The sequence below is a fragment of the Bacillus sp. AL-1R genome (assembly GCF_052180195.1).
In the GTDB taxonomy this organism is placed as follows: domain Bacteria; phylum Bacillota; class Bacilli; order Bacillales; family Bacillaceae_G; genus Gottfriedia.
In genome coordinates, this window is the sequence record NZ_CP197469.1 from 1 (window position 1) to 230,686 (window position 230,686).

A 230,686-nucleotide genomic window follows, 5' to 3' on the forward strand; every position below is an offset into this window, starting at 1 on the left:
CCACAAGTTATTAACATCTGTGGACAAATAAAAATAAAGAACAACTTATCCAAAGTGGAAAACAAATTAATAATATCAAAAATCTTTAGCTATTTCAATGAGTAGTTAATGTTATCCACATGCTAATCCACTTGTTTAAAAAAATTGTCCACAGAAAAAGAACTTGTGCAAAAAATGTCAATAACTGTTGTGGGTAAAAAATGTGTAGGAAAATATTATCCACAGAGCATTTAACAATATCAAAAAAAGGGGAAGTAGTGTTTTCTGCATGATTTTTTTATTCACTTAAAAGCCCAGTTAAAAAAATCTTTCGACACCATATTTTTACTCGAAATACTCGTTTGAAAATTTATTGGAAGGAAATGATAAAAGTAAGTTTCATTTCTTATATTAAATAAATGTGACTTAATTTTTTTTATACAAAAACTCACTGGATCAACCATTCTTCATAAATTGGAAATAATTATTCAACGTGATTTGATATCTTACATTGACATTAATAGTAGTTATTCTTTATAATTTATAGGACTGTCTATAACAGTAATTCCTCAGGGAGGTGTCATATAATGAAAAGAACATTTCAACCAAACAAACGTAAACGCAGCAAAGTACATGGTTTCCGTAGCCGTATGAGCACTGCAAATGGACGTAAAGTTCTAGCTGCTCGTCGTCGTAAAGGAAGAAAAGTATTATCTGCGTAGGCCACTGTCAACAGTGGTCTTTTTCACTAATAAGAAGGCCTTTTTTTGCTTTTATGTCACAATTTGTAAGTAAAAAAGGCCTCATTTTTTATAAAAAAATTGTTATGATTATTGAAGGAATCATTTGAGGTGTCAGTGGAACATGAACAAGAAAAACAGAATAAAAAAGAATGCAGATTTTAGTCGCGTTTTTCAAGAGGGATCGTCAACTGCAAATCGACAATTTGTAATCTACACATTAAAAAAAGAAGATCAAAAACAATTTCGTATAGGATTATCAGTTAGTAAAAAATTAGGTAATGCTGTAGAGAGAAATCATATTAAGCGGTATATAAGACAAGCTCTTACTGAATTAAGTGATGATCTTCGTGTGAATATGGATTATGTTGTAATCGCGAGAAAGCCCTGTACTGATCTACCTTTTAATGAATTTAAAAAAAGTTTAATTCATGTGTTGAAAAGGGCAGAAGCGCTTAAAATACGTGATTCAAAACATAAAATAAGATAAAAATCAAATTAAGTAATTACATATTTAAATGTAACTTCTTAAAGGAGGAACTAGTTTGAAGACTAAGAAGTACCAATTGCTTGTTACAGTTCTTTTGTTAGTAGTCGTGTTAGCTGGATGTTCGCAAACAAACCAACCGATTACATCTGAAAGTACAGGGATTTGGAATGAGTATTTCGTTTATCCACTATCATGGTTAATCACAGCTGTATCTAAAATTTTTGGTGGAAGCTATGGTATGTCGATTATCGTCGTAACACTTTTAATTCGTTTAGCATTACTACCATTAATGATCAAACAAATTAAAAGCACAAAAGCGATGCAATCAATCCAGCCTGAAATGGCCAAGCTTAAAGAAAAATATTCTTCTAAGGATCAAAAAACTGTCCAAAAATTAAATGAAGAAACAATGAAGTTGTACCAACAACATGGAGTAAATCCTTTATCTGGTTGTTTACCAATTTTTATTCAAATGCCAATCTTAATTGCGTTCTATCATGCAATTATGAGAACAATGGAAATTAAGGCACATGACTTTTTATGGTTCCAATTAGGACACCCAGATCCAATTTATGCTTTACCAATCATCGCAGGTATTACAACTTTCATTCAACAAAAAGTATCAATGAGTACTGGTACAATGACAGGACCTGCTGCTCAACAAATGAAAATCATGCTTTATGTTATGCCAATCATGATTTTAATATTTGCTGTTAGACTTCCATCTGCTTTAGCTTTATATTGGGTAGTTGGTAATACATTCATGATTATGCAAACATTATTTGTTAATAGAGGTAATACTACCGAAAAAAATAACAGTGTAGGAGGGGCTAGTAAGTGAGAGAAGTAACTGCTACTGGTCAAACAATCGAACAAGCAGTTCAAATAGCACTTCAGCAACTTAGTTCAACAGAAGAAGAAGTAGAAATTACAGTAATCGAAGACGGTAAAAAAGGATTTTTAGGATTTGGTGCTAAACCTGCTAAAGTATTAGTTGTTAAAAAGAAGACTTTAATCGAGAAAGCATATGACTACCTTTTTAATATTGTGAAGAGTCTTGACGAAACTGCAGTTGTAAATTTTGAGTTGCAAGGTAATAAGGAACAAACCTTCTTATTTACTGTAAAGGGTGATAAGGTTGCCCTTATTATTGGAAAAAGAGGTAATACTTTAAATGCTCTACAATTCTTAGTTCAAACATTTGTAAATCGTCATTCAAAACAATTGGTTCATGTTGTCGTTGACGCAGAGAACTATCGATTAAAACGTAAGGAATCACTAGAGATTCTAGCAAAAAAGACTGCTCAAACAGTTTTAAAAACAAGAAAAGCTATTTCTTTAGAGCCAATGCCTTCTTTCGAAAGAAAAATTATACATCATATACTGACAGATATGCCAAATATCTCTACGAAGTCTGTAGGCCAAGATCCGCATCGTCAATTAGTTATAGATTTAAAGAAACCAATTAAGGGTTAATCCTTAATTGGTTTTTTAATGTTCTTCTTCAAGTCATATAAGTTTACTTGTACTTTCGTACGGTTATAATATAAAAACATTCAATTATAAATTTCTTTATGCTATGCTATAGATTTAGAAGTAACATGTTAACTTTAGTTTAACATGCTCCGAGGTGATTTTTTGATGGAATTCGATACAATTACAGCCATATCGACACCAAAAGGCGAAGGTGCAATTGCCATTGTTCGTTTAAGCGGCGATGAAGCTGTTCTAATAGCGAATAAATTATTTAAAGAAAAAGATTTAAATATAGTAGATTCACACACAATTCATTACGGACATTTAGTTGATCCAATTTCCGGGAATACTGTTGAGGAAGTGATGGTCTCGGTCTTGAGAGCACCAAAAACGTTCACTCGTGAAGATGTTGTCGAAATAAATTGTCATGGTGGAATTTTTTCTGTTAATAAAGTACTTGAATTGGTATTATCACAAGGGGCTAGATTAGCAGAGCCTGGTGAATTTACAAAAAGAGCATTCCTTAATGGACGAATCGACCTATCTCAGGCCGAAGCAGTTATGGATTTAATTCGTTCTAAGACTGACAGAGCAATGGCTATAGCTATGAATCAAGTTGAAGGTCGTTTGTCGAAACTAGTTAACGGCTTAAGACAGACATTACTTGAAATATTGGCTCATATAGAAGTAAATATTGATTACCCTGAATATGATGATGTTGAAGAAATGACCAATACTGTTTTAATAGAAAAAGCAAAAACAGTTCGAGTTGAAATACAAAAACTGCTAGAAACATCAAAACAAGGTAAGATTTTACGCGAAGGATTAGCTACTGTCATTATTGGTAGACCAAATGTTGGGAAGTCTTCTCTGTTAAATACACTTGTCCAGGAAAGTAAAGCAATCGTTACTGATATTCCAGGTACTACTCGTGATGTTATTGAAGAATACGTAAATGTAAGAGGTGTACCATTACGACTTGTCGATACAGCAGGTATTCGTGAAACGAAGGATGTTGTAGAAGCGATTGGTGTTGAAAGATCTAAAAAAGTATTGAACTTAGCTGACTTAGTTTTATTTGTTTTAAATAATAATGAGCAACTTAGTGAAGAAGACCGTAAATTATTTGGCGAAATGAGCGGCAAAGATGTAATTGTGATCATTAACAAAACAGATTTGTCACAAAAGCTTGATATGGATGAAGTAAAAGCGTTAGTCGGTAATGCTACAATTGTTACGACTTCTTTAAAAGAAGAAAGAGGAATTGATGATCTAGAAAAAGCAATTGCCAATTTATATTTTGAAGGGCAAATTGAGGCACAAGACTTAACTTATTTATCTAATGCTCGACATATTGCGCTATTAAAACAATCAGAACAGACAATTAATGACGCGATTGAGGCAATGAAAAATGGTATGCCGATTGATTTAGTACAAATTGACTTAACAAGAGCATGGGAACTGTTAGGTGAAATCGTTGGAGATACAGTTCAGGAAAGTTTAATCAACCAGCTATTTTCTCAATTCTGTTTAGGAAAATAAAATGGTTAGGAGGAGAAAAAATGAGTTTTGAAGCAGGCAATTATGATGTAATCGTCATTGGAGCTGGTCATGCTGGATGCGAAGCCGGTTTGTCATCTGCTCGAATGGGTGCAAAAACATTAATGCTGACAATTAATCTCGATATGGTAGCATTTATGCCTTGTAATCCATCAGTAGGTGGTCCTGCCAAGGGGATTGTTGTACGTGAAATCGATGCACTTGGCGGTGAAATGGGCAGAAATATTGATAAAACACATATTCAAATGAGAATGTTAAACACGGGTAAAGGTCCTGCAGTACGTGCATTGCGTGCTCAAGCGGATAAATTCGCGTACCAACACGAATTAAAGAAAACCATTGAAAATACGGAAAATCTAACACTAAAGCAAGGTTTAGTAGAGAGATTAATTGTAGAAGATGGACAATGCACGGGTGTAATTACACAAACAGGTGCAATTTATCGTTCAAAGACAGTTGTCATTACAACTGGTACTTTCTTACGTGGAGAAATTATTGTAGGAGAATTAAAATACTCAAGTGGTCCTAATAACCAACAACCGGCAATAAAGCTTTCTGAGCACTTAGAGGAATTAGGAATAGAACTTGTTCGATTTAAAACAGGTACGCCTCCTCGTGTAAATAGTCATAGTATTGATTATTCAAAAACAGAAATTCAACCTGGTGATGATGTACCTCGTGCATTTTCTTTTGAAACGGAACCAGTTGAAACAGAACAAATACCTTGTTGGTTAACTTATACAAGTGAAACTACACATCAAATCATCGACGATAACTTACATCGTTCGCCGATGTACTCTGGTATGATTAAGGGAACTGGGCCACGCTATTGTCCTTCTATTGAGGATAAAGTTGTCCGATTTAATGATAAACCGAGACATCAAATTTTCTTAGAGCCTGAAGGAAGAAATACTCAAGAAGTTTATGTACAAGGGTTATCAACTAGTTTACCTGAAGATGTACAAGAAAAAATGCTTCGTTCGATTGCAGGCCTTGAAAATGTTCAAATGATGAGAACTGGATATGCAATTGAATATGACGCGATTGTCCCTACACAATTATGGCCAACATTGGAACTTAAGCAAATTAAGAACCTGTATACTGCTGGTCAAATTAATGGAACTTCGGGTTATGAAGAAGCGGCTGGTCAAGGTTTAATCGCAGGAATTAACGCTGCGTGTCGTTCTCTAGGTAAAGAAGAGTTAATTTTAGATCGCTCTGAAGCTTATATTGGTGTTTTAATCGATGATCTTGTAACGAAAGGGACAAATGAACCATACCGTCTTCTTACTTCTAGAGCAGAATATCGATTATTATTGCGTCACGATAATGCCGATTTACGATTAACAAAAATTGGTCAGAGACTTGGTTTAATAAGTGATGAAAGATACGCAGAGTTTGAACAAAAGAAAATGTTAATTGAAGAAGAAATAGAGCGTTTAAAAGCAACGCAATTAAGACCGACAAAAGAAGTACAAGAATTAATTGCACAAAATGGTGGTAGTGAGCTAAAAGATGGTATTCGTGCAGCAGATCTTTTACGACGTCCTGAAATGCTTTATGAACATATACACCTTCTTGCTCCATCTGAAAAAGATCTACATCCAGATGTTAAAGAGCAAGTTGAAATACAAATTAAGTATGAAGGTTATATTGAAAAATCATTAAATCAAGTAGAACGCATGAAAAAAATGGATTTAAAGAAAATCCCTGAAAATATCGATTATCAAGCTATTCACGGCCTTGCTACTGAGGCAAGACAAAAGCTTGAGCAAGTGCGCCCTCTATCAGTAGGTCAAGCTTCTCGTATATCTGGTGTTAATCCAGCAGATATTTCAATTCTACTTGTTTATTTAGAACAAGGAAAAATTGCAAGAATATCGAACTAATAATAGATAGGGGTATTACTAGTGAATAAAGAACAATTTATCGCTGCTCTTAAAGATAAAGGAATCGATTTGTCAGATTTTCAATTAAAACAATTTGATATATATTTCCACACACTAGTTGAGTGGAACAATAAAATGAACTTAACTGCTATTACAGAAGAAAACGAAGTATATTTAAAACATTTTTATGATTCCATTAGCGCCGCTTTTTATTTCGACTTCGCTGATGAAATCACTTTATGTGATATTGGTGCAGGAGCGGGCTTCCCTTCTATTCCAATTAAAATATGTTTCCCATCTATAAAATTAACGATCGTAGACTCCCTTCAAAAAAGGATTACATTTCTAAACCATTTAGCGAAGGAATTACAATTAGAGAATGTATCATTTATTCATGATCGTGCAGAAACTTTTGCTAAAAGAACTGGTATGAGAGAATCTTTCGATGTTGTAACTGCTAGAGCAGTTGCTAGAATGTCCGTGTTAACTGAATTATGCTTACCACTTGTTAAACAAAACGGTCACTTTGTTGCACTTAAAGGTGCTGCTGGTCAAGAAGAGTTGGATAAAGCGAATTATGCTATAAAAACACTTGGTGGAGAAGTTAAATCAATTAATCATTTTACTCTCCCAGGTGAGGACAGTGATCGAAATATTGTTATAGTAGAAAAGAAACGTAAAACACCAACTAAGTACCCTCGTAAACCGGGTACTCCTGGTAAAGAACCATTAGAGAATTAATATGATAAACTAACAAATGTTTCACGTGAAACATTTGTTATGTTTATTCTATTGTGAACGAAATTCTAAAAGGGTGGGAATCACATTGAAAAGCACATTATCTAGGTTATTTGGCTTATCAGAAAAAGAAAATAGTGATGACGTTCAAGATTCGGTTTCGAGTAATGAAGTTATTCGCCAGATTCCGGTATCGGACATTGTACCGAATCAGTATCAGCCTAGAACATTCTTTGATGATGAAAAAATTAAAGAACTAGCGCTAACCATTCGAACTCATGGTATTATTCAACCGATTGTTGTTAGGGAAATTAGACCAAACTTTTATGAAATAATTGCCGGGGAAAGAAGATTCAGAGCTGTTTCATCTTTAGGTTGGGATACAATTCCTGCAATTGTGAAAACGTTTAACGATACAGAAACTGCCTCAGTTGCTTTGATTGAAAATTTACAACGTGAAGAACTATCTCCATTTGAAGAAGCTGTAGCTTACCAAAAACTAATTGATTTACATAACTTAACTCAAGAAGCTCTTGCACAGCGACTAGGTAAAGGTCAATCGACTGTTGCAAATAAATTGAGATTGTTGAAACTTCCTGGGGAAATACAACAAGCATTATTGGATAAGTCGATTACGGAACGTCATGCACGCGCACTTATTCCATTAAAGTTACCTCAACTCCAAATTACTCTTCTTCATGAAATAATTGAAAAGCAATTGAATGTTAAACAAACGGAAGAACGAGTAGTTACATTACTTACTGAGAAAAAACCAAAGGCTAAACGTAAATTTAAAGCGATTAGCAAAGATATAAGAATTGCGATGAATACGATCCGTGAATCTTTACAAATGGTTACTAAAACAGGCATGAACATTGATAGTCAAGAAGAAGAACATGATGACTATTATCAAATAACAATTAAAATTCCGAAGAAATAATCCTAAAATTCACCTCTTTTAAGTGGTGAATTTTTTTATTGATTTATAAATCTAAACACAACGATGAATCTATTCATGGTAAAATAGAAAATAAGAATTGTTTGTTGTGGAAGGAGTAGATTACATAGTGGTTAAAGTAATCTCTATAGCTAATCAAAAAGGTGGTGTTGGTAAGACTACAACATCGGTAAATTTAAGTGCTTGTTTAGCTCACTTAGGAAAAAAAGTATTACTAGTCGATATAGATCCTCAAGGTAATGCAACTAGTGGTATTGGAATTGAAAAGGCTGACGTAAATCAGTGCGTTTACAATGTATTAGTTGATGATGTTGAGGCGAAAAATGTCATTTTAAACACTGCTATTCCAAATTTTGATATTATTCCGGCAACAATTCAACTTGCTGGAGCGGAAATTGAATTAGTTCCTACCATTTCTAGAGAAGTACGATTAAAACGCGCTTTAGATACAGTAAAAGGTAACTATGATTATATTTTAATAGATTGTCCTCCATCACTAGGTTTATTAACTTTAAACTCATTAACTGCATCCGATTCAATTATTATTCCAGTTCAGTGTGAGTACTACGCACTTGAAGGTTTAAGTCAGCTATTAAGTACTGTACGTTTAGTACAAAAACATTTAAATAAAAGTTTAGCAATTGAAGGCGTACTGTTAACAATGCTAGATGCTCGTACAAATTTAGGACTCCAAGTTATAGAAGAAGTAAAAAAATATTTTCAAGATAGAGTCTATAAATCAATTATTCCAAGAAATGTACGCTTAAGCGAAGCACCAAGTCATGGTAAACCGATCATTACATATGATCCAAAGTCAAGAGGTGCAGAAGTATATCTTGATCTGGCAAAGGAAGTGATTGATAATGGCTAAAGGTTTGGGTAAGGGTATTGGAGCATTTTTTCAAGATATTAATCAACAAGAAGAGTTAGTCCAGGAAATCGATCTAAAAGAACTTAGACCTAATCCATACCAACCTCGTAAAGTATTTGATGAGACTGCAATGTTAGAATTAACTCAGTCAGTAAATGAACACGGGATTCTTCAACCGATCATTGCAAGAAAAAGTATAAAAGGTTTCCAAATCGTAGCTGGTGAAAGAAGATATCGTGCTGCAAAAAATGCAGGTTTAAATACGGTTCCAGTTATTGTAAGAGACCTGACTGAAGATCAAATGATGGAGTTAGCTGTTTTAGAAAATTTACAGCGAGATGATTTAAATCCTCTTGAAGAAGCAGAAGCATATCAAACTTTAATTGAACAATTACACTTAACCCAAGAACAACTGGCGAAGAAACTTGGGAAAAGTCGTCCACATATAGCTAACTATTTAAGAATTTTAACTTTACCAAACTCTGTTCAAAAAATGGTCGAAGAAGGTACTCTTTCAATGGGACACGGAAGAGCACTTTTAGGACTAAAACGAAAAGGGTTAATTGAAAGTACAGCATTAAAAGTAATTGAAAAAAACCTGAGTGTTCGAGAAGTTGAGACGTTAGTTAATGAACTCAATGAAAATGTTTCACGTGAAACACCAAAGAAAAGTCCAACTAAAAACATATTTTTTAGCGAGTATGAGGAGCTTTTACAAGAAAAATTTGGAACGTCGGTTAAAATTAAATCGGCTAAAGATAAAGGGAAAATAGAAATCCAATTCTTTAACAAAGAGGATTTGGAAAGAATTCTTTCAATTATAAAATGAGTTATTCATTAGGGAATATTAAATGTGTTGTCTTTCAATGCAGTTAATACTCCCTTTTTGTTTTGATTTGCCTTTTTATAATTGAAAGTTAAGAAACTATTATGCTAATAATCTAATTGACGGGTAAATTTTCTTTCGGTTTCTTTAATTGAAGTCGCAATAAACTTAGCCATTTTCATTACTAGGCTTAGTCTAGTATTTTGTAAAACATAAAATTCCATAAATCCACTAACATTTACTACGCCGGTTAAGTTAATTTCGCCTACTAAAGGTAACTCCTTTTTCATTGCAGCTCCAGGTTTTAAAGGACCATTGGATAAGCGCACGCTACCGATGCTTTTTACTCTGCCTAAACATGCATCTACAGCAATGATAAAAGGGTTGTTATACTTGCCTTTAATTATTTCAAGTTGTTCTGAAAGATTTAACGCATGAATTGGTTCATCAAGAGTACCATAATAGTGAAACTTACTTAAGTTTAATTCTCCTAACATGGTTCCCACTAAAGGACCTAAAGAGTCTCCTGTAGAACGGTCAGTTCCAATACATACAAAAACAATTTCTTTAGTGTGTAAACTTGGAAGCGACTTACATAAACGATCTGCAAATCTGTTAATAGCGTTTTCGTCATCTAGAAATACAGAATAATCATCCTTGAATAGGTTACGCAAAGGATTTGCTGAAAATTGCATAATATCGCCTACTTTTCATTTAAGAGAGTAGTATTAGTTTATGCAAAATTTAAACAATTTATACTTTCGTCAAGCGACCTTCGTCATTAAAATTAAACTATTATTACATTTGTTCATATTTGTAGTTTTAAAGTGATAATTCGTTTAGTATTACGTTTGAAGTCATTTGAAAATAGTTAGGGGGAAAAAAGACAGTATGAATAATGCAGCAGAAAATATAGAAAGTGCTGAAAAAGTAATAAAGAAAAGCATGCTAACGCCAGAACAATGGGACAATATTTTAAGATCATCAATAAAAATAGTTATAATTATTATTGTTTCAGTATTGGTTGTAAAACTCGGAAGAAAGTTAATCCGTAATCTCTTAAAAGTTAATGCTAGAGGACCGTTACAAGTATCAGAAAGAAGATCAGTGACGCTTATTAAGTTAATGGAAAATGTACTTGCATATGTCATATTCTTTATTGCTACTTTGACGATTCTCCCGATCTTTGGTGTGGAAATAAAAGGACTTTTAGTTGGAGCAGGAATAGGTGGGGTAGCAATTGGTTTTGGTGCACAAAGCCTAGTAAAGGATATCATTTCTGGATTTTTTATTTTGTTTGAGGATCAATTTTCAGTTGGTGACTATATTAGAGTTCAAAATTTTGAAGGAACAGTATTATCAATTGGTTTAAAAACAACAAAAATTAGAAGCGGAACAGGTGAGCTTCATATCATCCAAAATGGAATGATTACCGAAGTAACTAATTTTTCATTACATAATGCTGTGGCAATGGTAGATGTTAGCATTTCTTATGAGGGCGATATTGAACATGCGCAATCTGTAATCGAAGAGCATTTAGAAACGATGCCAGCTAGATATGAAGAAATGGTAAAACCTCCGGAGTATCTAGGAATCCAAAACTTAGGCCCATCAGAAGTAACTTTGCGAATCGCTTCAGAAGTTAAACCAATGACACAATTTAAGATTTCTAGAGCAATTCGAAAAGAAATTAAGGAAGTACTTGAAAGAAATAACATAGAAATTCCGTATCCAAAGATGGTATTATATAAACAATTAGAACCTAAAAATGAAAATGCGAATGTATAGTTTATATGCTACTATTTTAAGGAAGTGAAGTTTTCGAATGGAAGAAAAAGAATTTAACCTAAATGATATAGTAGAGATGAAAAAACCTCATCCTTGTGGAGTGAACAGATGGAAAATTATTCGAATGGGTATGGACATTCGATTAAAATGTGAGGGATGTGAACATAGCGTATTAATACCTCGTAGAGAGTTCACTCGAAAATTAAAAAAGGTTTTAGTTCGCTCTGAAGAGTAGAACGTTTTTTAAAACAATGGGTATCTAGTAGAGCAACTTGAAGGATCGCTCGTATTAGATACCTTTCGTATGTTATGAATTAATGTTTAGATTTTCTTGTTATTTTTTTTTGAAATCAATATAATTGTGAAAGATTAACTAAGTTCGTATAGGAGTGGAAAATATGGCATTAACAGCAGGAATTGTAGGATTACCAAACGTAGGAAAGTCGACATTATTTAATGCAATTACACAAGCGGGTGCTGAATCAGCAAACTATCCGTTTTGTACAATTGATCCAAACGTAGGTGTGGTAGAAGTACCAGATTACCGTTTAGAAAAGTTAACTGAATTAGTACAACCTAAAAAAACTGTTCCAACAACTTTTGAATTTACTGATATCGCTGGGATCGTTAAAGGTGCAAGTAAAGGTGAAGGATTAGGAAATAAGTTTTTATCTCATATTCGTGAAGTGGACGCGATTTGCCAAGTAGTACGATGCTTTGCAGATGATAATATTACTCACGTATCTGGAAAAGTTGATCCGATTGCAGATATTGAAACAATTAACTTAGAACTAATTCTTGCAGACTTAGAATCAGTTGAAAAACGTATTGATCGTGTAGCTAAATTAGCAAAACAAAAAGATAAAGATGCATCTTATGAACATGAAATTTTAGTGAAATTAAGAGAAGCATTTGAAAATGACAAGCCAGCTCGTTCAGTAGAGTTTACGGAAGAGCAAATGAAAGTAGTAAAAGGATTGCATTTGTTAACGACTAAGCCAATGCTTTACATTACTAATGTTGGTGAAGATGACCTTGTAGATGCTTCAGCTAACGAATACGTTGAAAAAGTAAGAGAATTTGCAGCTAAAGAAGGTTCTCAAGTAATTGTAATCAGTGCAAAAATTGAAGAAGAAATCGCTGAGTTAGATGATGAAGAGAAACGTACATTCCTTCAAGAACTTGGAATTGAAGAATCAGGTTTAGATCAATTAATTCGTGCAGCGTATTCTTTATTAGGATTGGCAACTTATTTTACTGCAGGTGTACAAGAAGTAAGAGCTTGGACGTTTAAAAAAGGTATGAAAGCTCCACAATGTGCTGGTGTGATTCATAGTGACTTCGAACGTGGCTTTATCCGTGCAGAAACGGTTTCTTTTGAGGATTTATCGACTTATGGTAATATGACAGCAGCAAAAGAAGCAGGCAAAGTACGTCTTGAAGGGAAAGAGTACATTGTTCAAGATGGAGATGTAATGCATTTCCGATTTAATGTTTAATCGAATAGCAACTAAATTATTGATTTGCTATCTTAAAAAAACTATGCTATAATTTTAACTCGTGAGTGATTAATAAAATTGCTCCTTGCCCTTAATTGGGCCGTTAGACCAAAAGGAGGTGACATTGTGATGAATAAATACGAAATCATGTACATCGTTCGTCCAAACATGGAAGACGAAGCACAAAAAGCATTAGTTGAGCGTTTCAACAGCGTTTTAACAGAACAAGGTGCTGAAATCACAAACGTTAAAGAGTGGGGTAAACGTCGTTTAGCTTATGAAATTAACGATTTCCGTGATGGATACTACATGCTTGTAAACGTTTCTTCTAAACCAGAAGCGGTACAAGAATTCGATCGTTTAGCGAAAATCAGCGAAGATATCATCCGCCACATCGTTATTCGTGAAGAAGAAAAATAATATTTTTTAAATGCTTTAGGGAGGTAGGAATCAGATGATCAATCGTGTTGTACTTGTAGGTCGCTTAACAAAGGATCCGGACTTACGTTATACACCAAGTGGGGTTGCCGTAGCAACATTTACTCTAGCGGTGAATCGTACCTACTCAAATCAGCAAGGTGAAAGAGAAGCAGATTTTATTAACTGCGTAATCTGGAGAAAGCCTGCTGAAAACGTAGCAAACTTCTTGAAAAAAGGAAGCTTAGCTGGCGTTGAAGGACGCATTCAAACTAGAAGTTATGATGGTCAAGATGGTAAGAGAGTATATGTAACTGAAGTTGTAGCTGACTCTGTTCAATTCTTAGAACCAAGAAATGCATCAGGTAACCAAGGTGGTTCATTCGGTATGAACCAACAAAATCAAGGTTTTAACGCTGGAAATCCTTTCGAAGCACCATCTCAAAAGCCTAGCTTTAATGATGATCCATTTGGTGGGACAAGCAAAACGATTGATATTACTGATGACGATCTTCCTTTCTAATAATAAAAACAGTGTAATGCTGATCGGTTGGCATTACTAAGAAACTAATTTTATAGTAGAGGAGGGAAATAACAATGGCAATGGGTGGACGCAAAGGTGGACGTGCTAAACGTCGTAAAGTTTGTTACTTTACTTCAAATGGCATCACTACTATCGACTTCAAAGATACTGAGTTATTAAAACGTTTCGTTTCTGAGCGTGGTAAAATTTTACCTCGTCGTGTAACTGGTACTTCTGCGAAATACCAACGTAAATTAACGATCGCAATCAAACGCGCTCGTCAAATGGCTTTATTACCATACGTAGCTGAATAAGCTGAGTAATAAAAAGTACAGCATTCTCATGCTGTACTTTTTTTGTATTTATGAAAAAATAAGTTTTATGGTAAAATAAGAAATAGTATGCTTATCGTGAAATAAGTAGGGGTAGTTGAAAGGAGCTTTATTTTGAAATCGACTCGATTTATTACCGAGGGGGCAGTACTATTAGCTATTTACTCAGTACTACTGTTAATATTTAGATTTGTACCGTTTCTCTCATTTATTATGGCATTCCTTATGCCGCTGCCGTTTATTATTTTAAGTATTAAATACTCTATTAAGGAATCACTTTTAATTTGCTGTGTGGCGTTGGGATTAACAATTGTGATTACCTCATTTAATTTACTTCCAATTACATTAATGTACTCAACAGTTGGTGTAGCGTTTGGTTATCTATTGAAAAATGAGCGAAGTAAAGGGGAGATTTTACTTACCAGTACTTTTTTATATTTAATACATACAGTACTATCCTACATACTATTCAAAGCTATTTTTCATATTGATTTCGTTAAAGAGAATATAGACATGGCAACTGAGGCTATAGAAAAAAGTAAGGAACTTAGTGCCAGTCTTGGTACAAACACCAATGAAAAGGCATTGGATAGTCTCACAAATGCTATTAAATTAATTCCTACATTAATTCCTTCATTACTGTTAATGGTTAGTTTTATACTTGCTTTTTTAACACAACTAGTGACTTTTCCATTAATAAGGAGATTAGGTTATAAGACACCGAAATTTAAGCCATTTAGAGAGTTTAGACTCCCAGTTGGATTCATGTGGTTCTTTTTAATTGTAATGATTTTTTCATTCTTCAACTTGGAACAAGGTAGCTTCCTCAATACTGCAGTGATTAACTTAACATATGTACTTCAAATTTTGCTGCTCGTTCAGGGTTATGCATCGATTTTTTATTTTAGTTATTTAAAACGATTTTCTAAGGCAGTACCAATTATTATTTTGATAGTAAGTTTTATCATTCAACCATTAATTTATATTGTTTTACTTATTGGAATCGTCTCAATTGGAATATTTAATAGAAGAAAGATTTAAAATTAAAAACATATGTTACTAATTTGTTGTAAAAAAGTGAATAAACTTTAATATGTAAGTTAGATTTTATTTGGCTTAGGGGTTGAACGTATGCAAGATTTTCATAAGAAACAGATGTTTCTTATACCCGTCTATCTTTTAACTGCTCTTTCAGTGTTTCTGATTGGAACCGTGGTCTATATTCAACCTAAAATAGGGATAATTTTTATCGTTATCTTTTTATGCGTTATTTTTCTAGTTGTAAAATTAGAAATTAAGTATCGCTACGTTTTAGATATGTATATAGAATCAGTTATGTCGAGAGTGAAGAATTTAAGTAATGAAGCAATTACAGAAATGCCAATTGGAGTATTACTTTACGATAGAGAGTACCATATTGAATGGGGCAATCAATATATTTTAAATATTTTAGACGATCGTTCATTAATTGGTAAACACATATATGATCTATCTGAAGGATTAATGGCTTTAATTTCGAAAAAAGAGAAAAAAGAAGATGTATTAAATATAAGTAAAAGAACATATCGAGTTGTTATTAAGAGGGAAGAACGATATATTTACTTATTTGATGTGACAGAACAGGCTCAACTAGAGAAGTTATACGAAGATCAAAGAACAGTAATCGGAGTTATTTTACTAGATAATTACGATGAAATGACGCAGGGATTAGATGATCAGGAGCGTTCTAGCGTAAATGGTGCAGTTACAACGATGTTAAATAGTTGGGCTAATAACCATGGTATATTCTTGAAACGTGTTTCATCCGATCGTTATAGTGTAGTTTTAAATGAAGGTATTCTGGCAACATTAGAAAATAATAAATTCACTATATTAGATCAAGTAAGAGAAGAAACTACAAAACGTAATTTGCCTCTTACTTTAAGCGTCGGTGTCGGAGTAGGCAGTTTAAATTTAACTGAGCTTGGACAATTAGCCCAATCAGGTTTAGATTTAGCGCTAGGCCGAGGTGGAGATCAGGTAACTGTTAAAAACATTAACGGTAAAGTAAAGTTTTTCGGTGGAAAGACAAACCCTGTAGAAAAGAGGACGAGGGTTAGAGCAAGAGTGATCTCGCATGCATTAAGAGATTTAATGAAGAGCAGCACCAATGTTATGATAATGGGTCATAAGTTACCTGACATGGATGCTCTTGGTTCAGCAGTTGGTATTTTAAAAATGGTAATGCATAATGAAGTAGATGGTTATGTAGTAATTAATAAAGATGAAGTAGACAAAAGTGTTCATCGGTTGATGAAGGAAATGTCTAAAAATGAACAATTTATGTCTTGTTTTATTTCACCCGAAAAAGCAAAAGAAATTATTTCTGAAGATACATTAATAATTGTAGTAGATACTCATAGACCAACAATGGTTGAAGAAGAATCACTTTTAAATGAGACAGATAAGATTGTTGTTATAGACCATCACCGAAGAGGAGAAGACTTCATTAAGGATGCAATTTTAGTTTATATGGAGCCGTATGCTTCCTCTACTGCAGAATTAGTAACTGAATTATTGGAGTATCAACCTAAGAAGATAAAATTAAGCATGCTTGAAGCAACAGCTTTACTAGCAGGTATTATTGTTGATACAAAGAGTTTTACTTTCCGAACGGGGGCACGAACTTTTGACGCAGCGTCATACTTACGTTCGAATGGCGCGGATACGATCCTCGTCCAAAGTTTATTAAAACAAGATATGAATGAATATATACGTAAAGCAGAATTAATAGAAGAAGCCTATATGTACAAAGAGGGCTTTGCAATTAGCTTTGGAAAAGATAATGTAAACTATGATCAAGTGTTAATCGCAAAAGCTGCCGATACATTATTAACGATGACGGATGTTATTGCATCTTTTATTATTGCGAAAAGGTCTGATAATGTTATTAGCATCAGCAGTCGTTCATTAGGGAATATAAATGTTCAATTAATTATGGAAGAGCTTGGCGGTGGTGGTCACCTAACAAATGCTGCTGCCCAAATTGAATCTTCTTCAATTAGAGAAGTTGAACAACGTTTATTGAGAATAATCGATGAATATATTGAAGGGAGAACAAACAAATGAAAGTAATTTTCTTAAAAGATGTAAAAGGGAAAGGTAAAAAAGGAGAAACTAAAAATATCGCTGATGGCTATGCAAACTTCCTAATCAAAAATGGAGATGCTATTGAAGCTACTGCAGGTAATATGAAAACTCTTGAAGCGAAAAAAAATAAAGAATTAAAAGATGCACAAATCGAATTAGAAAATTGTAAAAAGCTAAAAGAAACAATTGAAACTTTAACGGTAGAATTAAAAGCTAAATCGGGCGAGGGTGGCCGTCTTTTCGGATCAATCACAAGCAAGCAAATTGCTGATGAGCTTAATAAAGTACATGGAATTAAACTAGATAAGCGTAAATTTGAAATGAATGACGCGATTAGAGCACTAGGTGTAACAAATATTAAAGTGAAATTGCATCCTGAAGTAAGTGCAACTTTAAAAGTACACGTTAAAGAACAATAAGAAAAACAAGCATCTGGAGGACAAGAAATGAGTGATTTGCTAAATGATCGTACTCCACCACAGAATATAGAAGCTGAACAGGCTGTATTAGGGGCCATTCTGTTAGACTCAGAGGCGCTAATATCAACATCAGAACGGCTTTTACCAGATGACTTTTATCGAGCAGCCCATCAAAAAATATTTGAAGCGATGCTCAAGATTGCTTCAAGGAATGAGCCTCTTGATGTTATCACACTAACTTCTGAACTAGCTAATCAAGGTGTGTTAGAAGAAGTAGGAGGAGTATCATACTTAAATGATTTGCTGGCTTCTGTACCAACGGCATCTAACGTTGAATACTATGCAAAGAGCGTTGAAGAAAAATCTACTTTAAGAAGATTAATAAGAACCGCTACAAATATTGTAACCGAAAGCTATGCTCCAGATATTCCAGTAGATGTTGTACTAAACGAGGCTGAAAAAAGTATTCTAAAAGTAGCTCAGCGCACAAACGTTTCTGGTTTTCAAAGTATTAAAGATGTAGTATTTACTACATTTAGTAAGATTGAGACACTATTTAATCAACGCGGCGAAATTACAGGCGTACCTACAGGATTTACTGATTTAGATCGTATGACAGCGGGATTTCAGCCGAACGACTTAATCATAGTAGCTGCTCGTCCTTCAGTAGGTAAAACAGCTTTTGCGTTGAATATCGCACAAAACGTAGCGACTAAAACAGATGAAAATGTAGCAATTTTTAGTCTCGAGATGGGAGCAGATCAACTTGTTATGCGTATGCTTTGTGCAGAAGGAAATATTAATGCCCAAGCATTACGTACAGGTAATCTTGAACAAGAAGACTGGAATAAGCTTACGATGGCTGCTAGTAGCCTAGCTGGAACAGGCATATATATAGATGACACACCTGGTATTAGAGTAAATGACATACGAGCTAAGTGTAGAAGACTGAAACAAGAGCATGGCTTAGGGATGATTCTAATTGATTATCTTCAGCTTATACAAGGGAATGGCAAAAGTGGAGAAAATCGTCAACAAGAAGTATCTGAAATTTCACGTTCTCTCAAAGGACTAGCAAGGGAATTAAAAGTACCTCTAATAGCCTTATCTCAGTTATCACGTAGCGTTGAATCAAGACAGGATAAACGTCCAATGATGTCTGATATCCGTGAATCAGGAAGTATTGAGCAAGATGCCGATATTGTCGCGTTCTTATACCGAGATGATTACTATGATAAAGAATCAGAGAATAAAAATATTATTGAAATTATCATTGCTAAACAAAGGAATGGTCCAGTAGGTACTGTTTCGTTAGCATTCGTAAAAGAATATAACAAGTTCGTAAACTTAGAACGAAGGTTTGATGAGCAAGCACCTGGTGCCTAATAATATTTTCAATTAGTATGATTTCGACTATTTTGTTCTCATTTAAAAAATAATCACATAGTGAATCTATGTGATTATTTTTTTTTGTTAGGGTAAACTACTTTTATCAATTTCTTTAGTTTGTATTTACGAACAAATAAAACTTAGAACATATTTGCTAAAAGAGATTTATTGACAAATTCCGTAAGTTTGATATACTAGTTTTGGTTTTAGTTCGGAAATAGCGTATTTTTAATCGGAGGTGCAGTACATTGTCATCAGTAGTAGTAGTTGGTTCTCAATGGGGAGACGAAGGAAAAGGAAAAATTACTGACTTTTTATCACAACAGGCAGAAGTAGTTGCTAGATATCAAGGTGGTAACAATGCAGGTCATACAATCGTATTTAATGGTGAAAAGTACAAACTTCATTTAATTCCATCAGGTATTTTCTTCTCAGAAAAAATTTGTGTTATTGGAAATGGTATGGTTGTAGATCCTAAAGCTTTAGTGAAAGAGCTAGCATACCTACATGATAAAGGTGTTACAACTGACAACTTGCGTATTAGTAACCGTGCTCACGTAATCTTACCTTATCATTTAAAACAAGATGAGTTAGAAGAAGAGCGTAAAGGTGATAATAAGATTGGTACAACTAAAAAAGGTATTGGACCAGCTTATATGGATAAAGCTGCACGTGTGGGAATCCGTATGGCGGACCTTTTAGATAAAGAAGAGTTTTATGTAAAGTTAAAACGTAATCTTGAAGAGAAAAATAACTTATTTGAAAAAATGTATGATTCAAATTCATTAAATATCGATGAGATTTTTGAAGAATATTATGAGTTCGGACAACAAATTAAAAAATATGTGTGTGATACTTCTGTTGTATTAAATGATGCAATTGATGGTGGAAAACGCGTATTATTTGAAGGCGCACAAGGTGTAATGTTAGATATCGACCAAGGTACATACCCATTCGTTACTTCTTCTAACCCAGTTGCGGGTGGAGTAACAATTGGATCTGGTGTTGGTCCAACAAAAATTAACCACGTTGTTGGTGTATGTAAAGCTTACACTACTCGTGTTGGTGAAGGTGCATTCCCAACTGAGCTTTTCGACGAAGTTGGAAATACAATTCGTGAAGTAGGTCGCGAGTACGGTACAACTACTGGAAGACCAAGACGTGTTGGTTGGTTTGATAGTGTAGTAGTTCGTCACGCTCGTCGCGTTAGCGGTATTACTGATTTATCACTTAACTCAATTGACGTATTAACAGGACTAGAGACTGTTAAAATTTGCGTTGCTTATAAATTCCGTGGAGAAACAATTACTGAGTTCCCTGCTAGCTTAAAACAACTTGCAGAATGTGAGCCAGTTTATGAAGAACTTCCAGGTTGGACAGAAGATATTACAGGAGTAAAAAATCTTGATGAATTACCAGTTAATGCAAGACACTATGTAGAACGTGTGTCTCAGTTAGTAGGTATTCCATTATCTGTATTCTCAGTAGGTCCAGACCGTAATCAAACAAATATCGTACGTAACGTTTACGGAGCTTAATATAATAAAAAGCCCTTAAATAAAATTTTAAGGGCTTTTATTATTTTTTTAAAAAAACTATTGCAAATTTATTTGAAAGTATGATAAGATAAATCTTGTCGTCATAACTAATACATTGTTTATGAATTTTTAATTACGAGCCATTAGCTCAGTAGGTAGAGCACGATCGAATAAACTTCGAAGTAATTACTACAGCGTACTTGTCGAGCTGCTACTTGAATTACGACCTGAGACAAGTACGTCATTAGAGACTAAATAAATTTTTTAAACTGTTTAAGTAATATTTTTAATTACGAGCCATTAGCTCAGTAGGTAGAGCATCTGACTTTTAATCAGAGGGTCGAAGGTTCGAATCCTTCATGGCTCATCTTTTCTTTAATTAATGTGGCCCGTTGGTCAAGCGGTTAAGACACCGCCCTTTCACGGCGGTAACACGGGTTCGAGTCCCGTACGGGTCATCCCTTTATTAAACTTATCTTTGGTCCCGTGGTGTAGCGGTTAACATGCCTGCCTGTCACGCAGGAGATCGCCGGTTCGATCCCGGTCGGGACCGCCATATAATGGCTCGGTAGCTCAGTCGGTAGAGCAGAGGACTGAAAATCCTCGTGTCGGCGGTTCGATTCCGTCCCGAGCCATCATAAAAACTACTGTATATACAGTAGTTTTTTATTTTATATAAACCTTATAGAAATTGAATAAAACAGTTCAAAATTACGGCTCTATACTATTTGTTTGGGTTTGTACACAATTTTAGATAAAAAAACACGTAACATCCAATAATTGTTATACTTGAATTGTCGAGAAACAAGTTAAATGAGTGGAGTTACGTGGAAATAAATTCCATAGTGGCAAAAGTAGAGGAACATAGCGGGGAAATTTGCCATTTTGTTGAAATATTTCGTTATCAAAGAGGCTCAATTGAATGGTTTTCAGCTTTATCATTTCAGGCGATTAAAAGCAGATGGTGTAAGAAAACGAGTAAAATCTAGTTGGGATGATTATGACTGAAAGAAATGTAAGAAAATGCGTCATGTTTTCTATAAAAAGGTTGAAAAATTAACCGAAGAGGATAAATGGTAAATAAAACGCTATTTAAGTTTTCAAAAGAATTAAAACCAGCTTACCAGTTACATCACCTAAAACATTTAACATAGAACCGATTTTACAAAAAAACATACTTAATTTAAAATAGAAGTAAGTGGAGTAGACCTCTAGCAACAAGCTAGAGGTTTTTTTCAAAAATCTAGGTGTATGTAAAAAAAACAACACGTAAAATTGTAGTCATATTATATTTAGAGAGATAGTCCACAAAACGAAATTACTATGAAAAGTTTATTTGTTGCCTAATTTAATAATAAATTGCAAAAGATATGTATAGAATTGATGGTAGCAAAAACTGACTAGAAAAGGAGTGCGGGGAATGAATAAAAAAATATTAATAGTTGATGATGAAAAACCAATTGCAGATATATTGAAGTTTAATTTAGAAAAAGAAGGTTTTGAAATTGTTTGTGCGTATGATGGAGAGGAAGCATTACAAAAAGTAGATGAGTTTCTTCCTGATTTAGTTTTATTAGATATTATGCTACCAATTAGAGATGGTTTAGAAGTTTGTAGAGAAATTAGAAAGAACCATGAAATGCCGATCATTATGATTACTGCAAAGGATTCTGAATTAGATAAAGTACTAGGTTTAGAAATGGGAGCAGATGACTACGTAACAAAACCATTTAGTACACGTGAGTTGCTTGCCAGAGTAAAAGCAAACTTACGTAGACATCAAACAGGAACTACATCTGAAAAAGAGGAGTCAGTTGAAGTTATTATTGGCTCGCTTGTTATTAATCCAAACGCTTATATCGTAACTAAACGAGGCGAGAAGATAGAATTAACTCACCGCGAATTTGAATTACTATATTACTTAGCGAAGCATATCGGACAAGTTATGACGAGAGAACATTTACTTCAAACAGTTTGGGGTTATGATTACTTTGGGGATGTACGAACTGTTGACGTAACAATTCGAAGACTTCGTGAAAAGATTGAAGACAACCCAAGTTATCCACTTTTCATTGTAACAAGAAGAGGAGTGGGATATTACCTACGTGATCCGGAGCAAGATTAATGGCAGCTTATAATAAAGTTGGTTTATTTAAATCAATTGTATTTAAATTTGTACTTGTTTATATTTTACTCATCTTAGTAGCTATGCAAATTATTAGCGTTTATTTTTCGAGAGAACTCGAAAAGCAACTCGTAAACAGTTTTACTGTTGCGATAAACGAACGTGCTAAGCTATTGGCTTATAATATAAAAATTGAGTATGAAAAAAAGAAAACTCTGGACGATCCAGAGGTAAAAGCTAATATCCAAAAAATTGTTTCTGACTTTGGGAAAAATATTGGAATATCAGACGTAAGAGTTATTAACCAAAATAGTGAAGTCATTGCTACTTCAGATTCTAGTAATCGGTCTATTGTTGGAAAAAGGACAACTAATATTTTAGTTAAAAGAGCACTTTTAGTAGGTACTAGAACCGAAAAAGTGTTAATCGATCCTAAAAATGGTCATCGAATGAAAACGATTGTCACTCCAGTAATGGAAGGCGACGAAATTGTTTCAGCCATATATACGAGTGCTTCAATGGAAAGTACTTATGAAAGAATGGAGTTAATTAATCGTATTTTTTCAACTGGTACACTAATAGCAGTCGCGATTACCTCTATTTTAGGGATATTATTGGCTAAGGCAATTACGAAGCCAATCTCTGAAATAAGAAGACAGGCACAAGAAATGGCGAAAGGAAATTTCTCTCGGAAATTAAAAGCCTATAGTGAAGATGAAATCGGTGAATTAACATTATCATTTAATAATCTATCACGTAATTTACAACAAGCTAGAGCTTCAACAGATGGAGAAAGAAGAAAGCTTCAATCTGTACTAGAGCATATGTCGGATGGGGTTATTGCAACTGACCGTAGGGGGAAAATTATTCTCTTAAACGACCCGGCAGAAACGATGCTAAATGTTTCACGTGAAACAGTATTAAATAAATCAATCTTAGAGGTATTAGGAATTGAAAAGGTTAATACTTTAGATGATTTATACGATGAGCCAGATTCAATAATGTTAGATTATAGCGATAATAAGATACCAATGATTATACGAGCTAGCTTTTCAACTATACAAAAAGAGTCTGGTAAAGTTAATGGTCTAATCGCTGTACTTTATGATGTCACTGAACAAGAAAAAATAGATCAAGAACGTAGAGATTTTGTTTCCAATGTGTCACATGAATTAAGAACGCCGCTAACAACGATGAGAAGCTATCTAGAAGCATTATCAGATGGGGCTTGGGAAAATAAAGAAATTGCCCCTAAGTTTTTACAAGTAACTCAAGATGAAACTGAACGAATGATTAGGTTAGTAAATGACTTATTACAATTATCTAAGTTAGATAGTACCGAGTATCGTTTAATGAAGGATTGGGTTAACTTTACGGAATTGTTTAATCGTATAATTGATCGACATGAAATGAGTAAGTCTCAAGAAGTATCGTTCAAACGAGAGTTTATAAGCAAGACAAGATTTGTATTTATAGATGAAGATAAAATTACACAAGTGTTAGATAATATTATTTCAAATGCTTTAAAGTATTCACCAGAAGGTGGGACGATAACTTATCGTATTAAAGAGTCTAGAGATCAAATACTAGTTAGTATTACTGACGAAGGTATGGGAATTCCAAAAGAAAATTTATCCAAGATATTTGATCGTTTTTACCGTGTAGATAAAGCTAGATCGAGACAAGTTGGAGGCACTGGACTAGGGCTTGCTTTGGCAAAAGAAATGATTTATGCGCACGATGGTCATATATGGGCTAAAAGTGAAGAAGGAAAGGGTACAACAGTCTATTTCACACTTCCAGTGGCTGATGACCAAGAGGATGAGTGGGAATGAGAAGAGAACATATAAAATCTGTTATATTAACTACGCTTGTTATAGTAAGCTTAGTTCTTTCATATAGCTTATGGTCATATCAACCAACATATGATGTACTTCAAAATCAAGACTATGTCCAAAAAGTTTCGATTGGTGCGAAACGAGACTTTGGGGACATAGTCATTCCGAATTTGTTAGTTGTTCATGAATCAAATAAAAATTATGAAACAACTAAACAAAGTAACATATCACCAATTTATAGGTCATTGCAGAAATCTGAAATCACAAACTTTGAAAACCTGACAAATAAAACAACTGAAGTTGCCTACCAAACAATAACAAAAGGAAAAAATAAAATAGAAATTATCTTTCCAACTGTAGTGCCGGTGGAGACATTAGGTAAAGTACTTAATTTAGATGCAAAACGATTACAAAATGTTTTATTTGATCGAATTATTATCAATTTATCTACTAAACAAGATTCTTCTGCAAAGATCTACTTTTCAAATGAAGCACAAAATATTCTGTATGGAGCATCCTTTGACAACTCTTTAATTATTACTTCCGTTGAAAAGATAAGAGACAATTACGAAAGCTTTACTGAAAGCTTAAGATATGAGTTAGATTCAGGTAAAATAATTTATCTACCTAAAAAACCAATCAAATTAACAACGATGGAGTTTCTTACAACGGATATAGATGTTGATAAATTAAAAGATGCAATATTTAGTGATCCTTCAAATGTCCGAAGAGAAAGTACTGATTCGGGAGATACTTTCACAGATGGTACTAGGTTAATGTCAGTGTCACCATTAAATCGTTCAATTTCATTCGTTAACCCGACAACAGCTGAAAACAACAATAATCAAAGTCCTAATTTATTAGTTCAAAGAAGCGTTGATTTTATTAATGCTCATGGTGGCTGGACTGATGGATATATATTATCTAGTGTTAAACCAGAGAATAATGAAGTTTCATTTAGACTTTTTGTAAATAATTTACCTGTTTATAATAATTCAACAATTACGACGAGTTGGGGAGTAGATGATATAGAAACCTTTAGACGTCCATTGTATAAATTTACTAGAATCCAGGTGGACAAGAAGGAAAGTGAAATGGAGTTAATGGCTGGTTCTCAAATTATGGAGATCATATCGAATAATAAGTCTATTAACAAATCTCTTATTAAAGATATTAGCTTAGGGTACGAGACGATATTTGATGATGATAAATCAAATATCAATCAACCGTACTATAACAGAGCAATCCAGTTAAAACCTGTTTGGATTATAAATTATGATGATTCATATAAGAAGATTGATCAAGATTTGCTAAGTAGAACTGGGGTGAATATTGTTGGATTGGAGTAGAATCAAAACAATATTTATTTTAACTTTCTTAGTATTAGATTTATTTTTAGCGATTCAATATTATCAAAAGCGAAGTTCCGATCAGTTTGATACGATGGCTGAATCGAGTATTGAGGATCAATTAAAGGAAAATGATATCACATATGTGACATTACCTAAAAATTCTTTAAAGGAATCTTATATATCAGGTAATAGTAAGGATTTCTCGAAAAAAACTGTTGCTGATAGAAAAGGACAGAACATAGAAATCTACAAAGATGTATTACAAAGCCAATTAAAAAAACCAGTTCCCATTGCAACTACAAATAAAATACTCTTTTTAGAAAACTTTGTGAAAGAGCATGTTTGGAATGGTGGTAACTATCGTTATTGTCAAATAGACCAAACAACAAAAACGATATACTTCTGTCAAACCTATAAAGATCGCCTAATTTATAATATCGAAAGCTCAGTAGTTGAAATAAAGTATAACGATAAAAATGAGATTTACGGGTATCGCCAAAGATATTTAGAAAACTTAAAAGAAATGATTGATAAAAAGAATGTGCAAGAAGCTTTACCAGCAATTAAAGCCATTGAAAATTTATTTGTGAAAGATGAGTTAAAACCGAGTGATCGTATTACAAAAGTTGATTTTGGCTATTATACAGTAATCCCATTATCAAATGGAGTTAAGTTCATAGCACCAGCATGGCATATTGTTATCAATGAAAAGCAGGATTACTTTGTAAATGCTATTGAGGGGCAAATAATTAAGATAGATAAAGAGCAATGGAGTGAATAGAGATGAGTCTGCATTTTAGTGTACTTGCAAGTGGAAGTACCGGAAATGCGTTATACGTTGGGACGGAGAAAACGAAGCTACTAGTTGATACAGGACTAAGCGGTAAAGCGATGGAGTCTTTATTTAAAGAAATCAACAGGGATATAAAAGAAGTTTCAGGTATTCTAGTCACGCATGAACATAGTGATCATATTAAAGGACTTGGTGTTCTTGCCAGAAGATATCAAATCCCAATTTACGCGAACGAAAAAACATGGAAAGCAATGAACCATTTAATTGGAGAAATTCCAACAGAACAAAAGTTCATTTTCAACATGGAAACGACGATTCAGTTTGGGGATATTGAAGTAGAATCATTTGGTGTATCACATGACGCTGCTGAACCAATGTTTTACGTATTTCATCACAACGACAAAAAATTTGTTACAATTACGGATACAGGCTACGTGAGTGACCGAATGAAGGGAATCATTTCTAACGCAGATATGTACATTTTTGAAAGTAACCATGATGTCGAAATGTTACGCATGGGTAGATATCCATGGAGTATTAAACGTCGTATATTAAGTGACGTTGGTCATGTATCAAATGAGGATGCTGCACTAGCAATGTCAGATGTAATTGGAGATAAAACAAAACGTATTTATCTTGCTCATTTAAGCCAAGATAATAATATGAAAGAGCTTGCCAGAATGTCTGTTACACAAACATTAGAGGGAAAAGGATTTGAAGTTGGGATGCAATTTGAAATTCATGACACGGATCCTCAAAAACCAACAGATATAGTGTATGTATAAAACAAAGCACATACTTAAGGGGAGAGTTTACTTTCTCCTCTTTTTTATGTTAAAAAAAGGAGCTGTGTATAAATGGAAAAAATGATATTAAGCTGTGATGAGCATATCGAATGGGCTCTTGACGATTTTGTGGATAAGTATAGTGAAACACCTTTGTTGAATAAAGTCGAAAAATCGCATAATATATCCACAACCTGTGAATATTGTCAAAATGATGCCATATATATTGTATCGAACATAGATTCCCCCACTAAATGTGGATAGAAATTGTGGGTATGTGGATAACTTTTGTGTATAACTTGTTTGTAAAGTGAGGATACAGTGTGAATATCTCAATTATCAGTGTTGGAAAGTTAAAAGAGAAGTATTTAAAGATGGGGATCGATGAATACATAAAACGATTATCTAGTTATGCAAAAATGGATATAATCGAAGTTGCAGATGAAAAGGCACCAGAGAATTTAAGTGATGCAGACATGCAAATCGTGAAGGAAAAAGAAGGGGAAAGAATTTTAAGTAAAATAGCAGAAGACACATATGTAATTGCATTAGCAATTAAGGGAAAAGAACATACATCTGAATCTCTAGCAAAAAAATTAGATCAACTTGCTACATATGGAAACAGCAAAGTAGCATTTGTAATTGGTGGTTCATTAGGTCTAAGTGATGCTGTGATGAAAAGAGCGGATGATACATTGTCATTTTCAAAAATGACTTTTCCACATCAATTAATGAAATTAGTTTTAGTTGAGCAAATTTACAGGTCATTTAGAATCAATAGGAATGAACCTTATCATAAATAGATTAGGCTCTTTTTTAGAAGAATAGTTAAAACAGATGGTAAAATTAATATCGTACATGGAGCAAATAATACAAGAAGAAATGTTAGTAGTAAACGATAACTTAAATAGAGTAGAGAATGTTTACAGTGTGACGAAAATTCTAGAGTACGGTTCATGGCTTAGTAGCTAGAGTCACCCCTATAAAAGAGTGGGAGATTAAACTATGATTGACATCAGAAAAATTATTCAAGGAAAGAATCTTTCAGAGGTAGAAATCCAAATAGTGCAATATATCATTAATCATATTGATACAGTTTTGCAAATGGGAGTTCGTAAAATTGCGAAGGAAAATTTTACTTCCCCCGCGACAGTGATTCGCCTGTCAAAAAAATTGGGATATGCCGGATTCGTGGATATGTATTATCAACTGTTGCCATTAGTGAAAAAGGTAGAATTAACAACAAGTGGCGTTGTCGGAGATTTCTTAGAGATTAGTGAAAGAGACTTTTTGAACAATAATTCAATAGAGGATATTCAGTCGTTTATACAAAATGTATTAAATCTGCGTCAAAATTATATTTTTATTTATGCTACTGGTTTTTCAGCTATTGCAGCTGAATACTTGTATAAAAAATTATTAGTATTGGGTAAAAAAACAATCTTTGCAAGTGGTAGTGATTCGATTGGCGTTTTTGAAAATAACCTTGAAGATATTGGTGCTTTAGTGGTTATCTCAAAATCGGGCGAAACACAGTTAATCATTGATAAAATACAGGCTGCAAAAGAGCATAACATTTTTACAGTGTCGTTCACAAAAGAAATAGAAAACCGAATTGCAGGACTTTCTGATTTGAATTTTAAAATCATCGATCATAATAAACTTGATGACCGAAACGTTCTGCCAAATAGCTTTTTTCCAAGTTTGATGTTAATGTTTGAATTTATCGTCAAGCAGTATGTAGAGACGATTATTACCAAAAAGGATAGGAATGAATGAAACGTGTTTCAATATGTGAAACACGTTTTTTGTTCCCTTAATTCTATCGACTATAAAAGGGCTTACATTGTATTCTTAACCTATAAACGAAAACGATTACATATATAGGAGGGGTAAGGCAAAATGAAAATGAAAGTCATGGAGGCCATGCAACGATTTTCAAAAGCAATGTTCATTCCAATACTTATTTTACCGATTGAGGGTATTTTAATTGCATTCGGTAATTTATTTACTAATCCAAAGCTAATGGAAGTCTTTCCGTTTTTGGATAATCCGATTACTACCGGTTTTGGGACAATCTTAACTGGATCATTGGTTTCGATTCTTGCTAACTTGGGACTGATATTTTGTGTAGGGATTGCAATTGGGTTAGCTAATAAAGAAAAAGCGATTGCAGGATTTACAGCTTTATTAGGTTATCTAGTATTTGTAAACGCTATGAATAAATTTATGCAACTTAGCGGAATTCTGTTTGAAGGTGAAACGTTGCAAGGATCAGGACAAACTACCGTATTGGGTGTACAAATCCTTGATATGGGTGTGTTCCTTGGACTTATTCTCGGAATTGTAACCGCTATCGTTCACAATAAATTCGTTGATAAAGAATTTAAAGGTGCGTTCCAAATTTACGGAGGATCACGATTTGTATTTATCGTACTTATTCCCGTTGTTGTACTTTTATCTATTGCACTTACTTATATTTGGCCAGTCTTCCAATCTGGAATTAATGGTCTAGGGTCGTTTATCCAACATAGTGGAAGCTTCGGAATATTTTTATATGGAGCATTGGAACGTTTATTAATTCCTACTGGACTACATCACTTAGTCTATACACCATTTTTATATTCATCATTGGGTGGTGTCCAAGAAGTTGGCGGACAAGTATTTGAAGGAGCAAGAAATATTTATTACGCGGAAATTACAAATCCTTCTGTAAAAGAGCTTTCTCCAAGTGTCGTTTGGGATGCTCGTGGTATTTCAAAAATGTTCGGTTTAATTGGTGCATGTTTAGCGATGTACCATACAGCAAAGCTAGAGAACAAAGCAAAGGCAAGAGCGATTTTAATTCCTGCTGCTATTACATCATTTATTGCAGGTGTTACAGAACCTATTGAATTCTCTTTCATGTTCGTGGCGCCATTATTATTTGTCGTACATGCTGTGTTAAGTGGTTTGGCGATGGTGACGTTCCATCTATTTGATGTTCGTGCAATTGGTCCAAACGGTATGATTGACTTCTTATTGTTCAACGTACCACTTGGAGTCGAAAAAACACATTGGCCAATGTATATTTTAATAGGATTAATCTACTTCGGTATTTACTATGTAGTTTTCCGCTTCTTAATTACGAAATTTAACTTCAAAACAATTGGAAGAGAAGATGAAGGTGGAGAAACAAAGTTATATACGAAGCAAGAATATAAAGAAAAGCAAAGCCGAGGAAAAGCCGAAGCTGCCGCGACGCAAGGGGATGACGGAATTGCCCCAGTGATCGTTGGTGCATTAGGCGGAGCGAGCAATATTACTACAATTACCAATTGCTATACAAGACTTCGACTGACACTGGATAATCCAGAAAAGGTTAACGAAGATGTATTAAAGAGAGAAACAGGTGCTAGTGGCGTTATTATTAGCGATAAAAACGTCCAGGTTGTCTACGGCTTACAGGTAAATAACGTTCGTAAAGCAGTTGATAACTATTTGGGATTAAGTAAAAATGAATAAAAATAGAAGCAAACATAGAACAATAGATTAGAAGGGAATGGAGAAGATGAAAAAATTCTCAGTTGTTATTGCAGGCGGAGGAAGTACGTACACACCAGGGATTGTCATGATGTTATTAGATAATCTTGACCGTTTCCCACTTAGAAAACTAAAATTATATGATAATGATGAGCAACGACAAGCGGTATTAGGTGAGGCAATTGAGATTGTGCTAAAAGAAAATGCCCCTGATATTGAATATTGTTTTACAACTGATCCAGAAGAAGCTTTCAGTGATATCGACTTTTGTTTTGCCCATATCCGTGTTGGAAAATATGAAATGCGTGAAATGGATGAAAAAATTCCATTAAAACATAATGTTGTCGGGCAAGAAACGTGCGGACCTGGTGGAATCGCTTATGGAATGAGAAGTATTGGACCTATGATCGAAATGATCGACTTGATGGAACAATATTCTCCGGATGCTTGGATGTTAAACTATTCTAATCCTGCAGCCATTGTAGCTGAAGCTTGCCGTGTCCTTCGTCCGAATTCAAAAGTACTAAATATTTGTGATATGCCTGTAGGTACACTTCGTAGAATGTCACACATCGTTGGTAAGGAACCAGAGGACTTAGAAGTACGCTATTTTGGATTAAATCACTTCGGTTGGTGGACAAGTATAAAAGATAAAGAAGGAAAAGAATATCTACCTCAAATTCGTGATTATGTAGCGGAAAACGGCTATTTAACTCAAAAAGAAGTCGATACTCAGCATACAGACGCTAGCTGGCAGGAAACACATAAAAAAGCTAAAGATCTTTTAGCGATTGATCCAAGATTTCTGCCTAACACTTATTTAAAATATTACTTCTATCCTGATTATGTAGTAAAAACATCTAATCCGGAATACACAAGAGCAAATGAAGTTATAGCTGGAAGAGAGAAGACAGTCTTTTCTATGGCAAGAACGATTATTGAAAATGGAACTTCCAAAGATTGCGAATTTGAAATGGGAGCCCACGCAACTTTTGTTGTCGACCTTGCTCGTGCCATTGCATTTAACACGCACGAAAGAATGCTGTTAATTGTAGAAAACAACGGAACGATTGCTAACTTTGATAATGATGCGATGGTAGAAGTTCCATGTATTGTTGGAACAGATGGACCAGAACCATTAAGCCAAGGAAAGATTCCTGAATTTCAAAGAGCATTAATGTACCAACAAGTAACAGTAGAAAAACTAGTCGTACAAGCTTATATTGAAGGCAGTTACCAAAAACTTTGGCAGGCATTAACGCTATCTAAAACGGTACCAAGTGCAAAAGTAGCCAAAGAAATATTAGATGATTTAATTGAAGCAAATAGAGAGTATTGGCCAGAATTAACATAAATGGCCGTTTATAAGGAAAATAGAAAAGGGGATGTGCTACCAAAATTTTTGGGAGGCACATTCCCTTTTCTATTTATTAGATATTAATTGTGGCACCACTTAGATTCTCCAATCAGATATCAACATGATCAGTCCTCTTTGTATTAAAGCCTTCAGGACGTTAGGATGTTTCTTATTTTTTCGAACCAATTTTTTATATATGAATTCACGAAAAATCTCTCTAGAAAACTGAAATCTTTTTTTATTAATATTAAGAAAATCTTAAGATTTATATGGGGTGGTTTTTTTAATAAGAAAAAACTATAAATAACAAGTCATGCAGAATCAAACAAAGTATACTTATAGTTAGTGAATTGAACGCCAAATTCAATTAAGGAGGATCTACAGATTGAAGGGAAAAGTAAAAAGAATACTTATAACATTATTAGCAAATCCACTTTTCTTAATTGGATACTGGATATTTGGAGTAAAGTTAGCTGCAATTTGCAAGTATGGAAGTATCGATAAAAATCTACCTATGCTATTAATAAGCTTAGCCCTAATAATATCGGTCATTTTATTTACCGCAATAAAAGTTATAAAAGGTAGTGAGCGGAAACAGAACAAACTAACAGATATAAAAGCATGGAAGTGGATTTCTATAATCTTGTTTGTTGCAATAACATTATTTTATGGAGTGAACATATATAAAAGTGCGACAAATTTTGGTGGTAAACTTGCGTGGTATATAGAGTCATTGAAAAACGAAAGATCGATTAAATTTGATCATAATAATATCTATCAATACGGTGTAGAGGGCATTTTTGAAGATATTAATAACAAGCATAAATTACCTAAAAAACTTTATATGGAAAATAATTTTTCCCTGAAATTTAATTCAGATGGAATCATTACATCTTTTGATACATTTGTTTATGGGAAAAATGACGAAGGAAAAGAAGAGAGTTTTCTAATAACTTATGATAAAAATAAGTCAGAAAATATTACTATCTATTTAAACGGGTATGCCGCTCCTACTTATAATGACGACAAACTATTAAAACCTTTAATTGAAACCGTTAATGTGATCCCAATTAAAAAAGCAGTTAGTAAATGGGATGAAAATCAGTATGGATTGCTCTATTACGGCAAAAGAAATTGGGGGTACAATCCAAATGGAATCATTAATATTGATAAGAATGGAAGAGAATATCATCCGGAAACAGCGAGTACAGAAATCATTGGGTATACTGTATCGTTATTTGTTCCTGGAATGGATCAATTCATTACACCTTCTAGATATAACTTAATAGGCGATCCAAATTGGAGCAAACCTTCTTCAAATCAAGTTACTTCAAATGAGAAGAAAAATGAACAAACAAATACAAACGAACAGTTTTTCCAATCTAAAGAAGTCGGTTATAAATTAAACGTTGCTGATAAGGCTTTAGGGAGCACGTTTTATTCATTAAGCAAAACCACTGATGAAGGCAATACATGGACCGTTATAAATAATGACCCATACAGCGGAACTGTTGGAGGCGCAACGGGAATCATCTTTTTTGATGACAAACTCGGATTTTTAGGAGCAGTTAATCCTTCTGGAAATGAAGGATCCTTATACCGCACAGACGATGGGGGTAAAACTTTCAAAAAAGTAAACTATACACCTCACGAAGTAAAATTGCATTCCGGACAGACTATAAAACCATTTGATACGCCAAGTCTACCTTTTAAGGAAGGCGGAGTTTTAAGCATGTTGGTTGGTCAAGGTTCAGACGGGGATTATAACGGTAATAGTAGCGAACTTTATCAATCAAGGGATAATGGGCTAACGTGGAAATTTGTGAAAGAGGTTAAAAAATAGGTACTCATATTCAAACAGATGATTCTATAAGGAATATAAAGAAAGTTCTCTCAAAAAAATGAGGGTTCTTTTTTTATGTTCTTTACTTGAGTATGTAGATTAAAAATAATTAATTTATCATCAAAATATTGAAATTATTAAAATTTTTAGTGTAACAAGTTACAATTCCCCCAAATCCATCTATATAAATTACTCATGTAAAACAATGAGAAAATGAAAATCACCTCAAATTTTAACAAAAAATGACAAGTTTCGTCCCGCATTTTACGCTAGAATTCCCCAATTTACTGTTCTTATAACCCAAATTATAATGAAGAATGGCGACTTAATTGTCGTAAAATTTTTAAAAGTATAAAAATTTTGTTGTTAAAAGGGGGAAATGGCTAGGGGGGAATAGGACTTTTACTCTATATTAAATTAAGAAGGGAAATGAGAAAGGTATGAGCCATCGTAAAATGAAAAAGATGGTCATGTCAACGTTTCTTGCAACTTCCACACTACTAGGATACACAGTTCCGGCGTTTGCCATGACAGGTGGAACATTTGCAAGTAATAGTCAAACTGTTCAGTTAGGCAGTAATAGCAAACTTGACTTGACTCAAGCACAACAATTACAAAATTTATATTTTGAGAAGCTACAATTTGATCCAAAGCTATTAAATTCTTCAGACCAACTAGATTTAATTATTCAATTTAATGTTGATCCAGCTCCAATTCAAATGAAAAATCAACAGAAGAATGCATCTTCTGGAAAACTTTCTGTTAATCAAGAAAACACACCTGCTGTTACGTTAGAAAGTGCTCAAACAGAAGTAAATAAAACACACAGTGACTTTAAGGGCTTTGTTAGTAATGAGTCTAAAAAATTGAAAGCAGCAGGCGAATCTAGCTCTATTAAAATAGGAAGAGAGTATACTCAAGTATTTAACGGTTTAGCTGTCAAAATTCCTAAAAGTTCCCTTAATGATCTGTTAGCATTACCTTACGTAAAGAGTGTCTATCAAAATGTTAAATATGCTCCAATTCCAGCTTCTCAGTCAATCGATGCTCCTGCGAGCGCAACAGGAGACGGAAAGGTTTCAGATCAAAAAACAAATCCTAATTTATTATCAACTATTCGATTAAATCGCTCTAATATACAAGCAACAAGTAGTACTAAAGAGAGCTCTTCTGTATCAGAAAAAACAGTTAATACGCAGTCTGGGACTGTTCCACCTCCAGGTCCAGAAGGTCCACAATCTGGTGAAACAGCAATTCTTGATTGGTTAAAAATACACGATCTACAAAACGAAAACATCACAGGAAAAGGGGTAAAAGTCGGCGTTATTGACACAGGTCTTGACTATAATCACCCAGATCTTGCTGGAGAATACCAAGGCGGTAAGGATTTTGTAGACAATGACAACGACCCAATGGAAACGGTCTATTCTGACTGGTTAGCTGCAAAGAATGCCAATGATTCACTTCCATCTGATCAACAAGATCCAAACTTTCCAACGGATTATCATAATTATATTACTTCTCATGGAACTCACGTAGCTGGAACAATTGCAGGTCAATCAAGAAACAGTTCTCCATATGCACTTAGAGGAGTTGCTCCAGAAGTTCAGTTATATGCTTACCGTGTGTTAGGTCCTCATGGTGGTACAGATGAGGCTGTTATGGCAGGGATTGAACAATCATATAAGGATGGGTGTAAAGTAATTAACTTATCACTTGGTGCGAATTATAATGATTCTTTGTCTTCTAATGCGGTTGCAATTAATAATATTTCAGATCTTGGAGTTACTGCGGTTATTGCTGCTGGTAATTCTGGGCCGGGGGCTGGAACATTGGGGACACCGGGGACTTCAGCAAAGGCGATAACTGTCGGCGCAATTGCTGCACCTACCCAAATTCCAATGTTTGACATTCATTCATATGGAGCATCAGGAGAAGATTCATTTTCGATTACAAATACTCGTTTAATCGGAAAGGATTTCTCAGAATCGAATTCAAAGCTTAGTGGATTGACTCAGTATGATATCGTAGATGCTGGATATGGCACACCTGCTTGGTACGATTCTTTACGTAATAAAAATATTGATGTGAAAGATAAGGTTGTTATTGTTAAGCGTGGTGCCGCTTCTATGGACCAACTAATGATGTACGCGGCTAATGAACATGCTAAAGCGATGATTTTATGGAATCCAACAGACAATCCTGATCTTCTATTTGATGAGCAAGGGTATTATCCATTTTATTTTGGTTCTAAGGGTAGTACGGTTTACACTTTACAAATAGGCAAGAATGATGGAACAAAATTCTATAACGCTTTTAAAGAAGGTTCGATCAAAAAAATATCTGTATCGAACGCTGGAAACTTCACAATGCCAGGTAATTCACTTGCTAGTTTTAGTTCCACTGGTCCTGTTTCAGGTTCATTAGCAATTAAACCTGATGTAGTTGCGCCAGGTGTAGATATTTTCTCAACAGCTCCATATGATATATGGGAACCAGATAACAAAGATTATTCGTATGCTTACCAATCAATGTCTGGTACATCAATGGCTACTCCTCACGTTGCAGGTATGGCAGCATTGATTTTATCAGCGCATCCAAACTATAAGCCTGAAGATGTTAAAGTAGCATTGATGCAAACAGCGGATGCTATCGACTCACAAAAAAGCTTATTCCAGATTGGCTCAGGTAAAGCTGATCCATATCAGGCAGTGCATTCTGATATGCAATTTAAAGTAAAGGACTATATTCAATCGCGGTCATCAACTGATGATTCGTCAAGTTCCAATATCATTACAGTAGCAAATACAACAGGTTCGTTTTCGTTTGGTTATACAGCTCGTTCACTAGACGGTTCTGTTACGAAAACAGGCGACTTGTATATTACTAATAATGGAGATAGTAAAAAGACTTTCGATGCATCAAGTGTATTCTTTAAGGATTCGTTTGTGACAAGCGGACAAGATGGTAAGGAACAAGGCGCTAAAATTAGTATAAGTAATGCAACATCACCTGAGACTGAATTAAAGTCAATTACAGTTCCAGCAGGAGGAACAGTTCAACTAAATGTAAAATTCAATGCCCCTGCTTCAGCAGCAAGTGGGTATTATGAGGCATATATTAACTTTGTTAATACAGCTAATCCTGATGAAACTTACCGTATGCCTCTTGCTATTAACGTTCAAAGTAGAGGACTAGATTTTAGAATTCAAAGAAAAGCCTTTACGCTAAGTGGCGATAAAAACTTTAATCCTAATACATTTGCTGTTACTCCTCAATCTTGGGCAGAGGTTCGAGTGAAAAGTCCATTAGACCCTTCATTCGGCTTTAAACTTTATATTATGGATGTAACTGGCAGTAAATATATAGGATATATTGCTACATTTAATCTTTCTGCTTTTACTCTTGGTAATCTAGTTTATGCACCGCTATTACTTAATGGTAGTTATTATCCTTATAAAGATCCAATTTCCAAGGATGATCCTAATTTATCAGTTAAACTGACACAACAACAATCAACCCAAAAGCAACTTGGAGAAGGTGGCTATACAATACAAGCGCGTGCTTTAGACGCTTCTAGTGGTCAGTTATATGAAAAAAACAGCACAGTTTATGTTGATAACACTCCACCAACAGTACAAATGGATAAAGGTAGTGAACCAGGTATTTATGAAATTGATCCAAATGGTCCTATGACAGATGGAGCGCTAAAATGGTTCTCAGGAAAGGCTTATGATTCAAATGTTGATTATATGAAGAATGTTGGGCATGAAACGAAAGTTCCTGCACCACCTAACTATGATACTGATACAGATGTAAGTCAATCTTTAGGTAGAATTGACGGAATGCTCGGTGATTCAAACTCAGCACCTTACGTCAATTATTTCCTTACTCCTAGTGGTGATGGACAATTTAAATTTGGTATTAGTAAAGAGGACCTCGTGAATACTGATGCTGACCCTCAAAAAGAAAATTACGGGGTACAGTTCAGAATTTATCCTGAAGATTATTCTTTTGCAGGTAATCTTGAAACGCAAGGACAATTTTATTATTTTGTTAAAAAAGGTAATGAGTATGTAGTGAATCGCTTCGCACGATTAGATTCACCTGGTTCTACTACATTAAATGGGGTCGACCCTGACTTCCTTGTTGATAAAACATTAGTCTCAAAAGAAGACAACTTTAAATCAACTTTATCTATTAAATATCCGAAAAATCTTGTTGGAGCGAAATTCTATATTGATAGCCTTTATTTTGCTGAACTTAAGGATATCGATTTTAGTCCAGAATATAAAGCCTTTTTAGCAACAAAGGGTATCACAGCTGATAAGACTTGGATTCATCAAGACACGGATGTAAATGGCGATTTTATATTCAGTTTCAATCTTCCAAAAGATATACAAGCTCAAGGTGTATTAAATACAGCAGACACAATGAGCGAGGGTGTTGCCAAAGAAATGCCTCTTCTTGATATTAAATACAAAGTGACAAATGATGCTGGATTAGATACATTATGGCTTCAAAGTTCAGCGAATATCCCGGAAATCACAACATATGAAGGCGGGAAAAACGGGATGGATCGAGTCCCTACATTCCTTGATAAAAAACTTTATATTAGAGGCTCAGCTTATATTAGTGGCAGTATTAGACCAGAAGGATTTCAAAACTATCCGACCTCTAATGTATTTGGTAGATCAACGCCAATAACAGCTACTGATTCGGGCGTTGAGATTAATTTTGAAGACCCTAATGCAGGTGGTATTACGTCTAAATTACAGGTAGCTGAAGATACTACAGCCGGCGCTACAAGTGCAAATCCAGGGATTGTTCAGAATGGTTTATTCACAACTGACCTTCCTATGCAAGCAGGAAATAAACCATACAACTTTACAATGAAAATGCCAGGTCATTTAACATACTATGGTACATTAGCTGTTAATACTGAAGGACAATATAATTACGCAGCAGGAGGAAATTATTTTGTTCCGAATGCAATCATGCTTGCAGGTGACGTAAATGATGACGATGTAATCGATATGAAAGACATTGAGGCAGAAAGTGCAGCCTACAATAGCTTTGTCGACACACCATCAACTTACACTAGAAATGCTGATTTAAACTTCGACGGTACAATTGATTATACCGACTTTGAATACATCATCAAAAACTTTGGAAAATATAATACGACTGCACCAAATGCTTCAACTTTAGAAGGAAAAATCGTGTTAACTACAAGTAAAACAATAACGATCACTGGGTTAGGCACATTACCAAGCGGTTCAGATCTTGCTGCATTTAATACTGTTGTAAAACCAGTGCCATATATTAAAACAAGTGATAGCAACGCTTTCGTATATTATGGAAAAGTTAATCCGTTTCAATTATTTTCTGTAAGTTATAAAACACCAGACGTTGTATCGGGTGCATCTACAGTTACACAAATTGAGGACACAACATGGAGAGCTGCAGTAGACGGAGCAGGTGGACAAATTCTGATTGATGGAGTCGACCGAAAAGAAGCTACTAACGTATATAATGGCGTTTCAACAAATTCGATTACCGAAAAAGTTGTAAATGGAAAAGGGCAATATGAATTTGATCCATCATTGTTCAAAAAAGCAGGAGTCCACACAATTGTGTTCAAGGCACCAGGCTATATGGATCGCTCTTTAAAATTTAAAATGCAAAATGGTGGAGGAAATAGCTTTTCACTATTGTCACCAAACAACGTTGCAACAGTTGGAAAAGCGTTGACGTTCACTCGATCAGATACGACGGGCTCAACAGCTGCGCACTATCGTGATATTTGGCAATCGAATATTAATTCAATAACAGTAACCGATCCAAGTAATAATGTTGTTAAAAACTTTAAGGGAGATGAATTAGCTGCTCTCTTTAACCAAGTAACACCTGCAAATGCAACAACATTTAACTTTACGATTCCGGCAGGCGTTTTCTCGACGCCATCATTAAATGGAGCAGATTGGAAGATTTCAATCGCAGCGGACAACTATGACACTTATTCATTCTCGCAAAGAATTAATGCGTTCGCGTCTCCAACATTAACGGCTGAACCAAATCGATATTTTAATGATAATAATTCAAACCCAATTTCAATTGGAGTTGGAGCTACAACCGATACACAAGCATGGAGAGATGCAATAACAGCAGTTCAAATAGGTGGCACTACAATTCTAAGAGCAGATTTTACGGCTAATAATATTATAGTCGATGCACCAGGAACGCCTATTAAAATAGATAAATCGTTGATTACAGCACCAGGAAGCATAGCGATAAGCGTCATAGCAACAAATTACCAAACTGCTACGGTTAATCAACCTTTATACAAGCAAGGTATTACCCTAACAGCTCCTACTGGTACAATCTTTGCTGGAAAAGACCTAGTGATGAATTTCAATCCTAGTACTGCTTCATCTGATTGGATTTCGGCAGTGAAGGCTACTGGTAATATTAAATTTGCTGGAAATTCAATCAAAACTAGAGTTGTGATTGATGAAACAGCAGGAACATTAACAATTCCATATGATTTAGTAAGAACAAATGGTGGCTCTGCAGTTACAAGAAGCTTTGTTGTTTCAGCTCCAGGTTATGCTGACGTTAATGTAAATGCAACTGTTACACCACAAACTGCACCTTCAATTGCACTTTCGTCAACTACAGAAACGCCTCAGTTTGGCGATACGATTACTTACTCTATTAACGGGGATGATAATCCTTTATGGAGAAGCTCAATTTTACTTGCACCAACGTCAGATCAAACGATAGATAATGGTGATGTCACTATTCAGTTCACATCTGTTTCATCAGTAAAACCATATGTCACAACATCTGTAAAAAATGGAACAGGTTCAGTAACGATTGATGGAAATGCAACACAATCTAATACTACTGCAGGTAACAAGAACGTTAAGTTCATATCACCTTACTTTACGCCAATCACAATCGCTCAACCATTTGCTCAAAGAACGGCACCAACACCGGACTTGACGCCAAGTGGAATTAATAAACCAGTGATTATTACAGTACCTAATAATACTGAAAATATGAGATGGGCAAATGCAGCTAAGGCAGTTTCTGGTGATATTACAGTAGAGGGAGTATCGGTTAAATCTGACGCGACAATCTCATCAGATAAGAGCAATATCACAATAACACTTCCTGGAACAGCATTTACAACAACAGGAAACAAAGAGATTAAGTTTACGGCATATTGCTACCCGGACACAAAGGTAACTCAAGTAGTTAAGAACAATGCACCAGTGTTTGCATCAAAAATCGCTTATATTCAAGAAGATACGCAAATCACTACTAGCTACAATCAAGATTCAGATTGGCTTGCAGCTAACCCTGTTGTATCACTAAATGGCAAAGTCGTTGATTCTAGCAAGTACACGCTTACAGCTAAAGAACTGACATTTGTTGATCGATCATTATTTAATGACTTAGGTGATTATCACTTTACAATTTCTGCGCCTGGTTATATCGACACGTCATTTACGATTATCATAAGTGATGATTTATCACATTTGATTTCGGCAACAACTGACAGCAACGGTAATATTGATCCCGAAGGCTTTACTTCAGTGAAACATGGATCAAATCAAACGTTCAAAATCACACCGAATACAGGTTTTGAGATTGGAAGCGTTCGTATTGACGGGCAAGAAGTTACTGTAACAAACGGCGAGTACACATTTACAAATGTAACGAAGAATCATTCGATCAATGTAACGTTCAAACAAATCGTTCACATTATCACGGCAACAGCAGGAAGTAACGGTACAATTAGTCCGAGCGGTAGAATTACAGCAAATTACGGAACAAACCAAACGTATACTGTCACTCCTTATGAAGGTTATGAAGTTGCAACGTTTAAAGTAGACGGCGTCGATGCACAATTAACAAACAATACGTACACGTTTACGAATGTAACAAAAGATCATACAATTCATGTAACGTTTAAACAAATCGTACACACAATCACAGCAGCAGCTGGAAGCAATGGAACGATCAGTCCGAGCGGTAAAGTTTCTGTAAACCATGGGAAAGATCAAACGTTTACGGTTACACCGAATAAGGGCTATGAAGTTGCTACATTTACTGTTGATGGCGTGAATGCAAATCTTACAAATAACTCCTATGTATTTACGAATATAACGAAGGACCACACAATTAACGTAACGTTCAAGAAAATCGTATATACAATTGTAGCATCAGCTGAAGGCAATGGAACGATCAGCCCAAGTGGAGTGCTTACATTAGATCAAGGTGTAAATCAAACATTCAAAATTACACCTGCTAAGGGAAGTTATGAGGTTGCAACGTTTAAAGTTGATGGAGTAGATACAAAGTTAAAAAATAATACGTACACGTTTACGAATATAACTAAGAATCATACAATCAGCGTTACGTTTAAACATAAAGGTAACAGTGAAAAGTAATGGATCAACCGTAATTGACAGAGAATGTAAGACGTTCAAAAAGTAAATGTTTATATAAATAGAAAATATATTTTTTCGAACGGGGAATGAAAGGACTCAAATTGAGTTGAACTAGGCTGTCGGGATTTTCTCGACAGTCTCTTTTTTGTGTATAACTTACATAAATTGGAGTAGTTTTAGACTAAATTTTGGTTACATTAAATAATTTTAAAATAATAAGCAAATCTTTCCTTCAGATATTATATATTGTTCACGAGACAAAGTTAAAATAAGCGCTTACTATATAAAGGTAGGGAATATTAAGTACTAATCTACATGAAAACTTATAACCTCCCACTTCTTTATCTGTTTTTACGCCTTAAAAATAGATCTGTCACCCAAACTCCTGTAAAGATAATAAAAATTCTGATTAACCAGTTTCGCCAATCAGTATCTTTAAACCCTGTTAAGCTTACCACAACACGTGATACTAACAGTAATACAAAGACATAAACAAAGTTAAGTAAATTTTTAGAAATCAAGGTATCCCGTCTTTCCTTTATAATCTTTTTTATCAAGGTATTCCGCCATTGTTTTCCCAATATCTAAGGGTTTATTGCAACCTCTACCGCTATACCTACTGATACCGCTAATTTAGGGGCACCCCATGCCTTTATCTAACTATTCTAAGTATACATCTATTATTCTAAAAAAATGTTTCTGTTTTTTGTATAATTTATGAAGAAAGTAAGAGGAGAGGAAATTTAATCCTGCTTGAAGTTTCAAGCACTCTTTGTCCCTTTGAGTTAGTTTCAAAATACGTGTCTAGTTTTGACGAATAGTAACATTCCGTAAAACACTAGCATTTGTCGCATTCGATTTTGCGAATGAGTTTGTTTCGTAAATTCATATTTCCCATCGGAACCATTGCGCTTTTCCCTTGGTATATCGGTATTCTTCGTTTGACATTCATTTATTCGGAGTACTCCGTATTTTTTGTTGAAACCCTCTGCAACCACATTCTATATTTTACGGAACGCTCCAACCAAAGAAGGAGGATAAAAAGAGGCACATAACGTTTAGTTATATCCCTCCCACATATAGAAAAAAATACTATTATATAGTGAAGTGGTGGATCAACAGTAATTGACAGAGAAAGTAAGACGTTCAAAAAGTAAATGTTTATATAAATAGAAAATATATTTTTTCGAACGGGGAATGAAAGGACTCAAATTGATTTGCACTAGGCTGTCGGGACTTTCTCGACAGTCTCTTTTTTGTGTATAACTTACATAAATTGGAGTAGTTTTAGACTAAATTTTGGTTACATTAAATAATTTTAAAATAATAAGCAAATCTTTCCTTCAGATATTATAAATTGTTCACGAGACAAAGTTAAAATAAGCGCTTACTATATAAAGGTAGGGAATATTAAATAATAGTGGGTCAGAATTTGTTTTTCTAAAATAAGGACCTTAATGATAGATTTTTAACTTTTTTACATTGTTTAAATAGTTTATAATTATCAGATAAAGAAAAAAATTTTTTGGACAAATTATAATAGAAATATACTATTAATTGGTTATAATTAAATAGTGATATACTATTATTAAAATGTAGTTTAAATGTGTTATACTATTAATAAGATATAATTGAGACAGAAAAGGTGTGTTCCTAGGTGGTGCCTTGCTTTTTGTGACACCTAAGCAGGAAAACCTACTTTTTTGCAAAAAAAGGGGAAAAGGAAGGTTATTATGAGCAACAGACAAACTAGAACAGACGTTATCTTAATTGGTGCCGGAGTCATGAGCGCGACTTTGGGATCATTACTAAAAGAGTTAGCACCGGAAATGGAAATTAAAGTATTCGAGAAATTAGAAAAGGCAGGAGAAGAAAGCTCTAATGAGTGGAATAATGCAGGTACGGGACATGCTGCGTTATGTGAGCTTAACTATACATCAGAAAAAGCTGATGGATCGATTGATATTAGCAAAGCAATAAAAATTAATGAGCAGTTTCAACTTTCAAGACAATTTTGGTCATATCTTGTAAATAAAAACTTGATTGGGAATCCAGAAGAATTTATCATGCCAATTCCTCATATGAGTTTAGTGCAAGGTAAAGAAAATGTGGAATTTTTGAATAAACGATTTGAAGCGCTTTCCAAAAATCCTCTATTCAAAGGGATGGAATACTCGGAAGATGCTCAAAAGTTGAAGGAATGGATCCCGCTAATCATGGAAGGACGCACATCTAATGAGCCAATAGCGGCAACAAAAATAGATTCAGGAACGGACGTGAACTTTGGCGCTTTAACACGTATGATGTTTGAGCACTTAGAGAGTAATAATGTAGAAATAAATTATAGACATAGTGTTGAGGACATTAAACGCACTAGTGATGGCGGTTGGGAAGTGAAAGTGTATGATATGAGCACTGGTAACATCGATTCCCACTTTGCAAAATTTGTCTTTATCGGTAGTGGAGGAGCTAGTCTGCCATTACTACAGAAAACTGGCATCCCAGAGTCAAAACATATTGGAGGCTTCCCTGTAAGTGGACTATTCTTAGTATGTAACAATCCAGAGGTTGCCAAGCAACACCATGCAAAAGTATACGGAAAAGCTAAAGTTGGTGCACCACCAATGTCTGTTCCGCATCTTGATACAAGATATATCAATAACCAAAAGTCTTTATTATTTGGGCCTTTTGCTGGGTTTTCACCAAAGTTCTTAAAAACAGGTTCAAACATGGATCTGATTAGTTCTGTAAAACCAAATAACGTTATGACTATGTTAGCAGCAGGCGTAAAAGAGATGGCTTTAACTAAATATTTAATCCAACAAGTCTTATTGTCGAATGAAAAACGTATGGAAGAATTACGTGAATTTATTCCAAATGCTAAGAGTGAGGATTGGGATATCGTAGTTGCTGGTCAACGTGTACAAGTTATTAAAGACACTCCAGCAGGGAAAGGGACACTTCAATTCGGTACTGAAGTAGTTAGTGCAGCTGATGGTTCAATAGCGGCATTACTTGGAGCATCTCCAGGTGCTTCGACAGCTGTTCACGTAATGCTTGAAGTATTAGAAAAATGCTTCCCACAACATATGATGGAATGGGCACCAAAAATTAGAGAAATGATTCCTTCATTTGGATTATCTCTACAAGAACATCCAGAACTTTTGGAAGAAATTCAGGCTTCAACTTCAAAAGCGCTTGGATTAAGCGAAAAAGAGCTAGCTTATAGTTAAAGGTAAAGAACCTTCAAACTAAATTGAAGGTTCTTTTTGTTGTCATCAATAGTTGAGAATAGTAACTAAATAAGGGAGATCATGGTGAAATATGTCGATTTAATTTTTTGGAAAATTTAAAAAAAGTATTCATGATTTAAAAAAAGGGTGATATACTACTTACAACTGGTAATGACATCATTACTAAGAAGGTATTATGAAATGAATACAGGGGGTGAACTGACCGTTTAATAACAGAAACAAACACTTTTGTAAGCCTTTTCAATTTAACTGGTAATAACATCATTACAACATGTTTATAAGGCATATTATTCCGATTCATGTCATTTAGAGTAACTACTGGACTAAAGAGCTATTAAACTTTTAAGAGAAAGAAGGGGAATTAGATGAAAAAGTGGCTTGTTTTGCTACTAACCTTGACTTTAGGATTACTAGGATTAGCTGGATGTGGTAGCAATGACACATCGGGGAATGCAAAAGATGGAAAGGTTGAAATTACTTACGGTTTTTGGGATAAGAAGCAAGTTCCCGCGGTTGATGAAATTATAAAGTTATTTAATGAAAAGTACCCTAATATTAAAGTGAAAACTGAGCTTACTCCTTATGCACAATATTTCCAAAAGCTAGAAACAGCTGCTACAGGAGGAGCATTACCAGACGTTTTATGGATGAATGGTCCACATGTAGTCCAATATGCGGAAGGTAAAGTAATTGTCCCACTTAGTGACTTAGCATCAAAGGACAACTATAGTTTAGATAATTATCCGAAGTCATTAGTCGAACTTTATACAGTAGATGGAAAGCTTTATGGTATTCCAAAAGACTTTGATACTACTGGACTTTGGTATAACAAAAAGATTTTTGATGAAGCGAAAATACCTTATCCAGATGATACTTGGGATTGGAATAAGTTAAAAGAGGTAGCTAAGAAGCTTACAAATAAAGATAAGGGAGTTTACGGATTTGCAGCTTTAATGGGTAATCAAGGCGGCTATTATGATTTCATTTGGCAAAATGGTGGACATATTATTTCTGATGATGGTAAATCAGTCGGATTTGATCAACCTGAGGCGATTGAAGCACTTAAATATAATATTAGCTTTATAAAAGAAGGCATGTCTCCAACTCAAGCTCAAATGACGGAAACAGCCCCATCAGAGTTATTCTCTTCTGGAAAAATTGCTATGATGTTTGATGGACCTTGGATGGTTCCAGAATATAAGAAAAATCCAGATTTAAATGTAGCTGTTGTACCAAAAGGAAAACAACGTGCAGTTTCTATTCATGGGTTAGCAAACGTTATTGCGGCAAATACGAAGCATAAAGATGCTGCTTGGAAGTTTGTGCAATTCCTAGGTTCTAAAGAAGCAGCAGAAGTATATGCGAAAACTGGTACTGTGATTCCTGCTTATAATGGTACACAAGATGCTTGGTTAAAATCTGTTCCAAACTTAAATCTTCAAGCGTTTATCGATGGAGTTGATTACTCTGTTCCATTACCTAGTGTGAAAAATACCGGTGAAATCTGGCAGTATGAAACAGATATCCTGAAAAAGGCATGGAGTAATGAAGAAAGTGTTGAAGATGCTGCGAAAGAATTAACGAAAAAGGCAGACGAGGCATTAGCTAAGAACTAAAAAAATGGAGAGAAGAAGTTTTCTAAAGCCTAAAATTACTTCTTCTCTTTATTTCCCTTAAAAGGAGTGAATACAGTGAAAGAAATGCCTTTACAAGTTGAAGTGAAATCAAATAGTAAATTAAAAATACCAAGCCTTTCAAAGACGAAAAAACGATCAGATTATTTTTGGGCGTATTGTATGATTGCACCGACAATGATTGGTTTAACTATTTTCTATTTATGGCCAATCATTCAAACGATTTACTTTAGTTTCACAGAATGGGGAGCATTCGGCCAATATGAGTGGACTGGATTAGACAATTATAAACGAATGCTAGAAGACTCTAACCTATTACAGTCGTTTAAAAACACAGGAATTTATATCGTTTTTACAGTTCCGATTGGTATTTTTTTATCCATTCTTATAGCAGTTCTCTTAAATCAAAAAATTAAAGGCAAGTCTGTTTATCGAACTTTATATTTTTTACCTGTTATTACAATGCCAGCAGCGATCGCTATGGTTTGGAGATGGTTATATAATTCGGATTATGGGCTCCTAAATTATCTTTTATCCACCTTTGGAATAAAAGGTCCACAATGGGTAAGTGATCCAAAAATTGCATTGTATTCAATTATTGTAGTAGCAATTTGGAGTGGACTTGGTTACAACATGGTTATTTTTCTTTCAGGACTACAAGGTATTCCAAAATCATATTACGAAGCAGCGGAAATAGATGGTGCAGGGCCAGTCAAGGTCTTCTTTAAAATAACACTACCGTTACTTTCCCCGGTTATATTCTTCGTAACAATCATGTCCTTTATTGGAGCGTTCCAAGTGTTCGATTTAATTTTTATGATGATTGGGAAAAGCAGTACAGCACTCGAGAATACCCAATCAATTGTGTACTTGTTTTATCAACATGCATTCGTAATAAATGACAAAGGTTATGCGGCTGCAATTGCAGTTTTACTATTAATCATTATTTTAATCATTACAGCGATTCAGATGGTTTTGCAAAAGAAATGGGTTCATTATGATTGAAGGAGGAGTAACCATTGGAGAAAGCAAGACATCATATTACAAGTAAAACAATCTTAATTCATTTAATTCTAATTGTCGGCGCCTTGGCGATGGTCTTCCCTTTTATATGGATGTTATTAACTTCATTAAAAACTTATGCTGAATCGATTCATGTTCCACCTGTTATTGTTCCAAAGCATTTCCAGTGGGTAAATTATAAAGAGGTGTTTGATTTACTACCATTCTTTAAATTTATGTTTAATACGCTAATCATCACTGTCATTCGCACAATTGGTCAATTATTATTATGCTCTTTAGCTGCATATGCTTTTGCCAGAATTGAGTTCCCGGGAAGAAATATTCTTTTTTTAATCGCATTATCGGTTTTAATGGTTCCAGGGCAAGTCTTTTTATTACCACAATATATGATTATAGTGAAATTAGGCTGGTTAAACACTTTACAGGCAGTAATCGTTCCAGGTTTATTTAGCGCATTTGGTACATTCCTTTTAAGACAATTTTTTATGGGGTTACCAAAGGAATTAGAGGAGGCAGCTAGATTAGATGGCTGTAATCATTTCCAAATCTATTGGAAAGTCATGCTTCCTTTAGCAAAGCCAGGTTTAGTTGCATTAGGTATCTTTACGACATTATGGAGTTGGAATGAATTAATGTGGCCAATGATTGTTAATAGCTCACCGGAATCAATGACATTGTCCGTCGGTTTGTCATCATTACAAGGACAATATTTAACCAATTATCCAGTTTTAATGGCAGGATCATTTTTAGCGATATTACCAATGCTTATTTTATTTATGATTTTACAAAAACAATTTATTGAAGGAATTGCAGTTACAGGTGGTAAATAAAAATCTTACAAAGCTTGGAGGAAACTGATTATGAAAGCAGCGTTAATAGGAGCGGGAAGTAGAGGATTTTATGCATATGGATCATATGCATTACAGTATCCACATGAAATTCAATTTATTGCTGTAGCGGAGCCAAATAAAGAAAAAAGAGAAAAATTTGCAAAAGCTCACAACATCCCCGAGGATATGAGATTTGAAGATTGGACTGAGTTATTAGAAAAAGAACAGCTGTGTGAGGCATTATTAATCTGTAGTCCAGACCGTAATCATTATAAACCTGTTATGAAGGCAATTGAAAAAGGATACAGTATTTTATTAGAAAAGCCGATGTCTCCAGAACCAATTGAGACGTTAAAAATAGCTGAAGCAGCAGAAAGACATAATACATTGTTAACGGTATGTCATGTTATGAGATATGCGCCATTTTATCAAGCATTAAAAGAAGTAGTTGATCGAAAGGTAATCGGTGATATCGTATCGATCCAGTGGAATGAGAATGTAGGTTACTTTCACCAAGCTCATAGTTTTGTCCGCGGAAACTGGCGAAACTCATCTGAATCAAGCTCCATGCTTTTACAAAAAAGTTGCCATGATATGGATATGCTTGCGTGGTTAATTGGCACAGAGTGTAAGAGTGTGTCTTCATACGGAAGTTTAACGTACTTTAAAAAGGAAAACGCACCAGAGGGTTCAACAGATCGCTGCTTGGATGGTTGTAAGGTGGAAAAGGAATGCCCTTATTCAGCGGCAAAATGGTATTTACACGACCGCGATGTTTGGCCAGCAAATGTTATTTCAGCAAGTTCAAGTCTTGAAAGTAGACTTAAGGCAATTCAAGAGGGACCATATGGTCGCTGTGTATATCACTGTGATAATGATGTTGTTGATCATCAAGTAGTTAATTTATTATTTGAAAATGACGTAACAGTAGCATTTACTATGACTGCATTTACAAATGAGACATTCCGTAACTTTAAAATTATGGGAACAAAAGGCGAAATAATTGGAAATGATACGAAAAATGAAATTGAAGTTAATTATTTTTCCGGTAAGAAGGAATTAATTAAGCCATCAACTGTAGATGGTGGTCATATGGGAGCCGATACAAGTATTATGGCTGATTTCATTCAACGCGTTACTAAAAAAGACAAAGGCAGCTTAACATCAGCAATTGTATCTGCTAAAAGTCATATGATCGCTTATGCTGCAGAAGAATCAAGAGTTTCAGGAACAATGGTTTCACTAGATGACTATGAGAAAAAATTAAGAATGACAGAAGAGAGAGTTTTGTAGAAAATTCTGTCGCGACATAATGTGGTATCTTTTTCAATATTATGTATAATAGATGTATATTCAACTGGTTATGACAAAGATACCACTAAAGGAGCTAATCATGGTAGAAAAGGATTCCCGACTTCCTCTTTATTATCAATTAATGGACATTTTATTAGAAAAAATCGAATCAGGCGAGCTTGCTGAAAATGATCAGCTACCATCTGAACGAGAATTATGTGACACTTATCAAGTTAGCCGAACAACGGTAAGACAGACGATGCAAGAGCTTGAAAAACAAGGTTATATTTATAAAGTCCACGGCAAGGGGACATATGTTTCCCAAAGAACGTATAACCAAAGTCTCGTAAAATTTTATAGTTTTACAGAAGAAATGAAAAAAGCAGGGAAAATACCAACGACATCGGTCGTTTCTTTTGAAAAAATCAATTGTGACAGTAAAGTAGCAAAGGTCATGGAAATACCGGTAGAAGAAGAGGTATTTAAGATCGTTCGGTTAAGACTTGCAGATCAGGAACCGATGTTATATGAAACCTCCTATGTACCCGTAAAGGATTTTAAAAATCTATCTAGTGAAGAATTGCAACATACACCGATGTATGAAATCTTTAGAACTCAGTATAATGTAAATATTTCTAGCGCCTTAGAAAGCTTTATGGCTGTTAGTGCTAATAAAGTGGAATCAGAAATGCTTAACATTACTGAGGGTGCACCATGTCTTATGCTTAAACGGGTAACTTACGAACAAAGCAAAGTAATTGAGTATACAATTTCGATTGCAAGAGGAGATAAATTTACTTATACAGTAGAGCTGAAATAGGCACTAAAGACTGCTTATCAAACGAATACATGCGGTCAGTCTAAAACCAGCTTTTAAAGTGTTTTCTACGTGCTAAAAATAGATACAGAGGTATCTATTTAACCAAACTGGTAATGATGACATTAACAGTTAAAATAGGAGGAAATAGAATGGAGCTATTAAAATCGAACGAATATGAAAGAATGAACGTTGGCGCGACTCATACAGCAAAAGAAATAGCCCAGCAACCTAGATTGTGGAATGAAACAATGGATATTCTTTTATTTAATAGAGACCGAATTCTTACATTTTTAAAAAGCATTGAAAATAAACATGATCAGTTACGAATTATTTTAACCGGCGCAGGTACATCAGCATTTGTTGGTGACACAGTCCTTCCTTATTTAAAACAAATTGTAAATAACAAAAAAATAGTAGTAGAGAGTATTGCTACAACAAATATTGTGTCCAATCCATATTCTTACTTAAGCAAGAATATTCCTACAATTATGATTTCATTTGCTCGTTCAGGAAATAGTCCAGAGAGTTTATCTGCTATTCATTTAGGAGAACAAGTTATAGATGATTTTTATGGAATCGTTTTTACATGTAACCAAGATGGACTACTGGCCCAAGAGAAGAAAAATGATAAGAATCATTTGGTCATCTATATGCCAAAAGAAGCAAATGATCAAGGTTTTGCAATGACGAGTAGTTTTACGACTATGCTGTTTTCAGCTCTACTGCTTTTCAATATTGAACAGATTCATACATGGGAGAAGAAAGTCGATGAACTAATCCATGCTGGTCATTCAATTATTAGTGGGAGCGAGGAAAGTATAAAACAGCTAGCGAATTCATCTTTTCAAAAAGTTGTATATTTAGGTTCAGGGGTTTTTGAAGGATTGGCAAGGGAAGCATCATTAAAATTATTGGAGTTAACAGGCGGAACAATTCCTTCTACTTTTGATACTTCATTAGGATTTAGACACGGCCCTAAGTCCATTTTAGATAAGAATACCGTTGTATTTGTATTTTTATCTAGTAACCCTTATACGAGACAGTACGACCTGGACATTTTAGAAGAGATTTACAAGGAAACCAATCGAGGGAAAGTAGTAGCAATTTCATCTTTAAAGGATCAAGTGGCAGAAGAGTATAGTGATCTTTTCTATTATGTGGATCTTCCTGGAATTAATGAAGATATTCTTCTAACTTTCCCTTTTATTTTATACGCACAAACTTTTGCTATGTATAAATCTATTAATCTAGGCTTTTCTCCGGATAACCCTTCTCCATTAGGAGTAGTTAACAGAGTTGTTAAAGGAGTTACGATTCACCCTTTTACAAATGAGATAAAGAATGGAGGAGATTTATCTTGATTACATCAAGAAGTACGATTCTTTTAGAAGCACAATCCAAAGGCTACGCAGTTCCGGCTTTTAATATTCATAACTTAGAAACGATGAAAACAGTTTTAGAAACAGCTCAAGAGCTACGTTCACCGGTTTTGATTGCAGCTACACCTAGTACAGTAAGTTATATGGGGGAAGAATTTCTAATTAGTATGATGGAGGCTTCAAAAAAAAGATACGATATTCCAATTTGTTTTCATTTAGATCACCATGAAAAAGTTAATGATATTAAAGCTTTAATTGATAGTGGAATCAACTCAGTTATGATTGATGCCTCCCATCACGAATTTGAAGAAAATATTCGAATCGTTCGTGAAGTAGTCGATTATGCTTCTTCATTTGGAGTTGCTGTTGAGGCGGAGCTCGGCCGTCTCAGTGGGGTAGAGGATGACCTTGAAGTGGATGAAAAGGACCAAATTTATACAAATCCAACTCAAGCTAAAGAGTTTGTTTCAAGAACGGGGATTGATTCGTTAGCCGTTGCCATTGGGACGGCCCATGGTCTATATAAAGGGGAACCTAAATTAGATATTGAAAGATTAAGTGCAATCCAAAAAGAAGTTGATATTCCGCTAGTTCTACATGGGGCTTCAGGCTTACCCGATGAATTAGTACAAAAAACGATAAAAAATGGAATATGTAAAGTAAATATTGCTACTGAATTAAAAATCGCTTTTGCTAAAGGATTGCGCGGTTACTTAAGAGAACACCCAGATGCTAATGATCCTAGATATTATTTTAAAGATGCAGTAAGAGAAATGAAAATAGTCATTGCTGATAAAATTAAAATGTGCGGTAGTATGAATCGGGGTTAGAAAAATGATTGCTACAATTACATTAAACCCAGCTATTGATATTCGGTATAATCTACCCGTCTTTCATTTAGATGGTGTTAACCGTGTTACAACTGTAGATAAAACAGCTGGTGGAAAAGGACTTAACGTATCACGTGTATTATCTCAGTTAGGGGCTAAAGTTACTTGCACCGGTTTTTTAGGCGGTAAAAGTGGCGAATGGATATCCGAGCAACTCCCAAATTACAATTTAATTAATCGTTTTGTAAAAATAGAGGGAGAGACAAGGTTTTGTTTAGCAATTGAATCGAAAGAAGGTCATACAGAAATTCTTGAACAAGGACCAGATATAGTAGAAAATGAAAGAGAAGAATTTTTGAAAACTTTTGATACCATTCTAGAAATGAATAACTATATTGTAGGTTCCGGTAGTTTGCCTTCTGGAATCGATTCTGATTTTTATAGAAATATAATTGAAAAAACGAATCAAAAAGGGAAGTATTTTCTATTAGATTCAAGCGGAGAATCACTAGCCCATGGTATAAAGGGGAAGCCTTTTTTAATTAAGCCGAACAGAGAAGAGTTTTGCAGGTTAATTGGGTTACACCAATTATCAATAGAGGATATGATCAAGTACGCCCGGGATATATGCCAAAAGGGTACCAAATACGTTTTACTTTCATTAGGAAGAGAAGGTGCTCTTTTAATTAGTGAAAATACTACACTGCAGGCAGTTATTCCATCTTTAACAAATGCGCACCAAGTTGGATCAGGAGATAGTATGCTTGCAGGATTTACCTTTGCTCATTCGAAAGGTTTTTCAATAGAAGATACTTTAAAGTGGTCATGTGCCTGTGGGATTTCCAATGCTTCCTCAGAGAGGACTGGGTCAGTTGAATTATCAAAAGTTCAATATTACTTTAATCTCATTAAGGTGAAGGATTTAACAGGGGGAGATCAAGGTGGAAAATATAGTTTGTTTTGATATTGGGGGTACATTTATCAAATTTGGACTAATAAATCGTGATGGGCAATTGGTCTACAAAGATAAGGTGCCAACACCTAAAAATAATATACAAAAACTGCTTCCTGAACTTTTGACTGAGAATATAAAAAAGCTCCAAAATAATTTTTTAATAGCAGGAATCGGTATCTCCTCCTGTGGTCTTGTAAATCAAGAAACAGGTGAAATTTTATTTTCCAACAATATACCCGACTATTCAGGAATGAAGTTAGGCGAAATACTTTTCAATTTATTTAAATTACCGGTTACTGTAGAAAATGATGTAAAAAGTGCTTGCCTCGGTGAAATGTGGAAGGGAGCAATTCAAGGGAAGAAAGATGTAGTTTTTTTAACATTAGGAACAGGAATCGGAAGCACCATAATCATAGATGGGAGGATTGTAAGCGGCTCACGTCATTTAGCTGGAGAACTTGGTCATACCGTTATCATTCATAATGGACGTTCTTGTGGGTGTGGACGGAGAGGGTGCTTTGAAAGATATGCTGCTACCTCTGCCTTAGTAAGTGACTTTATTGATGAAAAGAACAAAAATGGTGAAGTTATAGGGAAAATCGCTGGAGAAGAAATCTTGGCTCTTGTAGAAGAAGGAGATTCAATTGCTTCTGACGTGTATAAAAGATTTATCCATTATATAAGCATTGGTCTATCAAATATAATCCATCTTCTGAACCCGGAGGCAATTATTATCGGGGGAGGAATTGCTGAGCAAGGGGACCGGTTTATACAGGACATCAACTCTGAGATTAAAAAGGAAACCATGCCAATTTATCATCAAGAAACAATCGTATTTCCTTCGATTCTTGGGAACGACGCCGGGTTGTATGGAGCATGTTACTTAACTTTAAAAAAATTAAATTACTTACATGTATAAGTATTAAATTATACAGGCAGCATCCTAATTTGGTGTTGCCTATTGTTCTTTTTGAAAAAGAATTCTTGCGAACAATAGAGGGGGAAGTAGTGTGAAAGCAATTAAGCTAGAAAAAATTTATACACCCGGTAAAGTAGTTGCAAATGGCTATATACTGATTGAGAACGGAAAAATAAGTGAAATAACAACAGACAGACCTAGTTGTGAGATTTTGGATTATGCCAATTTTGTAGCCATTCCAGGCTTGATTGATCTACATATTCATGGGATTGCTGGAAATGACACGATGGATGCTAGTATTCATTCATTACGAGAAATGTCTCTGTCACTTGCACGTCATGGGGTGACGGGATTTTTGCCAACTACACTGACTCATGATTTCGAAAAAATTAAGAAAGCTGTAAAAATCGTAAGTGATTCGATGGGACAAACAGAAGGAGCAGAAATCATTGGATCATATGTAGAAGGTCCGTATATTACAACTGAGCATCGCGGTGCCCATCCAGTCAAGTATATCCGTGAACTTCAAACTGATGAGTTATATGAACTTATAAAAGTTTCAAATAATACGGTTAAAGTAATCACAATAGCTCCAGAAAAAGAGAATGCGGGGGAAGCTATTAAATTGCTAACAGATAAAGGAATTCACGTGTCGATCGGTCATACAAATGCAGACTTTGACACAACGAATAACGCAATTGAACATGGGGCAAGAATATCTGTTCACACTTTTAATGGCATGAGGGGATTTAATCATCGCGATCCTGGCTGTCTCGGTGCAGTTTTAACAAACGATCAATGTTATTGTGAATGTATAGCAGATTTACAGCATGTCCACCCTGGAGCAATTAAACTACTATACAAAGCAAAAGGGATTGAGCATATTCTTTTAATAAGTGATTCAATGGCTGCTGCTGATTTACCAGATGGATTCTATACTCTTGGAACATTAGATGTTAAAGTGGAAAATAAAATCGCTCGAACAATAGAAACTGGCTCGTTAGCAGGAAGCACGACAAATTTAATGGAGTGTTTAAAAAATGTAAATGACATTTTAGAGGTCCCTTTAGAAACTATTTTACCAATGGTCAGTCTTAACCAAGCAAAATTACTTAAAATTGATCATGAAGTTGGAAGTATCGAGTGCGGGAAAAAAGCAAATATCGTCTTAATTGATCGTAAGTTTAATGTTCAAGCTACTTTTGTGAATGGCGAACTTGTATTTTTGAATGAACATAAATAATATTTATGGCGGATTTTAATAAAAAGTAACTATTTGAAGTATGTACAAAAAAATTAATAAATAATAATGATGACCTTACTATAAGTGGTTTAATGATCATTTTTTGGTGGGTCATTTTACTTTTTGAGTTTATGAAACTTAGTCATTAAGATGAAATAATGATGAATTTATATGAGGACTATTGCTTTAAAGATAAAAACGTGGTAGATTAATACAGTATATATAATAGAAATTATGAAGAGGTCATATTTTCCCTATTTTAATTTTACTATACAAATCCTCTAGAGTCAACCCCCATTTTTATCTTTTAAAGGAGTGCATGAAATGAACAACGAACTTCAAAAAGAACAGGTAAGAGTAAATGCTGTGCTTGAATTAATCTCGGACAAAATTAGTAAATTAACAGAAGAAACAGCCCAACGTAAAAACGAAGTAATCAATGTTCGTAAAAACTTTTGGGATGAGGTTAAAGTTAATACAGATAGCTTTGATGACTATTTAGAGACAGTTATTAGTTTGAGACAACAATCTCAACTTTTAGCGATCGGCCAAATTAATCATAAGCAATCTTCCAACCGACTATCAGCACTTCGTCGTATGAAAGAGGTTCCTTATTTCGGTCGCATCAACTTTACAGAAGAAGGATTGTCTGAAACGGAGCGTGTTTATATTGGCGTTTCTACGCTAATGGATGAATCAGGAGAGAATATTTTAGTCTATGATTGGAGGGCCCCGGTTTCGAGTGTTTACTATGATTATCCACCAGGTCCTGCTGAGTATGATACACCGGGTGGAAAAGTAAATGGCGTATTAGATGAAAAGTGGCAATACATTATACGTAACGGTGTAATTGAATCCATGTTCGATACTAGTCTTACAATCGGTGATGAGATTTTGCAACATGTGCTAGGCAAAGGAACGAATAAGCATATGAGAAGCATAGTAGCCAGTATTCAAAAAGAACAAAATCAGATTATACGCTATGACAAAGGCAGATTACTGATTGTTCAAGGGGCGGCTGGTAGTGGAAAGACATCTGCAGCTTTGCAAAGAATTGCCTATTTGCTATATAAATATAGAAATTGGATAAAAGCAGATCAAATTATCTTATTTTCGCCTAACGCAATGTTTAATAACTACGTATCTAGAGTTTTACCTGAACTTGGCGAAGAAAATATGCAACAAGTTACATTTCAAGAATATCTAGTCCATAGGCTAAGTGATGCATTCCAAGTTGAGGATAATTATGAGCAATTAGAGTATGTGCTAACTGCTATGGATGATCCTTCCTATAAGACTAGGACTTCAAGCATTCGATTTAAAGCTTCAACTCATTTCTTTGAAACGATTAAGGCATACAGACAATCGCTTGAATTATCCGGTATGGTCTTTAGAGGATTTAAATTTAGAGGTAAATCAGTCGTTACAGCTAAACAGATATATGAAAGATTTTATAGCATCGACACTTCTTTAAAATTTAACAACCGCTTAGAGAAGTTAACGGAATGGTTAAACAAACAAATCAATGAAATGGAAAAGCTAGAATTGAAAAAAACATGGGTACAGGATGAAATCGAGTTACTCAGCAAAGATGATTATCAAAAAGCATATAAGTATTTACAGAAAAAACGTTCTAAAGAAGATACATTCGATGATTACGAACAAGAAATTAAGGTATTAGGTCGGATGGTCGTGCGTAAAAAACTAAAGCCACTACGTGAGTGGGTTCGAGGATTGCGTTTTATTGACATAAAGGGTATATATAAACAGCTATTTTCCAATCCAACTCAAATTGAACAATGGATTGAAGGGGATACCCCTGAAAATTGGGAAGACATATGTCAGTTAACATTAAATATGTTAGATGAAGGCAAATTGTTTTATGAGGATGCTACACCTTACTTACTTTTAAAAGAATTGATTCAAGGCTTCCAATCAAATGTTACGATTAAATTTGTGCTTGTAGATGAAGCACAAGATTATTCTCCATTCCAATTTGAATTTTTAAAGAGATTATTTCCTTCTGCAAAGATGACTGTTTTAGGAGACTTTAATCAGGCTATTTTTGCGCACGCCAGTGAAATGGGGGATTTTAATGTTCTTCAAGGGTTATATGGACCAGATGAAACAAAAGTGATTAATCTGACACGCAGTTACAGATCAACAAAACCAATTGTTGAGTTCACACGTAGACTCATACCAGGAGGCAATCTAATTACACCTTTTGAACGTGTTGGGGTTAAGCCTGTGTTAACACAAATATCTAGTCGAGAAGATTTGCACAGTCATATTGCATCTAAAATAGAAGATTTAAAGAAAAGTGAATTTAATACAATTGCTGTCATTTGCAAATCTGCTGAGGAAAGTTTAGAGGCATATGAAGCATTAAAAGATGTAGAAGGAATCAAGCATGTGAAGAGAAACTCCGTTGAATATGAACAGGGAGTAGTCGTTATTCCCGCCTATTTGGCAAAAGGGATTGAATTCGATGCAGTGATTATTTATGATGCATCAGCTCGAGTTTATGGAGATGAGCGACTACGAAGACTATTCTATACTGCATGTACACGAGCAATGCATCAGTTACACCTATATAGCTTAGGTGAAGTGACTCCTTTTCTGCATGAAATCGATTCAGAGTTCCTACAACTAAATCAGACGATCGTACATGAATAATCATAGACTTCCCTTCATTTATATGAGGGAAGTTTTTTGCATTGGATATGGAAAGAAATTTTTTTATCTAAAGTTCATACTTAATTCATAATTAGTCGATATATTCATCTTGTAATAAGTCGTAAAGGAGGAAGTAAATTGGAATATTTAAATAAAAAAATAATTACCCCTAATAATGGAGATTTAGCCGTAGAAGCGAGTGGTTTAGTGAAAGTATTTGGTGAAAATCGTGCGGTTGATGGAGTAGATTTAAACGTTCGTGCTGGAAGTATTTACGGTGTACTTGGTCCAAATGGTGCAGGGAAAACAACGACAATTAGAATGCTGGCTACTTTACTAAGACAAGACGCAGGTACTGCACGCATATTCGGACATGATGTTTTAAAAGAGGCTCAAATTGTGCGTCAATTAATTGGCGTTACTGGTCAGTATGCCTCGGTTGATGAGTCACTAAGTGCTACAGAGAATCTGATCATTTTCTCAAGATTACTAGGTTTGGGTAGAGCGGAATCTCGAAAGAAAGCAGCTGATTTATTAGAGGAATTTGGATTAACGGAAGCAGCAAAACGTCCACTAAAAAATTTCTCAGGTGGAATGCGTCGTAGGTTAGATTTGGCTGCAAGTTTAATTGCTCAGCCACCACTTATCTTTTTAGATGAGCCGACAACTGGTTTAGACCCTCGTACGAGAAATCAAATGTGGGATACGATTCGTCGTTTAGTAAAAGAAGGATCAACCGTTCTATTAACAACACAATATCTTCAAGAAGCAGATGAACTAGCTGATCGAATTGCAGTAATAGATCGTGGTCATGTAGTTGCAGAAGGTACTGTTGATGAATTGAAAGCTTCAGTTGGTAGTTCATCGTTACAATTAAAGATTCAAGATATAAAAGATGTTCAAAAGGCCCGTCAGACAGTAGAACATGTACTTAAAGTAAAATCTAATATTACATTAGTAGAAGGAAAGATTACTGCACCAATGACAGATCCTGACCGAGTGACAGACTTACTGGTCGCCTTGCGTGATGAAGGTATTCATCTAGCCGAGATGAGTGTACAAAAGCCGACTCTTGATGAAGTATTCCTTACGATTACTGGTAATAGCGTAGAAAATGATGGATTAATGGAGTCAGATAAAGTAAAAGAATTGGAGGGAGAAAGAGTATGAGCACTTCAATAAAACAAGCTGCTTATCGTGAATTGAAAAATAAAACTAGCTTTAGACAATCAGTAAAAAATTCATTTACGATGGCTTATCGTGGTCTATTAAAAATAAAGCGTACTCCAGAACAATTATTTGATGTTACATTACAACCTATTATTTTTACCCTTATGTTTACTTATATCTTTGGTGGAGCAATCTCCGGAGATGTTAAGAGTTATTTGCCGGTAATCATACCAGGAATATTAGTTCAGACTGTCATTACTACTTCAATTGTTACAGGTGTACAATTGCGTGAGGATATGGATAAAGGTGTATTCGATCGCTTCAAGTCGCTGCCGATCGCTCGAATTGCACCACTCGCCGGTGCTTTATTGGCTGATACGATACGTTATACAATCGCTACAGTTCTTACTTTCTCTATGGGATATATAATGGGATATCGCCCTGAAGGTGGATTGGGCTATGTCGTTTTAGCCGGGCTACTTGTCATTGTCTGTTCATGGGCGATTAGTTGGATTTTTGCCTTTTTTGGAGTAATTGCACGTACAGCATCAAGCGTACAAGGAATTTCTATGCTAGCACTATTTCCATTGACATTCCTTTCTAATGCCTTTGTGCCAGTCGATACAATGCCAAATTGGCTTCAATGGTTTGTAAAAATAAACCCAATTTCACATTTGATCACTGCTGTAAGAAATCTTACGAACACAGGAACTGCAGGTTCAGATCTAATCATTTCGCTTATTGGAGCAGCCGTAATTGTAGCAATTTTTGCACCACTAACTGTAAAAGCTTATATGCGTAGAACATAATAGAAGGTGTTCCATTAGTTTTTTTCTAATGGAGCACCTTTTCCTACATTTTCTACTTGAAAATATTGAATAGCATGTGTAACATTATCAAGGTACAAATAGATAAATAACTCATATAATCATGGGGATATGGCCCATAAGTTTCTACCGGACGACCAATATAATCGACCGACTATGAGTGAAAGCACATCTAGGGTTCCGCATTTACTGTATAAGTTAAATGGCTGGTCCAAGCGATGTGGGCACTACACGTGCTACACCATTAGGGATAAAAACCCAGAAGGACAGGTTTCACTTGAGAGAAACATACTCAAGCGGAACCTGTCCTTTTTTGTTTATAAAGAGTAATAACTGTACAACAAAATATAGATAAATTAAAGCAATGACAAGGGAGAGAATCAGATTGTTAAGTAAACAAAAAGCATTCACATTAGGTTTTCAACACGTCATGGCTATGTATGCCGGTGCAGTTGTTGTACCTCTTATAATAGGTGGCGCGCTTAAACTTACGCCAACTCAGATCGCATATCTAATTGCAGCAGATTTATTTACTTGTGGTATAGCAACAATTCTGCAAAGCATGGGAACTAAATACTTTGGTAGCAGATTACCAGTTGTTTTAGGATGTACCTTTACGGCGGTTGGTCCAATTATTGCAATTGCTTCCACATCAAACTTACCGACAGCTTACGGTGCTATCATTATTTCGGGGATTTTCGTGGTTTTAGCTGCTCCTTTTTATGGCAAGCTTTTAAAATTTTTCCCTACAATTGTAACGGGATCAGTTGTAACGATTATTGGGCTTTCTCTAATTCCAGTGGCTATGAATAATGCAGCGGGTGGACAAGGTAGTCCAGACTTCGGTAAAGTACAAAATTTATTACTAGCACTTCTTACACTTATCGTAATTTTAGTTGTTAATAGATGGGCTAAAGGGTTTTTACGTACAATTTCTGTACTTGTTGGTTTAGTTGTAGGTACAATTGCAGGCTATGCAATGGGTATTGTCCATTTTTCAAGCGTATCAGAAGCATCGTGGTTCAGTATCGCTCAACCATTCTATTTCGGAACACCGAAAATTAGTATTACAGCTATTATCACAATGATTATCGTATGTATTGTTAGTATGGTGGAATCAACTGGAGTTTATTTTGCAGTTGGAAAAGCGACTAATCAAAAGGTTAAACAGGATCAAATCGTTAATGGATTGCGTTCAGAAGGTCTTGCAATTATGCTCGGTGGTATTTTTAATGCATTTCCGTATACAGCTTTTTCCCAAAATGTTGGTTTAATTTCACTTACAAAAGTGAAATCTCGTGAAGTTATTTATGCTGCTGGAGGTATTATGGTTGTTCTTGGCTTATTACCTAAACTAGCGGCTTTAACGACAGTTATTCCGAATGCTGTTCTTGGAGGCGCAATGATTGTTATGTTCGGATCTGTCGCGGCTGCTGGGATCTCAATACTATCAGAAGTCGATTTAGGAAAAGGAGACAACCTATTAATCGCAGCATGCAGTATAGCAGTAGGGTTAGGTTCAGCAACACTTCCACAAATGTTCGACCAACTACCTGACTTTTTAAAAATGTTAATGCAAAATGGAATCGTGACAGGCTCCCTAACTGCGATCATTTTAAATCTATTCTTAACAAAACGAAATGTGTCAGTAGAAGCAAAAGCGCAAGAACAAGTTACGAAAAAAATATCATAAACTACACACTAGAGACCCCTAATAATTGTAGGGGTCTCTAGTGTGTCGACAAAGTACAAAAAATCTGATTTTCAGACTGATTGCAAGCGCTTGTCTTTCGAGGCGCAAAGCCTGGTGAGGAGCGGAGTTACCCTAGACGGTAATGAGCACCGCAGACAGGCGAAGTAACGAAGAAAGCGAGCGTTTGTCAACAGTCTGAAGACCCCTAATAATTGTAGGGGTCTTTTTAATATTTATTACTAATAAACTTTGATTTTAAATAATGAAAAATCATGTACGAACTAACAACTAACCTCGCTGTACTCCCATAAACACTAATAAACTTGCCTTGAATTGCTGAAAACTCGATATTAAATTGCATACGTTTCGAATACCGATCCCAACTTCCAAGCATTATAACAGTCAGGAAACAAATTTGCGGAGAGAACACAGGTTCATCAAATACACCTGTAAACAAAATAATTGATAGGCCGAGCAAAAAACTGTTTAAGTAACATTTCCTACTGCGCTCAAAAAAGAATAAATGAATCCATTTAACAATTTGTACACTAATTAATGTTAAAAAAGCCAATCCACCTAATGTCCCATATTCTACAAACATACCTAGCAGTAAATTATGTGCATGGGTGATGAAATGACCATATTGCATTTCATACTCTTGACCAAATCCAATCGGTGTCACACCAAATAGTGGGTGATTTCTCCATATCAAATATGCGTTTTGCCAAATGTCCAATCTTTTCTGCCCTTCTTGAAAAATAGAATCGGCTCTTGGCATTATATAAAGCAACCATTTCGAAAAGAATAGCCCGATGGTTGTACAAAAAAAGAAAAAGATTCGATTAAATCGGAAGAAAAAAAGTAAATAAATCAGAATCATTGTCGCAAAGCCAGCTCTTGAACCGGTAAGATAAACTCCATAACTAAGTAGTAGTTGGATTGGAAGCTGCCATGCTAAGTTTATATAGTGCTTTCTGTCTAAACTAGAAAGTAAACTAGCAAGAAGAAAAGAGAGAGCGATTAATAAAATAAAAACAGTAAAATTGGGATTGTATGCACAACCAATTAGACGGTTAAAATTTTTAGGTTCTATTTCTCCAAAAAGCACTGTTCCTAATAAATAACCAACTATCTTAGGAAGTGCAAACCATTTAGAAATCCACCCAATTACACAACTATATACGCCCCCAAAGATTATGATCATACGAAATCTCTGAAATAATTGACCTTTCTCAGTTACTAAAACCCTACAATAAATTCCCCAGTAACTAAGAATCGTGATACTGACCAATAAAAATAATCTATTTCTACTTAATAGAGCAGCACCAATAGTAGATAAAAATAAGCATAAGAAAAAGTATGAACTAAACGAATAAATAAAACGTTTTTTAATAAACCATTGAGTAGACAGTGTATGAAGCCCGATGATCAATAGCATTGAAATACCTATTGGAGGTAAGAGAAAGCAAAGAAGTATGCTGATCTCCACTAAAGAGAAATTTTGATAAAACAGTGTAATCTTTTTCATTGTAAACCCCTAGTTAAGTGACAAAATATCCTTAATCATACGGAGGATGTTGTTGTCTTTTCATCTATATAAATGCATTTTATTTTAATGAAGTTGTCATTCGATTAACAAACATATTTTAAATACATAGGTTTAAAATGCCACAATGGTTTATTAATTATGTTTTGAAATTGTAATTTTGAAATTAAACTTTTTTGCTGGATAAATAATAAATTTATGCAACTTTTAATAGAAAAAGTGTTAGTAGGGGTTTTATGAATATGACATTTATTTGAACAAAAATACGAATTAATAATATGAAATTTCTTCCTAATGGATTTTAATGTTGAAATTTTATTTCAAAGATAGTTATAATATACATGAAATTAAATTTAGTTTTAAAAAATTACTTGAGGTGAAGCGAACATGCTTGAGAATTTAACAACCGAGACAAGAAATGAAAAAACAATGAATTTAGATGAGATGTCTATAGAAGAATTTTTAACCGTAATGAACGAAGAGGATGCTAAGGTTGCTGCTGCCGTTCGAAATGAAATTCCTAATATTTCTAAAGCTGTTGAAAAAATTGTAACTGCTTTCAAAAATGGAGGTCGCTTGATTTATATAGGTGCTGGTACAAGTGGCCGTATTGGACTTTTAGATGCAGTGGAATGTCCTCCTACTTTTGGAACAAGCCCAGAAGAGGTAGTGGGGTTAATTGCAGGGGGAGAAAAGGCTTTTATAAAAGCAGTTGAAGGCGCAGAGGATAGCGAAGAACTAGCAGTTGAAGATTTAAAGGAAATTAAGTTAAGTAAAAATGATATTGTAGTTGGAATTGCAGCAAGTGGTCGTACGCCTTATGTTATTGGTGGTTTAAAATACGCCAAAGAAGTTGGTGCTTCAACTGTAGCGGTTAGTTGTAACAAAGGATCAAAGATAGGACAAGAAGCAGAAATAGCAATCGAAGTTGTTAATGGACCTGAAGTATTAACAGGTTCAACTAGATTAAAGGCCGGTACTTCTCAAAAGTTAGTATGTAATATGTTATCTACAGCTTCAATGGTTGGTATAGGTAAAGTATACGGTAACCTAATGGTTGATGTTCAATCAACAAATGAAAAACTAGTTGAGCGTTCAAAGCGTATTGTAATGGAAGCAACTTCTTGTACGTATGAAATTGCAGAAGAGTATTTAACGAAGTCGAATCAAAGTCCAAAAGTAGCAATCGTTATGATTCTTACAGGATTTAGTTATGAGCAAGCAATTGAGCAATTGAAAAAATCAGAAGGATTTGTTCGAAAAGCGATACAAAAATAAATTTTTGGAGGAGAAGAAGATGGATAAATATCAAAGAATAGCTTCTGAAATCGCTGATGCGATCGGTGGTACAGATAATGTAGTTTCATATACGAATTGTATGACAAGACTTCGTGTTAATGTGGCTGATCGTAGTTTAATCAATGAAGATCAAGTTAAAAAAATTAACGGTGTTTTGGGAACTGTTGATGATGAGACATACCAAATTATTTTAGGTCCTGGTACAGTAACTAAAGTTGCAGAGCAATTTGGTCATCTGAAAAACAGCTCATCGGGAAAACAAGGAACTTCATCAGCGGCTTTAAAAGAAAAAGGATCAGATCTTAAAGCTGAGTTAAAAAAGAAAAATAATACACCTTTTAAAAACTTCTTACGAAAAGTCGGTAATATCTTTATTCCATTAATTCCAGCATTCGTAGGTGCAGGTTTAATTGCTGGTATTGCTTCAGTTTTATTAAATAATATTACTGCTGGAAATCTAGAGGTGGCTACTTGGTCACAATATGTAACAGTTTTAAATGTAATTAAAAACGCAATTTTTGCTTATTTAGCAATTTATGTTGGTATTAACGCAGCGAAGGAATTCGGGGCGACACCATCCCTAGGTGGAGTAATTGGTGGGGTAACACTTTTAACAGGTATGCTTCCTGATCAACCAATTAAAAATATCTTTAATGGTGAACCATTGGCTCCAGGACAAGGTGGTATTATTGGTGTACTACTTGCAGTCTATTTATTATCACTTTTAGAAAAACAATTACGTAAAGTGATTCCAGATTCTTTAGATATTATTATTACACCTATGATTGCTTTATTAGTAGTAGGTTTGCTAACAATTTTCTTCATCATGCCATTTGCAGGATTTATTTCTGATAACTTAATTGGCTCAATTAACTGGGTTATTTCAAAAGGCGGTATTTTGGCAGGATTTATATTAGGTATGGGATTCTTACCATTAGTAATGTTAGGTTTACATCAAGTATTAACACCGATTCATATCGAATTAATTAATACAACAGGTGCAACAGATTTGTTACCAATCCTTGCAATGGCAGGTGCAGGACAAGTTGGTGCAGCATTAGCATTATGGTTACGTTGCAAAAAGAATAAATCATTATCAAATATGATTAAAGGTGCTCTTCCAGTAGGTATTTTAGGTATTGGTGAACCATTAATTTATGGTGTTACATTACCTCTTGGTCGTCCATTTATCACTGCTTGTATCGGTGGTGGTATTGGAGGTGCAGTAATAGGAATGCTTGGTCATGTTGGAGCAATTGCAATCGGTCCTTCAGGTCTAGCGTTAGTTCCACTTATTGCGCACGGAATGTGGATTAAATATTTGATCGGATTACTTGCTGGTTACGCTGGTGGTTTCGTTCTAACGTATTTATTCGGTACTCCTAAAGATGCAATGGCTGAACAAGAATAATTAACAAATATAACCCGAATAATTAGACACATCAATGTCTACTATTCGGGTTTTTTCATTTAATAAGTATTAGAATCGATATACTGAACGATTCTTTCACAAATTTCGTGAGTGATTAAGGAATCATCTATTGAAGGATCTGGGGTTTTATTCTGTTTTAAACAGTCGAGAAAGTGGTCAACTATTTGGTAAAATCCGCGTTTATATAAGGTTGGTTCCCAATCACCAAATTTCGTAATATTTATTTCTTTATTATGATAATGGGTTGTTTCGACTAAACTACTTACTACATATTTATTTTGTGGTGTCATATATTCAATAATTTCTTCCGTAACACCATTATTTCTGTTCATTATTCCAATTGCCGTGCAACCTTCTCCTATAAGATGGATGACTAAGTGTTCGAGCATATTATCTTTTTTTAAGAAGTTTACTTTTAAATCAACTACATTAGTGGACATTAAATACCTAAGTGTGTCTACTACATGAATAAAATCCTCTACAACAAATCTTCTAGTATATTCAGGAAAGTTAAATCTATTTTTTTGCATGATTATTAAGTTAGCTTTTCCATGCATAGTCAGCTCTCTTACTCTAGGGATAAATCGTCTATTGAAACCAACCATCGCTATTTTTCCTTGTTTCCTGGCCAGATTTACAATTTGTTCAGTTTCACTAAAGTTCAATGAAATGGGCTTATCGATATAAACGTTTATACCATTTGATAATAACTTTTTAGTTATCAAATAATGAGCTTCCGTAGCTGTACTAACAAATGCTGCATGAATATTCTTTTCTAACAAATCTTCTACTGAATTTACTGTTTCAACGATCCGATATTTGTTTGATAAAAAGCCCAGTTTTTCATTATTTCTTGTACATAGCACTAACTCGATATTTTCTTTTTCAGAAAGAACTGGTAGATATGCCTTTGTAGCTATATCTCCTAGACCGATTATTCCAATTCTCATATGCTAACACCTCACTTGTTATTAATTGAAACATAGAAAAGTGGTAATTGTATGTGATTTTACTAAAAAAATTTTGGATACTCAAACTAAGTATTTTTTAAATTTTCAAAAAACTATTTATTCATTTAAGCTTTTCCATTATAATAAAGTCTAAAGTTAACAATATTGATCATATTTTACTATTCCACACATTTCCTTTCCACACTAAACTTAGCAAATACCTCACTTTGTAATTTACTTTCAGTTAATTTTCAGGAGATCCTATTTAAATCAAATGATTTGTAAGCGTTTTCTGTTCTGGTGGTTATTTTATTAAATTGCCCTGTACTTTTTTGTTAATGACTAACATTTGTATACATACAAGAAAGAGATGTCAGTATTAAAATTTAATATTAATAAGGTACATAAGCGAAAGGGGAAATTTATGAGTACTTCACATTTTGCACATTGGCCAAAAAGGGTTTCTAAATCTTTAACTTTACCTGAGACAACACTTTATGATAATTTAGTCGTTTCAGCAAAAAGATATCCAAATAAAACTGCCATAGAGTATTATGGCGCATCAAAAACGTATAAGCAGCTTCTTGAAGAGGTTGATTATTTAGCAGGATATCTTGAGCATAAGTTAGAAATATCCCCTGGTGAACGTGTAATGCTTTATATGCAAAACTCACCTCAATACGTGATCGCCTTTTATGCAATATTAAGAGTAAGAGGAATTGTAGTACCAATTAACCCGATGAACACCACTAATGAACTTGAATTTTATCTAAATGATTGTAAAATTAAAACCGCAATCATTGGCCAAGAACTAACCTCTCAAATTGAACCTTTACAAGCTACAACTGAATTAGAGAATTTAGTCGTTGCAGTTTACTCTGAATACTTACCAACCATTCCTTTAGTTTCCGATTTAACGGCAGAAATAACTGAGTCAAAGAAAGTTTATCAAAATAAAAATCTATTTTATTGGGAGGATGCTATACAAACACAGCTCACTCCATCACTTTATGAAGGTAATTCAGAAGATGTTGCAGTTCTTCCATATACTTCAGGAACAACAGGTTTACCGAAAGGCTGTATTCATACGCATAAAACGGTACAAGCAAATGTAGTAGGATCTGCTGTTTGGATGAATATTTCTGCAAATGCCGTTAGTTTTTCAACTTTACCTCTATTCCATGTTACAGGAATGGTTCATGGAATGCATACTCCGATTCTCACTGGTTCAAGTATGGTATTGCTAACTAGATGGAATCGAAGCCATGCATGCAAACTGATTAAACACTATCAATGTACTCATTGGGTAAATATAAGTACTATGCTAATCGACTTTTTATCAAATCCAAGTTTAAATACTGACGACATCAAGTCCCTTGTAAATATTGCAGGTGGAGGGGCTCCTCTACCAGAAGCAGTAGGAGAGCAACTTTTCCAATTAACAGGTTTAAAGTTTGTAGAAGGGTATGGATTATCTGAAACAATTGCTCAGACGCATTTTAATCCACCAGATCGACCAAAACTTCAATGTCTTGGAATTCCGTCATTTGACGTAGACGCCAGAATTATCGACCCATTAACAATGAAACAGTTAGGTGTTGGTGAGGTTGGTGAGATTATTGTCAATGGACCACAAGTATTTAAAGGCTACTTTAATCGACCAGAAGAAACGAATGAAGCTTTTATAGAAATAGACGGAAAACTATTTTTCCGTACAGGAGATATTGGTCGGTTTGATGATGAAGGGTACTATTTTATCGTTGACCGTGTTAAAAGGATGATTAACGCGTCAGGCTTTAAAGTATGGCCAACTGAGGTGGAGAACCTATTATATAAACATCCGGCTATTCAACAAGCATGTGTTGTTAGTAAGCCAGATGAAAAAAGGGGAGAAACAGTAAAGGCATATATAATCTTAAATCCAAATTATTTAGGCAAAGTCAGTGAGGATGACATTATCGATTGGTCTAAAGAGCATATGGCTAACTATAAATATCCAAGACATGTCGAGTTTATTGATCGATTACCAACTACTGCAAGCGGGAAAATTTTATGGAGAACTCTTCAGGAGGCAGAATGGAGTAAAGTTGGACAAATTAATAAGTGACAGGGTAGGTGTAAATGAATAGTAAATAAGGAAGTAGAAAAGGGAGCCTCAACATCAAATGTTTAGGTTCCCTTTTTTGTGTTGTTTTCATTTAAACTAACTATTATCTCAAGATTAATTTCACCTATCTGGTAGTTATTACTAGGTAGGTGTTTTTAATATTCAGACTAATGCTAAATATAGTATGATTATTTTAATATAAAGCCCTTACATTATCTTACTACTGAAGAGGTGATTAAAATCCTCAAATTTAGACTACGGATCAGAAAATTAAACACTTTACGAAATCAAATATTGGCAGTTTTCTTGATTGTTATGGTGATTGTTTTATCGATTGTATCCATAATGGTATATAACCAAGTTGGAACTTTAATGAAAGATACAACAGAGAAACAAATCAAACAAACGGCTGTTGAAGCAAACGGAAGAATGGAAACCTTGTATAAGCAAATTGATACTTTGTCAAATCAATTAATGACTAACGAGACAGTTCAGCAAATATTACTTGGATTGAAAAACGGAGAAAGTGTTGATTTTGCGAAAAGACAATCATTAATTAGAGTAATAAATAACTTTTTAGCTTATTCAAATGGAATCTCTTCTTTCGAGTTATATTCTTCGGAAGGTAATCGTATTTTTCCATTCGGTGAAAAAAATTTATCTAGTGTAATCGATGAGAAATGGGTAAAGGAAGCGGAAGCTGAGAAAGGAAGATTAGTGTGGGTAGGAAAAGATCCTAAAAATAGTAACTATTCTTATGCAATAAGAAGGGTAAGCTTAATGGATCGCTGGTTTTCAAATGGAGGCTATTTAGTAGTAAGAATTCTTAATAGTTACTTTCAAGTTGAAGAAAGTAATTTATCTCCTGGGGAGAAGGATTATATGATGCTTCTTGATAGGGATTTAACTCCGATAACGGATAATTATGGCATTGATATTCAAAAATTTTTAGTAGAAGGATACGAATCGATAAAAGTAAATAAAAAGCAATATATGATTGTCACACAAACATCTACAAAAACAGGCTGGACGCTTGTTATTTTAAAACCTACAAGCTTTTTAAATGAGAGAGTAACACCGGTAAGAAAAGTAACTCTTTTATCTGGCGCAATTGGTTTTATCATTTTTGTCGTGTCATCCATTATTCTAGCAACAATGATTACAAGACCGATAAAGAAACTTACAAATACAATGAAGAATGCGAAAATGGACGAATTGAAAATTAACAAGGAAAGCGCAGCTTCATTAGAAATTATTGAATTAAATAGAACGTATAATCAGATGGTAGAAAACACCAATCATTTAATACAGGTCGTTTATGAAAAAGAATTACTTCGTAGTCAAACTGAGTTGAAGGCACTACAAGCCCAAATTGATCCGCATTTCCTATATAATACGCTAAATGCACTTTATTGGTCTTTAGATGATAGAGGTGAGGATGATTTAGCAGAAATAGTGATTGCAATGTCAGGATTATTTCGCTATACAATTGGTAACGCAAACAGTAGTGAATGGGTAACTATACAAGCTGCTCTTGACCAAATTGAACGATATTTACAAATTATGAAAATGAGATTAGGAGAACGGTTGTTATGGGAGATATCTGTTGAGCCTAATCTATTAGCCATTAAAATACCTAAACTGTTAATCCAACCTTTAGTTGAAAACGCTATTATGCATGGTATTGAGAGTAGTCGGGAACAAGGGCTTGTATTAGTCAAGATTGAAAGAATTGAGGACACTTCTAATTTATTAGTAATTGTTCATGACAATGGACCAGGGATTGATCGAGAAGCCCTTGATGCTCTTAATCTAGCAATTAAAAATGATAATATGTCATCCTTTAAAGGGATCGGGATGGCACTTACTAATGTAAATAAAAGAATTAAATTATATTACGAAGGTTATGACTTAAGAGGCCTTCATTTAGAAAGTGAGGTCGGTAAAGGTACAACTGTATTATTCGAAGTTCCAGACAAAGGTGGAGAATAATTTGGATACAAAGACGATTCTAATTGTTGATGATGAACAAGTGACTAGACAAGGATTAAAAAAAACATTAGAGAAATGGTCAAATGGTAAATTTGAAATTCTGAGTGCGGCAAATGGTCAAGAAACATTTGAACAGATGAGCAGAACAAAAATTCATTTATTAGTAACTGATATTTGTATGCCAGAAATGAATGGTTTAGAGCTTTTAAAAACCCTAAAGGACAAAGGTCATAAGTTTGTTTCCATTATTATTTCTGGACACCCTGACTTCGAATATGCCCAGGAGGCTATTCGTCTAGGAGTTGTAAATTATTTATTAAAACCGGTAAGTAAACAAAAATTAATTGAGGCTATTGAGCAAGCGCTTGAAAAGGAAGCGAATAATGAACGGATTGAGTATATGGAAAAAGTGACTGATCAGAAATTATTAAAGCTAGATCAAGTTCATAATCGCTCTAATTCAATTAAGTCAGCTAAAGTATTTATTAATCAGAATATAAGTAATCAAATTTCATTAAAGGATGTTGCAGAAGCGGTACACCTAAATGCGAGTTATTTTAGTGTGTTATTTAAAGAGCAGGTGGGGTTAACGTTTAGTGAGTATTTGACTAGAAAGAGATTACAAATTGCAAAAAATCGGCTACTGACAACTGATTTGCAAATTGAAGAAATTGCACTAGAAGTAGGCTATCAAACAGCTAAATATTTCATTAAGATCTTTAAGGATTACGAGGGTATTACCCCTAGTAAATTTAGAAAAATGTCAGAACTTGATGATGCACTAATCCAAAAATAGTGGAATTTTATCCAATCGTGGTTACCTTACCGCGTTTTTTTTTTAGTGCTAGAATTTACTTGTAACGAAAAATTCAAAAAATGGAGGTTTGACATGTTTAAGAAAGCGTCTTCATTAATGTTAGCATTAGTCCTTATTCTTATGGTTGCTTTAACTGGCTGTGGTAAATCGAATAACGCCTCAACTGAAAGCGGTTCCAAAAAGGTAATTAAGTTTATGCATCTTTGGCCGGCTGGAAGTTCTAAGCAACAAAACTTAATTGTCTCTGACATTATTAAGCAATATGAGGCTGAACATAAGGATGTAAAAATCGAGGTAGAAGTTCTTGAAAATGAGCAATACAAGAATAAGATTAAAGTTCTTTCTTCGTCTAACGAACTTCCTGATGTTGGGTTTACATGGGCAGCAGGATATATGAAACCATTTGTAAAAGGTGGCCTTTTTGCTGATTTAGATGATGTGTTAAATAACGGACTAAAAGATTCATTTGTAAGTGGAACAACAGAAGCATATGCAGTTGATGGTAAAACATATGGATTACCTCTAGAACTAAACATCGCTCCAATTTATTACAATAAAGCAATTTTTGAAAAATATAATCTTCAAGTACCACAAACTTATAGCGAATTCCAAAATGTTGTTAAAACACTTGCTAAAAATGGAGTTGCTCCTATTGCTTTAGGAAATAAAGATCGTTGGACAGGTTCACTTTGGTATATGTATTTAGCAGACAGAATTGGTGGAGCTGATGTATTAAACAAAGCAATTAACCGTACAGGAACATTCGAGGATCCTGCACTTGTAACAGCGGCAACAGAGGTTCAAAACTTAGTGAAAGAAAAAGCATTTAATAAAGGTTTTAATGGATTATCTAATGATGAGGGTAAATCTGAATTCTTAAATGGACATGCAGCTATGTACTTAATGGGAACTTGGGAGCTTCCAAACTTTACGACAAATGAAGAAATTCCTAAAGATTTCCGAGACAATGTAGGTTTCTTTAAATTCCCTACCTATGAAGGCGGAAAAGGAAATATTAATAGCTGGGTTGGTGGACCTGGTGTTGGTTTATTCGTAGCAGAACATTCAAAAGTTAAAGCTGAAGCTAAAGACTTTGTGAAATTTTTTGTAGAGAAGTGGGGAGAGCAATCTGTTGAAAAAGCGGGTGTAATTCCTGCGACAAAGGTTGATACTTCAAAAGTAAATTTACCACCGTTATATATTGACGTGTTAAATGAATTAAATAAAGCTAGCAACCTAACACTATTTGCTGATGTTCAAATGAGTGCTTCTGTAGCGGAGACTCACTTAAACTTAATTCAATCTTTATTTGGAAATGAAGTAAAACCAAAAGATTTTGCAAAACAACATGAAGAAGCTTTAAAAGCAGAAGAAAAATAAATTCTAATGTACAAAAAGAAAAGGGCATATGGCTTCATATTGAATATGCCCTTGATTTTTAAATAGAAAGGAAGGAGTTGAATCAAAATGAATAAAGCTATGTCAAATAAAAAAATAATCGCCTTATATATTACACCAGCTCTTTTTCTAATCCTTGCTTTGATTTACGTTCCAATTGTACAAACTGGATACTTTGGCTTAATGAAATGGAATGGAATTGGGGAAAAGGAATTCATAGGTTTAAAGAATTACTCCCACTTATTACATGATCCTCTATTTTGGAAAAGTGCTTTCCACTCCTTTTTATTAGCGGTATTTTCGGCAGTTAGTTTAATTGGTTACTTGTTCATCTCATTTATACTTGCCGGAAAAATAAAAGGTGCAGACCTTCTTAGAAAGATCTATCTTATTCCAATGCTGCTTGCTTCCGTTGCAATTGCTCAGCTTTGGCTTAAAATCTATCATCCCACTAACGGTATTCTAAATAGCTTACTTGTTTCTCTAGGGGTTAATAATCCACCGGCATGGTTAGCAGATACAAACTTAGCACTATATGCGATTATTATTCCGATTATTTGGCAGTACGCTGGTTTTTATATTCTGATTTACTATGCAGCTCTTAAAAATATTCCAGATTCTCTAATCGAAGCTGCAAGAATTGACGGGGCGACCCCAATTCAAATCGCATTGAAAATAAAATTACCGTTAATTATGAATGTCGTTAAAGTAACGATTGTTCTTGCTGTTGTTGGATCACTTAAATATTTTGATTTAATTTATGTTATGACAGGTGGGGGGCCAAACGGTTCAAGTGAAGTAATGGCATCTTATATGTATCAAAAAGCATTTAAAGGTTTTGACTTTGGATATGCAAGTGCAATTGGATTTTTCTTATTAGTTATTTGTTTAGTCGTTACTTGGATTATTCGTAAGTTTACTGAAGCAAATAACGATATTTACTAAAAGGAAGGGGGATTTAAAGTGGATACGGTAAGAGCTACAGGATCTCAAGCCATTGTAACAGAAAAGAAAACTGACCGTAGCAAAAATAGTATTTTTAGTAAAATTGCTTACGGATTTATGTATCTTTTCCTTACAATCGTAGCGATTTTTCAACTATTTCCGATCGTATGGTTATTCCTTTTTTCATTAAAAAATAACCAAGAAGTGTTTAATATGTCACCTTTTTCTTTACCTGAAAGCCCAAAGTGGGAGAATTATACGAAAGTTTGGACTGAGGGAAATATTAGTCAGTATTTTTTTAATAGTGTAACTTATACAATTGCTGCCGTTATTTTAACAGTTGTATTAGCTAGTATGGTAACCTTTGCAATTACAAGAATGAACTGGAAAGCAAGTAAATGGGTATTAGGGTTATTTATGGTTGGTTTAATGATTCCGGTCCATTCAACGCTGATTCCTTTATTTAATACTTTTACAAAAATAAATTTAATTGATAATCCACTCTCGGTAATCCTTACGTACACAGCTTTTAACTTGCCAATTACGATTATGATTTTAATTGGTTTTTACGAGGCTCTCCCTAGGGAGGTAGAAGAAGCAGCGATTATGGACGGGGCATCAATTAACCATATCTTTTTTAAGATTACTTTACCAATGACATCACCAGTAATTGCTACAGCAGCAATCATAAATATGATTTACAACTGGAATGAGTTTGTTTTCGTGAATACATTTATTAGTTCAGATCAATTTAAAACACTCACAGTTGGTATTCAAAACTTTATTGGACAGTATACGACTGATTGGGGAGCAATTGGGGCTACATTAGTTATTAGTATTCTACCAATCCTAATTGCCTTCTTAATATTAAGTAATCGAATTGTAGAAGGAATTGCTTCTGGATCGGTAAAAGGTTAACGCCATTAGATAATGCTATAGATGAATTCGTAAAGGAGGGTGATTAAATGATACTCGGAAAAACAATGGGAAAATTGTTTACGTTATGTGAGTGGGTTATGAAATTAGCCTATGTCAATCTACTATGGTTCCTCTTTACAATTGCTGGACTGGTCATATTTGGTTTTTTCCCAGCAACAGTGGCCCTTTTTACAATTGTACGTAAATGGATCGTAAAAGAAACAGAACTTCCGATTTGGAGAACATTTCTAACTGTCTTCCTGAATGAATTTAAAAGTTCTAATAAACTTGGCTTGGTATTCATTTGTAGTGGTATCTTCTTAACGTTTGATGTATTTTACATTCGAATGATAGAAGGGATGCTCCAATTTATATTAATCATTCCTTTATTAATCATTGCAGCAGTTTATTTATTGGTTTTCCTATATATTTTCCCACTTTATGTACATTACGAATTTAGTCTTAAAGACTATTTAAAAAACGCATTCTTTTTAAGTGTTTTTCATTTTCACATTACTTTACTAATGCTAGTTAGTCTAATCGCTATATTATTTTTGCTACTATATCAGCCAGGACTAATACCATTCTTTAGTGTCGTATCAATTGCATGGATTTTCATGTTCTGTGGTATGTACAGTTTTAATCGCATAGACGAAAGACAAGGCAAGATTAGTAAAGTCTAAGTGTAGAAAATATGACAGAACGGGGTATCTAGATGAATACTTATGCTGAGGAAATCACTTTTTTAGATGAACCGGCGATAAAAGCAGGTAATAGTGAATTAGAGATTATCATTATTCCTGGATGGGGATCAAACTTGATTTCCATGGTTCATAAAAAATCAAATACTGAGCTTTTAAGAGTCCCAGACTCAACTGAAGAGTATTTGGCTAATCCAGTTCTCTACGGTACACCAATTTTGTTCCCACCAAACCGAATCGATCAAGGTAAGTTTCGATTCGGAGAGAGAACGTATCAATTTGAAATGAATGAAATGGACAAGCAGAATCACATTCATGGTTTTGTTCACAAAAGAAAGTGGACGATTTCCAGTGTAGAAGTTAATAAGCAAACAGTGAAAATTACTACTGAGTTTGATTCAAATAAGCATGAAGATGTTATGGAGCAATTCCCGCATCATTTTGTGATTAGGATGAGCTTTATTCTGAATGATAATTTATTCGCTAAAAGAGCAGAAATAATGAATAAAAGTAATGAAGTCTTACCGTTTGGCTTTGGTTATCATACTAGTTTCTTATTTCCAGAAGAAACTTCAATCTTCAAGCTTCCAGTTGATAAACGCTGGAAACTAAATGAACGATTTTTACCAACGGGAGAATTAGAAGATATTGAGTACAAGTATGAGCTAGGTGAAGGCATGAGTTTGTACGGGTTAGAGTTAGATGATGTTTTTTTAGCTAGTCCTAATAACAGTGGCCTACAGACGGCACAAATAACAAACAAATCAACAGGAATTGAGATTAATTATACAGTTGACCAAAGCTTTAAGCATTGGGTTGTTTATAACAAAGATGGGAGAAGTGGCTTTTTATGCCCAGAGCCCTATACGTGGGTAACTAACGCCCCTAATCTTGGAGTTAATAGAGAATTGACTGGCTTACAAGGTATTGAGCCAGGTGATTTGAAAGTATTGCGCACATGGATTGTCGTTTCACACAAGTCATAACATATAAAATTATTATTTTAGGAGGAATTAAACATGAGTTACTTTACTAATATTAACAAAATCAAATTCGAAGGTCCTAAATCAAAAAATCCATTTTCATTTAAATATTATGATCCACAAAGAATAATTAATGGCCAAAAAATGGAGGATTTACTTCGTTTTTCAGTTGCTTACTGGCATACATTTACTGCAGATGGTTCAGATCCATTTGGAGCAGGTACAATGCAACGTCCTTGGAACCATTTAAAAGGAATGGACCTTGCTAAAGCACGTGTAGAAGCATCATTTGAGTTTTATGAAAAGTTAGATGTTCCTTTCTTCTGTTTCCATGATTCAGATGTTGCACCTGAAGGAAATACATTAGGTGAAACTTATAAAAACTTAGATGTCATTGTAGAGATGATAAAAGAATATATGAAAACAAGTAAAACAAAATTACTTTGGAATACGGCAAATATGTTTACTCATCCTCGCTATGTAAATGGGGCTGCTACTTCAAATAACGCTGACGTATTTGCATATTCAGCTGCAAAAGTGAAAAAAGGATTAGAAATTGCAAAAGAGCTTGGTGCAATTAACTATGTATTCTGGGGTGGACGTGAAGGTTATGACACGCTTTTGAATACAGATATGAAGCTTGAGCAAGACAACCTTGCACGTTTCTTCCATATGGCTGTAGATTATGCAAAAGAAATCGGTTTCGATGGTCAGTTCTTAATTGAACCAAAACCAAAAGAACCAACGAAGCATCAATATGACTTTGATGTGGCAACTGGACTAGCTTTCTTACAAGCTAATGGTTTAGAGAAACATTTTAAATTCAATATTGAAGCGAATCATGCGACACTTGCTGGGCATACATTTGAGCATGAATTACGCGTAGCTCGAATAAACGGAATGCTTGGTTCAGTTGATGCAAACCAAGGTGATAAGTTAATCGGTTGGGATACAGATGAGTTCCCTACAGATCTTTACTCTACTACATTAGCAATGTATGAAATCTTAAAAAATGGTGGCTTAGAAAAAGGCGGCCTGAACTTTGATGCAAAAGTAAGAAGAGGATCATTTGATGTAGAAGATTTATTCCATGCACATATCGCTGGAATGGATAGCTTTGCAATTGGCACGTTAGTAGCTAATAAACTAATTGAGGATAAAGTATTTGAAAGTTTTATTGAAGATCGTTATAGCAGCTTTACTTACGGTATTGGTAAAGAGATCGTAGAAAATAAAGCAAATTTCCATACGCTTGAAGCATATGCGTTAAATCTAAGTGATATCCAAAATAAATCTGGTCGTGAAGAACGTCTTAAATCAGTACTAAACCAATATTTATTAGAAGCGATTTCTGAATTCGCTACAGTTTAAAAACCATTTGACCATGAAATGTGCTGGGAAATTTATAATTTCCAGCACATTTTTCTCATACGATTTGATCAAAAACAATAAAAGGATGATTGTTATGAAATATGTAGTAGGAATTGATTTAGGTACAAGTGCTGTAAAAATTTTATTAGTTAATCAGTCCGGAGAAGTATGCCAAGAAGTATCTCGTACCTATCCATTAATACAGGAGAAATCCGGGTATAGTGAACAAAATCCAGAGGAATGGTTTGAAAAAACAATCGACGGACTCACCGAACTAGTTAGAGACTTTAATGGTCACCCAAATGATATAGAAGGGATTAGTTTTTCTGGTCAAATGCATGGTCTAGTGCTATTGAATAAAGAAAATGAAAGCCTTCGTAATGCAATTTTATGGAATGATACAAGAACGACTGAGCAATGTGAACAGATCAATTCAATAGTAGGTAAAGAATGTTTACTTGAAATAACAAAAAATCCAGCGCTAGAAGGATTTACCTTACCAAAGCTTTTATGGGTAAAGGAATATGAACCAGAAATTTATCAGCAGGCAGCAGTATTTTTACTTCCTAAAGACTATCTTCGTTTTCGTCTGACAGGAGAAATTCATACTGAATACTCAGATGCTGCCGGTACATTACTTTTAAATGTAAAAGAAAAGCAGTGGAGTGAACAACTATGTACTAAATTTGATATTCCTCTGCAACTTTGTCCACCAATCGTCGAGTCTCATCATTGCGTTGGAACAATTACAAAAGAGGTTTCTAATTTGACGGGACTTAGTCGTGAAGTGAAAGTATTTGCAGGGGGAGCTGATAATGCATGTGGCGCAATTGGCTCAGGTATTTTAAAAGAAGGTAATACGCTATGTAGTATTGGTACTTCAGGAGTTGTTCTTTCTTATGAAGAGCACGCTGAACATGACTTCAAAGGTAAAGTTCATTATTTTAACCATGGTAAAGAAGATGCTTTCTATTCAATGGGTGTAACGCTAGCGGCAGGATTTTCATTAAGTTGGTTCAAAGATACTTTTGCTGAGAGTGTAAATTTTAATCAACTTTTAGAGGATGTCGATCGTGTTTCAATTGGATCAAATGGTTTAATGTTTACTCCGTATTTAGTTGGTGAAAGAACGCCTCATGCTGATTCAGTTATAAGAGGATGTTTTATCGGTATGGATGCAGCACATAAGAGAAGTGACTTTGCGAGGGCTGTCATGGAAGGTATTACTTTTTCATTAAACGAGTCAGTTGAGATTTTCCGAAACAATGGTAAAAAGATTGATTCAATTATTTCAATTGGTGGCGGTGCAAAAAATCCTATTTGGCTTCAAATGCAAGCAGATATTTTTAATGCGACAATTATTAAGCTTTCAAGTGAGCAAGGTCCTGGGATGGGTGCAGCGATGCTTGCTGCTTATGGATGTAATTGGTTTGAATCATTAGAAGCTTGTGCAGAAGAGTTCATCAAGCCAGTCACTTCATATAAACCAGTTAGTGAAAATGTTAAGCAATATGAGAAGCTTTATTCAATTTATAAGCAAGTTTATTCTAGCACGAAGGAACTAAATAGAATGTTATCTGAATTTAGAAAGTAGTATAAGACGTTAGATTGCATTAGAGGAGGAGTTTCACTTGAATTATCGAGAACTTGGTAATACAGGTTTAATGATTAGTGAGGTAAGTTTTGGAACTTGGGCAATTGGTGGAGCATGGGGAAAAACAGATGATGCAACAGCTTTAAAATCCTTACAACATGCAATCGATCAAGGTGTAAATTTTTTTGATACTGCAGATGTTTATGGTGATGGTCATAGCGAAGAACTATTAGCTAAAGCCACAAAAGGACTAGAAGATAAAGTTTATATAGGAACAAAATTTTGCCGGAGAGGTGATATCTTTTCATCGGATAATTACTCATATGAAGCGGTTAAGGCTTATTGTGAGGGTAGTCTTAAACGATTAAACCGAGATGTGATTGATTTATATCAAGTACATTGCCCAGCAACTGAAATTTTAAAGGATGGACAAGTATTTGATGTACTTGACCGCTTAAAAAGTGAAGGGAAAATCCGTCATTACGGGGTTAGCGTTGAAACGGTTGAAGAAGGGATGATTTGTTTAGAAAACCCGAATGTGAAAAGCTTACAAGTTATCTTTAATATTTTTAGACAAAAGCCATTAGAAGCATTACTTCCTGAGGCTTATAAACGTGGAGTTGGAGTTCTTGTAAGATTACCACTAGCCAGCGGACTTTTGTCTGGAAAGTATAAGGCTGACCATATTTTTGAAGAAGATGACCACCGAAACTTTAATGAAAATGGAGCGGCCTTTAATATCGGGGAAACATTTGCAGGCTTAGGTTTTAAAAAAGGAGTAGAGTTGGCAAACCGAATTAATTGGATTGCTGAAGGAAGATCATCAATGGCAAGTGCGGCTCTTAGATGGATTTTAGATCATAAGGAAATTACATGTGTAATTCCTGGATTTAGAAATGAAAGCCAAGTGAGTGCCAACTTAGATGCAATGAATATACAATCTTTTTCGAAAGCTGAATTAGATCAATTAGAGCTTTTCTATCAAAAGAATGTTTCTGATTTTATTAAAGGTGCTTATTAAAGAAGTAAAGTATTGAACGATATAAATACATATGGAGGAGTTTAAAATGGCTAAAATTAGTAATCCAATTTTACCGGGATTTAATCCGGATCCAAGTATTTGCCGAGTAGGGGAAGATTATTACATTGCAGTTTCAACCTTCGAATGGTTTCCAGGAGTAGGGATCTATCACTCAAAGGATTTAAAGAATTGGCGCTTAGCATCAAGACCTTTGAATCGTTTAAGTCAATTAAATATGACAGGCAATCCAGATTCGGGCGGAATTTGGGCTCCAGCATTATCTTATCGTGACGGACAGTTTTGGTTAATTTACACGGATGTAAAAGTAGTTGAAGGTCAATGGAAAGATTGTCATAACTATCTTGCAACATGTGAAACGATTGATGGAGAATGGTCAGATCCAATTTATTTAAATAGTACTGGATTTGATCCGTCGCTATTCCACGATGAGGATGGAAAAAAATACTTAGTTAATATGGTTTGGGATCATCGCGTAGGAAATCATCCTTTTTATGGTATTTCATTACAAGAATACAGTGTAGAAGAACAAAAATTGGTGGGTAAAGCAGAGGTTATCTTTAAAGGAACTGATATTAAACTGACGGAAGCACCACATTTATACAAAATAAATGATTACTATTACTTATTAACGGCAGAAGGCGGTACGAAATATGATCACCAAGCTACAATTGCTAGGTCAAAACAGTTAAGAGGTCCATATGAAGTACACCCAGAAAATCCGTTAATTTCGTCATTCCATGCGCCAAGAATTCCCCTTCAAAAAGCAGGACATGCATCAATTGTTCAAACGCATACAGATGAATGGTTCCTAGTGCATTTAACAGGCAGACCATTACCAAGAGAAGGACAACCATTGTTAGATCCAAGAGGCTTCTGTCCATTAGGAAGAGAAACTGCTATTCAAAGGCTTGAGTGGAAAAATGATTGGCCGTATGTTGTAGGCGGGAATAGTCCTTCACTTGAAATAGAAGGACCAAAAATAGATGAAGTAAAATGGGAAATTGATTACCTTGAGAAGGATGACTTTGACTTAGAAATCTTAAACCATCACTTTCAAAACTTGAGAATTCCATTAGGAGAGAAGATCGTTTCACTAAAAGACAATCCAGGGCATCTACGTCTTTACGGAAGAGAATCCCTAACATCTAAGTTTACTCAGTCATTTATAGCAAGACGCTGGCAACATTTTAACTTTACTGCAGAAACAAAAGTAGCATTTAATCCAAATACATTCCATCAATCAGCTGGTTTAGTAAACTATTACAACACTCAAAACTGGACTTCATGTCAAGTTACATGGAATGAAGCAAAGGGCAGAATTCTTGAAATAGTAACATGTGATAATTTTAAGTTCGATCAACCTCTTCTAGGCAACGAAATTACCGTTCCGGAACATGTTGAATATGTGTATCTTCGTGTAGACGTGAAAACGAATGTTTATGAGTACTCTTACTCATTTGATGGAGAAGAATGGACAGTAATCCCTGTAACACTTTATTCATATAAACTGTCTGATGATTATATTCAAGGCGGTGGATTCTTCACAGGTGCATTCGTTGGGATGCAATGTCAGGATACGACTGGTCAGGGGCTCCATGCGGATTTTGATTATTTTATATACAAATACTAAAAAAGTTCAACCTTAATAAAAAAACTATGCAGCTTTAAGAAGATGATCTCTGTATTGAACAGGATCATCTTTTTTAAGTTGAAAATGTTTGTTCTTTTAAAAGCCCCCTTAGTTAACAAGTATACAGTCCATCTGTAGGGGATCATCATACGTTTGAAGTCCCTAGAAATTATAAGCTAATCATTCAAAACGTAGAGGACTGAATGGACCAAACTGTAAAACCTCTGAATAATACAAAATGCACCCCCTAATATTAGTATTGACTAACATTTGAGGTGCACTAGTAATTATTTTAGTATAGTTGAACAACACAATACATAGGTTCAACAAAATTAGATTTTAGTAACCATGGTTTACTTTGCGCTTGAAAAGTTTTTCTCGAGACCCCCATTAAGAGCTCATGATTAAATGACTTATCTTTTTTATTTATTAGTTTACACCTACAGAAGTATATGCATCCATGACTGCTTGTGTTTCTGCTGAAGGAGCACCGTTTTTATCTGGATATAAGTCACGTGCAGCTTGGATTGCAGCTTCTCGCATCTCTTTAAATCCAGAAGATTGAGTTAGATAGAGAGTAAGTGCACGGTAATAGATTTTTTCTGCTTTTTTATTTCCAATTCCTTTAATTGTAATACCATTATTCGTTCCACCTTGAGTTAATAAATAAGCAGCTTTGTTATTGATTCCACTGTTAATGTGTACGCCACCATTATCTTCAGTACCTAAGTAACGATCTTGGTATGTATCAGGATAGTGACCTGATGGCATTAAACTTTGAGCCTTACCTGCAGGGTTACTCATTGAACGAAGTCCTCCGTCCCCATTGATGTAAGGAGTAAAGATTTCTTCTCCAAGTTCCCACTCAGTTACTCCAGTAGTGTAAATTTGAGCGAAATTACCTAAAATATCTGCTAGAGATTCATTCAGAGCTCCAGATTCATTTTTATAAATTAGATCAGCAGAATTTGTAATCACACCATGCGTCATTTCATGGCCCGCAACATCTAAACCACCAGCTAAAGAGCTATATTTAACTCCGTCGCCATCTCCGTATACCATTTGTTTTCCATTCCAGCCGGCATTATTCCATTTAACTCCAACGTGAACAGTGTTAATTAGTGTCATACCTTTATTATCTAAACTATTACGTTTATGAATATATTGATAGTATTGGTTGACTTTATCCGAGTTGTATTGAGCTGAAATGGCTGCAGGATCAGTAAAGAAATTACTTGAGCTAGTGGTTGTAATATCATAACCACTAAAACCAAAAGCAGAAACAATTTGAAAGGCTGTTTCATTAGCACGATTTGCAGTAAAAGTAGAAATAGGAACAGTATTAGTTCCGTAAACTGATGCACCGTATAAATAACTAGTTCCAGTTGAAAGATCCTTTCCGACAGGGAAAGTTTGCATCTTGCCGTGAAGGTCTAATCCTCTTCCAGTTACTGTTGAAAGTGTTGTTGGGTCAATTGCAGTATCTAATGCGTCATAGCTATCAATCACTTCTCCGCTATTTGCATCTACAAAGTAGTGGAAGAAACCTGGAGCTGGTGCTGAAGTTGACGCTTTAACTAAATAAGTTAAATAATATTTTCCGTTAAAAGGATAGATTGTTAGTTGAGAATCAATTTGATCATAACGTTCAACTGTTCCAATTTTTGATTCAACTTTATCTTTTGCAATCTCAACAGCATCTTGCTCTGAAAGTGTTGCTTCAGTCGGTATTAATGAACGCGATAGATCTTGTGTTACCTTCCCGATAGATGAATAAACATTATTATTTTCATCTAGTGCAACAGTTTGCCCTGATCCATAAATTGGTATTCCTTTATACTGCTCAACTGTGCGTACATGATAAGTACCAGTTAAAGAATCCGTTTCTTCGCTCATAATTTTAAATTGTTCACCAATATTGACTAGTCTTGTTCTTTGATTTTCTACTTTTGAATGTAGAAACGCTTTGATAATCTCGTCCTTATTTACCACATCTGAAACGGTTGCAGCACTTGCTTTTCCAGATCCAAATGTTGTAGCTGGAATTAAGCCACCCATTGCAACGGATAAAGATAATACTGCTGGTATAACGGTTTTACTTCTAGTTCTTTTCGAATTTCTCTTTTTCACTGTTTACACCCCTAAATTTGAATTTTGGAACAATTACAATTATTGAAAAAAAACCCAACTAAATCAATGGATTTTCGATTATTTAATCTTGAGAGATATATGAGTAGATACATAGATTTTTCATACAAATAATTCAAAATTCGACAAAATTCTACCATGATTTTAATAGAAAATATCTCGGTAACAATTTTCAGCAAATTCTGTATAATAAAAATCAATTGAGTTTGATTACATCACAAGAGGGGGGAACACATGAGGAATTCAATTCATAAAATGATCATTTTGCCTTGCTTATGCAGTATTTCATTTTACGTTGGGGTGAAAATCGTTGGAGAAACAGAAGCTTCCTTTTCTACTAAAGAAACGTTAAGTCCAGTGGAAGTATCAACAGCATTTGTATTTCCATCAACAATTAAACAGCTAGTGAACGAATCAAAAGAAATTGCTAAGACTATAAACAAAGAATATGAATCTATTGATCCTCCATCTACAGATGATTCTCTCCAAGAACTGAAGGTGAGTGAAGAGAAGATCAAAGAAACTGATCAAAAAGTTCGTCTTCAATACAAAGCTTTAGAAAGTAATGTAGAAGAACTTTCACGATTCAATAGTCAAATACAAAATCAAAAAAATGCAGACCCTAAGGCATTCGATTATGTAAGCGAGGGATACCATGATGTACTGTACATTTCAAAAAATGTTCAATCCACTGTTGACTTTGACTATATAGAAGAAGTTCATTCACTAATCTCATTTCAAATAAAACAACTAGAAAGTGAAACAAATAATGTACAGGAGTTAAATGGAGAACAAAAATAATTTTATGTAGGTGAAGAAGTTGAAGAAACTATTAACTATATTAGGTAATTTCATCAAAGTAATGTTTGGAGGACTAGTCTGTATTTTAGCATTTGTTGTTATTTCTTCAAGATTATCCGGGCATGAACCTTCGATGCTTGGTTACCAAGTGAAATCAGTATTATCTGGCTCAATGGAACCGACTTTTCAAACAGGATCGATTATCTCAATAAAATTACATACAAATCAAACTAACTACCAAAGAAATGATGTTATCACCTTTCGGGTTAAAGAAAAGTTAATAACTCATAGAATCATAGAAAAAAAAAATAAGAACGGCGTCATCACATATAAAACAAAAGGTGATAACAATAATAGCCCAGATTTATGGACAGTCACAAAGCAAGACATAGTAGGGAAATATACTGGTTTTACGATTCCTTATTTAGGTTACGCGTTAAACTATGCGAATTCAAAAATTGGATCATCGCTTTTATTAATTATACCAGGCATCTTACTTATTATTTCTGCTATCTATTCAATTGGAAGTGCAAAAAAAGAGCTAGAGCAAACAGCAAAAGCCTGATTAAGTTGATTAGATCTCATATGTATCACCTATAGAATACATAAGAGTTTAATATATTATACCTAAGGGGGAAATAAAATGAGTTTTACGAAGAAAGTAAGTCAAGGAGTTATGAGTGCTGCATTAGGATTATCTTTAATTGGAGGAGGAACATTTGCATATTTTAGTGACACAGTTGAGACACATAATACTTTTGCTGCAGGAACATTAGACTTAGGATTAAATCCTAAAGCTGTTGTAAATATTAGCAACATCAAACCTGGAGATGAAATTTACCGTGAATTTACATTGGAAAACAATGGCTCATTAAATATCAGTAAAGTATTATTAGACACAAAATATAATGTGAAAGATGCTAATTCAAATAATAACGGTGATGATTTAGCTAAACATATTAAAGTAACAATTATGTATAACACTAGTAGTGCAACAAATCCAATTGTTGAAACAACACTATATGACTTACAAAATCAACAACCAGATATCACTCAAATTGATACTTTAAATGGTCCTATCCCAGATGGCATTTTAGCAGGCAATAAGGAAAAAATCTTCGTATTATTCGAGTTTGTAGATAATGGACAAGACCAAAACCATTTCCAAGGAGACAAGCTACAAGTAAACTGGACATTTAATGCACAGCAAGAAGCTGGGACATATCATGATGATACAGATGAAAACAGTAACTAACTATAAGCTCATAGAAGAAGAGGTTTCATTCTGATTTTAAGATAAATAGTAATCCGATCCTCCATTAATAAATATATCCAAAACATCTCAAACAGATTGCTTTATAAAGAGCGTCATGTTGGAGGTGTTTTATTTTATAATGATTAGATAATCAAATACTTTAATGTGGTTCCTAAAACATTTTTCCATATACTAGCAATTAGATTTGAAGAATTGTCAACTCTTTGCAAGTGATGATATATTAAGATAAAGTTAATTATATTAAAAATTTAATTAATTAGGTTGAGTTTGAAGGAGTAGAGTATATTGTCAGTTGGGCAAATCATCAGATTTTATCGGCAAAAAATGGGGTTAACACAGGAAGAATTAGGGAGGGGCATTTGCACACTTTCCTATATTAGTAAAATTGAGTTAGAGCAAACAGCTTATTCCCACGATATTATTAAGGTTATTTCAGACCGGTTGAAGATTGATATAGAAAAAGAAGTTGCTCTTCTTTATGATATGGAAAATCAACTTAATCGTTGGCATAAGTTCATCATTATGCAAAAGATGGATTTTGTAGAGGCGATGTATAAAGAATTTGAAAGAATTCCATTTCTAAACTCTACTGAGTACGCAGCTTACTATACCTTGTTAAAGGCCAGATATTATATCTTAAAAAAAGATTATGTTAAGACATACTCTATTTTACAAAGTGTAAAAAAGATCTATCAAAATCTTCCCCCTTTCGAAAAGAATCTCTACTTGCATGTGTGGGGAATCTATTACATTGAAACAGATGAAATATCATTAGAAAAAGATACACGACAGGCGATCAATATCCTAAAAGAAATTGATATAGATAAATATAGAAATGATGAATACTACTACCACATAGCGAGAGCTAATTACTTAATTCAAAACAAAACAATGGCATATGCACAAGCTGAAAAAGCTCTGCGTCACTTTAAAGATACGAAAAACTTTAAAATGGCTTTAGAGACTGAAGCTTTTATGCTTGCACAAATTCACAATGATAAAAATACAGACATTAAACAAATAGAGGAAAGCTATTATAATTTAATTCAGGAATGTGATTTATTGAATGCAGTTGAAATTAAGTCAATACTATTAAGTAATTTATCTTTCATTTACTGGGGAAGAAAGGATTACTTAAAATCACAAAGATTATGTATAGAAGCACTTAATCTGGTTGAAAAACCTTCAGCCCCATATCTCAAAACTCTACGTAATTATTTGATTCTTTGCCAAGACGGTAAATTAATCAAAAAAACAGAAGCGTTAAGATTGGCACATAAAGGTAAAACAATCGCAAAAAATATGAACAATATGTTATATCAAATTTTATTTAAAATAATTATTTTTCGTATAGAGTATAAAAAAAAGCAATACTACGAGTATATAGAGGAAAAAGCGCTTCCGTATTTCCAGTCAGCAAACCACTTATCTTTGTTAAAAAAATATGCTATGGAATTATACGAATACTATCTTGAAACAGAGCAATACGAAAATGCCGCTAAAATTTCGTATATTTTAGTAGCAGTATAAAGTTAACATTAGCAATAATCATGGAATAGATCTATTTCTATAAAAATATATGTAAAAGACTAAACCTATGTTTCCAAGTAATATACTTGCTAACAATGGTTTAGTCTTTTTTGTGTCCACTTTCTATTGGTATATCTTGATGGTATGTCTTAAAATTTGTAGATTTTTTAAGTTTGGGAATGCTCTATTTTAATTCTCCGCTAACTTTTTCTTAAAGTTAGTACTAGTAGTTTTTTCTTTTACGACAGGTTCCTCTGCAGCTGTTACACGTTTGATAAAGAAAGCAAGTACTAGCGCAACTGCGGCAACGAAAACCGTCACATAAAATGAGAAATTAATTCCTTCTAACATTGCTTTCATTGTGATCTCTTGTTTAATTTGAGCAAGCATCTCAGGTGTAGGTTTACTAGTCACATGTTTCATCGCTTCGGCAGCAAGTTCTTTAGCTTTTGATTCTGTACGATTCGACATCACTGTTACGAGTAAAGCAGTACCAATCGCACCAGATACTTGCTGTAAAGTATTATTCATCGCAGTACCATGTGGATAGAATCGTTTTGGTAATTGATTTAAACCATTTGTTGATACTGGCATCATGACCATCGACATACCGAACATACGTAATGAGTATAAAATAATAATATGTGTATAAGTTGTATCCATTGTTAATTTACTTAATAAATAAGTAGTAACCGTCATAATCGCTAATCCTGTTACTGCAAGTATTCTTCCGCCAATCTTATCAAATAACTTACCCGTAATTGGCGACATAATTGCCATTAATAAAGCACCTGGTAATAGCATTAACCCTGCATCAAATGGTTTGATGCCGCGAAGTGTTTGAGTGTAAATCGGTAAAAGCATCATTGCTGAGAACATAGCCATTGTGACAACAATTGAGATCGCTGATGATAAAGCAAACATAGGGTAGCGATAAATTCTAAAGTTTAACATTGGCGTATCAAGTTTTAATTGACGTACAATAAAGGCGACTAATGAAATAACCCCTGCAATTATTGTAACGAAAACTTCTGGACTATCCCATCCTTTCGTTCCTGCAGTACTAAAACCGTACAATAATCCACCAAAACCAATACTTGATAAAAGAACAGAGAAAAGGTCGATTGTACTGTTTGATTTCTCTTTTTTATCTTTCAGTAAGAAAAAGCCAATAATTAAAATCGTCAGTGCAATTGGAGAAACAACATGGAACAGCATTCTCCAGTCATAATGTTCGATAATCCAACCTGATAAAGTTGGTCCGATTGCTGGTGCACCCATCATTACTAACCCAAAGAAGCCCATTGCAGTTCCTCGTTTTTCAACAGGGAAGCTAGTTAGCATAACATTCATTAATAATGGCATTAAAATAGCCGAACCGGAAGCTTGAATCATGCGGCCCGCTAATAATAAAGAAAATACATGTGCAAATCCTGCAGTTAAAGTACCAATATTAAATAAAAGTAGTGCAGTTAAAAATAAATGTCTAACAGAAAATTTTTGGATTAAAAAAGCAGTAGTCGGAATTAATATTCCATTTACTAGCATATATCCAGTAGAAAGCCATTGAACAGTCGAAGGCTCTACGTCTAAATCCTTCATAATGGAAGGTAAAGCAATATTAAGTAAAGTATTGTTTAAGAAAGCAATAAAAGCTCCAACCATTAAGATTGTAATAATTCCGTATGGTGGATTAATCGATTTATTCATGGACTGATCCATGATTTCCCCTCCTCTTTGTACATCTAGTTCAATTTTTTGAACTATGTTTCCATCATCTATATAAGATAATATGATATACCATTCATTCATTAGATGCAATTATAATAACCATTAGAAATCTTTAATAAACTAAGAAGATATTTACTAGTTAAAAATGCTAAAATAATGTACTATGTTTTTTAAGCAGTCATTAACTAGAACCAAGGTGATTATATGAATGATCGTAAACAGCATGTTGTAAAAATAGCTCATGAATTGTTTATTGAAAAAGGATTTCAAGCAACATCTATTCAAGACATATTAGACTATAGCGGTATTTCGAAAGGTACATTTTATAACTATTTTTCGTCAAAAAGTGATTTAGTAGTCGCACTATTTAATATGATTTATAAAAAGCTTGAACATGAAAGAAATGAGTTGTTGATCGGACAGAGCCCTTCAAATATTGAAATTTTCATTAAGCAAATAACTTTATTAATGGAGGCAAATAGAGATAATAAATTGATTTCTCTATTTGAAGAAGTAATTTATATAAATGACTTAGATATTAAACAGTTCATAAGAGAAGGTAATTTTAAGACATTAAATTGGGTATATACACGTTTAATAGACATCTTTGGTAGTGAGAAGAAAGACTTTTTATTAGATAGTGCCATTATGTTTTTAGGAATTATACACCATAATGTGAGGTACTATGACCTCGCAAAAGATATGAATATTAGTATGGATCAAGTTGTTCGATTTAGTGTAAAACGTTTGATTAAGATTGTTGAGGATGTTGAGGAATCTGGTGAACAATTATTCAATTTACAATTATTAGATAGATGGTTACCAGTAAGAAAGACCGAAGAAAATTTTCAACAAAAGCTATGTAGTGTTATTTGTACAATAAAAAAATCAGTTATAAATAGTAAAGAACAACAAAAGTACAATGAGCTACTAGATTTTATACAAAACGAATTGTTGCAGTCAAAAACGCCGCGAAAATTTTTAATTGAAAGTGCATTAGCATCCTTGAACGACGGGAAAGCGTTACTTGGAGAAAAAGGAATAAAAAGGCTGAATGAGTTGATCGACGTTAATTTTATTCAACATGTAAAATAACTCAATGAATATAAAAGAAGACCATTCTGTAGCTTTAATGCTTAGGATGGTTTTCTTTTGTTTTAAAAAATGATTAGGTCAAATGTTCCGAAGCTAAAGTTGTTTTTTCCCTTTGATTTCTTCAATTCGATAAGTTCAATACAACTTTCGTCTACTTTTATGAAAAAAAACTAGATTAGAATCAGTATAAATGTCGTTATTATACTTTTTTTACCACTAATTGACAAAAAATTCTGAATTGGTGATATACTTTCTTTTATAAATGAAAAAGGAGGATCTTGGTTGTGAAATCTTTAAAATCAATAGTAGTTTGGGGATTAATTTCAATACTTGGAGCTTTCTGTTTTTCTGTATTAGCTTTAAAAAGAGGGGAAACAATCAATGCAATTTGGCTCCTCACAGCTGCAGTTTGTACATATGCAGTAGCTTATCGTTTTTATAGTAAGTTTATTGCAGAAAAAGTATTTAAACTTGATGAAGATCGTAAAACACCTGCGGAAATTAATAATGATGGTAAAGACTTTGTACCAACGAATAAGTGGGTATTATTTGGTCATCATTTTGCAGCGATTGCAGGGGCTGGACCTCTAGTTGGACCAATTTTAGCTGCGCAAATGGGTTATTTGCCCGGAACAATTTGGATTATTGTAGGGGTTGTATTTGCTGGAGCAGTACAGGATTTTGTCATATTAGCTGCTTCGACACGTAGAAATGGTAAATCGCTTGGAGAAATGATTAAAGAAGAGATTGGTCCTATAACTGGGGTCATTGCTTTAATTGGTATTTTAGGAATTATGGTTATTTTATTAGCTGTTTTAGCGTTAGTTGTAGTTAAAGCGCTTGCAGGAAGTCCGTGGGGAATGTTTACGATTGCAGCAACTATTCCAATCGCGATTTTCATGGGTATTTATATGCGATACATACGTCCAGGCCGAGTAGGAGAAGGGTCTTTTATTGGCGTGATTTTATTACTAATTTCATTATTTGCAGGTCAATTTGTGGCAGAAAATCCAACATTAGCGGCAATGTTTACGTTTAAGGGAGAAACAATTGCTCTTATGTTAATTGGTTATGGATTTATAGCATCAGTACTTCCAGTTTGGTTACTATTAGCTCCACGTGATTATTTAAGCACATTTTTGAAGGTTGGTACGATTTTAGCTTTAGCAATCGGCATTATTATCGTAGCACCTGACTTACAAATGCCGGCCGTTACAAAATTTATTGACGGAACAGGACCAGTTTTCGCCGGAAATCTATTTCCATTTTTATTTATAACAATTGCTTGTGGATCTGTTTCTGGATTCCATGCATTAGTTTCTTCAGGAACAACTCCTAAAATGATTGAGCGTGAAACGCATGCACGAGCTATTGGTTACGGTGCTATGTTAACGGAGTCTTTTGTAGCTGTAATGGCTATGATTGCGGCTTGTTTATTAACTCCAGGTGCATATTTTGCTATTAATAGCCCACCTGCTGTAATTGGAACTGACGTGAATCAAGTGGCTCAAGTTGTTTCAAGCTGGGGCTTTACTATTGCTCCAAATGATTTAACTACGCTAGCGAAAGATGTAGGGGAACAAACAATTCTTTCTCGAACTGGTGGAGCACCGACCTTAGCAATCGGCATGGCGGCACTCTTTTCAAAAGTAATCGGTGGTAAGGCATTAATGGCTTTTTGGTATCATTTTGCTATTTTATTTGAGGCATTATTTATATTAACAACAATTGATGCTGGAACCAGGATCGGACGTTATATGACGCAAGATATTTTAGGAAATGTGTATAAGCCACTTGGAAAGACTGATTCACTTCCTGCAAATTTAATTGCGACAGCCATTTGCGTTTTCGGCTGGGGGTATTTCCTTTATCAAGGAGTTATTGATCCACTTGGTGGCATTAATACTTTATGGCCATTATTCGGTATCGCAAACCAAATGCTTGCAGCGATTGCATTATTGTTGGGCACAACGATCCTACTGAAAATGGGGAAAAAGGTATATGCTTGGATTACATTAGTGCCAACAATATGGATCTTAATCATCACAATGACAGCCGGTTGGCAAAAACTATTTCATCCAGCACCAAAAATAGGGTTCTTAGCGCATGCTAAAATTTTTAAAGATGTAGATGCTGGGACGATCCTTGCTCCGGCAACTAGTAAAGCACAAATGAACCAGATTATTCTAAATGACTATATTGATGCAACGATTTGTGGTTTGTTTATGATCATCGTACTTTTAGTTCTAATTGCTTCGGTTCGAAATTGGATAAATATATTATCTAATAAACCAATAAAATTACATGAAACTCCATACATTAAACGGGAAGAAAGTGAACCGAAAAATTATGCATTATAAGATGGAGGAGTTTAAAAAATATTATAAGCAGTTTATTAGTTTATTAGTAGGTGTACCAAGCTATGAGAAATATGTAGAACATATGAAAGCACACCATCCAAATCAACCAATTCAATCTAGAAAAGAGTTCTTTATCGAAGCGCAAGAGTCACGTTATAATTCTAAAGGTGGTAAAGTTACTCGTTGTTGCTAAAAAAGTATAATAAAACAGGCTACACTTCTAAATAATTTAATACATGAAGAAAATCCACAAGAATATCTTGTGGATTTTTGACTTTTATTTTTTATTCCTGCGATATAAATCCATTGTTTTATAACCAGCACCTAAGGCCATTTTCATTTCTTCACGCCTTTTTGTTTTCGTTGCTTCTTGCTTAGCGCTATATATATAACGAGCCCAGTCTTTACGATACCCAGGAGTTAGAGAATTATAGATCTTAAGTATATTAGGAGAATCTTCTAAATCTTTTTCAACGTTTGGAATCATATCGATATAGTCATCGACACATTGACTTGGTTTCGATGAGTTGTCAGCTTTTGTTTTCGTCGTATCTTTTAATCCAACAACCGTAAAGACATCATCAAGTCCAACCATTCGAGCAAATTTAATTGAACTTGAACCAATATAGCCGCTCTCATCAGCACCTAATCCTTCGAATAAATCGTCACGATGAATATAAGTCGGGTAGACTTTGTTTCCTTTTTTAGGATAGGCAATAAAAATATAACCATTTTTATCTAAATAATGATTCTGGATAATTTTTGGGACTAGTTCTTTTAGTGAGTCCATATCAAGTACAAAAGCAAATATGAGATCGTAAGGATGGTTTTGTAGATCCGTATCAAAATGTGGTAAATCTGCAAAATAATTTGCATCACTCGGTTGATTTAAAATGGTAGCTTTTTTATACTTTTTTAAATTTAGTTTTTCAACAATGGTTTTCGTCATCCCGATCCTCCTATAAAGTAGTATGTATAAAGATTTTATAAATCAAAATAAGTAAAAAAATAATAGAAGCTCAAGGTTCCAGCTTCTATTATTTAATAGGAAGTAGTATTAGTCTAAAGAGCTTCTTTAATTACTTTTTTATAATAAAGAACGGATAAAAGACCAAATACAGAGTATAAAATAGCATATAAAACCATCACGATTATCATTGGTGTCCAAACTTCAGTACCGAATAAGAACCATCCAGATTGGACAGCAAAATAGCTATGGATCAGTCCGATTACTAAAGGGATACCGAAATTAAATAGTTGTTTAGAGCGTATTCCTCTTAATAAGTCTCTACGAGAGAAACCTAGTTTACGTAAAATTGTATAATTCGGTTTCTCGTCAACACTTTCATCCATTTGTTTAAAGTATAAAATACATCCTGATGTCATTAAGAACGTTAGTCCTAAAAATCCGACGATGAACATAATAAGACCCATATTTGCTTTCTGGGTTTTAATGATTTCAATTCTAGAATCATTAGGATAATTCTTATCTAATTGATGATTCATAAAAATATCATTTGCTTTTTCGATTAGTTTTTCATCACTTATATTAATGCCATTATAGATAGTAGAATCTTTTTGAATTGATGGATCAAGATTCTGTTTTAACGTTTTATACACTTGATTGTCTACTATGACAGTAGGAAATCCACCATTTGTGAAGTAGGAAGGTATAATCTTTTCACGTTTTAATCCTAAATAGTTTAAATTAAACTTTTCCTTATTGCTAATTAATTCAACTTGCCCTGATTCCTTTATCGTCATAAACTTTTGTAGCATATCATCGTATCCAGTAAATAACGCTTCATTAGAATGGAGGTTTACTTTAATTGACTTTTCACTTACGACGGCAAGTGGAAACTTTTCTGTATCCTTCATCATACCGTCTAACCCTTTTTCTAGTATATTCTTTATATTTGCATTAACTTGAATAACCTCAGTATGTTCTTCTGTATATTTAATACCATTTTTATTTAGCGCAGATGTGAAAGTTTGTAAATCCTTCTTATTATTTAAGAAAAAATCAGCAGGGACATGGCTCTCAGCTGTCTTTTCAGCAGAATAATAAGAAATATAGCTTAAAGATAATAAACCAATTGCTAGTGCCGATACAGTTGTAATAATGGTTAGTAACAAAGCATTAGACTTCATTCTAAACATAATTGAAGATAAAGAGAGAACATCATTAATATTTAAATAGCCCTTTTTCTTTTTTCGAACGATATTTAAAATAAAGCGAACAGAGCTTTTATATACTAAATAAGTCCCAATGATGACAGACGCTAAAATATAGATCATTACTGCAAATAGTTCAGTCGTAGTTGTAAAATCACCATCAAATAGTTTTGATGATAAATAGTAACCTGAAATAATTAGTAAGATACCTAAAATTCCAATAGCTATTTCAAAAATAGACATTTTTTTAAGCTTACCTTCAGTCGATGAGACTACTCGGAATAAAGATAAAATAGTTTGTCTTTTTATAAAGACATAATTCATTAACATAATGAAAGCATAAATGACAACAAATACAATTAATGTCTGTACTAAAGCTTCTGAAGAAAAATGTAAAGTAGCGATCGCTTTAACGCCTACGATTTTATATAAAATCATAATGATTAGCCTTGAAATCGAAAAACCTACTAAGATCCCAAGAGCCAGTGAACTAAAATAGAGAATACAATTTTCAACTGTTAAAATACCAAAAATCCTGTTTTTAGTCATACCGATTAATTGAAACAAACCAATTTCTTTACTTCTTCTTTTTATGAAAATCATATTTGCATATAAAAGGAAAATCGAAACGATTGCAACAAGTAAAATCGACGCCGAGCGAATTGCTGCTGCTCCTTTGATCGAACCCTTTGTCGCTTCCATTGATGGGTCATATTGTAAGGTAACAAATGAGAAGTATAAAGCAGCACTAAACACTAAAGCAAAAACATATAAATAATAGTTTTTTATATTCTTTTTTAAATTTCGGAATATCAAATGATTAATGCTCATTGTGAACACCACCTAAAACACCTTGAGTTTTCATGATATCTTTAAAGAAATTCTGTCTCGTATCATCACCTTTGTGTAGTTGCGAATAGATTTGTCCATCTTTAATAAAGACTACGCGGTTGCAAAAGCTTGCTGCTACTGGATCATGTGTAACCATTACAATTGTCGCGTTTCTTTTCTCATTTAGTTCACTTAGTTTATTTAATAAATCTGAAGCGGATTTTGAATCTAATGCACCTGTAGGTTCATCAGCGAAAATAATACTCGGTTCATGAATAAATGCTCTAGCGGCTGATGTACGCTGTTTTTGACCCCCAGAGATTTCGTTAGGGTACTTATCTTTTAATTCATAAATACCAAGCTCTCTAGCAATTACTTCAAACTTTTGATTGGCTTCACTTGATGAAGTTTTTGTTATTGATAAAGGTAAAAGTATATTTTCTTTTACTGTTAATGTGTCGAGTAAGTTGTATTCCTGGAAAATAAAACCTAAATAGTTTTTACGAAATTCTGCTAATTGTTTTTCTCTCATGTCCGTTATATCTTTACCTTCAATTGCAATCGTTCCACTGTTGATCTTATCAATTGAGGAAAGAACGTTTAGTAAAGTTGTTTTACCAGATCCAGATGGACCCATGATACTAACAAATTCACCTTTTTCGATGTTTAAATTAATGCCACTTAACACTTCTTGTTTATTAAATTTATTTCCGTAACTTTTATGAATTTTATTTGCTTCTAAAATATTCAATTCATTCACTCCTTTATTTTCATTCGATAAAATTAGTATAAATGGTTACTAAGACCGTTTCCTTTGATTAACCGAACAATAAACAAAAGCATGTGACAATTTTGTCACATGCCTGTTATTTTTACAAATTCATTTCGATTAGGGAAGATTAGTGTGAAAATCGAACCCTTTTCTAATTCTGACTTTACTTGGACAGTAATATGTAGGGACTGGGCAGCTTTTTTTGCTAAATATAATCCCATCCCTGTAGAAGCGTTGTCTTGATGTTGGATTGTAGAAGTAAATCCTTTTTCGAAAATTCGCGGTAAATCTTTTGAGTGAATACCACGACCAAAGTCCTGAATTTCAAGAATCACTTGTTCATTTTTTTGCTTACTTATAATCCGAATGTCAGAGGATGTACTATATTTCACCGCATTTGTTAATAGCTGTCGTATTATATATGATAACCATTTAGCATCACTGAATACTTCTAGCTCCTCTAACTCAATATCAAATCCAATACCTTTATGAATACACCATGATTGCAAAGTTTTTATCTCTGGATAAATGACATCTTCAAGTTGAATTTTTTCGATATAAAGATCATTTTCAATAAATGGAATCCTTTTTTGGTGAAGCTGTTGATCTAGTAATAGGTGGATACGTAACCATTCATAAGTTAAATTTGATTTCAACTTTTCATCCTTCATCCGATCAATCATTAAATGCATTGCTGTTAAAGGCGTTTTTACTTCATGGATCCATGATAGGAGCTCATCTTTTTCTTGCTCTAAATAAGTTTGATTTTGAATAGCTATTTTTTTAAATAAGATTGTTTGGTTCGTTAAACTGTTTTCTACAATTTCTTCAAATGGACTATTTGAATCTTCAATACCAGTCAAATCAAGGTTATCTTCACGTTCGATGAGACTTTTATAAAATTTTATTTCTTTAGGATATCGAACGACTAAAAAAATAAAAAACAATAATAGTGATAGAAAGACAATGTAAAGTAATGATTTTATTGGAATTGACGAATCAATAAAAGAAACAAATACAATGAGTACTTGCGTTAATAGAAAAAAAAGTATCCAACTAAATCGCTCAATTAAAAATGTTCTAAACATTAGATCGCCTCTTCTAAAGCAATATATCCTTGACCAACCTTTGTTTCAATAAATTGCCCTAAACCTATTTCATCTAATCTTTTACGTAATCGATTTACGTTTACAGTCAAAGTATTATCACTAATAAATCGCTTATCATCCCAAAGGGCATTTATTAATTCCTCACGACTTACAATTTTATTTTTTTGTTCAATTAGCAGTTTTAAAATATAAATCTCATTTTTTGTAAGTTCAATTGCACCATTTTCATTCGATACCGTATTTTTTTCATAGTCCACGGTTGCACCACACCAAGTTTTAAGAGCAATTTTTTCAGTATTGTAATTATAAACGCGTCTAAGAGTAGCTTGGATTTTTGCAATTAGTACATCAAAATGGAATGGTTTTTGTATAAAATCATCTGCTCCAAGCTGCATTGACATGACCATATCTGAAGGGTGATCTCTTGAAGATAAAAAGATAATTGGTACGTTTGAATGGGAACGGATCATACGGCACCAGTGAAAACCATCGTATTTTGGTAGTTGTATATCAATGATAACTAAATCTGGTTTGATCTCTGTAAACTCTTGAATTACCTTACTAAAGTCATTTATGCCATATACCTCATAGGACCATCCTGATAAACGGTCTTTAATCTCAGTGAATAGGGAAGAATCATCTTCAATGAGTAATAGTTTAAACAAAGAATTCACCACACTTTTTTATTTACTTTCCATTAATTGTAAAATAAAACGACAATGAATGCTATTAACTATAGAATTTAATGAAATTAAGAAGAAATAGAATCATAATTAACTCGAGTAGGATGAAAGTAGTGAAATAATAAGTTCTTACGAAGCTGATACTCCTAAGAATGGAGTATCAGCTCTTCATATACACAGACAATAGACATATTTTCAAGGACTCTAATTCGAAGATTGTCATATTAAATCATATTTTACACAGGAATACCATACTATTAGACTAAAAATCCCCATCCATCGACAAATCAAATCAAGATCATTTAAAATCCTGTATTGTTAATAATTCTGAATACTCATAATATTAGGTTGTTGAGTGCTCAATCTATTATTTTTTCTAAAAATCCATATGATCGTAAGTTTAGTATTTCTTCAAATACTAGTAATTTGTTATGAAAAAGTTCTAATTTCAATCTGAATTAAAATTTTAGGAGGACAACAAATGAGGTTACAGAGCCTTAATCGGGTTTTTACATTAACGATCATTTTTACATTATTTATCTCTTTATTTAGTAATTTGACCTTTGCAGCATCGAAAACAGAAATAAAGGTCCCTAAGAGTAAAAAAATTGTAAAAATGCTTCCTAGTGAGTCTACGGTATCTTTTGCACTTTCAGAAGTCAGCCATAAATTATCAATTGTAGCAGTATACGAAGATGGCACTAAAAAGGATGTCTCAAAAGAAGGACAATGGACTTCTGCCAATAAAAAGATTGTAACAGTAAAAAATGGGACACTAAAGGCTATTTCTACGGGATCTACACAAGTTCAATTTAAGCTTGGAGCAGCAGTATCAAAAGTTGATGTTTCGATTACTATAAAGAAAGACAAGCCTAAAACTCAAAAAAAACCGAAAATAGTCACTTTAATGCTATCAGCTTATCGAACAACTTTTATTAAACAAGGAGAAAAGAAATCAATTCAATTGAAAGCACTTTATAGTGACGGTTCTGTAAAAGACGTAACTAGTTCTGCTACTTGGAAATCGAGCGATACTTCAATTGTAAAAGTCTCAAAAGGAGAAATAAAAGGTATTACAGCAGGTGATACTTTTTTAAAGGTTAAATATTCAACATTTCCTGAGATTAACTTTTTTGTTTCAGTTAAAGAGGTTTATGTAGAAACAACAGGACTTGAACTTTCAGTAGGGCAGTTAAGACTAGAGGCAACTGACAAGCCTGTCCAAGTTGAAGCTCAAACTAGAACATCTTTAGGTGTAGTGAAAGATGTGAAAACACTTGGTAAATGGGAAGCAACAAATACTAATGTTGCAACCGTAAATAGTAGTGGTTTGATCACTCCGGTTGGGGTAGGAGAAGCATATATTTATTTTAAGTATGATAAATTTGTAGATGCTGTACGGGTTAAGGTCGTTAAACCGAAAAAACTTGTAACGGATACACCTAATATTGAAATTTTACCAAATGCTTCATTCGAGGCAACCTTAAATGAAGTATTTAATGACGGTACGTCTGTAGATGTCAGAGATAAAGCAGCTTGGACGAGTGATAATCCTAGCATTGCCACAGTAACAAACAATGGTTTAATCATTGGAGGTAAGACAGGTAAAACAAAAATTAGAGCTTCCTACCGCTCTAATCTACATCCTCCAATTGAAATAAATGTCAACATCACAAATAAGCTTTCTGCACCTAAACCAATTGGCTTAACGGCTACACCTTCCAACTTCTACTTAAAAGCTGGAGAGGAAAAGAAAATATCAATTAAAGCCATATATAGTGATGGAATGGTAAAGGATGTAACAAATTCCGTTGAGCTAATTAGTAGCGATCCTAGAGTAGCGTCAGGTAGTTTAGATAAGGTGACGGGCCACAATAAAGGTACAGCTATATTAACTGCTATTTTTGAGAGGCAAACTGTCGATATTCCAGTAATAGTTAAGCAATACAATGCTACTCCATTGCCTGAAAAAATTACCGTTACACCTAATGTGACGAATATGATTGTAAACGAGCAAAAGCAGTTAAACGTGAAAGCATACTATTCGGATGGATCTGAACTGGATGTAACTTCTTTATCACTTTACAATTCTTCTAACCCAAATGTCGTTTCGATCGATAAAGATGGATTGATTACAGCTCATGGTAAAGGTACAGCAAATGTAAGCGTATATAGTATGGACTACACAAAACGATTTGAAATTGTTGTATCAGATAAAAAGATAGTTAGTCGAATAATTGATTTAGAACCAAGTGAAACAGACATTAAATTTAAAATAACTGAACGAACGCACCCGTTTTCTGTAAAAGCAAAATATCAAGATGGTTCAAATGCGGACGTTACATCTCTTGGAAGATGTACAACACTAAATCCAGATATTGTTACAGTAGAAAATGGTGTACTGACTGCGGTCTCACCTGGTACTACACAAGTTCTAATCAACAACGGTACAATTACAGAAATACTTGATGTCACAATTTTACCTGAAAGTCCACAACAAGAAAAACAAGAAACGGATTTAAAAATTGAATCATTACTAGTTAATACCTTCGATGTTGTCGTTCAAAGAGGTAAACTTTATCCTTTTAAAATTTCAGGGCAATATAATGATGGCGTTCAGAGAAATCTTACACAGTTGGTAAAATGGAAAGTAAAGAATCCATCAATTGCTAGTATTTCAGAAGGAAAGATTATTGGTAAAAAGAATGGAAAAACTACTATTATAGGTAAAATAGACGGATACCAATTTGAAATTCCTGTTAATGTAATTGAAACACTTGGACCCGTTAACTTATTTTCACTTACTTTAAGTCAGGGGTATCTGCTAATGCAACCAGGAGATCAGCCAGTAGATATCATTCCATTCGCAGAGTATACAAACAGTGAAGTTGTAGAAGTCGATCGAGAGGGAAAATGGGAGTCTACAGATGAGAGTGTTGCTAAGGTTGATCAAAACGGGGTTATCACGCCAGTAGGCACGGGTGAAGCCCATGTCTTCTTCCGCTATCATAATGGCTTTAATGATGCAGTTTGGGTGAGAGTAATGAAGCCTAAGGAATTAGTGTCAAATGTCGGTGATGATAAAGTAGTTTTAGAACCAAAAGAAATGACGAATATAAGCATTGATGCAGTATATGGTAATGGTCGGTGGGACAGATTTGAAGTAACAGATAATGTAGAATGGAGTGTTGCAGATGAAACAGTTGCAACCATTTCTGATACCGGACGGATTACTGCCCAGTCCGTTGGAAAAACGACAATTACCGCATCCTATTTAGGAGTGACGAAAGAGCTAAATATTGAAGTTGTTGCTAAACATGCCACTCATGTAGTAGGAATATTCGCTACACCAGACAATGTTGTTAAATCAGTAGGTTCAAAAATGAAATTAAAAATTAATGCATTATTTAGTGATGGTACTGTAAAGGATATTACAACTGAAGTGTTTTGGAGAATGTCAAACTCTGATGTCGCTTATGTTACGAAAGATCATTATGTATTTGCAGCCTCTGAAGGAGCAGCAGTTGTAAGAGCGGAGTATGCAGGATTTAGTTATATTATCCCAATTGTGGTAATAAAATAATAAAATTTAGTTCCCCCCTTAATTAAGTTTAATAAAAAAAAGCTCATTTCTAAGTTATGGGAAATGAGCTTTTTTATTCAAGTTAAAATACATAGCGATTAATCCGATTATCGATTATCAATCTTCTCAGGATATAAATCATGGTTCATCATACGATGTTCAGCCATTTTTTCGTATTTTGTACCTGGGCGACCATAGTTGCAATATGGGTCAATTGAAATTCCACCACGTGGAGTGAATTTTCCCCAAACTTCAATATAACGAGGATCCATTAATTTAATTAGATCATCCATAATGATATTCATGCAATCTTCATGGAAATCACCATGATTACGGAAGCTAAAGAAGTATAGTTTTAATGATTTACTTTCAACCATTTTCTTCTCAGGAATATAGCTTATATAAATTGTCGCAAAATCAGGTTGACCAGTTTTTGGACAAAGTGAAGTAAATTCAGGGAAATTAAATTTTACGAAATAATCACGATCTGGGTGAGTATTATCAAATGTTTCTAATATTCCTGGATCGTACTCAAATAAATATTTAGTGTTGTTACTGCCAAGTAATGATACATCTTCTAGTGAACCTTTTGATCTTCCTACCATTCTGGTTAAACTCCTCTCTTATTTCCCCAAACAAATGCATGTAATTGAGGTAAAACTTTTACATTTTTAAAGACGTTTGATTTCATTGCTTCATCTATAAGCCATTCGTAACGATTTAACATGTATTGTAATAAAGTGCCATCATCCGCATTTAGCCAACTATTTCCGACTTGTAAAAAGAACGGAACATGTGGGAATTTTTGATGAACAGATTCTGCATAAGCTAAATCTTTTCCATCAAAAATAACAACTTTTAAGCAAAACTTTGGGTGGTTTTCTAAACTTTGAATAATGCTTCCTAGCATTTCAAAATCAGTATTCATGCCACTGCTAGGCGGTTTAGGCGATAAAGTAACTTCATCTATAGAAGGTAACCAAGACTGCCACTTACTACCTTGAGTTTCAAGAGCCAAAGTCATATTCTTTCCTTTTAAAAACTCAACAACAGGGCCTAAAGATGGAAGTAAGGCAGGGTTTCCACCAGAAATCGTAATATGAGAGAAAGTATCGCCACCTAAACTGACTAAATTCTCCCAAACTTCTTCTGCGGTCATCCATTTAATATTCTCTTTTTCACTACCATCCCAGGTGAATGAAGAATCGCACCAACTACATGAGTAATCACAGCCAGCTGTACGAATAAACATCGTTTTTTGACCGATTGCCATACCTTCACCTTGTACAGTAGGTCCGAATATTTCAAGTACAGGAATTTTATTCATTGATCATCCACTCCCTACGAGCTTCTGCATAGCTTGTAGGCGTTTCAAATAAACGAACAAACTCAACTCGAATATCTTGTACAGGATTTGTTTCATCTTTAAGCGCATTTTCCATTTGCTCAAAAATCCAAACAACCATGTTCTCCGCTGTTGTATTCATCGGAGGTAGCATCTCATTTAAATAACGGTGATCTAAATAGATTTCGATTTTTTCTTTCCAGATCTGCTTAATATCTCCAAAGTCTATTACTAAGCCGATCTCATCAACAAAGCCACTGATTCCAAAAATAACTTTATATGTGTGGCCGTGTAAATTCTTACATTTACCTTCATAGCAGTGTAAGTGATGTGCAGCATCAAACGTAAATTCTTTATTAACAAGAACTCGTTTATGGTGATATTTTAAGTCTTCTTTTTTTATATGCTCATCGATCTTATGAAGTCTTTCTACAATGCGAAAATCAAACATGCTTTGGGGCTCCCTTCGATTGTAGGTAACGATCTAAACCAGCCTGACGAAGCTCACATGCCGGACATTCTCCACAACCATCTGAAATGATGCCGTTATAGCAAGTTAATGTTTTATTTTTAACGTATTCAAATGCACCCAATTCATCAGCTAATTTCCATGTGTCAGCTTTATCAATCCACATAAGTGGAGTATGAATAACAAATGGATAATCCATTGATAGATTAAGAGTTACATTTAATGATTTAACAAAGATATCTCGGCAGTCAGGATATCCGCTAAAGTCAGTCTCACAAACACCAGTAATAATGTGCTTTGCTCCTTTTTGTTTAGCAAGTACTGCTGCAAAAGATAGGAATAATAAGTTACGTCCATCGACGAATGTAGAAGGAAGTTCGCCTTCTTCGTGAGTTATATCAATATCTGATCTTGTTAAAGCATTTGGTGCAAGCTGATTTAACAAGGACATATCAAGGATATGGTGAGGAATATTTAATTCCTTACAAATATCTGCAGCTACATCCAATTCAAGTTTATGGCGCTGATTGTAATTAAATGTAACAGCTTCAACCTCACCAAATTGTTGCATAGCCCAGAATAAACAAGTAGTACTGTCTTGGCCACCGCTAAATACAACGATTGCTTTTTCATTTTTCATATTTCTTCTCTCCTTTACATGATTAAAAAGAAGAGGGCATCCCGAATAACAAAAATAAAAACAATACGACAAATATTGTTTTTCGCCTTATTTTTTTGTAGAGGGGAGTTTGCGACCTCTACCATAAGTAATATAACTTATGGATTTTTTTATTTAATTCTTTATCTATTAAATTGTACTAAAGGAGTACAATCATAATTCCCATTATAATCGTTTCATGTTAAAAGAACAAAAACTTTTGTAAGAAAGTAAAAAATTACATAAATAGAATGGGGGTTAAATTTTAGCTTTATTTCGATAACGGGAAAAAGGAAATAGAAATGTTTTGAAGAGATTGGTTGGCCAATAAAGGGCACTTTGATATCAAGGAGATTGAATAGAGTAAGTATTGTTTCATTAAAGGAGATATGGGGAAACGTATAAGGCTCTAGTTTTTGGTTGTTATTTTAGAGACTTAATCTGCGCAGTAACGACAAAATCTGCGAATTCGAAATTGGATTTCTCCGTATTCAATTACATAGGGTAAATATTATTCTATTACTTGAAGTTAATAGAAAGAATATAACCGAGTGCTGGGTAAATTTATGGCTGATCTGGTGTAGGGGACATAAAAAGGGAATTTGTAACCAAGGGATGTATTGAGAGAGGGACAAGTGGTAATCATGTGATCACGCAATTATTATTGGACTTTTATATATATGAACTTTGTTATATTCACATCAGTTGCATAGAGAAATTTGCCTATATATTTCGCTAGTAAGTTTCAATAATCGATAGAAAAAAATAGTAAGGCCCCATTTTAATGACGAATTATGACAGAAATTTATTTAATTTTAATCCTTTACCGAGAAGGTTTTATTTAAAATTAACAACAAAATAGAGCTAGGATTACCAAATAAAATTCAGGATTTAAAAATTACTTCTTTCTAAATAATTAAGTTTTAGTCATAAAAAATAAGTAATCCACATGTGGACAATTTTAATGAAAGGACTTATCCACATACTGACAGGTAGAAACCATCTGCCTGGTTATTTATTTTTGGGGATAAACTGTTCTAAATGAGTTGTACACATGTTTGCACACAAGAATACATTTTGTAAACAATTGTACACGATAAAGTATACATGTACACAAAAACGTAAACTTTTATTTGTAGATAGGAAATAGTTGTTCTGAAAATAATTTTAGAATGAAAAAGTCAATGTATACACTTTTGTATACAAGTACACGTTTTTGTAAACATTTGTATACACTTTTGTACACATGTATACGTTATTGTATACGAGTTTATGTGTTTACAATATTGTATACAAGATGACATTTCAGTTACATTTTAATAATAGTTCAGTGGTGGACATTGACCAGATGGCTAAAGTTAGATAATCTAATATCAGAATTATCTATAAATATGTAAACCTATTAACGAAAGGGATGATTTAGGTGGTAAATGCTCGTATAGCTGCTATTGATGTAGGAAACGATTCACTCAAAGGAATTTTTGGGAAGATGGAATCTGAAATTAATATTCCTAATATTATTGCAAGGGATACAGAAGATCGTCCAATCATTGGGATAGAAGAATTAGACAACCAAGATCCAGTTGATGGAATACATATTCGCGTTCACTCTCCTACATTAAAAGAGAATAATACTGTTTATCGTGTAGGGAATTTGGCAACAAAAAGTGGTAATGCAACCGAATTAGATCCTGGGAGTAATAAGTCTGAAGAGGATCAAACACTTATTATGTTATTTGCAGCTTTAGCGTTAGATGCTGCTAGAGAAGAGAATAAACAAATTGTAAAAAACTCTAATAATGTAATTGAGGCAACATATGTATTGGGAACGGGTCTTCCGCTTAGAGAAGTAAAGGAAGGAAAGGACGTAGGTTATCGTTCACGATTACTTGGCTCAGTTCACCAAGTAGAGTTTTTAGTAACACCAAGACATCAAGGTTTAAAAGTTAATATTAAGTTTGAAGATGTTAAAGTTTATCCTGAAGGATTTGCAGCTTTTATTAACTTAGTTATGGACAATCATTTAAACATAATTAATAAAGACCTTATAGATAAAAAAATCCTTATTCAAGACATCGGAGGGTTATCAACTGATATTGCGGTCATTAGGAATCGAAAGGTAGATGACGATAAAGCTCAAGGTTTTAATCTTGGTGTGGCAGAATCCCTTGAAGCTATTCGTGAAGAGATTCGTTCAAGACATGGAGTTGAACTTGATAGCCGAAGAGATGTTGTAGAGATCATTACGAAGAAAAATGATCGAAATCATATAATGGTTAAAGGTAGTCGGACAAGCGTTCATGATATTGTAGACCGTATTCTGTTAGAACTAGCAAAAAAACAATATCGCCATTTGAGAAATATTTGGCAGAAGAACTCTCAAACTGAAATATGCTATTTCATTGGTGGAGGGTCGTTGATCTTAAAAGAATATCTTAAAACACTTAATAATAACCTAGATGGTTATAATATCGATTTCTTTGAGGACGAGAAGGAAAGTATCTGGATGATGGCGAATGCTTATTATAAGCTAATCGCTGATTTTGAATTAAAAAGAGCTAGAGAAGTTAGAAGAGAAGCACAACATACTGGAAAAGAAGAACAAAAAATGTCTAAAGCAAAATAAGGTGATTCCATGAAGGAAAAAGAATTGACGAGGGGACAACCTATTACATTTCGTATCCCTTCTGATACGCCTGATCAGATTATTAAACATTTGCAGCAGCTTAAACAAAGCGAAAGGCGAAACTTTTCAAGTAAGATTGCTGAGTACGTAATAAGCGGAGTGAATGACTCATTATCAAAGCAAAGGCAAACAATAACGATTCCACTTCCGAAAAGCCTAGATAAAGCTCAAAGAGATTGGTTAAAACATGAACATTCTGAGGCATTATTAGGTAGTATTGTGTATCAATTATTATCCAACCCGATTCGAACTGCTTCTCTTATTACATCGCTAAATAGTAATAGTTTAGCAATTGAAGAGGCGTTATATCTTCAAGAAGAAATGAATGAATTAGAGCCAGAATTGGAACCTGTTCAATCAAAACGTTCAAGCGAACCGAATTTAGATAAGACCGGAAGAAAGTCCGATCTTGATGATGATGATTTAGATAACTTTAATTGGGATGCTGCAAGCAAAAGCGAAATCTCTGCAGCTAAAGAAGAAATTGAAGAGGAAGATATGGATAGTCTACTCGGAGATTTTCTCGCACAAATGAATAAGTAAAAAGTAAAAATGGGACCGAATACTAAATACATCGGTCCCATTTTTCTAGTTATTGGATATCATTCTGAGAGATTTGTGATAGTGCTTCGCCAGCACTTTCATCTGACTGCTCTTGTACTGCTAAGTCACCGAGTGAAAGGATACCAACAAGGTTACCATTTTCTATGACTGGTAATCTTCTGATTTGATGTTGTGCCATTAAATGTGATGCCTCTTGAGACTTGCGTTACAATCAATCGTCACAATATTATTAGACATTACTTGGGAAGCATTCGCGTTTCCACCTTGATTAATACCACGTAAAGCTAAATCTTGGTCTGTGATCATACAAACTACTTGTCCACATTGTTTCCAGTCTAAGATTGGAATACCTATTTAATTATTCGAAGTATTAGTAGATTTATGTTATATAATGTATCTTTTATGAGTTTTATTGAAAAAAATATTTTTATGCTGATTGAAGTGACTTCCTATTAAGAAATTCAGGTAAAACGATACCGATTAAAATTAAAATGATACCAAAATATTGTAGAACACCAACCGTTTCCTTCAATACGATTGCTGACATGAATGTAGCTGTCGGTAACTCTGCTGCACCTAAAATAGAAGCAAGACCAGAACCCGTTAAAGGAACGCCTTTTGAAAACATTAATGTAGAGAAAAATGGACCTAGAAAGCCTAAGATTAACCCGTACTTTAATGAAAGCTCTACAAATAAGTGCCAATTTGTGAAAAATGTAGGTGGTAGGAAGATCGCACAAATGATGAAACCACCTGTTATCATTAAGGCGGTTTTTGTGATAGGATTAGCTTTTAAGGCGATTCTACCGCTTAGTAAGATAAAAATACTATACGAAACCGCGGATAACGCCCCAAATAATACCCCAAACCAATTCAGTGAACCAATTCCATCGGTTAAAACATTTGTCGCAAAGATTGTACCGATTACAAGAGGAATCAGTGAGAACAATTTACTTTTTTCAGGAAGTTCTCGATTGACTATTGATTCTAATAAAACGCCAATCCAAGTGAACTGGAATAACAGTACGATTGCTAATGAGGCTGTAATGTATTGCAAAGCCAAATAATAAAACATCCCTGTTAAGCCAGTCGTAGACCCAAATACAACAAGCAATAAACCTTCTCTCTTTGTAGGCTTTGAATATTGTTGATTATTTGATTTAGCAGATCTACTTTTATTTAAAAGTACGATGGACCATAACAATAGAGCCCCTACAAACATTTGAATTCCGACTACATCATTTACAATAAAACCATCACCATAAGCCAATTTTACAAAAGTAGACAAAACGCCATAACAAACAGAACCAATAATAATAAATAGTATACCTTTCAAATTTACACCCCGTTTTCATAAAAAAAGTAAAGAGGAAAAACCTCTTTACTTTTATCTAATTTCTGCCTAGTTGAGCAGATATTTCTCCGGTAATACTGTCTTGAGAACTACTCAAACGCTTTTTTGTATTGTCTAGCTCCAGGCGTTAGCCCCTCGAGGTCATAAGCCGAAGCTTAATAAAGGTAAAAACCATCCTTTATCGTTCTTTGTCTTATGCTTGTCGGGGCTGTTCAAACGCCTTCCGCATTTCGAATTACATTTCTTCTAAAATGCCCTTAACTAAGTTAACAAATTTCGTTCTAACCATGCTTGCTACTTCAATTACTTCTTCGTGGTTTAATGGTTGGTCTAAGATGCCACAAGCCATGTTAGTTAGGCAAGAGATACCTAATACTTTCATATTTCCGTGAACAGCCACGATTGCTTCAGGAACCGTTGACATTCCTACAGAATCAGCACCAAGGGTACGAATCATGCGAATTTCAGCAGGTGTTTCGTATGAAGGGCCACTCCACCAAGCGTATACACCTTGTTGTAATTTAAGATCTTGTTTCGCAGCAACATCTAATGCAAGGCTACGTAACTCTTTGTTATATACTTCAGAAACATCTGGGAAGCGTGTTCCTAGTTCTGGGTTATTTGGTCCAATTAAAGGATTTGTTCCTACTAAATTGATATGGTCAGTAATTAACATTAAATCGCCTGGTTTAAAGTTCGTGTTAACAGCACCACAAGCGTTTGTTACGATTAACTTTTCTACTCCAAGTGCTTTCATTACACGCACAGGGAATGTTACTTCATCTAAAGTAAAGCCTTCATAATAATGGAAACGGCCTTTCATTGCTACCACCGCTTGACCTTTTAACTCACCAATTACTAATTCATTTGCATGTCCAACTGCTTCAGACTTTGCAAAGTGAGGAATTTCACTGTAAGGAATTACAACAGAGTTTTCGATTTCATCTGCAAGAGTACCTAGGCCAGAACCCAATATTAATCCAACAGTAGGACGGTAGCTTGTTTTACTTAGTATAAAATCTCTTGTTTCTAAAATATGTTCAGTTTTATGCATTTATTTAACCTCCAAAAATGAGCGATAGGGTTTGTTTAAGAATTCTAATAAATAATCATGCTTTTAACATAAGTCTAATGGATAATTCCTAACTTGTAAACAGACTAAAAACCATTTTGGTAAAAAGTTAACTTCTTTTTACCAAAACCGCTGTAAATATAGTGTATAAATAGCTATACTTAATTCATAAAATATAAAAAGTTAAGTGAAAGTAAAATAAGATTAGAGTGTTGGAGGAGTCAATGATCAGGCAATTTATAGGTTATCAGTCGCCCAAAATAAAAAGTTTAAAGCATTTATATAGTCTAATACGAAAATTAGGGCCAACTAAAGTTAGTACATTAACAGAGACGACAGGGTATAAGCATACTACTTGTGTTCGGTTATTAGATGAACTAGTACAGGAAGGACTTATATACGACACTGGTTTAGGGGTTTCTAGCGGCGGAAGGAGACCAGCCTTGTATGTGATTAACCAAACTGCGTTCTACTTAATCGGTGTCGAAATCACGAATTTATATACAACAGTACTACTGCTTGACCTAAATCTATCTATTATCGATTCTAAAAAGTTGAAAATGAGCAATGTGAGTACTGGGGAATATACTTTAGATTTTGTAACCAAAAGCGTAAGAGAATTATTAGATCAAAATAGTATTAATAGAGAACGATTATTAGGTATTGGAATTGGGGTGTTGGATCCAATCGATCAAGAAAAGGGTGTAATGATTAAATCAGGATCATCTTTAGAAGATGGATGGGACGATCTAAATATTGTTAGGCACCTAGAAGAAGCTAATCAATGCCCAGTATTACTTAATAACGGTACAAATTTAGCCGCCCTAGCGGAGTACAGGCTAAATTTCAGTAAAGAGAACAAAAATATAGTTTTTGTTTCTAGTGATATGGGAATACGATGTGGAATTATTCAACAAGGTAAATTAATAAATAATAAGAACGAAATGGACGATGCTTTTGGCCATATAATCGTTGATATTCATGGAAAACTTTGTTCATGTGGTTCATATGGTTGTCTACAAGCGTACAGTAGTTTACCTGCAATTCGAACAGAGGTGATCAAACGTGTTAAGCGCGGTGAAATGACTTCTTTGAAGGATGAATTAAACGATATCGAAAATATTAGCTATCATAGAATTCTTGATGCCTTAGAAAAAGAAGACGCACTTTGTTTAGAAGTCATAAAAGAGGCTGCTAATTACTTTGGTATTGGACTGACTAATCTTATTTATATTGTTCGACCTGATATTGTAATTTGTGGTGGTACTTTAGTTCCAAAGCCATTATTTTTTGATGTAGCATGCGAAACAGCACAAGCAAGATTAAGGAAATATCCATACAGTCCTGTTCAAATCATTAAATCATCAACAGCGTATAATATCGTTGCACAAGGAGCGGGCTGTATCGTATTTGATCACTTTACAGAGGAATCTATGTAATAAAAACGAAAAACCGTTAATGCTCTACCTGGAAACAGATAGAGGTTAACGGTTTTTTATTCTATTAAAATACGGATTCATGAAGATCACTAAATAAAGTATAGTCTGCTAGTACTTGGTAATCGTAATTTACAATTAGAAGTTGAGTGTAAGCATTAATGTCATGACGCCTTATTTAAAATTAAAGCGATTTCCATGGAAATGAATAAGGAGTGAGAACGTTTACAAAAAACGCTTGCAATCCTGTACGTACAAGAATATACTAATCTTGTACGTACAGGATAAATAAAAATGATTAAATAAATTATAGATTGCTCGAGGAGGGGATAACATGAGCCGATTTAGTGATGAAGCAAAACAATTACTTCAATCCATTGGTGGTAAAGAAAACATCGCTACAGTAACTCATTGTGCAACACGAATGCGTTTTGTTCTGAAAGATGTAAAAAAAGCTGATGAAAAAATGATTCGAGAAATTAAAATCGTTAAAGGTACTTTTACGCAAGCTGGGCAATTTCAAGTCATTATCGGTAATGAAGTATCTATTTTTTATAATGAATTTGTAAAGTTAGCTGGGGTAGAGGAAACTTCCAAAGAAGAAGCTAAAATAGCAGCAAGGCAAAATATGACATGGATTCAAAGATTACTTGCTCACTTAGCGGAAATCTTTTCACCATTAATTCCTGCCATTATTGTAGGGGGGTTGATCTTAGGATTCCGTAACATTATAGGAGATATTAAACTACTAGATCATGGTACAAAAACGCTTGTCGAAACCTCTCAATTTTGGGCAGGTACACATTCTTTTTTATGGCTGATCGGTGAAGCCATCTTTCATTTCTTGCCAGTCGGTATTACATGGTCAATTACAAAGAAAATGGGTACGACTCAAATTCTAGGGATTGTTTTAGGTATCACACTTGTTTCACCACAACTACTTAATGCATATGCAGTAGCAAGTGGGACTGTACCTCCAGTTTGGGACTTTGGTTTTGCTAAAATTAATATGATTGGTTATCAAGCGCAAGTTATTCCAGCTATATTAGCCGGTTTCACTTTATCAATTTTAGAGATAAATATTCGAAAAATCGTACCAAGTGCAATTTCAATGATTGTTGTCCCGTTCTTTGCATTAGTACCAACAGTTTTAATTGCACATGTAGTATTAGGCCCGATCGGTTGGAAAATCGGTTCAGTTATTTCACATTTAGTTTATTCAGGATTAACATCTTCATTTGGATGGCTATTTGCCTTAGTTTTTGGATTCTTTTATGCACCACTAGTTATAACTGGATTGCATCATATGACTAATGCAATTGATCTGCAACTAATGAGTCAGCTAAACGGAACGAATCTGTGGCCGATGATCGCTTTATCAAATATCGCTCAAGGCTCAGCTGTTTTAGCAATCATTTATCTAAATAGAAAGAATGAGGAAGAAAAACAAGTATCAATACCTGCTGCTATCTCATGTTTCTTAGGGGTAACAGAGCCGGCGATGTTTGGTATTAATTTAAAGTATGCTTATCCATTTGTAGCTGCAATGATTGGATCTGGTATAGCGGCTATTGTATCAGTTGGTACAGGTGTAATGGCGAATTCAATAGGTGTTGGAGGTCTTCCAGCCATTTTATCTATTCAACCTAAACATATTGGAATGTTTTCAATCGCTATGCTAGTTGCAGTCGTTGTCCCATTCATTTTAACGATTATCTTTAACAAGAAAAAATTACTAGTGAAAAACTCATAATTATTTAAGGGGAAGGAAAGCTATTTTCCTTCCTTTCGAATTTATTTATAAATCAAGGAGATTATCAACATGAAGGATTTTAAGAACAGTGTCATATACCAAATTTACCCTAAGTCTTTTTATGATTCGAATGGAGATGGTTTTGGAGACTTAAGAGGAGTTACAAAAAAGCTTGATTATTTAAAAGAATTAGGTGTTGACTACATTTGGCTTACTCCATTTTATGTATCTCCTCAAAATGATAATGGTTATGATGTAGCAGATTATCGAAATATTGACCCAGCATACGGAACAATGGAAGATTTTGATGAATTGATCAAAACTGCGAAACGTTATGATATAGAAATAATGCTAGATATGGTATTTAATCATACTTCATCAGAACATGAGTGGTTTAAGAAGGCTCTTAATGGAGATGAAAAATATAAAAACTACTATATTTTTAGGGAAGAAAAAAACGGCAAAGAACCAACGAATTGGATCTCCAAATTCGGTGGTTCAACTTGGGAAAAAGTTGAGAATTCAAATGAATATTATCTACATTTATTCGATAAAACCCAACCAGATTTAAACTGGGAAAATAGTGAGGTACAAAACGAAATATTCGATATCGTTAACTTTTGGATTGATAAAGGAGTAAAAGGGTTTCGCTTAGATGTAATTAATCTGATTTCAAAGCCAGAAGTTATGGTTGATGATGAAACGGGTGACGGCAGAAGATTCTATACAGACGGACCTCGAATTCATGAGTTTTTAAAGAAGCTAAATGATGAGACGTTTGGTAAGAGGGAAGAAATCATTACTGTTGGTGAAATGTCTTCAACTTCAATTGACCATTGTATTCGATACTCAAATCCGACTGAGAATGAGTTATCGATGGTTTTTAGCTTCCACCATTTAAAAATTGACTATAAAGATGGGCAAAAATGGTCATTAATGGATTTTGATTTTATCTCACTTAAGACAATTCTAGATCAGTGGCAAAAAGGTATGCAATCGGGAAATGGATGGAACGCCTTATTTTGGTGTAATCATGACCAACCGCGTATTGTTTCACGAATTGGAAACGATCAAAAATTTCATAAAGAATCAGCGAAAATGCTTGCTACTTCAATGCATTTATTAAGGGGAACTCCATATATTTACCAAGGAGAAGAAATAGGTATGCCTAATCCTAAATTTGATGCAATTGAAGATTATCGAGATGTAGAAAGCTTAAATTATTATAAAATATTAAAAGATAACGGGGTTCCAGAAAGTGAAATATTAGCCATTTTAAAGAGTAAATCAAGGGATAATGCTCGTACTCCTATGCAATGGAATGATTCAATACATGCAGGCTTCACTACTGGGACACCTTGGATTTCAACAGGAAAAGATTACGAACAAATAAATGTCGAAAAGTCTCTAGCTGATGAAGATTCGGTGTTTCATCATTATAAAAAACTAATTAATTTAAGAAAAGAATTCGAGATTATTTCGTCAGGTACGTATCATTCTTTATTACTAAATCATGAACAAATCTTTGCATACACTCGTAAACTGGGGAATCAAATGTTGTTAGTTATTAATAACTTTTATGGCAAGGATACTATTTTTAAACTACCAGAAGATCTTGCTATTGGGGATTATAACAAGCAGATACTCATTTCAAATTATACTGATTCTAGTCAGGATTTAACCGAATTCACGTTGCGTCCTTATGAGTCTATTTGTTACCTTCTTGAGAAAAATGTGAGAATATAATAAAATTTTTCTAGGTGATGAAAATGAACGCAAAGTATATTTCAATCTATCATAAGTTAATTGAACAGATTGAAAAAGGTGCTTTTTCTGTTGGTAGTAAAATACCTTCTGAGAAAACATTAATGGAGCAATTCGATGTCTCTAGAGATACAATTAGAAAATCATTACAAATGCTTGAGCAAAACGGTTATATAAATAAAGTCAAAGGTAAAGGTTCGTTTATTTTAGATACTGCAAAGTTAAATTTCCCAGTAACAGGTTTAATTAGCTTTAAAGAATTATCAAATCAAATCGGTAGAGAAGCAGAAACGATTGTAGAAATTCTTGAAAAGAAATGGCCAAGTAAATTTATAAGAGAGCAACTAGAAATAGATGACCAAATAGCGGTTTGGAAAGTAGTAAGAGCTAGGAAAATCGACGGGAAAAAAATAATTTTAGATAAAGAGTACTACAATAGTGTATTTGTCGAAAAACTTTCTAAGTCAATCTGCGAAGGATCAATTTTTGATTATATAGAAAATACGCTGCATTTAAATATTGGCTTTGCAAAAAAAGAAATTGTAGTACAAGCTTGTACAGAAGATGACCAAAAATATTTGGATTTAGATGGCTATGATATGGTAGTAGTTGTCAATACGTTCGTCTATTTAGACGATGGTTCTCTATTACAATACGGTCAATCTAGGCACCGTCCTGACAAGTTCAAATTTGTTGATTTTGCTAGAAGAATCCAACAGGTTAATGAATGATATAAAAACTCTAATTAGTTTGATTGCGCCCCTTAAAGTAAACGTTAAAAAGCCCTAGTCGGATAACATTGAAATTAAGGGGTGTTTTTATGATCAAAATAATGTTGTAAAAAGAAGTTATTTCCAAAGAAATTAATTCTTTTACATTTCTAATTTTGGAGATAAAGCAATATTAAATTACTTCTTTAACATTAAATATTATATAAATTTTCTTTTAATTCTATCTATAAAACTCTGCTTAACAATAGGATTTCCAATGAAAAATCGGTTTTTGTTTCGGTTCATTTGCAAATTTTCTTTAATAAAATAAAGTTTTTCTGAAACCAACTTTAATTCAGTTAATGATTTTTCAATTGAAGAAAATGGGAGCATCTCGGTCTGATTGTATGAATAAATATAGTTTTCACTCTCAAAAAGATCATGACTTTGAGTTTCTAATTCTGTATAGGCATGTACACTGTCATTAGTAAAAAAAATCGATTCACCAATTTTTCTTGCTGGATTGCCCGCATATGAAGAATTAGATTCAATTTTTTTCCCACTAACTAACGACATACCTCCGATAATACTACCTGATCCGATTTGTGTTCCTTTTAAAATAAAAGCATGTTGACCAATCCAAACATGATCGCCAATATAAATGCTTTTGCTTGGATTAACTCTTTTTTTCGTATAAGAATCGTAAATTAGATGAGGGTCCGCAGTTCTAAACCAACAGTCGAATGAAAATAAACAACCTTCCCCCACAATGATATTTTTTTGCTCTGAAATAATGATATTTAGTTTGCTGTTAAAATAATTATCACGTCCAAAAAATAACACAGAATTATTGTAAACAGTTGCATTGAGTAAATAATCAAAACTACTTTTACAAAGAAAAATAATCGAATCATATCCATTAAACTGAATAGCGCTATTTACTAAATGAACATCGTCATGATCACAATAAAGAACATTTCCTGTTCCCTTAAATACTATTTTTGAATTTGTTAGTTTAGGGTTGCCTATTATGTAATTCTCTTTTAAATCCTCTATTTGTTTTGTTTCATTTATGACTTCCATATTTTTTCCTTTCACTTAGATCATGAATGTGTTCTGACTTAATATTTTGGCTTTTACTTTAGTATTGCCACTTTTGCAATTACATTAAAGTTATTTTGAAGATTATGTGAATTGTATAGCATGTTATAATGAAAGACTTAACAGCTCGTTAAGCGTTAAAAGGCTTTTAGCGGTTATTAGTAAGAAATATTTTAAATTAAAAAATTTACACTTTTGTCTAGAAATATGGAAATAATGAGTAAAAAGTGAATGAATGGATGGGCTTATGAAAGAAATGAATCTAAAGATTAAACAAAAATTTGTACGAGATTATAAAAATGGGTATCCACTAATTTCAAAAGAATCGATCTTGAATAGTAAAGATTTAATTAGTGAAGGTACGAAACTGAATTTAGTTGATGAGCGTAATGGCTTTATTGGAAAGGGCTATTATGGAAAGCAAAATAAGGGTTTAGGTTGGATTCTTAGCTTGAAGGAGAATGAAGAGATTAGTCCTAAGTTCTTTGAAGACAAAATTAAACAAGCAATCGAAGACCGCCAACAGTTTTATAATAGCTCTGATACGACAGCATTTAGAGTCTTTAATGGGGAAGGCGATGGAATTGGTGGATTAACGATTGATTTTTTTGACGGATTTTATTTAATTAGTTGGTATAGCGAAGGAATCTATCAATTCAAAGATTGGGTTATTCAAGCGATAAAGAATATTGTCGAATTCAAAGGGATTTATCAGAAAAAGCGTTTCGATACAAAGGGTCAATATATTGAAGAAGATGATTTTGTGATGGGGGAAAGGGGTCAATTTCCTATTATCGTAAAGGAAAATGGAGTTAATTTTGCTATTTATTTAAATGATGGCGCAATGGTAGGCGTATTTTTGGATCAACGTGAAGTTAGAAAATTAATACGAGATAAATATGCTTACGGGAAAACAGTCTTAAATACTTTCTCATATACAGGTGCATTCTCTGTCTTTGCAGCAATTGGAGGGGCAAGTAGGACTACTAGCGTTGACTTAGCTAATCGGAGCTTAGATAAAACAAAAGAACAATTTAAAATTAATGGAATCGATCCTGCTTCTCAGAGCATAGTCGTAGAGGATGTATTTCATTACTTTAAATATGCAGTTAAAAAGAACCTTTCTTTCGATATGGTTATTTTGGATCCACCAAGCTTTGCAAGATCAAAGAAACATACCTTTCGTGCTGAAAAGGACTATAAGAATCTGTTGAAAGAAGCGATTACGATTACAGAAAAAGATGGCGTAATTGTTGCTTCAACAAATTGTAGTACTTTTGGAATGAATAAATTTAAAGGGTTTATTGACACAGCGTTTAAAGAATTAGGAGGACAATATAAATTAATGGAAGAATTCAGTCTACCTAATGATTTTAAAACAACTAAACAGTTTAAAGAAGGTAACTATTTAAAGGTCGTATTTATTCGTAAAATTAAGTAAAAAAATAGGACTGACATTACTGTCAGTCCTATTTTTTACTTAGAAGTTGCCTTTTGTTCATATAATTTGATCACTTCAATCATAACATTTGTTGCTTTAATCATATTGTCGATAGAAATGTATTCAAATTTACCATGGTAGTTTTCTCCACCTGTAAAAATATTTGGAGTAGGCAGTCCCATATATGAAAGCTGTGAACCATCTGTACCACCACGAATTGGTTCTACAATTGGTGTGATTTCTAGGTTTGTCATTGCCTCGTGAGCAATGTCAACAACCTCTTTAACAGGTAAGATTTTCTCACCCATATTATAATACTGATCTTTTAACTCTAACGTTATACTGTTTTCACCATGTGTTTCTTTTAATTGATTTACAATATTCGACAAGGTCTCTTTTCGATTTGCAAATTTAGTTTTATCATGATCTCTTATAATGTAGTGCATTTTTGTTAGCTCTACATCACCTTCAATTGATACTAAATGATAAAAGCCTTCGTAGCCTTCAGTTGATTCTGGAGCCTCTTCAACAGGTAATAAATTATTTATTTCCATGGCAATTTTCATAGAATTTATCATTTTACCTTTAGCTGTACCAGGGTGCACATTTTTACCTTTTACTGTAATCATTGCACCTGCAGCATTAAAGCTCTCGTATTGAAGCTCTCCTAGTGGACCACCGTCCATTGTGTAAGCATATTTAGCATCAAAGGCTTTTACATCAAATTTATGTGGGCCTCTACCAATCTCTTCATCTGGTGTGAATGCGATTCTTATTTTACCGTGTTTGATTTCTGGATGTTGAACTAAATACTCCATGGCAGTCATAATTTCAGCGATTCCAGCCTTATTATCTGCACCAAGTAATGTTGTCCCATCAGTAGTCATTAATGTGTGACCAATATATTTACTTAACTCTGGTGAATGACTTGGAGATAATACAACATTTAAACGCTCATTTAACACGATGTCACCTCCATCATAGTTTTCAACCAGTTGAGGGTTAACATTTTTTCCTGTAAAGTCTGTCGCCGTGTCTAAATGTGCTAAAAATCCAATTGTCGGAATTTCTTTGTCGGAATTTGCCGGAAGTGTAGCCATTACATAACCATTGTCATCCATTGTTACGTCAACTAATCCGATTTTGTTTAGTTCCTCCACTAACATGCGACCTAAAGTTAATTGGCCAGGTGTAGAAGGGCATGTTGCACTACTTGCGTTTGATTGTGTATCAACTTTTGCATAACTAATTAAACGATTAATTAACTCATTTTTCATATGAAAATCTCCTTTTTTTACATTTCATAATTTTTATGTAATGCGCTTTCATTCTTTGTTATAAGTGAAAAGAGGCTACATATATATTGTAGTTCTTTCTTTATTTGAAAGTAAAATATTACGCAACTCTCTTTCTATTTAAAATGCTTTTTGCGATGAAAAACTGAGCAGAGTAGTAAGTGATCATGATCAATTCATGACTATGTTTAACAGTTTCTACAAATAGATCCCATGATAAGATAGAATCTGAAATAATAAATAATAAGCTTCCTAAAATAGCCCATTTGTTTCCAGTCATTATGGCTGTAAATACCATCAAAGAAATGGCTACTGAATAGGCGATTACCGGTATAACTAGATTTTCCTGTCCACTTTCGTTTAAAGATTTTACTAAATTAGAGCATAGAAAAATCGCATAAACTGCAATTGGAATGATCGCTAGTAGGCGATAAATTGAAAAGTTCCATCTTGATATAAAACCGGCAGCATAAAACAAATGACCAATTAGAAAAGCACTTAAACCGACTACAAACCATATCAATGTTCCGTCACCAACCATACAAAACATAAGACCAAAAAGGATAAGAACACGATATTTAGTTGACTGATAAGGTGTTTGTAAAAAGGCATAACTGATCAACAACACCATTGGAATAATCTTAAATAGTATTTTTATGCTTACAGGCTCTGAGGGAATAAAAAAGATATAGAGAATACCAAAAAACAAAATAAGGATAGGTAAATATCTCTTCAAAATAAAATTACCCCTTTCTAACGATTTCCTTTTTACTAAATATTATCAGTGAAATATGAAAAGAATGCTATTACAAATAAAGATAGTAGTCTATTAAACTAAAAAAAAGCAAACCATAAAAGGTTTGCTATTGGGCGATGGACATACCATATGAGTGGGCAATTTGCCCATTTGAATTAGAAGACTTTGCAATAATAACTGTCGCTCCAACATTTATTTGATCGAATAACCATTGGATTTCACTGTTATGCATTCGGATACAACCTGAACTAACCGATTTTCCGATTGAGCTTTCGTTCGCATTTCCGTGTATTCCATATGAGCTTCCAGGCGAGCTACCGGCACTTAAACCCATCCATCTTTTACCGAGTGGATTATTTGGAGCACCACCAGGAATATTTCCTTTATACCAAGGTCTATTTTTAATCTTATTTAAGACTTTATACTTACCAGTAGGTGTAGGAGTAGAAGCTTTTCCTGTTGCTACATTAAATGTTTTTACTAGTTTTCCTTTATTGTAATAAGAAAGTTTATTTGTTTTTGTATTAACAATAATTAATTGCCCATTTGAAAGGGGCTTGGAGCTCTTTGCCTCGGTAAATGAAAACTTACTTTGATTTCCGGCGGCGTCAATTGATTGTACTTTTATAGGCGTAAATGCTTTTAACTTTGTAACCTTAAAAGAATAGCTACCATTCTTTAATGCAGACGTTTTAGCAGTATATTTCCCGTTTAGATACAGTTTGACGGAAGCGTTTGGTTCTGTTTTTCCACTAATAATCGTAGCATTTTCTTTAACTGTTTGGATTGTAGGAGCAGAAGGTGCAGTACGATCTAATACACGAATGGAAACAGGTTTACTTTGATTCTTACTTTTATCAACTGCAACAACTTGAAGAACTGTGTTTGCCTTTTGCTTCGCCATTTTAATCGTAAACTTTCCTGCCGTGTTAACTTTCCCTTTTGCTAATACTTTCTTGTTTAAGTAAATAAGAACATCAGCGTTTGGCTCTGATTTACCTGATATACTTTGAGATTGATCTGAAATTGAAGGTATTGAAGTGATAGTAGGTGCGATTACATCTGAAACATATGATGTAGCGATTTTACTTTTTAATCCAATTGAAACACCAACTGCATTTATTTTAGTAAATTCTTTTAGAGGTTTAGTATTGAATTGAAAATTTCCTTTTGTATCCGTTTGTACAGTACTTACCAGCTTATTGTTGATAAGAATTTGGACACTGCTTTTTTCCAAAAATGATCCTGTCACGGAAGTCGATTTATTCGTAATTTGATTGATTTTCGGAGTAGGTAAATCTTTTATTATAAAATTAATATTTTGGTCTGAAACAGCTATCGTTTGATCATCCAGTGAAATTGAACTTAATTGATAAGTACCTTTTGTAAAAGAAGCTGCAACCCCAATTTTTCCAGAATAGTAAAGTTCTGATGACGAAGAATTTTTCAGTAAAACTTCCGTCAAATTAGTCCCGTTTTTAAATGTGAGAGTTACATTGTTGAAATGTTCTTTAGTCGTTAATCCAACTTCAATCGATTGTCCAAAAGTGGCTTCAGTAGTGTTTAAATTTAGATTATCTATATAGTTCGATAACTCTCCATCACTAAAACCTTGAGAAAAAGAAGTTGCGTTAGCAGTGGGTAAAAGGAACAAAAATACCCCCAAAAGCACAGATACAATCTTATTTATCATTGTCTCTCTCCTTATATATGGAATTAATTACTAAATTTGCCATATAGAGAGTAAATCCCTTTGTTTTCTTAGTAAAATAAAACGTCAATTTTCAGCAAAAAAAGAAAAAATAGAGAGAAAAATGTTATCCCAGGTACTTTTTAGTTAATGCTCTTTTCTAAGAGAAACGATCGAAACTACTATTATTGCAATTATTGAGGATAAAAATAGAGAAAAGCCAATTGTACTTAATCCAAGCCCATGCCATCTTCCTACGACTACCCCAAAAATTATTACAGCAATACCTAATATGGAAATAACTAGTGGAAAAACATACTATAATGGTGACTTTTTTCTATTCAAAAATAAAGAAATAGAAATTAGAACACTAGTTGAAAGGATTGTAACTAACAATAGAGGATTCATCTATTTACTCCCTTCAATATGTATATAAAAAAAATTATATTACAAAGAGAAAAGCCATTTATTGAGCGTCTTTCATTTCCTCTAACTTTAGTATATAGAATAATGATTACAGCGGAAGCGTTAAAAATGAACAATTTTAGTGAAAATGAACTTAAATATTGTCTTGATTTAAGAAGAAAGTTATTTGAAGTTAGTAAATCACTGGTAAACTGCGATTTAGAGGAAAGAAAGTTATATGAGAAACTTTATATTTTACTAAATTGAAAGCACTAGTGTGTTACCATACCTGGATAAAAGTAATACAATTAGATTTTGAATTTAGATTAGTAGAAGTGTTAAAGTTAGTTAATAAGAATATTGAATTTAAACTAAGGAGTAGTCTATGAGTAAAACAGTAGTATTAGCAGAAAAGCCTTCTGTTGCTAGAGATATAGCTAAAGTGCTAGGGTGCAGTCAAAAAGGTAACGGATTTTTAGAAGGTAAAAAGTATATTGTGACCTGGGCATTAGGGCATCTTGTGACTTTAGCTGATCCAGAGGGATATGATCATAAATATAAGTCATGGAATTTAGAAGATTTACCAATGATTCCAGATAAATTAAAGCTTGTTGTTATTAAAAAGACAGGCAAGCAGTTTCAAGCCGTGAAATCTCAATTATTAAGAAAAGATGTTTCCGATATTGTTATTGCAACGGATGCAGGGCGTGAAGGTGAGCTTGTTGCAAGATGGATTCTTCAAATGGCAAAGGTTAATAAACCGATTAAAAGGCTATGGATTTCTTCTGCAACAGATCAGGCAGTAAAAAAAGGCTTTGAAAATTTACGTAGTGGTAAGGAATATGAAAATTTATATCTTTCTGCTGTAGCAAGAGCTGAAGCAGATTGGATCGTAGGGATTAATGCAACAAGAGCACTTACTTGTAAGCATAATGCTCAACTATCTTGTGGTAGGGTTCAAACTCCGACACTTTCGATGATTTTAGAGCGTGAAAAAGAAATAAAAGAATTTAAGCAACAAACTTATTACGGGTTACAAGTATTAGCAAATAATGTAATCTTTACGTGGCAAAATCGTAAGTCAAATGACCAGAAAATTAAAACATCCGATGAATTACAAAAGATTATTGGAGCGATAAAGGGAAAACAGCTAAAGATAAAGGAAGTATCAACTGCTGAAAAAAAATCCTTTGCTCCGCAGCTTTATGATTTAACTGAGCTTCAAAGAGAGGCGAATAAAAGATTTAACTTTTCACCTAAAGAAACCTTATCGATTATGCAAAAGCTATATGAGCATCATAAAGTCGTTACGTATCCACGAACTGATTCTAGATACCTATCATCGGACTTAGTAGATACATTAAAAGAACGATTATCAGCATGTAACATAAAACCGTATGGAAAAATCATTATGAAGTTAACGAATCAACCGATTAAAGTAAATAAGTCATTCGTTGATGACAAAAAGGTTTCTGATCATCATGCGATTATACCGACAGAGCAGGCACCTATCATCAGTGAGCTTTCTTCAAAAGAATTTAAAATATATGATTTAATCGTAAGAAGATTTTTAGCAGTCTTACTACCTCCTTACGTATATGAACAAGAAAAAGTTATCGCAGAAATTGAGAATGAGTTATTTGTTGCGAAAGGTAAAAGGGTTATATCATTGGGGTGGAAAGAAGTCTTTAAAGATGAAGATGATCTTGAGAGTACAGAAGATCAACGTTTACCAATGATTAAAGAGAATGAGCGTATTGAAGTAGTTAAAGTTATTGAAACTAAAGGGTATACGAAACCACCAGCGTACTTTAATGAAGCCACACTTTTAAGTGCAATGGAAAACCCAGTTCATTTTATGTCTGGTAATAGTAATGATCTAAAGAAGACGATAGGCGAAACAGGTGGATTGGGAACAGTTGCAACAAGAGCGGATATTATTGAAAAACTTTTTAGTAGCTTTTTAATTGAAAAAAAGGGAAAAGATATTTTCATCACAAATAAAGGAAAGCAATTGTTAAATCTTGTTCCAGAAGCTTTGAAGTCGCCAGCCCTAACGGCCGAGTGGGAGCAGAAGCTTCAGGCAATCTCCAAAGGTAAATTAGCTAAATCTAAATTTATGAGTGAAATGATTAAATTTTCTTCAGATGCTGTGAAAGAAATAAAACAAACTGAGCAAAAATTTAAGCACGATAATATGACTAGCACTAAATGTCCCGACTGCGGAAAGCTTATGTTAGAAGTGAACGGTAAACGCGGAAAAATGTTAGTTTGCCAGGATAGGGAATGTGGTCATCGTAAAACAATTTCACAGTCTACGAACGCGAGATGCCCTAATTGTTTCAAACGTTTAGAGCTAAGAGGTGAAGGGGAAGGTCAAATTTTTGTATGTGCATGTGGACATAGAGAAAAACTTTCTACTTTTAAAGATCGACGTTCAAAAGAAAAAAATAGTAAAGTTTCAAAACGAGATGTTCAAAAATATTTAAAGCAACAGAACAAACAAGATGATGAACCATTTAATAATCCATTTGCAGAAGCTTTAGCAAAGCTGAAAAAACAATAATGTAAAGGTCCCTGCAATTAGAACCAGTCATATGAAATTACTCTATGACTGGTTTTTTTCGTTCAACAGCATATTCATCCACGACTTCACTATAATGATCGTCAAAATAATTATCTAGTTCCTTTTTTATTTTTTTTGATAAGACTGGACTTTTACCTGAAGTTGAGACTGATACAATCAGATCTCCTCTACGAACCACAGCAGGTGTATGGAAATCACTATTATTTTGATCACTTACATCATTAAACCATTGGAAGTCTGATGTACTGTCTTTAACGAATTTATTTATATTTTTATCGTCAGTAGCTGCTATCACAATATGAGCTCCAGTTAGATCAGTTTTTTCAAAATACTTATTAATCCATTTGATTGTAGGAAACTGTTTGAATTCATCACAAAGTTGAGGGCTAATAATTGTAATTGTAGCACCACTTTTTATAAATGCTTTTGCTTTTCGAAAAGCGATTTTTCCTCCACCGACGATTGTGATCTTTTTGTTTTGAAGTGAGAAAACTAATGGAACCATTTCAGTCAACTTAAATCGCTCCTATCTTTTAATGATGAACATCTTGTTATACATCATTATTTTAACATATGTATTTCCAACTTTTAGAACTACTACTAAATGATTCATGAGCGGTTTTTATGTCTTTTATTGTAAAAATAAGACAGTTTGGTTAATAATTCAATAAAAGTTCAACTTTTCTTTAGCATAAAAGTGATTTTTCTGTTAGGATAATTAGTATTATTTTTTCTGAAAAGATAATGATAAGACTGGAATCTAAATTAAAGAAAAGGTGAGTATTATGTTTAACAAATTAAAAAAAATGTTCGGTTTAGAGGAAGAACAACAACAAGGTTCTGCAGCTGTAACTAAAGCAGCAAAGAATGTTGTTATTAAAGCGCCATTAACTGGAGAAATACATCCACTATCTGAAGTACCAGATCCTGTATTTGCAGAAAAAATGATGGGTGATGGATTTGCAATTACACCATCAGAAGGTGTTGTTGTATCTCCTTTTGATGGAGAAATCGTACAAGTTTTCCATACAAAACACGCTATTGGAATTCGTTCAAATGAGGGTGTTGAAATCTTAATTCACGTTGGACTAGAAACAGTTAAACTAAATGGTGAAGGTTTCGATGCTCATATAACAGAAGGACAAAAAGTTAATGCAGGAGATCATTTATTAACATTCAATATCGACTATATTAAAGAAAATGCAAAAAGCACAATTACTCCAGTTATTTTTACAAATGGAGATGCGCTTGAAAATATTAAAGTTACAGCAACTGGCTCAATTCAAAAAGGTTCAGATGCAGCTGTTGCTACATTAAAATAAAAAAAATAGCCCTTGGGCTATTTTTTTTATGCAGTTCTTGCGTTTAAATGTTGTTTTCGTTTTACATTTAAACCAATGAACAATGGTTTTATAGTAGGTTGTGTTTCAATAATAAATTTCTTCGCAATCATAGGCACAGCTAAACCAATCATTGTGTACAATAACGGCCCATAATCGAAAAACTGTGAAAAGACAGCATTTGCAAAAATATGAATATACATTATTGTTAATGATTCTTTCCCAAATATAGTGTAAGGCTGGATAAATTGTAATCTTGCTAGCTTTTGACATAAATAAAGCACGGCAATCGTCATCGTTATTGGAATTAAAGCATCCAAAAATAAATGGTTATATCTTAAATATTTAAGACTTAAATGGTAGTCTAATTTATTCAATTCATATAAGGTCATATAAACAATACTAAGCGTAATACATGATATTCCAAGGAAATTATGAATTGACGCGATCAATTTTTTCGTAAAGAATCCTAACCCTAAAAAGAAAATTGCTAGTAAAGCAACATCCACATTCCAAGGAATGGAAATTTGATTAAAGGTATTTTTACCGATTTGTGGAATTAATTTAATTGTTTCAAAATGTGCACCTAAATAGCAAGTAATGACGATTAATAAGCGGGTACTAGTCTTTTTAAAGTATAAACAGATTAACGCAAATAATATTTGTGTAATAAATAAACATGTCACATACCAAAATACACCATGGACCCCTGTAATAAACCTTCCACCAATTAACAATGAGAGGACTTCTTTTGATAAATTTGACTGGTTAATCGTTCCGTCTATTACCTCAATTGTTATGTTATATAAACTAAATAAAATCAGATACGTACAGTAGGGTACAAGCAATCTATATGTTAGTTTTTTTATATAAAATTTGAGTTCATTAATTGAATTCACGGGTTTAAATAAATAGCCACTAATAATAAAAAATAGAGGCATGTGAAACCAGTAAATAAATGTAATAGAATTCGGACCTTCTGTAGAATGACCATAAACAACCAAAAAGATGCCGATCATTTTGGCAACATCCAACCATTTTTCACGTTCTATTTTCATTTTATCACCTTGTTTTTATGGCTCAATTAAAGTAAACAACTTCAAATCAGAGCCAATTTTTTTAAATAATGTCCAACATATTGTAACTTATGAGTATTACAAAGTGACAACATGGGCGTTACAATCAAGTTATAAAATGTGAATGATTATTTCATAAAAAATGCAAATAGTTTTGGCTATTTTGCATATCATGGGATGACACAAATTGGTAAAAAATGTAAATTTAATTAAAGATTATTAATAATCAGCCTTTTCGACAAATATATTGTGTTTTGCATTATATACTTAGCAGGCTGAATTATAAAAGATGTACGCTTTTTAACTAATCATTCAAGTAGTCGAGGTGAAGGAAAAACAATGAGTTCAATTATTAATGTTGAAAATCTTAAAAAGAGATATGGAGATTTTTACGCTGTAAATGGCATTAGTTTTGAAGTTGAAAAAGGTGAAGTATTTGGATTACTCGGTCCAAATGGAGCTGGTAAATCAACGACGATGGAAATGCTTGTAGGATTAAGAAAACCAGATGAAGGTACTGCTACTATTGCAGGGCATGTAATTGGTAAAGACTCAAATAAAATCAAACAAGAAATCGGCATCCAACTCCAATCAACATCATTATTTGAGCTGTTAAAAGTAAAGGAAATCATTGAGATGTATGCAAGCTTCTATCCAAGTCATATCCCAATACAACCATTAATCGATGAAATGCTTTTATCGGAAAAACAAAATAGTCTAGTAAAAAGTTTATCAGGAGGACAAAAGCAGCGATTAGCGATTGCATTGGCACTAATTCATGATCCTCAAATCATATTTTTAGATGAGCCAACTACAGGACTTGATCCACAAGCTCGTAGAACGTTGTGGGATATCATTTTAAAGCTAAAAGAACGAGGTAAAACAGTCGTATTATCCACTCACTACATGGATGAAGCTCATGTACTTGCTGATCGGATTGGTATTATGGATAAAGGTAAGTTAATTGCACTAGATACACCGAACAATTTAGTGAGTTCAATTTCTGCAGAGAGTGCGATTGAATTTAAAACAAAACTACCCGAGCAAGAAGAAAAGTTCGCACAATTAGACAGTGTAATGAATGTCGTGATTAATCATGATTTCGTAACATTGTATACTCATAACTTACAAGCTTCATTAATAGCCCTACTTGAGTATACAAAAGAACAGAATATGGAAATTTCAGATTTATCGACACGAACCGCGACTCTAGAGGACGTATTTTTACATATGACTGGAAGGGGGTTACGTGAGGAATGAAGGCTTATTATCAATTAACTTTAGCGCAACTCCGAATTTATGTACGTAATCGCCAGGCTTTAATTTGGACATTATTATTTCCATTTTTCTTTATGATTATTTTTGGATTAATGTTCAACGATGGGAATACAACTAGTTACTCAGTAAACCTAATTGATTATGATAACACTCAAGTAAGTAAACAAATTACAACTGTTTTAGAAAAACAAAAGTCACTTAAAATACATAAAAAGACAAATGAATTAAAGTCTAGGAAATTATTGTCTGATGGCAAAACAGATTTTGTAATCATCATAAAAAAAGGGTTTCAAAATCAAGTGACATCTAAACAACAATCAGCTCCAGCGCAAATAAAGGTACTATATAATGAAAGTAATACGGGCCAGCTTCAAGGTGGAATAGCAACGATTACAGCATATGTTGATGCCGCTAGTAAACAAATGGCAGGGTATACACCTAAAGTCGTCACTGACTTTAAAGGAGTAGCTGGTATTACTCTTTCATATTTAGATTTTTTGGTACCTGGGATTATTGCAATGCAAATCATGAGTAATAATATGAATGGTGTTGCTGGCCAAATTGCGTCTTGGAGGGAACGAGGAGTTTTAAGACGAATGCAAGGCACCACATTAAAAGCTTCGACATTTATTGCCGCGCAAATTACAGCAAGGCTTATATTGAATAGCTTACAAGCAATCTTAACAATTCTAATTGGTTATTTTGGATTCGACGTAAGTATTCGAGGATCATTCCTATTAGTGGTGTTGTTTGTAGTATTAGGTACATTAACATTTATGAGCATTGGATTTATTATAGCAAGTTTAGCAAAAAGTCCAGAAAGTGCTGGACCAATTGCAGGCTTTATTTCGTTCCCACTTATGTTTTTAGGTGGAGTATTTTTCCCTGTAAATAATATGCCTGACTATTTACAACCGATTATAAAGACTATCCCAATTACACACTTATCAACTGCAATGCGTGACATCATGAATGTCGGAGCATCATTTGGGGATTTGCTTCCAGATTTCGGTTGGTTATGTGTCTGGATGGTCGTAAGCTTCTTAATCGCTGCACGTACTTTTAGATGGGAATAAGGGCATAAACTAGATTATGTAAGTAGATAAAACATAAAGTATTTAGTCAGAAAAGACTTTCGCTAATTTTGGCGGGAGTCTTTTTTCATTTTACTTTTTCTTTACCTCAAATCATCTACTCTTGCCGTTAAGAATAGTTATGCATTATTTATTGCATACTATTTAAAAATTAAGATTAGGTGAGTTATAGGTGAGTTCAATAATTGAAATCTATTTTCGTGATATAAAGCGCGTTGTAACAAATTGGGCTGCATTGATGATTATCGTTGGTTTAATTATTATGCCCTCAATGTATGCATGGTTTAATATAAAATCTTCTTGGGATCCGTACGGTAATACAAAGGGTTTAAAGATTGCAATAGTAAACGAGGATCGCGGTGCCACTGTCTTAAGCAATAAAATTAATATCGGAAACGAAGTCATCAATTCTTTAAAAGAAAATCCTTCATTAGGCTGGAGATTTACAAGTAAAAAAGTCGCATATGAAGGGGTTAAACAAGGAAAATATTACGCTAGTATATTAATTCCGAATGATTTTTCAAATAAAATTAGCACAGTATTAACAGATCATCCTCAAAAACCCGAACTAGTTTATCAAGTTAATGAAAAGTTAAATATTGTTGCACCAAAATATACTGAAAAAGGTGCCACCGGTATTGCCAGTGAGATTACAAAGAAATTTGAAAAGACCGTTAGTAAGGAATTATTGCAGGAGTTTAATAAAATAGGAATTGATTTACAAGCAAATTTACCTGAAATAAAAAAATTTGAGCAAATGGTTTTTAAGCTTGAAAAAGATTTACCGGAAATAAAGACAACTGTGAATACAGCCTTAAATGATTATAGAAAAGTACAAAACGTTATTCAAACTACAAAAAAAGACTTGGAACTGATTAATAAGATCATAGCGAATGGTGAAAAATTAACGGCTAGCTTAAGTGGTTTTTTTAATCAAATAAACAAAGTAATTCAAGATTCAACTCCATTTATTAAAGAGACACTTAACCTACTCCAGAACCAGTCTGTAGTTATACAAAGTACATTATCACAAATACAGAATCAAACGGTTAGTCAAGACGAATCAATGAGGCTATCAAATGAAATCGGAAAAATATTAGCAAATTCAAAAAATATGGTTACTTCTTTAAATCAAGTTCTTCAATCTTTTAATAGCTTAGGTACTACAGCAGATTTTAGTAGTAATATTAGTGTATTAAAAGATCTAGAAGCAGATTTCATGATGATTCAAAATGAGAATGCGCAATTAAAAGATGCAATACAAAGCGGAAACGGTTTACCGAATGATTTACTTCAAAAAATGAATGATAGCGTAGCAAGTATAAATAACAAAATAAATAGCTTAAACGGAAATTTTGATCAAGATCTAGCACCAAAAATAAGAGAAGCTTCAAGATTAGTGAATGAATCAGTAAAAAATACCGAGATTGTTTTAACTGATGCAAAAACGAGTATACCTACAATAAAAGGTGTACTTCAGGACACGTCAAATTTATTAGCAACGAAAAAGGGTGACATTCAGCAATTAGTAAATGAATTACCGATAATAGAAGCGAAAATAAAAAAAATAGCAAATGAGATTAGAAAGGCAAAAGAAAAAGGAAGTATCGAGGATTTAATTAACTTTCTACGAACTGATATAGAAAAGGTAAGTGATTTTTATTCTAACCCAATCGCTATCAAAAAGGAGCGAATGTTTCCAATACCGAATTATGGTACAGGATTGACCCCTTTTTATACAACATTGGCGTTATGGGTAGGAGCTTTATTAATGGTATCATTACTAACTACTGAAGTTCATGAAGAAAAACCATATAAAAGTAGAGAAGTTTATTTTGGAAGACTATTGACCTTTATTACAATTGGGTTACTACAGACTTTAGTAGTGACTACTGGTAACTTCCTGATACTAGGTACTTATGCAGCAAGTAAAGGTTATTTTATCTTATTTGCACTATTGATTAGCATTGTATTTACGTTTATTGTTTATACGCTTGTTTCCGTTTTCGGAAATATAGGCAAAGGGATCGGTATTATCTTTTTAGTACTCCAAATATCTGGAGCGGGAGGAGTTTATCCGATACAAGTAACTCCACCATTTTTCCAAAAAATTAACCCATTTCTACCTTTTACCTATGCATTGGGCATGTTGAGGGAGGCGACCGGAGGAATCGTTTGGGAAACCATTTATAAAGATGTTCCGATATTAGTTCTTTTTGTCATCTTTGCAATCATAGTGGGAGTTGTACTTAAAGCACCTATTAATAAAAGAGCAAGTAAAATCGTAGATCTTTCTAAGAAGAGTAGACTCATTCACTAATCGTCTGAAAAAAAATTCATATAAAAATCATTGAACTGTTTTGCCGAGTGCTATAACATAGATAAAAGTTATATCCTCATAGCTTTTAGGAGAAGTAGGTGTTTTGTATGAAATTATCTGTTGTTGTATATTGTTATAATAATGGAGAAAATTTTGAGAGATTTCACGTTAGTTTATCTAATACAATTAAGTTACTTAAAGAAGATTATGAAATTATCTATATAAACGACGGAAGTGATGATGATACACTACTTGCACTTCAAGTTGTTTCAAATCATAGCAGTCATTTGAAATATATCTCATTTACTCGCCGCTTTGGAAGAGAGGGAGCAATTTGTGCTGGACTTGATCATGCAAAGGGCGATGTAGTCATCTTAATGGATGGAAACTTTATACATCCACCGAATGTTATTTTAGAGATGATGGATGAATACAAAAAAGGGCATAACCATGTAGTTGCATCGAAAAAAGTGGAGAATTCAGTTCTAAAAAAAGCGAAAAAAGGCATTTTAGAGAAGATCATTAAAAAATTTGTGGACCCTGATCTTTTGCAAAACGAATCAGACTTTCGTTTGTTAAGCAGAAAAGTAGTAAATGCTATTTTAAGCATGCCAGAATCAAACCGCTATTCTAAAGGTATTTTTAACTGGATTGGTTACAAAATAAAAACGATTGAGTATGAAATAACATCAAGAATCATAAACAAAGAATCAGAAGTAAAAAGACTGGATTCGATAAAAAGATCCATTGAATATATACTGTGTTTTAATACAAGACCTTTGAGGTTGTTAACGAAAGTCGGATTATTATTAATTGGTATAAGTCTTATAATTTTTATTATGATGAGCTTTAAAGTTCTTTTAGTAGGGGTTAGAATTCCTGGTTTATATACGATATCTAATTTCATTATGTTATTTGGCGGAGTTCAAATCTTAATGATTGGTGTATTAGGTGAATATATAGGTAAAATTTATTACGAAACAAAAAGAAGACCTCAGTACATTGTTGAGGCTTCAAGCTTTGATGAAAATTAAATTTATGTATGATAAATTTGGAAATTCGACAAGAATCTTGTCGAATTTCTTTTTTCGTTACATAATGTTGAAGGATAGAATAATATTTTATGAAAGCTTGGAGAATATATGGGGAATATTTATAAAGTTATTCCAGGGTTGGTTCTTTGCCTTATGATTGCACTTATTAGTGAACTACTTTCTTATATATTACCGGTTGGAGCAGCTACATTTTCGATATTAATCGGATTGATCATCGGTAATACAGTGCACTTAAAGTCTTATTTTGAAAGTGGTAGAAAGTTTGCCGAAAGTAAACTTTTAGAGATTTCAATCTGTTTATTAGGGGCAACGATTAGTATTCAAATGATTAGCCATCTAGGGTTAAAAGGAATCCTATTAATCGTGACACAAATGTGTTTAGTCATCATTTTTACGATTTGGTTAGGCGAAAAATTAGGTTTTGGTTTGAATTTTAGTTATTTAATGGCAAGTGGAAATGCAGTCTGTGGTTCTTCAGCAATTGGCGCAACAGCCCCGGCTATACAAGCCACTCAAGAAGAAAAGGGACTGGCTGTGACACTTGTAAATATGATGGGAACAGTCTTAATGTTTGTTCTGCCTTTAATAGCATCTGTATTATATCGTTTTGAAACACTGCCGACCTCTGCATTAATCGGCAGTACATTACAATCGGTGGGACAAGTAGTTGCTAGTGGTAGTTTAGTGAATGATGAAGTAAAGAATTATGCAACTTTATTTAAATTGATTCGAGTAGTTTTTTTAGTTTTTGTAGTTTTTAGCTTATCTACTATAAAGAAAAGACACTTAGCAGAGGAATCGATTGAGAAATTAAGAACCAAATTTCCATGGTATGTAATTGGATTTGTCATCCTTTGTGTTTTTTATAGTTTAGGAGTGTTACCAAGTTGGACTGAAAATATTTCAAATAAAACTAGTCACTTATTAGAAATTATTGCACTAGCTGCAATTGGTTTGAATGTAAATGTAAAAATGATTATTAAACAAGGGAAGTCGCTTTCACTTTATGCATTAAGCATTGTAGGTTTTCAAATCATCATTGCGGTTTTACTAATCCAAGTAATCTATTAAGAATCACAAACGACGACAATAAACAACAAATCATGTCTATTTCTCGGGAAATTTCGTCAGGAAAGGTGGTATTTCATTGCTTCAACTATCATCAAATTGGAGAGAAATATTAAAACCAGAGTTTGAAAAACCGTATTTTAAAGATTTATTGCAATTTCTTGAAAAAGAATACAAGGAACAAACGATATACCCTGCCAAAGAGCATTTATTTCAGGCTTTAAACGAGTGTTCATATGAAGATTGCAAAGTAGTAATAATTGGACAAGATCCGTATCATCAGCCAGGCCAAGCGCATGGGTTAAGTTTTTCTGTATTACCGGGAGTAAAAATACCGCCTTCTTTAAGAAATATTTATAAGGAATTAAGTAGCGATTTAGGGTTAGAAATACCAACGACCGGCTATTTAATTAACTGGGCTAAGCAGGGGATATTATTATTAAATACTGTGTTAACTGTTCGTGAAGGTGAACCAAATTCCCATAAAAATAAAGGATGGGAACTATTTACGAATACAATCTTATCTGAGTTAAATAAGCAGGAACGTCCGATTATTTTTGTTCTATGGGGTAAACATGCCCAAGCTAAAGAGGTATTGATTACGGGTAACCATCATGTAATATTAAAAGCACATCATCCAAGTCCATTATCAGCTAGTAGAGGATTCTTTGGAAGCAAACCATTTTCACAAATTAACCAAAAACTAGTGGAACTTCAATTAGATCCGATTGACTGGACAGTAGAGTAGTCATATATATAGTTAGAAAAGGGTTGTCTTTTTTGGACAACCCTTTAAACTGCTCTTCAAACGCTCGCTTTCTTCGTTGCTTCACCTTCCTATGCGGTGATCATTACCGTCTAGGTAACTCCGCTCCTCACCAAGTGCTCCAAAAGCAGCCTGCAATCAGGTATTTATTATTTAGAACTCAATATAAACTCTTCAACAACTTTAGCGACACCATCTTCATTATTTGTAGCAGTGACGTAATCAGCTTGTTGCTTAATTTCTTCAGGAGCATTTCCCATCGCAACGCCTAATCCCGCAAATTTGATCATCGGTAGGTCATTATATCCATCCCCTACAGCGATTACTTCGTCCTGTCGAATTCCTAAAATTTGAATTAAGTGATTTAGGCTTTTACCTTTATCTACTTCACTGTTCGTTAGTTCTAGAAAGAAAGGCTTCGAGCGCATGACACTAATTTTACCTTCGAGCTCTTTTTGGAGTATTTTTTCAACTTGTGCTAGTTTTTCTGGATCTTCTAACATTAACAACTTCACAACGTCATTTTGCACATGTTCGGTAAAGCTGCTCACTTCTTTTATTGGCATGCCTGTTAGCTGGCCTTCGATATCTGTATATTGATTCCCTTTTTCTGTAATAATATCATTTTCAACATATGTATGAACGAAAACATTATGTTTCTTACTAATCTCATAAAGTTCATGTGCTTGTTCTTTTGTTAGTGTACATTCATAAACATTATTTTTTGTTCGATAGTCAGTAATGATCCCTCCGTTAAATGATAGGACATAGCTACCATAGTCATGCAGTAACAGTTCCTCAGCTAACTTATGCATTGCAAAAGTTGGTCTACCGGAAGCTAACACTACTTTTACACCCATATCTTGAGCTTTAAGTAAAGCTTCCTTTGTTCTTTGCGATATAACATGTTGATCCGTTAATAATGTGTCATCAATGTCCAAAACGATCATTTTATAGTTCAAATTACATTACCTCCTAAAAATTAACTTTTTTAGTATACCACCGTTCCATTAAAATAGTTGCTAATTTGGTTCGTATTCGCTTTCAGAAAAAAGCCATAGTATAATAGGATTTATTGGATTGTGTTAATAATGTTTGGTGGTGATTTATCTGAATATCAGTGTAGAAAAAGTAATCCAGCAAATTGAAAATGAGTTACATAAGGCAAAAGTAAGTACGCAAAAACCTGGACAATTTCGAGAAAGAATTGCCAGCATTCGTTCTTTATGTGAATTACTTCTTGAAGACGAGAGCAGCGGTGTAGAGGTTCCAAAAAATATAGTAACTAGTAGTATTGTTCAATCAATAACAAGTCAACCTATTATGTCTGGACCTTCTGTTATGCCTAAATTAGATGACTCGGAACAAAGTGGATCATTATTAGATTTTTAAGATAAAGGGGGAGAGAAAGTGAAACTATTTTTCTTATTAGGTAGTATTTTTGCATTTTTAGCGGTCGCATTAGGTGCATTTGGAGCACATGGACTTGAGGGGAAAATCTCCGAAAGATCACTTCAAATTTGGCAAAAGGCCGTTCAATATCAAATGTTCCAAACTGGTGGACTATTTATTATTGCATTTTTAATTGATAAATATGGTTCAACTACTCAATTAACGTGGGCGGGATGGTTATCTGTAATTGGGATCATCTTATTCTCAGGAAGCCTGTACATATTAAGTGTATCAGGAATTAAAATACTAGGTGCAATTACTCCATTAGGTGGTTTAGCATTTTTAGTAGCTTGGATATTAGTAGGGATTTCAGTAATGAAATAAAAAAAGTGTTCAATATAAGTGCAATTATTGCACTATATTGAACACTTTTTTTTAAACTTGATAAGGCAAAGCAATTTCTTCGTCAAATGTGATGTAATCTAAGTATATTGTTAACAATACGAAAGTTTTAGTTGTATTCACATCTCTGAGAACAATATGATCCCGTCCGGCCCCCATAATATACCCGACAAATACTTGTTGTTGGTGACCAGTGAACGTCATATAAATCGTAGCAATTTTTCCACGATTTGCTCTAAGTATATTTTCTACATAGGATTGTTCAAAAAGACTAGGCGAGCCGGTAACTTGACCTTGTTGGGTGATCATACCGCCTGATGGGGCCGCAAATCCTTGCCCCTGTCCAGTTTGTTGTCCTTGCCCTTGGGCAGGTTGCGCCGGACGATATAGATTTTGATAATATTCGTAAGGATTACTCAAAGAAAAAACCTCCCTTAGTTAAATCATTTTAAACACTGTAAACTTTAGGACAATCTTGATCAGTTGGTTGATAAAAGCAATGCGACTTAAATCTTCCTGCTAGCTTTTGGTTAAACCAAGTTGCTGGGCATGAACCTGCAGGTTTGAAGAACCATAGACCATAAGTTGCTGGCCAAAAACGCTGCCCTGCGATTACTTTTCTAGATAACTCAATGTCTTGTTCTCTAGCACGCTGATAAAAGTAAGATTTTTGAACAGCTTCGAATCCACCTGGACTCTGATAAACCATATCTTTTATACTTCGAAGATCTCTAAAATCTAAGCAATCACACAAAACCCTATTAACACATACATTTCCAACCATTAACATTCCTTGTTTACCTTCGCCTTCAGCTTCAGCACGCATTAATCTAGCAAGCAAAGAAACCTCAGCGTCAGTGTACCGAATTACAGCCATAAAAAAGCCTCCTCATCCGAATTAAATATTCTGCAAAAATCCCATTGGTGATCGGAAAGCGAGGACTAATTAGTTCGTTCACTACTGTAACTATATTAAAATTAGAAGTAACATATGACTTCTTTTCCAACAGGAAAATAAAAAAACTTCTCAAAAAAGAGAAGTCTTTTAATTTATATACTATGATTGATTGAATTCATTGGGTACTCTTAAAATATTTAATTAAACGTATAGATATTTTGAGAATGCGTCCTCTTTTAGGATTGTTCCAACAAAGAATGAACCAAATACTCCATAACGAGCACTTACTTCATCAAAACGCATTTCATAGATTAATTTTTTAAATTGAAGTACGTCTTCAGAGAATAAAGTAACGCCCCATTCATAATCATCAAAACCTACAGAACCAGTAATAATTTGTTTAACTTTACCTGCGTATGTACGACCAATTTTTCCGTGGCTGTACATCATTTCTTTACGAGCTCCAGAAGGAAGCATGTACCAATTATCTTCGCCTTCACGCTTTTTATCCATAGGATAGAAGCATACATATTGAGATTTTGGTAAAGAAGGATAAAGTCTAGCGCGTACATGAGGATTTTGATAGGGATCCCCATCTTCTTCGCTTAAGTAATTACTTAATTCAACTACAGAAACGTATGAATAACTTGGAATCATATACTGAGAAAGTGTAGTTTTATTAATTTCTGTTTCAATATGTAATAACTCATCCATTGTAGGTCGTAAAACCATAAACATAATGTCTGCTTTTTGACCTAAAATATTGTAAATAGCATGGCTACCTTCACCAGAATCAGCAACTTGATTCCATTTTGAGAAAACTTGTTGGAACTCTGTGATTGCTTGTTGACGCTCATCACTACCTAGTTGTTTAAATGCATGCCAATCCATACTTCTAAAATCATGTAAACAATACCAGCCATCTAAAGTTTTTGCAGCTTCACTCATTTTAAATCCCCCAAACGTTATTGAATTGATTTTCATTTATATAGCATACTACAAATAAAAGTATTTTGTAAAAACATACAAAATTATACAACATTCAGATTTAGTTAGAATATTAGGAATTAATTTACTTTAAATGATAGCGCTTTATTTAATGTATTATATTTTTCATTATTCTAAAAAGGTTTTATTCTAATTATATACAAATAAAATAATTTTAACGATTTTGGAGGCTATTATGAGCAATTTATTTGAAAGCATTAAACAAAAAGTATCAGGTAAAGGTATTTCGATTGTTTTACCAGAAGGTACAGATGAGAGAATTTTAGCAGCAGCTGATCGATTAGCGAAAGAAGATGTATTAAAACCGATTTTAATAGGTAATGTTGAAAGCGTAAAAGAAAAAGCAAATAGCTTAGGTTTAGAACTTCAAGGAGTAGAAATTTTAGACCCATCTACATATGAAGAAATGGAGCAATTAGTTGCATCATTTGTTGAACGACGTAAAGGAAAAGCAACAGAAGAACAAGCCCGCAAAGCATTATTGGATCCAAATTACTTTGGAACGATGTTAGTATATGCTAATAAAGCTCATGGTTTAGTTAGTGGTGCTACTCATTCAACAGCAGATACAGTGCGACCAGCTCTTCAAATCATTAAAACAAAACCAGGCGTTACAAAAACATCTGGTGTATTTATCATGGTTCGTGAGGATGAGAAATACGTATTCGCTGATTGTGCAATTAATATTGCACCAAATAGCCAAGACTTAGCTGAAATTGCAATTGAAAGTGCAAAAACGGCTAAACTATTCGACATTGATCCAAAAATTGCGATGTTAAGCTTTTCAACTAAAGGATCTGCAAAATCGCCTGAAACTGAAAAGGTTGCTGAAGCAGTTAAAATTGCAAAAGAACTTGCTCCAGAGTTAACTTTAGATGGTGAGTTCCAATTTGATGCAGCATTTGTACCATCTGTTGCAAAAAGCAAAGCCCCAGATTCAGTCATTCAAGGTGATGCTAATACATTCGTATTCCCAAGCCTAGAAGCAGGTAACATTGGTTACAAAATTGCTCAACGCTTAGGTAACTTTGAAGCAATCGGACCAATCCTACAAGGCTTAAATATGCCTGTTAATGACCTATCTCGTGGTTGTAACAGTGAAGACGTTTATAAATTATCAATTATTACAGCTGCTCAGTCACTATAATTAGGACAGAGTTACGGAAAAAGAGTGCTCTTTTAGTCAATGGACTTTCTGAGCACTCTTTTTTATTAGATAAACACGTATCAGAAAAATTTATGATTCTTGCATCATACTTACTTCCGAATTACGATCAATCATTCGTTGCAAATGGTAATTATATAATTCTATTTCATCATTAAGTAATGAGTTAGGAGTTAATTTTGGAGTTAATTTAATTAATGATTGAAGTAGTCTCGTCATTACGTCCATTACTGTAAGATTTAATGAAAGTAGTTCGGAAAGAGATGCCATTGTATCAGGAATAATTGTAGGATATTTAAATGAAGTATCTTTGTTATCAATCGCAATTTCATAAAAATCTTTAATAATTGAAGCACGTTTTGAACCACTCTCGTTAATACATAAATAAATTTGAACAGCAACTCCTTTACGGATCCGGCGCTGAGAGATACCCGCAAACTTCTTGTCATCAATGCTTAAATCAAAATCTCCTGGACAATACGATCCAACTATTTCTTTAGCAACTATTTTATCTGTTAAATCCTTAAACATATCTTGAATTAGTGCATACATCGTTTCATAACCATCATTAATTTGCAGCTTATGTTCAGCCTCTGGAAAGAGGAGAGAGATATTCAATACGCCTTCATCTAAAACAACAGCAAGCCCACCTGAATTTCGTACGATTGCTTTGTATCCATGGTCATTAAGAAATTTAACCCCGCTTGCTAGATTCGGAAGTCTAGTATCTTGTATTCCGAGAACGATTGTATTGTGGTGTACCCAAGTTCGAATTGTTGTTGGAGACTCCATTTTCCCAATTTTTGTACATAATGTGTCATCTAATGCAAAAGATTGGATCGCCTCAAATGATGGCCCTAAAGTTGAGCCGTCTATAAAACGTATTTCATCTGTTTGTAATCGATTTAAATGTTGATTCATTAAATAAGCCCCTTGCGTTTTGCGTTTGTTTTCCTATTTTAGCATGATTGTGAATTAAATAAAAAACTTCAAATTCAAATACGCAGATGGTGATCAATCATTACATACAAAAAAGCTTGGCAAAAGGCAGTTCAATCAGCGGGCCTAGTTACATTTGTAAAATAGCTAGTATTCTTTAATAAATATTTAGGAAATTAATAGATTTTAGAGGGAATTTTAAATTTAGAATGCATAAAAATAGAGGAACCATATCAAATTTATGATTTGGTTCCTCTATTTTATAGCTAACAATGTTATTCTGCAATTTTCTCCAAATTACCGTTTTTATCCATTCTAAAGGATGTTGCTGCTGGTTTCTCTTCCTCTTCAAATAATACTAATTTTCTAGCGCGGTTCATTATTTTCATCATTGTTTCATAGTCTTCTTGAACAGTAGTAGCGTCTTTTTCAAGCTTTTCAACTTGTCTCTGTAACTGGGTGTTTCGTTCCTGTAATTGCATAAGCTCTCTTTTAAGTTGCTCATTTTCACGGATTAAACGATCGTTACCAATCTGACTACTGGAAAGACCTTGCAAGAACTGGATGACATCAAACATAGTAATTGAACTTTTTCTTGTATTCACTGGTGAAGCTTGTGAGTTTTGTGATTGGTATTGATTTTGAACTGACGGAGCACTTGAAAATACCTCTGTCGTTTGTTCCTCGTTGTGCTTTACTTCAACACTAGTGTTATTTTCATTGTTAGTTTCCACAAAAGATCCAAATTCTTGATCAAGTTCAACACCATATTCTAAATCTTGTTCATCATTTAAATAACGATCAAAATTACTAGATACATCTGTTTGTATATAACTAGATTCAGAAGGTGTATATAATAATTTTTTCTTAGCATCTTCACCTTTAGCGTGTCTAAGCTTTTCTTTACGGAATTTCTTTGCTAATTGAAGTGCTTTTTCATAATTATAGCGAACTACAGCATTCCAACGAAAACCACATGCAGCCGAAGTACGTTCTAAAATATCACCTACTTCTTCAAAGGCATTTAATTGTGTACTACCTTCTCGTACATGACGTAAAACGGTTTCTGCTAAAAGTAAATCATTTTCTTCAGTCCATGCATCCTGTCTTAATTTCATCATAGAAACTTCCCCTCAACTTTCTTTTTTAATTATTCAATTTTCAATTTAATTTCCTAGCTGATTAATAGAAGTTTGGACAAAAAAATAGAAAACTATACAAAAAATAGAAAATAGTAGAATACTATTTGGATTGATTTAATTGGAAAACTTGCATGTCCTTTTTGGAACGAGTAAAATTACTGCTGAGTATGTTCAATTTAGAACAGAAAGGATTGTAAAAAAATGTCAAACGAATTTAGAATATGTGATGACTGCCAGGCGACAAATATAAAAACATTAGTCCCTCGCTTAAAAAGAATAGATGATGAAGCAGAGATTAAAATTGGTTGTCAATCTTACTGTGGACCAGGGCGAAAAAAATCATTTTGCTTCGTAAACAATCGTCCCTTATCCGCACCAAACGAAGATGATCTAATTGTAAAGATAAAATCAAAACTAGGTAAGAATTAAACGCTCCTTCATCTTCAGGAGCGTTTTTTTGATATAATAGTAAAGAAATGCGGAAGGCGTTTGCTCAGCCCCGAAAAGCATAAGACGAATTCCAAGGAAGGTTGGTTTTTACCTTCATTGGAATTTGGCTTATGACCTCGAGGGGCTAACGCCTGGAGCTAGACAATAAGAAATGTGGAGAAAGCTTGGTCAGCTCTGAAGGAAATATCTCCATCCAGCTGAAGAAGTGGTGGTTTTTCCACTTCAAAGTTGGATGGAATATTACCGAAGAGCTAGCTTTCGGAACTAGACACCATGAAAAACATATTTTACCTAAGATATATAAGGACCAGGGGTTAAAAGTAAATAAAGAAAGTGGAAGGTTGGTTTTTACCTTCAAATGTAGCGCCTTGTTATAGAAAGTAAATCAATTAGCATATAAAGAATTAGTATACATATTGAAAGGGGGCCAAGGTATGTCATATCGTTTCCAAAAGCTTTATGAGGAAAAAGTATTTAAAGATCCTGTACATCGTTATATTCACGTAAGAGATCAGGTTATTTGGGATTTAATAGGAACGAAGGAATTTCAGAGACTACGCAGAATTAAACAGCTTGGTACTACATATCTGACGTTTCATGGAGCCGAGCATAGTCGATTTACTCATTCGCTTGGAGTTTATGAAATTATTAGACGTATGGTAGATGATGTTTTTTCTGGTCGTCCCCAATGGAATGATGATGATCGCTTATTAGCTCTTTGTGCTGGATTATTACATGATGTTGGTCATGGTCCTTTTTCGCATACATTTGAGAAGATATTTAAATTAGATCATGAAGAATTAACGAGAGAAATTATTGAGGGTTCAACAGAAATTAATAAAATTCTAAAAAAAGTAGGGGATGACTTTCCTAAAAAAGTTTCGGAAGTCATTGAGAAAACATCGGCAAATAAATTAGTAACGAGTATGATATCAAGCCAAATCGATGCAGATCGAATGGATTATCTCCTTAGAGATGCATATTACACTGGTGTAAGTTACGGGAATTTTGATATGGAACGTATTTTGAGAATTATGCGTCCTCGACCAGATGGTGTCGTAATAAAACAATCTGGGATGCATGCTGTTGAGCACTATTTAATTAGTCGATTCCAGATGTACTGGCAAGTTTATTTTCATCCTGTTTCTAGAAGTGCAGAAGCTATTTTACAAAAGATTTTACAAAGGGCTAAATATTTGCATGAAACAGGTTATCATTTTAATTATGTACCGGTTCATTTTGGTCTTTTGTTTGAGGGAAAAGTTGATTTAGATGAATATATCAAATTAGATGAATCAGTCCTTTTGTATTATTTCCAAGTATGGCAAGAGGAGTCCGATCAAATCTTAAGTGATCTATGTCAACGTTTTTTAAGTAGAAAATTATTTCAATATGTAGACTTTGATACACAAAAACATACTGAAAAGTTTGCTGAATTAAAAGAATTATTTTTAGAAATTGAGATCGACCCGGAATACTATTTAGTCATCGATACGATTTCAGACGAGGCTTATGATTACTTTAGGTACGGTGAAGAAGATGGAAAGAAGCCGATTTTACTACTGCAAACAAACGGTGATTTGAAAGAAATATCGCGCAAATCAGAGCTTGTGGATGGTATAACAGGTAAAAAGTTATTCGATTCTAAGTTATATTTTCCTCATGATTTAATTTATAGCAATCCTGATGAAAAGAAAAAGAAAGTAATCGAAATGATTGAAGAATTAGCTGGGGCTAAAAGAAGATAAAAACAGTAAACGGATGTAATTCCGTTTACTGTTGATGCTGTATGTATGGAATTCTATTCGTCACTAAGACGTTTTCCAGCAACTGCATAATGGTTTTTTGTCATTTCTTCAATGAAAACAACAATCTTATCAGTTGGAGCACCTGTTGTTTCACTTACAGCTTCAGTAACTTTTTCAACTAGTGCTTTCTTTTGTTCTTCAGTACGACCTTCTAGCATCTTTACTGTAACGTATGGCATATTAGGACCTCCTTCGTTTTGTCATTTTTATTATAACTCAGGAAGTCTGAATAATAACGATTAATTCGATTAACATTGAAGAAATCATAAAGAATAATTAAACTATTAATAAATTAACTGTTTTAGTGAGATAAAATAGCAATTTCTTGAGAGGAGCAAAGAATGGGATCATTTTTTCAATATCCATTAAAAGATATACCATTAATATTACTAGTTGTTGCAATTTCGTTATCAGTTCACGAATTTGCGCACGCTTTTATAGCTTATAAATTTGGAGATGACACGGCAAAAAGACAAGGCAGATTAACACTTTCTCCGTTCAAACATTTAGATATTTTCGGAACAATTGCGATTATTATATTAGGCTTTGGTTGGGCAAGACCAGTACCTGTAAATCGTCATAACTTTAAACACCCGAGATTAGCGGGAATCTTAACGACTGCAGCTGGACCGATTAGTAATCTTATACTAGCGATGCTTGGTTTAATCGCTTATTCACTATTATATAAGTACGGATTTTTTCATTCTTTCTCACAAGCATTATCACTTACTTTAGATTCTTTCTTTAATATTTTCATTCAATTGAATATTGTATTATTTGTATTTAATTTAATTCCTCTTCCACCATTAGATGGATATCGAATTTTAGAAGATTTAGCTCCTAACGATCTTCGTGCAAAAATGTCACAATATGAACAGTATGGAGCATTTATATTTTTAGTTTTAGTATTAACTCCATTAGATAACTACACAATACAACCTATTTTCCAGGTTGCTATACCGTCAGTTTTCCATTGGATTAATTCAATTGTTACACCATTAATTTTTTAGGAGGGGCACAATGTCTGATCAACCAAAGAAGAAATCACTAGGATTTAATATATTAAAAAATGATTCAACGAGTGGGCATGGCGGATTTGGTGTTGGAGCAATTAGTTTAGAAAATATTTCGCCAGTTTTTATTGATATACAAGAAAATGATGTATTTGTTGATATCGGTGCAATGCACGCAAGAAGTTCAGTTGAAAAAGGAATCAAATTCTTAACAAATGAAGAGGAAGTTCCTAATGGAAAACCATATTGGTTAGTGTGGGTTGCAACTGAGCGAATTGAAAAAGGTCCATATTATGCTGGAGTGACAGGTTGCTACATGACTGTTGATCGTGAAGCTAGAAGAGGATATAAACTTCTTCCTGATCACGTAAATAAAATGGATAAAGCGATGAAACGAAAAATTATGGTTGAACATATGGATGAAAAATCTCGCAAATTATTAGCGGAGTTTCTAAAATCACATAGTGAAGAGATGTGGAATAACTCATCAGACGAACTAAAAACAGAACTTTTAGGTTAATGTACTTTTTTGGTAAATTATATAAAAAATTTGAAGAAATCGTCGAATAATCTTTTTACATTTAAGACTAAATAAAGTAAACTAATAATAGCTTGGACAAAGCTAGGACTAGGACAAACAAAAGACCTTACCAATTTGGTGAGGTCTTTTGTTTTTATAGTAAATATTGCGAATACCAAGGCTTATTGTCCTTATTTTTCTTTTTTTGTTTTTCGTTCATTTTTTTATTTATACAAGGTTTTGTAGGTTGTGTCCCTCTACGAAAATAAAGTGAAACCTTATTTCCACAGCCTTCCTTATATAAGAGACCCGTCTTTTCATCTACTGCAACTTTAACTAGATTATTTGGTAGTTTAGTAACTATATTTTTATCCGATAAATTTGTTATAACTGATGCCCACACTTTCTTGGACAATGAACTTTCCTCTACAGATAAATTTTTTGAATGATCATACCCAACCCATACTCCAACAATAAGATTCGAATGGAATCCAATCATCCAACTATCCTTTTTTGTAGTACCAGTTTTACCATAATAATCTTTTGGTAGTTCAGGAATAATACTAGTACCTGTTACTGGCAAGTAGCCTGAAAAATTTGTGTTGAACATTCCGTTCATTAGTTGCTTAAGAATAATGGTTTGATCTTTATCTAATCTTTGTTTTTCATCAAACTTTTCTTTATAGATCGTCTTTCCAGATTGAGTTTTAATCTCTTTTACAAAATGAGGAATAACATCTTTACCGTTATTCGCAATTAAAGCATAAGCTCTTGTCATATCGAGCAATGATGCATCTTGAGTGCCCAGTGCCATTGAAGGTAGTTTATTATTTGGTGCGGTTAAATGGAATAACTTCTGTGCTTTAATAAATTCGTCTGTCCCAACTGCCTGTTGTGTTTTTACTGCATATATATTGTCTGAAACAGCAATTGCTTTAGCTAGAGTGATTGAATCATGTGCGTATAGATTGCCACTATTTTTAGGACTATATGAATCTCCATCTTCAAAGTGAAATAAAGTAGGCTTACTTAGAAGTCTTGTAGATGGGGTATATCCATTTTCAAGTGCACTGTAATATAGAATTGGTTTTATTGTACTTCCTACCTGTCTTTTCGACGTTATTGCTCGGTTAAATAAAAACTGTCCTTTCTCACGGCCTCCAGTCATACCTAATACTTCACCAGTTTCACTATTTAATACAATTACACTCGCCTGTAAATCAGTTCTTGGTCTAATAAACTTATCAAATGCTTGATCAATGTGCTTTTGAATAGAGGGGTTAAATGTAGTATAAATTTGGCTACCATTGTTATTGATCGATTGTCCAATTGAAGTCATAATCTCTTTTTGAACACTTTGTTGAAAATAAGATGTAAATGAAGAATTTGATGTGTGTTTAATTGGTTTTAACTTGATCGTTTCATCAATTGCATTTTTAACACTTTTTGAGTTGATTAATTTATTTTGTTCAAGTGCCGATAAAATTCGTTGTTGCCTTTTCTTTACAGATGAAAAATGAACATAAGGATCATAGACTGAAGGATTAGCTGGAATACTTAATAAAAATGTAGATTCACCAATTGTGAGCTCATTTGTCTCTTTTCCTAAGAAAGTATTCGCCGCAGTTTCTAGACCATAAACACCATGTCCAAAATAAATGGTGTTTAAATACGCTTCTAATAGTTTGTTTTTACTGTAAGCTGACTCTAGTCTCATCGTCAAAAAAGCCTCTTTAAATTTACGTTTAAGCGTTTTTTCTTGTGAAAGATATAGATTCTTTGCAAGTTGCTGGGTAATTGTACTTCCGCCTTGAGCGTATTGTCCCTTCGTTATATTAATTAAAATAGCAGAACCAACCCTTTTTAAGTCAAAGCCATGATGATGAAAGAAATTACGATCTTCAGAAACTAAAATACTATTAACCGCAATCGGAGGTACATCTGCAATTTTAAGTGTTTTACGATTTTGAAGTAGCTTAGTTTTACTAATTAGTTTTTGATTGTTATCATAGTAACTTGAATTTGACTCAATAAATAATGAAGGCTTTGTAGATGTAATTGCAAGGAGATAGACACAAGATAAAAACAGTGTCCCTGAAATTGAAATAATAGTGAGCAATATGCCGACCTTTTGGAGTGTACGCCAATGAAAAGAGTAGTTGAAATTATACAAAAATGTATCCTCCTTTCGATTTGTTTCTCTAATTTACTACTAGTATGGTAGATTAAGAGAAATTTTATTCAAATTACCGAAGTAAAAAATATCAAATAATTTAACTTTAAAAATCTTGCATTTCACAAAAATTACTCTATACTTTTCTTTTGTACGGCAAAAAATTGTCGTAACAACACAAATCCGATAGGAATTAGGAAGAGTGGGGATAATACGAAACATAATCGAAAAGTTGTAGCGCCTAGACGTTGGAACTAGATATTACGATACTTTATGTTTCAAACTAAATCTTGATAAAGAAGGGTAGATGCATTAAATGGAATTATGGTTTACTGAAAAACAAACAAAAAACTTTGGAATTACTGCTAAAATTAATAAAACTTTACATACAGAGCAAACTGAGTTTCAAAAGCTTGACATGGTAGAGACAGAAGAGTTCGGAAACATGCTTATTTTAGATGGTATGGTTATGACAACTCAAAAAGATGAGTTCGTTTACCACGAAATGGTAGCGCATGTACCTTTATTCACACACCCAAATCCTGAAAACGTATTAGTTGTAGGTGGCGGTGACGGTGGTGTTATTCGCGAAGTATTAAAACACCCAAGCGTGAAGAAAGCAACTCTAGTTGAAATTGATGGAAAAGTAATTGAGTACTCTAAAAAATACTTACCTGAAATCGCAGGAAAATTAGAAGATCCACGTGTAGAAGTAAAAGTAGACGACGGATTTATGCATATTGCAAATAGTGAAAATGTTTATGATGTAATAATGGTAGACTCAACTGAACCAGTTGGTCCTGCAGTTAACTTATTTACAAAAGGTTTCTATGCTGGCATCGCTAAAGCATTAAAAGAAGATGGAATTTTTGTGGCACAAACGGACAACCCATGGTTTACTCCAGAGTTAATCACACAAGTTCAACGTGATGTAAGAGAAATCTTCCCAATCACTCGTTTATACATTGCAAATATCCCAACATATCCAAGTGGTATGTGGACATTTACAATTGGTTCGAAAAAACATGATCCACTTGAAGTAGAAGAGAATCGTTTCTTCGATATTGAGACAAAATATTACACAAAAGAGCTACACAAAGCAGCGTTCGTATTACCAAAATTTGTAGCTGATCTTACTAAATAAGGGGGCTTTATTATGCGTTTTGATGAAGCTTATTCTGGAAATGTATTCATAAAGAGTCATCCAAACTTTGAAGAAAGTAAAGCGGTTATTTATGGTATGCCTATGGACTGGACTGTAAGTTTCAGACCAGGCTCTCGTTTTGGCCCTGCACGTATTCGTGAAGTTTCAATTGGATTAGAGGAATATAGTCCTTATCAAGATAAAGAACTTGAGGAAGTTAAATATTTCGACGCAGGGGATATCCCATTACCATTTGGTAATGCTCAAAGAAGCCTTGATATGATTGAAGATTATATTGATGGCTTATTAGCTGAAGGCAAATTTCCACTAGGAATGGGTGGAGAGCATCTTGTTTCATGGCCGGTAATGAAGGCTATGTACAAGAAATATCCTGATTTAGCTATTATTCATTTTGATGCTCATACTGATTTACGTGATTCATATGAAGGTGAGCCATTATCTCACTCAACACCAATTAAAAAAGTTTGTGATTTAATTGGACCAAAAAATGTTTATTCATTTGGAATCCGTTCAGGTATGAAGGAAGAATTTGAATGGGCTAAAGAAGTTGGAATGAATTTATTCAAATTCGAAGTGCTTGAGCCGTTAAAGAAAGTACTTCCAACACTTGCTGGGCGTCCAGTATATGTAACGATCGATATCGATGTACTAGACCCTGCACATGCTCCTGGAACAGGAACACTTGAAGCTGGTGGTATTACATCAAAAGAAATGCTTGATAGCATCTTAGCAATCGCAAATAGTGATATTAACGTTGTTGGGGCAGACCTAGTAGAAGTAGCTCCTGTATACGATCATGCAGAGCAAACTCAAGTTGCAGCAAGTAAATTTATTCGTGAAATCTTATTAGGTTGGGTAAAATAAAAGATTTATAAAAGGCGATTTTTCGTTCATTAGGACGAGAATTCGCCTTTTTATATTGAATTTATAAAACCGTTAACTACTTAAATAATTATTTAATCAAATATCTAAAATTCCTATTGATAATGATAATCATTACCTTTATAATTGAGAACGATTATTGTTATCAAAATAAGGGGGAAGAGAAGATGAAAAAAGGGGTAAGGAAATCTATTTTAATGCTACATTTGTTGTGCAGCTTAGTTTTTGGACTTTTTATTATTGCTGTTTGTGCAACAGGTAGTGTATTGGTGTTTGGCAATCAGATTGAGCATGTTTTAAATCCACAGTATTTTAAGCCGGCAAGTAATGAAATAAATGTTGGCATTAAAGAAGCAGAAAAGATTTTCCTTGAACAGTACAAAGGTTTTCAAATTTCAAGGATGGATGTGCCTTCAAAGTTATCGGATGTATACCATGCAAGTATGTCAAAAGGGCATAATGAAATTGATGTATATGTAGATCCAAGTAATGGCAAATTATTGGGGAATTTTGATAGAGAAAAATCAGTCGTTTCTTTTGTTAAAGAGTTACATACACATTTATTATTAGATGAAATTGGTGAAACAATTATTGGTATCGTTGCAATTGCATTTATTATTATTCTTATTACAGGTGTTTATTTATGGTATCCAGGTATTAAACGAATGTTTAAAAGCCTAAAAATTAAATGGAATAAAAGTCAAATGGCAAAAAATCTATCATTACATAATTTCATAGGGGTTATTACTTTACCATTTTTACTTGTTGTAGCAATTACGGGGATGCTATTTCCATTCCAAGAAAAGATTGAAGAATCTTTGAAATTGAAATTTACATCGAATTATCCTGAAGATCTTAAATCGGTTGATAATGGTAAACAACGAATTGGACTGGATTCGATAGTTGCCCAAATTAATAAATTACACCCGGAAGGTGAGTTATACAAGTTCAGACTTCCATCGGATAAAGAAGGTGTTATAGAAGCACAATTAAGTGATGGCAGTTACGATCCTGAAGGTAAAGGAAATACAAGGGAATTCTTTGATCAATTTTCTGGAAAGCATTTAGGAACATTTTCCAAAAATACTGAAACAGCCTATGATAAATTTTTTGTTTGGCGTGAAAGTTTGCATAGAGGAACTTTCGGTGGCGTGTTCGTAAAAACAATTTATGCCTTAGTTGGCATAGCTCCGCTTGGCTTAGGTATAACTGGGATTACAATGTGGGCGTTAAAGAGAAAAAACAAAGCTAAAAAATTGAAAAAATTACAACAAGCAGCATAAACCAAAATTTTATATTGAAGTATGTTTTTAACCAAATCGGTTGAATCATTGATAGGACCCGTAAGAAAATGCGCAAACAGCCGTATTTATCTTTCGGGTTTTTTTATTGGGAACAAATATGAGTATTTGTATTGTTTTTATAGTAAAACAACCGTTTTGTAGAAAGATAAAAATAGAAAAATGTAAAAAGTTAACGTTGACGTTAACGATATACTAGGAGTAAGATAGATAAGTGATATAAAAAGGGGAAATTCATTTCGAAAGGAGAAAATGATTTGCTTTACAAAATAGATGAAGTAGCGAAGGAATGTGGATTAACAAAGCGATCGATTCGTTATTATGAAGAAATTGGTTTAATCTCACCACCTGAAAGAAGCGAAGGAGGATTTCGACTTTATTCAGACTTTCATATCGAACGACTGAAGAAAATAATGAATGTTCGTGATGTTCTTGGATTTTCTTTACAAGAGGTACAGGAATATATGGCAATCAGTGAGGCGTTTGAAGAATTCCGATTACAATATAGAGAAAACAAGGAAAAGATGACTGAAGAAGAAAGAAAAGAAAAGCTTCTAGGGGCGGAAGAAATACTTGGTCAACAATTAAAAATGATTGATGACAAGCTTGAAAAAATGAACGAGATTCGAGATGAAATGAATGAGATGTATCAAAAGGTGAAAAAAGCATTAGAACAATAAATACTATGGGAGATGGATAAAAGATGTCAAACTTGGCAAATAGTAAAAAACAAAAGACAAAGATAAATCAAAAACCTAGTCTTTTGAATCAACCAAAGGCAATATGGGCAGTTGGTTTTGCCTGCGTTATCGCATTCATGGGAATTGGTTTAGTTGATCCAATCTTACCAGCAATTGCTGAAAAGATGCATGCTTCTAAAAGTGATGTAACGCTTCTTTTTACAAGTTACAATTTAGTAATGGCAATCGCGATGTTAATAACAGGTTTTATCTCTTCACGTATTGGAATCAAATGGACACTACTTTTAGGCATACTAATTATTGCGATTTTCTCAGGTCTTGGAGGAAACTCAAGTAGTATTTGGGAATTGGTATGGTTACGTGGAGGTTGGGGTCTAGGTAACGCATTATTCGTTGCGACTGCATTATCTGCAATTGTTTCATTATCTAGATCTGGTGTTGCACAATCTATTATTTTATACGAAACAGCGATTGGCCTTGGGATATCAGTTGGTCCACTTTTAGGTGGAGAATTAGGTTCAATTTCTTGGAGAGGTCCATTTTTTGGCGTAGCTTGTTTAATGGTCATTGCATTTTTATCTCTATCTATTATGATGCCAAAAACACCTATAACAAAAAATACGAAAAAAGCATCATTCCTTGATCCATTCCGTGCTCTTAAACATAGATCGTTATTAACATTAGGTATTACAGCATTTTTATATAACTTTGGATTCTTTACTTTATTAGCATTCTCACCATTTTTTATGGGTTTAAAGGAACATGGTTTAGGATTAGTTTTCTTAGGATGGGGACTTTTATTAGCAATTACATCTGTATTTATGGCACCAAAATTACAAAAGAAATTCGGTACACTTAAATCGATGTATGCTATGCTAACACTTTTCGCTTTCACACTGATCGTAATGGGAATTGGAACAGAAACAAATAGTGTAATTATTGTCTGTGTAATAATTGCTGGTGCATTTTTAGGAAATAACAACACATTAATTACAACAGCAGTAATGCAAGCAGCTCCAGTTGAACGCTCAACAGCATCAGCTGCATATAGCTTTTTACGTTTCCTTGGTGGGGCAATTGCACCATATTTAGCAGGTAAACTTGCTGAATGGTATAATTCACATGTTCCATTCTATGTAGGTGGATGTTTTGTATTACTATCGGTACTTTTCTTGTTTATTAATAAAAAGCATTTAATTCATATTGATAAAGCAGAATCTGCACATTAATATAATCGGGTAGTTCTTAAACCCGCTAGGAATTGCGTATTCCTGGCGGGTTTTTGTATTTTAAAATGAAAAAATAAAAAACAGCCCACTACGAACTGTTTTTCATGGTCCGAAATGACCAAACACCGCTAGATAAACGATGAAGCCAATCAATGCGAGTAATCCAATTAGTGCTGCTGTAAAACTTCCGAACATGATTGCTTTTCGTTTGAAAATGAACCACAAGATGAGTCCTACAACGAATGGCACAAAAAATACGTACAAATAAATGAGAAAAATACTCGACAATGAAATGATCCCAATGCCTAGTCCAATGAAAAATAGTTTGATGGATGATAGTTGTGCAAAAGTTTTCATAAAATCCCCTTTAATTCATCATATGTTCTTTATTGTCTCACAAATGGTTTTCAATTGAAAACAAAAATCCCCCTTAGTTCAAGGCAAGATTATTTATGCAATTCAAGTTGATTACGTTCAATGAGTCATTAAACAATTTACATTTATTTTTCAAAGTCTGATGATTTTGTTCACTTTAATGAATAATTTTCACAATTTTTTTCTTACCTATTTTATTTTTTTAATTAGATTATGCTAAAATGGGAAAAGATGATTTTTGGATGTGATTCGTTACGTTCATGGGGAGAAAAGGACGTGTAAAAGTGAAAGGACAACAAGGTATACCTGTCTCAATTGACTTTGAGACTTTGATAAAAGATCCACACGGGCGTGATAAAATCAGTTTTCAAGCAAATGGCCTATACTATAAAAAAGATGATGTTTCATATTTATTATTTGATGAAAATCACGAGGATCGAAAAGTAAAGGCTACTATGAAAATAGGTAAAGGGGAAGTAACGATTATTCGAAATGGCGGAGTTATGATGCGTCATCAATATCGAGTAAATGAAACGACTGAAGGTACTTTCTCAAATGAGTTAGGCGTATTTCAAACGAAGGCATATACAAAAAAACTACAATTTCTAGTATCTGAAGAACCTTTGAAAGGGTTACTTCAATTAGGATATAAGTTATTCGTAGGAGATGAAAATGCTGGTTCGTATAACATTACAGTATCAATTAAGGAGGCAACGAAATGAATACATTAGAACAAGTAAAAAATCGATTGAAAAATGAGATCGAAGCTGCGGTATTAAAAGCAGGACTAGCAACAGAGGAACAATTACCTCAAGTCGTATTAGAAACACCAAAAGATAAAGCGCACGGAGATTTTTCAACAAATATGGCGATGCAATTAGCACGAGTTGCTAAAAAGGCTCCTAGAATGATTGCAGAGGAGTTAATTAATTCTTTTGATCAAAGTAAGGCAAGCATTCAAAAAGTGGAAATTGCTGGACCAGGATTCATCAATTTCTATATGGATAATAGTTACTTAACTGATTTAATCCCTACAATTATTAAATCTGGAAACGAATATGGCCAAACAAACTTTGGTAACGGTGAAAAGATTTTAGTTGAATTTGTTTCAGCGAATCCGACTGGAGATTTACATTTAGGACATGCTCGTGGAGCAGCGTTTGGAGATTCACTATGTAATATTTTAGACAAAGCAGGCTATGAAGTAACTCGAGAATATTATATTAACGATGCAGGTAACCAAATTAATAATTTAGCTTTATCAGTAGAAGCTCGTTATATGCAAGCTCTTGGAATGGATAAAGAAATGCCTGCAGATGGCTACCATGGGGCAGATATTATTGAGATTGGTAAAACATTAGCTGCTGAATTTGGTGACCGTTATATGAATGAACCAGAAGATACTCGCTACAAATTCTTCCGTGAGTATGGTTTAAAATTAGAAATGGAGAAACTGCAACGAGATCTACGTAATTTCAGAGTAGACTTTGATGTATGGTATTCAGAAACGTCATTATATGAAAACGGTAAAGTGCTAGAGGCTCTTGATGATTTAAAACAACGTGGTGAAACATATGAAGAAGAAGGAGCGACGTGGTTCCGTTCTACAACATATGGAGATGATAAAGACCGTGTACTGATTAAAAGTGACGGCTCGTATACTTATTTAACTCCGGATATCGCTTATCACCGTGACAAGCTTAGTCGAGGAGCAGATAAATTAATTGATATTCTTGGAGCTGACCATCACGGATATATTCCTCGAATGAAAGCAGCAATTCAAGCGCTAGGTTATAATGCTGATACGCTAGAAGTAGAAATTATCCAAATGGTTCAGTTATATCAAGACGGTCAAAAAGTAAAAATGAGTAAACGCACAGGTAAAGCAGTAACTCTACGTGATCTAATGGAAGAAGTAGGTATTGATGCGACACGTTATTTCTTTGCAATGCGTGGATGTGACTCACATTTAGATTTTGATATGGACTTAGCTGTGTCTAAATCAAACGAAAACCCAGTGTATTATTCTCAATACGCACACGCTCGTGTGTGTAGTATTCTTCGTCAAGGAGAAGAAATGGGTATTGTTTACAATGGAGAAGCTGATTATAGCCTTGTTTCATCTGAAAAGGAATATGAGTTATTAAAGAAATTAGGAGAATTCCCAGCGGTGGTTTCATTAGCTGCTTCAAAACGTACTCCTCATCATATTACAAACTATGTGTTTGAATTAGCGGGTACATTCCACAGTTTCTATAATGCAGAAAAGGTGTTAGATCCTGAAAATGTTGAAAAATCAAAGGCTAGATCGGCATTAATGAAAGCTGTTCAAGTTACATTACAAAATGCATTAGCTTTAGTTGGAGTTTCTGCACCAGAAAAAATGTAAGTAATTTAGTGAAAGTATCATATCCCTATTTGGGGTATGGTACTTTTTTTGTTTGATAAATTACAATCAATCGATTTACTAAATATAAATTTGTAATATTTTAGTTTGATAATAGATAAAAAAATGTCGGTAAATAGGGAAAGAAAACAAATTTCACCATTTTTTTATAAATTTCTTAAAACGACCCCCTAAAAAAAGAAATTCTCTGCGAATAGATATAGTGAGAATAAATAAGAAATTATTACTAAGGGGAAAAAACTCATGAAAAAGTTATTAGTACATACAACTGCAACAGCATTATTACTATCTCAGTTAGGTTTCTCAAGTTCAGTACTTGCTGCAGAAAATGAAACTGTTTCACCAACTGACACAAAAGAAGAAGCACCTGCATTAGTTAAAGGCGATTTCTTCTACTTTGTAAAAACAACTGTAGAAAAAATTCAACTATTACTAACAACAAATAAAGTTAAAGAAGCAGAACTTTTATCTAAATTTGCACAAGAGCGTATCCATGAAGCAAGAGAATTAATAAAAGAAGGCAAAGAAGATTTAGCAAAAGAAACAATAAAAGAAGCTTTAGGCAAGATTGAAGTTGCTCAAGGCCAACTTGACAGTAAACAACCAACTGCTACAGAACCAGCTGATGATTCAACTAAAGTAGAAAATGAAGAACAAGATAAAGCTAAAACAGAAAAAGAACATGTTGAAAAACATGACAAACAAAAATTAACAAAAGAGCAAAAAGAAATTGCCAAAGTTCAACACCATCTAAATAATAATTTACTTGTATTGGCAAATGTTTTAGATCAAGTTAAAAATCCAAAAGCAAAAGCTGCAATTGCTAAAAATATTGAAAAGAGCTTTAATAAAATTTCTGAAAGACTAGAGAAAGTCTTAAAGCATACAGAACAGGATTCACCAGTTTTAAAACCAGTTATTACAGTTCAATATCCTGATGCAACGGCAGAACAGTCAGCTACTCCAGAAGTTATTACAACAGTTACTAAAATTGAAGACGTAAATGATACAGAAGTTAAAAATGTTAATGAAGATGACCAAGGTGAAAATGATGACAAAGAAGCAGCTACTCATGTTGCTACAAAACCTGTAACAGTAGAGCATAAGGTAGGATATCAACATAAGTCAAAAGAAGTAAAACCAGTTAAAGTAAAAGTTGAAAAAGAAGAAAAACAGATAAAGTATGTAGTAAAGCATGAAAATGGTACAAACCATAGAAATCAAGGTGAACATGAAAAGCGTGGAAAACATAAGGGAAATGAAAAGCAAGAGTGGAAAAAAAATCATAACTCAAATAACCAAGGTGAAAACCATGGAAATGGACATGGTAAAAACTAATAAGTGATTATTTCCATTCACCTTTCAATAAAATCATATGGAACATTTCATAGGTTGAGATATGCTTAAGTTTAATGACTAAATTTAACTGGTGCCTCATACATTCATTTGATTATATAATGAGTGGAGGCGCCTTTAAGTTTAAACGGCTAAGCAATCCTCTTTTGAAAGGAGATCGGGTCTTGTTACTTACAATTTTTCAGACGCTTTATAAAAGAAGAGAAAAGATTGAAGAGATTGTATTAACAATACAACAATCTTCATCAAAAGAACTAGATGACTTTATAGTTCAATATACTCCTTTTATAAACAAAACTGTTTCTACTATTTGTGGAAGATATATATCTAATCAAGAAGATGAATTTAGTATTGGTTTAAATGCATTTCATGAAGCTATTAAACTATATTCATATAAAAAAGGTGCATCATTTCTATCTTTTGCTAAGTTGATCATAAAGCGAGAGTTAATTGATTTCTTTCGCAAGGAATCTAAATACCAATCATTGACTCTTGAACAAACTAACTCAGATGATATACATAAACAATATGATGACCATGTGTATAACTCTTATATAAAAAACTTTGATGAAATAAATCGTAAAGAGGAAATTATTCATTTCAGTGAGATGCTTAAACAATTTGGAATTTCATTAGAAACTTTAGTTGAGGTTTCACCTAAACACGAAGATACAAGAGAGCATATTTTTTCAGTTGTAGACCTTATTACATCTGATGAAGAAATGCTGACTTTTCTATATAAAAAGAAAAAATTACCGATGAATAAACTAGAAACGAAAGTTAATATTAGTCGAAAAACACTTGAAAAACATAGAAAATATATCATTGCCATGAGCATTATAAAGGTCAATGAGTATATGTATTTACAAAACTATTTGAAAAGGGGGAGCTGAAGATGAACAATGGTATTGTATTAAAAATTAATCGCTCATCCGTAGTTGTACTAACTGCGAACGGAGAGTATTTAAAATGTAAAAAGTTATTGTCATCCTATTCGATTGGTGAAGAAATTCAGTTCCCCAACAATGCAATTATTTTAAATAAAAAAGTGAAAATGAGTTTTCCTAAATTAATACCTGTCGTAATAGCTAGTGGATTAATTCTTTTTTCTTTTTTATTTGTAAATAAGAACAAGAATGAAGCGTTGGCCGCAGGAATGGTTACAATTGACACTAAGGCAAAAGTTTCATTAATATTGGACAAACAATTAAATGTTATTAAATTAAAAGGTCATAATGAACAAGGTAAAAAAGTAATCGACAAAATGGATAACTGGAAGAACGAGCCTATCCATTTGGTTATGGATGAATTAGTTGGTGAAATGGAGAAATCTAAGGTAATTGAACCAAATGAAAAAATCAATCTAAATGGTGAAATGAAAAAAGAATTTGAACATAAACAAAGTGAGTTAAATCATGAATTGAAGGATATTCAAGAAAGCCATAGTCATATAAAAAAACCAGAATCTAAGGAACTAAATCAGCCTAAGATTAAAACTCAAAATCAACATAAACAAGAAAAAAGTTCTATTTCTAATTCAACGAAAGTGACAAAAGGCGAAACTAATTACAATGACAAATCTAATTTAAAGTCACCTACAATCGCAAAAGAAAAAAATAATAATAAAGGTCATTCACAAGAAGTTCAGAACAATAGACATCAAGATGGGCAATGGGGACATAAGCAACCTTATTCGAATCATAGACATCAAGTGGAACACCATGAATCATCGAATCAAAATCAAAAGAAACAATACACCAACTATAAAAAGCATCAAGACGAAAAAAAAAATGACTATAATGATGACCGTAAATTAAGAAGAACTACTAATGAACAACGAAAATATATAAATAATAAAGAATGTTATAAGTGCAATACTCGTTATAAAACCAATGGAAATGAGAACAGACAAATTAATGGCTGGCAAAATAGCAGTAAAAAACGCTCAGATTAATAATCTGAGCATTTTTTGTCCAAATACCAATCTAAACTCATGAATGAATAAAAACCCAAGAAATGCAAAACAAAGTGATCTTGAAAGTCAGATTCATTAAACAGTTTTGTTAAAGCTAAAAGAAGCCCTCAAGATAAGTTAAACTTACTTAAGGGCTACATTAGTATATAGGAACTTCTTAAATGCTTTCCTAACCCCTTTATTTTCTCCTGAAAGGACTTCGGTCAGCATCTTAATTAACTTCGATCATACCACCACTTATTCGCTTATATCCCCTCAATTTAGACAGATCTTCCATTAATTGCAATAAAGCTAAATCCTTTTTTTTCGATTCAATCATTATATCGATATCATTTCCAATTGATCTAACAATGTCAAAAAAGGGCTTAATAAAATCAAGGTCAATTAAATCTGAATGCGCTCTAAACTCTTTATCAGATTTCGGGGATGAAATATGAATTTTAGGTTTCAAATTTGTATGTTCCCAAGTAGAGAATATAAGGGGTAATAATTTCTCTAACGGCTCTTCACATAAGTTTGCCATATGATGATGATAGTCAAATACGAGTGGAATTCCTTCGTTTTTACAAACCATAAGTGTCTCACTGGTATTATACGTTTTATCGTCATTTTCTAGGGTCATTTGTTTTTTTACATGAGTAGGGAGTTTCTTTATATTTTCATAAAAACGTTGAATTGCAAGCTCTTTATTTCCATACGCTCCTCCAATATGTATATTAATGACGCTTTGTTCTGAAATACCCATCGCTTCTAGAACGTTATAATGATACTCCATATCAATAACAGCATTATCAGTTATATGAGGTTTATCACTTGTAAAAAGCGTGAACTGGTTAGGATGAAAGCTAACTCTTAATTCATGCTTCTTAATAAAATCACCTAGTTCTTTAAATTGTTTTTGAAAAATATTAATATAATCAAATTCTACATCTGGATGAGTTGCCAAAGGTACCATTGATGAAGACATTCTATATAAGGGAATTTGTTGCCCTACATTATAATGAAGGGCCCTATATGTATTTTCAATATTTTGCGATGTAACATAAACTAATTTCTCTAAACGTTCGTCACGGTCAAGGGCTTTATAACGTGTAAAAGTAAGAGTTTTTGCAGGTGAACAATTATATAATGATAATGCATGAGATACATATCCAAATCGAATAATCATCGTTTGTTCACCTCTACATCGGTTTTTGTATTGTACAAAATATTACATTAATGGAGAAAGAAGCTTAGATAAAAGCTTGCGACATTTCCATAGGAATGTTGTATTTTTATAATGTCCAATAGGATATGATTTAGAGCATTCTAAGTCCTTTACGAAAATCTCTTTGATCTTCATTATGAAAGACTCATTTGAAAAAATACAACTCCATTCATCATTTATGCATAGACTTCTACGATCAAAGTTAACGGATCCTACATCACAGCAACAATCATCGATGAGTAATACTTTGGCATGAAAGAATCCTTTTTGATAATGAAAAACTTCTCCACCACCTTCTAAAATTAAAAGGAGATGTGGGAAACTTGCCTCTTTAACTAGTCTGTGATCTTCTTTTTCCGGGATCATTACGCATATGTGGACCCCTCGATTAAGAGCGGCAAGAAGTGCGTTCATCAGTTTTTTTGTTGGAATAAAATAAGGTGTACCAATATAAATATGTTTTTTCGCTTGATCTATTAGATCTTTATATAGGTTTTCGATACGTACAAAGTCCGACGAATAGAAGTGATGCTCGATTTTACCTTTTGTTAATTCATTATCTTCAATAAGTGTAAAGGATTCGCCGCCACTTCTAACCCAGTCGATTAAAAATTGAACGTGTAAATCCTTTACACCTTCACCAGTCATTCGGATATGATAATCTCTCCAATAACCTAATTCTTCATCAAAACCGATGTATTCTTTGCCAATGTTAAAACCACCAAAATAGCCGATTTTTTGATCTATTACTGTAATCTTTCGATGGTTACGGTGTTGAAATCGATAAATAGTATATGGAAATCCAGTCCGACGATTAAAAAATACTTCCACGCCATTTTCTTTTAGTTTTTTTATTCTTTTACGCTTAAGTCTAAAACTTCCGATCCAATCAACAAGCAAACGTACTTGTAATCCTTGTTGTGCTTTTCTTTCGAGTAGTGATAAAAATTTTTCGGATGTTTCATCGTTTCGGACAATATAAAAAAGCATAGAAATGCTACTTCTTGCTTCTGTAATATCGTCTAGAAGTTGCTTGTACAATTTATTACCATCCGTTATTAACATTGTTTCACTATATCTTTTTTTAAATGGACAAGTTTGATCATATTTATGAAATGCTTTATAACCAAAATAAAGATCTAAGACAGCAAGGAGTATAAGAAAAAGTAGAGCAATTAAGCAAATGCAAAGAATCATATAATTAAACTCCTTTACCTTTTACGTGTTGATAGTATGACCATATACATTGAAGAATATGAAAAAGAGCCAATTTAATATGAAAAAGTATTTGACTGAATAGTCATTCATAATATAATTAAATTATATATTTTCTGAATATTATTATGGTTATAAATTTTTAAACAGTAAGCGTTTTCTTTATAGCCGGTAAAATTGGGGGAGGAATACATCATGAATCATGCACTTTTGTATTTGAACGCACTAGGGTTTGTGGCAATTACAGTTTATGCAATTTATTTATTCATTTACCTGATTAAAACAAGAATTGCCTACATCAAATTAGGTAAAAAAGAAGAATTTGAAAGAAATTTGAAAGAACGCTTTCAAAAAATTTGGGTCAATGTTTTTGGACAAAAAAAGCTTTTGAAAGATAAGAAAAGTGGATTTATTCATTTGTTATTCTTTTATGGATTCATTTTAGTTCAAGCCGGAGCTTTAGACTTTATTTTAAGAGGTCTTATTCCTGAGGTACATTTACCACTTGGACCTTTATATGGTGCATTTACGTTTTTTGAAGAAATCGTTGCTTTATTAATATTGGTGGCAGTAGTTTGGGCCTTCCATAGACGATATATTGAAAAATTAGTTCGATTAAAAAGAGGTTGGAAAAGCGGTTTAGTTTTAATTTTCATTGGTTTACTAATGTTATCAACATTGTTTGGTAATGGTATGGGAATTATTTGGAGTGGAGAAGAAACGAGCTTCCACGAACCAATCGCATCTTTAATTGCGACAATTTTTAATGGTATTAGTGAACCTTTAGCCATTTCATTCTTTTATGTTGCTTGGTGGATTCACTTAATTACACTTTTAACGTTCTTAGTGTACGTGCCACAATCAAAGCACGCCCATTTACTTGCCGGTCCAGCAAACGTATATTTTAATCGTTTAACGAAGGCAGGAAAATTAGAAAAAATAGATTTTGAAGATGAAACACAAGAGACATTTGGCGTTGGAAAAATCAGCGACTTTCGTCAATCACAGTTAATTGACTTATATGCTTGTGTAGAATGTGGTCGTTGTACAAACGTCTGTCCGGCAACTGCAACTGGAAAAATGCTTTCACCAATGGATTTAATATTAAAACTTCGTGATCATTTAACTGAAACTGGAGCAGTTGTAACATCTCGTGCACCTTGGGTTCCAACTGTTGCATTTTCAAAAACAAAAGGAAATCAATTAGCATTTGCCTCCCAAGGAAATCAAGAAACAGCAGCAACATTGGAATATAGTCCAAGTTTAATTGGTGACGTAATTACTGAAGAAGAGATTTGGGCATGTACAACTTGTCGTAACTGTGAAGATCAATGTCCTGTAATGAATGAGCACGTTGAAAAAGTAATTGATTTACGACGTTATTTAGTTTTAACAGAAGGTAAGATGCAACCAGATGCTCAACGTGCAATGACAAATATTGAACGTCAAGGAAATCCATGGGGATTAAATCGTAAAGACCGTGAAAACTGGAGAGAACTTGATGAAAGCATTCATATCCCAACTGTAAAAGAAGCTAAAAAAGCAGGAGAAGAAATTGAGTACTTATTCTGGGTTGGTTCAATGGGTTCATATGATAATCGAAGCCAAAAAATCGCATTAGCTTTTGCAAAACTTATGAATGAAGCTGGAATTAAGTTTGCTATTTTAGGTAATAAGGAGAAAAATTCTGGTGACACACCTAGACGATTAGGTCAAGAATTCCTATTCCAAGAGTTAGCAAGTAATAATATAGCAGAAATAGAAAAAGCAGAAGTAAGTAAATTAGTAACAATTGATCCACATGCTTATAACACATTTAAAAATGAATATCCTGATTTTGGTTTGAAAATTGAAGTTTATCATCATACAGAATTATTAGCTCAATGGGTTAAAGAAGGTAAGTTGAAGCCAGTTCATGAAGTGAATGAAGTGATCACGTACCATGATTCATGTTATTTAGGGCGATACAATGAAGTTTACGAAGCTCCTAGGGATATTCTTCGTGCTATTCCTGGTGTCAAGCTTGTTGAAATGGAACGTAAACGTGAAACAGGTATGTGCTGTGGAGCGGGTGGAGGATTAATGTGGATGGAAGAGCATGTTGGAAACCGCATTAATGTGACACGTACTGAACAAGCACTTGCTGTCAGTCCAAATGTAATTGGAACAGGTTGTCCTTATTGCTTAACAATGCTATCAGATGGAACGAAAGCAAAAGAAGTAGAAGAAAGTGTTAAAACACTGGATATAGCAGAGCTGTTAGAGTTATCGATTTTTGGTGACAAACAAAGCCAAGCTTCGTAAAAGTTCTATAACTATACAATTTTCATAAATTAACAATGAAAGGTGTGCGACTTGTACACCTTTTAATTGGTGAATTGATGTTTATAGGATTTTTTTATAGAGGAGAAATAGATAAAAATTTTAAGGGGGAATAAGGGATGAGTAAAACAGTTATAGTAAGTGCAGTTCGTACACCATTAGGACGTTTTGGAGGAGCTTTAAAAGGCTTTAGTGCTGCCCAGTTAGGTGGTATCGCAATTAAAGAAACGTTGAGCCGTGTTAACCATCCGTTAGAATCAATTGATGATGTAATAATGGGAACTGTTTTACAAGCTGGACAAGGACAATTACCTTCAAGACAGGCGCTTCATAATGCGGGACTACCTTGGGAAACAAGATCAGAAACAATAAATAAAGTGTGTGCATCTGGTATGCGTAGTGTTATGCTTTCAGATTTATTGATTCGATCTGGCGAAAGTAAACGTATAGTTGCAGGTGGAATGGAATCCATGAGTAATACACCTTTTTATCAAACCTCTTTAAGATGGGGAAATAAAATGGGGAATACAGAGATAAAAGATGGGGTTCTATTGGATGGTTTAACTTGTTCATTTACTGGAGTTCATATGGGTACATATGGAAATGAAGTTGCTAAAATCGAAAACTTATCTCGTGAACAACAAGATGAGTGGGCACTTCGTAGTCATCAACTTGCGGTGGAATCGATTAAAACAGGTAAATTTAAAGATGAGATTGTAGCGATTGAGTCAGTTGATAAAAAAGGAGTCGTTACAAAAATTGAAGAAGATGAGTGTCCAAGGGTGGATACTACAATTGAAAAACTAGCAAAACTATCACCAGCGTTTGACCGTGACGGAACAATTACAGCTGGTAACGCACCTGGACTTAATGACGGAGCTGCAGCTCTTTTATTAATGAGCGAGGAAGAAGCAAAACTAAATGGTTACTTACCATTAGCTACAATTGTTGCAACAGAATCAATGGCTACAGAAGCAAAAGACTTCCCAAGAACTCCGGGATATGTTATTCAAAAATTATTACAAAAAACAAATAAAAAGATTTCAGATATTGATTTATTTGAAATTAACGAAGCATTTGCAGCAGTAGTATTAGCAAGTTCAAAAATTGCAGATATACCTTTAGAAAAAATTAATGTAAATGGTGGTGCAATCGCTCTAGGACATCCTATTGGAGCAAGTGGTGCAAGAATCATTGTTTCATTAATTCATGCTCTTAAAAACAGAGGTGGCGGCTTAGGAATTGCTGCAATCTGCAGCGGCGGTGGTCAAGGAGACGCAGTTTTAGTAGAGGTACGATAAGAGGGAAAAGCAAGAAATGCAGGTATGGGATGAGCAGGAAAGGTATGGAGGGGAATAGAGCCTTTCACCTAAGTACTGCCTCCCTTTTGCTGTTAATTTTTGCTTTTCTTTTTTTGTTTTTTGCCTATTATCTTGATCTTGTTTTTCCTTCCTTCTAGAATGAAAAATTTTTCTACAAAAAATAACAGGAATTTTCAGATTTTTGTCTAATATTATACGAAGTAGACTATCTTTTAGTCAAAGTAGAAATATTTTTGTTAACGCTTACAAAATTCGACAAAAACAACATGGCAGTGATAAGGGGGCAATTAAGTTAAAGGGAATAGGATATAGAATAATGATCTTTAATGAAACCCTTTATTTAATTGTGATCCTTGTCCTAGCAAAAAATCGGGGGAAATGATCTATGCAATTTCGTTTAAGTGAAGAACATGAAATGATTCGTAAAATGGTAAGAGATTTTGCTAGAAATGAGGTTGCTCCGTCTGCTGCTGAGCGTGATGAGCATGAAAAATTTGATCGTTCCATTTTTGATCAAATGGCTGAGTTGGGATTAACAGGTATTCCATTCCCAGAGGAATATGGCGGAATCGGTAGTGATTACTTAGCTTACGTTATCGCAGTTGAAGAACTTTCTAGAGTTTGCGCTTCAACAGGTGTAACTTTATCAGCACACACTTCATTAGCTAGTTGGCCGATATATAAATTTGGTACAGAAGAACAAAAACAAAAATTCTTAAAACCGTTAGCACAAGGAACAAAAATCGGTGCATATGGATTAACTGAACCAGGATCTGGATCAGATGCTGGTGGTATGAGAACGACTGCAAGAAAAGAAGGAAATGAATATATATTAAATGGTTCGAAAATATTTATTACGAACGGTGGAGAAGCGGAAATTTACGTTGTATTTGCGGTGACTGACCCTACTAATAAACACGGAGTTTCTGCGTTTATCGTTGAAAGTGATACGCCAGGTTTTTCAGTTGGTAAGAAAGAAAGTAAATTAGGTATTCGTTCATCACCAACAACTGAAATTATTTTTGAAGAATGCCGTATCCCAGCTGAAAATCTATTAGGAGAAGAAGGTAAAGGATTTAAAGTTGCGATGCAAACCCTTGATGGTGGTAGAAATGGAATCGCTGCTCAAGCAGTCGGGATTGCACAAGGTGCTTTAGATGCTTCAGTTGATTATGCTAAAGAGCGTGTTCAATTTGGCAAACCAATTATTGCTCAACAAGGTATCTCTTTTAAACTTGCGGAGATGGCAACTAGTATTGAAGCTTCTCGTCTATTAACTTATCAAGCTGCATGGTTGGAATCTAATGGACTTCCATATGGCAAGGAATCTGCAATGTCAAAATTATTTGCTGGAGATACTGCAATGAAAGTTACAACAGAAGCAGTACAAGTATTTGGTGGGTATGGATATACAAAAGATTATCCGGTAGAACGCTTTATGAGGGATGCTAAAATTACACAAATTTATGAAGGAACACAAGAAATTCAAAAACTAGTAATCTCAAGAATGCTGTAAAAATAAAATATTTTATGCTTCTTTTCGCATTAAGATGATTAGGAACGCTTGGTACAAGGGAAAATGGATTTCCTTTACCAAGTTTTCTTTTACAAAAAAGGCAATTATAATTTCGGGGGATGATTAGTATGGTAGAAAAGTATCAAGCTAAGCACAAGATTCGTTTCGTTACTGCATCAAGTTTATTTGATGGCCATGATGTTTCAATCAATATGATTAGAAGATTATTGCAAGAAAATGGTGTTGAAGTTATTCATTTAGGCCATAACCGATCTGTAGAAGAAATTATTAACGCAGCAATTCAAGAGGATGTACAAGGTATTTCAATTTCTTCCTACCAAGGTGGACATATGGAGTACTTTAAATATATGTACGATTTGCTTCAAGAAAGAGGCGCATCTCACATCAAGTTATTTGGTGGCGGTGGCGGCGTAATTCTGCCTAAAGAGCAAGAAGAGCTAGAAGCATACGGTATTACAAAAATCTATTCACCTGAAGATGGCCGTATAATGGGACTTCAAGGAATGATCAATCATATGCTACAAAGCACTGATTTTCTTCCACCTTTGAAGGACTTAGAAAACGTTCAAAAACTATCTGCTACAAATCATAAAGAAATTGCAAGATTTATTACTTTAGCTGAAAATAAAGGCTCTCTTGATTCAAGTCTAGAGTTGGCTGCAACATTAGAAAAAACAGAAACTACTAAAAGTGTAGTCATTGGTATGACAGGTACTGGTGGAGCGGGTAAGAGTTCATTAACGGATGAACTAGTACGCCGTTTTATTCAAGAGTTTCCAGAAAAAACAATTGGTATTGTTTCAATTGATCCAACAAAACGTAAAACAGGTGGAGCGCTATTAGGTGATCGTATTCGTATGAATTCAATTCACCATCCAAATGTGTATATGAGAAGTTTAGCTACTCGAGATAGTCAATCTGAGATCTCAAATGCATTAGAGGATGCTATTTCAATATTAAAATCAGCTGATTTTGATGTTATTTTTGTTGAGACAAGTGGTATAGGTCAAGGCGATGCTGCAATTACTAAATACAGTGATATTCATTTGTATGTTATGACAAGTGAATTTGGAGCACCTTCTCAATTAGAAAAAATTGATATGATTGACTTTGCAGATTTAATCGCAATTAATAAATTTGAACGTCAAGGTTCTGAAGATGCATTACGTCTTGTTCAAAAACAATATCAACGTAGTCGCCATCTTTTCCATGATGATCCAGCTACAATGCCTGTATACGGAACAATCGCTAGCCAATTCAACGATGCAGGAACTAATAATTTATTTTTAGCTTTAACAAAATCAATTGAAAAACACACTGCAAATGAGTGGAGTACGACATATATTAAGCCGGGTAATGTTGAGAAACAACATGTCATTATACCAAGTAATCGTCGTTTTTATTTAAGAGAAATCGCAGAAACTGTAAGAAACTATCACGAAAAAACTGAAGTTGAGGCTCAAAAAGCTTCAAAGCTTTATCAAATTGAAGGAACGCTTTCTGAAATAGAGTCACAAAATATTGAAGATGCAAAACATACATTAGTAGATTTAAAAAATAAATTTGAAGAATCTCTTGCTCCATCTACAAAACAAGCTCTAAATCATTTTAAATTGATTAAAGAAGCTTATTCAAAAGATCAACTAGTACAAAAAATTAGAGATAAAGAAATTAAAGTTGATTTAACTACTACAACTTTGTCAGGTACAAAAATACCAAAAGTATCTGTACCGACATACAGAGATTATGGAGATTTATTAAGATGGGTAGCGAAAGAAAACGTACCTGGATATTTCCCATTTACAGCCGGCGTGTTCCCATTCAAGCGTCAAGATGAAGATCCGAAGAGACAATTTGCTGGAGAGGGACCACCAAGCAGAACAAATAAACGATTCCACTATCTATGTGAGAATGATCCAGCTAAACGTTTAAGTACAGCATTTGATTCAGTAACTCTATACGGAGAAGACCCAGCAATTCGTCCTGATATTTTTGGGAAAATTGGTGAGAGTGGCGTAAATGTATGTACTTTAGATAATATGATTGAGCTTTACAAAGGCTTTGATTTATGTAGTCCACAAACATCTGTTTCTATGACAATTAATGGTCCAGCACCAATAATTTTAGCTATGTTCTTAAATACTGCTATTCATCAACAAGTTGAAAAAAGGGAAAAAGAATTAGGTAGAATTTTAACAGTTGAAGAATTCACTGAAATAAAGCGAGAAACTTTACAAAAAGTTCGTGGTACTGTTCAAGCAGATATTTTAAAAGAGGATCAAGGGCAAAATACATGTATTTTCTCAACAGAATTCGCTTTGAAAATGATGGGAGATATTCAACAGTATTTCATTGATAATAATGTTCGTAATTATTATTCAGTTTCAATTTCTGGATACCATATTGCAGAAGCTGGAGCAAATCCAATTTCACAACTAGCATTCACTTTATCGAATGGATTCACTTATGTTGAATATTATTTAAGTCGAGGTATGAAGATTGACGATTTTGCACATAATTTATCGTTCTTCTTTAGTAATGGACTTGATGCTGAGTACTCAGTAATAGGACGTGTAGCAAGAAGAATTTGGGCAGTTACGATGAAAGAAAAATATGGTGCATCTGAACGTAGCCAAAAACTTAAATACCATGTTCAAACATCAGGTCGTTCATTACATGCTCAAGAAATGGCATTTAATGATATTCGTACAACATTACAAGCGTTATTAGCTTTATATGATAACTGTAACTCACTTCATACAAATGCATATGATGAGGCTGTTACAACTCCTACTGAGGAATCTGTACGTCGTGCAATGGCGATTCAGCTTATTATTCAAAAAGAAAATGGCCTATCGAAAAATGAAAACCCAATTCAAGGATCATTTATCATTGAACAGCTAACAGACTTAGTAGAAGAAGCAGTTTTAAAAGAGTTTGAGAGAATCAGTGACCGTGGTGGCGTATTAGGTGCGATGGAGCTTCAATATCAACGTGGTAAAATTCAAGAAGAGTCACTTTATTATGAAACACTTAAACATAGTGGTGAACTTCCAATCATAGGAGTTAACTCTTACATCAATCCTAACGAACAAATGGAATCAATCAATACTATGGAAATCGCTAGATCAAGTTACGAAGAAAAACAATCACAAATTGATCATGTAGAACAATTCCAAGTGAAACACAAATCAGAAGCGCAAGTCGCTCTAGAACAATTAAAACAAGTTGCACGCCAAAACGGTAATTTATTCGAAGAGCTAATGAATACTGTTCGCGTTGCTAGTTTAGGACAAATCACGCAAGCATTATACGAGGTAGGCGGACAATACCGTAGAAATATGTAAAAAAGAATTGTGAAAGAAAAGAAAAGGACATATGGCTGAAGTTAGGTAGAATGGGCGTCTTTTAGACGCTCATTTTACTATTTTCGTGAAAAATTAATCTAATATTGAAAAATATAGACAAGGTGCTAGCATATTTAACTTAGTTTTGTTTATAATGAAAGATATGTATTTTATAACTAACAAGTAAAATTTATACATAATGTCATTAGATTATGGTGAAAATATTATTTTTAAAGGAGTGCTTACCTTGAGTCTAACGCAATACTCGGAAGAGCAATTAAAAGAATTATCGCTTATTGAATTAGCATATGAACTTTTTTCTGAAACAAAGGAACCTATTTCTTTTTATGATTTAGTAGACCAAATGGCAACAGTTTTAGGTGTAACTAGAGAGGCTCTATTAGAAAAACTTCCTCAATTTTATACAGAATTAAATATTGATGGCCGTTTCGTATGTCTAGGTGAAAACCGTTGGGGATTACGTGCTTGGTATCCATATGATCAAGCGGAAGAAGAAGTATTACCTGTTGCAAAACCTAAGAAGAAACGTAAACAATTAGAAGAAGATGATGAGTTCGAAGACTATGATCTATCTGAAGATGAAGATTTTGAAGAGGAAGAACTTGAATTAGACGAATTAGATGAAGATCTAGTTGAAGACGATGAAACTGATGAGTTTGATGACGAAGAAATCGATGAAGATGATGAAGATCTTGAATTAGATGATGAAGATCTTGAATTAGATGATGAAGAAGATGAAGAATTAGATGAATTTGAAGAGGAAGAAGAACTATAAGTTCTTGACTTTTAAGTACTGAATGAGTAGAATTCTTATTGGGCTCTTTAAAAAGAACGAAATATATTTTGACGCTCCCTATTTTAAATAGGGGGCGTCTTTGTTTTTTTACAAATACACAATGTAATAAAACAATAAAAAAACTGTTTGATTTAGATTCAATTGTTAAAAATTTGCATGAAAAAACCCAATTTTGGATGACAATAAAGCATGCATACAAAATATTATTAAATAATTTTTTATAATGGTTTAGCTTTGTAATTTCTTGTAAGGAAAAATAAAATACGAATGCTAAAAATGAAAGGGGCTCAATTATGACAAAGTATATTTTTGTAACAGGTGGCGTAGTTTCTTCTCTTGGTAAAGGGATTGTAGCTGCATCTTTAGGACGACTTCTAAAAAACAGAGGATTAAATGTAACAATTCAAAAGTTTGATCCATACATTAACTTAGATCCAGGAACAATGAGTCCTTACCAACATGGTGAAGTTTTCGTAACAGATGATGGTGCAGAAACAGACTTAGACTTAGGTCATTATGAAAGATTTGTTGATATTAACGTTACTAAATTCAACAATGTAACTTGCGGTAAAGTGTACTCTACAGTTTTACAAAAAGAACGTCGTGGAGATTACTTAGGAGGAACTGTACAAGTTATCCCACATATTACAAATGAGATTAAAGATAAAGTTTTCCGTGCGGGTCGTGAAACGAATGCTGATGTTGTTATCACTGAGATCGGTGGAACAGTAGGTGATATCGAGTCACTACCTTTTATTGAAGCTATTCGTCAAATTAAAGGTGATGTAGGTCGTGACAATGTAATGTATGTTCACTGTACACTTCTACCTTATATTAAAGCTGCTGGTGAGTTAAAAACAAAACCAACACAACACAGTGTAAAAGAACTTCGTAGTATTGGTATTCAACCAAATGTTATTGTATTACGTTCTGAAACATCTGTACCACAAGAAATGAAAGATAAAATTGCTCAGTTCTGTGATGTAGATGCTAAAGATGTAATTGAGTGTGTAGATGCAGATACTCTTTATGAAATCCCATTAGCATTACAAGCACAAGGTTTAGACAGCATCGCATGTAATCATTTAAAATTACAAACAAATGAAGCGGATATGACAGAGTGGATTTCTTTAGTAGATAAAGTTAAAAACCTAACTAAATCAACAAAAATTGCGCTTGTTGGTAAATATGTAGAATTACAAGATGCTTATATTTCAGTAGCAGAAGCATTAAAGCACGCAGGATATGCTTTTGATAGCGAAATTGAAATTAAATGGATTAACGCAGAGGAAGTTACTTCAGCTAACGTGAATGAACTTTTAAGCGATGTAGATGGAATTCTTGTACCAGGTGGATTCGGAGATCGTGGTGTAGAAGGTAAAATCTTAACAGCACAATTTGCTCGTGAAAATAACGTACCATTCTTAGGAATTTGTTTAGGTATGCAAATTGCGTCAATTGAATTTGCTAGAAATGTTTTAGGTTTGAAAGGTGCTCACTCAGCTGAAATCGATCCTACTACTAACTATCCAATTATCGATTTACTACCAGAACAAAAAGACGTAGAAGATTTAGGTGGAACATTACGTTTAGGCTTATATCCATGTAAATTAGTTGAAGGTTCAAAAGCATACGAAGCATACGGAGAAGAAGTTGTTTACGAACGTCACCGTCATCGTTATGAGTTCAATAATGAATACCGTCAACAAATGGAGCAAGAAGGATTTATCTTCTCAGGTACTAGCCCAGATGGTCGTTTAGTGGAAATTATTGAGTTACCAAATCACCCATGGTTTGTAGCTTCACAATTCCACCCAGAGTTTATTTCTCGTCCAAATAGACCACAACCATTATTCAGAGATTTTGTAGGAGCATCACTACAAAACAAACGTTAAGGAAATAAAAAACACCCAGCAGATTTTATAAAAATCATGCTGGGTGTTTTTGTTTTTTTATTCGAAATCTGATAGGATTTCACTCATTGTAAGTAGTAAACAGTGATAAATAAATAATCCTGTGAGTAGGGTTGGAAGACAAATTCTTTCTCCCTCGTCAGTTGGAACGAGTTTTCTCGTTAACTCATAGTTTATAAATACATCAGCAAGTTCCGATAATTGGTCTTCTCCATTAATTGTGGTAGAGACGATTACTATTCCAATGTTTGATTCGGATAGTTTATTAGCAAGAAGAATAGCTTCTTGATCATCTGTCTGTCTTGTAAATAAAAGTACTCGATCTACTGGAGATAATTGCTGAATTTCGCCGTTAATCATTAACGGTTTAATTGAGTTGTTTTGTTCTGCTCCATCAGTTATTTCTGAAACAATACCAGCGAATTCTTTTGTACCATGTACATAAACGCATCCCTCGCCTATAACTGCCTGTGCTAAGAAGCGTGAAGCATCTTCAAATACTTCTTCTTGCTTAAGTATTTTTTGAAAAACTCCATTTAATTGTGTCGAAAAAATTTTTAACATTATCTAATACTCCCTCTTATAAAAGTATGGTCTAACCATTATACTGTAATTTAGATAGATACAAAAAATTTAAAAAAAGTAATTATTTGTAAAATTTTCAAACTAATGCAGGAAAAAAAGGTTTTTAAGTAGAATGTAAAAATTTAGGGGAATTTGTATATTTATAAGTAAGGTTATCTGGTTTAGAAAGGTGGTACTATTTTTGGGAAGTAAATTACTTATAGTAGACGATCAGTACGGAATTCGTTTGCTTTTACACGAAATTTTCAAAAAAGAAGGCTATGAGGTATTTCAAGCAGCTAATGGTTTTCAAGCAATTGATATTGTAGTGAAGGATTGTCCCGACTTAGTTATTCTTGATATGAAAATACCAGGTATGGACGGAGTGGAGATTCTAAAGCGCATCAAAGAAATTAATAAAGACATTAAAGTTATATTGATGACGGCTTATGGTGAACTCGATATTATTGAAGAAGCTAAAAAATTAGGAGCACTACAATATTTTCCAAAACCATTTGATATTGATGAAATTAAAAAGGTTGTCAGAGAGCATACTTCTCAACCACAATCTCAGCAGTAAAATAGCAGATGGGTAGCGGACCATCTGCTTTTATTTTTTCACAGAGAAATGTAAGCGTTTACGGGATTTGCAGGTGAAATAGCTTAAAATATCTATTATCTGTCAAAAATGTTACGAATAAACGAACATTAGATGATATTTGTTGTGTTTTCATTTCATTTTTTGTATTCTTATGATGTGATATAAATACCTTATAATTTACATAATAAAGAACAATTTGTAGCATTATATTCTTGTTAGTAAAATTATGGGTGCAGAATAATTTTCATAAAAGAGTATATAAGGAGGGCTTAAAATGCCTTTAGTATCTATGACTGAAATGCTTAATAAAGCAAAAGAAGGAAAATACGCTGTTGGTCAATACAATATCAATAACTTAGAGTGGACTTATGCTATTCTTACTGCAGCTGAAAAAGAAAAATCACCTGTAATTCTTGGTGTTTCTGAAGGTGCAGCTAAATACATGGGTGGATTTAACACTGTTGTAAAGATGGTAGAAGGTTTATTAATTGATTTAAAAATTACTGTACCTGTAGCAATTCACCTTGATCACGGTTCAAGCTTTGAAGCATGTAAAGCTGCAATTGACGCTGGATTTACTTCAGTAATGATTGATGCTTCTCACGATCCATTTGAACAAAACGTTGAAACAACTAAAAAAGTTGTAGACTACGCTCATTCTCATGGTGTATCTGTTGAAGCTGAATTAGGAACTGTTGGTGGACAAGAAGATCACGTTGTTGGAGACATTATTTATGCTGATCCAGCTGAGTGTAAAGAACTAGTTGAGCGTACTGGCATTGATTGCTTAGCTCCAGCATTAGGTTCTGTTCATGGACCATACAAAGGTGAACCGAAATTAGGTTTTGATGAAATGGAACAAATCGGAAACGAAACTAATGTACCATTAGTATTACACGGTGGAACTGGAATCCCAACTGAACAAATTCAAAAAGCAATCGCTCGTGGAACTGCAAAAATTAACGTAAACACTGAGAACCAAATTGCTTTCAATAAAGCTGTTCGTGAATTTGTTGCAAATGATCAAAAACAATACGATCCACGTAAAATTCTTGGACCAGGCCGCGAAGCAATTATCGAAACAGTAGCTGGCAAAATCCGTGAGTTCGGTACTAGTAACAAAGCATAATATTTTAAGTTTTTTAGCTTAAAATATGATATATTATAATAAATTAAGCCGTCTAAATTATGTTTAGGCGGTTTTCTTGTTTAACAAAGCCTTTTTTAACAATAAATTTTCATGTAGACTTGAAGATATAAGATCATAATGATTAGAATAAGTTTAGGTCTAGCTTAAAAATTAACCAAATACTATTTCACTTTAATAACTAATCAAATAAATTTAAAGGTTTTACTCAATTTTTATTGAATTTCAAGTTATCGTGAATAACAAACCGAAGCAAAAGTCTTTATTAGACTGTAGCTCTCGTATAAACTAAGATTAGAGAAGTAGAATTTTGGAGAAAATAGGTAGAAACTATTCGACAGTTGAGAAGTTTAAACACTTTACTTCTCTACTATTTTCTTCTGCTCATTTAGAAGGGAGTATACTATGGAAAAGCTTGTATTAGAAGGCGGTATACCTTTAAAAGGGACTATTCGTGTTAGCGGTGCCAAAAATAGTGCAGTGGCTTTAATCCCAGCAACTATCTTAGCAAGCTCACCTGTAACACTTGAAGGAGTTCCTTCTATTTCAGATGTCCAAACACTATGTGACCTTTTAGAGGAAATAGGGGGTCAAGTAGAAATATCTGATGAAAAAATAATGATTGATCCATCAAATATGGTTGCAATGCCACTTCCAAGTGGTAAGGTAAAAAAATTACGCGCGTCTTATTATTTAATGGGTGCAATGTTAGGTAGATTTAAACAAGCGGTTATCGGTTTACCAGGTGGATGTTATCTTGGACCAAGACCTATTGATCAACATATAAAAGGTTTTGAAGCATTAGGTGCGAAAGTAACAAATGAGCAAGGTGCAATTTATTTAAGGGCAGAAGAACTAAAAGGCGCACGTATATACTTAGATGTAGTAAGTGTTGGTGCAACGATTAATATCATGTTAGCAGCGGTTTTAGCAAATGGTAGAACTGTTATTGAAAACGCTGCAAAAGAGCCTGAAATTGTTGATGTAGCTACTCTATTAACAAGTATGGGTGCTAAAATTAAAGGTGCTGGTACTGATGTCATTCGAATTGATGGAGTAGAATCATTATCTGGCTGCACACATACAATTATCCCTGATCGTATTGAAGCAGGAACTTATGCAATATTAGCTGCTGCTACTGTACAAGAAGGGGACAAGGTTATTGTTGATAATGTTATTCCTCATCATTTAGAATCTCTTATAGCGAAAATGAGAGAAATGAATATAAATATTGATACGAATGATGATCAAATTATCGTCACAGGATCTAATAAAGAACTAAAATCAGTAGATATCAAAACTTTAGTTTATCCAGGATTTCCGACTGACTTACAGCAGCCGTTTTCTGTGCTATTAACGAAAGCAAATGGGACAGCCGTTATAACAGATACAATTTATGGTGCAAGATTTAAGCATATCGATGAACTTAGAAGAATGAGTGCAACCATTAAAGTTGAAGGTAGTACGGCAATTATTTCCGGCCCTTCAAAATTACAAGGCGGTCGTGTAAAAGCTAGTGATTTACGTGCTGGAGCGGCATTAGTTATCGCAGGACTTATTGCAGAAGGTAAAACAGAATTAACTGGATTAGAGCATGTTGATAGAGGATATGAGGATCTAGTTGAAAAGCTTCTAGGATTAGGAGCGAATGTTTGGCGTGTTCAACTAACTAAGGAAGAAGTTGAACAATTAAAAAATGCGTAAGATTGGGTGTCTATATACTCCAGTTTAACATAATTAAGATAGTTTTCATTTACATCAAAGGGGGAGTTTTAAATGGAAAGAAGTTTATCAATGGAGTTAGTGCGAGTTACTGAGGCAGCAGCATTAGCATCTGCAAAATGGATGGGTTTAGGTAAAAAGGATGAAGCGGATGATGCTGCTACAACAGCAATGCGTGATGTATTTGATACGATTCCTATGAAGGGAACAGTTGTAATTGGAGAAGGGGAAATGGACGAGGCTCCGATGCTTTATATCGGTGAGAAACTTGGTAACGGATATGGTCCAAGAGTGGACGTAGCAGTTGACCCACTTGAAGGTACAAATATCGTCGCATCTGGTGGATGGAATGCTTTAGCAGTAATTGCCATTGCCGACCATGGTAATTTATTACATGCTCCTGATATGTACATGGAGAAACTTGCGGTAGGACCTGAAGCGGTTGGTAAAGTTGATATCAATGCGTCTGTTCTTGAAAACTTAACAGCAGTAGCAAAAGCAAAAGGTAAAAATATTAATGAAGTCGTTGCAACCGTATTAAATAGAGAACGTCATGAGAAATTAATTGAAGAAATTCGTGCTGCAGGTGCTCGTATTAAACTAATTAACGATGGTGATGTAGCTGGTGCAATTAACACAGCTTTTGATCACACTGGTGTTGATATTTTATTTGGAAGCGGTGGAGCACCAGAAGGAGTTATCGCTGCAGTTGCTTTAAAATGCTTAGGTGGAGAACTTCAAGGAAAGTTGTTACCTCAAAATGAAGAAGAGATCGAACGTTGCAAACGTATGGGTATAGAAGATCCAAACCGTGTATTATATATGGACGATTTAGTTAAGGGTGACGACGCAATTTTTGCGGCTACTGGTGTAACTGATGGAGAATTACTAAAAGGTGTACAATACAAAGGGAATGTAGGAACTACGCAATCGTTAGTAATGCGTGCTAAATCAGGAACTGTTCGTTTTGTAGATGGACGTCACAGTCTAAACAAAAAACCAAACCTAGTTATTAAATAATTAAAAGTTTGATATTAATTTAGTAAAATAATGACTCTTTCCTTTATTTACTAAAGGAAAGAGTCATTAAATAGTTTAGTCGAAAAATAGTTGGCATAAAAAACTCTTTCGAATTATAATCTCAATAGATAGTAAACCTATTAATTCTAATTACTTAGAATATTTTTAGGGGAAAAGGTTACACTAAAGAGTAATACTTTATGTAAGTTTCCTTCAAAAAACCTTCTAAATAACCTTCCGAATTAAGAAAACCCTAATATGAATGAACGAATAAAAGTAAAGAGTGGTGTTATATGAGTTTAACAATCTCTGCATTAGAAAACATGAAATTAAAAGATTTATATGAACATGCGAAGGTAATGAAAATTTCGTATTACAGCAAATTAACGAAAAAAGAACTTATTTTTGCAATCCTTAAAGCGCAAGCGGAAAAGGATGGATTAATGTTCATGGAAGGTGTACTAGAAATTATCCCTTCAGAAGGGTATGGATTCTTACGTCCGATTAATTATTCACCAAGTTCAGAAGATATTTATATTTCTGCATCTCAAATTCGTCGTTTTGACATGCGAAATGGTGATAAGGTTTCTGGAAAGGTACGTCCGCCTAAGGAAAATGAAAGATACTTTGGTCTTCTTCAAGTAGAAGCAGTAAATGGAGATGATCCAGAGAATGCTAAAGAACGAGTTCACTTCCCGGGATTAACTGCATTATATCCAAATAGACAAATGAAGCTCGAAACATCTCCTGCTAAGTTTTCTACAAGAATTATTGATATGATTGCCCCAGTAGGATTTGGTCAACGTGGTTTAATCGTTGCTCCTCCAAAAGCCGGTAAGACAGAATTATTAAAAGAAATTGCAAATAGCATCACAACAAATCATCCTGAAGCTGAACTAATTGTATTATTAATTGATGAGCGTCCAGAAGAGGTAACGGACATTGAACGATCTGTAAAAGGTGATGTTGTAAGTTCAACGTTTGATGAAACGCCTGATAGTCATATAAAGGTTGCTGAATTAGTATTAGAGCGTGCTATGAGACTAGTTGAGCACAAGAAAGATGTCATTATTTTAATGGATAGTATTACTAGGTTAGCTCGTGCGTATAATTTAGTTATTCCACCAAGTGGCCGTACATTATCAGGTGGTATTGATCCTGCTGCGTTCCATAGACCAAAACGATTCTTCGGTGCTGCACGTAATATCGAAGAAGGTGGAAGTTTAACGATTTTAGCAACGGCTCTAATCGACACTGGCTCACGTATGGATGATGTTATTTATGAGGAATTCAAAGGTACTGGTAATATGGAGCTTCATTTAGACCGTTCATTAGCTGAACGTCGTATCTTCCCAGCAATTGACATCCGTCGTTCTGGAACGCGTAAAGAAGATCTATTAATACCAAAAGATCATCTGGACAAGCTATGGTTAATGAGAAAAACAATGTCAGATATTCCAGACTTTGTTGAACGTTATTTCAGAATGCTTCGTCAAACGAAAACAAATGAAGATTTCTTCAATACAATGACTGAAGAAAGTAGAAAAACGCCAGTCTCTAATAAATAGTTGGAAGATATAAGCAGTCTGAAAGAGAAATAGTGGGTTGCATTCTCCCGGGTTAGTTGCTATAATTTCATTTGTATGTGAAATGTAAATTATGTGGTATACACATGGTTTCTTATAACTCTGATTTCAAGGATTTCAGGGCGGAAGGAGATGAAAAACATGAAAGCGAATATTCATCCTAATTACAAGAAAGTAGTGTTTATGGATATTAACACTGGTTTCAAATTCTTAAGCGGATCAACAAAATATTCTAACGAAACAATTGAATGGGAAGATGGCGAAACTTACCCTCTAATCAAAGTTGAGGTTTCTTCTGATTCTCACCCATTCTACACTGGACGTCAGAAATTTGCTAACGCTGCAGGACGTGTTGAACGTTTCAACAAAAAATACGGCCTTAAGTAATATTGATGAAAAGCAGGCGGGTTATTGCTACTTTGCCTGCTTTTTTTACGCATTTATAGTCACATAACATACTAGTTTAATTCAATTTAGTGAATTTTTATATAAATAGTCATGATACTTATACGAATGATATTACTGCTGAATTAACCGGCGTTTAAAATAAATAATAAACAAGTCTTTGTACTGATATAGAAAGGTGAGACACATAATGTTCTTTATGATGAAAAAAAATGGTTGGATTGAAATGATTTGCGGAAGTATGTTTTCTGGAAAATCAGAGGAACTAATTCGCCGTGTTCGTCGTACGCAGTTTGCCAAGCAAAGTTGTGTTACATTCAAGCCATCAATTGATAATCGATACAGTGAAGTAGAAGTGGTGTCTCACACAGGTATGAAAGTACCTGCATATGCAGTAACACACTCATCACATATTCTTAAGTACGTTACAGAAGAAGTTGAAGTAGTTGCAATTGACGAGATTCAATTCTTCGATGATGAAATAGTTTTAGTTGTTCAACAACTTGCGAACTCTGGAAAACGGGTCATTTGTGCAGGTTTAGACCAGGACTTTAGAGGCTTACCATTTGGTAAAGTTCCTGAAATATTATCAATTGCAGAACATGTAACGAAATTAAACGCAGTTTGTGCTTCATGCGGATCACCTGCAAGTAGAACGCAAAGATTGATAAATGGTAAACCAGCTTTTTATGAAGATCCTATTATTTTAGTAGGTGCATCTGAATCTTACGAACCAAGATGTCGCCACTGTCACGAAGTACCAACGAAAACAATTCAACCAGCACTTCAAAGTCAGAACGATTAATTTCACAGTAGGTTGAAAATTAGCTATTTAGACCATATACTTAGAAATGTGGAGAAAGCTCGCCCAGCTCTTATCGAAGAGCTAGCTTTTTGAACTGGACAGTAATAATTGTGGATAAAGTGTTATTTGCGCTTTTCCTTAGAATTTAAAATGAAAGAAGCGATTTAGAATCGCTTCTTTCGATATATATTTAAGACGAAAATGTCGAGGTGAAAAATTATGTTTGATCGATTACAAGCTGTAGAGGATCGCTATGATAGATTAAACGATTTACTTAGTGACCCGGAAATTATAAATGATTCGAAAAAGTTACGAGAATACTCAAAAGAACAATCAGACATACAAGAAACAGTTGATGTATACCGTCAATATAAATCAGTTAAAGAACAAATTAAAGATGCAAAAGCTATGCTTGAAGAGAAGCTTGATGCTGATATGCGCGAAATGGTCAAAGAAGAATTAAATGATTTGGAAAACGAATCAAAGGATTTAGAAGAACGTTTAAAAATCCTTTTAATTCCAAAAGACCCTAACGATGATAAAAACGTTATCGTTGAAATTCGTGGTGCTGCGGGAGGAGACGAAGCTGCATTATTTGCTGCTACGTTATACCGTATGTACAGCCGTTATGCCGAGGTCAATGGATGGAAAACAGAAATCATTGAAGGTAACTATACAGAGCTAGGTGGCTTTAAAGAGGTTATCTTTATGATAAATGGTAAAGGTGCGTATTCAAAACTAAAATTTGAAAATGGTGCACACCGTGTTCAACGTGTTCCTGAAACAGAATCAGGAGGACGAATTCATACTTCAACTGCAACTGTAGCAGTGTTACCAGAAGCTGAAGAAGTTGAAATTGAAATTCATGAAAAAGATATTCGTGTAGATACATTTGCTTCAAGTGGTCCTGGTGGACAATCAGTAAATACAACGATGTCTGCGGTACGTTTAACCCATATTCCGACAAATACAGTTGTATCATGTCAGGATGAAAAATCACAAATTAAGAATAAAGAAAAAGCGATGAAGGTTCTTCGTGCTAGGGTTTATGATAAATTCCAAAGAGAAGTACAAGCAGAATACGATCAAAACCGTAAGCAAGCAGTAGGTACAGGTGACCGTTCAGAACGTATCCGTACTTATAATTACCCACAAAACCGTGTAACTGACCACCGTATTGGATTAACTATTCAAAAGCTTGATCAAATCGTTGAAGGTAAAATCGACGAAATTATTAATGCGTTAATTATGGATGATCAAGCAAGACGAATGGAACAAAGTCAATAATGACAACTAAGATATATGAAGCCCTAAAATGGGCTTCTTCTTTTTTACAAGAACACGGTCGTGATGTAAATGTGGGTGAAATTGTATTAAAACATCTTTTAGACTACAATCGAACAGAATTACTGATAAATATGAGAGAAGAGTTAGATGAAAAGCATTGGATACAGTTTCAAGGATTAGTTCAAAAGCACATAGGTGGCCAACCAATTCAATATTTAATAGGGTATGAATACTTTTATGGTCGAAAGTTCTTCGTTAATGAAGAAGTACTAATTCCAAGACCAGAAACAGAAGAGTTAGTGGAAGGTGTGCTTCAACGTATCCAAAAGCATTGGGAGGATTCAGACCATCTTGAGCTAGTAGATGTAGGAACAGGTAGTGGGGCAATTGCAATCTCGCTAGCGCTTGAAAATAAACAATTAACAGTTCATACAGTTGATATTGCAGAAGAATCTATCCAAGTTGCTAAACGAAATGCTCAAGAGTTACAGGCAAATGTCCACTTTATACACAATGATTTACTGAATTACTTTATTGAAGAAAACAGGAAAGTTGATATTGTTGTATCAAATCCACCATATATTCCGTATGAGGATTGGTTGGGTTTAGATGACGTAGTTAAGGATCACGAACCATACCGTGCTTTAGTAGGTGGGGAAGATGGTCTAGATTTTTATCGTCGCTTTGCAAATGACTTGCCTAAAGTATTAAAAGAAAAATCACTCGTTGCATTTGAAGTTGGAGTCAATCAAGGTGAATCAGTTGCAAATATTTTAAGAGAAGCGTATCCGAATTCAAATGTTGAAGTTGTTTTCGATATAAATGGCAAAGACCGTATGGTTTATATGGTAAATGGTTAGTTTGAATAGTGAATCGTATTGATGTTGACTACAAAAAGTCCATGTATTACGATTCTTTTTTTTGTGTTAAAGTTGTAAAAGATGAAGAAAATATCTATCAATAAAAACAAAAACATTACGAAAGAAGATACTTAGAATGAAAAAGTTTAAAGGTTGGATTGTATTTAATGGTCATATTACAGCTACAAAATTTACCGAACTTTTCGAATGGTTACGAGATACAGCAATTGCAAAAGGAATAGATGTTACTTTAGTTAAACATTATGAACTGATCCCAGTAATCGAAAAAGGTCAGTCTATTTTAAAAGGAAAATATGCGAATGAGAAACCCGATTTTGTCATTTTTTGGGACAAGGATGTTCATTTAGCAAGGCATTTAGAAAATATGGGGTTAAAATTATATAATTCAGCAAGAACGATTGAGATCTGTGATGATAAGGCTTTAACTTTTCAGGCATTATCGAACTTCGATATTCCTATGCCAAAAACAATTACGGCGCCACTGTTATTCCCTAATTGTGATCTAACAAACTATGATTTTTATGATGAAGTGATAGCAGAATTAGGTTTTCCTTTAATTATAAAAGAGTCATTCGGTTCTTTTGGTAGACAAGTTTATTTAGTTGAGAATAGAGAAGATTTTTTTAAAAAGGTAGACGAACTAAAACACAAGCCTCACGTATATCAAGAGTTTATAGAATCAAGTAGAGGGACTGATATTCGCATCCAAGTAGTAGGTAATCAAGTAGTAACAGCAGTATTAAGAAAATCAGAATCAGATTTTCGTGCAAATGTTACAAACGGTGGAAAGATGTATAAGTATGAACCAACTGAGGAACAAATCAATTTAGCACTTAAATGCTCAGAAATATTGGGAGCTGATTTTGCGGGAATTGACTTATTGTTTGGAGAAGATGGAAAAACATATATATGCGAAGTTAACTCAAACGCACATTTCAAAAATATTTATCTATGTACAGACGTGGACACAACGAAATATATAATTGATTATATTATCTGGGACTTGGAGAAAAACATATGATTGGTTGGCTAATCTATTCAGAAGTAGATGCAGAAAAAAACAGAACGTATATCGACTGGTTAGTAAGCAGTGCTTCAAAAAATGGAATTGAGTTAAAGTTAATTTATACTGAACATATCGTAATAGGTGTTCGAAACGGTATTAATATACTTTGCTATGAAGGTAAGGAATTATGCAAACCGGCTTTTGTCATTATGAGGGCCATATCGCAAATATTATCTTCCCACTTTGAAGAAATGGGAATCAGAACATTTAATAACCGGGCGATTTCAACGATGGCTAATCATAAGTTTCTAACACATCAGAAGCTTGCAAGTCTAGGTATCCCAATGCTAGACACATTTTATTATAAGAAAAGTACAATTATAAAATCTTTAGGTATAGTCCATTTCCCTTGTGTGCTTAAAAATTGCACAGGAAGAGGTGGAAGTGAAGTCTATTTTATAAACAATCAAGAAGAGCTACTGGAAACCGTGCAGAACTCAAATTTTGATGAATTATTAATTCAAAGCGTTGCAGAACAACTAGGCAAGGATCTAAGAGTTTTCATTATCGGTAAAGAAATTGTTGCAGCTGTTTTAAGATATTCAGAAAAAGACTTTCGAGCGAATTTTTCACTAGGTGGAAGCGCAATGCTTTACGAACTTTCCAAATATGAAAGAGAACTTATTCAAAAAATAGTAGATTCCTTTGATTTTGACTTCGTAGGAATTGACTTCATGTTCGACGCAAACAACCAATTGATTCTAAACGAAATAGAGGATGTAGTAGGGAGTAGAACATTATATACAGTATCAGACATAGATATTGTATCGTTGTATATGGATTATATAAAAAAGCAGATAAAGTGAGAATTGAAAAAATAGAATACTAGTGTTTAAGAAATAACTAATTTGTCTACACTGTTCCTAGAGGGATGGTGGAGAGAATGAAAACTAAAAATAAAACAAATATAACATATAAAATTATTTCTTTATTTATCATATTATTGATTAGTTCATCAGTATTAATGCCACTTCGAGATACAAATGCAAAAGGTAATGAAATGGTCGTGATTCCGAAGAAAGCTGTACGACTAAGAATTCTAGCTAATAGTGATTCTAGTGAAGATCAAGCTCTTAAACGTAAAGTTAGAGATGAAGTTAATGCTCAAATTAATACTTGGGTAAAAGATTTAACAACTTTTGAAGAAGGACAAAAGGTTATTAAAAGTCATATACCAGATCTACAAAAAACAGTTGCTCGTGTTATTAAAGAGGAAGGGTCAAATCAATCATTTACAATTACTTACTCTAAAAAAGTAAAATTCCCTACAAAATTATATGGTAGTTTCTTATATCCTGCTGGTGATTACGAAGCGGTCTTAATTAAAATTGGTGCAGGTCAAGGTGCAAACTGGTGGTGCGTGTTGTTCCCACCATTATGTTTCCTGGATTTTTCAAACGGTGATGCAACGCTAAGTAAAGAGTCACTACAATCGCAACAAAAGGTTGATCATGAAACAAAAATCGAAAATGAACCAAAAAAAGAGTTTAAAGAACAAGAAGCATTACGTTTAAGTGATGATGATTCTCTTGCTACAACAAATAATAAATCATTTTTCGAGGATGATAATGAGTCAAAGAGTAGTGAAGATGCAGTTGTGGCTTCAACTCTACCTGGTGGAGAACCAAAAGAGGAAATTAAGGTAGAGAGCTTCTTTGTACAAATGTTAAAGCAATTATTTTAGTTCTAGCAATCTCCCTATGTGCATAAAGTAGTACAAGCATACTAGGGAGGTTTTTTTATGAAAATACGTTCAGCGATTCAGGAAGATTTTGAAACAATTTTTTCATTCTTAGGACAAGCAGGGTTATCTACAAATGGACTTGAGGAGCAACAAGAATCTTTTTTCATAATGGAAGATGAGTTTGGGAAAGCACAGGCTGTAATAGGATATGAACAAGATGGAGAAGAAGCGTTGTTAAGATCACTTGTAGTTGCACCTACCATTTACTCACAGCATATGGTACTCTTTTTACAAAGTGTTCTTGAAAAATTAAAAGAAGAAATGATTAGTAAAGTATATTTATTAACAAGACAACATGTAGTTCAAGATTTGTTCCTTTTACTAGGTTTTGGGCAAGTTGAACAAGAAAGTGTTTCGAACAGTATTAAAGAAATGAAACATTACCAAACTACTATTACGAATGAAGAAGTATTAGTTTATCAAAAAGAACTATACACAAAGTTATCCACGAATTAGCAAGTTTTGTCCACAATTTGTGGATAAAACTTGCTTTTCATTCTATAGATAATGTCTAAATTTGTAAAATATATACTATTATTCACTCTAAAGAGAGGTGCAATGTATGGAAACAAAAATATGGTATGTGGATAATCCTGTGAATAAAGATGAAATTTATCCACAGATTGTGGATGCAGCAAAAAAATTACAGTTAGGACAAGTCGTCGCTTTTCCTACAGAAACCGTTTATGGATTAGGGGCAAATGCTCTTTCAGACGAAGCAGTTCAACGAATTTTCCAAGCAAAAGGTAGACCAAGTGATAATCCTCTTATTGTACATATTGCTAACAAAGAACAGTTAGGTCATTTAGTTGAAGAAATTCCATTAGATGCAAAAAAACTAATGGATGCTTTTTGGCCAGGGCCACTAACGTTAATTTTAAAAAGTAAAAGAAATGTATCAAAATATGTAACGGCAGGATTATCCACTGTTGGAATAAGAATGCCTGATCACCCGGTTGCTTTAGCGTTGATTGAAGCATGTAATTTGCCAATAGCAGCACCTAGTGCAAATACTTCAGGCAAGCCTAGTCCAACTTCTGCTAAGCATGTATTTGAAGATTTAAATGGACGAATTGTAGGAATAGTTGATGGTGGAAGTACAGGAGTCGGAGTTGAATCAACAGTTATTGACTGTTCACAAGATATTTTTACAATATTAAGGCCAGGTAGTATCACGCCAGAAATGATAAAAAAAATAATTCCAACTGTTGAAGTAGATCCAGCAACAATGAAGGAAAATGAAGCACCAAAATCACCAGGAATGAAATATAAACATTATGCACCAGATGCTCAAATGCACCTTGTAAATGGAAGTATTGAATTTATGCACAAACTTATACACAATTCCAAAAAAGAAGGAAAAAGAGTAGGGATATTAACAACTGAAGAAAATGCAACTCAATATGATGCAGATGTAATTCTTACATGTGGAAAACGTAGTGAATTAGCAACAGTAGCTGCAGCATTATATGATTGTATTCGCAAATTTAATGAAGAACATGTTGATATCATCTATTGCGAAACATTCCCTTATGAAGGCATTGGAATTGCCATAATGAATCGTCTGTGGAAAGCCTGTGGACATTCGGTAATACAGGAAAAATAAAAGAAGAAAAGGGTTCGGGCCTTTCTTATCTGTAAGAGAAAGCTTTAAAAACAGCGTGTTGAAATATAAATGTTATAACTAACTGTCAAAAATTAAAAATATCTTCTTTTTGACAATGAATAGTTGTAAAGTTGTGAATGTCGTCATCAAAAGTTTCATTTTAAGTTTTTAAGACTATTTCTTTTATAAAGAACTTGATTGGAACGAAAGGTTGCCAGGCTCCTATGGGAGATTTTCAACGTCGTATAAAAAACTTATTAATTTCCCTCATATGATTTGTGGGACTTGCATATCTTTTAATAGCAAGTCCTAGGGGGGAAAGCATGAGTAGCTCATTAATCAATGAACTAATTACATTAACTATTATGGGATCTGCGCTAGGTTTAGATGCATTTTCAGTTGGATTAGGAATGGGAGTTATACAACTTAAATTTAAACAGATTATTAATATTGGGATTGTAATCGGACTCTTTCATGTAATTATGCCTTTAATAGGAATGATCATTGGATATGAGTTATCAGAGAATCTAGGACGATTTGCTGTATTACTCGGTGGATTCTTATTAATGGGAATAGGTTTTCACATGATCTATTCAACTTTATTTGGAAAAGAAGAAAATAAATATTCACCGACAGGAGTAGGTTTACTTTTATTTGCATTTAGTGTAAGTGTGGACAGTTTTTCGGTTGGAATTAGCTTAGGAACATTCGGTGCTAAAACCTGGCTAACCATTTTATTATTTGGTATGATCAGTACAATTTTAACTTGGGCTGGATTACTGCTAGGAAGAAGAGTAGAACAGGAACTTGGTATATTTGGAGAACTATTGGGTGGTTCGTTCTTACTAATTTTTGGAATTAAACTATTATTTTTTTCTTAATACATATGGTGAATAAGAACAAAGGATGGAGACGATTGCCCCATCCTTTTATTTTTTAGTAAAATAGATTAAATAAAACGTTCAGATTAATGAGGGTGAGGTTATAAGATGGAAAATATATTATTTGTTTGTACCGGAAATACATGTAGAAGTCCAATGGCAGAAGCACTATTAAGGCATCATGGAAACGAACTCTATCAAGTCAAGTCTGCTGGAGTGTTCGCTATGCCAGGTGACCCTGCTTCTCAAAATGCGATATTAGCACTAAAAAATAAAGGGATAGAAACAAATCATTCCTCCCAGCAAGTAAATGAAGAACTTTTGGAATGGTCTTCGAAAGTCTTAGCAATGACATTGAGCCATAAACAAATGTTAGTTTCTAAATTTCCTCAGTATAAGGATAGAATCTTTACATTTCATGAATATATAAACGGCCAAGATCAGGATATTTCTGACCCTTATGGCGGGTCATTAACAACTTATGAAAAAACGTTGAGTGAATTAGAAGAATTGGTAAAACAGATTGTACAAAAACCTAACGAATAATGAATTTATTTAGTGATTGGCAGTTAATTAGATACCCTAAATCTGAACATAATAGTGTAAGATAGAAATTGAAGTTAATTCAATAAAAAGAAAAAATCAAAGATATCAATACGGGGGTTATCTAATGAAAGTAGCAATAGCATCGGATCATGGTGGATTAAATATTCGTCAGGAAATCATGAATTTAATGGATGAAATGGGCATTGAATACGAAGATTATGGTTGTGAGTGTGGTACTTCTGTAGACTACCCAGATTATGCATTCCCAGTAGCGCAAAAAGTAGCAAGTGGAGAAGTAGACCGTGGAATATTAATTTGTGGAACTGGAATTGGTATGTCAATTGCCGCAAATAAAGTTGAAGGAATTCGATGTGCATTAGTACATGATACTTTCAGTGCAAAAGCAACTCGTGAACATAATGATACGAATATTTTAGCTATGGGAGAACGAGTAATCGGACCTGGTTTAGCTAGAGATATTGCTAAAATCTGGTTAACGACTGAATTTGAAGGCGGTCGACATGAAAACCGAGTAAACAAAATTAAAGACTACGAAAAAAATCATCAATTATAAAACTTAAACGAGAAGCCGCTAATCCAAACCATAATGTGAAGATTATCGGCTTTTTTAATAATGGGTAAGTCTATTAATAGAATTTTTCTACGAAAGGAGTAAAAATAAATGAATGAAGAATTAAGGTTAGTAGCCGGTCAAGTAAAATCATTATTAAATGAGCTAAATGATCATGTGAATTTTACAAGTGAGCATGTTTTAGTCATTGGATGTAGTACTAGTGAGGTTAGTGGACAGAGAATTGGAACTTCAGGAACAATAGAAGTTGCGGAAGTTTTATTTAATGAGATCAAGGCATTTCAAGATGAAACAGGAGTACAACTAGCATTTCAATGTTGTGAACATTTGAACAGAGCTTTAGTTGTACAAAGAAAGACGGCAAAAAGTTTACATTTAGATGAGGTAACCGTGATACCGGTTCGTACTGCAGGAGGGGCACTTGCTTCTTTCGCATTTAGACATTTAGATAATGCTGTAATCGTTGAAAACATTAAAGCGGATGCAGGCATTGATATTGGTGATACTTTAATTGGTATGCATTTAAAGCATGTGGCAGTTCCTTTAAGAACAAGTATTAAACAAGTTGGACAAGCTCATATTACGGCTGCAAAAACTCGTCCAAAGCTGATCGGTGGAGCACGTGCAGTTTACTCAATTGATGAAGACGTAAAATAAAGTACTTAAAAAATTTAATGTTAGTTATTTGAAGATATATCTTTCATTTTTAAAGTAAAACATGGTAAAATAGAAATGAATTCGGTCGTTTTATCGAATAATATAGTAAATTTATACTAGTAATGTTCGTGTTTTATAAAAAGGGGGATATAACTGTGGAAAATTTAAAAAAGCAAGATCCATCATTGTATGAGGCAATACAGTTAGAGTTAGGTAGACAGCGTTCTAAAATTGAGTTAATTGCTTCTGAAAACTTTGTAAGCGAAGCAGTAATGGAAGCCCAAGGTTCAGTATTAACAAATAAATATGCTGAAGGATATCCAAGCAAACGATACTACGGCGGTTGTGAATATGTTGATATCACAGAAAACATTGCAAGAGACCGTGCAAAAGAAATTTTCGGAGCAGAACACGTAAATGTTCAACCTCATTCAGGTGCTCAAGCGAATATGGCAGTTTATTTCACTATTTTAAAACATGGTGATACAGTATTAGGTATGAATTTATCACATGGTGGACATTTAACTCACGGAAGTCCAGTAAACTTCAGTGGGGTACAATATAACTTCGTTGAATATGGAGTAGATTCAGAAACTCAAGTAATCAACTATGAAGATGTATTAGAAAAAGCTAAAGCTCATAAGCCTAAATTAATTGTAGCAGGTGCAAGTGCTTATCCAAGAGCGATTGACTTTAAGAAATTCAGAGAAATTGCAGATGAAGTTGGAGCTTACTTAATGGTTGATATGGCACATATCGCTGGTTTAGTAGCAGCAGGTCTTCATGAAAATCCAGTTCCATATGCTGATTTTGTTACAACAACTACTCATAAAACATTACGTGGACCACGTGGTGGTATGATTTTATGTAAAGAAGAATTCGCAAAAGCGATTGATAAGTCAATCTTCCCAGGAATTCAAGGTGGACCATTAATGCACGTAATTGCAGCTAAAGCTGTAGCATTTGGTGAAGCATTACAAGAAGATTTTAAAAAGTATGCACAATCAATCATCGATAACGCTGCTCGTTTAGCAGAAAGCTTAAAATCTCACGGACTAAACTTAGTATCTGGTGGAACTGATAATCACTTAATTTTAATTGATGTTCGTTCATTAGAATTAACTGGTAAAGTTGCTGAGCATGTATTAGATGAAGTTGGTATTACATGTAACAAAAATACAATTCCATTTGATCCAGCAAGCCCATTTGTAACAAGTGGTATCCGTATCGGTACTGCTGCTGTAACTTCAAGAGGATTTACTTTAGAAGATATGGATGAAATTGCATCAATCATTGCTGAGACATTAAAAAACCACGAGAATCAAGAAGTGCTGGAAGCATCTCGTAAACGAGTAGATGCTTTATCAAGCAAATATGAATTATATCCTACATTTTAATAAATAAAGTATAAAGTAAGCTATCTTTAGAACTGTGTTTTCAACATCGAAAATACAGTGATACTAAAGATAGCTTTATTTTTTGGAGAGTTTGTGATGAGGTTCACAGAAAGTTCACTAAAACATGTGAAATGATTCACAATAATAATTGGAAATGGAGTACAATAACTTATGTAAACAGCAATTAAAAATATTATTCAAACGGAGGCAAAAATTATGTTTATTAATTTTTTAAGAACTAATAAAATTGCATCTGGTTTCTTAACTATTATTCGTCTTTATTTAGGGTATGAGTGGATCCATGCAGGGTGGGGTAAGTTATCAGCTGGCGGATTCGATGCTTCAGGTTATTTAGGATTTGCGGTAAAAAGTGCCACTGGTGATCATCCAGCAGTTCAAGGATGGTGGGCAGACTTCCTTACAAACTTTGCAATACCAAACATTGGTTTATTTAACTTTTTAGTACCTGTTGGAGAATTTGCAATCGGACTTGGACTAATTCTTGGATGTTTTACAAAAACCTCAATGTTCTTTGGTTTAATGATGAACTTTGCATTTATGTTTAGTGGTACAACTAGCACAAATCCACAAATGGTATTATTAGGTATCTTTATTATAATAGCTGGATCAAATGCAGGACGTATCGGAATTGATCATTATATTAGCAAGTTTATTAATAGAAAAGCTTTTTTCAAATCAAAAGTAAATGATCATAATTTAGGGAAAGTATCTTAACCTTACACATCAAAGAGGGAACCAAGTGGTTCTCTCTTTGCGCATTATTTTAAAAACTTCTTTGACTTATTATAAGGGGGGAAGAGGAGTTTTTTTACCCGAAATGGGTCAAAATAACAACTAGATTAGTAAAAAAAGGAAATATTGAAGTTATATATATAATTAATTCAAAGTGATTGTATGATGTAGCTTGAATTATTTAACCGCTTTCGGTATTCTTTTTAAGAATAAGAAATTACTAAGTAATTGCAAGGAGCGATAATAGTGAGTAAAGTATACGTTTTTGATCATCCGTTAATTCAACATAAAGTTTCTTTAATTCGTAAAAAAGACACTGGAACAAAAGAGTTTCGAGCACTAGTTGATGAGGTTGCCGGCTTAATGGCATTTGAAATCACTCGTGATCTACCATTACAAGAAGTGGAAATCCAAACACCAGTAGCAACTGCAAAAGCAAAAGTTATTGCTGGTAAAAAATTAGGTATTGTACCAATTTTACGTGCAGGCTTAGGGATGGTTGATGGCTTCCTTCAATTAGTTCCTGCAGCGAAAGTTGGACATGTTGGATTATACCGTGATCCTGAGACATTAAAACCAGTAGAATATTATGTTAAACTTCCTACGGATGTAGAAGAGCGTGACTTCATTGTAATTGATCCAATGCTTGCGACAGGTGGATCAGCAGTTGAAGCAATCAACTCTTTAAAAACAAGAGGTGCTAAAAATATTAAGTTTATGTGCTTAATAGCTGCTCCAGAAGGTGTCGAAATTTTACAAAAAGCACACCCAGATGTGGACATTTACATAGCTGCCCTTGATGAAAAATTAAATGATCATGGTTATATTGTTCCTGGTCTTGGCGACGCTGGAGATCGTTTATTCGGTACAAAATAATTACATTTTAAAAGCTTTCCTAGCCATAGGAGAGCTTTTTTACATTAAGAAAGTATAAATTGGCAGCGGGGAGTTTTTTTGATGTAGTTGGCATCTTTAGGAATTAAGGATAAGAGAAACTACTCCTCGCCTTTGCCTAAAAGGTTCGTCAGTAGTTTTCTTACATTAAAAGGGGTATAATAATTAAAAATTTGTACGTGAAATAAGGATTGGTAAGTTAAAGGGGATTAGGGAATGTCACTTGAAAAACATAGGTTAATAATAGATGCTGCAAGACTATATTATGATTCTGATTTTAGTCAACAAGAGATTGCGACACAATTAGGAATTTCTCGTCCAACTGTATCAAGATTACTCCAACAAGCAAAGGAATTGGGATATGTACGCATTGAAATTATTGATCCCCTAGAAGGTAATCAAGATTTAGCACGTGAGTTAAAGAAGAAATATAATTTACAAACTGTTGAGGTTTGCTATTCACCAATTGATGACTACAATGAAGTTTTGCAAACAATCACGAAAAAAGCAGCGGAAGTGTTAGTAGACTTAGTCCATGATGGTGATGTTGTAGGAGTAACATGGGGAACAACGATGTATCATATAGCAACGAAGTTAAGTAATAAACAAGTAAAAGGTGTAGAAGTAATTCAGCTAAACGGTGGTGTAAGTTACTCTAAAACGAATACTTATGCATCTGAAACGGTAAATTTGTTTGCTGAAGCGTTTAACACTGTTCCAAGATATTTACCATTACCAGTAATATTTGATAATCCACAGGTTAAACAAATGGTCGAGGAGGATCGTCATATTCGTCGATTAATTGACTTGGGAAAACAATCTAATGTCGCAATTTTTACTGTAGGAACTGTTAAAAAAGATGCCCTGTTATTTAAAGTTGGCTACTTAAACGAGAAGGAAGAGGCGGATTTACAAACATTTGCTGTAGGAGATATTTGCTCACGATTTTTTGATAAAGAAGGAAAAATTTATTCTGAAATACTTAATCGACGAACGATTGGAATTGAATTAGATGAACTAAGAAGTAAAGAAAAGTCTATATTAGTAGCAGGTGGAGAAAGAAAAATTAATGCTATTCACGGTGCTTTAATGGGTAAATATGCAAACATATTAATAACAGATCAATTTACTGCAAAAAGATTGCTAGATCAATGATAAGAAAGGGGTAAAGTTTTCAAAGACTTTGCCCCTTTCCTCTGTGTAAAGTTAATCTGACTTAGGAGACAGCTTTTTTATTATAGGAAAATTTATCCTTGAACATAAGTTCAATTAATGTTTTACAAAATTTCACGTCGGTGTTATAGTAAAAACATATTCAAATTAACATAGTAAATATAGATTTTCTAAATAAAAAACAAAACCATTAAGGGAGCGATTATATATGAATTACGCAAGTTTAGTAGATCACACATTATTACGAGCTGACGCAAAAAGAGAGGAAATTGCAAAATTAGCTGAAGAAGCTAAAGCATTTAGCTTTGCATCAGTTTGCATCAATCCTACTTGGGTTTCATTTGCAAGTGAATTATTAAAGGATTCTTCAGTGAAAGTTTGTACGGTAATTGGTTTTCCTCTAGGAGCTAACACTCCTGAAGTAAAAGCATTTGAGACTACAAACGCAATTGAAAATGGTGCAGAAGAAGTTGATATGGTGATCAATATTTCTGCATTAAAAGAAAAAAATGATGAATTAGTTGAAAGAGATATACGTGCAGTTGTTGAAGCTGCTAAAGGTAAGGCTTTAGTAAAAGTAATTATTGAGACTTGTCTTTTAACTGATGAAGAAAAAGTTAGAGCATGTGAATTAGCAGTTAAAGCTGGTGCAGACTTTGTTAAAACATCAACAGGATTTTCAACTGGTGGAGCAACTGTAGAAGACGTTACATTAATGCGTAAAACTGTTGGAGAAAACGTAGGTGTTAAAGCTTCAGGTGGAGTTCGTAACTTAAAAGACGTTGAAAATGTAGTAGCTGCTGGAGCAAACCGTATTGGAACAAGTTCAGGTGTTAAAATCGTTCAAGGTGAAGAAGCAAACACAGCTTACTAATGTCGAAATTATTTTAAAATAAAAAAAAGTGAGTGAGTTATTGCTCTTTAGCTCTTACGTTGGTAATATGGTAAAGCGAAGACAAAACTCACACACTTTAATAAAGAATTACCTAACAATTCGTTAAAGGGTGATAAATATGAATACACAATCATTAATCAATGAAGCTTTAAAGGCCCGTGAAAACGCATACGCTCCTTACTCAAAATTTAAAGTAGGTGCAGCAATATTATTGAATAACCAAACAGTCTACACAGGTTGTAACGTAGAAAATGCTTCTTATGGACTAACAAATTGTGCAGAAAGAACAGCTATATTTAGTGCAGTCGCTGCGGGAAACGGTTCAGCAAAGATCGAATCAATCGCAATAGTAGGGGATACTGAAGGTCCAATTTCACCTTGTGGTGCATGTAGACAAGTAATTGCAGAATTTAGTGATGAAAATACAAAAGTCTATTTAACTAACTTAAAAGGTGACATCGCTGAAACAACTGTTAAAGAATTACTTCCTGGATCATTTAGTTCAAAAGATTTACAAGGTTAATCCTTGTCTGACATCTAACTTCTATATGATGTCGGACATCCAACAAATAAAAGTTGTGTTCGTTTTGAAAGCGCTTATATTAAATAAAAAATTTATTGGATTTTCGGGGGAGAAACATGAAATATATTATTGCTCTTATTGGACTTTTAGTTGTTTTCGGTCTTGCTTTCATCGCTAGTAGTGATCGTAAAAATATTAAATATCGTCCAGTATTCATTATGGTTGTTATCCAAATCATATTAGCATTCTTATTATTAAATACAGAAGTTGGTTTAGTATTAATTAAAGGAATTTCAAATGGATTTGGAAAGTTATTAGAATACGCTGCTGAAGGTGTTAATTTCGTATTTGGCGGAATGGCAAATGAAGGTGCATTTCCATTCTTTACAGGTGTGTTATTACCAATCGTATTCATTTCTGCTTTAATTGGTATTTTACAATATACAAAGATTTTACCGTTTGTAATTAAATATATTGGCTTAATCTTAAGTAAAATCAATGGTATGGGTAAATTAGAGTCTTATAATGCAGTGGCATCCGCAATTTTAGGACAATCTGAAGTATTTATTTCAGTAAAAAAACAATTAGGACATTTACCAAAAAATCGTTTATATACTCTTTGTGCATCAGCAATGTCAACAGTATCTATGTCAATCGTAGGTGCATATATGACAATGGTTGAACCAAAATATGTCGTAACAGCAATCGTCTTAAACTTATTTGGCGGATTTATTATTTCATCAATTATCAATCCATACACTGTTTCAGCAGAAGAGGATATCTTAACAGTACAAGAAGAAGAAAAACAAACATTCTTCGAGATGCTTGGTGAGTATATTTTAGATGGTTTCAAAGTAGCAATCATCGTTGCAGCAATGTTAATCGGATTTGTTGCATTAATTGGTGGAATCAATAATGTTTTTGATATGATTTTTGGAATCTCATTCCAAGGGATTTTAGGTTATGTATTTGCTCCATTCGCTTTCATTATGGGTGTACCATTTAAAGAAGCGGTTGATGCAGGTAGTATTATGGCAACAAAACTTGTTTCAAATGAGTTCGTTGCAATGATGGATTTAGCAAAACAAGGTAAAGAATTCTCAGATCGTACATTAGGAATTGTATCTGTGTTCCTTGTGTCATTTGCTAACTTCTCATCAATTGGTATTATTGCAGGTGCAGTTAAAGGTTTACATGAGAAGCAAGGTAATGTTGTCGCTCGTTTCGGATTAAAATTATTATTTGGCGCAACATTAGTAAGTGTTTTAACGGCAATTATTGTAGGGATTGTTTTAAAATAGTTTAATCCAAGCGTTTGACTTAGATCAGGCGCTTGTATTTTTTTTTTCTAAATCTTAAAGTAGGAGGGTTGAGTTAAAAAGTGAATTTTTAACAATTTTCTTTTTAACGAATCACTATGGGATCTGTAGGTTTACTTTTATCTGGTGCAACTCTGTTTTTAAATAGTCTTGTTTTATTAAATAAAGCGAATGCTAAAAGTGCAGCTTTATTAAACTTATTTGTGGGTACATTACAAATCATTTTTCCTATCTATTTATTAATGCATTTAGGAGCTGGAAAGTGGGAATTATTTAATACAGCAAGCATTTTCTTTTTCGGCATTACTTATTTATATAATGGATTTACAAACCTGAAAGGCTTTAATGGAACTGGCTTAGGTTGGTTCTCACTTTGGGTATCCATCATGTCTGTACTTTGGGCTTTTGTGAACTTTGCTATTATTCATGATGTTGTAAACGGACTATTATGGGTTATGTGGGCATATTTATGGTATTTATTCTTTGCCGGTCTTGTATTAGGTAAAAAAATAGAACGATACACAGGAATCGTTGCAATGATACAATCTTGGACTACAATTACTCTTCCTGCATTTTTTATGCTTTTAGGGATTTGGCAGGAGAGAGTCATTTCAAATGCATGGATTGTAGTTTTAGGAGCATCAATATTGTATTTTGTCATACACGAAGTTAAAGCGTATTTTACTAATAAAAAATTTCAGTTGTTTAACCAACCTGAATTAAAAAATTAATCATCATAAAAAGACTAACTTTTTAGGTAAGCTTAATGCAAAATCTAAAGTTAGTCTTTTTTTTATTTAAAAAAATTTGTCGGTTCTAGAGAAAATTACCTTTTTATACATGAATGAACGATTAGTGAGAAAGCTAAAAAGAAAATATTATATATAAAGGAGAACCTACATTGAATGAAAAAATACTATCTTAAAATAATTATTTGTTTAGTTTTTTTACTATTTCCATTTAAAAATGTTTATGTAAATGCACATGAACAACAAAAACAAGTAGCTTTAATTTCGATTAAAGATGGAATGATTACACAGGCCATAAAATATATAGGTGAACGTTTCCCGAATGTAACCGTAAGGCAACAATACACAGAGACGTACTATGGTTTTTCAGTATCGGGTTCTCTTGAAGAGTTATCACAGTTAGCTAAAATGCCTTTAGTAAAGGATATGCATTTTGTTACAACATATAGAGCGCATTTAGAAGATAGTATCCCTTTTATTGGAGCAGACGAAGCTCAATTATATAAGGACCAAAGGGGAAGAAAGATTACTGGGGAAGGTGTTAAGGTAGGTGTAATTGATACTGGTGTAGATTACAGACATCCTGATTTGAAATCGAATTATGGTGGCGGTTACGATACGATCGATTTAGATAAAGACCCAATGGAAACTAAGCTTGAAGAAAAAAGTACATTTCATGGTACCCATGTAGCTGGTGTAATAGCGGCTAATGGAAAAAGAAAAGGCGTTGCCCCTAAGGCGAAAATCTACGCATACCGGGCTCTAGGTCCTGGTGGTGTGGGTACATCTGAAACTGTTATGGCTGCAATTGAGCGGGCAGTGAAGGATAAAGTAGATATAATAAACTTATCACTAGGTAATGATGTGAACGGACCTGACTGGCCGACGAGTATTGCATTAGATAAGGCAGTAGAAAAAGGTGTTCTTGCAATTACGGCAGCAGGAAACTCTGGACCTGGACTATGGACTGTTGGTTCTCCTGCAACTGCAACAAAAGCTTTAACAGTTGGTGCAAGCTATCCACCTGTACTTTTCACATCTATACACGTCAAAAATAAAGAGACAATTATTAGCCCTATGATCGGATCTGCTAAATGGAGTAAAGGTTTAAATGGGAGATTTGTATTTAAGAAATATGGAGAAAAGCGTGATTTAAGGAGAGTAAAAGACAAGATTGTCTTGCTTGAAAGAGGAAAAATCACATTCACTGATAAAGTTAAAAATGCACAGGAGGCTGGCGCTAAGGCTGTTATTGTCTTTAATAATATTGATGGAAATTTCATCGGACAAATTAAAGGGAAATTTACTGTTCCAGCTGCGACTATTTCAAGAAAAGAAGGATTAATGATTAAGAAAATCATTGAAAAAAGTAAAGTGGACGCTAAAATTGGACATGAAAAGAAGGTGGACATTCTTGCAGATTTCAGCTCTAGAGGACCAGTAACAGGTACTTGGCAAATGAAGCCAGACCTATTAGCTCCAGGTGTACAAATAAAAAGTACAATTCCAGGTGGGTATTTAGCACTTCAAGGAACAAGTATGGCGAGTCCACACGTCGCTGGGGCGGCTGCCTTATTAAAACAATTGCACCCAGATTGGAGTATTGATGATTTAAAAAGTGTTTTAGTCAATACAGCAACACCATTATATAAGAATAATAAAAAGATGTATCATGCGTACGAACAAGGGGCTGGAAGATTAGATATTGAAAAAGCATTAGAGACTGAGACAACATTGTTTCCGACGTCTTTAGCTTTAGGAGTAACTAGAAAAACAGATTTACAAGTAAAGAAAGATTTTGTCGTAAGAATATCAAATAAATCAAAAATACCAAAACAAGTTACAGCTATAAATAATCAGCCAGCCAATGGAATACAATGGGTATTACCTAAGCCTTTTACAATTCCAGCGAACAGTAGTAAAAAGATTAGTCTTAGCGCAACTGTTGATACGAAAGTATTAAAGGATGGATTTTATGATGGGGCAATTACATTCAGTACAAATGATGATGAAAGTCTAAGAATGCCATTTTTATTATTGCAAGGTGAACCGAACTTTCCATCAGTAATGGGATTTCACTTTGGGAGAGTAAAAGGTAAGAATCGCTATAAATATGAACTTTATTTACCAAGTAAGGTTGAGGAATACAAAATTGCTGTTTTTGAATCAGAAACATTCCGCTTATTAGGTGTAATTGATGAACAGGAAAATAGTAAGAGGGGAATTATCAAGAAGGAATTAGTTTTAAAAGACTTTCCTAAGAGTGGTATTTATAAGTTTGTGATTTTTTATAAACGTAAACAATATGAAAGTGCAACGGAATCTTACGTCAATGTCGCAAAAATTTATGTAGAAGACTAAAAATTGGTAAGTGAATTTTAATAGTTTTTTAATTTAGGTAATTGACACATTTTTGTAACATATTGTATGCTTAACATGAATGTTTAAAAGGGTTTTCAATGTATGTAAATACTATGTTATTAAAATTTTTTGAACGTTTTGTGAACAATTTGTGAACGTTTTCAATGTTTAGAGATTTTAGCACGTATTTGTTGTAGAATTAACCAAGATAAGATTTTTGGCAATTTTTTGAGAATGAAAATTGACATGGAGGGATTTTTGTATGAAAAACAACAATCAACATCCTCTTAAAGCAATGGCACTCATGTCTTCCATTCTAGCTCAGCTTGTCGGTTCGATTCTCATAGGCATCTTTTTAGGAAGATGGATTGATTCATTTTTTAATTGGCCAGTACCGGTATTTATGATCATCTTTTTACTGTTAGGATTATTTACTGGGATTTATGGCACGCTTAAATTAGTTAAGCAATTCACACCAGGGGACTAGTTACATGCAAAAAGATAATTTTAGACGATTCACACGAGATATGTTGTATATAATTGCTTTAGCAGTTTTGGGTTGGGCATTTACCGACTATAAAACAATATTCACAGGCTATATTCTCGGAACTGTAACTAGCTTTTATTGTATATGGATTCTTCACAGAAAGATAAATACCTTCTTTGACCGAGTTTTAAAGCAACAAAAAGTTCGATCTTTAGGTACTGTAATTTGTCTTTCAGCGGTGGCTCTAGCTATGGTCATCGCGCTTCGGTATGAAAATTTTGTGAGCATACCGGCACTAACTGCGGGACTAATGACAGGACATCTTGTCATTATGATACATTTTGCATTACAACAAACGTCTTTTGCAAGGAAGAGAGGTGAATAAATTGGAACACGGCACTTATGGTTTTAAATTTATTGGTTTAGATTTTACGTTAACAAATGTTCTAATGACTACCATTGCTGCAGTAATCGTCTTTATCATCGCAGTTACATGCGCAAGAAGCCTACAAATACGCCCAACAGGAAAACAAAACTTTTTGGAGTGGGTTATAGACTTCGTTAAAGGCATTATCAACAGTACAATGGATTGGGAAACTGGTGGTCGCTTCCTTACATTAGGTGTGACATTACTTATGTACATATTTGTTTCAAATATGTTAGGTCTACCATTCGATATCTCAGTCGATGGAAAATCAGTTTGGAAATCACCTACATCAGACCCAGTCATTACTTTATCATTAGCAATCTTTATTGTTGGTTTATCACATTATTATGGTATTAAGATGCGAGGTTTTGGAGCGTATGGTAAAACATTCTTCCAACCAATGCCATTCTTATTCCCATTAAAAATTATTGAAGAATTAGCAAACACATTAACGCTAGGTCTTCGACTTTACGGTAACATTTACGCGGGGGAAATCTTACTAGGTTTACTTGCAACAATGGGTACACATGCTTATGCAACAAGTTCAGGAGAAGGCGTTCTTTGGACAATTGCAGCATCATTACCAATGATCGTATGGCAGGGATTCTCTGTATTCGTTGGTTCAATCCAAGCGTTTATCTTCGTAATGTTAACAATGGTTTACTTGTCACATAAAGTGGCGGACGAGCATTAATCTGCTCATTAAAATTGGTAGTTAGATAAAAATTATAATAAAAAATATATTTCTTATGATTAAGAAGGAGGAAATTTAAAATGGCTTTAATCGCAGCGGCAATCGCAATAGGTTTAGGTGCACTAGGTGCAGGTATTGGTAACGGTTTAATTGTATCACGTACAGTAGAAGGTGTTGCTCGTCAACCAGAATTACGTTCAACTCTTCAAACTTTAATGTTCATCGGGGTTGCATTAGTTGAGGCACTTCCAATCATCGCGGTAGTTATCGCATTCATGGCATTTGGTAAAGCTTAAGATTTATACAAGCAGTTTAAAAATGGCGAAGTTTGTGTTCACATTTACTTCGCCATTCCTTTATAACAGTTTTGTTGTAAAGATTTCATTTTGAAAATAAAGCATAGGTCGGTAAGAGTCCTAGGCTATGTTATAAAAGAAAAATTATTAAATGATACCCTCGAAGGGAGTGAAGGCTTGTGTTAAACGGATCATTATTCGTAATAGGTGAAGCACACGGAAATGGTATACCTTGGGGCGATGTAGTGTTTCAATTAGTAATTTTCTTAATCCTACTTGCTTTATTACGTAAGTATGCATTAGGACCTGTAATGGGAATTATGAAACAACGTGAAGATCACATCGCAAATCAATTAGATTCAGCTGAGAAAAACAATGCTGATGCAATGAAACTAGTTGAAGAGCAAAAACAAGAGTTAGTTGCAGCTCGTAAAGAAGCTCAAGAACTTCTTGAGAAAGCTAGAAAGCAAGCTGACGTACAACGTGAAGAAATCGTTGCAGCTGCTAAAGCAGAAGCTGAAAACTTGAAAGAAAGCGCTATGCGTGAAATTACTCGTGAAAAAGAGCTTGCAGTACAATCAGTTCAACAACAAGTGGCTTCATTATCTGTATTAATTGCTTCTAAAGTTCTTGAAAAAGAAGTGAAAACTGAAGACCAATCTGCTATTTTTGATCAATATCTTAAAGAAGTAGGCGAAGCTAAATGAGTAACGAATTAGTTGCAAAACGCTACGCAAACGCTCTTTTTGAATTAGCAACTGAACAAAACTTAGTTGGAACTGTTGAACATGACTTACAAGTAGTGAAAAAGGAGTATGTTGGAAACTTAGAATTAAATAAGTTTTTAAAACATCCTGGAATCACAAAAGAAAGCAAAAAGTCTGTATTAAATGACACATTTGCTTCAATTTCTCAAACGGTATTAAATCTAGTTTGTTTATTAGTTGATCGTGGCCGAGTAAACATCATTCCTAGCTTAGTAACTGAATACATTCAAATTGCGAATGAATCTCGCAATATTGCAGATGCAACAGTTTACTCTGTAGAGAAAATGTCTTCTGAAGAACTAGATAAGATTGGAGCATTATTTGCTTCAAAATTAGGTAAAAATTCTTTAAGAATTACGAACGAAATAGATTCTACTTTAATCGGTGGTTATAAAGTACGTATTGGAAATCGTATTTATGACGGAACTTTAAAAAATAAACTTGTTCGAATTGAACGTGAATTAATCGCAAAATAGTTTGTAGAGGGGTGAAATGCATGAGCATCAAAGCTGAAGAAATCAGTGCGCTGATTAAAAAGCAAATCGAAAATTACCAAACTGAAATAGAAGTTAGTGATGTTGGTACAGTTATCCAAGTTGGTGACGGTATCGCTCGTGCTCATGGTCTTGACCAATGTATGTCAGGGGAGCTAGTTGAGTTCTCTAACGGCGTTATGGGACTAGCACAAAACTTAGAAGAAAACAACGTAGGTATCGTAATCTTAGGTCCTTACACAGGCATTAAAGAAGGCGACGAGGTTCGTCGTACTGGACGCATCATGCAAGTTCCAGTTGGTGAAGAATTAATCGGTCGTGTAGTAAATCCATTAGGTCAACCAGTTGATGGTTTAGGTCCAATCGCGACTTCAAAAACTCGTCCAATCGAAAATCCAGCACCAGGCGTTATGGCACGTAAATCAGTACATGAGCCATTACAAACTGGTATCAAAGCGATTGACGCTCTTGTACCAATCGGACGTGGTCAACGTGAGTTAATCATCGGTGACCGTCAAACTGGTAAAACAGCTGTAGCAATCGATACAATCCTTAACCAAGCTGACCAAAACATGATCTGTATCTATGTTGCAATCGGTCAAAAAGAATCAACAGTTCGTGGACTTGTTGAAACATTACGTAAGCACGGTGCTTTAGATTACACAATCGTTGTAACAGCTCCTGCTTCATCTCCAGCTCCAATGTTATACTTAGCTCCTTTCGCTGGTGTAACGATGGGTGAAGAGTTTATGTACAATGGTAAACACGTATTAGTAGTATACGATGATTTATCAAAACAAGCGGTAGCTTACCGTGAGCTTTCATTACTATTAAAACGTCCTCCAGGTCGTGAAGCATATCCAGGGGATGTATTCTACTTACACTCTCGCTTATTAGAGCGTGCAGCTAAGTTAAATGATGAGTTAGGTGGCGGTTCATTAACTGCATTACCATTCATCGAAACACAAGCTGGTGATATCTCAGCTTATATTCCAACAAACGTAATTTCAATTACTGACGGACAAATCTTCTTACAGTCTGACTTATTCTTCTCTGGTGTTCGTCCAGCGATCAATGCAGGTCTTTCTGTATCACGTGTTGGTGGTTCAGCGCAAATTAAAGCGATGAAATCAGTAGCAGGTACTTTACGTCTTGACTTAGCGTCATACCGTGAGTTAGAAGCGTTTGCTGCGTTCGGTTCAGACTTAGATAAAGCAACTCAAGCGAAACTTAACCGTGGTGCTCGTACAGTTGAAATCCTTAAACAAGGTTTACACAAACCATTAAAAGTAGAAAAACAAGTAACATCTTTATATGCCTTAACACGTGGTCACTTAGACAGCGTACCGGTTGAAGACATTACACGTTTTGAAGAAGAAATGTTAGCTTGGATGGATGTAAACGCAAGAGGTCTTTTAGATGCTATTCGTGATACTGGAAAATTACCAAACGAAGCTGACCTTGACGCTGCAATCACAAGCTTTAAAAAGAACTTTATTGCTTCTAAATAATAAGGCAATTTAAATATCTGGATTTGAAGGAACGGGCGCTTAGCTCGTCCTTCATTTAACTGTTTACCAAAAGGTGGTGAAAACCTGTGGCATCATTACGCGATATAAAAACAAAGATTAATTCAACAAAAAAGACAAGCCAAATCACAAAAGCGATGGAGATGGTATCTGCTGCTAAATTAAACCGTGCTGAGCAAAACTCTAAGCAATTCGTTCCTTATATGGAAAAAATGCAAGAGGTAGTTGGTAGCGTGGCAAAAGGTGTAAACAGTAGTCATCCGATGCTAGTAACACGTCCAGTTAAAAAGACTGGTTACATTGTCATCACTTCAGATCGTGGTTTAGCTGGTGCATTTAACAGTAACGTATTACGTACGGTAACAAATACAATTAAAGAACGTCATAAATCAAATGATGAATTTGCAATTATTGTACTAGGTCGAGTTGGACGTGACCACTTTAAGCGTTTAGGTTATCCAATCGTTGAAGAGGTTCTTGGAATTCCAGATCAACCTTCATTTGATGATATTCAAAAATTTGCTAATCGTACAGTTCAAATGTACACAGATGGCATTTTTGATGAGCTTTACTTATCTTATAACCATTTCGTAAGTAAGATTTCTCAAGAAGTTACTGAGAAAAAGCTTCTACCTTTAACAGATATTGACACAGGTAAAGCAACAACTAACTACGAATTTGAACCATCTGATGATGAAATCCTAGAAGTATTACTGCCTCAATATGCAGAAAGCTTAATCTATGGTGCATTATTAGATTCTAAAGCTAGTGAACACGCTTCACGTATGACAGCGATGAAAAATGCAACTGATAATGCGAAAGAAGTTATCAGCAAGCTTACTCTTCACTATAACCGTGCGCGTCAAGCAGCTATTACACAAGAAATTACTGAGATTGTCGGCGGTGCAGCTGCATTAGGTTAATCTGTCTTCAAACAGTAATATAAATTGATCGGCTTTAAAGGAAACAATGCTAGGAGGAAAAGCGATGAGCAATGGTATTATTACTCAGGTATTAGGTCCAGTAGTAGACGTAAAGTTCGAAAACGGCCAATTACCACAAATATATAATGCGTTACGTGTTCGTAAAGAAGCAGGAAGCGCTAATGAAGTAAACATTGATTTAACATTAGAAGTTGCTCTTCACTTAGGTGACGATACTGTTCGTACAGTTGCAATGGCTTCAACTGATGGATTAGTACGTGGTATGGAAGCAGTTGACACAGGAAAACCTATTTCGGTTCCAGTTGGTGACGCTACATTAGGACGCGTATTCAATGTATTAGGTGACAACATTGACTTAGATGAGGAAGTTGGAGAAGACGTACGTCGTGACCCAATTCACCGTCAAGCACCTAAATTTGAAGAATTAACTACAAAAGTAGAAATCCTTGAAACTGGTATCAAAGTAGTAGACTTATTAGCTCCTTACATTAAAGGTGGTAAAATCGGTCTATTCGGTGGTGCGGGTGTAGGTAAAACTGTATTAATTCAAGAATTAATCAACAACATCGCACAAGAGCACGGCGGTATCTCAGTATTCGCTGGTGTAGGTGAGCGTACTCGTGAAGGTAACGACTTATACCACGAAATGAAAGATTCTGGCGTAATCAACAAAACAGCGATGGTATTTGGACAAATGAATGAACCACCTGGAGCACGTCAACGTGTTGCTCTAACTGGTTTAACAATGGCTGAATATTTCCGTGATGAGCAAGGACAAGACGTGTTATTCTTCATCGATAACATTTTCCGTTTCACTCAAGCAGGTTCTGAGGTTTCTGCCCTATTAGGTCGTATGCCTTCAGCGGTAGGTTACCAACCAACTCTTGCTACTGAAATGGGTCAATTACAAGAGCGTATCACTTCAACAAACAAAGGTTCTGTAACTTCGATTCAAGCGATTTACGTACCTGCCGATGACTATACGGATCCAGCACCAGCTACAGCGTTCGCTCACTTAGATGCAACAACAAACTTAGAGCGTCGTTTATCTGAGATGGGTATTTACCCTGCGGTAGATCCATTAGCATCTACATCTCGTGCACTTAACCCTGAGGTTGTTGGAGCAGAGCACTATGAAGTAGCTCGTCAAGTTCAATCAACTTTACAACGTTATAGAGAACTTCAAGATATCATCGCAATCTTAGGTATGGATGAGTTATCAGAAGAAGATAAATTAGTCGTAGCTCGTGCTCGTCGTATTCAATTCTTCTTATCTCAAAACTTCCACGTTGCGGAGCAATTCACAGGACAAAAAGGTTCTTACGTACCAGTTAAAGAAACTGTTCGTGGATTCAAAGAGATCTTAGAAGGTAAATATGATACTCTTCCAGAAGATGCATTCCGTTTAGTTGGACGCATCGAAGAAGTAGTAGAAAAAGCAAAAACATTAGTATAATAATTGTTTGATTAGCTCACGAAGCTAGACAGGAGGAGTTCACTATGAAGACAATGAAAGTCAGTATCGTCACTCCTAATGGACCGGCTTATGAAGGCGAAACAGAATTCGTTAGCACGAAAGCAACTAGCGGTGAGCTAGGTATTTTACCAGGACACATTTCAACTGTGGCACCGTTAGCAACAGCACCTGTTAAAATTAAAACACCAGCTGGAACAGATTACGTTGCAGTTAGTGGCGGATTCATTGAAATTCGACCTGAAGCCGTTACAATATTGGCTCAATCTGCTGAAGTATCAACTGAAATTGACGTTGAGCGTGCAGTAGAAGCAAGAAAACGTGCAGAAAAACGTCTGCAAGATAGACGCCCTGACACAGATATCAAACGTGCAGAACTTGCTTTACACAAAGCAATGAACCGTTTAAACGTAGCACAATATAAGTAATTAAAAAAAGAGCCCTCGTGGCTCTTTTTTTTGTTGGATTAAGTGGGACGTTTTTGGGGTGAGAGTGCTTTAGTTAGTTCTTTTTTATGAAATCACGGTAAATAATAAACAAGTTAGAGACTTACTCTATGTGCCCACTAAAACTCTTTTAATACTTCCTCTATCTAATCAGGTGTCATAGCAATCCACTTTTTAGTTTAATTCCAATCCCGCTGTTCCTAATATTCCATTTCTTGAGATTTTTAAAAGATATTCTGCCATATGTTTTTTTGTGTATGGCATGTCATTTTCAACCCAAAATGAAATTACGCTGAGTGTTGCTCCTGAAACATAACTTACTAGTAGGTCTTCTGGGACAAGGTATTTATTCTTTTTTGGTTGTATAAATGCAAAGCCTGTTTCGAACGTTGTTGATAATACTTCGTAAAGTTTTCTTCTAAAAATATTTGGTCCTTGTCGTTTTAGTAGGACTTTGTAAAAGTAACTGTTTTTTTCGATATGATCGAATAGATGGAAGTAGGATTGTAAAGTCATTTCATCGAGTGAGTGTGGATTTTGGTCATACATACTAAAATCTACATTCTTCATAGCTTTGTCCAAATCAACTAGTTTTTCTCTAACGATTTGACGGACCATTTGATACTTGTCTTCGTAGTGGCTATAGAAGGTTGCTCTGTTGACATTTGCTTTTTTTGTAATATCTTGTACACTGATCGCTTCGAATTCTTTATCCGATAATAATGTAATTAATGCATCTTGTAAAAGTTGTCTAGTTCGAATGACACGGGGGTCAAGATTATTTTTTATGCTCATTTAAAAACTCCTTTATTAAATAACGTTAAGAAATTAAACAGTTAATAATGGTAGTGTTGCTTAAGCAACAAATTTTTAATTTTTAACGGTTGAGTACGTTTATAAATCAATTATAATTAAAAACTATGAGAAGTAAAACGACATTGTGTTGTTTTATTTTTTTTGCCTATATAGAGAGACGATTAAAAATTTAGGAGGAATTTATTTATGGGGAACATGAAGAAAATGGTACTTGTTAACATAATTACTTTAATCATACTAGTTGCTGGTGGATTTGCCGGTTATTACTACTATGATCAATCTACAAATTATATAAAAACTGATAATGCAAAAATAGATGGGCAACAAATTGTCATTTCATCTCCTGCTGCTGGTAAGCTTGAGTCATGGTCGGGTACATTCGGGAGAACATTTTCACCAAATGAATCAATTGGGAAAATTTTAACTACGCCTCAAACTGCTGGTGATACTGCTCATGAAGTATCAGTTTCAGTGCCAACAAATGCAACAATTGTTCAAACAAATGCAATTAAAGATCAATTAGTTGGAACAGGTTCAACTCTTGGTTATGCATATAACTTAGATAATCTTTGGGTTACTGCAAATATTAAGGAAACTGAAGTAGAAGATGTGAAAAAAGGTCAAGAGGTTGATGTGTATGTGGACGCATATCCAGATACTACTTTAACAGGTACTGTGGAATTCGTTGGATTAACAACTGCGAATACATTTAGTTTATTACCTTCTGGAAACGCTAATGCAAACTATACGAAAGTTGAGCAGGTTGTACCTGTAAGAATTGCTTTAGATCATAACAAGTCATTTGAAATTGTTCCAGGAATGAATGCTTCTGTTCGTATCCACAAGTAAGGAGGAATTTCGATGTCTACAGGAATGATCATAGCATATGGAGGGTTTTGCTTAATTGTTTTCTTTGTTATTAATCGAATTGTATTAAGAAATAAAGAAGATGACTTAAAAATAGATAAAAGAGTAGAAATGGTCCATTCGGAAGAACCAAATAAAATAGAAAAAACTGAAGAAATTCAAAAGAAATCAGTTCCAGCAAAATCAAGTGAAAAACAAAGCTTTAGCATGGGAAAAGTTTTAACAGTACTATTATTAGGTATGTTTGTGTCTATTTTAAATCAGACCTTAATCAACGTTGCTTTACCGAAGTTAATGGCTGATTTTAATGTAACTACTTCGACTGCACAATGGTTGTCTACCGGTTTTATGTTAGTAAATGGTATTTTAATTCCAGTTAGCGCTTACTTAGTTGATACATTTACTTATCGAAAATTATTTATCTTTTCGATGTTTGCCTTTACAATTGGCTCGATTATTTGTGCTTTATCAGGAAATTTCCCAGCTATGATGGCAGGTCGTGTAGTTCAAGCAGTCGGGGCAGGAATTTTAATGCCACTTGGTATGAATATCTTCATGACGATCTTCCCCCCTGAAAAACGTGGGGCAGCAATGGGATTGATGGGGATTGCTATGATTCTCGCACCAGCTATTGGGCCAACAATAACTGGGTATGTAGTAGAAGATTATTCATGGCATTTCTTATTTTATGGAATGGCTGTGTTAGGTGTCATTTCAATCGTTTTGTCTAACGCTTGGTTTCATATTTCGCGAAAACGTTCATTCCCAACTTTAGATATATGGGGAGTACTAAGTTCGTCAATTGGATTTGGTAGTTTACTATATGGATTTAGTGAAGCAGGTAATAAAGGCTGGGATAGTACTGAAGTCGTTCTTTCTTTATTAATAGCTTTTATAAGCTTGAGTTTATTTGTATGGAGAGAATTAACTGCAAAACAACCTTTAATCAATTTAAAAGTATTTAAATCATTTTCGTTTTCTTACACATTATTAATTAACTTAATCGTTACAACAGCATTATATGGAGGGATGATTTTACTACCTCTATATTTACAAAACATCCGTGGGTTTACACCGATAAAAGCGGGATTATTATTACTTCCTGGTTCATTGATCATGGGTGCTCTTGGTCCACTTACGGGAAAATTATTCGATAAATATGGGATTCGTCCTTTAGCTATTTTTGGTTTACTCATCATGACATATACAACCTATGAGTTTACTAAATTATCGATTGATACTCCGTACTTAAAAATTATGTTTTTCTATACTTTACGTTCATTCGGCATGTCATTTATTATGATGCCAATTATGACAGCTGGTCTAAATAAGTTGCCTCTTAAGATGATCTCGCATGGTACTGCAACTCAAAATACTTTGAGACAAGTTGCTGGTTCAGTTGGTACAGCAATTCTTGTTACAATCATGACGACGCAGACGACAAATCACATGGCAAACTTTTCAAATGAAGTAACGTCAACGAATCCTTTCATCATGGATTGGATTCATCAAACTGGCTCACAGTTAGCTGCAGTAGCTGGATTAACGCCAACACAAGGTGGATCTTTAGCGGTAACATCACTTTATAGCCAGGCATCTAAATTAGCTTCAATTAATGGAATCAATGATGCATTTATTTTCGCAACAGCATTATCTGGAATTGCATTAATACTTTCATTTTTTATGGGGAGTACAAAAAGTAGAAAGCTTGCGCAACCTAAAACTAAAAATAAGCAGTCTTCAGAAACGATTGCATCATAAAAAATGGCCAGTTCATGTTTTGAACTGGTATTTTTTTTCGACAATTATCACTATTTTTTAATTTGTGGGAATTGTGAATAACTTTCTGTGGATTTGTGGATAACTCTTATACTGATATATAATTTTAGTTACTGGTAACAACGATTAAAGTATTAGAAACTGATAAGTCGACATACATATAAGATAAATTATAAATAATGGAATTTATTTTCCAGCTATATTATTCAATTTTATGATTAATGGCAATAAATATCGACACGTTTTTGTCACATTTGTTATAATGGATACGATTACAAAACTGAATAGTAAAAATTAAATGAAAAATACATTATATTTATAATAAGTATATAATGTAGAGCTCTGTAGTTAGAGGAGGGACAAGTTTCGTGAATGCCTATTTAAATAATTATGTGATTGTAGTTGTGTTTCTAGTTATAGGAATTGCACTTCCGGTTGTCGCACTCTCGGTAATAGGTAAATTCTTAAGACCGAGTGTACCAACTGAAGCAAAAGCAACGACATATGAAAGTGGTATTGAACCATTTCATGATGCAAAGGTTCGTTTCCATGCTGGGTATTACATTTTTGCACTATTATTCGTTATTTTCGATGTTGAAACTGTTTTCTTATATCCGTGGGCGGTTGCATATGATCAATTAGGGCTTTTTGCTTTTGTTGAGATGATTATTTTTATTTTAATGCTACTACTTGGACTTATTTATGCTTGGAAGAAGAAGGTGTTGAAATGGTTATGAAGTTAGATGGAATTTCTGTTGCTGAAATGGAAGAACTCCAAAAGAATATTTTTTTCACGACGTTGGAAGAAGTGAAGGCATGGGCAAGAAGTAACTCGTTATGGCCATTAACATTCGGGTTAGCTTGTTGTGCAATCGAAATGATGGGTGTAGGTTCATCTCATTATGACTTAGACCGATTTGGCTCATTTTTCCGTACTTCTCCTCGTCAATCTGACTGTATGATTGTTTCTGGAACTGTTACGAAAAAGATGGCGCCTATTGTTAAACGTTTGTACGATCAAATGCCAGAACCTAAATGGGTAATTGCGATGGGTTCTTGTGCCACTGCTGGTGGACCATATGTTAACTCTTATGCAGTTGTTAAAGGAGTGGACCAGATTGTTCCTGTAGACGTGTATATCCCTGGGTGTCCTCCGAATCCAGCAGCATTAATTTATGGTATTAATAAATTGAAAGAGAAGATTCGTTACGAAGCTAAAACTGGAAAGCAGGTGACGAATAAATGAGTGAAGATAAGTCAAAAGAACAGTTAAAGAAAGAAGCAGCCGAGAGGGCTAAAGAAGCGGCTCGACGTAAGATGGAACAATTGAAGGCAGAGAAGGAATCTGCAAAAAATATTGAAGTTCAAAAAGAAGAAGCTCCTGTAGTGAAGGAACCAATTGTTGAAAATGAAGGTAAACAAGAAGAAACAGCTTCAGAAGATGAAAAAGCGAAAGCACTTGCACTAGCGAAAGCAAAAGCAGTAGCAGCAGCAAAAGCAAAGGCGGCAGCAATTGCCAAACAAAAAGCTGCAGAAGCAGGCGAACAGGCAAAAGCAGAAGAGCCAGAGGTGATTTCTGAAGACGATAAGGCAAAAGCTTTAGCAGCGGCGAAGGCAAAAGCAGTAGCGGAAGCAAAAGCAAAGGCGGCAGCAATTGCCAAACAAAAAGCTGCAGAAGCAGGCGAACAGGCAAAAGCAGAAGAGCCAGAGGTGACTTCTGAAGATGATAAGGCAAAAGCTTTAGCAGCGGCGAAGGCAAAAGCAGTAGCAGCAGCTAAAGCAAAGGCAGCAGCATTAGCGAAGCAAAAAGCAGCAGGAGGAGAGGCTCCCGCAGAAGGTAAAGACGATGAAAAAGCGAAAGCACTTGCAGCAGCAAAGGCAAAAGCAGTAGCAGCAGCAAAAGCAAAGGCAGCGGCATTGGCAAAACAAAAAGCAGCGGGTGGAGAAGACACTGCAACTGCTGGTTCTGACGATGAAGCGGCAAAAGCAAAAGCGAAAGCACTTGCAATTGCGAAGGCAAAAGCAGCGGCAGCCGCAAAAGCGAAAGGTAAAACAGAAGGTGTTAAAGAGGCTCCAGTTGAAGAAGTAAAAGCTTCGCACAATCAACCATTGTTAGATGAAGTAAAAGCACTAATTGAAAAAGAGTTTGGAGCGGAAGTTATTGAGGAAGCAATTATTAATACGCTATCTAAACATGATCCAACTTTTACAATTAAAAAGGATGCTTACTTTAAAGTAGCACAGTTCTTAAAGAATAATGAACAACTACAATTTACTTATTTATCTGGATTACATGGAACTGATTTTGTTGATTACATGGAAGTTTACTCTTACATATATTCTTATAAACGTAAACATGGAATCGCTTTAAAAGTAAGAGCAGACCGAAATCAGCCTATTGTTGATAGTATTACTCCAATTTGGGAAGGTGCAAACTGGCCAGAGCGTGAAACTTACGACTTACTTGGTATACAGTTTGAAGGACATCCAAAATTGGAGCGTATATTACTGCCAGATAATTGGGTTGGCTATCCACTAAGAAAAGATTACGTTCAATTTGATGAGGGGGTGTAGGATAAGCCATGATTCGTACGGAAGAAATGCTATTAAACGTCGGACCTCAGCATCCAAGTACACACGGTGTATTTCGTCTTGTGTTAAAGATTGATGGAGAGATCATTAAAGAGGCGACACCAGTCATCGGTTATCTACACCGTGGTACAGAGAAAATCGCTGAAAATCTTCAATATACACAGATTATCCCATATACAGACCGAATGGATTATCTATCAGCAATGACTAATAACTATGTTATCTGCCATGCAGTCGAAACAATGATGGATATTAAAGTTCCAGATCGCGCAGAGTATTTACGCGTTATTTCGATGGAATTAGGAAGAATTGCTAGTCACTTAGTTTGGTGGGGTACAAACCTACTAGATATTGGGGCGGTAAGTCCATTCCTTTATGCTTTCCGTGAGCGTGAAATGATTATCAATCTACTAAACGAACTTTGTGGAGCGAGATTGACTTTTAACTACATGCGTGTAGGTGGGGTTAAGTGGGATGCTCCTGAAGGATGGATTGAAAAAGTAAAAGAGTTTATTCCTTATATGAGAGAGCAATTAAAAGGATATCACGATTTAGTTTCTGGTAATGAAATCTTTATTAATCGTGTAAAAGGTATTGGTGCATATTCACAAGAAGATGCCATTAATTTTTCATTAAGTGGTGCAAATCTTCGTTGTACTGGTGTTAAATATGATTTACGAAAAGATGCTCCATATTCTATTTACGATCGCTTTGATTTCGATGTTCCAGTGGGAACAGTTGGGGATGCATGGGATCGTTATATGTGCAGAATGTTAGAAATTGAAGAGTCCCTAAAGATTTTAGAACAAGCTGTTGCACAATTCCCTGCTGAAGGTGATATTTTAGCAAAAGTTCCTAAAATCATAAAAGCTCCTAAAGGTGAAGGATACGTTAGAATCGAGTCACCGCGTGGAGAAATCGGTTGCTATATTGCAAGTGATGGAAAAAAAGAGCCGTATCGTTTGAAGTTTAGACGACCATCCTTTTATAACCTCCAGATTCTTCCAAAACTATTAAAAGGTGAAAACATCGCAAACTTAATTACTATTTTAGGTGGCATTGATATTGTACTTGGGGAGGTAGACGGATAATGATAGAAAATCTTCTACAAAGTACACCGTCTTGGATAAATTTTCTCATCTATTTAGGCTTAGGCGTTATTTTTCTATTTGTAGTTTTAGGTTTTGTTACGTTTGGAATCCTATCAGAACGTAAAGTCATGGGTTTCATGCAAGGTCGTATTGGACCCAACCAAGTTGGTGGACGTTTTGGTTTACTTCAAACAGTTGCTGACGTATTAAAGCTACTTTTAAAAGAAGATACAATTCCAAAAGCGGCAGATAAACCATTATTTATACTTGCACCAGTCATTGCATTTGCTCCAGCTTTTATGGTTTTAGCAACTCTACCTTTTACAGAGAACTTACAGTTTGCTGATATAGGTGTTGGATTACTTTACTATATTGCTGTATCAGGATTAACAACAGTTGGGGTTGTTACGGCAGGTTGGGCTTCAAATAACAAGTACTCCCTTATTGGTGGTATGCGTGCAGCGGCACAGATGATATCATATGAAATTCCGTTAGTAATGAGCGTATTAGGTGTTATTTTATTAACTGGAAGCTTAAATTTAAATGATATTGTTAATGCACAAGAAAATGTATGGTTCATTGTAACTCAGCCGATTGCTTTTATCGTTTTCTTAATTGCAGCTGTAGCTGAATTAAATCGTACGCCTTTTGACTTACCAGAGGCTGAGTCAGAACTAGTAGCAGGTTATCATACAGAGTTTTCAGGCTTCCGTTGGGCATTCTTTATGCTCTCAGAGTATGTTTACTTTTTTGCAATGTGTTCTTTAATTACGATTATTTTTTTAGGTGGATGGAATCCAATTGCAGGTCTAGACTTTATTCCTGGAGCTGTTTGGTTCTCTTTAAAATTTAGTGTAATTTTATATTTATTAATTTGGTTCCGTGTAACATTCCCACGTTTACGTGCTGACCAATTAATGGAGTTTGGTTGGAAGGTATTATTACCAGTTTCGTTAGCTAATATTTTAATAACTGCATTAGTAAAAAGCTTATTCTTCTAAACAAATAGACCAATCTAAAGGGGTGTGAGTCATGATTGGGTTAGTAAAAGGTTTAAAATATACTCTTCAAAATTTAACGCGCGAGAAAGTGACGTATGATTATCCAAATCAGCCGATTCCGTTACCAGATCGTTTTCGTGGAATTCAAAAGTTTTATCCAGAAAAATGTATTGTTTGTAATCAATGTTCAGCAATTTGTCCAACAGACTGTATTACATTAACTGGGAAAAAACACCCTGATCCTACGAAAAAAGGGAAAATTATTGACACATACGATATAAATTTCGAAATTTGTATTCTATGTGATTTATGTACAGAAGTTTGTCCAACAGAAGCGATTATTATGACAAATAACTTCGAACTTGCTGAATATTCACGTGATGAATTATTTAAAGACCTTCAATGGCTTGATGAAAACGATCAAAACATTCGAAAGGAGAATAAAGCATGAGTGGTTTTGTAGTTGCTTTCTTTCTTCTTTCTTTATCAGCCATTTTAGGTGGCGTAATGATGCTAAACTCAACGAAAGTTATGCATATGATGCTTTCACTTGTTTTAACATTCATTAGTATTGCAGGAATTTATGTCCTTTTATCAGCTGAATTCGTAGCTGTTGTTCAAATTCTTATTTATTCTGGAGCAGTAACGATCTTAATGATTTTTGGAATCATGTTAACAAAACATGATATTGAAAGTGAAAAGCCAAAAAGAAATTGGAGAAATATTGCTGCATTAATCGGTATCGTTGCATTTGGAGTCGTTATGTTTTTAGGTGTAAACGGACTTTCAATTAACGCAACAGATGTTGATTTAGCAACAAACAATACGAAAAATATTGGCTCACAATTATTTACAGATCATATTGTGCCATTTGAAGTAATGTCTGTATTATTACTTATTGCTTTAGTCGGAGCAATCATTTTAGCAAAATCAGATGATTCAAAAGAGGAGGGTACGAAGGAATGAGTTCAGTTCCAATTAATGCTTATCTTCTCTTAGCGCTAATTTTATTTTGTATCGGATTATATGGTGCATTAACAAAACGAAATACAGTAATCGTGTTAATTTGTATTGAGTTAATGTTAAATGCCGCAAATATTAATCTAGTAGCATTTAGTAAGCTTGGTGTAGCACCGTCGTTAACAGGACAAATTTTTTCATTATTTACGATTTCAGTTGCAGCCGCTGAAGCTGCAGTTGGCGTGGCAATTCTTATTGCATGGTATCGTCATCGTCAGACAGTCAATATCGATGAAGCTGATTCATTGAAAAGATAAATAGGAGGTGGAATTTGATGATGCAGTATGCTTGGCTTGTTCCGGTACTTCCGCTAATTTCCTTTCTAATCCTTATATTAGCTGGTACAAGAGGAAAGAAAGGTAGCGGGATTTTAGGAGCAACTTTAACAGGAATCTCATTCATCATCTCCTTGTTCGTCTTATTTGACCGTCTACAAGGGGATACAGTGCAGAAACTATACAATTGGTTAACAATTGGAAATATCGATATTCATGTTGGATATGTAGTAAATGCGCTAAATTCGTTAATGCTAGTAATCGTTACGTTTGTTAGTACATTAGTACATATTTATTCAACAGCTTATATGGAAGAGGATGACCGAATTACAGTGTTCTTCGCATATTTAGGCTTATTTACATTTGCGATGTTAGCACTTGTCATTTCACCAAGCATTCTACAACTTTATGTATTCTGGGAGTTAGTAGGGTTAGGTTCATTTTTACTTGTTGGTTTCTACTTTTATAAAGAGGAAGCTAAAGCAGCGGCTAAAAAAGCGTTCATTATGACTAGAATAGGGGACGTTGGTTTATTTATTGGGATGGTACTTTTATTTTGGAAAACAAAGAGCTTTGATTTCGATCAAATTTTCAATGTAATCCAAGGTGGAGAAGTGAGCACAGGTATGTTAACACTTATTGCGATCTTGATTTTCATAGGAGCAATGGGTAAATCAGGTCAGTTCCCACTTCATACATGGCTTCCTGATGCGATGGAAGGTCCAACACCTGTTTCTGCATTAATTCACGCAGCAACGATGGTAGCAGCCGGTGTTTACTTAGTAGCGACGACTTATCCAATCTTTATCGCAAGTGGGACTGCTTTAACGGTAGTTGCGATTGTCGGTGGATTTACAGCGATTTTTGCAGCGAGTATTGGACTTGTTCAAAGAGATATTAAGCGAGTATTAGCATATTCTACAGTTAGTCAGTTGGGCTATATGATGCTTGCATTAGGTGTAGGTGGTTATACAGCAAGTATTTTCCATTTAACAACTCATGCGTTTTTTAAAGCATTGTTATTCTTAGCTGCAGGTAGTGTAATTCATGCCGTACACACTCAAGACATTTTTAAAATGGGTGGATTACGTCAGAAAATGAAATGGACATCTACACTATTCTTAATTGGTACATTAGCTATTACAGGTGTACCATTACTATCTGGTTTCTTTAGTAAGGATGAGATTTTAGCTGCCACTTGGGGAAATGGAAATTACGTTTTATTCATCGTTGGTTTAATTGCTGCATTCTTTACTTCTTTCTATATGTTCCGATTATTTTTCTTAGTGTTCACTGGAGAAGAAAAGACAAAAGGTGCTCACGAGTCACCAATGTCAATGATTCTTCCAATGTCATTATTAGGAATCCTTGCTATATTTGCAGGTTATATTAATACACCATTCTTTGGTCGCCATTTAAATGAATTTTTATTAGATGGAGCTCCATTTACGATTGCTGAGCATGCTCATGAGCCGGTTTGGATTATGGTCGTAGCAACGCTTGTTTCTTTAGCTGGTATAACGCTTGCTTACAATATGTATGGAAGAAAAGAAAAGCAAACGAAACAAGAAGAAAATGGATTGTTTTACGATATTCTTCTTAATAAATACTATATTGACGAATTATATAACGGTTCAATCGTAAAAGGTATGTTTGCAATCGGACATGTAATGTTTGCAATTGAGCGTTTTGTAATAGAGGGGCTAGCAGTTCTTGTGAAAGGAATTGTAAGTAGTATCGGTGGAATGGGTTCAAGGCTTCAAAGTGGTCAAGTCCAAACGTATGGATTTATCACATTACTTGGTCTTGCCCTAATCTTATTAGCAATCGTTGTGACAGGGGGGTACAACTTATGATGTCTCATTTCTTATTATGGGTTGTTTTCTCACCTTTATTGGGATTATTACTAGTTTCTTTTGCGCCAAAGAATTCTTATAAGCTTTGGGCATTATTGACTTCGATTTTATCATTTGCAGTTACTATACTTGCTTATATAGCAGGTCAAACCCATTCTAGTTTAAAAGATTTGAATATTTCATATGATTGGTTTTCATTTGGAAAATTTTTCGCTGGATCAACTAGATTATTCCAAGTTAAATTTGAGCTTGGAGTAGATGGTCTTTCATTAGTGATGATTTTACTTACTGGTATTATCTCATTAATCGCTGTAATTGCAGGTTACTCAATTAATAAAGGATCAAAAGGCTTCTATCAGCTACTATTTATTGTTCAAGTAGGGATGTTTGGTGTATTTGCTGCTCAGAACTTAGTGTTATTCTTCTTATTCTTTGAATTAACGCTAGTTCCAATGTTCTTTTTAATTGGTAAATGGGGCCGATTTGATAGTGAACGTGCTGGATACCAATTCTTAATTTATAACGGATTAGGATCTGCATTCTTATTATTTGTTATAGCTGTCCTATTTGCCCGTACAGGCACAACAAATTATGAAGTTTTAGCAAACATCATACCAACAGGACAACAAACAATTAGTCCAATTTCAGAGCATTTAAAAATGCTTCTACTAGTTAGCTTATTAATTGCATTTGCAATCAAACTACCATTGTTCCCGTTCCATCGATGGATGGTGAATGTTCATACACAAGCCAATCCTGCTGTAGTAATCATTCACGCTGGTATCCTATTAAAAATTGGAACTTACGGTTTAATTCGTTTTGCTTTAGGGGTATTCCCAGAGCAATTTGAAAAAATGTCGGTAGCTCTTGCGATTATTGGTGTTATTAATTTACTTTACGGGGCTTATATTGCTTTAATCCAAAAGGACTTACGTTCTGTATTGGCGTATTCAAGTTTCTCGCACATGGGAATTGTTATTATTGGATTAGCAGCAATGAATAGCGCTGGAATTCAGGGAGCGATTTTACAATCAGTATCTCATGGTTTAATTGCTGCACTTCTATTTTTAATAGTTGGCATGTTAGAAAACCGAGGTGATACTACTAGTTTTGACCGTATTTCAGGTCTTTCAAAATCAGCTCCAAGACTAGCAGGCTTATTGCTTTTTGGTGGTATGGCCTCGTTAGGTTTACCGGGTCTATCAGGATTCGTAGGAGAATGGCTATCGTTTGTTGGTCTTTTCCAATCTCATAAAGCAATTGCAACTGTCGGTACGTTAGGAATTATTTTAACTGCAGCTTATATATTAAGAGCAATTTTACAATTAAGCTTCGGTAAAAGTAGCGAATTTATTTCATCCTTCACTGATTTGTCAAAACGCGAAGCAATCGCTTCAGTTATTTTAGTATTTGCGATTGTCCTGCTTGGTGTGTACCCAGCTTTCGTAAATGATATGATTGTGTCATCAGTGGATTTTATCATTCAAGGGATTAGAGGTGTATAGAAGATGACATGGAAAGCATTATCTGAATTTCAATGGGGAACAATGGGTCCTGAGATTATTCTAGTAGCTGCTGCGCTTCTTCTATTAACTCTTGAACTCTTACTACCTAAAAATGCGAGTCGTAAAATAGTCGGTTGGGTTGGTTTATTAAGCGTTGTTGGATCACTTGCATGGTTATTCACACTTTATTCACATGAACCAATAAGTCTATTAGCGGGATCGTTTAAGCTTGATTCATTTGGGCTTCTCTTTAAAACTATTTTATTAATCGGAGCAATCTTAGTTTTATTACTTGCTCTAGGAGATAAAGCAATTGCAGAGCGCTCAGAGTACTATACATTGTTTATTACAGCGTTAATTGGAGCAATGTATATGGCTTCAAGTAGTGATTTAATTACATTATTTGTTGGATTAGAGTTACTTTCGATTTCATCCTATATTCTAGTTGGAATTCAAAAGAGAAGAGAAGGCTCTTCCGAGGCAGCACTTAAGTATGTAATTAACGGTGGTATATCAACTGCAATAACATTATTCGGATTAAGCTATACTTATGGCTTAACAGGAACAACAAACATTACTGAAATGAATTTGGCTCTTCAACAAGGTATTCCAAGCAGTAATGAGTTTCTTATGATCATAGCATTTGTGTTAGTATTTGTAGGATTATCATTTAAACTTGCATCTGTTCCGTTCCATATGTGGGCGCCAGATGTTTATGAAGGCGCACCAACACCTGTAACAGCATTCTTAGCAACAGTTTCAAAAACAGGTGGGTTTATCATCGTACTTCGCATCTTCTTAGCAATTTTTACTGGTGCATTATTGATGAAGGAACAAAAATCTGTATTTGAAGTAATGCAACCAGTTGTTGCTACATTGGCTGCGTTATCGATGATTATTGGTAATACAATTGCTTTAAAACAAAACAGTCTAAAGCGCATACTTGCATACTCAGGTATTGCACATGGAGGTTATGTTCTAGTCGCATTTGTAAGTATTTCACCATTCATGTTTGAGGGGATCTGGTTTTATTTATTAACTTATACATTCATGACAATTGGTACTTTAACAATCGTCTACAATGTACAACAACAAAGGGGATCTGACTCTTTATCATCATTTGCAGGGCTAATTAAAACAAATCCATTTTTAGCGATTACAATGACAATATTTGTTTTATCGCTAGCAGGTATTCCATTAACTGCAGGGTTTATAGGAAAGTTAAATATTTTCTTGGGAGCTTTTGTCCAAGTTAAAGGATATTATGTACTAGGTGGAATTCTACTATTAACTACAGTAGTATCTTATTTTTACTATTTCGGCATCCTTCAAAATATCTTCTTTAGAAGTGGTGAAGAACGTAAAATAGTACTTCCAAAGACACATCTTTTCGTTATATTGGTATGTGCTATCCTAACAATTGTATTAGGTATTAAACCATCTTTAGCTTTAGATGTATTTCATAAGCTAGACATTGTGAAAGACTTCTTTATGGCGTAAAATAGATTTAACTTAAAAGTGTGGGATGTTTCCTGCACTTTTTAATTTGTAGAAAAAGTATAAAATTTGATTTTCTAATAAATTATGGGCTAAAAATCCAACTTTGCAATTTGAAAATTTTTTTATCATAATCAACCGAAAAGAGGACGTGAAAAATGGAAGCTTTAGTTGGGACAGAAGCATTATTAGCAATAATTGTCCATTTATTTTTCATTATTTTAACTTGGTGGGCTTTAACTGCAATTAAGTGGGAGAGTATTATGAAAAAAGGTCATGTTGCCCAAATTCGACTTTTTATGGTACTACTGACGATTACAATTTCTTCTGCTGTAAGTAGTTTTTTCTTAGACTATCTACAATATACAAAAAACATTACATATTTATTGAAATAATTTGTCAAAAAGTATGTATCAATGTATCGTATAAACCCCTCTCTACCTGTGAAAAATGGAAGTAAGAGAGGGGATTAATTATGAAAAAGACAATGTACTTATTTTTAATTACGATTACTTTTGCTTCTGCACTATTTTTTAATTGGGGTAAGATTGGTATGGCTAACACAGGTGTAAGTCAATTGAACCGCTTTGCAGACTTATTAAATAAAAAAGACATTTCGGTTACAAGTTGGAATTTATACGCAAGAGAAGCTAAAATGAATACTTCGGTGTCCCAAATAGTCGGGAAATATAAAGCGGGATTTAAAAAATTTAAGTGGACGAAAGCTGATAATGGTAATAAAATAATTGGTACATTTAACCATAATTTAATCACAGAGAGAATCGTTGTTACATCTACTGACAATAACAATAGTTATGTAATTTATGAGCTCAGTGGGACTAAATGGGACCATCAGACAGAAAAAGAAACAAATAAACTGATAAAAGACTCATTGGAAAATATTTTTAGTAAACAACCTACTTTTTTTACTTGTATAAAGGGGACAATGGGTGGTAAACTTGAAGGTGTTTTGCAGGGTATAAAAAATAATTTTTTGGAGACTTTTAAAGCAACAAAAATAGAAGAAATAAAAGAAGGGGCATTCGTCTCTGTTTCAGCATATACTGAACAGTGGAATGACGCTCTGGTTGCAAATGGCAAAAAAATTAATTTACAAATTGCAATACGTGAAAACAATGTTGATAAATCAACGACAATTATTATTGGCACACCGATTATAACAGTAGAATATTGATAGATCTATATTAGGACACGGAGGGGAAAAGTTTGGATAAAATCATTGTCCGTGGCGGGAAACAGCTTCAAGGCACAGTTCGTGTAGAAGGTGCAAAAAATGCTGTCTTACCAGTTCTTGCTGCAGCGCTACTAGCTAGTGAAGGAAAAAATGTAATTCATGACGTACCAACTCTATCTGACGTTTACACGATTAACGAAGTACTTCGTAATTTAAATACAGAGGTTGGGTTCGAAAATAATACAGTAACAGTTGACGCTTCAAAAGATTTACATGTTGAAGCACCATTTGAATATGTTCGTAAAATGCGAGCATCTATTCTTGTAATGGGACCACTTTTAGCAAGAAATGGTCATGCACGTGTAGCGTTACCAGGTGGATGTGCGATTGGATCTAGACCAATTGAACAACACTTAAAAGGATTTGAAGCAATGGGGGCTCAAATTACGGTTGGTAATGGTTTTGTAGAAGCAAAATCAAACGGTCGTTTAAAAGGGGCAAAAATCTATTTAGATTTCCCAAGCGTAGGTGCAACAGAAAATATCATGTCTGCAGCTGCACTTGCAGAAGGTATAACAATTCTTGAAAATGCTGCAAAAGAACCTGAAATTGTTGACTTAGCAAACTTCATTAATGCAATGGGTGGTAAAGTTCGTGGTGCTGGAACAGGCACTATTCGAATTGAAGGTGTACCAACATTATTTGGTACAACTCATCACATTATTCCAGACCGTATTGAAGCTGGAACATTTATGGTAGCAGCAGCTATTACGAATGGAAATGTATTAATTGAAAATGCAGTTCCAGAGCATTTAAGCTCAGTTGTAGCGAAAATGCGTGAAATGGGTGTAACATTTATCGAAGAGGAAGAAGGTCTTCGTGTAATTGGTACTGATAATTTAAAACCTGTAGACATCAAAACAATGCCTCATCCAGGCTTCCCAACAGATATGCAATCACAAATGATGGCACTTCTATTAAAAGCTAATGGAACAGGCATGATTACTGAAACAGTATTTGAAAATCGTTTTATGCATGTGGAAGAATTCCGTCGCATGAATGCGAATATTAAAATCGAAGGTCGATCAACTATTATTCATGGACCAAATGATCTTCAAGGAGCAGAAGTAGCTGCTACGGATTTACGCGCTGCTGCATCACTTATCCTGGCTGGTCTAGTTGTTGATGGATATACACGCGTTACTGAATTGAAACATTTAGATCGTGGTTATGTAAATTTCCATGAAAAGCTTGCTGCACTTGGAGCGGACATTGAACGTGTAAACGAACCAAGCACAGCTGTAGAGGAAGAAACACTTAAAGATTTACAAGCGTAAACTAAAAACTAATTCAAATGCCTGGCACTTTGTGTTACCCCACATTGAGTCAGGCATTTTTGCATTTTCATGCAACTTTCTACTATCAGTTATAGACAGAAACCAGCTAAAATATTCTAAAAATAATAAAAAAATAATACAATTTGTTAAAAGAATCTAATTTGAAATCATACTATATTTGTTCTAAATGCTTGTCCATATACATAAATTATCTTTAGAAAGGGCAATTAGTTGAAAATTGTCATTTAAAGTTGTTTTGAAATGGATAGGAGGAAAATATGAAGTCATTTAAAACATTAATCACTGCAGGATTAACTACTTGCTCAGTCGTTATTATTATCCCTACATTGCTTGTTCTACCATTTCATAGTCATACAGATGGTAGATTGGTTGATCAGCTACAGAAAAAAGCAAACCAAGTTGCAGCAGCGAACAAAAATGACAATCTAAGTATTGAAGTTTTTAGAACAAAAACAAAAAAAGTTGAAAAACTTCCAATCGAGGAATACGTATTGGGAGTAGTAGCATCAGAAATGCCAGCAAAATTTGAATTAGAAGCACTAAAAGCACAAAGTTTAAGTGCTAGAACATTTATCATCAAACGATTGAAAGAAGGAAAACCGCTTGAAGAAGGTGGAATTGTAGATGATACAGTTAATTTTCAAGTCTTCCAAGATCGCGACGACTTGAAGAAAAGATATGGCGCTCAATACGATAAAAATATAGCCAAAATTGAAAAAGCTGTAAAAGCAACTGAAGGACAAATATTAACTTACAATGGACAACCTATAACTGCTTCATTCTTTTCCACAAGCAATGGATACACAGAAAACTCCGAAGAATATTGGAAAAATAGTGTACCATATTTGAAAAGCGTACCGAGTCCTTGGGATTTTGTTGCTCCAGACTATATATCAAAAAAGTCATTTACAATAAGTGAGTTTGAAAGGAAACTTAATGTAAAAATTAATAAGTCAGACATAGGGAAAGTCACGTCAAGAACGCAAGGTAAACGAGTAGAACAAGTAGCGTTTGGTAAAAAAACACTCTCGGGCAAAGAAATTAGGGAAAAACTAAACCTACGTTCAACGGATTTTTCGTGGGAGCGTTCTGGTAATGAAATCATTATTACTACAAAAGGTTTTGGTCATGGAGTAGGTATGAGCCAATATGGGGCAAACGAGCTTGCAAAGCAAGGGAAAACTTTTGATGAGATTGTTAAGTATTATTACAAGGGAATCAGCATAAAGAAGCTTAGTAAGAAAGATTATGATGGATTGGAGAAGCTTTGAGAGAAGATATTTTAAGACAGACCTCATAAGGGTCTTTTTTTTGTTTAATTGCTAAGATTATTTTTTATAAAAAGAAGAAAACAACTAAAAAACACTCTAAATTGAACTAAGATTCGTCCATTTAGAGTGTTTTTTGATTTGGTATTGCAACATACTGGTTCTATTTCAGTTGCGAAAGTTAGTTCGTTACGAAACATAAGTTTTTCTTCAATACGACTTCTTTCCTTAGCTCCTATTGCTTTTGGGCATATTTATAATAAAAATAGCCAACAAATGGACGTACCTTTATGTTTTTTACATTTGATTTTTGCAAGTATACGTAGCCAGCTTGGTAAACTGGAGCAATCGCAGCATCATCTAGTAAAAGGTCTTCAGCATTATGAAGCAGTTGAGTACGTTCTGATTCGTTTTGTAAGCTGATTGTATTTGCTTTTTGAACAAATTGATCATACTGAGCGTTTTGATAGTTTAATACATTTAAAGCTGATTTAGATGTAAACAATTCTAAATAAGTCGTTGGATCCGGATAATCTGCACCCCATGTATCTAGAGAAAGGTCGTAGTTTCCTTGTTGACGTAATTCAAATTTTTGTTGTGCAGGTTGTACGACAATATTCACTGTTAAACCTTTTAAATTTGTTTCTAATTGTGATTTTAAATATTCACCGATTTTACGCGAAGTATTGTTATCACTTACTAGTAATGAAATTGTAGCCTCTGATTTACTAAGCTCAGATAAAGCTTCTTTAAATAGTGTTTTTGCCTCCTTTAGACTTACTGTAGAAGGATGAGATGTTGAGCTAACAAAATCCACACCTTTAGAGTTTTTTACTAAACCTTTAGGAATAATTCGATCAGTAGGAATAGAACCATCGTTTAATAGCGTTGTACTAATGTCCTCTTTATTAAAACCGTTTGCGATTGCCTTACGCATTTTTTGATTTGATAAAAATGGGTTTTTTTGATTAAAGCTGATATAAGAGACAATTGGCATAGCTAATTTGTTTAATTCTTTATTCCCTTTATAACGATCGATCACATTAGAATCAATAATCGCTTGGTCAAGTTCACCAGTTTCATAAAGATTAACTGCAGTTGTTGTTTCTTTCATGATTTTCACGTCGATTTTATTTACATGGACATTCTTTTTATCATAGTATTGTGGATTTTTTTCCATTGTAAAGCCAGCTTCATGTTCCCATTTACTTACAACGTAAGGGCCATTATATAAAGTTGTATTTGCTTCTAGACCATATTTGTTACCTTGCTCCTTAACGAATTTTTCATTTAACGGGAAGAACATCGGTAAACTTGTCAGTTGAATGAAATATGGGATCGGGCGTTCAAGTTTAATTTGTAATGTTTTATCATCTATTGCAGTTACCCCGAGTTTATCGACTGGCAACTTTCCTTGGTTAATTTCTTTTGCATTTTCAATATCGTATAAATCGTAAGCAAACTGAGCTTTAGTTTTTGGGTCAATTGCACGTTTCATTGCAAAAACAAAATCTTTTGCTGTTACAGGGTCCCCGTTTGAATATTTGGCATCTCTTAATGTAAATGTATAAACTTTGCCATCTGTACTAACTTTATGTGACAAAGCAGCAGCGGGAACGTATTCTCCTTTTTCATTTGGCATATAGAGACCTTCCATTACACTATTAAGTGCGTTTAATGAAGGTCCATCTAAAGCTAGTGAACTATCAAGACTTACAACATCCGAAGTATCCATTAAATGTAGTGTGTGATCATCTGACTTAGAAACTGTCTGATTTGATTGTTGTCCACAGCCTGTTAGTGCCAATGTGAGTAATAAACTAATTGATACGAATTTTTTCTTAGTAAATATCATTTTATTTTTCTCTCCTTATTTTTGGGTACAAAAAAAGAGTCCCCGCCTTATAAAAAGGACGAGGACTCCCGTGGTGCCACCTTAATTAGTCTAAAAACGTTAGACTCACTTTGCAGTATCAAAACAAATGAATTGAACTACCTTGTGACAAAAAGCAGTATCGAAACATGAGTTTGAATACCTGTCTCTTTTATCGGTGAGACGTCCGCCAAAGCCTACTGCATATATAAATATGGTTCGGTTTGATTGCTCAGAAGCCCATTCAAAAATATGTCCGTACTGACTTGCACCAACCGTCAGCTCTCTGAAACTTTCATATAATCTACTCTTCTTCATCATCGCAAAAAATATATAATGACTGAAATAATCTTTTAAGTTTAAGTTTTTAATACATCGTACAAGCTTGTAATGCGATTATATTTTGTAAAAAAGAAAAATGCAAGAAAAATATTTTATTAACTTCATAACGGGACTTTATTAACTTATCCACAAATATTGTGTATAAACTTTGTGGAATTGTGGATAAATCGCTTTCATTTGTTAATATTTTTCAGTATTTTGTGGATTAATGTGAATTAGTTTGAAATTGTGTGGAAAAATAAGAATTTTGTCGAACTAAAATTTTCTAAATTGCGTATATAATTCCAGAAATTTGTTGACAATGATTGCAGAGGTGATAAGGATGAGAGAGGAACAAAACAAAAAAACTTCTCAAAAAGTTATTAAAATGTTAAGAAAGCGTTGGGTAGTACCAGCAATTTATTTAGTAAGTGCGGCAGTAATTTTAACTGGTGCGTTATGGTATCAATACAGTAATGCTCCAACTCCAACAAAAACTGGAACTACAGTTGATACGAGAGAGCCTGAAGCAATCCCAGCTTCACAGCCAGAAGAAAAATTAACTTATCCAG

Annotated in this window: 199 protein-coding genes, 4 tRNA genes, 2 pseudogenes, 1 riboswitch and 1 other annotated feature (1 of these 207 cut by a window edge); of the genes and pseudogenes, 167 read left to right on the forward strand and 38 right to left on the reverse strand. The window is 34.1% G+C overall.

The window, feature by feature from the left end; genetic code table 11:
* Positions 1-566 precede the first annotated feature (566 nt).
* The 10 genes from rpmH to ACSBO6_RS00050 all read left to right on the forward strand — a co-directional run bounded on the left by rpmH (position 567) and on the right by ACSBO6_RS00050 (position 9,530).
* Entirely contained in the window at positions 567-701 is a 135-nt protein-coding gene (gene rpmH, locus ACSBO6_RS00005) for a 50S ribosomal protein L34 (protein WP_056467137.1), read from the forward strand.
* A gap of 142 nt (positions 702-843) precedes the next feature.
* Positions 844-1,209, forward strand: coding sequence for a ribonuclease P protein component (gene rnpA / locus ACSBO6_RS00010; protein ID WP_098844410.1), 366 nt, complete (start codon positions 844-846; stop codon positions 1,207-1,209).
* A 55-nt stretch (positions 1,210-1,264) separates the two neighbouring features.
* A complete protein-coding gene (gene spoIIIJ / locus ACSBO6_RS00015; RefSeq protein WP_098844412.1) occupies positions 1,265-2,050 on the forward strand; it encodes a YidC family membrane integrase SpoIIIJ in 786 nt (261 codons plus the stop codon).
* Positions 2,047-2,685, forward strand: coding sequence for an RNA-binding cell elongation regulator Jag/EloR (gene jag, locus ACSBO6_RS00020; RefSeq protein WP_098844415.1), 639 nt, complete (start codon positions 2,047-2,049; stop codon positions 2,683-2,685). The genes spoIIIJ and jag overlap by 4 nt, the downstream gene beginning before the upstream one ends.
* Positions 2,686-2,850: 165 nt before the next feature.
* A complete protein-coding gene (gene mnmE / locus ACSBO6_RS00025) occupies positions 2,851-4,227 on the forward strand; it encodes a tRNA uridine-5-carboxymethylaminomethyl(34) synthesis GTPase MnmE (protein ID WP_098844417.1) in 1,377 nt (458 codons plus the stop codon).
* A gap of 20 nt (positions 4,228-4,247) precedes the next feature.
* The gene (mnmG, locus tag ACSBO6_RS00030; protein WP_098844421.1) at positions 4,248-6,134 is read left to right on the forward strand and encodes a tRNA uridine-5-carboxymethylaminomethyl(34) synthesis enzyme MnmG; all 1,887 of its coding nucleotides are present in this window, start codon (positions 4,248-4,250) and stop codon (positions 6,132-6,134) included.
* Positions 6,135-6,155: 21 nt separating this feature from the next.
* The gene (gene rsmG / locus ACSBO6_RS00035; protein ID WP_498843963.1) at positions 6,156-6,875 is read left to right on the forward strand and encodes a 16S rRNA (guanine(527)-N(7))-methyltransferase RsmG; all 720 of its coding nucleotides are present in this window, start codon (positions 6,156-6,158) and stop codon (positions 6,873-6,875) included.
* 85 nt (positions 6,876-6,960) lie between these two features.
* Positions 6,961-7,812 carry a nucleoid occlusion protein gene (gene noc / locus ACSBO6_RS00040; protein ID WP_098844426.1) on the forward strand — a complete coding sequence of 284 codons (852 nt, stop codon included), beginning with the start codon at positions 6,961-6,963 and terminating at the stop codon, positions 7,810-7,812.
* A gap of 127 nt (positions 7,813-7,939) precedes the next feature.
* Positions 7,940-8,701, forward strand: a complete 762-nt coding sequence (locus tag ACSBO6_RS00045) for a ParA family protein (protein ID WP_098844429.1) — start codon at positions 7,940-7,942, stop codon at positions 8,699-8,701.
* Entirely contained in the window at positions 8,694-9,530 is an 837-nt protein-coding gene (locus ACSBO6_RS00050; protein ID WP_498843964.1) for a ParB/RepB/Spo0J family partition protein, read from the forward strand. Before ACSBO6_RS00045 ends, ACSBO6_RS00050 begins: the two co-directional genes overlap by 8 nt.
* A gap of 104 nt (positions 9,531-9,634) precedes the next feature.
* Here the strand turns inward: ACSBO6_RS00050 and yyaC are convergent, their stop codons facing one another.
* Positions 9,635-10,222 carry a spore protease YyaC gene (gene yyaC / locus ACSBO6_RS00055; protein ID WP_098844434.1) on the reverse strand — a complete coding sequence of 196 codons (588 nt, stop codon included), beginning with the start codon at positions 10,220-10,222 and terminating at the stop codon, positions 9,635-9,637.
* 196 nt (positions 10,223-10,418) lie between these two features.
* Between yyaC and ACSBO6_RS00060 the strand changes: the two genes are divergently transcribed.
* The 42 genes from ACSBO6_RS00060 (at position 10,419) to ACSBO6_RS00265 (ending at position 63,184) form a co-directional block, all read left to right on the forward strand.
* Positions 10,419-11,315, forward strand: coding sequence for a mechanosensitive ion channel family protein (locus tag ACSBO6_RS00060; RefSeq protein WP_180232804.1), 897 nt, complete (start codon positions 10,419-10,421; stop codon positions 11,313-11,315).
* A 37-nt stretch (positions 11,316-11,352) separates the two neighbouring features.
* Entirely contained in the window at positions 11,353-11,550 is a 198-nt protein-coding gene (locus tag ACSBO6_RS00065) for a DUF951 domain-containing protein (RefSeq protein WP_098232427.1), read from the forward strand.
* A gap of 163 nt (positions 11,551-11,713) precedes the next feature.
* Positions 11,714-12,814 (forward strand): redox-regulated ATPase YchF, encoded by a 1,101-nt coding sequence (gene ychF / locus ACSBO6_RS00070; protein ID WP_098844436.1) that lies wholly within the window; start codon positions 11,714-11,716, stop codon positions 12,812-12,814.
* A 129-nt stretch (positions 12,815-12,943) separates the two neighbouring features.
* A complete protein-coding gene (gene rpsF, locus ACSBO6_RS00075) occupies positions 12,944-13,234 on the forward strand; it encodes a 30S ribosomal protein S6 (protein ID WP_098844591.1) in 291 nt (96 codons plus the stop codon).
* 34 nt (positions 13,235-13,268) lie between these two features.
* The gene (gene ssb / locus ACSBO6_RS00080; RefSeq protein WP_098844439.1) at positions 13,269-13,754 is read left to right on the forward strand and encodes a single-stranded DNA-binding protein; all 486 of its coding nucleotides are present in this window, start codon (positions 13,269-13,271) and stop codon (positions 13,752-13,754) included.
* 80 nt (positions 13,755-13,834) lie between these two features.
* Entirely contained in the window at positions 13,835-14,068 is a 234-nt protein-coding gene (gene rpsR, locus ACSBO6_RS00085) for a 30S ribosomal protein S18 (RefSeq protein WP_025568960.1), read from the forward strand.
* Positions 14,069-14,200: 132 nt separating this feature from the next.
* Positions 14,201-15,127 (forward strand): YybS family protein, encoded by a 927-nt coding sequence (locus ACSBO6_RS00090; protein WP_180232805.1) that lies wholly within the window; start codon positions 14,201-14,203, stop codon positions 15,125-15,127.
* Positions 15,128-15,217: 90 nt separating this feature from the next.
* Positions 15,218-17,194 (forward strand): DHH family phosphoesterase, encoded by a 1,977-nt coding sequence (locus ACSBO6_RS00095; RefSeq protein WP_098844442.1) that lies wholly within the window; start codon positions 15,218-15,220, stop codon positions 17,192-17,194.
* Positions 17,191-17,634, forward strand: coding sequence for a 50S ribosomal protein L9 (gene rplI, locus ACSBO6_RS00100; RefSeq protein WP_098844444.1), 444 nt, complete (start codon positions 17,191-17,193; stop codon positions 17,632-17,634). The genes ACSBO6_RS00095 and rplI overlap by 4 nt, the downstream gene beginning before the upstream one ends.
* 27 nt (positions 17,635-17,661) lie before the next feature.
* Positions 17,662-19,020, forward strand: a complete 1,359-nt coding sequence (gene dnaB / locus ACSBO6_RS00105; RefSeq protein ID WP_025568964.1) for a replicative DNA helicase — start codon at positions 17,662-17,664, stop codon at positions 19,018-19,020.
* Positions 19,021-19,271: 251 nt separating this feature from the next.
* Positions 19,272-20,561: an adenylosuccinate synthase gene (locus tag ACSBO6_RS00110; RefSeq protein ID WP_098844446.1), complete on the forward strand. Its 1,290-nt coding sequence runs from the start codon at positions 19,272-19,274 to the stop codon at positions 20,559-20,561.
* Between the two features lie 294 nt (positions 20,562-20,855).
* A tRNA-Lys gene (locus ACSBO6_RS00115) sits at positions 20,856-20,928 on the forward strand.
* A gap of 19 nt (positions 20,929-20,947) precedes the next feature.
* Positions 20,948-21,019 (forward strand) — tRNA-Glu (locus tag ACSBO6_RS00120).
* Positions 21,020-21,041: 22 nt separating this feature from the next.
* Positions 21,042-21,117 (forward strand) — tRNA-Asp (locus tag ACSBO6_RS00125).
* A 6-nt stretch (positions 21,118-21,123) separates the two neighbouring features.
* Positions 21,124-21,196: transfer RNA gene (locus ACSBO6_RS00130), tRNA-Phe, on the forward strand.
* Between the two features lie 785 nt (positions 21,197-21,981).
* Positions 21,982-22,686, forward strand: coding sequence for a response regulator YycF (gene yycF, locus ACSBO6_RS00135; RefSeq protein ID WP_088012660.1), 705 nt, complete (start codon positions 21,982-21,984; stop codon positions 22,684-22,686).
* Entirely contained in the window at positions 22,686-24,521 is a 1,836-nt protein-coding gene (gene walK, locus ACSBO6_RS00140; protein ID WP_098844448.1) for a cell wall metabolism sensor histidine kinase WalK, read from the forward strand. Before yycF ends, walK begins: the two co-directional genes overlap by 1 nt.
* Positions 24,518-25,873, forward strand: a complete 1,356-nt coding sequence (locus tag ACSBO6_RS00145) for a YycH family regulatory protein (RefSeq protein ID WP_098844451.1) — start codon at positions 24,518-24,520, stop codon at positions 25,871-25,873. Before walK ends, ACSBO6_RS00145 begins: the two co-directional genes overlap by 4 nt.
* Complete coding sequence (locus tag ACSBO6_RS00150) at positions 25,860-26,657, forward strand: two-component system regulatory protein YycI (protein ID WP_098844452.1); 798 nt, start codon at positions 25,860-25,862, stop codon at positions 26,655-26,657. Before ACSBO6_RS00145 ends, ACSBO6_RS00150 begins: the two co-directional genes overlap by 14 nt.
* Before the next feature lie 2 nt (positions 26,658-26,659).
* The gene (locus tag ACSBO6_RS00155; RefSeq protein ID WP_098844453.1) at positions 26,660-27,454 is read left to right on the forward strand and encodes an exodeoxyribonuclease YycJ; all 795 of its coding nucleotides are present in this window, start codon (positions 26,660-26,662) and stop codon (positions 27,452-27,454) included.
* Between the two features lie 81 nt (positions 27,455-27,535).
* Positions 27,536-27,718: a CxxH/CxxC protein gene (locus ACSBO6_RS00160; protein ID WP_098233312.1), complete on the forward strand. Its 183-nt coding sequence runs from the start codon at positions 27,536-27,538 to the stop codon at positions 27,716-27,718.
* A 59-nt stretch (positions 27,719-27,777) separates the two neighbouring features.
* The gene (gene rlmH, locus ACSBO6_RS00165; protein WP_498843965.1) at positions 27,778-28,257 is read left to right on the forward strand and encodes a 23S rRNA (pseudouridine(1915)-N(3))-methyltransferase RlmH; all 480 of its coding nucleotides are present in this window, start codon (positions 27,778-27,780) and stop codon (positions 28,255-28,257) included.
* 202 nt (positions 28,258-28,459) lie between these two features.
* Entirely contained in the window at positions 28,460-29,233 is a 774-nt protein-coding gene (locus tag ACSBO6_RS00170; RefSeq protein WP_098844456.1) for a MurR/RpiR family transcriptional regulator, read from the forward strand.
* A gap of 123 nt (positions 29,234-29,356) precedes the next feature.
* Positions 29,357-30,958 carry a PTS transporter subunit EIIC gene (locus tag ACSBO6_RS00175; RefSeq protein WP_498843966.1) on the forward strand — a complete coding sequence of 534 codons (1,602 nt, stop codon included), beginning with the start codon at positions 29,357-29,359 and terminating at the stop codon, positions 30,956-30,958.
* Positions 30,959-31,004: 46 nt separating this feature from the next.
* The gene (locus tag ACSBO6_RS00180) at positions 31,005-32,330 is read left to right on the forward strand and encodes a 6-phospho-alpha-glucosidase (RefSeq protein ID WP_498843967.1); all 1,326 of its coding nucleotides are present in this window, start codon (positions 31,005-31,007) and stop codon (positions 32,328-32,330) included.
* A 364-nt stretch (positions 32,331-32,694) separates the two neighbouring features.
* Positions 32,695-34,176, forward strand: coding sequence for a WD40/YVTN/BNR-like repeat-containing protein (locus ACSBO6_RS00185; protein WP_498844692.1), 1,482 nt, complete (start codon positions 32,695-32,697; stop codon positions 34,174-34,176).
* Between the two features lie 440 nt (positions 34,177-34,616).
* Positions 34,617-42,638 (forward strand): S8 family serine peptidase, encoded by an 8,022-nt coding sequence (locus ACSBO6_RS00190; protein ID WP_498843968.1) that lies wholly within the window; start codon positions 34,617-34,619, stop codon positions 42,636-42,638.
* 1,733 nt (positions 42,639-44,371) lie between these two features.
* Positions 44,372-45,871, forward strand: coding sequence for a malate:quinone oxidoreductase (locus tag ACSBO6_RS00195; protein ID WP_098844469.1), 1,500 nt, complete (start codon positions 44,372-44,374; stop codon positions 45,869-45,871).
* Positions 45,872-46,257: 386 nt separating this feature from the next.
* Entirely contained in the window at positions 46,258-47,508 is a 1,251-nt protein-coding gene (locus ACSBO6_RS00200; protein WP_098844472.1) for an ABC transporter substrate-binding protein, read from the forward strand.
* 84 nt (positions 47,509-47,592) lie between these two features.
* Positions 47,593-48,531: a carbohydrate ABC transporter permease gene (locus tag ACSBO6_RS00205; RefSeq protein ID WP_180232809.1), complete on the forward strand. Its 939-nt coding sequence runs from the start codon at positions 47,593-47,595 to the stop codon at positions 48,529-48,531.
* An 89-nt stretch (positions 48,532-48,620) separates the two neighbouring features.
* Positions 48,621-49,379 carry a carbohydrate ABC transporter permease gene (locus ACSBO6_RS00210; RefSeq protein WP_098844594.1) on the forward strand — a complete coding sequence of 253 codons (759 nt, stop codon included), beginning with the start codon at positions 48,621-48,623 and terminating at the stop codon, positions 49,377-49,379.
* Positions 49,380-49,406: 27 nt separating this feature from the next.
* Positions 49,407-50,672 carry a Gfo/Idh/MocA family protein gene (locus ACSBO6_RS00215; protein ID WP_098844477.1) on the forward strand — a complete coding sequence of 422 codons (1,266 nt, stop codon included), beginning with the start codon at positions 49,407-49,409 and terminating at the stop codon, positions 50,670-50,672.
* Positions 50,673-50,772: 100 nt separating this feature from the next.
* Positions 50,773-51,492 carry a GntR family transcriptional regulator gene (locus ACSBO6_RS00220; protein WP_098844479.1) on the forward strand — a complete coding sequence of 240 codons (720 nt, stop codon included), beginning with the start codon at positions 50,773-50,775 and terminating at the stop codon, positions 51,490-51,492.
* A 149-nt stretch (positions 51,493-51,641) separates the two neighbouring features.
* Positions 51,642-52,853, forward strand: coding sequence for an SIS domain-containing protein (locus tag ACSBO6_RS00225; RefSeq protein ID WP_098844482.1), 1,212 nt, complete (start codon positions 51,642-51,644; stop codon positions 52,851-52,853).
* Positions 52,850-53,701 carry a tagatose-bisphosphate aldolase subunit GatY gene (gene gatY, locus ACSBO6_RS00230; RefSeq protein ID WP_098844484.1) on the forward strand — a complete coding sequence of 284 codons (852 nt, stop codon included), beginning with the start codon at positions 52,850-52,852 and terminating at the stop codon, positions 53,699-53,701. Before ACSBO6_RS00225 ends, gatY begins: the two co-directional genes overlap by 4 nt.
* A 4-nt stretch (positions 53,702-53,705) precedes the next feature.
* Positions 53,706-54,665 (forward strand): 1-phosphofructokinase family hexose kinase, encoded by a 960-nt coding sequence (locus tag ACSBO6_RS00235; RefSeq protein WP_098844487.1) that lies wholly within the window; start codon positions 53,706-53,708, stop codon positions 54,663-54,665.
* On the forward strand, positions 54,643-55,575 hold the full coding sequence (locus ACSBO6_RS00240) for an ROK family protein (RefSeq protein WP_180232808.1): 933 nt from the start codon (positions 54,643-54,645) through the stop codon (positions 55,573-55,575). The genes ACSBO6_RS00235 and ACSBO6_RS00240 overlap by 23 nt, the downstream gene beginning before the upstream one ends.
* A 91-nt stretch (positions 55,576-55,666) precedes the next feature.
* The gene (gene nagA / locus ACSBO6_RS00245) at positions 55,667-56,818 is read left to right on the forward strand and encodes an N-acetylglucosamine-6-phosphate deacetylase (RefSeq protein WP_098844492.1); all 1,152 of its coding nucleotides are present in this window, start codon (positions 55,667-55,669) and stop codon (positions 56,816-56,818) included.
* A 324-nt stretch (positions 56,819-57,142) separates the two neighbouring features.
* Positions 57,143-59,494, forward strand: a complete 2,352-nt coding sequence (gene helD / locus ACSBO6_RS00250) for an RNA polymerase recycling motor HelD (protein WP_098844495.1) — start codon at positions 57,143-57,145, stop codon at positions 59,492-59,494.
* A 138-nt stretch (positions 59,495-59,632) separates the two neighbouring features.
* Positions 59,633-60,664 carry an ATP-binding cassette domain-containing protein gene (locus tag ACSBO6_RS00255; protein ID WP_498843969.1) on the forward strand — a complete coding sequence of 344 codons (1,032 nt, stop codon included), beginning with the start codon at positions 59,633-59,635 and terminating at the stop codon, positions 60,662-60,664.
* Positions 60,661-61,473, forward strand: coding sequence for an ABC transporter permease (locus tag ACSBO6_RS00260; RefSeq protein WP_498843970.1), 813 nt, complete (start codon positions 60,661-60,663; stop codon positions 61,471-61,473). Before ACSBO6_RS00255 ends, ACSBO6_RS00260 begins: the two co-directional genes overlap by 4 nt.
* A gap of 91 nt (positions 61,474-61,564) precedes the next feature.
* A riboswitch (purine riboswitch) is annotated at positions 61,565-61,668 on the forward strand.
* 208 nt (positions 61,669-61,876) lie between these two features.
* Positions 61,877-63,184: a nucleobase:cation symporter-2 family protein gene (locus ACSBO6_RS00265; protein ID WP_098844502.1), complete on the forward strand. Its 1,308-nt coding sequence runs from the start codon at positions 61,877-61,879 to the stop codon at positions 63,182-63,184.
* Between the two features lie 226 nt (positions 63,185-63,410).
* Here ACSBO6_RS00265 and ACSBO6_RS00270 read toward each other — a convergent pair whose 3' ends face one another.
* Positions 63,411-64,712, reverse strand: coding sequence for an O-antigen ligase family protein (locus ACSBO6_RS00270; RefSeq protein ID WP_498843971.1), 1,302 nt, complete (start codon positions 64,710-64,712; stop codon positions 63,411-63,413).
* Between the two features lie 405 nt (positions 64,713-65,117).
* On the opposite strand from ACSBO6_RS00270, the gene murQ reads away from it, so the two are divergent.
* Positions 65,118-66,008: an N-acetylmuramic acid 6-phosphate etherase gene (gene murQ, locus ACSBO6_RS00275; protein WP_098844508.1), complete on the forward strand. Its 891-nt coding sequence runs from the start codon at positions 65,118-65,120 to the stop codon at positions 66,006-66,008.
* Between the two features lie 19 nt (positions 66,009-66,027).
* Positions 66,028-67,440 (forward strand): PTS transporter subunit EIIC, encoded by a 1,413-nt coding sequence (locus ACSBO6_RS00280; RefSeq protein ID WP_498843972.1) that lies wholly within the window; start codon positions 66,028-66,030, stop codon positions 67,438-67,440.
* A gap of 59 nt (positions 67,441-67,499) precedes the next feature.
* Here ACSBO6_RS00280 and ACSBO6_RS00285 read toward each other — a convergent pair whose 3' ends face one another.
* Positions 67,500-68,411, reverse strand: a complete 912-nt coding sequence (locus tag ACSBO6_RS00285; protein WP_498843973.1) for a Gfo/Idh/MocA family protein — start codon at positions 68,409-68,411, stop codon at positions 67,500-67,502.
* A gap of 424 nt (positions 68,412-68,835) precedes the next feature.
* Here ACSBO6_RS00285 and ACSBO6_RS00290 point away from each other — a divergent pair, with 424 nt between their 5' ends.
* The 12 genes from ACSBO6_RS00290 to ACSBO6_RS00345 all read left to right on the forward strand — a co-directional run bounded on the left by ACSBO6_RS00290 (position 68,836) and on the right by ACSBO6_RS00345 (position 83,909).
* Positions 68,836-70,518: a long-chain fatty acid--CoA ligase gene (locus ACSBO6_RS00290; RefSeq protein ID WP_498843974.1), complete on the forward strand. Its 1,683-nt coding sequence runs from the start codon at positions 68,836-68,838 to the stop codon at positions 70,516-70,518.
* A 372-nt stretch (positions 70,519-70,890) separates the two neighbouring features.
* Positions 70,891-72,510 carry a sensor histidine kinase gene (locus tag ACSBO6_RS00295; RefSeq protein WP_498843975.1) on the forward strand — a complete coding sequence of 540 codons (1,620 nt, stop codon included), beginning with the start codon at positions 70,891-70,893 and terminating at the stop codon, positions 72,508-72,510.
* Between the two features lies 1 nt (position 72,511).
* Complete coding sequence (locus ACSBO6_RS00300; RefSeq protein ID WP_498843976.1) at positions 72,512-73,306, forward strand: response regulator transcription factor; 795 nt, start codon at positions 72,512-72,514, stop codon at positions 73,304-73,306.
* 93 nt (positions 73,307-73,399) lie between these two features.
* On the forward strand, positions 73,400-74,707 hold the full coding sequence (locus ACSBO6_RS00305) for an extracellular solute-binding protein (protein ID WP_098844522.1): 1,308 nt from the start codon (positions 73,400-73,402) through the stop codon (positions 74,705-74,707).
* An 87-nt stretch (positions 74,708-74,794) separates the two neighbouring features.
* Positions 74,795-75,670 carry a carbohydrate ABC transporter permease gene (locus ACSBO6_RS00310; RefSeq protein ID WP_098844525.1) on the forward strand — a complete coding sequence of 292 codons (876 nt, stop codon included), beginning with the start codon at positions 74,795-74,797 and terminating at the stop codon, positions 75,668-75,670.
* A gap of 90 nt (positions 75,671-75,760) precedes the next feature.
* Positions 75,761-76,588 (forward strand): carbohydrate ABC transporter permease, encoded by an 828-nt coding sequence (locus ACSBO6_RS00315; protein ID WP_286138244.1) that lies wholly within the window; start codon positions 75,761-75,763, stop codon positions 76,586-76,588.
* Between the two features lie 47 nt (positions 76,589-76,635).
* Positions 76,636-77,271: a YesL family protein gene (locus ACSBO6_RS00320; RefSeq protein WP_098844528.1), complete on the forward strand. Its 636-nt coding sequence runs from the start codon at positions 76,636-76,638 to the stop codon at positions 77,269-77,271.
* Positions 77,272-77,303: 32 nt separating this feature from the next.
* A complete protein-coding gene (locus tag ACSBO6_RS00325) occupies positions 77,304-78,275 on the forward strand; it encodes an aldose 1-epimerase (RefSeq protein ID WP_098844531.1) in 972 nt (323 codons plus the stop codon).
* 33 nt (positions 78,276-78,308) lie between these two features.
* On the forward strand, positions 78,309-79,643 hold the full coding sequence (gene xylA, locus ACSBO6_RS00330; protein ID WP_098844534.1) for a xylose isomerase: 1,335 nt from the start codon (positions 78,309-78,311) through the stop codon (positions 79,641-79,643).
* A gap of 94 nt (positions 79,644-79,737) precedes the next feature.
* Positions 79,738-81,237: a xylulokinase gene (gene xylB / locus ACSBO6_RS00335; RefSeq protein WP_498843977.1), complete on the forward strand. Its 1,500-nt coding sequence runs from the start codon at positions 79,738-79,740 to the stop codon at positions 81,235-81,237.
* Between the two features lie 37 nt (positions 81,238-81,274).
* Complete coding sequence (locus ACSBO6_RS00340) at positions 81,275-82,258, forward strand: aldo/keto reductase (RefSeq protein ID WP_098844537.1); 984 nt, start codon at positions 81,275-81,277, stop codon at positions 82,256-82,258.
* A 46-nt stretch (positions 82,259-82,304) separates the two neighbouring features.
* On the forward strand, positions 82,305-83,909 hold the full coding sequence (locus ACSBO6_RS00345; RefSeq protein ID WP_098844540.1) for a glycoside hydrolase family 43 protein: 1,605 nt from the start codon (positions 82,305-82,307) through the stop codon (positions 83,907-83,909).
* A 429-nt stretch (positions 83,910-84,338) separates the two neighbouring features.
* Here ACSBO6_RS00345 and ACSBO6_RS00350 read toward each other — a convergent pair whose 3' ends face one another.
* Positions 84,339-86,039, reverse strand: a complete 1,701-nt coding sequence (locus ACSBO6_RS00350; protein ID WP_498843978.1) for a M4 family metallopeptidase — start codon at positions 86,037-86,039, stop codon at positions 84,339-84,341.
* 252 nt (positions 86,040-86,291) lie between these two features.
* On the opposite strand from ACSBO6_RS00350, the gene ACSBO6_RS00355 reads away from it, so the two are divergent.
* The 4 genes from ACSBO6_RS00355 to ACSBO6_RS00370 all read left to right on the forward strand — a co-directional run bounded on the left by ACSBO6_RS00355 (position 86,292) and on the right by ACSBO6_RS00370 (position 89,664).
* Entirely contained in the window at positions 86,292-86,858 is a 567-nt protein-coding gene (locus tag ACSBO6_RS00355; protein ID WP_098844543.1) for a DUF4047 domain-containing protein, read from the forward strand.
* A 19-nt stretch (positions 86,859-86,877) separates the two neighbouring features.
* Entirely contained in the window at positions 86,878-87,423 is a 546-nt protein-coding gene (gene sipW / locus ACSBO6_RS00360; RefSeq protein ID WP_098844546.1) for a signal peptidase I SipW, read from the forward strand.
* 78 nt (positions 87,424-87,501) lie between these two features.
* Positions 87,502-88,113 (forward strand): TasA family protein, encoded by a 612-nt coding sequence (locus tag ACSBO6_RS00365; protein ID WP_098844549.1) that lies wholly within the window; start codon positions 87,502-87,504, stop codon positions 88,111-88,113.
* Positions 88,114-88,419: 306 nt separating this feature from the next.
* Positions 88,420-89,664 (forward strand): helix-turn-helix domain-containing protein, encoded by a 1,245-nt coding sequence (locus ACSBO6_RS00370; RefSeq protein ID WP_098844552.1) that lies wholly within the window; start codon positions 88,420-88,422, stop codon positions 89,662-89,664.
* Positions 89,665-89,853: 189 nt separating this feature from the next.
* Here the strand turns inward: ACSBO6_RS00370 and ACSBO6_RS00375 are convergent, their stop codons facing one another.
* Positions 89,854-91,386, reverse strand: a complete 1,533-nt coding sequence (locus ACSBO6_RS00375) for a DHA2 family efflux MFS transporter permease subunit (RefSeq protein ID WP_098844555.1) — start codon at positions 91,384-91,386, stop codon at positions 89,854-89,856.
* Between the two features lie 213 nt (positions 91,387-91,599).
* Between ACSBO6_RS00375 and ACSBO6_RS00380 the strand changes: the two genes are divergently transcribed.
* The 3 genes from ACSBO6_RS00380 to ACSBO6_RS00390 all read left to right on the forward strand — a co-directional run bounded on the left by ACSBO6_RS00380 (position 91,600) and on the right by ACSBO6_RS00390 (position 95,043).
* Entirely contained in the window at positions 91,600-92,490 is an 891-nt protein-coding gene (locus tag ACSBO6_RS00380; protein ID WP_098844558.1) for a TetR/AcrR family transcriptional regulator, read from the forward strand.
* A 284-nt stretch (positions 92,491-92,774) separates the two neighbouring features.
* Positions 92,775-94,850 carry a carbon starvation CstA family protein gene (locus ACSBO6_RS00385; RefSeq protein ID WP_098844561.1) on the forward strand — a complete coding sequence of 692 codons (2,076 nt, stop codon included), beginning with the start codon at positions 92,775-92,777 and terminating at the stop codon, positions 94,848-94,850.
* Positions 94,840-95,043 (forward strand): YbdD/YjiX family protein, encoded by a 204-nt coding sequence (locus tag ACSBO6_RS00390; protein ID WP_098844563.1) that lies wholly within the window; start codon positions 94,840-94,842, stop codon positions 95,041-95,043. Before ACSBO6_RS00385 ends, ACSBO6_RS00390 begins: the two co-directional genes overlap by 11 nt.
* A gap of 84 nt (positions 95,044-95,127) precedes the next feature.
* On the opposite strand, the gene ACSBO6_RS00395 is transcribed toward ACSBO6_RS00390, so the two are convergent.
* The 5 genes from ACSBO6_RS00395 to ACSBO6_RS00415 all read right to left on the reverse strand — a co-directional run bounded on the left by ACSBO6_RS00395 (position 95,128) and on the right by ACSBO6_RS00415 (position 100,402).
* On the reverse strand, positions 95,128-95,799 hold the full coding sequence (locus tag ACSBO6_RS00395) for a YdeI/OmpD-associated family protein (protein ID WP_098844566.1): 672 nt from the start codon (positions 95,797-95,799) through the stop codon (positions 95,128-95,130).
* 113 nt (positions 95,800-95,912) lie between these two features.
* On the reverse strand, positions 95,913-97,856 hold the full coding sequence (locus ACSBO6_RS00400) for an FtsX-like permease family protein (RefSeq protein WP_498843979.1): 1,944 nt from the start codon (positions 97,854-97,856) through the stop codon (positions 95,913-95,915).
* Positions 97,846-98,607, reverse strand: a complete 762-nt coding sequence (locus tag ACSBO6_RS00405; RefSeq protein WP_098844570.1) for an ABC transporter ATP-binding protein — start codon at positions 98,605-98,607, stop codon at positions 97,846-97,848. The genes ACSBO6_RS00400 and ACSBO6_RS00405 overlap by 11 nt, the downstream gene beginning before the upstream one ends.
* Positions 98,608-98,711: 104 nt before the next feature.
* Positions 98,712-99,716: a sensor histidine kinase gene (locus ACSBO6_RS00410; protein WP_098844572.1), complete on the reverse strand. Its 1,005-nt coding sequence runs from the start codon at positions 99,714-99,716 to the stop codon at positions 98,712-98,714.
* On the reverse strand, positions 99,716-100,402 hold the full coding sequence (locus ACSBO6_RS00415) for a response regulator transcription factor (RefSeq protein WP_098844575.1): 687 nt from the start codon (positions 100,400-100,402) through the stop codon (positions 99,716-99,718). Before ACSBO6_RS00415 ends, ACSBO6_RS00410 begins: the two co-directional genes overlap by 1 nt.
* A gap of 499 nt (positions 100,403-100,901) precedes the next feature.
* Between ACSBO6_RS00415 and ACSBO6_RS00420 the strand changes: the two genes are divergently transcribed.
* The gene (locus ACSBO6_RS00420) at positions 100,902-104,003 is read left to right on the forward strand and encodes an Ig-like domain-containing protein (protein WP_098844578.1); all 3,102 of its coding nucleotides are present in this window, start codon (positions 100,902-100,904) and stop codon (positions 104,001-104,003) included.
* A 107-nt stretch (positions 104,004-104,110) separates the two neighbouring features.
* On the opposite strand, the gene queF is transcribed toward ACSBO6_RS00420, so the two are convergent.
* From queF to queC, 4 genes are read right to left on the reverse strand one after another with little or no spacing between them, the layout of a single operon-like run.
* Positions 104,111-104,608 carry a preQ(1) synthase gene (queF, locus tag ACSBO6_RS00425; RefSeq protein WP_088012612.1) on the reverse strand — a complete coding sequence of 166 codons (498 nt, stop codon included), beginning with the start codon at positions 104,606-104,608 and terminating at the stop codon, positions 104,111-104,113.
* A gap of 5 nt (positions 104,609-104,613) precedes the next feature.
* Positions 104,614-105,330 carry a 7-carboxy-7-deazaguanine synthase QueE gene (gene queE, locus ACSBO6_RS00430; RefSeq protein ID WP_498843980.1) on the reverse strand — a complete coding sequence of 239 codons (717 nt, stop codon included), beginning with the start codon at positions 105,328-105,330 and terminating at the stop codon, positions 104,614-104,616.
* Positions 105,323-105,799 (reverse strand): 6-carboxytetrahydropterin synthase QueD, encoded by a 477-nt coding sequence (gene queD / locus ACSBO6_RS00435; RefSeq protein ID WP_098845787.1) that lies wholly within the window; start codon positions 105,797-105,799, stop codon positions 105,323-105,325. Before queD ends, queE begins: the two co-directional genes overlap by 8 nt.
* Entirely contained in the window at positions 105,792-106,457 is a 666-nt protein-coding gene (gene queC / locus ACSBO6_RS00440) for a 7-cyano-7-deazaguanine synthase QueC (protein ID WP_098845788.1), read from the reverse strand. The genes queD and queC overlap by 8 nt, the downstream gene beginning before the upstream one ends.
* 1,441 nt (positions 106,458-107,898) lie before the next feature.
* Here queC and ACSBO6_RS00445 point away from each other — a divergent pair.
* Together ACSBO6_RS00445 and ACSBO6_RS00450 are read left to right on the forward strand one after the other, a co-directional pair.
* Positions 107,899-109,101: a ParM/StbA family protein gene (locus ACSBO6_RS00445; protein WP_098845790.1), complete on the forward strand. Its 1,203-nt coding sequence runs from the start codon at positions 107,899-107,901 to the stop codon at positions 109,099-109,101.
* A gap of 9 nt (positions 109,102-109,110) precedes the next feature.
* Positions 109,111-109,704 carry a hypothetical protein gene (locus ACSBO6_RS00450; RefSeq protein ID WP_498843981.1) on the forward strand — a complete coding sequence of 198 codons (594 nt, stop codon included), beginning with the start codon at positions 109,111-109,113 and terminating at the stop codon, positions 109,702-109,704.
* Positions 109,705-109,753: 49 nt separating this feature from the next.
* Here ACSBO6_RS00450 and ACSBO6_RS00455 read toward each other — a convergent pair.
* The 3 genes and pseudogenes from ACSBO6_RS00455 to ACSBO6_RS00465 form a co-directional block, all read right to left on the reverse strand.
* Positions 109,754-109,906: pseudogene (locus ACSBO6_RS00455) on the reverse strand (CBS domain-containing protein); the annotation flags it as partial.
* A gap of 246 nt (positions 109,907-110,152) precedes the next feature.
* Positions 110,153-111,061, reverse strand: coding sequence for an EamA family transporter (locus tag ACSBO6_RS00460; RefSeq protein WP_498843982.1), 909 nt, complete (start codon positions 111,059-111,061; stop codon positions 110,153-110,155).
* Positions 111,062-111,314: 253 nt separating this feature from the next.
* Positions 111,315-112,133 carry a purine-nucleoside phosphorylase gene (locus ACSBO6_RS00465; protein WP_498843983.1) on the reverse strand — a complete coding sequence of 273 codons (819 nt, stop codon included), beginning with the start codon at positions 112,131-112,133 and terminating at the stop codon, positions 111,315-111,317.
* Positions 112,134-112,375: 242 nt separating this feature from the next.
* Here ACSBO6_RS00465 and ACSBO6_RS00470 point away from each other — a divergent pair, with 242 nt between their 5' ends.
* The 4 genes from ACSBO6_RS00470 (at position 112,376) to treR (ending at position 117,835) form a co-directional block, all read left to right on the forward strand.
* On the forward strand, positions 112,376-113,590 hold the full coding sequence (locus ACSBO6_RS00470; protein ID WP_098845794.1) for an ROK family protein: 1,215 nt from the start codon (positions 112,376-112,378) through the stop codon (positions 113,588-113,590).
* Positions 113,591-113,921: 331 nt separating this feature from the next.
* The gene (treP, locus tag ACSBO6_RS00475; RefSeq protein WP_098845795.1) at positions 113,922-115,340 is read left to right on the forward strand and encodes a PTS system trehalose-specific EIIBC component; all 1,419 of its coding nucleotides are present in this window, start codon (positions 113,922-113,924) and stop codon (positions 115,338-115,340) included.
* 69 nt (positions 115,341-115,409) lie between these two features.
* The gene (treC, locus tag ACSBO6_RS00480; RefSeq protein WP_098845796.1) at positions 115,410-117,086 is read left to right on the forward strand and encodes an alpha,alpha-phosphotrehalase; all 1,677 of its coding nucleotides are present in this window, start codon (positions 115,410-115,412) and stop codon (positions 117,084-117,086) included.
* A 23-nt stretch (positions 117,087-117,109) separates the two neighbouring features.
* On the forward strand, positions 117,110-117,835 hold the full coding sequence (treR, locus tag ACSBO6_RS00485) for a trehalose operon repressor (RefSeq protein WP_098845797.1): 726 nt from the start codon (positions 117,110-117,112) through the stop codon (positions 117,833-117,835).
* A gap of 198 nt (positions 117,836-118,033) precedes the next feature.
* On the opposite strand, the gene ACSBO6_RS00490 is transcribed toward treR, so the two are convergent.
* Entirely contained in the window at positions 118,034-118,897 is an 864-nt protein-coding gene (locus tag ACSBO6_RS00490; protein ID WP_498843984.1) for an acyltransferase, read from the reverse strand.
* Positions 118,898-119,162: 265 nt separating this feature from the next.
* Between ACSBO6_RS00490 and ACSBO6_RS00495 the strand changes: the two genes are divergently transcribed.
* Positions 119,163-120,356, forward strand: a complete 1,194-nt coding sequence (locus tag ACSBO6_RS00495; RefSeq protein ID WP_483295179.1) for a class I SAM-dependent rRNA methyltransferase — start codon at positions 119,163-119,165, stop codon at positions 120,354-120,356.
* 35 nt (positions 120,357-120,391) lie between these two features.
* Here ACSBO6_RS00495 and pepT read toward each other — a convergent pair whose 3' ends face one another.
* The 4 genes and pseudogenes from pepT to ACSBO6_RS00515 form a co-directional block, all read right to left on the reverse strand.
* Positions 120,392-121,633, reverse strand: a complete 1,242-nt coding sequence (gene pepT / locus ACSBO6_RS00500; protein ID WP_498843985.1) for a peptidase T — start codon at positions 121,631-121,633, stop codon at positions 120,392-120,394.
* 118 nt (positions 121,634-121,751) lie between these two features.
* On the reverse strand, positions 121,752-122,387 hold the full coding sequence (locus ACSBO6_RS00505; protein WP_498843986.1) for a lysoplasmalogenase: 636 nt from the start codon (positions 122,385-122,387) through the stop codon (positions 121,752-121,754).
* 127 nt (positions 122,388-122,514) lie between these two features.
* Positions 122,515-124,101, reverse strand: coding sequence for a L,D-transpeptidase (locus ACSBO6_RS00510; RefSeq protein WP_180232899.1), 1,587 nt, complete (start codon positions 124,099-124,101; stop codon positions 122,515-122,517).
* A 144-nt stretch (positions 124,102-124,245) separates the two neighbouring features.
* Positions 124,246-124,404, reverse strand: a pseudogene (locus ACSBO6_RS00515) (YesK family protein); the annotation flags it as partial.
* Between the two features lie 484 nt (positions 124,405-124,888).
* Between ACSBO6_RS00515 and ACSBO6_RS00520 the strand changes: the two are divergent.
* Positions 124,889-127,069, forward strand: a complete 2,181-nt coding sequence (locus ACSBO6_RS00520; protein ID WP_098845803.1) for a DNA topoisomerase III — start codon at positions 124,889-124,891, stop codon at positions 127,067-127,069.
* Positions 127,070-127,106: 37 nt separating this feature from the next.
* Here the strand turns inward: ACSBO6_RS00520 and ACSBO6_RS00525 are convergent, their stop codons facing one another.
* Positions 127,107-127,595 carry a precorrin-2 dehydrogenase/sirohydrochlorin ferrochelatase family protein gene (locus ACSBO6_RS00525; protein ID WP_286138298.1) on the reverse strand — a complete coding sequence of 163 codons (489 nt, stop codon included), beginning with the start codon at positions 127,593-127,595 and terminating at the stop codon, positions 127,107-127,109.
* A gap of 280 nt (positions 127,596-127,875) precedes the next feature.
* Here ACSBO6_RS00525 and ACSBO6_RS00530 point away from each other — a divergent pair, with 280 nt between their 5' ends.
* On the forward strand, positions 127,876-128,412 hold the full coding sequence (locus ACSBO6_RS00530) for a PTS sugar transporter subunit IIA (protein ID WP_498843987.1): 537 nt from the start codon (positions 127,876-127,878) through the stop codon (positions 128,410-128,412).
* Positions 128,413-128,438: 26 nt separating this feature from the next.
* On the opposite strand, the gene ACSBO6_RS00535 is transcribed toward ACSBO6_RS00530, so the two are convergent.
* Complete coding sequence (locus ACSBO6_RS00535; protein ID WP_098845805.1) at positions 128,439-129,488, reverse strand: acyltransferase family protein; 1,050 nt, start codon at positions 129,486-129,488, stop codon at positions 128,439-128,441.
* 357 nt (positions 129,489-129,845) lie between these two features.
* On the opposite strand from ACSBO6_RS00535, the gene ACSBO6_RS00540 reads away from it, so the two are divergent.
* From ACSBO6_RS00540 to ACSBO6_RS00565, 6 genes are all read left to right on the forward strand, one after another.
* Complete coding sequence (locus ACSBO6_RS00540) at positions 129,846-130,766, forward strand: ABC transporter ATP-binding protein (RefSeq protein ID WP_098845806.1); 921 nt, start codon at positions 129,846-129,848, stop codon at positions 130,764-130,766.
* Positions 130,763-131,860 carry an ABC transporter permease gene (locus tag ACSBO6_RS00545; protein WP_098845807.1) on the forward strand — a complete coding sequence of 366 codons (1,098 nt, stop codon included), beginning with the start codon at positions 130,763-130,765 and terminating at the stop codon, positions 131,858-131,860. Before ACSBO6_RS00540 ends, ACSBO6_RS00545 begins: the two co-directional genes overlap by 4 nt.
* A gap of 190 nt (positions 131,861-132,050) precedes the next feature.
* Complete coding sequence (locus ACSBO6_RS00550; protein ID WP_498843988.1) at positions 132,051-134,198, forward strand: YhgE/Pip family protein; 2,148 nt, start codon at positions 132,051-132,053, stop codon at positions 134,196-134,198.
* A gap of 107 nt (positions 134,199-134,305) precedes the next feature.
* Positions 134,306-135,232 carry a glycosyltransferase family 2 protein gene (locus tag ACSBO6_RS00555; RefSeq protein ID WP_498843989.1) on the forward strand — a complete coding sequence of 309 codons (927 nt, stop codon included), beginning with the start codon at positions 134,306-134,308 and terminating at the stop codon, positions 135,230-135,232.
* 108 nt (positions 135,233-135,340) lie between these two features.
* Entirely contained in the window at positions 135,341-136,324 is a 984-nt protein-coding gene (locus tag ACSBO6_RS00560; RefSeq protein WP_098845810.1) for a YeiH family protein, read from the forward strand.
* 76 nt (positions 136,325-136,400) lie between these two features.
* Positions 136,401-137,069, forward strand: a complete 669-nt coding sequence (locus ACSBO6_RS00565; RefSeq protein ID WP_498843990.1) for a uracil-DNA glycosylase — start codon at positions 136,401-136,403, stop codon at positions 137,067-137,069.
* 167 nt (positions 137,070-137,236) lie between these two features.
* Here ACSBO6_RS00565 and ACSBO6_RS00570 read toward each other — a convergent pair whose 3' ends face one another.
* Positions 137,237-138,049, reverse strand: coding sequence for a Cof-type HAD-IIB family hydrolase (locus ACSBO6_RS00570; protein ID WP_498843991.1), 813 nt, complete (start codon positions 138,047-138,049; stop codon positions 137,237-137,239).
* A gap of 139 nt (positions 138,050-138,188) precedes the next feature.
* Between ACSBO6_RS00570 and ACSBO6_RS00575 the strand changes: the two genes are divergently transcribed.
* Together ACSBO6_RS00575 and ACSBO6_RS00580 are read left to right on the forward strand one after the other, a co-directional pair.
* Positions 138,189-138,479: a YwdI family protein gene (locus ACSBO6_RS00575; protein WP_498843992.1), complete on the forward strand. Its 291-nt coding sequence runs from the start codon at positions 138,189-138,191 to the stop codon at positions 138,477-138,479.
* An 18-nt stretch (positions 138,480-138,497) separates the two neighbouring features.
* Positions 138,498-138,863, forward strand: coding sequence for a DUF423 domain-containing protein (locus tag ACSBO6_RS00580; protein WP_098845814.1), 366 nt, complete (start codon positions 138,498-138,500; stop codon positions 138,861-138,863).
* 51 nt (positions 138,864-138,914) lie between these two features.
* Here the strand turns inward: ACSBO6_RS00580 and gerQ are convergent, their stop codons facing one another.
* The 3 genes from gerQ to hemQ form a co-directional block, all read right to left on the reverse strand.
* A complete protein-coding gene (gerQ, locus tag ACSBO6_RS00585; protein WP_498843993.1) occupies positions 138,915-139,301 on the reverse strand; it encodes a spore coat protein GerQ in 387 nt (128 codons plus the stop codon).
* A gap of 28 nt (positions 139,302-139,329) precedes the next feature.
* Complete coding sequence (locus ACSBO6_RS00590) at positions 139,330-139,758, reverse strand: cell wall hydrolase (RefSeq protein ID WP_098845815.1); 429 nt, start codon at positions 139,756-139,758, stop codon at positions 139,330-139,332.
* Positions 139,759-139,980: 222 nt separating this feature from the next.
* Entirely contained in the window at positions 139,981-140,727 is a 747-nt protein-coding gene (gene hemQ, locus ACSBO6_RS00595) for a hydrogen peroxide-dependent heme synthase (RefSeq protein WP_098845816.1), read from the reverse strand.
* A 235-nt stretch (positions 140,728-140,962) separates the two neighbouring features.
* On the opposite strand from hemQ, the gene pta reads away from it, so the two are divergent.
* Positions 140,963-141,934: a phosphate acetyltransferase gene (gene pta / locus ACSBO6_RS00600; protein WP_498843994.1), complete on the forward strand. Its 972-nt coding sequence runs from the start codon at positions 140,963-140,965 to the stop codon at positions 141,932-141,934.
* 90 nt (positions 141,935-142,024) lie between these two features.
* Here the strand turns inward: pta and lipL are convergent, their stop codons facing one another.
* Both lipL and ACSBO6_RS00610 read right to left on the reverse strand, forming a co-directional pair.
* A complete protein-coding gene (gene lipL / locus ACSBO6_RS00605; RefSeq protein WP_498843995.1) occupies positions 142,025-142,873 on the reverse strand; it encodes an octanoyl-[GcvH]:protein N-octanoyltransferase in 849 nt (282 codons plus the stop codon).
* Between the two features lie 293 nt (positions 142,874-143,166).
* Positions 143,167-144,009 carry an RsfA family transcriptional regulator gene (locus ACSBO6_RS00610; RefSeq protein WP_098845884.1) on the reverse strand — a complete coding sequence of 281 codons (843 nt, stop codon included), beginning with the start codon at positions 144,007-144,009 and terminating at the stop codon, positions 143,167-143,169.
* Positions 144,010-144,234: 225 nt separating this feature from the next.
* Here ACSBO6_RS00610 and ACSBO6_RS00615 point away from each other — a divergent pair, with 225 nt between their 5' ends.
* Entirely contained in the window at positions 144,235-144,462 is a 228-nt protein-coding gene (locus tag ACSBO6_RS00615) for a YuzB family protein (protein WP_098845819.1), read from the forward strand.
* Positions 144,463-144,917: 455 nt separating this feature from the next.
* The gene (locus ACSBO6_RS00620; protein WP_498843996.1) at positions 144,918-146,231 is read left to right on the forward strand and encodes an HD domain-containing protein; all 1,314 of its coding nucleotides are present in this window, start codon (positions 144,918-144,920) and stop codon (positions 146,229-146,231) included.
* A 53-nt stretch (positions 146,232-146,284) separates the two neighbouring features.
* Here the strand turns inward: ACSBO6_RS00620 and thmT are convergent, their stop codons facing one another.
* Positions 146,285-146,470 (reverse strand): 2-hydroxymuconate tautomerase, encoded by a 186-nt coding sequence (thmT, locus tag ACSBO6_RS00625; protein WP_098845822.1) that lies wholly within the window; start codon positions 146,468-146,470, stop codon positions 146,285-146,287.
* A 162-nt stretch (positions 146,471-146,632) separates the two neighbouring features.
* Here thmT and ACSBO6_RS00630 point away from each other — a divergent pair, with 162 nt between their 5' ends.
* Positions 146,633-147,301 carry a site-2 protease family protein gene (locus ACSBO6_RS00630; protein WP_098845823.1) on the forward strand — a complete coding sequence of 223 codons (669 nt, stop codon included), beginning with the start codon at positions 146,633-146,635 and terminating at the stop codon, positions 147,299-147,301.
* 10 nt (positions 147,302-147,311) lie between these two features.
* Positions 147,312-147,824, forward strand: a complete 513-nt coding sequence (locus ACSBO6_RS00635; protein ID WP_098845824.1) for a YwhD family protein — start codon at positions 147,312-147,314, stop codon at positions 147,822-147,824.
* A 154-nt stretch (positions 147,825-147,978) separates the two neighbouring features.
* Here the strand turns inward: ACSBO6_RS00635 and ACSBO6_RS00640 are convergent, their stop codons facing one another.
* Positions 147,979-149,997, reverse strand: coding sequence for a transglycosylase domain-containing protein (locus ACSBO6_RS00640; RefSeq protein WP_098845825.1), 2,019 nt, complete (start codon positions 149,995-149,997; stop codon positions 147,979-147,981).
* A gap of 316 nt (positions 149,998-150,313) precedes the next feature.
* On the opposite strand from ACSBO6_RS00640, the gene speE reads away from it, so the two are divergent.
* From speE to ACSBO6_RS00665, 5 genes are all read left to right on the forward strand, one after another.
* A complete protein-coding gene (gene speE / locus ACSBO6_RS00645; RefSeq protein ID WP_098845826.1) occupies positions 150,314-151,141 on the forward strand; it encodes a spermidine synthase in 828 nt (275 codons plus the stop codon).
* Positions 151,142-151,153: 12 nt separating this feature from the next.
* Positions 151,154-152,026: an agmatinase gene (speB, locus tag ACSBO6_RS00650; RefSeq protein WP_098845827.1), complete on the forward strand. Its 873-nt coding sequence runs from the start codon at positions 151,154-151,156 to the stop codon at positions 152,024-152,026.
* A gap of 185 nt (positions 152,027-152,211) precedes the next feature.
* Entirely contained in the window at positions 152,212-153,327 is a 1,116-nt protein-coding gene (locus ACSBO6_RS00655) for a PepSY-associated TM helix domain-containing protein (RefSeq protein ID WP_180232902.1), read from the forward strand.
* Between the two features lie 275 nt (positions 153,328-153,602).
* Positions 153,603-154,025 carry a MerR family transcriptional regulator gene (locus ACSBO6_RS00660; protein ID WP_098845829.1) on the forward strand — a complete coding sequence of 141 codons (423 nt, stop codon included), beginning with the start codon at positions 153,603-153,605 and terminating at the stop codon, positions 154,023-154,025.
* Positions 154,026-154,048: 23 nt separating this feature from the next.
* A complete protein-coding gene (locus ACSBO6_RS00665) occupies positions 154,049-155,275 on the forward strand; it encodes an MFS transporter (protein ID WP_098845830.1) in 1,227 nt (408 codons plus the stop codon).
* A 102-nt stretch (positions 155,276-155,377) separates the two neighbouring features.
* On the opposite strand, the gene ACSBO6_RS00670 is transcribed toward ACSBO6_RS00665, so the two are convergent.
* Complete coding sequence (locus tag ACSBO6_RS00670) at positions 155,378-155,632, reverse strand: hypothetical protein (RefSeq protein ID WP_098845831.1); 255 nt, start codon at positions 155,630-155,632, stop codon at positions 155,378-155,380.
* Between the two features lie 302 nt (positions 155,633-155,934).
* Between ACSBO6_RS00670 and ACSBO6_RS00675 the strand changes: the two genes are divergently transcribed.
* The 5 genes from ACSBO6_RS00675 (at position 155,935) to ACSBO6_RS00695 (ending at position 161,367) form a co-directional block, all read left to right on the forward strand.
* A complete protein-coding gene (locus ACSBO6_RS00675) occupies positions 155,935-156,372 on the forward strand; it encodes a YwiB family protein (RefSeq protein ID WP_180232903.1) in 438 nt (145 codons plus the stop codon).
* On the forward strand, positions 156,369-158,039 hold the full coding sequence (gene argS / locus ACSBO6_RS00680) for an arginine--tRNA ligase (RefSeq protein ID WP_498843997.1): 1,671 nt from the start codon (positions 156,369-156,371) through the stop codon (positions 158,037-158,039). Before ACSBO6_RS00675 ends, argS begins: the two co-directional genes overlap by 4 nt.
* Positions 158,040-158,300: 261 nt before the next feature.
* Positions 158,301-159,395: a DUF5667 domain-containing protein gene (locus ACSBO6_RS00685; protein WP_498843998.1), complete on the forward strand. Its 1,095-nt coding sequence runs from the start codon at positions 158,301-158,303 to the stop codon at positions 159,393-159,395.
* Positions 159,396-159,577: 182 nt separating this feature from the next.
* Positions 159,578-160,306 carry an RNA polymerase sigma-I factor gene (gene sigI / locus ACSBO6_RS00690; RefSeq protein WP_498843999.1) on the forward strand — a complete coding sequence of 243 codons (729 nt, stop codon included), beginning with the start codon at positions 159,578-159,580 and terminating at the stop codon, positions 160,304-160,306.
* Between the two features lie 2 nt (positions 160,307-160,308).
* Positions 160,309-161,367 carry an anti-sigma factor domain-containing protein gene (locus tag ACSBO6_RS00695; protein WP_498844000.1) on the forward strand — a complete coding sequence of 353 codons (1,059 nt, stop codon included), beginning with the start codon at positions 160,309-160,311 and terminating at the stop codon, positions 161,365-161,367.
* Between the two features lie 232 nt (positions 161,368-161,599).
* On the opposite strand, the gene uvsE is transcribed toward ACSBO6_RS00695, so the two are convergent.
* Complete coding sequence (uvsE, locus tag ACSBO6_RS00700) at positions 161,600-162,556, reverse strand: UV DNA damage repair endonuclease UvsE (protein WP_098845837.1); 957 nt, start codon at positions 162,554-162,556, stop codon at positions 161,600-161,602.
* 42 nt (positions 162,557-162,598) lie between these two features.
* Positions 162,599-163,792, reverse strand: coding sequence for a cardiolipin synthase (cls, locus tag ACSBO6_RS00705; protein ID WP_498844001.1), 1,194 nt, complete (start codon positions 163,790-163,792; stop codon positions 162,599-162,601).
* A gap of 213 nt (positions 163,793-164,005) precedes the next feature.
* On the opposite strand from cls, the gene ACSBO6_RS00710 reads away from it, so the two are divergent.
* The 6 genes from ACSBO6_RS00710 (at position 164,006) to pyrG (ending at position 175,050) form a co-directional block, all read left to right on the forward strand.
* Positions 164,006-166,114: a (Fe-S)-binding protein gene (locus ACSBO6_RS00710; protein WP_498844002.1), complete on the forward strand. Its 2,109-nt coding sequence runs from the start codon at positions 164,006-164,008 to the stop codon at positions 166,112-166,114.
* A gap of 137 nt (positions 166,115-166,251) precedes the next feature.
* Positions 166,252-167,433 carry an acetyl-CoA C-acetyltransferase gene (locus ACSBO6_RS00715; RefSeq protein WP_098845840.1) on the forward strand — a complete coding sequence of 394 codons (1,182 nt, stop codon included), beginning with the start codon at positions 166,252-166,254 and terminating at the stop codon, positions 167,431-167,433.
* Positions 167,434-167,839: 406 nt separating this feature from the next.
* A complete protein-coding gene (locus ACSBO6_RS00720; RefSeq protein WP_098845842.1) occupies positions 167,840-168,970 on the forward strand; it encodes an acyl-CoA dehydrogenase in 1,131 nt (376 codons plus the stop codon).
* A gap of 128 nt (positions 168,971-169,098) precedes the next feature.
* Positions 169,099-172,338: a fused isobutyryl-CoA mutase/GTPase IcmF gene (gene icmF, locus ACSBO6_RS00725; protein WP_098845843.1), complete on the forward strand. Its 3,240-nt coding sequence runs from the start codon at positions 169,099-169,101 to the stop codon at positions 172,336-172,338.
* Between the two features lie 247 nt (positions 172,339-172,585).
* Positions 172,586-173,134, forward strand: coding sequence for a DNA-directed RNA polymerase subunit delta (gene rpoE / locus ACSBO6_RS00730; protein ID WP_098845844.1), 549 nt, complete (start codon positions 172,586-172,588; stop codon positions 173,132-173,134).
* A gap of 314 nt (positions 173,135-173,448) precedes the next feature.
* Positions 173,449-175,050, forward strand: coding sequence for a CTP synthase (gene pyrG / locus ACSBO6_RS00735; RefSeq protein ID WP_098845845.1), 1,602 nt, complete (start codon positions 173,449-173,451; stop codon positions 175,048-175,050).
* Between the two features lie 57 nt (positions 175,051-175,107).
* Here pyrG and ACSBO6_RS00740 read toward each other — a convergent pair whose 3' ends face one another.
* Positions 175,108-175,632, reverse strand: a complete 525-nt coding sequence (locus tag ACSBO6_RS00740; RefSeq protein ID WP_498844003.1) for a DUF2529 family protein — start codon at positions 175,630-175,632, stop codon at positions 175,108-175,110.
* A 202-nt stretch (positions 175,633-175,834) separates the two neighbouring features.
* Between ACSBO6_RS00740 and ACSBO6_RS00745 the strand changes: the two genes are divergently transcribed.
* The 37 genes from ACSBO6_RS00745 to ACSBO6_RS00925 all read left to right on the forward strand — a co-directional run bounded on the left by ACSBO6_RS00745 (position 175,835) and on the right by ACSBO6_RS00925 (position 209,782).
* Positions 175,835-176,212: a response regulator gene (locus tag ACSBO6_RS00745; protein WP_025671030.1), complete on the forward strand. Its 378-nt coding sequence runs from the start codon at positions 175,835-175,837 to the stop codon at positions 176,210-176,212.
* Positions 176,213-176,507: 295 nt separating this feature from the next.
* Positions 176,508-177,362, forward strand: coding sequence for a class II fructose-bisphosphate aldolase (locus ACSBO6_RS00750; protein ID WP_098845847.1), 855 nt, complete (start codon positions 176,508-176,510; stop codon positions 177,360-177,362).
* Positions 177,363-177,785: 423 nt separating this feature from the next.
* A complete protein-coding gene (gene murA, locus ACSBO6_RS00755) occupies positions 177,786-179,084 on the forward strand; it encodes a UDP-N-acetylglucosamine 1-carboxyvinyltransferase (RefSeq protein WP_098845848.1) in 1,299 nt (432 codons plus the stop codon).
* 72 nt (positions 179,085-179,156) lie between these two features.
* The gene (gene glpX, locus ACSBO6_RS00760) at positions 179,157-180,122 is read left to right on the forward strand and encodes a class II fructose-bisphosphatase (RefSeq protein WP_098845849.1); all 966 of its coding nucleotides are present in this window, start codon (positions 179,157-179,159) and stop codon (positions 180,120-180,122) included.
* Positions 180,123-180,415: 293 nt separating this feature from the next.
* On the forward strand, positions 180,416-181,690 hold the full coding sequence (gene rho / locus ACSBO6_RS00765) for a transcription termination factor Rho (RefSeq protein WP_025671034.1): 1,275 nt from the start codon (positions 180,416-180,418) through the stop codon (positions 181,688-181,690).
* Between the two features lie 159 nt (positions 181,691-181,849).
* The gene (locus tag ACSBO6_RS00770) at positions 181,850-182,095 is read left to right on the forward strand and encodes a type B 50S ribosomal protein L31 (RefSeq protein ID WP_025671035.1); all 246 of its coding nucleotides are present in this window, start codon (positions 181,850-181,852) and stop codon (positions 182,093-182,095) included.
* Between the two features lie 208 nt (positions 182,096-182,303).
* Entirely contained in the window at positions 182,304-182,918 is a 615-nt protein-coding gene (locus ACSBO6_RS00775; RefSeq protein ID WP_098845850.1) for a thymidine kinase, read from the forward strand.
* Positions 182,919-183,137: 219 nt separating this feature from the next.
* The gene (prfA, locus tag ACSBO6_RS00780; protein ID WP_098845851.1) at positions 183,138-184,205 is read left to right on the forward strand and encodes a peptide chain release factor 1; all 1,068 of its coding nucleotides are present in this window, start codon (positions 183,138-183,140) and stop codon (positions 184,203-184,205) included.
* The gene (prmC, locus tag ACSBO6_RS00785; protein WP_098845852.1) at positions 184,205-185,065 is read left to right on the forward strand and encodes a peptide chain release factor N(5)-glutamine methyltransferase; all 861 of its coding nucleotides are present in this window, start codon (positions 184,205-184,207) and stop codon (positions 185,063-185,065) included. Before prfA ends, prmC begins: the two co-directional genes overlap by 1 nt.
* 136 nt (positions 185,066-185,201) lie before the next feature.
* On the forward strand, positions 185,202-186,107 hold the full coding sequence (locus tag ACSBO6_RS00790) for an ATP-grasp domain-containing protein (protein ID WP_098845853.1): 906 nt from the start codon (positions 185,202-185,204) through the stop codon (positions 186,105-186,107).
* Positions 186,104-186,958, forward strand: a complete 855-nt coding sequence (locus tag ACSBO6_RS00795; RefSeq protein ID WP_098845854.1) for an ATP-grasp domain-containing protein — start codon at positions 186,104-186,106, stop codon at positions 186,956-186,958. The genes ACSBO6_RS00790 and ACSBO6_RS00795 overlap by 4 nt, the downstream gene beginning before the upstream one ends.
* Before the next feature lie 77 nt (positions 186,959-187,035).
* The gene (gene spoIIR, locus ACSBO6_RS00800; RefSeq protein ID WP_098845855.1) at positions 187,036-187,836 is read left to right on the forward strand and encodes a stage II sporulation protein R; all 801 of its coding nucleotides are present in this window, start codon (positions 187,036-187,038) and stop codon (positions 187,834-187,836) included.
* A gap of 57 nt (positions 187,837-187,893) precedes the next feature.
* Positions 187,894-188,352, forward strand: coding sequence for a GNAT family N-acetyltransferase (locus ACSBO6_RS00805; RefSeq protein ID WP_098845856.1), 459 nt, complete (start codon positions 187,894-187,896; stop codon positions 188,350-188,352).
* 106 nt (positions 188,353-188,458) lie between these two features.
* Positions 188,459-189,502 (forward strand): L-threonylcarbamoyladenylate synthase, encoded by a 1,044-nt coding sequence (locus ACSBO6_RS00810; protein WP_098845857.1) that lies wholly within the window; start codon positions 188,459-188,461, stop codon positions 189,500-189,502.
* Between the two features lie 323 nt (positions 189,503-189,825).
* The gene (locus ACSBO6_RS00815; RefSeq protein ID WP_098845858.1) at positions 189,826-190,383 is read left to right on the forward strand and encodes a manganese efflux pump MntP; all 558 of its coding nucleotides are present in this window, start codon (positions 189,826-189,828) and stop codon (positions 190,381-190,383) included.
* 108 nt (positions 190,384-190,491) lie between these two features.
* A complete protein-coding gene (locus ACSBO6_RS00820; RefSeq protein ID WP_098845859.1) occupies positions 190,492-190,929 on the forward strand; it encodes a low molecular weight protein arginine phosphatase in 438 nt (145 codons plus the stop codon).
* Between the two features lie 124 nt (positions 190,930-191,053).
* Complete coding sequence (rpiB, locus tag ACSBO6_RS00825; protein WP_098845860.1) at positions 191,054-191,503, forward strand: ribose 5-phosphate isomerase B; 450 nt, start codon at positions 191,054-191,056, stop codon at positions 191,501-191,503.
* A 108-nt stretch (positions 191,504-191,611) separates the two neighbouring features.
* The gene (locus ACSBO6_RS00830; protein WP_098845861.1) at positions 191,612-192,178 is read left to right on the forward strand and encodes a TIGR01440 family protein; all 567 of its coding nucleotides are present in this window, start codon (positions 191,612-191,614) and stop codon (positions 192,176-192,178) included.
* A gap of 155 nt (positions 192,179-192,333) precedes the next feature.
* A complete protein-coding gene (glyA, locus tag ACSBO6_RS00835; RefSeq protein ID WP_142339206.1) occupies positions 192,334-193,575 on the forward strand; it encodes a serine hydroxymethyltransferase in 1,242 nt (413 codons plus the stop codon).
* 216 nt (positions 193,576-193,791) lie between these two features.
* Entirely contained in the window at positions 193,792-194,310 is a 519-nt protein-coding gene (locus tag ACSBO6_RS00840) for a DoxX family protein (protein WP_098845863.1), read from the forward strand.
* Between the two features lie 264 nt (positions 194,311-194,574).
* Complete coding sequence (gene upp / locus ACSBO6_RS00845) at positions 194,575-195,204, forward strand: uracil phosphoribosyltransferase (protein WP_098845864.1); 630 nt, start codon at positions 194,575-194,577, stop codon at positions 195,202-195,204.
* A 234-nt stretch (positions 195,205-195,438) separates the two neighbouring features.
* Complete coding sequence (gene deoR, locus ACSBO6_RS00850; RefSeq protein ID WP_098845865.1) at positions 195,439-196,377, forward strand: DNA-binding transcriptional repressor DeoR; 939 nt, start codon at positions 195,439-195,441, stop codon at positions 196,375-196,377.
* Positions 196,378-196,603: 226 nt separating this feature from the next.
* Positions 196,604-197,269: a deoxyribose-phosphate aldolase gene (deoC, locus tag ACSBO6_RS00855; protein WP_098845866.1), complete on the forward strand. Its 666-nt coding sequence runs from the start codon at positions 196,604-196,606 to the stop codon at positions 197,267-197,269.
* 139 nt (positions 197,270-197,408) lie between these two features.
* Positions 197,409-197,813: a cytidine deaminase gene (locus ACSBO6_RS00860; RefSeq protein WP_069033737.1), complete on the forward strand. Its 405-nt coding sequence runs from the start codon at positions 197,409-197,411 to the stop codon at positions 197,811-197,813.
* Positions 197,814-197,929: 116 nt separating this feature from the next.
* The gene (locus ACSBO6_RS00865; protein WP_098845867.1) at positions 197,930-199,114 is read left to right on the forward strand and encodes a NupC/NupG family nucleoside CNT transporter; all 1,185 of its coding nucleotides are present in this window, start codon (positions 197,930-197,932) and stop codon (positions 199,112-199,114) included.
* Positions 199,115-199,230: 116 nt separating this feature from the next.
* Positions 199,231-199,863 carry an AmiS/UreI family transporter gene (locus ACSBO6_RS00870; protein WP_098845868.1) on the forward strand — a complete coding sequence of 211 codons (633 nt, stop codon included), beginning with the start codon at positions 199,231-199,233 and terminating at the stop codon, positions 199,861-199,863.
* Positions 199,864-200,037: 174 nt separating this feature from the next.
* Entirely contained in the window at positions 200,038-202,242 is a 2,205-nt protein-coding gene (locus ACSBO6_RS00875) for a S8 family serine peptidase (protein WP_498844004.1), read from the forward strand.
* A gap of 262 nt (positions 202,243-202,504) precedes the next feature.
* Positions 202,505-202,729: an AtpZ/AtpI family protein gene (locus ACSBO6_RS00880; protein ID WP_025568596.1), complete on the forward strand. Its 225-nt coding sequence runs from the start codon at positions 202,505-202,507 to the stop codon at positions 202,727-202,729.
* 4 nt (positions 202,730-202,733) lie between these two features.
* Complete coding sequence (locus ACSBO6_RS00885) at positions 202,734-203,114, forward strand: ATP synthase subunit I (RefSeq protein ID WP_025568597.1); 381 nt, start codon at positions 202,734-202,736, stop codon at positions 203,112-203,114.
* A 1-nt stretch (position 203,115) separates the two neighbouring features.
* The gene (atpB, locus tag ACSBO6_RS00890; protein WP_098845870.1) at positions 203,116-203,850 is read left to right on the forward strand and encodes a F0F1 ATP synthase subunit A; all 735 of its coding nucleotides are present in this window, start codon (positions 203,116-203,118) and stop codon (positions 203,848-203,850) included.
* 80 nt (positions 203,851-203,930) lie between these two features.
* Complete coding sequence (gene atpE / locus ACSBO6_RS00895) at positions 203,931-204,146, forward strand: F0F1 ATP synthase subunit C (protein ID WP_025568599.1); 216 nt, start codon at positions 203,931-203,933, stop codon at positions 204,144-204,146.
* A gap of 203 nt (positions 204,147-204,349) precedes the next feature.
* Positions 204,350-204,853, forward strand: coding sequence for a F0F1 ATP synthase subunit B (gene atpF / locus ACSBO6_RS00900; protein ID WP_098845885.1), 504 nt, complete (start codon positions 204,350-204,352; stop codon positions 204,851-204,853).
* Positions 204,850-205,389 (forward strand): F0F1 ATP synthase subunit delta, encoded by a 540-nt coding sequence (locus ACSBO6_RS00905; protein ID WP_098845871.1) that lies wholly within the window; start codon positions 204,850-204,852, stop codon positions 205,387-205,389. The genes atpF and ACSBO6_RS00905 overlap by 4 nt, the downstream gene beginning before the upstream one ends.
* Positions 205,390-205,409: 20 nt before the next feature.
* Positions 205,410-206,918: a F0F1 ATP synthase subunit alpha gene (gene atpA / locus ACSBO6_RS00910; RefSeq protein ID WP_098845872.1), complete on the forward strand. Its 1,509-nt coding sequence runs from the start codon at positions 205,410-205,412 to the stop codon at positions 206,916-206,918.
* 86 nt (positions 206,919-207,004) lie between these two features.
* Positions 207,005-207,859 carry an ATP synthase F1 subunit gamma gene (gene atpG / locus ACSBO6_RS00915; protein WP_098845873.1) on the forward strand — a complete coding sequence of 285 codons (855 nt, stop codon included), beginning with the start codon at positions 207,005-207,007 and terminating at the stop codon, positions 207,857-207,859.
* Between the two features lie 64 nt (positions 207,860-207,923).
* Positions 207,924-209,336: a F0F1 ATP synthase subunit beta gene (atpD, locus tag ACSBO6_RS00920; RefSeq protein ID WP_098845874.1), complete on the forward strand. Its 1,413-nt coding sequence runs from the start codon at positions 207,924-207,926 to the stop codon at positions 209,334-209,336.
* A gap of 44 nt (positions 209,337-209,380) precedes the next feature.
* Positions 209,381-209,782 carry a F0F1 ATP synthase subunit epsilon gene (locus ACSBO6_RS00925; protein WP_098845875.1) on the forward strand — a complete coding sequence of 134 codons (402 nt, stop codon included), beginning with the start codon at positions 209,381-209,383 and terminating at the stop codon, positions 209,780-209,782.
* A 192-nt stretch (positions 209,783-209,974) separates the two neighbouring features.
* Here ACSBO6_RS00925 and ACSBO6_RS00930 read toward each other — a convergent pair whose 3' ends face one another.
* Positions 209,975-210,595 carry a TetR/AcrR family transcriptional regulator gene (locus ACSBO6_RS00930; RefSeq protein ID WP_098845876.1) on the reverse strand — a complete coding sequence of 207 codons (621 nt, stop codon included), beginning with the start codon at positions 210,593-210,595 and terminating at the stop codon, positions 209,975-209,977.
* A 225-nt stretch (positions 210,596-210,820) separates the two neighbouring features.
* Between ACSBO6_RS00930 and ACSBO6_RS00935 the strand changes: the two genes are divergently transcribed.
* From ACSBO6_RS00935 to spoIID, 17 genes are all read left to right on the forward strand, one after another.
* On the forward strand, positions 210,821-211,465 hold the full coding sequence (locus ACSBO6_RS00935) for an HlyD family secretion protein (protein WP_498844636.1): 645 nt from the start codon (positions 210,821-210,823) through the stop codon (positions 211,463-211,465).
* Positions 211,466-211,477: 12 nt separating this feature from the next.
* Positions 211,478-213,244, forward strand: a complete 1,767-nt coding sequence (locus tag ACSBO6_RS00940; RefSeq protein ID WP_498844005.1) for a DHA2 family efflux MFS transporter permease subunit — start codon at positions 211,478-211,480, stop codon at positions 213,242-213,244.
* A 386-nt stretch (positions 213,245-213,630) separates the two neighbouring features.
* Positions 213,631-213,999 carry an NADH-quinone oxidoreductase subunit A gene (locus ACSBO6_RS00945; RefSeq protein WP_098845879.1) on the forward strand — a complete coding sequence of 123 codons (369 nt, stop codon included), beginning with the start codon at positions 213,631-213,633 and terminating at the stop codon, positions 213,997-213,999.
* The gene (locus ACSBO6_RS00950) at positions 213,990-214,508 is read left to right on the forward strand and encodes a NuoB/complex I 20 kDa subunit family protein (RefSeq protein ID WP_056469321.1); all 519 of its coding nucleotides are present in this window, start codon (positions 213,990-213,992) and stop codon (positions 214,506-214,508) included. Before ACSBO6_RS00945 ends, ACSBO6_RS00950 begins: the two co-directional genes overlap by 10 nt.
* Complete coding sequence (locus ACSBO6_RS00955) at positions 214,505-215,836, forward strand: NADH-quinone oxidoreductase subunit C (RefSeq protein ID WP_498844006.1); 1,332 nt, start codon at positions 214,505-214,507, stop codon at positions 215,834-215,836. Before ACSBO6_RS00950 ends, ACSBO6_RS00955 begins: the two co-directional genes overlap by 4 nt.
* 8 nt (positions 215,837-215,844) lie before the next feature.
* Positions 215,845-216,945 (forward strand): NADH-quinone oxidoreductase subunit D, encoded by a 1,101-nt coding sequence (locus ACSBO6_RS00960; protein ID WP_498844007.1) that lies wholly within the window; start codon positions 215,845-215,847, stop codon positions 216,943-216,945.
* The gene (gene nuoH, locus ACSBO6_RS00965) at positions 216,945-217,946 is read left to right on the forward strand and encodes an NADH-quinone oxidoreductase subunit NuoH (protein ID WP_098846485.1); all 1,002 of its coding nucleotides are present in this window, start codon (positions 216,945-216,947) and stop codon (positions 217,944-217,946) included. The genes ACSBO6_RS00960 and nuoH overlap by 1 nt, the downstream gene beginning before the upstream one ends.
* 31 nt (positions 217,947-217,977) lie before the next feature.
* Entirely contained in the window at positions 217,978-218,397 is a 420-nt protein-coding gene (gene nuoI, locus ACSBO6_RS00970; protein WP_025568978.1) for an NADH-quinone oxidoreductase subunit NuoI, read from the forward strand.
* A complete protein-coding gene (locus ACSBO6_RS00975; protein ID WP_498844008.1) occupies positions 218,394-218,912 on the forward strand; it encodes an NADH-quinone oxidoreductase subunit J in 519 nt (172 codons plus the stop codon). The genes nuoI and ACSBO6_RS00975 overlap by 4 nt, the downstream gene beginning before the upstream one ends.
* Positions 218,909-219,223: an NADH-quinone oxidoreductase subunit NuoK gene (gene nuoK, locus ACSBO6_RS00980; protein WP_025568976.1), complete on the forward strand. Its 315-nt coding sequence runs from the start codon at positions 218,909-218,911 to the stop codon at positions 219,221-219,223. The genes ACSBO6_RS00975 and nuoK overlap by 4 nt, the downstream gene beginning before the upstream one ends.
* 17 nt (positions 219,224-219,240) lie before the next feature.
* A complete protein-coding gene (gene nuoL / locus ACSBO6_RS00985) occupies positions 219,241-221,097 on the forward strand; it encodes an NADH-quinone oxidoreductase subunit L (protein WP_498844009.1) in 1,857 nt (618 codons plus the stop codon).
* On the forward strand, positions 221,094-222,602 hold the full coding sequence (locus tag ACSBO6_RS00990) for a complex I subunit 4 family protein (protein WP_498844010.1): 1,509 nt from the start codon (positions 221,094-221,096) through the stop codon (positions 222,600-222,602). The genes nuoL and ACSBO6_RS00990 overlap by 4 nt, the downstream gene beginning before the upstream one ends.
* Positions 222,603-222,605: 3 nt before the next feature.
* The gene (gene nuoN, locus ACSBO6_RS00995; RefSeq protein WP_098846489.1) at positions 222,606-224,102 is read left to right on the forward strand and encodes an NADH-quinone oxidoreductase subunit NuoN; all 1,497 of its coding nucleotides are present in this window, start codon (positions 222,606-222,608) and stop codon (positions 224,100-224,102) included.
* A gap of 155 nt (positions 224,103-224,257) precedes the next feature.
* Positions 224,258-224,494, forward strand: a complete 237-nt coding sequence (locus ACSBO6_RS01000; protein ID WP_025568971.1) for a DUF1146 family protein — start codon at positions 224,258-224,260, stop codon at positions 224,492-224,494.
* 80 nt (positions 224,495-224,574) lie between these two features.
* Entirely contained in the window at positions 224,575-225,294 is a 720-nt protein-coding gene (locus tag ACSBO6_RS01005; protein ID WP_098846490.1) for a YwmB family TATA-box binding protein, read from the forward strand.
* Positions 225,295-225,326: 32 nt separating this feature from the next.
* The gene (gene murA, locus ACSBO6_RS01010; RefSeq protein WP_498844011.1) at positions 225,327-226,631 is read left to right on the forward strand and encodes a UDP-N-acetylglucosamine 1-carboxyvinyltransferase; all 1,305 of its coding nucleotides are present in this window, start codon (positions 225,327-225,329) and stop codon (positions 226,629-226,631) included.
* Between the two features lie 278 nt (positions 226,632-226,909).
* On the forward strand, positions 226,910-227,923 hold the full coding sequence (gene spoIID / locus ACSBO6_RS01015; protein WP_098846492.1) for a stage II sporulation protein D: 1,014 nt from the start codon (positions 226,910-226,912) through the stop codon (positions 227,921-227,923).
* A gap of 232 nt (positions 227,924-228,155) precedes the next feature.
* On the opposite strand, the gene ACSBO6_RS01020 is transcribed toward spoIID, so the two are convergent.
* On the reverse strand, positions 228,156-229,775 hold the full coding sequence (locus ACSBO6_RS01020) for a peptide ABC transporter substrate-binding protein (protein WP_098846493.1): 1,620 nt from the start codon (positions 229,773-229,775) through the stop codon (positions 228,156-228,158).
* 51 nt (positions 229,776-229,826) lie between these two features.
* Positions 229,827-230,123: a binding site (T-box leader), on the reverse strand.
* A 334-nt stretch (positions 230,124-230,457) separates the two neighbouring features.
* On the opposite strand from ACSBO6_RS01020, the gene spoIIQ reads away from it, so the two are divergent.
* Positions 230,458-230,686, forward strand: the 5' portion of a protein-coding gene (spoIIQ, locus tag ACSBO6_RS01025; protein ID WP_180232943.1) for a stage II sporulation protein SpoIIQ. Its footprint extends 566 nt past the window's final position; the window shows 229 of its 795 coding nt (coding positions 1-229); its start codon is at positions 230,458-230,460; its stop codon lies beyond the right edge, outside the window.

Coding starts and splice junctions, on each gene's coding strand:
- speE (WP_098845826.1), top strand. CDS start 150,314: ATGGAATTATGGTTTACTGAAAAACAAACAAAAAACTTTGGAATTACT.
- ACSBO6_RS00060 (WP_180232804.1), top strand. CDS start 10,419: ATGAATAATGCAGCAGAAAATATAGAAAGTGCTGAAAAAGTAATAAAG.
- ACSBO6_RS00630 (WP_098845823.1), top strand. CDS start 146,633: ATGGGATCATTTTTTCAATATCCATTAAAAGATATACCATTAATATTA.
- ACSBO6_RS00610 (WP_098845884.1), bottom strand. CDS start 144,009: ATGAAATTAAGACAGGATGCATGGACTGAAGAAAATGATTTACTTTTA.
- nuoN (WP_098846489.1), top strand. CDS start 222,606: ATGACATGGAAAGCATTATCTGAATTTCAATGGGGAACAATGGGTCCT.
- nuoK (WP_025568976.1), top strand. CDS start 218,909: ATGAGTTCAGTTCCAATTAATGCTTATCTTCTCTTAGCGCTAATTTTA.
- ACSBO6_RS00260 (WP_498843970.1), top strand. CDS start 60,661: ATGAGCACTTCAATAAAACAAGCTGCTTATCGTGAATTGAAAAATAAA.
- uvsE (WP_098845837.1), bottom strand. CDS start 162,556: ATGATTATTCGATTTGGATATGTATCTCATGCATTATCATTATATAAT.
- queC (WP_098845788.1), bottom strand. CDS start 106,457: ATGAAAAATGAAAAAGCAATCGTTGTATTTAGCGGTGGCCAAGACAGT.
- murQ (WP_098844508.1), top strand. CDS start 65,118: ATGCTTGAGAATTTAACAACCGAGACAAGAAATGAAAAAACAATGAAT.
- prmC (WP_098845852.1), top strand. CDS start 184,205: ATGACAACTAAGATATATGAAGCCCTAAAATGGGCTTCTTCTTTTTTA.
- ACSBO6_RS00420 (WP_098844578.1), top strand. CDS start 100,902: ATGAGGTTACAGAGCCTTAATCGGGTTTTTACATTAACGATCATTTTT.
- rpmH (WP_056467137.1), top strand. CDS start 567: ATGAAAAGAACATTTCAACCAAACAAACGTAAACGCAGCAAAGTACAT.
- ACSBO6_RS00685 (WP_498843998.1), top strand. CDS start 158,301: ATGAAAAAGTTATTAGTACATACAACTGCAACAGCATTATTACTATCT.
- ACSBO6_RS00490 (WP_498843984.1), bottom strand. CDS start 118,897: ATGGAAGTCATAAATGAAACAAAACAAATAGAGGATTTAAAAGAGAAT.
- yycF (WP_088012660.1), top strand. CDS start 21,982: ATGAATAAAAAAATATTAATAGTTGATGATGAAAAACCAATTGCAGAT.
- ACSBO6_RS01005 (WP_098846490.1), top strand. CDS start 224,575: ATGAAAAAGACAATGTACTTATTTTTAATTACGATTACTTTTGCTTCT.
- ACSBO6_RS00935 (WP_498844636.1), top strand. CDS start 210,821: ATGGTACTTGTTAACATAATTACTTTAATCATACTAGTTGCTGGTGGA.
- ACSBO6_RS00555 (WP_498843989.1), top strand. CDS start 134,306: ATGAAATTATCTGTTGTTGTATATTGTTATAATAATGGAGAAAATTTT.
- ACSBO6_RS00790 (WP_098845853.1), top strand. CDS start 185,202: ATGAAAAAGTTTAAAGGTTGGATTGTATTTAATGGTCATATTACAGCT.
- ACSBO6_RS00355 (WP_098844543.1), top strand. CDS start 86,292: ATGAGGAATTCAATTCATAAAATGATCATTTTGCCTTGCTTATGCAGT.
- spoIID (WP_098846492.1), top strand. CDS start 226,910: ATGAAGTCATTTAAAACATTAATCACTGCAGGATTAACTACTTGCTCA.
- deoR (WP_098845865.1), top strand. CDS start 195,439: ATGTCACTTGAAAAACATAGGTTAATAATAGATGCTGCAAGACTATAT.
- ACSBO6_RS00180 (WP_498843967.1), top strand. CDS start 31,005: ATGAAAAAATTCTCAGTTGTTATTGCAGGCGGAGGAAGTACGTACACA.
- ACSBO6_RS00620 (WP_498843996.1), top strand. CDS start 144,918: ATGTCATATCGTTTCCAAAAGCTTTATGAGGAAAAAGTATTTAAAGAT.
- ACSBO6_RS00975 (WP_498844008.1), top strand. CDS start 218,394: ATGAGTGGTTTTGTAGTTGCTTTCTTTCTTCTTTCTTTATCAGCCATT.
- ACSBO6_RS00665 (WP_098845830.1), top strand. CDS start 154,049: ATGTCAAACTTGGCAAATAGTAAAAAACAAAAGACAAAGATAAATCAA.
- ACSBO6_RS00095 (WP_098844442.1), top strand. CDS start 15,218: ATGCAAGATTTTCATAAGAAACAGATGTTTCTTATACCCGTCTATCTT.
- ACSBO6_RS00220 (WP_098844479.1), top strand. CDS start 50,773: ATGGTAGAAAAGGATTCCCGACTTCCTCTTTATTATCAATTAATGGAC.
- xylB (WP_498843977.1), top strand. CDS start 79,738: ATGAAATATGTAGTAGGAATTGATTTAGGTACAAGTGCTGTAAAAATT.
- ACSBO6_RS00940 (WP_498844005.1), top strand. CDS start 211,478: ATGTCTACAGGAATGATCATAGCATATGGAGGGTTTTGCTTAATTGTT.
- ACSBO6_RS00495 (WP_483295179.1), top strand. CDS start 119,163: ATGAAAGAAATGAATCTAAAGATTAAACAAAAATTTGTACGAGATTAT.
- ACSBO6_RS00925 (WP_098845875.1), top strand. CDS start 209,381: ATGAAGACAATGAAAGTCAGTATCGTCACTCCTAATGGACCGGCTTAT.
- pta (WP_498843994.1), top strand. CDS start 140,963: ATGAGCAATTTATTTGAAAGCATTAAACAAAAAGTATCAGGTAAAGGT.
- ACSBO6_RS00290 (WP_498843974.1), top strand. CDS start 68,836: ATGAGTACTTCACATTTTGCACATTGGCCAAAAAGGGTTTCTAAATCT.
- ACSBO6_RS00395 (WP_098844566.1), bottom strand. CDS start 95,799: ATGACGAAAACCATTGTTGAAAAACTAAATTTAAAAAAGTATAAAAAA.
- glpX (WP_098845849.1), top strand. CDS start 179,157: ATGGAAAGAAGTTTATCAATGGAGTTAGTGCGAGTTACTGAGGCAGCA.
- treC (WP_098845796.1), top strand. CDS start 115,410: ATGAAGGATTTTAAGAACAGTGTCATATACCAAATTTACCCTAAGTCT.
- ACSBO6_RS00295 (WP_498843975.1), top strand. CDS start 70,891: ATGAAAGATACAACAGAGAAACAAATCAAACAAACGGCTGTTGAAGCA.
- ACSBO6_RS00950 (WP_056469321.1), top strand. CDS start 213,990: ATGGTTATGAAGTTAGATGGAATTTCTGTTGCTGAAATGGAAGAACTC.
- ACSBO6_RS00740 (WP_498844003.1), bottom strand. CDS start 175,632: ATGTTAAAAATTTTTTCGACACAATTAAATGGAGTTTTTCAAAAAATA.
- speB (WP_098845827.1), top strand. CDS start 151,154: ATGCGTTTTGATGAAGCTTATTCTGGAAATGTATTCATAAAGAGTCAT.
- rpiB (WP_098845860.1), top strand. CDS start 191,054: ATGAAAGTAGCAATAGCATCGGATCATGGTGGATTAAATATTCGTCAG.
- walK (WP_098844448.1), top strand. CDS start 22,686: ATGGCAGCTTATAATAAAGTTGGTTTATTTAAATCAATTGTATTTAAA.
- ACSBO6_RS00540 (WP_098845806.1), top strand. CDS start 129,846: ATGAGTTCAATTATTAATGTTGAAAATCTTAAAAAGAGATATGGAGAT.
- pepT (WP_498843985.1), bottom strand. CDS start 121,633: ATGAAAAATGAGTTAATTAATCGTTTAATTAGTTATGCAAAAGTTGAT.
- ACSBO6_RS00320 (WP_098844528.1), top strand. CDS start 76,636: ATGATACTCGGAAAAACAATGGGAAAATTGTTTACGTTATGTGAGTGG.
- icmF (WP_098845843.1), top strand. CDS start 169,099: ATGGTAGAAAAGTATCAAGCTAAGCACAAGATTCGTTTCGTTACTGCA.
- ACSBO6_RS00810 (WP_098845857.1), top strand. CDS start 188,459: ATGGAAACAAAAATATGGTATGTGGATAATCCTGTGAATAAAGATGAA.
- ACSBO6_RS00285 (WP_498843973.1), bottom strand. CDS start 68,411: ATGAGAATTGGAATAATCGGTCTAGGAGATATAGCTACAAAGGCATAT.
- lipL (WP_498843995.1), bottom strand. CDS start 142,873: ATGAATCAACATTTAAATCGATTACAAACAGATGAAATACGTTTTATA.
- atpE (WP_025568599.1), top strand. CDS start 203,931: ATGGCTTTAATCGCAGCGGCAATCGCAATAGGTTTAGGTGCACTAGGT.
- spoIIR (WP_098845855.1), top strand. CDS start 187,036: ATGAAAACTAAAAATAAAACAAATATAACATATAAAATTATTTCTTTA.
- ACSBO6_RS00380 (WP_098844558.1), top strand. CDS start 91,600: ATGAATGATCGTAAACAGCATGTTGTAAAAATAGCTCATGAATTGTTT.
- ACSBO6_RS00860 (WP_069033737.1), top strand. CDS start 197,409: ATGAATACACAATCATTAATCAATGAAGCTTTAAAGGCCCGTGAAAAC.
- ACSBO6_RS00365 (WP_098844549.1), top strand. CDS start 87,502: ATGAGTTTTACGAAGAAAGTAAGTCAAGGAGTTATGAGTGCTGCATTA.
- helD (WP_098844495.1), top strand. CDS start 57,143: ATGAACAACGAACTTCAAAAAGAACAGGTAAGAGTAAATGCTGTGCTT.
- ACSBO6_RS00710 (WP_498844002.1), top strand. CDS start 164,006: ATGAATCATGCACTTTTGTATTTGAACGCACTAGGGTTTGTGGCAATT.
- ACSBO6_RS00270 (WP_498843971.1), bottom strand. CDS start 64,712: ATGAAAAAGATTACACTGTTTTATCAAAATTTCTCTTTAGTGGAGATC.
- rnpA (WP_098844410.1), top strand. CDS start 844: ATGAACAAGAAAAACAGAATAAAAAAGAATGCAGATTTTAGTCGCGTT.
- ACSBO6_RS00345 (WP_098844540.1), top strand. CDS start 82,305: ATGGCTAAAATTAGTAATCCAATTTTACCGGGATTTAATCCGGATCCA.
- ACSBO6_RS00545 (WP_098845807.1), top strand. CDS start 130,763: ATGAAGGCTTATTATCAATTAACTTTAGCGCAACTCCGAATTTATGTA.
- ACSBO6_RS00590 (WP_098845815.1), bottom strand. CDS start 139,758: ATGGCTGTAATTCGGTACACTGACGCTGAGGTTTCTTTGCTTGCTAGA.
- rpsF (WP_098844591.1), top strand. CDS start 12,944: ATGAATAAATACGAAATCATGTACATCGTTCGTCCAAACATGGAAGAC.
- ACSBO6_RS00795 (WP_098845854.1), top strand. CDS start 186,104: ATGATTGGTTGGCTAATCTATTCAGAAGTAGATGCAGAAAAAAACAGA.
- ACSBO6_RS00635 (WP_098845824.1), top strand. CDS start 147,312: ATGTCTGATCAACCAAAGAAGAAATCACTAGGATTTAATATATTAAAA.
- treP (WP_098845795.1), top strand. CDS start 113,922: ATGAGCCGATTTAGTGATGAAGCAAAACAATTACTTCAATCCATTGGT.
- queF (WP_088012612.1), bottom strand. CDS start 104,608: ATGGTAGGAAGATCAAAAGGTTCACTAGAAGATGTATCATTACTTGGC.
- mnmE (WP_098844417.1), top strand. CDS start 2,851: ATGGAATTCGATACAATTACAGCCATATCGACACCAAAAGGCGAAGGT.
- prfA (WP_098845851.1), top strand. CDS start 183,138: ATGTTTGATCGATTACAAGCTGTAGAGGATCGCTATGATAGATTAAAC.
- thmT (WP_098845822.1), bottom strand. CDS start 146,470: ATGCCATACGTTACAGTAAAGATGCTAGAAGGTCGTACTGAAGAACAA.
- ACSBO6_RS00720 (WP_098845842.1), top strand. CDS start 167,840: ATGCAATTTCGTTTAAGTGAAGAACATGAAATGATTCGTAAAATGGTA.
- rho (WP_025671034.1), top strand. CDS start 180,416: ATGAGTTTAACAATCTCTGCATTAGAAAACATGAAATTAAAAGATTTA.
- ACSBO6_RS00815 (WP_098845858.1), top strand. CDS start 189,826: ATGAGTAGCTCATTAATCAATGAACTAATTACATTAACTATTATGGGA.
- ACSBO6_RS00510 (WP_180232899.1), bottom strand. CDS start 124,101: ATGATAAATAAGATTGTATCTGTGCTTTTGGGGGTATTTTTGTTCCTT.
- ACSBO6_RS00830 (WP_098845861.1), top strand. CDS start 191,612: ATGAATGAAGAATTAAGGTTAGTAGCCGGTCAAGTAAAATCATTATTA.
- ACSBO6_RS00750 (WP_098845847.1), top strand. CDS start 176,508: ATGCCTTTAGTATCTATGACTGAAATGCTTAATAAAGCAAAAGAAGGA.
- ACSBO6_RS00905 (WP_098845871.1), top strand. CDS start 204,850: ATGAGTAACGAATTAGTTGCAAAACGCTACGCAAACGCTCTTTTTGAA.
- ACSBO6_RS00865 (WP_098845867.1), top strand. CDS start 197,930: ATGAAATATATTATTGCTCTTATTGGACTTTTAGTTGTTTTCGGTCTT.
- ACSBO6_RS00530 (WP_498843987.1), top strand. CDS start 127,876: ATGTTTAACAAATTAAAAAAAATGTTCGGTTTAGAGGAAGAACAACAA.
- ACSBO6_RS00170 (WP_098844456.1), top strand. CDS start 28,460: ATGATTGACATCAGAAAAATTATTCAAGGAAAGAATCTTTCAGAGGTA.
- pyrG (WP_098845845.1), top strand. CDS start 173,449: ATGACAAAGTATATTTTTGTAACAGGTGGCGTAGTTTCTTCTCTTGGT.
- ACSBO6_RS00885 (WP_025568597.1), top strand. CDS start 202,734: ATGCAAAAAGATAATTTTAGACGATTCACACGAGATATGTTGTATATA.
- ACSBO6_RS00655 (WP_180232902.1), top strand. CDS start 152,212: ATGAAAAAAGGGGTAAGGAAATCTATTTTAATGCTACATTTGTTGTGC.
- ACSBO6_RS00175 (WP_498843966.1), top strand. CDS start 29,357: ATGAAAATGAAAGTCATGGAGGCCATGCAACGATTTTCAAAAGCAATG.
- ACSBO6_RS00190 (WP_498843968.1), top strand. CDS start 34,617: ATGAGCCATCGTAAAATGAAAAAGATGGTCATGTCAACGTTTCTTGCA.
- ACSBO6_RS00520 (WP_098845803.1), top strand. CDS start 124,889: ATGAGTAAAACAGTAGTATTAGCAGAAAAGCCTTCTGTTGCTAGAGAT.
- ACSBO6_RS00470 (WP_098845794.1), top strand. CDS start 112,376: ATGATCAGGCAATTTATAGGTTATCAGTCGCCCAAAATAAAAAGTTTA.
- rplI (WP_098844444.1), top strand. CDS start 17,191: ATGAAAGTAATTTTCTTAAAAGATGTAAAAGGGAAAGGTAAAAAAGGA.
- ACSBO6_RS00715 (WP_098845840.1), top strand. CDS start 166,252: ATGAGTAAAACAGTTATAGTAAGTGCAGTTCGTACACCATTAGGACGT.
- ACSBO6_RS00280 (WP_498843972.1), top strand. CDS start 66,028: ATGGATAAATATCAAAGAATAGCTTCTGAAATCGCTGATGCGATCGGT.
- ACSBO6_RS00390 (WP_098844563.1), top strand. CDS start 94,840: ATGCATTATAAGATGGAGGAGTTTAAAAAATATTATAAGCAGTTTATT.
- ACSBO6_RS00205 (WP_180232809.1), top strand. CDS start 47,593: ATGCCTTTACAAGTTGAAGTGAAATCAAATAGTAAATTAAAAATACCA.
- ACSBO6_RS00410 (WP_098844572.1), bottom strand. CDS start 99,716: ATGTTTAGAACATTTTTAATTGAGCGATTTAGTTGGATACTTTTTTTT.
- treR (WP_098845797.1), top strand. CDS start 117,110: ATGAACGCAAAGTATATTTCAATCTATCATAAGTTAATTGAACAGATT.
- ACSBO6_RS00880 (WP_025568596.1), top strand. CDS start 202,505: ATGAAAAACAACAATCAACATCCTCTTAAAGCAATGGCACTCATGTCT.
- ACSBO6_RS00840 (WP_098845863.1), top strand. CDS start 193,792: ATGTTTATTAATTTTTTAAGAACTAATAAAATTGCATCTGGTTTCTTA.
- ACSBO6_RS00235 (WP_098844487.1), top strand. CDS start 53,706: ATGATTGCTACAATTACATTAAACCCAGCTATTGATATTCGGTATAAT.
- yyaC (WP_098844434.1), bottom strand. CDS start 10,222: ATGCAATTTTCAGCAAATCCTTTGCGTAACCTATTCAAGGATGATTAT.
- ACSBO6_RS00560 (WP_098845810.1), top strand. CDS start 135,341: ATGGGGAATATTTATAAAGTTATTCCAGGGTTGGTTCTTTGCCTTATG.
- ACSBO6_RS00990 (WP_498844010.1), top strand. CDS start 221,094: ATGATGTCTCATTTCTTATTATGGGTTGTTTTCTCACCTTTATTGGGA.
- ACSBO6_RS00960 (WP_498844007.1), top strand. CDS start 215,845: ATGATTCGTACGGAAGAAATGCTATTAAACGTCGGACCTCAGCATCCA.
- ACSBO6_RS00695 (WP_498844000.1), top strand. CDS start 160,309: ATGAACAATGGTATTGTATTAAAAATTAATCGCTCATCCGTAGTTGTA.
- ACSBO6_RS00805 (WP_098845856.1), top strand. CDS start 187,894: ATGAAAATACGTTCAGCGATTCAGGAAGATTTTGAAACAATTTTTTCA.
- ACSBO6_RS00325 (WP_098844531.1), top strand. CDS start 77,304: ATGAATACTTATGCTGAGGAAATCACTTTTTTAGATGAACCGGCGATA.
- ACSBO6_RS00310 (WP_098844525.1), top strand. CDS start 74,795: ATGAATAAAGCTATGTCAAATAAAAAAATAATCGCCTTATATATTACA.
- ACSBO6_RS00400 (WP_498843979.1), bottom strand. CDS start 97,856: ATGAGCATTAATCATTTGATATTCCGAAATTTAAAAAAGAATATAAAA.
- atpD (WP_098845874.1), top strand. CDS start 207,924: ATGAGCAATGGTATTATTACTCAGGTATTAGGTCCAGTAGTAGACGTA.
- ACSBO6_RS00305 (WP_098844522.1), top strand. CDS start 73,400: ATGTTTAAGAAAGCGTCTTCATTAATGTTAGCATTAGTCCTTATTCTT.
- ACSBO6_RS00820 (WP_098845859.1), top strand. CDS start 190,492: ATGGAAAATATATTATTTGTTTGTACCGGAAATACATGTAGAAGTCCA.
- ACSBO6_RS00450 (WP_498843981.1), top strand. CDS start 109,111: ATGAAGGAAAAAGAATTGACGAGGGGACAACCTATTACATTTCGTATC.
- ACSBO6_RS00615 (WP_098845819.1), top strand. CDS start 144,235: ATGTCAAACGAATTTAGAATATGTGATGACTGCCAGGCGACAAATATA.
- ACSBO6_RS00145 (WP_098844451.1), top strand. CDS start 24,518: ATGAGAAGAGAACATATAAAATCTGTTATATTAACTACGCTTGTTATA.
- ACSBO6_RS00200 (WP_098844472.1), top strand. CDS start 46,258: ATGAAAAAGTGGCTTGTTTTGCTACTAACCTTGACTTTAGGATTACTA.
- ACSBO6_RS00525 (WP_286138298.1), bottom strand. CDS start 127,595: ATGGTTCCATTAGTTTTCTCACTTCAAAACAAAAAGATCACAATCGTC.
- xylA (WP_098844534.1), top strand. CDS start 78,309: ATGAGTTACTTTACTAATATTAACAAAATCAAATTCGAAGGTCCTAAA.
- argS (WP_498843997.1), top strand. CDS start 156,369: ATGAATACATTAGAACAAGTAAAAAATCGATTGAAAAATGAGATCGAA.
- ssb (WP_098844439.1), top strand. CDS start 13,269: ATGATCAATCGTGTTGTACTTGTAGGTCGCTTAACAAAGGATCCGGAC.
- ACSBO6_RS00870 (WP_098845868.1), top strand. CDS start 199,231: ATGGGATCTGTAGGTTTACTTTTATCTGGTGCAACTCTGTTTTTAAAT.
- ACSBO6_RS00160 (WP_098233312.1), top strand. CDS start 27,536: ATGATATTAAGCTGTGATGAGCATATCGAATGGGCTCTTGACGATTTT.
- ACSBO6_RS00775 (WP_098845850.1), top strand. CDS start 182,304: ATGTTCTTTATGATGAAAAAAAATGGTTGGATTGAAATGATTTGCGGA.
- ACSBO6_RS00375 (WP_098844555.1), bottom strand. CDS start 91,386: ATGGATCAGTCCATGAATAAATCGATTAATCCACCATACGGAATTATT.
- nuoH (WP_098846485.1), top strand. CDS start 216,945: ATGATAGAAAATCTTCTACAAAGTACACCGTCTTGGATAAATTTTCTC.
- rpsR (WP_025568960.1), top strand. CDS start 13,835: ATGGGTGGACGCAAAGGTGGACGTGCTAAACGTCGTAAAGTTTGTTAC.
- ychF (WP_098844436.1), top strand. CDS start 11,714: ATGGCATTAACAGCAGGAATTGTAGGATTACCAAACGTAGGAAAGTCG.
- ACSBO6_RS00065 (WP_098232427.1), top strand. CDS start 11,353: ATGGAAGAAAAAGAATTTAACCTAAATGATATAGTAGAGATGAAAAAA.
- cls (WP_498844001.1), bottom strand. CDS start 163,792: ATGATTCTTTGCATTTGCTTAATTGCTCTACTTTTTCTTATACTCCTT.
- murA (WP_098845848.1), top strand. CDS start 177,786: ATGGAAAAGCTTGTATTAGAAGGCGGTATACCTTTAAAAGGGACTATT.
- ACSBO6_RS00210 (WP_098844594.1), top strand. CDS start 48,621: ATGGTCTTCCCTTTTATATGGATGTTATTAACTTCATTAAAAACTTAT.
- ACSBO6_RS00875 (WP_498844004.1), top strand. CDS start 200,038: ATGAAAAAATACTATCTTAAAATAATTATTTGTTTAGTTTTTTTACTA.
- ACSBO6_RS00195 (WP_098844469.1), top strand. CDS start 44,372: ATGAGCAACAGACAAACTAGAACAGACGTTATCTTAATTGGTGCCGGA.
- ACSBO6_RS00535 (WP_098845805.1), bottom strand. CDS start 129,488: ATGAAAATAGAACGTGAAAAATGGTTGGATGTTGCCAAAATGATCGGC.
- ACSBO6_RS00155 (WP_098844453.1), top strand. CDS start 26,660: ATGAGTCTGCATTTTAGTGTACTTGCAAGTGGAAGTACCGGAAATGCG.
- mnmG (WP_098844421.1), top strand. CDS start 4,248: ATGAGTTTTGAAGCAGGCAATTATGATGTAATCGTCATTGGAGCTGGT.
- queD (WP_098845787.1), bottom strand. CDS start 105,799: ATGTTTGATTTTCGCATTGTAGAAAGACTTCATAAGATCGATGAGCAT.
- nuoI (WP_025568978.1), top strand. CDS start 217,978: ATGATTGGGTTAGTAAAAGGTTTAAAATATACTCTTCAAAATTTAACG.
- ACSBO6_RS00930 (WP_098845876.1), bottom strand. CDS start 210,595: ATGAGCATAAAAAATAATCTTGACCCCCGTGTCATTCGAACTAGACAA.
- ACSBO6_RS00770 (WP_025671035.1), top strand. CDS start 181,850: ATGAAAGCGAATATTCATCCTAATTACAAGAAAGTAGTGTTTATGGAT.
- ACSBO6_RS00465 (WP_498843983.1), bottom strand. CDS start 112,133: ATGCATAAAACTGAACATATTTTAGAAACAAGAGATTTTATACTAAGT.
- atpA (WP_098845872.1), top strand. CDS start 205,410: ATGAGCATCAAAGCTGAAGAAATCAGTGCGCTGATTAAAAAGCAAATC.
- ACSBO6_RS00050 (WP_498843964.1), top strand. CDS start 8,694: ATGGCTAAAGGTTTGGGTAAGGGTATTGGAGCATTTTTTCAAGATATT.
- nuoL (WP_498844009.1), top strand. CDS start 219,241: ATGATGCAGTATGCTTGGCTTGTTCCGGTACTTCCGCTAATTTCCTTT.
- ACSBO6_RS01020 (WP_098846493.1), bottom strand. CDS start 229,775: ATGATATTTACTAAGAAAAAATTCGTATCAATTAGTTTATTACTCACA.
- ACSBO6_RS00955 (WP_498844006.1), top strand. CDS start 214,505: ATGAGTGAAGATAAGTCAAAAGAACAGTTAAAGAAAGAAGCAGCCGAG.
- hemQ (WP_098845816.1), bottom strand. CDS start 140,727: ATGAGTGAAGCTGCAAAAACTTTAGATGGCTGGTATTGTTTACATGAT.
- dnaB (WP_025568964.1), top strand. CDS start 17,662: ATGAGTGATTTGCTAAATGATCGTACTCCACCACAGAATATAGAAGCT.
- ACSBO6_RS01000 (WP_025568971.1), top strand. CDS start 224,258: ATGGAAGCTTTAGTTGGGACAGAAGCATTATTAGCAATAATTGTCCAT.
- queE (WP_498843980.1), bottom strand. CDS start 105,330: ATGAATAAAATTCCTGTACTTGAAATATTCGGACCTACTGTACAAGGT.
- ACSBO6_RS00225 (WP_098844482.1), top strand. CDS start 51,642: ATGGAGCTATTAAAATCGAACGAATATGAAAGAATGAACGTTGGCGCG.
- deoC (WP_098845866.1), top strand. CDS start 196,604: ATGAATTACGCAAGTTTAGTAGATCACACATTATTACGAGCTGACGCA.
- ACSBO6_RS00670 (WP_098845831.1), bottom strand. CDS start 155,632: ATGAAAACTTTTGCACAACTATCATCCATCAAACTATTTTTCATTGGA.